Origin of the sequence: Microvirga flavescens (genome assembly GCF_003290125.1) — a bacterium.
Taxonomy (GTDB): Bacteria; Pseudomonadota; Alphaproteobacteria; order Rhizobiales; family Beijerinckiaceae; genus Microvirga; species Microvirga flavescens.
This window is the reverse complement of record NZ_QMKH01000003.1, coordinates 1-228,637: the sequence shown is the minus strand read 5'-3', so window position 1 is coordinate 228,637 and position 228,637 is coordinate 1. Positions and strand designations below refer to the sequence as shown.

211 protein-coding genes, 3 tRNA genes and 1 pseudogene (1 of these 215 cut by a window edge) are annotated in these 228,637 nt (G+C 62.3%); 130 read left to right on the top strand and 85 right to left on the bottom strand.

Annotated elements, in window-relative coordinates; translation table 11 throughout:
- The 3 genes from DQW91_RS08390 to DQW91_RS08380 all read left to right on the top strand — a co-directional run.
- Positions 1-2,170: the 3' portion of an ABC transporter transmembrane domain-containing protein gene (locus DQW91_RS08390; protein ID WP_245410955.1), read on the top strand. It extends 521 nt beyond the left edge of the window; only the last 2,170 of its 2,691 coding nucleotides appear in the window; the start codon falls outside the window, past its left edge; its stop codon occupies positions 2,168-2,170.
- Entirely contained in the window at positions 2,167-2,613 is a 447-nt protein-coding gene (locus DQW91_RS08385; protein ID WP_112663148.1) for a Crp/Fnr family transcriptional regulator, read from the top strand. Before DQW91_RS08390 ends, DQW91_RS08385 begins: the two co-directional genes overlap by 4 nt.
- Before the next feature lie 124 nt (positions 2,614-2,737).
- Positions 2,738-3,793, top strand: coding sequence for a transglycosylase SLT domain-containing protein (locus DQW91_RS08380; RefSeq protein ID WP_112663147.1), 1,056 nt, complete (start codon positions 2,738-2,740; stop codon positions 3,791-3,793).
- 3 nt (positions 3,794-3,796) lie between these two features.
- Here the strand turns inward: DQW91_RS08380 and DQW91_RS08375 are convergent, their stop codons facing one another.
- Positions 3,797-4,033 carry an Lrp/AsnC ligand binding domain-containing protein gene (locus tag DQW91_RS08375; protein WP_112663146.1) on the bottom strand — a complete coding sequence of 79 codons (237 nt, stop codon included), beginning with the start codon at positions 4,031-4,033 and terminating at the stop codon, positions 3,797-3,799.
- A gap of 141 nt (positions 4,034-4,174) precedes the next feature.
- Complete coding sequence (locus DQW91_RS08370) at positions 4,175-5,509, bottom strand: UDP-glucose dehydrogenase family protein (RefSeq protein ID WP_112663145.1); 1,335 nt, start codon at positions 5,507-5,509, stop codon at positions 4,175-4,177.
- Between the two features lie 170 nt (positions 5,510-5,679).
- Here DQW91_RS08370 and DQW91_RS08365 point away from each other — a divergent pair, with 170 nt between their 5' ends.
- On the top strand, positions 5,680-6,690 hold the full coding sequence (locus DQW91_RS08365) for an asparaginase (RefSeq protein ID WP_112663144.1): 1,011 nt from the start codon (positions 5,680-5,682) through the stop codon (positions 6,688-6,690).
- Positions 6,691-6,702: 12 nt separating this feature from the next.
- On the opposite strand, the gene meaB is transcribed toward DQW91_RS08365, so the two are convergent.
- Positions 6,703-7,689 (bottom strand): methylmalonyl Co-A mutase-associated GTPase MeaB, encoded by a 987-nt coding sequence (gene meaB / locus DQW91_RS08360; RefSeq protein ID WP_112663143.1) that lies wholly within the window; start codon positions 7,687-7,689, stop codon positions 6,703-6,705.
- A 150-nt stretch (positions 7,690-7,839) separates the two neighbouring features.
- Between meaB and DQW91_RS08355 the strand changes: the two genes are divergently transcribed.
- A complete protein-coding gene (locus DQW91_RS08355) occupies positions 7,840-8,835 on the top strand; it encodes an alpha/beta hydrolase (RefSeq protein WP_112663142.1) in 996 nt (331 codons plus the stop codon).
- Between the two features lie 3 nt (positions 8,836-8,838).
- On the opposite strand, the gene scpA is transcribed toward DQW91_RS08355, so the two are convergent.
- Positions 8,839-11,001 (bottom strand): methylmalonyl-CoA mutase, encoded by a 2,163-nt coding sequence (gene scpA / locus DQW91_RS08350; RefSeq protein ID WP_112663141.1) that lies wholly within the window; start codon positions 10,999-11,001, stop codon positions 8,839-8,841.
- A gap of 153 nt (positions 11,002-11,154) precedes the next feature.
- Between scpA and DQW91_RS08345 the strand changes: the two genes are divergently transcribed.
- Positions 11,155-12,081: a DUF817 domain-containing protein gene (locus DQW91_RS08345; RefSeq protein WP_112663140.1), complete on the top strand. Its 927-nt coding sequence runs from the start codon at positions 11,155-11,157 to the stop codon at positions 12,079-12,081.
- Here the strand turns inward: DQW91_RS08345 and DQW91_RS08340 are convergent.
- Positions 12,047-13,996 carry a methylmalonyl-CoA mutase family protein gene (locus DQW91_RS08340; RefSeq protein ID WP_112663139.1) on the bottom strand — a complete coding sequence of 650 codons (1,950 nt, stop codon included), beginning with the start codon at positions 13,994-13,996 and terminating at the stop codon, positions 12,047-12,049. The genes DQW91_RS08345 and DQW91_RS08340 overlap by 35 nt on opposite strands.
- A gap of 191 nt (positions 13,997-14,187) precedes the next feature.
- Positions 14,188-14,565, bottom strand: a complete 378-nt coding sequence (locus tag DQW91_RS08335; protein ID WP_112663138.1) for a DUF2267 domain-containing protein — start codon at positions 14,563-14,565, stop codon at positions 14,188-14,190.
- A gap of 226 nt (positions 14,566-14,791) precedes the next feature.
- Here DQW91_RS08335 and DQW91_RS08330 point away from each other — a divergent pair, with 226 nt between their 5' ends.
- From DQW91_RS08330 to DQW91_RS08315, 4 genes are all read left to right on the top strand, one after another.
- Positions 14,792-16,330, top strand: a complete 1,539-nt coding sequence (locus DQW91_RS08330; protein ID WP_112663137.1) for a helicase HerA-like domain-containing protein — start codon at positions 14,792-14,794, stop codon at positions 16,328-16,330.
- A gap of 86 nt (positions 16,331-16,416) precedes the next feature.
- On the top strand, positions 16,417-17,799 hold the full coding sequence (locus tag DQW91_RS08325) for a M20/M25/M40 family metallo-hydrolase (protein WP_112663136.1): 1,383 nt from the start codon (positions 16,417-16,419) through the stop codon (positions 17,797-17,799).
- Positions 17,800-17,871: 72 nt separating this feature from the next.
- Entirely contained in the window at positions 17,872-18,219 is a 348-nt protein-coding gene (locus tag DQW91_RS08320) for an endonuclease domain-containing protein (RefSeq protein WP_112663135.1), read from the top strand.
- A gap of 234 nt (positions 18,220-18,453) precedes the next feature.
- Positions 18,454-19,314 (top strand): branched-chain amino acid aminotransferase, encoded by an 861-nt coding sequence (locus DQW91_RS08315; RefSeq protein WP_112663329.1) that lies wholly within the window; start codon positions 18,454-18,456, stop codon positions 19,312-19,314.
- A 21-nt stretch (positions 19,315-19,335) separates the two neighbouring features.
- On the opposite strand, the gene murJ is transcribed toward DQW91_RS08315, so the two are convergent.
- Together murJ and DQW91_RS08305 are read right to left on the bottom strand one after the other, a co-directional pair.
- A complete protein-coding gene (gene murJ / locus DQW91_RS08310) occupies positions 19,336-20,862 on the bottom strand; it encodes a murein biosynthesis integral membrane protein MurJ (RefSeq protein WP_112663134.1) in 1,527 nt (508 codons plus the stop codon).
- A gap of 3 nt (positions 20,863-20,865) precedes the next feature.
- Positions 20,866-21,894, bottom strand: a complete 1,029-nt coding sequence (locus tag DQW91_RS08305; RefSeq protein WP_112663133.1) for a glycosyltransferase family 2 protein — start codon at positions 21,892-21,894, stop codon at positions 20,866-20,868.
- A gap of 67 nt (positions 21,895-21,961) precedes the next feature.
- Here DQW91_RS08305 and DQW91_RS08300 point away from each other — a divergent pair, with 67 nt between their 5' ends.
- On the top strand, positions 21,962-22,813 hold the full coding sequence (locus DQW91_RS08300) for a ChbG/HpnK family deacetylase (protein ID WP_112663132.1): 852 nt from the start codon (positions 21,962-21,964) through the stop codon (positions 22,811-22,813).
- Between the two features lie 57 nt (positions 22,814-22,870).
- Here the strand turns inward: DQW91_RS08300 and DQW91_RS08295 are convergent, their stop codons facing one another.
- Positions 22,871-23,470 (bottom strand): superoxide dismutase, encoded by a 600-nt coding sequence (locus DQW91_RS08295; protein WP_112663131.1) that lies wholly within the window; start codon positions 23,468-23,470, stop codon positions 22,871-22,873.
- Positions 23,471-23,644: 174 nt separating this feature from the next.
- On the opposite strand from DQW91_RS08295, the gene DQW91_RS08290 reads away from it, so the two are divergent.
- On the top strand, positions 23,645-24,499 hold the full coding sequence (locus DQW91_RS08290) for a hypothetical protein (RefSeq protein ID WP_112663130.1): 855 nt from the start codon (positions 23,645-23,647) through the stop codon (positions 24,497-24,499).
- On the opposite strand, the gene DQW91_RS08285 is transcribed toward DQW91_RS08290, so the two are convergent.
- The 3 genes from DQW91_RS08285 to DQW91_RS08275 all read right to left on the bottom strand — a co-directional run bounded on the left by DQW91_RS08285 (position 24,492) and on the right by DQW91_RS08275 (position 29,629).
- Complete coding sequence (locus DQW91_RS08285) at positions 24,492-25,046, bottom strand: isochorismatase family protein (RefSeq protein ID WP_112663129.1); 555 nt, start codon at positions 25,044-25,046, stop codon at positions 24,492-24,494. The genes DQW91_RS08290 and DQW91_RS08285 overlap by 8 nt on opposite strands.
- A 4-nt stretch (positions 25,047-25,050) precedes the next feature.
- A complete protein-coding gene (locus DQW91_RS08280) occupies positions 25,051-27,423 on the bottom strand; it encodes a PAS domain-containing protein (protein WP_112663128.1) in 2,373 nt (790 codons plus the stop codon).
- 94 nt (positions 27,424-27,517) lie between these two features.
- Positions 27,518-29,629 (bottom strand): S9 family peptidase, encoded by a 2,112-nt coding sequence (locus DQW91_RS08275; RefSeq protein WP_112663127.1) that lies wholly within the window; start codon positions 29,627-29,629, stop codon positions 27,518-27,520.
- Positions 29,630-30,063: 434 nt separating this feature from the next.
- Here DQW91_RS08275 and DQW91_RS08270 point away from each other — a divergent pair, with 434 nt between their 5' ends.
- Together DQW91_RS08270 and DQW91_RS08265 are read left to right on the top strand one after the other, a co-directional pair.
- Entirely contained in the window at positions 30,064-30,492 is a 429-nt protein-coding gene (locus DQW91_RS08270; RefSeq protein WP_112663126.1) for a Ros/MucR family transcriptional regulator, read from the top strand.
- A 226-nt stretch (positions 30,493-30,718) separates the two neighbouring features.
- Complete coding sequence (locus tag DQW91_RS08265; protein ID WP_245410954.1) at positions 30,719-31,690, top strand: DUF6456 domain-containing protein; 972 nt, start codon at positions 30,719-30,721, stop codon at positions 31,688-31,690.
- Between the two features lie 20 nt (positions 31,691-31,710).
- On the opposite strand, the gene DQW91_RS08260 is transcribed toward DQW91_RS08265, so the two are convergent.
- Positions 31,711-32,136 carry a SufE family protein gene (locus tag DQW91_RS08260; protein ID WP_112663125.1) on the bottom strand — a complete coding sequence of 142 codons (426 nt, stop codon included), beginning with the start codon at positions 32,134-32,136 and terminating at the stop codon, positions 31,711-31,713.
- 60 nt (positions 32,137-32,196) lie between these two features.
- Positions 32,197-32,538, bottom strand: a complete 342-nt coding sequence (locus DQW91_RS08255) for a hypothetical protein (RefSeq protein ID WP_112663124.1) — start codon at positions 32,536-32,538, stop codon at positions 32,197-32,199.
- Between the two features lie 295 nt (positions 32,539-32,833).
- Between DQW91_RS08255 and DQW91_RS08250 the strand changes: the two genes are divergently transcribed.
- The 4 genes from DQW91_RS08250 to DQW91_RS08235 all read left to right on the top strand — a co-directional run bounded on the left by DQW91_RS08250 (position 32,834) and on the right by DQW91_RS08235 (position 35,960).
- Complete coding sequence (locus DQW91_RS08250; protein WP_112663123.1) at positions 32,834-34,420, top strand: sensor histidine kinase; 1,587 nt, start codon at positions 32,834-32,836, stop codon at positions 34,418-34,420.
- A gap of 59 nt (positions 34,421-34,479) precedes the next feature.
- Positions 34,480-35,226: a peptidoglycan-binding domain-containing protein gene (locus DQW91_RS08245; RefSeq protein WP_157961379.1), complete on the top strand. Its 747-nt coding sequence runs from the start codon at positions 34,480-34,482 to the stop codon at positions 35,224-35,226.
- Positions 35,226-35,567, top strand: a complete 342-nt coding sequence (locus tag DQW91_RS08240; protein ID WP_112663121.1) for a DUF1491 family protein — start codon at positions 35,226-35,228, stop codon at positions 35,565-35,567. The genes DQW91_RS08245 and DQW91_RS08240 overlap by 1 nt, the downstream gene beginning before the upstream one ends.
- A gap of 186 nt (positions 35,568-35,753) precedes the next feature.
- Positions 35,754-35,960 (top strand): hypothetical protein, encoded by a 207-nt coding sequence (locus tag DQW91_RS08235; RefSeq protein ID WP_112663120.1) that lies wholly within the window; start codon positions 35,754-35,756, stop codon positions 35,958-35,960.
- Positions 35,961-35,973: 13 nt separating this feature from the next.
- On the opposite strand, the gene DQW91_RS08230 is transcribed toward DQW91_RS08235, so the two are convergent.
- The 4 genes from DQW91_RS08230 to DQW91_RS08215 all read right to left on the bottom strand — a co-directional run bounded on the left by DQW91_RS08230 (position 35,974) and on the right by DQW91_RS08215 (position 39,944).
- Positions 35,974-36,465, bottom strand: coding sequence for a GNAT family N-acetyltransferase (locus DQW91_RS08230; protein WP_112663119.1), 492 nt, complete (start codon positions 36,463-36,465; stop codon positions 35,974-35,976).
- A 32-nt stretch (positions 36,466-36,497) separates the two neighbouring features.
- Positions 36,498-37,061 carry a DUF1254 domain-containing protein gene (locus DQW91_RS08225; protein ID WP_112663327.1) on the bottom strand — a complete coding sequence of 188 codons (564 nt, stop codon included), beginning with the start codon at positions 37,059-37,061 and terminating at the stop codon, positions 36,498-36,500.
- The gene (locus DQW91_RS08220) at positions 37,058-37,654 is read right to left on the bottom strand and encodes a DUF1214 domain-containing protein (protein ID WP_157961378.1); all 597 of its coding nucleotides are present in this window, start codon (positions 37,652-37,654) and stop codon (positions 37,058-37,060) included. Before DQW91_RS08220 ends, DQW91_RS08225 begins: the two co-directional genes overlap by 4 nt.
- A gap of 73 nt (positions 37,655-37,727) precedes the next feature.
- Positions 37,728-39,944 (bottom strand): transglycosylase domain-containing protein, encoded by a 2,217-nt coding sequence (locus tag DQW91_RS08215; protein ID WP_112663117.1) that lies wholly within the window; start codon positions 39,942-39,944, stop codon positions 37,728-37,730.
- Positions 39,945-40,180: 236 nt separating this feature from the next.
- On the opposite strand from DQW91_RS08215, the gene DQW91_RS08210 reads away from it, so the two are divergent.
- Complete coding sequence (locus DQW91_RS08210; protein ID WP_281024017.1) at positions 40,181-40,657, top strand: YcgN family cysteine cluster protein; 477 nt, start codon at positions 40,181-40,183, stop codon at positions 40,655-40,657.
- Between the two features lie 510 nt (positions 40,658-41,167).
- Here DQW91_RS08210 and DQW91_RS08205 read toward each other — a convergent pair.
- The 4 genes from DQW91_RS08205 to DQW91_RS08190 all read right to left on the bottom strand — a co-directional run bounded on the left by DQW91_RS08205 (position 41,168) and on the right by DQW91_RS08190 (position 45,382).
- A complete protein-coding gene (locus DQW91_RS08205; RefSeq protein WP_112663116.1) occupies positions 41,168-41,755 on the bottom strand; it encodes a DUF2939 domain-containing protein in 588 nt (195 codons plus the stop codon).
- A gap of 160 nt (positions 41,756-41,915) precedes the next feature.
- Positions 41,916-43,004 (bottom strand): TRAP transporter substrate-binding protein, encoded by a 1,089-nt coding sequence (locus DQW91_RS08200; protein ID WP_112663115.1) that lies wholly within the window; start codon positions 43,002-43,004, stop codon positions 41,916-41,918.
- Positions 43,005-43,188: 184 nt separating this feature from the next.
- On the bottom strand, positions 43,189-45,054 hold the full coding sequence (locus DQW91_RS08195) for a calcium-binding protein (protein ID WP_112663114.1): 1,866 nt from the start codon (positions 45,052-45,054) through the stop codon (positions 43,189-43,191).
- 178 nt (positions 45,055-45,232) lie between these two features.
- Positions 45,233-45,382 carry a hypothetical protein gene (locus DQW91_RS08190; protein WP_157961377.1) on the bottom strand — a complete coding sequence of 50 codons (150 nt, stop codon included), beginning with the start codon at positions 45,380-45,382 and terminating at the stop codon, positions 45,233-45,235.
- A gap of 753 nt (positions 45,383-46,135) precedes the next feature.
- Between DQW91_RS08190 and DQW91_RS08185 the strand changes: the two genes are divergently transcribed.
- Complete coding sequence (locus tag DQW91_RS08185; protein ID WP_157961376.1) at positions 46,136-46,714, top strand: hypothetical protein; 579 nt, start codon at positions 46,136-46,138, stop codon at positions 46,712-46,714.
- The gene (locus DQW91_RS08180) at positions 46,653-47,969 is read left to right on the top strand and encodes a DNA-packaging protein (RefSeq protein WP_483466623.1); all 1,317 of its coding nucleotides are present in this window, start codon (positions 46,653-46,655) and stop codon (positions 47,967-47,969) included. Before DQW91_RS08185 ends, DQW91_RS08180 begins: the two co-directional genes overlap by 62 nt.
- A gap of 10 nt (positions 47,970-47,979) precedes the next feature.
- Here DQW91_RS08180 and DQW91_RS08175 read toward each other — a convergent pair whose 3' ends face one another.
- Positions 47,980-48,375 (bottom strand): DoxX family protein, encoded by a 396-nt coding sequence (locus tag DQW91_RS08175; protein ID WP_112663111.1) that lies wholly within the window; start codon positions 48,373-48,375, stop codon positions 47,980-47,982.
- Positions 48,376-48,522: 147 nt separating this feature from the next.
- On the opposite strand from DQW91_RS08175, the gene DQW91_RS08170 reads away from it, so the two are divergent.
- From DQW91_RS08170 to DQW91_RS08150, 6 genes are all read left to right on the top strand, one after another.
- Positions 48,523-49,677: a phage portal protein gene (locus tag DQW91_RS08170; protein WP_425373388.1), complete on the top strand. Its 1,155-nt coding sequence runs from the start codon at positions 48,523-48,525 to the stop codon at positions 49,675-49,677.
- A gap of 89 nt (positions 49,678-49,766) precedes the next feature.
- The gene (locus DQW91_RS08165) at positions 49,767-49,967 is read left to right on the top strand and encodes a hypothetical protein (RefSeq protein WP_112663109.1); all 201 of its coding nucleotides are present in this window, start codon (positions 49,767-49,769) and stop codon (positions 49,965-49,967) included.
- On the top strand, positions 49,964-50,113 hold the full coding sequence (locus tag DQW91_RS16555; RefSeq protein WP_157961375.1) for a hypothetical protein: 150 nt from the start codon (positions 49,964-49,966) through the stop codon (positions 50,111-50,113). Before DQW91_RS08165 ends, DQW91_RS16555 begins: the two co-directional genes overlap by 4 nt.
- Entirely contained in the window at positions 50,113-50,676 is a 564-nt protein-coding gene (locus tag DQW91_RS08160) for an HK97 family phage prohead protease (protein WP_112663324.1), read from the top strand. Before DQW91_RS16555 ends, DQW91_RS08160 begins: the two co-directional genes overlap by 1 nt.
- A 36-nt stretch (positions 50,677-50,712) precedes the next feature.
- Positions 50,713-50,910 carry a hypothetical protein gene (locus DQW91_RS08155; RefSeq protein WP_112663108.1) on the top strand — a complete coding sequence of 66 codons (198 nt, stop codon included), beginning with the start codon at positions 50,713-50,715 and terminating at the stop codon, positions 50,908-50,910.
- A 74-nt stretch (positions 50,911-50,984) separates the two neighbouring features.
- On the top strand, positions 50,985-52,223 hold the full coding sequence (locus tag DQW91_RS08150) for a phage major capsid protein (RefSeq protein WP_112663323.1): 1,239 nt from the start codon (positions 50,985-50,987) through the stop codon (positions 52,221-52,223).
- Between the two features lie 36 nt (positions 52,224-52,259).
- Here the strand turns inward: DQW91_RS08150 and DQW91_RS08145 are convergent, their stop codons facing one another.
- Together DQW91_RS08145 and DQW91_RS08140 are read right to left on the bottom strand one after the other, a co-directional pair.
- A complete protein-coding gene (locus DQW91_RS08145) occupies positions 52,260-53,033 on the bottom strand; it encodes a S1 family peptidase (protein WP_112663107.1) in 774 nt (257 codons plus the stop codon).
- A 75-nt stretch (positions 53,034-53,108) separates the two neighbouring features.
- Positions 53,109-53,843, bottom strand: coding sequence for a S1 family peptidase (locus tag DQW91_RS08140; RefSeq protein WP_245410952.1), 735 nt, complete (start codon positions 53,841-53,843; stop codon positions 53,109-53,111).
- Between the two features lie 17 nt (positions 53,844-53,860).
- On the opposite strand from DQW91_RS08140, the gene DQW91_RS08135 reads away from it, so the two are divergent.
- Genes DQW91_RS08135 through DQW91_RS08110 form a run of 6 tightly spaced genes read left to right on the top strand, consistent with a single transcriptional unit; the run spans position 53,861 to position 56,221 of the window.
- Entirely contained in the window at positions 53,861-54,421 is a 561-nt protein-coding gene (locus tag DQW91_RS08135) for a head-tail connector protein (protein WP_112663106.1), read from the top strand.
- Positions 54,422-54,436: 15 nt separating this feature from the next.
- Entirely contained in the window at positions 54,437-54,772 is a 336-nt protein-coding gene (locus DQW91_RS08130) for a phage head closure protein (protein ID WP_112663105.1), read from the top strand.
- Positions 54,769-55,179, top strand: coding sequence for a DUF3168 domain-containing protein (locus tag DQW91_RS08125; protein ID WP_112663104.1), 411 nt, complete (start codon positions 54,769-54,771; stop codon positions 55,177-55,179). Before DQW91_RS08130 ends, DQW91_RS08125 begins: the two co-directional genes overlap by 4 nt.
- A gap of 49 nt (positions 55,180-55,228) precedes the next feature.
- The gene (locus DQW91_RS08120) at positions 55,229-55,639 is read left to right on the top strand and encodes a phage major tail protein, TP901-1 family (protein ID WP_112663103.1); all 411 of its coding nucleotides are present in this window, start codon (positions 55,229-55,231) and stop codon (positions 55,637-55,639) included.
- A gap of 13 nt (positions 55,640-55,652) precedes the next feature.
- Entirely contained in the window at positions 55,653-56,000 is a 348-nt protein-coding gene (locus tag DQW91_RS08115; protein ID WP_112663102.1) for a gene transfer agent family protein, read from the top strand.
- Positions 55,997-56,221: a rcc01693 family protein gene (locus tag DQW91_RS08110; protein ID WP_112663101.1), complete on the top strand. Its 225-nt coding sequence runs from the start codon at positions 55,997-55,999 to the stop codon at positions 56,219-56,221. Before DQW91_RS08115 ends, DQW91_RS08110 begins: the two co-directional genes overlap by 4 nt.
- Positions 56,222-56,267: 46 nt before the next feature.
- On the opposite strand, the gene DQW91_RS08105 is transcribed toward DQW91_RS08110, so the two are convergent.
- Entirely contained in the window at positions 56,268-56,594 is a 327-nt protein-coding gene (locus DQW91_RS08105; RefSeq protein WP_157961374.1) for a hypothetical protein, read from the bottom strand.
- A gap of 106 nt (positions 56,595-56,700) precedes the next feature.
- On the opposite strand from DQW91_RS08105, the gene DQW91_RS08100 reads away from it, so the two are divergent.
- The 19 genes from DQW91_RS08100 to DQW91_RS08010 all read left to right on the top strand — a co-directional run bounded on the left by DQW91_RS08100 (position 56,701) and on the right by DQW91_RS08010 (position 78,889).
- Positions 56,701-57,402, top strand: a complete 702-nt coding sequence (locus DQW91_RS08100) for a phage tail tape measure protein (protein ID WP_112663099.1) — start codon at positions 56,701-56,703, stop codon at positions 57,400-57,402.
- A gap of 102 nt (positions 57,403-57,504) precedes the next feature.
- Positions 57,505-58,143 (top strand): DUF2460 domain-containing protein, encoded by a 639-nt coding sequence (locus tag DQW91_RS08095; protein WP_112663098.1) that lies wholly within the window; start codon positions 57,505-57,507, stop codon positions 58,141-58,143.
- A 15-nt stretch (positions 58,144-58,158) separates the two neighbouring features.
- Entirely contained in the window at positions 58,159-59,049 is an 891-nt protein-coding gene (locus DQW91_RS08090; protein ID WP_112663097.1) for a DUF2163 domain-containing protein, read from the top strand.
- Positions 59,046-59,468 carry an NlpC/P60 family protein gene (locus DQW91_RS08085; protein WP_112663096.1) on the top strand — a complete coding sequence of 141 codons (423 nt, stop codon included), beginning with the start codon at positions 59,046-59,048 and terminating at the stop codon, positions 59,466-59,468. Before DQW91_RS08090 ends, DQW91_RS08085 begins: the two co-directional genes overlap by 4 nt.
- Positions 59,469-59,470: 2 nt before the next feature.
- Entirely contained in the window at positions 59,471-63,337 is a 3,867-nt protein-coding gene (locus DQW91_RS08080) for a baseplate multidomain protein megatron (RefSeq protein WP_112663095.1), read from the top strand.
- 35 nt (positions 63,338-63,372) lie between these two features.
- Positions 63,373-64,917 carry a DUF2793 domain-containing protein gene (locus tag DQW91_RS08075; RefSeq protein WP_112663094.1) on the top strand — a complete coding sequence of 515 codons (1,545 nt, stop codon included), beginning with the start codon at positions 63,373-63,375 and terminating at the stop codon, positions 64,915-64,917.
- Positions 64,918-64,967: 50 nt separating this feature from the next.
- On the top strand, positions 64,968-65,495 hold the full coding sequence (locus DQW91_RS08070; RefSeq protein WP_112663093.1) for a glycoside hydrolase family 108 protein: 528 nt from the start codon (positions 64,968-64,970) through the stop codon (positions 65,493-65,495).
- A 15-nt stretch (positions 65,496-65,510) separates the two neighbouring features.
- Positions 65,511-65,720, top strand: a complete 210-nt coding sequence (locus DQW91_RS08065) for a hypothetical protein (RefSeq protein WP_112663092.1) — start codon at positions 65,511-65,513, stop codon at positions 65,718-65,720.
- Positions 65,721-65,767: 47 nt separating this feature from the next.
- Complete coding sequence (locus tag DQW91_RS08060; protein WP_157961373.1) at positions 65,768-66,082, top strand: PepSY domain-containing protein; 315 nt, start codon at positions 65,768-65,770, stop codon at positions 66,080-66,082.
- A gap of 116 nt (positions 66,083-66,198) precedes the next feature.
- On the top strand, positions 66,199-66,870 hold the full coding sequence (locus tag DQW91_RS08055; RefSeq protein ID WP_112663090.1) for a response regulator transcription factor: 672 nt from the start codon (positions 66,199-66,201) through the stop codon (positions 66,868-66,870).
- The gene (locus DQW91_RS08050) at positions 66,867-68,258 is read left to right on the top strand and encodes a sensor histidine kinase (RefSeq protein ID WP_112663089.1); all 1,392 of its coding nucleotides are present in this window, start codon (positions 66,867-66,869) and stop codon (positions 68,256-68,258) included. The genes DQW91_RS08055 and DQW91_RS08050 overlap by 4 nt, the downstream gene beginning before the upstream one ends.
- Positions 68,259-68,329: 71 nt before the next feature.
- Positions 68,330-69,415, top strand: coding sequence for a c-type cytochrome biogenesis protein CcmI (ccmI, locus tag DQW91_RS08045; protein WP_112663088.1), 1,086 nt, complete (start codon positions 68,330-68,332; stop codon positions 69,413-69,415).
- On the top strand, positions 69,412-69,873 hold the full coding sequence (gene ccmE, locus DQW91_RS08040; RefSeq protein WP_112663087.1) for a cytochrome c maturation protein CcmE: 462 nt from the start codon (positions 69,412-69,414) through the stop codon (positions 69,871-69,873). Before ccmI ends, ccmE begins: the two co-directional genes overlap by 4 nt.
- 12 nt (positions 69,874-69,885) lie before the next feature.
- The gene (locus tag DQW91_RS08035) at positions 69,886-71,868 is read left to right on the top strand and encodes a heme lyase CcmF/NrfE family subunit (RefSeq protein WP_112663086.1); all 1,983 of its coding nucleotides are present in this window, start codon (positions 69,886-69,888) and stop codon (positions 71,866-71,868) included.
- A gap of 4 nt (positions 71,869-71,872) precedes the next feature.
- Entirely contained in the window at positions 71,873-72,343 is a 471-nt protein-coding gene (locus DQW91_RS08030) for a cytochrome c-type biogenesis protein (protein ID WP_112663085.1), read from the top strand.
- Between the two features lie 101 nt (positions 72,344-72,444).
- Positions 72,445-73,644, top strand: a complete 1,200-nt coding sequence (locus DQW91_RS08025) for a S1C family serine protease (RefSeq protein WP_112663084.1) — start codon at positions 72,445-72,447, stop codon at positions 73,642-73,644.
- A gap of 136 nt (positions 73,645-73,780) precedes the next feature.
- Entirely contained in the window at positions 73,781-74,488 is a 708-nt protein-coding gene (locus DQW91_RS08020; RefSeq protein WP_112663321.1) for a winged helix-turn-helix domain-containing protein, read from the top strand.
- Positions 74,489-74,518: 30 nt separating this feature from the next.
- Complete coding sequence (locus tag DQW91_RS08015) at positions 74,519-75,907, top strand: HAMP domain-containing sensor histidine kinase (RefSeq protein ID WP_112663083.1); 1,389 nt, start codon at positions 74,519-74,521, stop codon at positions 75,905-75,907.
- Positions 75,908-75,943: 36 nt separating this feature from the next.
- Positions 75,944-78,889 carry a bifunctional [glutamine synthetase] adenylyltransferase/[glutamine synthetase]-adenylyl-L-tyrosine phosphorylase gene (locus DQW91_RS08010; RefSeq protein ID WP_112663082.1) on the top strand — a complete coding sequence of 982 codons (2,946 nt, stop codon included), beginning with the start codon at positions 75,944-75,946 and terminating at the stop codon, positions 78,887-78,889.
- Positions 78,890-78,936: 47 nt separating this feature from the next.
- Here the strand turns inward: DQW91_RS08010 and DQW91_RS08005 are convergent, their stop codons facing one another.
- Together DQW91_RS08005 and pepN are read right to left on the bottom strand one after the other, a co-directional pair.
- Positions 78,937-81,264, bottom strand: coding sequence for a PAS domain-containing sensor histidine kinase (locus DQW91_RS08005; protein WP_112663081.1), 2,328 nt, complete (start codon positions 81,262-81,264; stop codon positions 78,937-78,939).
- 197 nt (positions 81,265-81,461) lie between these two features.
- A complete protein-coding gene (gene pepN / locus DQW91_RS08000; RefSeq protein WP_112663080.1) occupies positions 81,462-84,098 on the bottom strand; it encodes an aminopeptidase N in 2,637 nt (878 codons plus the stop codon).
- A 133-nt stretch (positions 84,099-84,231) separates the two neighbouring features.
- Here pepN and DQW91_RS07995 point away from each other — a divergent pair, with 133 nt between their 5' ends.
- From DQW91_RS07995 to ybaK, 8 genes are all read left to right on the top strand, one after another.
- A complete protein-coding gene (locus tag DQW91_RS07995) occupies positions 84,232-84,597 on the top strand; it encodes a VOC family protein (RefSeq protein ID WP_112663079.1) in 366 nt (121 codons plus the stop codon).
- A 94-nt stretch (positions 84,598-84,691) separates the two neighbouring features.
- The gene (locus DQW91_RS07990; protein WP_112663078.1) at positions 84,692-85,135 is read left to right on the top strand and encodes a VOC family protein; all 444 of its coding nucleotides are present in this window, start codon (positions 84,692-84,694) and stop codon (positions 85,133-85,135) included.
- Positions 85,136-85,273: 138 nt separating this feature from the next.
- Positions 85,274-86,755 (top strand): xanthine dehydrogenase small subunit, encoded by a 1,482-nt coding sequence (gene xdhA, locus DQW91_RS07985; protein WP_245410951.1) that lies wholly within the window; start codon positions 85,274-85,276, stop codon positions 86,753-86,755.
- Positions 86,756-86,760: 5 nt separating this feature from the next.
- On the top strand, positions 86,761-89,088 hold the full coding sequence (gene xdhB / locus DQW91_RS07980; protein WP_112663320.1) for a xanthine dehydrogenase molybdopterin binding subunit: 2,328 nt from the start codon (positions 86,761-86,763) through the stop codon (positions 89,086-89,088).
- A complete protein-coding gene (gene xdhC / locus DQW91_RS07975; RefSeq protein ID WP_112663319.1) occupies positions 89,085-90,011 on the top strand; it encodes a xanthine dehydrogenase accessory protein XdhC in 927 nt (308 codons plus the stop codon). The genes xdhB and xdhC overlap by 4 nt, the downstream gene beginning before the upstream one ends.
- Before the next feature lie 43 nt (positions 90,012-90,054).
- Positions 90,055-90,540, top strand: coding sequence for a nucleoside deaminase (locus DQW91_RS07970; RefSeq protein ID WP_112663076.1), 486 nt, complete (start codon positions 90,055-90,057; stop codon positions 90,538-90,540).
- A gap of 41 nt (positions 90,541-90,581) precedes the next feature.
- Positions 90,582-91,172, top strand: a complete 591-nt coding sequence (locus tag DQW91_RS07965; RefSeq protein WP_112663075.1) for an urease accessory protein UreE — start codon at positions 90,582-90,584, stop codon at positions 91,170-91,172.
- A 52-nt stretch (positions 91,173-91,224) separates the two neighbouring features.
- Positions 91,225-91,695 (top strand): Cys-tRNA(Pro) deacylase, encoded by a 471-nt coding sequence (gene ybaK / locus DQW91_RS07960; protein ID WP_112663318.1) that lies wholly within the window; start codon positions 91,225-91,227, stop codon positions 91,693-91,695.
- A gap of 9 nt (positions 91,696-91,704) precedes the next feature.
- On the opposite strand, the gene cueR is transcribed toward ybaK, so the two are convergent.
- Together cueR and DQW91_RS07950 are read right to left on the bottom strand one after the other, a co-directional pair.
- A complete protein-coding gene (cueR, locus tag DQW91_RS07955; protein WP_112663317.1) occupies positions 91,705-92,169 on the bottom strand; it encodes a Cu(I)-responsive transcriptional regulator in 465 nt (154 codons plus the stop codon).
- A gap of 72 nt (positions 92,170-92,241) precedes the next feature.
- Positions 92,242-92,997 (bottom strand): enoyl-CoA hydratase-related protein, encoded by a 756-nt coding sequence (locus tag DQW91_RS07950; protein WP_112663316.1) that lies wholly within the window; start codon positions 92,995-92,997, stop codon positions 92,242-92,244.
- 173 nt (positions 92,998-93,170) lie between these two features.
- Here DQW91_RS07950 and dusA point away from each other — a divergent pair, with 173 nt between their 5' ends.
- From dusA to DQW91_RS07930, 4 genes are all read left to right on the top strand, one after another.
- On the top strand, positions 93,171-94,160 hold the full coding sequence (gene dusA / locus DQW91_RS07945) for a tRNA dihydrouridine(20/20a) synthase DusA (RefSeq protein WP_112663315.1): 990 nt from the start codon (positions 93,171-93,173) through the stop codon (positions 94,158-94,160).
- 105 nt (positions 94,161-94,265) lie between these two features.
- On the top strand, positions 94,266-95,117 hold the full coding sequence (locus DQW91_RS07940; RefSeq protein ID WP_112663074.1) for a sulfite exporter TauE/SafE family protein: 852 nt from the start codon (positions 94,266-94,268) through the stop codon (positions 95,115-95,117).
- Positions 95,118-95,331: 214 nt separating this feature from the next.
- Entirely contained in the window at positions 95,332-95,574 is a 243-nt protein-coding gene (locus DQW91_RS07935; protein ID WP_112663073.1) for a hypothetical protein, read from the top strand.
- Between the two features lie 55 nt (positions 95,575-95,629).
- Complete coding sequence (locus DQW91_RS07930) at positions 95,630-96,421, top strand: ADYC domain-containing protein (RefSeq protein WP_112663072.1); 792 nt, start codon at positions 95,630-95,632, stop codon at positions 96,419-96,421.
- A gap of 22 nt (positions 96,422-96,443) precedes the next feature.
- On the opposite strand, the gene DQW91_RS07925 is transcribed toward DQW91_RS07930, so the two are convergent.
- Both DQW91_RS07925 and cobS read right to left on the bottom strand, forming a co-directional pair.
- Positions 96,444-96,641, bottom strand: coding sequence for a DUF1289 domain-containing protein (locus tag DQW91_RS07925; RefSeq protein WP_112663071.1), 198 nt, complete (start codon positions 96,639-96,641; stop codon positions 96,444-96,446).
- Positions 96,642-96,655: 14 nt separating this feature from the next.
- Entirely contained in the window at positions 96,656-97,492 is an 837-nt protein-coding gene (gene cobS / locus DQW91_RS07920) for an adenosylcobinamide-GDP ribazoletransferase (protein WP_112663070.1), read from the bottom strand.
- A gap of 135 nt (positions 97,493-97,627) precedes the next feature.
- Between cobS and cobT the strand changes: the two genes are divergently transcribed.
- The 3 genes from cobT (at position 97,628) to DQW91_RS07905 (ending at position 99,505) form a co-directional block, all read left to right on the top strand.
- A complete protein-coding gene (cobT, locus tag DQW91_RS07915) occupies positions 97,628-98,653 on the top strand; it encodes a nicotinate-nucleotide--dimethylbenzimidazole phosphoribosyltransferase (protein WP_112663314.1) in 1,026 nt (341 codons plus the stop codon).
- Between the two features lie 17 nt (positions 98,654-98,670).
- Entirely contained in the window at positions 98,671-99,189 is a 519-nt protein-coding gene (locus DQW91_RS07910; protein WP_112663069.1) for a thermonuclease family protein, read from the top strand.
- 61 nt (positions 99,190-99,250) lie between these two features.
- A complete protein-coding gene (locus tag DQW91_RS07905; RefSeq protein WP_112663068.1) occupies positions 99,251-99,505 on the top strand; it encodes a hypothetical protein in 255 nt (84 codons plus the stop codon).
- Positions 99,506-99,509: 4 nt separating this feature from the next.
- On the opposite strand, the gene DQW91_RS07900 is transcribed toward DQW91_RS07905, so the two are convergent.
- The 3 genes from DQW91_RS07900 to moaA form a co-directional block, all read right to left on the bottom strand.
- The gene (locus DQW91_RS07900) at positions 99,510-100,376 is read right to left on the bottom strand and encodes an NAD(P)-dependent oxidoreductase (protein WP_112663067.1); all 867 of its coding nucleotides are present in this window, start codon (positions 100,374-100,376) and stop codon (positions 99,510-99,512) included.
- Between the two features lie 75 nt (positions 100,377-100,451).
- Complete coding sequence (locus DQW91_RS07895) at positions 100,452-101,198, bottom strand: transporter substrate-binding domain-containing protein (protein ID WP_157961372.1); 747 nt, start codon at positions 101,196-101,198, stop codon at positions 100,452-100,454.
- A gap of 143 nt (positions 101,199-101,341) precedes the next feature.
- Positions 101,342-102,352 carry a GTP 3',8-cyclase MoaA gene (gene moaA, locus DQW91_RS07890; protein ID WP_112663065.1) on the bottom strand — a complete coding sequence of 337 codons (1,011 nt, stop codon included), beginning with the start codon at positions 102,350-102,352 and terminating at the stop codon, positions 101,342-101,344.
- Positions 102,353-102,479: 127 nt separating this feature from the next.
- On the opposite strand from moaA, the gene DQW91_RS07885 reads away from it, so the two are divergent.
- On the top strand, positions 102,480-102,851 hold the full coding sequence (locus DQW91_RS07885) for a gamma-butyrobetaine hydroxylase family protein (protein ID WP_112663064.1): 372 nt from the start codon (positions 102,480-102,482) through the stop codon (positions 102,849-102,851).
- A 61-nt stretch (positions 102,852-102,912) separates the two neighbouring features.
- On the opposite strand, the gene DQW91_RS07880 is transcribed toward DQW91_RS07885, so the two are convergent.
- Positions 102,913-103,497: a L,D-transpeptidase gene (locus DQW91_RS07880; RefSeq protein WP_112663063.1), complete on the bottom strand. Its 585-nt coding sequence runs from the start codon at positions 103,495-103,497 to the stop codon at positions 102,913-102,915.
- A gap of 256 nt (positions 103,498-103,753) precedes the next feature.
- Here DQW91_RS07880 and DQW91_RS07875 point away from each other — a divergent pair.
- Positions 103,754-103,828, top strand: a tRNA-Val gene (locus DQW91_RS07875).
- 90 nt (positions 103,829-103,918) lie between these two features.
- Here the strand turns inward: DQW91_RS07875 and gph are convergent.
- Positions 103,919-104,611 carry a phosphoglycolate phosphatase gene (gph, locus tag DQW91_RS07870; protein ID WP_112663062.1) on the bottom strand — a complete coding sequence of 231 codons (693 nt, stop codon included), beginning with the start codon at positions 104,609-104,611 and terminating at the stop codon, positions 103,919-103,921.
- A 139-nt stretch (positions 104,612-104,750) separates the two neighbouring features.
- Here gph and DQW91_RS07865 point away from each other — a divergent pair, with 139 nt between their 5' ends.
- The 3 genes from DQW91_RS07865 (at position 104,751) to DQW91_RS07855 (ending at position 106,600) form a co-directional block, all read left to right on the top strand.
- Positions 104,751-105,149 (top strand): hypothetical protein, encoded by a 399-nt coding sequence (locus DQW91_RS07865; RefSeq protein WP_245410950.1) that lies wholly within the window; start codon positions 104,751-104,753, stop codon positions 105,147-105,149.
- Positions 105,150-105,426: 277 nt separating this feature from the next.
- The gene (gene rpiA, locus DQW91_RS07860; RefSeq protein ID WP_245410967.1) at positions 105,427-106,062 is read left to right on the top strand and encodes a ribose-5-phosphate isomerase RpiA; all 636 of its coding nucleotides are present in this window, start codon (positions 105,427-105,429) and stop codon (positions 106,060-106,062) included.
- A gap of 31 nt (positions 106,063-106,093) precedes the next feature.
- On the top strand, positions 106,094-106,600 hold the full coding sequence (locus DQW91_RS07855; RefSeq protein ID WP_157961371.1) for a DUF2059 domain-containing protein: 507 nt from the start codon (positions 106,094-106,096) through the stop codon (positions 106,598-106,600).
- 85 nt (positions 106,601-106,685) lie between these two features.
- On the opposite strand, the gene DQW91_RS07850 is transcribed toward DQW91_RS07855, so the two are convergent.
- The 3 genes from DQW91_RS07850 to DQW91_RS07840 form a co-directional block, all read right to left on the bottom strand.
- The gene (locus tag DQW91_RS07850; RefSeq protein ID WP_112663058.1) at positions 106,686-108,185 is read right to left on the bottom strand and encodes a tripartite tricarboxylate transporter permease; all 1,500 of its coding nucleotides are present in this window, start codon (positions 108,183-108,185) and stop codon (positions 106,686-106,688) included.
- 8 nt (positions 108,186-108,193) lie between these two features.
- The gene (locus DQW91_RS07845) at positions 108,194-108,667 is read right to left on the bottom strand and encodes a tripartite tricarboxylate transporter TctB family protein (protein ID WP_112663057.1); all 474 of its coding nucleotides are present in this window, start codon (positions 108,665-108,667) and stop codon (positions 108,194-108,196) included.
- Positions 108,668-108,733: 66 nt separating this feature from the next.
- Positions 108,734-109,702 (bottom strand): Bug family tripartite tricarboxylate transporter substrate binding protein, encoded by a 969-nt coding sequence (locus DQW91_RS07840; RefSeq protein WP_112663056.1) that lies wholly within the window; start codon positions 109,700-109,702, stop codon positions 108,734-108,736.
- 119 nt (positions 109,703-109,821) lie between these two features.
- Here DQW91_RS07840 and DQW91_RS07835 point away from each other — a divergent pair, with 119 nt between their 5' ends.
- The 3 genes from DQW91_RS07835 to DQW91_RS07825 all read left to right on the top strand — a co-directional run bounded on the left by DQW91_RS07835 (position 109,822) and on the right by DQW91_RS07825 (position 114,053).
- Positions 109,822-111,090 carry an O-antigen ligase family protein gene (locus tag DQW91_RS07835; protein ID WP_157961370.1) on the top strand — a complete coding sequence of 423 codons (1,269 nt, stop codon included), beginning with the start codon at positions 109,822-109,824 and terminating at the stop codon, positions 111,088-111,090.
- The gene (gene gor / locus DQW91_RS07830) at positions 111,087-112,475 is read left to right on the top strand and encodes a glutathione-disulfide reductase (protein ID WP_112663054.1); all 1,389 of its coding nucleotides are present in this window, start codon (positions 111,087-111,089) and stop codon (positions 112,473-112,475) included. The genes DQW91_RS07835 and gor overlap by 4 nt, the downstream gene beginning before the upstream one ends.
- Positions 112,476-112,667: 192 nt before the next feature.
- Positions 112,668-114,053, top strand: a complete 1,386-nt coding sequence (locus tag DQW91_RS07825; protein WP_112663053.1) for a class II 3-deoxy-7-phosphoheptulonate synthase — start codon at positions 112,668-112,670, stop codon at positions 114,051-114,053.
- A gap of 223 nt (positions 114,054-114,276) precedes the next feature.
- Here the strand turns inward: DQW91_RS07825 and DQW91_RS07820 are convergent, their stop codons facing one another.
- The gene (locus DQW91_RS07820; RefSeq protein WP_112663052.1) at positions 114,277-114,681 is read right to left on the bottom strand and encodes a PBECR2 nuclease fold domain-containing protein; all 405 of its coding nucleotides are present in this window, start codon (positions 114,679-114,681) and stop codon (positions 114,277-114,279) included.
- Positions 114,682-114,873: 192 nt separating this feature from the next.
- On the opposite strand from DQW91_RS07820, the gene DQW91_RS07815 reads away from it, so the two are divergent.
- Genes DQW91_RS07815 through DQW91_RS07805 form a run of 3 tightly spaced genes read left to right on the top strand, consistent with a single transcriptional unit; the run spans position 114,874 to position 118,665 of the window.
- On the top strand, positions 114,874-116,616 hold the full coding sequence (locus DQW91_RS07815) for an NAD+ synthase (protein WP_112663313.1): 1,743 nt from the start codon (positions 114,874-114,876) through the stop codon (positions 116,614-116,616).
- A gap of 50 nt (positions 116,617-116,666) precedes the next feature.
- Positions 116,667-118,007, top strand: coding sequence for a glutamate--tRNA ligase (gene gltX / locus DQW91_RS07810; protein ID WP_112663051.1), 1,341 nt, complete (start codon positions 116,667-116,669; stop codon positions 118,005-118,007).
- Positions 118,008-118,044: 37 nt separating this feature from the next.
- Entirely contained in the window at positions 118,045-118,665 is a 621-nt protein-coding gene (locus tag DQW91_RS07805) for a glutathione S-transferase (protein WP_112663050.1), read from the top strand.
- Positions 118,666-118,705: 40 nt separating this feature from the next.
- Here the strand turns inward: DQW91_RS07805 and DQW91_RS07800 are convergent, their stop codons facing one another.
- Positions 118,706-119,839 carry a DUF2865 domain-containing protein gene (locus DQW91_RS07800; RefSeq protein ID WP_157961369.1) on the bottom strand — a complete coding sequence of 378 codons (1,134 nt, stop codon included), beginning with the start codon at positions 119,837-119,839 and terminating at the stop codon, positions 118,706-118,708.
- A gap of 121 nt (positions 119,840-119,960) precedes the next feature.
- Between DQW91_RS07800 and DQW91_RS07795 the strand changes: the two genes are divergently transcribed.
- Both DQW91_RS07795 and DQW91_RS07790 read left to right on the top strand, forming a co-directional pair.
- The gene (locus tag DQW91_RS07795; RefSeq protein ID WP_112663048.1) at positions 119,961-120,344 is read left to right on the top strand and encodes a VOC family protein; all 384 of its coding nucleotides are present in this window, start codon (positions 119,961-119,963) and stop codon (positions 120,342-120,344) included.
- A 59-nt stretch (positions 120,345-120,403) separates the two neighbouring features.
- Complete coding sequence (locus DQW91_RS07790) at positions 120,404-120,913, top strand: CreA family protein (RefSeq protein WP_112663047.1); 510 nt, start codon at positions 120,404-120,406, stop codon at positions 120,911-120,913.
- 12 nt (positions 120,914-120,925) lie between these two features.
- On the opposite strand, the gene DQW91_RS07785 is transcribed toward DQW91_RS07790, so the two are convergent.
- Entirely contained in the window at positions 120,926-121,255 is a 330-nt protein-coding gene (locus tag DQW91_RS07785; RefSeq protein WP_112663046.1) for a hypothetical protein, read from the bottom strand.
- A gap of 265 nt (positions 121,256-121,520) precedes the next feature.
- On the opposite strand from DQW91_RS07785, the gene cysS reads away from it, so the two are divergent.
- Genes cysS through cimA form a run of 3 tightly spaced genes read left to right on the top strand, consistent with a single transcriptional unit; the run spans position 121,521 to position 125,091 of the window.
- The gene (cysS, locus tag DQW91_RS07780) at positions 121,521-122,990 is read left to right on the top strand and encodes a cysteine--tRNA ligase (protein ID WP_112663045.1); all 1,470 of its coding nucleotides are present in this window, start codon (positions 121,521-121,523) and stop codon (positions 122,988-122,990) included.
- On the top strand, positions 122,990-123,499 hold the full coding sequence (locus DQW91_RS07775; RefSeq protein ID WP_112663044.1) for a GNAT family N-acetyltransferase: 510 nt from the start codon (positions 122,990-122,992) through the stop codon (positions 123,497-123,499). The genes cysS and DQW91_RS07775 overlap by 1 nt, the downstream gene beginning before the upstream one ends.
- The gene (cimA, locus tag DQW91_RS07770; protein ID WP_112663043.1) at positions 123,496-125,091 is read left to right on the top strand and encodes a citramalate synthase; all 1,596 of its coding nucleotides are present in this window, start codon (positions 123,496-123,498) and stop codon (positions 125,089-125,091) included. Before DQW91_RS07775 ends, cimA begins: the two co-directional genes overlap by 4 nt.
- Before the next feature lie 13 nt (positions 125,092-125,104).
- Here the strand turns inward: cimA and DQW91_RS07765 are convergent, their stop codons facing one another.
- Positions 125,105-125,704, bottom strand: a complete 600-nt coding sequence (locus DQW91_RS07765) for an LOG family protein (protein WP_112663312.1) — start codon at positions 125,702-125,704, stop codon at positions 125,105-125,107.
- 129 nt (positions 125,705-125,833) lie between these two features.
- On the opposite strand from DQW91_RS07765, the gene DQW91_RS07760 reads away from it, so the two are divergent.
- The 6 genes from DQW91_RS07760 to yacG all read left to right on the top strand — a co-directional run bounded on the left by DQW91_RS07760 (position 125,834) and on the right by yacG (position 131,730).
- Complete coding sequence (locus tag DQW91_RS07760) at positions 125,834-127,069, top strand: LysM peptidoglycan-binding domain-containing protein (protein ID WP_112663042.1); 1,236 nt, start codon at positions 125,834-125,836, stop codon at positions 127,067-127,069.
- A 127-nt stretch (positions 127,070-127,196) separates the two neighbouring features.
- Entirely contained in the window at positions 127,197-129,116 is a 1,920-nt protein-coding gene (locus tag DQW91_RS07755) for an ABCB family ABC transporter ATP-binding protein/permease (RefSeq protein ID WP_112663041.1), read from the top strand.
- 53 nt (positions 129,117-129,169) lie between these two features.
- Complete coding sequence (locus DQW91_RS07750; protein WP_112663040.1) at positions 129,170-129,871, top strand: phosphatidylserine decarboxylase; 702 nt, start codon at positions 129,170-129,172, stop codon at positions 129,869-129,871.
- An 89-nt stretch (positions 129,872-129,960) separates the two neighbouring features.
- Positions 129,961-130,809 carry a CDP-diacylglycerol--serine O-phosphatidyltransferase gene (gene pssA / locus DQW91_RS07745; RefSeq protein ID WP_112663039.1) on the top strand — a complete coding sequence of 283 codons (849 nt, stop codon included), beginning with the start codon at positions 129,961-129,963 and terminating at the stop codon, positions 130,807-130,809.
- Positions 130,810-130,865: 56 nt separating this feature from the next.
- The gene (locus DQW91_RS07740; protein ID WP_112663311.1) at positions 130,866-131,507 is read left to right on the top strand and encodes a Maf-like protein; all 642 of its coding nucleotides are present in this window, start codon (positions 130,866-130,868) and stop codon (positions 131,505-131,507) included.
- A 22-nt stretch (positions 131,508-131,529) separates the two neighbouring features.
- Complete coding sequence (gene yacG, locus DQW91_RS07735) at positions 131,530-131,730, top strand: DNA gyrase inhibitor YacG (protein WP_112663038.1); 201 nt, start codon at positions 131,530-131,532, stop codon at positions 131,728-131,730.
- A gap of 97 nt (positions 131,731-131,827) precedes the next feature.
- Here yacG and DQW91_RS07730 read toward each other — a convergent pair.
- The 6 genes from DQW91_RS07730 to DQW91_RS07705 form a co-directional block, all read right to left on the bottom strand.
- Positions 131,828-131,903 (bottom strand) — tRNA-Phe (locus DQW91_RS07730).
- A gap of 236 nt (positions 131,904-132,139) precedes the next feature.
- Complete coding sequence (locus tag DQW91_RS07725; protein WP_112663037.1) at positions 132,140-133,858, bottom strand: flotillin family protein; 1,719 nt, start codon at positions 133,856-133,858, stop codon at positions 132,140-132,142.
- A 22-nt stretch (positions 133,859-133,880) separates the two neighbouring features.
- On the bottom strand, positions 133,881-134,537 hold the full coding sequence (locus DQW91_RS07720; protein WP_112663036.1) for an OB-fold-containig protein: 657 nt from the start codon (positions 134,535-134,537) through the stop codon (positions 133,881-133,883).
- A 28-nt stretch (positions 134,538-134,565) separates the two neighbouring features.
- A complete protein-coding gene (locus DQW91_RS07715) occupies positions 134,566-135,618 on the bottom strand; it encodes a PspA/IM30 family protein (protein WP_157961368.1) in 1,053 nt (350 codons plus the stop codon).
- A gap of 457 nt (positions 135,619-136,075) precedes the next feature.
- Complete coding sequence (gene ilvD / locus DQW91_RS07710) at positions 136,076-137,917, bottom strand: dihydroxy-acid dehydratase (RefSeq protein ID WP_112663034.1); 1,842 nt, start codon at positions 137,915-137,917, stop codon at positions 136,076-136,078.
- Between the two features lie 142 nt (positions 137,918-138,059).
- Complete coding sequence (locus DQW91_RS07705; RefSeq protein WP_112663033.1) at positions 138,060-139,928, bottom strand: LTA synthase family protein; 1,869 nt, start codon at positions 139,926-139,928, stop codon at positions 138,060-138,062.
- Positions 139,929-140,183: 255 nt separating this feature from the next.
- Here DQW91_RS07705 and DQW91_RS07700 point away from each other — a divergent pair, with 255 nt between their 5' ends.
- Together DQW91_RS07700 and DQW91_RS07695 are read left to right on the top strand one after the other, a co-directional pair.
- Entirely contained in the window at positions 140,184-140,987 is an 804-nt protein-coding gene (locus DQW91_RS07700) for an endonuclease/exonuclease/phosphatase family protein (RefSeq protein ID WP_112663032.1), read from the top strand.
- 86 nt (positions 140,988-141,073) lie between these two features.
- Positions 141,074-141,871: a glycosyltransferase family 2 protein gene (locus DQW91_RS07695; RefSeq protein WP_112663031.1), complete on the top strand. Its 798-nt coding sequence runs from the start codon at positions 141,074-141,076 to the stop codon at positions 141,869-141,871.
- Positions 141,872-141,893: 22 nt separating this feature from the next.
- On the opposite strand, the gene DQW91_RS07690 is transcribed toward DQW91_RS07695, so the two are convergent.
- Positions 141,894-142,766, bottom strand: coding sequence for a MurR/RpiR family transcriptional regulator (locus DQW91_RS07690; RefSeq protein ID WP_112663030.1), 873 nt, complete (start codon positions 142,764-142,766; stop codon positions 141,894-141,896).
- A gap of 101 nt (positions 142,767-142,867) precedes the next feature.
- Here DQW91_RS07690 and DQW91_RS07685 point away from each other — a divergent pair, with 101 nt between their 5' ends.
- From DQW91_RS07685 to DQW91_RS07655, 7 genes are read left to right on the top strand one after another with little or no spacing between them, the layout of a single operon-like run.
- The gene (locus tag DQW91_RS07685; protein ID WP_112663029.1) at positions 142,868-144,478 is read left to right on the top strand and encodes an ABC transporter substrate-binding protein; all 1,611 of its coding nucleotides are present in this window, start codon (positions 142,868-142,870) and stop codon (positions 144,476-144,478) included.
- 40 nt (positions 144,479-144,518) lie between these two features.
- On the top strand, positions 144,519-145,496 hold the full coding sequence (locus tag DQW91_RS07680) for an ABC transporter permease (RefSeq protein WP_112663028.1): 978 nt from the start codon (positions 144,519-144,521) through the stop codon (positions 145,494-145,496).
- Positions 145,493-146,404: an ABC transporter permease gene (locus DQW91_RS07675; protein WP_112663027.1), complete on the top strand. Its 912-nt coding sequence runs from the start codon at positions 145,493-145,495 to the stop codon at positions 146,402-146,404. The genes DQW91_RS07680 and DQW91_RS07675 overlap by 4 nt, the downstream gene beginning before the upstream one ends.
- Positions 146,404-147,387 carry an ABC transporter ATP-binding protein gene (locus tag DQW91_RS07670; protein ID WP_112663026.1) on the top strand — a complete coding sequence of 328 codons (984 nt, stop codon included), beginning with the start codon at positions 146,404-146,406 and terminating at the stop codon, positions 147,385-147,387. The genes DQW91_RS07675 and DQW91_RS07670 overlap by 1 nt, the downstream gene beginning before the upstream one ends.
- A complete protein-coding gene (locus DQW91_RS07665; protein ID WP_112663025.1) occupies positions 147,384-148,388 on the top strand; it encodes an ABC transporter ATP-binding protein in 1,005 nt (334 codons plus the stop codon). Before DQW91_RS07670 ends, DQW91_RS07665 begins: the two co-directional genes overlap by 4 nt.
- Positions 148,385-149,257 carry an alpha/beta hydrolase gene (locus tag DQW91_RS07660; protein WP_112663024.1) on the top strand — a complete coding sequence of 291 codons (873 nt, stop codon included), beginning with the start codon at positions 148,385-148,387 and terminating at the stop codon, positions 149,255-149,257. Before DQW91_RS07665 ends, DQW91_RS07660 begins: the two co-directional genes overlap by 4 nt.
- A gap of 30 nt (positions 149,258-149,287) precedes the next feature.
- Positions 149,288-150,706: a M20 family metallopeptidase gene (locus DQW91_RS07655; protein ID WP_112663023.1), complete on the top strand. Its 1,419-nt coding sequence runs from the start codon at positions 149,288-149,290 to the stop codon at positions 150,704-150,706.
- Positions 150,707-150,793: 87 nt separating this feature from the next.
- Here the strand turns inward: DQW91_RS07655 and DQW91_RS07650 are convergent, their stop codons facing one another.
- Positions 150,794-151,687: a LysR family transcriptional regulator gene (locus tag DQW91_RS07650; RefSeq protein WP_112663022.1), complete on the bottom strand. Its 894-nt coding sequence runs from the start codon at positions 151,685-151,687 to the stop codon at positions 150,794-150,796.
- Between the two features lie 92 nt (positions 151,688-151,779).
- On the opposite strand from DQW91_RS07650, the gene DQW91_RS07645 reads away from it, so the two are divergent.
- From DQW91_RS07645 to DQW91_RS07635, 3 genes are all read left to right on the top strand, one after another.
- Positions 151,780-152,178, top strand: coding sequence for a (R)-mandelonitrile lyase (locus tag DQW91_RS07645; protein WP_112663021.1), 399 nt, complete (start codon positions 151,780-151,782; stop codon positions 152,176-152,178).
- Between the two features lie 27 nt (positions 152,179-152,205).
- On the top strand, positions 152,206-153,195 hold the full coding sequence (locus tag DQW91_RS07640; protein WP_112663020.1) for an aldo/keto reductase: 990 nt from the start codon (positions 152,206-152,208) through the stop codon (positions 153,193-153,195).
- Between the two features lie 88 nt (positions 153,196-153,283).
- Complete coding sequence (locus DQW91_RS07635; protein WP_112663019.1) at positions 153,284-154,345, top strand: NAD(P)-dependent alcohol dehydrogenase; 1,062 nt, start codon at positions 153,284-153,286, stop codon at positions 154,343-154,345.
- Positions 154,346-154,704: 359 nt separating this feature from the next.
- On the opposite strand, the gene DQW91_RS07630 is transcribed toward DQW91_RS07635, so the two are convergent.
- The 5 genes from DQW91_RS07630 to DQW91_RS07610 all read right to left on the bottom strand — a co-directional run bounded on the left by DQW91_RS07630 (position 154,705) and on the right by DQW91_RS07610 (position 158,890).
- Positions 154,705-154,795: transfer RNA gene (locus DQW91_RS07630), tRNA-Ser, on the bottom strand.
- A gap of 147 nt (positions 154,796-154,942) precedes the next feature.
- A complete protein-coding gene (locus tag DQW91_RS07625) occupies positions 154,943-155,764 on the bottom strand; it encodes an anti-sigma factor family protein (RefSeq protein WP_112663018.1) in 822 nt (273 codons plus the stop codon).
- Entirely contained in the window at positions 155,761-156,270 is a 510-nt protein-coding gene (locus tag DQW91_RS07620; protein WP_112663017.1) for an RNA polymerase sigma factor, read from the bottom strand. The genes DQW91_RS07625 and DQW91_RS07620 overlap by 4 nt, the downstream gene beginning before the upstream one ends.
- A gap of 57 nt (positions 156,271-156,327) precedes the next feature.
- The gene (locus DQW91_RS07615) at positions 156,328-156,708 is read right to left on the bottom strand and encodes a COG4315 family predicted lipoprotein (RefSeq protein ID WP_112663016.1); all 381 of its coding nucleotides are present in this window, start codon (positions 156,706-156,708) and stop codon (positions 156,328-156,330) included.
- Between the two features lie 118 nt (positions 156,709-156,826).
- A complete protein-coding gene (locus DQW91_RS07610) occupies positions 156,827-158,890 on the bottom strand; it encodes a calcium-binding protein (RefSeq protein ID WP_198411814.1) in 2,064 nt (687 codons plus the stop codon).
- 242 nt (positions 158,891-159,132) lie between these two features.
- On the opposite strand from DQW91_RS07610, the gene DQW91_RS07605 reads away from it, so the two are divergent.
- Positions 159,133-161,343: a glycoside hydrolase family 113 gene (locus DQW91_RS07605; protein WP_112663014.1), complete on the top strand. Its 2,211-nt coding sequence runs from the start codon at positions 159,133-159,135 to the stop codon at positions 161,341-161,343.
- Between the two features lie 99 nt (positions 161,344-161,442).
- Here DQW91_RS07605 and DQW91_RS07600 read toward each other — a convergent pair whose 3' ends face one another.
- The 9 genes from DQW91_RS07600 to DQW91_RS07560 all read right to left on the bottom strand — a co-directional run bounded on the left by DQW91_RS07600 (position 161,443) and on the right by DQW91_RS07560 (position 175,347).
- Entirely contained in the window at positions 161,443-163,134 is a 1,692-nt protein-coding gene (locus DQW91_RS07600; protein ID WP_245410949.1) for a hypothetical protein, read from the bottom strand.
- A 1-nt stretch (position 163,135) separates the two neighbouring features.
- A complete protein-coding gene (locus DQW91_RS07595; protein WP_210205052.1) occupies positions 163,136-164,629 on the bottom strand; it encodes a leucyl aminopeptidase in 1,494 nt (497 codons plus the stop codon).
- A 72-nt stretch (positions 164,630-164,701) separates the two neighbouring features.
- A complete protein-coding gene (locus DQW91_RS07590; protein WP_425373387.1) occupies positions 164,702-166,207 on the bottom strand; it encodes an AbgT family transporter in 1,506 nt (501 codons plus the stop codon).
- 47 nt (positions 166,208-166,254) lie between these two features.
- Positions 166,255-167,379, bottom strand: a complete 1,125-nt coding sequence (locus tag DQW91_RS07585; protein ID WP_112663010.1) for an efflux RND transporter periplasmic adaptor subunit — start codon at positions 167,377-167,379, stop codon at positions 166,255-166,257.
- A complete protein-coding gene (locus tag DQW91_RS07580) occupies positions 167,376-170,465 on the bottom strand; it encodes an efflux RND transporter permease subunit (protein ID WP_112663009.1) in 3,090 nt (1,029 codons plus the stop codon). Before DQW91_RS07580 ends, DQW91_RS07585 begins: the two co-directional genes overlap by 4 nt.
- Positions 170,465-171,541 carry an efflux RND transporter periplasmic adaptor subunit gene (locus tag DQW91_RS07575; RefSeq protein ID WP_112663008.1) on the bottom strand — a complete coding sequence of 359 codons (1,077 nt, stop codon included), beginning with the start codon at positions 171,539-171,541 and terminating at the stop codon, positions 170,465-170,467. Before DQW91_RS07575 ends, DQW91_RS07580 begins: the two co-directional genes overlap by 1 nt.
- Positions 171,538-172,077, bottom strand: coding sequence for an HdeD family acid-resistance protein (locus DQW91_RS07570; RefSeq protein ID WP_245410948.1), 540 nt, complete (start codon positions 172,075-172,077; stop codon positions 171,538-171,540). Before DQW91_RS07570 ends, DQW91_RS07575 begins: the two co-directional genes overlap by 4 nt.
- Positions 172,078-172,292: 215 nt before the next feature.
- The gene (locus DQW91_RS07565; RefSeq protein WP_112663006.1) at positions 172,293-173,321 is read right to left on the bottom strand and encodes a helix-turn-helix transcriptional regulator; all 1,029 of its coding nucleotides are present in this window, start codon (positions 173,319-173,321) and stop codon (positions 172,293-172,295) included.
- Between the two features lie 214 nt (positions 173,322-173,535).
- Complete coding sequence (locus tag DQW91_RS07560; RefSeq protein ID WP_112663005.1) at positions 173,536-175,347, bottom strand: SLC13 family permease; 1,812 nt, start codon at positions 175,345-175,347, stop codon at positions 173,536-173,538.
- A 345-nt stretch (positions 175,348-175,692) separates the two neighbouring features.
- Between DQW91_RS07560 and DQW91_RS07555 the strand changes: the two genes are divergently transcribed.
- From DQW91_RS07555 to DQW91_RS07545, 3 genes are all read left to right on the top strand, one after another.
- Positions 175,693-176,070 (top strand): hypothetical protein, encoded by a 378-nt coding sequence (locus DQW91_RS07555; protein WP_112663004.1) that lies wholly within the window; start codon positions 175,693-175,695, stop codon positions 176,068-176,070.
- 71 nt (positions 176,071-176,141) lie between these two features.
- Positions 176,142-177,956 carry an ATP-binding cassette domain-containing protein gene (locus DQW91_RS07550; RefSeq protein ID WP_112663003.1) on the top strand — a complete coding sequence of 605 codons (1,815 nt, stop codon included), beginning with the start codon at positions 176,142-176,144 and terminating at the stop codon, positions 177,954-177,956.
- A complete protein-coding gene (locus DQW91_RS07545) occupies positions 177,953-178,561 on the top strand; it encodes a LysE family translocator (RefSeq protein WP_112663002.1) in 609 nt (202 codons plus the stop codon). Before DQW91_RS07550 ends, DQW91_RS07545 begins: the two co-directional genes overlap by 4 nt.
- 59 nt (positions 178,562-178,620) lie before the next feature.
- On the opposite strand, the gene DQW91_RS07540 is transcribed toward DQW91_RS07545, so the two are convergent.
- Entirely contained in the window at positions 178,621-179,970 is a 1,350-nt protein-coding gene (locus DQW91_RS07540) for an esterase-like activity of phytase family protein (protein ID WP_112663001.1), read from the bottom strand.
- Positions 179,971-180,088: 118 nt separating this feature from the next.
- A complete protein-coding gene (locus DQW91_RS07535; protein WP_112663000.1) occupies positions 180,089-181,108 on the bottom strand; it encodes a fumarylacetoacetate hydrolase family protein in 1,020 nt (339 codons plus the stop codon).
- Positions 181,109-181,187: 79 nt separating this feature from the next.
- Between DQW91_RS07535 and DQW91_RS07530 the strand changes: the two genes are divergently transcribed.
- The 6 genes from DQW91_RS07530 (at position 181,188) to DQW91_RS07505 (ending at position 187,230) form a co-directional block, all read left to right on the top strand.
- Positions 181,188-182,276 carry a TRAP transporter substrate-binding protein gene (locus tag DQW91_RS07530; RefSeq protein ID WP_112663310.1) on the top strand — a complete coding sequence of 363 codons (1,089 nt, stop codon included), beginning with the start codon at positions 181,188-181,190 and terminating at the stop codon, positions 182,274-182,276.
- A gap of 5 nt (positions 182,277-182,281) precedes the next feature.
- Positions 182,282-183,031 (top strand): hypothetical protein, encoded by a 750-nt coding sequence (locus tag DQW91_RS07525; protein WP_157961367.1) that lies wholly within the window; start codon positions 182,282-182,284, stop codon positions 183,029-183,031.
- Between the two features lie 198 nt (positions 183,032-183,229).
- Positions 183,230-183,682, top strand: coding sequence for a MarR family winged helix-turn-helix transcriptional regulator (locus tag DQW91_RS07520; protein ID WP_157961366.1), 453 nt, complete (start codon positions 183,230-183,232; stop codon positions 183,680-183,682).
- On the top strand, positions 183,679-184,305 hold the full coding sequence (gene maiA / locus DQW91_RS07515) for a maleylacetoacetate isomerase (protein ID WP_112662997.1): 627 nt from the start codon (positions 183,679-183,681) through the stop codon (positions 184,303-184,305). The genes DQW91_RS07520 and maiA overlap by 4 nt, the downstream gene beginning before the upstream one ends.
- Before the next feature lie 60 nt (positions 184,306-184,365).
- On the top strand, positions 184,366-185,481 hold the full coding sequence (gene hppD / locus DQW91_RS07510; RefSeq protein ID WP_112662996.1) for a 4-hydroxyphenylpyruvate dioxygenase: 1,116 nt from the start codon (positions 184,366-184,368) through the stop codon (positions 185,479-185,481).
- A gap of 492 nt (positions 185,482-185,973) precedes the next feature.
- Positions 185,974-187,230 (top strand): porin, encoded by a 1,257-nt coding sequence (locus tag DQW91_RS07505; RefSeq protein ID WP_112662995.1) that lies wholly within the window; start codon positions 185,974-185,976, stop codon positions 187,228-187,230.
- Positions 187,231-187,616: 386 nt separating this feature from the next.
- Here DQW91_RS07505 and DQW91_RS07500 read toward each other — a convergent pair whose 3' ends face one another.
- Together DQW91_RS07500 and DQW91_RS07495 are read right to left on the bottom strand one after the other, a co-directional pair.
- Complete coding sequence (locus DQW91_RS07500; RefSeq protein WP_112663309.1) at positions 187,617-188,507, bottom strand: alpha/beta fold hydrolase; 891 nt, start codon at positions 188,505-188,507, stop codon at positions 187,617-187,619.
- A gap of 55 nt (positions 188,508-188,562) precedes the next feature.
- On the bottom strand, positions 188,563-190,632 hold the full coding sequence (locus DQW91_RS07495) for a lytic transglycosylase domain-containing protein (protein ID WP_245410947.1): 2,070 nt from the start codon (positions 190,630-190,632) through the stop codon (positions 188,563-188,565).
- 188 nt (positions 190,633-190,820) lie between these two features.
- Here DQW91_RS07495 and dapA point away from each other — a divergent pair, with 188 nt between their 5' ends.
- Positions 190,821-191,705, top strand: a complete 885-nt coding sequence (gene dapA, locus DQW91_RS07490) for a 4-hydroxy-tetrahydrodipicolinate synthase (RefSeq protein WP_112662994.1) — start codon at positions 190,821-190,823, stop codon at positions 191,703-191,705.
- Positions 191,706-191,710: 5 nt separating this feature from the next.
- Complete coding sequence (gene smpB, locus DQW91_RS07485) at positions 191,711-192,181, top strand: SsrA-binding protein SmpB (RefSeq protein ID WP_112662993.1); 471 nt, start codon at positions 191,711-191,713, stop codon at positions 192,179-192,181.
- Between the two features lie 87 nt (positions 192,182-192,268).
- Here the strand turns inward: smpB and DQW91_RS07480 are convergent, their stop codons facing one another.
- Together DQW91_RS07480 and pyrE are read right to left on the bottom strand one after the other, a co-directional pair.
- The gene (locus DQW91_RS07480) at positions 192,269-192,916 is read right to left on the bottom strand and encodes a LabA-like NYN domain-containing protein (RefSeq protein ID WP_112662992.1); all 648 of its coding nucleotides are present in this window, start codon (positions 192,914-192,916) and stop codon (positions 192,269-192,271) included.
- A 244-nt stretch (positions 192,917-193,160) separates the two neighbouring features.
- Positions 193,161-193,745, bottom strand: a complete 585-nt coding sequence (gene pyrE / locus DQW91_RS07475; protein ID WP_112662991.1) for an orotate phosphoribosyltransferase — start codon at positions 193,743-193,745, stop codon at positions 193,161-193,163.
- A gap of 150 nt (positions 193,746-193,895) precedes the next feature.
- Here pyrE and DQW91_RS07470 point away from each other — a divergent pair, with 150 nt between their 5' ends.
- Entirely contained in the window at positions 193,896-195,179 is a 1,284-nt protein-coding gene (locus DQW91_RS07470; RefSeq protein ID WP_245410946.1) for an SDR family oxidoreductase, read from the top strand.
- Between the two features lies 1 nt (position 195,180).
- Complete coding sequence (locus tag DQW91_RS07465; protein ID WP_112662989.1) at positions 195,181-195,660, top strand: DUF2269 family protein; 480 nt, start codon at positions 195,181-195,183, stop codon at positions 195,658-195,660.
- Here DQW91_RS07465 and DQW91_RS07460 read toward each other — a convergent pair.
- The 5 genes from DQW91_RS07460 to DQW91_RS07440 form a co-directional block, all read right to left on the bottom strand.
- A complete protein-coding gene (locus tag DQW91_RS07460) occupies positions 195,657-196,355 on the bottom strand; it encodes a gamma-glutamyl-gamma-aminobutyrate hydrolase family protein (protein WP_245410945.1) in 699 nt (232 codons plus the stop codon). The genes DQW91_RS07465 and DQW91_RS07460 overlap by 4 nt on opposite strands.
- 10 nt (positions 196,356-196,365) lie before the next feature.
- A complete protein-coding gene (locus tag DQW91_RS07455) occupies positions 196,366-198,522 on the bottom strand; it encodes a RelA/SpoT family protein (RefSeq protein WP_112662988.1) in 2,157 nt (718 codons plus the stop codon).
- 159 nt (positions 198,523-198,681) lie between these two features.
- Positions 198,682-199,080, bottom strand: a complete 399-nt coding sequence (rpoZ, locus tag DQW91_RS07450; protein WP_112662987.1) for a DNA-directed RNA polymerase subunit omega — start codon at positions 199,078-199,080, stop codon at positions 198,682-198,684.
- A gap of 113 nt (positions 199,081-199,193) precedes the next feature.
- Positions 199,194-200,360, bottom strand: a complete 1,167-nt coding sequence (locus DQW91_RS07445) for an alginate O-acetyltransferase AlgX-related protein (RefSeq protein ID WP_112662986.1) — start codon at positions 200,358-200,360, stop codon at positions 199,194-199,196.
- The gene (locus DQW91_RS07440; RefSeq protein WP_112662985.1) at positions 200,360-201,760 is read right to left on the bottom strand and encodes an MBOAT family O-acyltransferase; all 1,401 of its coding nucleotides are present in this window, start codon (positions 201,758-201,760) and stop codon (positions 200,360-200,362) included. The genes DQW91_RS07445 and DQW91_RS07440 overlap by 1 nt, the downstream gene beginning before the upstream one ends.
- A 148-nt stretch (positions 201,761-201,908) precedes the next feature.
- Between DQW91_RS07440 and fabD the strand changes: the two genes are divergently transcribed.
- The 8 genes from fabD to DQW91_RS07400 all read left to right on the top strand — a co-directional run bounded on the left by fabD (position 201,909) and on the right by DQW91_RS07400 (position 209,062).
- Positions 201,909-202,856, top strand: a complete 948-nt coding sequence (gene fabD / locus DQW91_RS07435) for an ACP S-malonyltransferase (protein WP_112662984.1) — start codon at positions 201,909-201,911, stop codon at positions 202,854-202,856.
- A 12-nt stretch (positions 202,857-202,868) separates the two neighbouring features.
- Entirely contained in the window at positions 202,869-203,606 is a 738-nt protein-coding gene (fabG, locus tag DQW91_RS07430; RefSeq protein ID WP_112662983.1) for a 3-oxoacyl-[acyl-carrier-protein] reductase, read from the top strand.
- 242 nt (positions 203,607-203,848) lie between these two features.
- The gene (locus tag DQW91_RS07425) at positions 203,849-204,085 is read left to right on the top strand and encodes an acyl carrier protein (protein ID WP_112662982.1); all 237 of its coding nucleotides are present in this window, start codon (positions 203,849-203,851) and stop codon (positions 204,083-204,085) included.
- A gap of 122 nt (positions 204,086-204,207) precedes the next feature.
- Positions 204,208-205,470, top strand: a complete 1,263-nt coding sequence (fabF, locus tag DQW91_RS07420) for a beta-ketoacyl-ACP synthase II (RefSeq protein ID WP_112662981.1) — start codon at positions 204,208-204,210, stop codon at positions 205,468-205,470.
- A gap of 147 nt (positions 205,471-205,617) precedes the next feature.
- A complete protein-coding gene (mltG, locus tag DQW91_RS07415; protein WP_112662980.1) occupies positions 205,618-206,979 on the top strand; it encodes an endolytic transglycosylase MltG in 1,362 nt (453 codons plus the stop codon).
- Between the two features lie 95 nt (positions 206,980-207,074).
- Positions 207,075-207,962, top strand: a complete 888-nt coding sequence (locus tag DQW91_RS07410; RefSeq protein ID WP_112662979.1) for a YicC/YloC family endoribonuclease — start codon at positions 207,075-207,077, stop codon at positions 207,960-207,962.
- A gap of 2 nt (positions 207,963-207,964) precedes the next feature.
- On the top strand, positions 207,965-208,609 hold the full coding sequence (gmk, locus tag DQW91_RS07405; RefSeq protein ID WP_112662978.1) for a guanylate kinase: 645 nt from the start codon (positions 207,965-207,967) through the stop codon (positions 208,607-208,609).
- Positions 208,610-208,636: 27 nt separating this feature from the next.
- Entirely contained in the window at positions 208,637-209,062 is a 426-nt protein-coding gene (locus DQW91_RS07400) for a VOC family protein (RefSeq protein ID WP_112662977.1), read from the top strand.
- On the opposite strand, the gene DQW91_RS07395 is transcribed toward DQW91_RS07400, so the two are convergent.
- Genes DQW91_RS07395 through lptF form a run of 6 tightly spaced genes read right to left on the bottom strand, consistent with a single transcriptional unit; the run spans position 209,040 to position 216,685 of the window.
- Positions 209,040-209,954, bottom strand: coding sequence for a DMT family transporter (locus DQW91_RS07395; RefSeq protein ID WP_112662976.1), 915 nt, complete (start codon positions 209,952-209,954; stop codon positions 209,040-209,042). The two genes, DQW91_RS07400 and DQW91_RS07395, sit on opposite strands and share 23 nt — an antisense overlap.
- A 21-nt stretch (positions 209,955-209,975) precedes the next feature.
- The gene (gene rsmA / locus DQW91_RS07390; RefSeq protein WP_112662975.1) at positions 209,976-210,827 is read right to left on the bottom strand and encodes a 16S rRNA (adenine(1518)-N(6)/adenine(1519)-N(6))-dimethyltransferase RsmA; all 852 of its coding nucleotides are present in this window, start codon (positions 210,825-210,827) and stop codon (positions 209,976-209,978) included.
- A complete protein-coding gene (gene pdxA / locus DQW91_RS07385) occupies positions 210,824-211,849 on the bottom strand; it encodes a 4-hydroxythreonine-4-phosphate dehydrogenase PdxA (RefSeq protein WP_112662974.1) in 1,026 nt (341 codons plus the stop codon). Before pdxA ends, rsmA begins: the two co-directional genes overlap by 4 nt.
- Positions 211,850-214,405 (bottom strand): LPS-assembly protein LptD, encoded by a 2,556-nt coding sequence (locus tag DQW91_RS07380; protein WP_112662973.1) that lies wholly within the window; start codon positions 214,403-214,405, stop codon positions 211,850-211,852.
- A 32-nt stretch (positions 214,406-214,437) separates the two neighbouring features.
- A complete protein-coding gene (gene lptG, locus DQW91_RS07375) occupies positions 214,438-215,523 on the bottom strand; it encodes an LPS export ABC transporter permease LptG (RefSeq protein ID WP_112662972.1) in 1,086 nt (361 codons plus the stop codon).
- Between the two features lies 1 nt (position 215,524).
- Positions 215,525-216,685 (bottom strand): LPS export ABC transporter permease LptF, encoded by a 1,161-nt coding sequence (gene lptF / locus DQW91_RS07370; protein WP_112662971.1) that lies wholly within the window; start codon positions 216,683-216,685, stop codon positions 215,525-215,527.
- 360 nt (positions 216,686-217,045) lie between these two features.
- Between lptF and DQW91_RS07365 the strand changes: the two genes are divergently transcribed.
- From DQW91_RS07365 to DQW91_RS07350, 4 genes are all read left to right on the top strand, one after another.
- Positions 217,046-218,533 carry a leucyl aminopeptidase gene (locus DQW91_RS07365; protein WP_112662970.1) on the top strand — a complete coding sequence of 496 codons (1,488 nt, stop codon included), beginning with the start codon at positions 217,046-217,048 and terminating at the stop codon, positions 218,531-218,533.
- Positions 218,534-218,560: 27 nt separating this feature from the next.
- Positions 218,561-219,013 carry a DNA polymerase III subunit chi gene (locus tag DQW91_RS07360; protein ID WP_112663306.1) on the top strand — a complete coding sequence of 151 codons (453 nt, stop codon included), beginning with the start codon at positions 218,561-218,563 and terminating at the stop codon, positions 219,011-219,013.
- Between the two features lie 71 nt (positions 219,014-219,084).
- Positions 219,085-220,623 carry a S10 family peptidase gene (locus DQW91_RS07355; RefSeq protein WP_112663305.1) on the top strand — a complete coding sequence of 513 codons (1,539 nt, stop codon included), beginning with the start codon at positions 219,085-219,087 and terminating at the stop codon, positions 220,621-220,623.
- A gap of 5 nt (positions 220,624-220,628) precedes the next feature.
- Positions 220,629-221,009: a hypothetical protein gene (locus DQW91_RS07350; protein ID WP_112663304.1), complete on the top strand. Its 381-nt coding sequence runs from the start codon at positions 220,629-220,631 to the stop codon at positions 221,007-221,009.
- 9 nt (positions 221,010-221,018) lie between these two features.
- Here DQW91_RS07350 and DQW91_RS07345 read toward each other — a convergent pair whose 3' ends face one another.
- Entirely contained in the window at positions 221,019-222,245 is a 1,227-nt protein-coding gene (locus tag DQW91_RS07345; protein WP_112662969.1) for an MFS transporter, read from the bottom strand.
- A 2-nt stretch (positions 222,246-222,247) separates the two neighbouring features.
- The gene (locus DQW91_RS07340; protein ID WP_112662968.1) at positions 222,248-224,125 is read right to left on the bottom strand and encodes an ABC-F family ATP-binding cassette domain-containing protein; all 1,878 of its coding nucleotides are present in this window, start codon (positions 224,123-224,125) and stop codon (positions 222,248-222,250) included.
- 124 nt (positions 224,126-224,249) lie between these two features.
- Here DQW91_RS07340 and DQW91_RS07335 point away from each other — a divergent pair, with 124 nt between their 5' ends.
- From DQW91_RS07335 to DQW91_RS16550, 3 genes and pseudogenes are all read left to right on the top strand, one after another.
- A complete protein-coding gene (locus tag DQW91_RS07335) occupies positions 224,250-225,614 on the top strand; it encodes a nucleotide sugar dehydrogenase (RefSeq protein WP_112662967.1) in 1,365 nt (454 codons plus the stop codon).
- Positions 225,615-225,802: 188 nt separating this feature from the next.
- Positions 225,803-226,915, top strand: a pseudogene (locus DQW91_RS17350) (calcium-binding protein); the annotation flags it as partial.
- A gap of 54 nt (positions 226,916-226,969) precedes the next feature.
- A partial coding sequence (locus DQW91_RS16550) for a calcium-binding protein (RefSeq protein WP_281024014.1) occupies positions 226,970-228,637 on the top strand: 1,668 nt, incomplete at its 3' end.

The following is a 228,637-nucleotide window of genomic DNA, read 5'->3' as shown; positions in this document are numbered from 1 at the left end:
GGCGCTGACGGCGCTCATCTTCATCATCGTTCAGAACGCCGCGCTCGGCCTGATGGCGCTTGCCGTCATCGCCGTTCAGTTCACGGTCATCCCGCGCTTGCGGCGCGAGCTTTTGAAGCTGGGTCGGGAGCGCCAACTCGCATCGCGCGAGCTCGCGGGGCGCATCGCTGAAGTCATGGACGGCATGGAAGTCGTGCACGTTCATCAATCGCAGAGTTGGGAAAAAGCTGAGATCGGTCACCGCCTGTTCGATCTTTTCGACCTTCGCCTCCAGATTTACAATCGGAAGTTCATGGTCAAATTCCTCAACAATCTTTTGGCGCAGATGACGCCGTTTTTCTTCTATGCCATCGGCGGCTATTTCGCCTTGCGTGGGACGTTGGACATCGGTCAGCTCGTCGCTGTCATCAACGCCTATCGCGAATTGCCGCCGCCCTTGAAGGAGCTGATTGATTGGGACCAGCAGCGTCTCGACGTACAGGTGAAATACGATCAGGTCGTGCAGCATTTCACGCCTGAGAGGCTGCTCCCCGAGCACGAGATCGAAACGGTGGAGGATGTGCCTCTCGTCGGCACCATGCAGGCGAAGGACCTCGTCATCACAGACACGCACGGCAGCACGCTCATCGAGAACGTATCGTTCGAAATCAAGCTGCCTGCCCATGTGGCGTTGATTTCAGATGGCGCCGCGGCAGCGAGCTCCGTTGCGCGTATCATTGCGATGCAGGTTCCTTCGTTCAGCGGAAGCCTTCTGCTCAACGATCACGATCTGCGCCTTCTTTCGCCTTCCATCATCGGCCGCAGGCTCGCTTATGCGGGCGTCGATCCGATCATGTTTCCGGGAAGCATTCGCGACAACATCACCTATGGCATCCGCTGCAAGCCGAACGGCAATTTCGACGCTGCCAAGCGGGAGGAGGTGCGCCGGATCGCCGAGGCCTTGCGAACCGGCAATCCCGTCGAGAGCATTTCCAGCGACTGGCTCGATTATGGGCTCGTCGGCGCGAAGGATGCCGACGATCTCGATCGCATCATGATCGACCTTCTCAACCGCGTTGGCATGGAGCGGGATCTCTACCGCTTCGGCCTTGCCGGACAGCTCGACCCCGAGCGTTATCCGGACATGGCCGGGCGCATCGTGGAGGCGCGCCGGCGGCTGCGCGTGACATTCCAGGCCAACGGCATGGCGGATCTCGTCGAGCCGTTCGACATTCATCGTTACAACGATCAGGCGACGATTGCGGAAAATCTGCTCTTCGGCGTGCCGACATCGGAAGCCATGACAGGTCGCAACCTGGCGCAGAACACCGAGTTCCGCCGCACGCTCGACAGGGCTGGCATCCACGATGACCTGACGGAGATGGGGCTCCAGATCGCCGAGACCATGACCGAGATCTTCGAAGGCATTCCTCCCGGCCATTCCCTCTTCCAGCAATTCTCGTTCATCGACGCTGATGAGATCGACGACTTCGAGGAAATCCTGCGCCGGCACGCACGCGGGCCTCTGACCAAGGACGATGAGATTAGGCTTCTGGGTTTGCCTCTGGCCTATATCGAGGCCCGCCATCGTCTCGGCCTTCTCGACAACAGTTTGCGCATGCGCTTCGTGCGGGCGCGAGGCCTTGTGCGTGAGATGCTGGAATTCGGCGGTAATCCGGGAGTCGATTTCTACGATCCTGACAAGTTGTGCGCCGCAGCACCCTTGCGCGACAATTTGCTTTTCGGGCGCGTGAGCTACAACATCGCTAATGCCCGGGAGCGAGTGGCTCAGGCGATTTCGGCGGTTGTTGGTGAATTGGGTCTTCTTGAAAGCATAGAGCGGATCGGTTTGGACCATCAGGTCGGCACGGCGGGCCGGCTTCTCGACGCGCAGCAGCGTGCGGGCGTCAACCTCGTTCGTTGTCTGGTCAAGAAGCCCGACATATTTGTCCTGGACGGCGCTCTCACGTCCTTCGATGAAGGGCGGGCGCAGATGCTGATCGGGGTTTTGTCGGAGGTGTGCGAGGGGCGCAGCCTGTTCATGGTTCTTCCCAACGACAGGCAGGCCGAAGCCTTCGATATTCTCGTGCGTTTTCGTAAGGGACGGGTTACGACAGAAGAACGCCATCCGACGGTTCTCGGCAAAAGCGGGGTTTCCGAAGGCGAGCGAATGGCGGGAGGGGTGGTATGACGCTGGAAACCGAGGTTCAATCCTTGCGGCAGGTTCCGATGTTCAAGGACATCGATCCGGCCCGCCTCAAGTTGCTCGCCTTCACGAGCGAGCGTGTTCAGTTCGCGGGCGGCCAACGCTTCTTCGCGCAAGGGGATATGTCCGACGCCGCCTATGTCATCCTCGACGGGCGTGCCCATGTCATGCTCGATACTGCCCACGGCGAAATCAAGGTGGCGGATCTCGGCCACAACGCTCTTGTGGGCGAAATGGGAATCCTGTCCGACTCTCCCCGCTCCGCGACCATCGTCGCCGCAGAGCAGACGACCGCCCTGCGGATCGACAAGCGCGTTTTCCTGGAGCTGTTGGCGCAATTTCCGCAGATCGCCCTGGCCGTTATGCGCGAGCTGGCCGACCGTCTCGAGCGCACGAACGCGCAATTGGCAGCCCAGTCCAAGGCCTGACGGGGACCCCGAGGCTGCCGTTACAGCCAAGCTGACCGATTCTCGACACATCTACCCGCCAACCCTTGGCGTAATGGCACAAGGGACCGGTTCTGCCATGTAGCAGGATCGGCAGGGATAAAGGATGACGAGCAGGACGAGCGCGCCGGAAGGCGTGGCCCGCCATGTCGTGCGTGGCGATTCTCGAAGGGGCGGAACAGGCCGCCATTGGGTTCATATCGCGCTGTGTTGCGTTTTGATCGCGGGGTTTCAGGGGGCCACCGCAGGGTCGGCGGCGGTGGCGACCCTTCCGGACCGGTTGGCGGCCCTGGCCCCGGTCGAGCCAGTTCAGACCGAACAACCCTTCAATCCGTCCCTCAACAGGCAACCCGGCCTGTTTACCTCGATCCTGAAGGCAGCCTTTCCCGTCTTGGGACAGCGTAAGCCTGCGTCGGTGACGGAGGCGGTTGAGGGCGAGGACATGAATGAGCCGGTTCGGTTCGGACAACAAAGTGCGCCGCGCTGGCTGGTTCAGTCCATTCTCAAGGCGGCGCGGACTGCCGGGGTCGACCCCGGCTATATGATGGTGCTTGCCGATGTGGAGTCGAGTCTTTCACCCACGGCACGGGCGCGAACCTCCAGCGCCGAGGGGCTTTTCCAGTTCATCGACCGGACATGGCTCGAGACGGTTTACACGCACGCCGCCGATTACGGGTACAGGGCGGTGGCGGATGCGATCGAAATAGTGGATGGCGAGCCGGAACTGAAAAGCGAGAAGGATCGCGCATGGGTGCTGGGCTTGCGCCGAGACCCGTACTTCTCCGCCCTCATGGCAGGGGAGCTGATCAAGGACATCGCGCGTGAATTACAGGGCCCGGGGGAGCGCGAACTGGCCGAGGCCGAACTCTATCTCGCGCACTTTCTTGGCGCGACGAATGCCGTCCGCTTCTTGCAGACGCTCGATGAGGCGCCCAACACGCCCGCCGCGAAACTCTTCCCTCAGGCTGCGAGAGCAAATGCGGGGCTTTTCACCGAAGGAAAGGGGCGCAAGCGCCGATCCGTCACCGTCGCCGGTCTTTACGAGAAGATCGATACCAAGATCGTCCGGCGCCTGGATCGCTTCACCGCCGTCGAGCCGCTCACAACGGATGTAGCGGGTCTCGCGAAACGGGGCGTCGAGGTCGGCACTGTCGCACCCTGATCGTCAGAACGCCTTGAACGTGATGATCGTGTGGGTGTCGGCGATGTTCTGGATTGTCTGCACGTTGTCGGCGACGAAGCGGCCGATATCGACGCCGTCGTCCAGGTGGAACTTGGCGAGAATGTCGTAGTTGCCGGCGGTCGAATAAATCTCGGATGCGATTTCCCGGTCGGCAAGCGTGCTTGCGACATCGTAGGTTTTGCCGAGTTTGCATTTGATCTCGACGAAGAAGGTTTGCATCGCGTCGCTCCCGTGGCGAAAGACGTTTTAGAGCATGATCAGAACAAGTGGGCACCGGTTGTTCGCCCGGATCATGCGGCAATAAAGGAATCTAGGAAGTGGGTCGCGAAAGCCGTACGTGAAGCTTTCCGCGACCCTGATTTATGCGTTCTGCGTTTCGTCGCCTGCCACATCCGCGCGGCCGACGCTGACATAGGTGAAACCGCGCCGCTCCATGTCTGCTGGATTGTAGATGTTGCGCAGATCGACGACCACGGGCGAGGCGAGGGCGGCTTTCATGCGTCCGAGATCGAGCGCGCGGAACATGTTCCATTCCGTCACGATGACGAGCGCATCCGCTCCGCGCGCGCAGGCATAAGGGTCCTGCGCGTATTCGACGTTGGGCAGGAGCGTCTTCGCAAGCGCCATGCCTTCGGGATCGTAGGCGCGCACATGCGCGCCGGCATCCTCCAGCGTCGTGACGATGGAGAGCGAGGGTGCGTCGCGCATGTCGTCGGTGTTCGGCTTGAACGTGAGGCCGAGCAGCGCGATGGTCTTGCCCCGCACCGAGCCGCCGCAGGCGGCGATGATCTTTCGGCCCATCGCGCGCTTGCGCTGGTCGTTAACGGCAGCCACCGTCTCCACGATGCGGATCGGCGCATCATAATCCTGCGCGGTCTTGATGAGGGCGAGCGTATCCTTCGGAAAGCACGAGCCGCCATAGCCGGGGCCCGCGTGCAGGAACTTCGAGCCGATCCGGTTGTCGAGCCCGATGCCGCGCGCGACATCCTGCACATTCGCGCCGACCTTCTCGCACAGATCCGCGATCTCGTTGATGAAGGTGATCTTGGTCGCGAGGAACGCGTTGGCCGCGTATTTCGTCAGCTCCGCCGTGCGGCGCGATGTCACGAGAAGCGGGGACTGGTTGAGGTAAAGCGGACGGTAAAGCTCCGTCATGACCACCTTGGCCCGCTCGTCCTCCGTGCCGATGACGATGCGGTCGGGGCGCTTGAAGTCGTCGATGGCCGCGCCTTCACGCAGGAATTCGGGGTTGGAGACGACCGAAAAGTCCGCATCGGGCCGCACTTCACGTATAATCCGCTCGACCTCGTCACCCGTGCCGACGGGAACCGTCGATTTCGTGACGATGACGGTATAGCCGGAAAGGGCTGCGGCAATGTCGCGGGCCGCCTGATGGACATAAGAAAGGTCGGCATGGCCGTCGCCGCGCCGGGAGGGAGTGCCGACGGCGATGAAGACCGCTTCCGCCTTGTGAACGTGCTCGGCGAGGTCTGTCGCGAAGGTGAGACGCCCCTCGCGGATGTTCTTGGCGACCAACTCGTCCAATCCAGGCTCGAAAATCGGAATTTCGCCGCGTTTCAGCGCTTCAATCTTCGCCGGGTCGGTGTCGACACAGCATACCTCGTGGCCGAAATCGGCAAAGCATGCACCGGAGACGAGACCGACATAACCGGCCCCGATCATCGCAACACGCATTCAGGCCTCCTGTTTTCAGGCGAAAGGGTTTAAGGGGAGGCGAGCTTGACCGCAACCCACCTGCCTGCCTGGTCTCACAAGCCGCGCGGGGCTGGTATCGGTTTCCTTTGACTTTCAATAAACTCTTAACCAAAAGGTCCGCCAACCCGGTCGGAGCTTGAGATCTTCATATGGATAATCCCTTCCTTGTCGAGGTGACGCGGGGCGGTCTGGTCGAATCCCGCCACCGGGGGGCCATTGCCGTCATCGACGCCGATGGCGGGTCCGTCCTGTCGCTCGGGGCGGTGGAATACCGGGTGTTTCCCCGTTCGGCGGTCAAGGCGCTTCAGGCCATGCCGCTGATCGAGAGCGGGGTGGCCGACAAGCTGGGCCTTACGGACAAGGAAATCGCGCTCGCCTGCGCTTCCCATATGGGCGAACCGGAGCATGTGGCGGTGGCCACGTCCACTTTGGCCAAGGCGGGGCGGGATGCAGGTTGCCTTGAATGCGGGGCGCATTGGCCCTTGGGCGAGGCGGCGGCCCGTGGTCTTGCCGCCCGGGGCGAGCAGCCGAGCGCCCTTCACAACAACTGCTCCGGCAAGCACGCGGGCTTCATCTGTCTGGCCTGCGGCCTCGGCGAAGATCCGAAGGGCTATGTGAACGCGGATCACCGGGTTCAGCAGATGGTGCGCGCGAGCCTCGAGGAGATGACCGAGGCCTCCCACACCGCCGACGACATGGGTATCGACGGGTGCTCGATCCCGACCTACGCCATGCGGTTGCCCGCCCTTGCCTTCGCCTTCGCGAAATTCGGCAGCGGCCACGGCATGTCGCTGAGCGCCAAGACCGCCGCCCAGCGCATCCGCCGGGCCGTGGCGGCCAATCCTTTCATGATCGCGGGCACGGGCCGCTTCGACACGAAGGTGACGGAGGCGCTGCGGGAGCGGGCTTTCGTGAAGGTCGGGGCGGAAGGCGTCTATTGCGCGTCCCTGCCGGAACTCGGCTACGGCATCGCCCTGAAGATCGACGACGGTGCTTCGCGCGCCGCCGAAGTGGTGATGGCGAACCTTCTCCTGCATTTCCTCGACATGGGGGATGCGGAAAAGGCGACTGTCGAAGCCCTGGCAGGGCCTGTTCTCAAGAACTGGAACGGCATCGAGGTCGGGTCGATCCGGGCTGCCGAAGCGCTTGCCTCGATTTAACAGGCGCTCTTTCTAGAGCCCGAGCAGGGTCGCGATTTCGTCCGCTGCCGCGTTGGGAACCATCGCTCCCTCCGCGATCATCCGCTTGATCGCGGGCAGGCGCTCACGCAAGGCAGGATCGTTGGTGAGCTTCTCGTGCATGCGCTCTTCCACGAGAGCCCACATCCATTTCATGTCCTGCTCTTTGCGCTTGGCGGCGATCTCGCCGGTCGCATCGAGACGGCGGCGATGATCGAGGATCTTCGCCCACAGGTCATCGAGCCCCAGGCCCGTCAGGCCCGATATGGTGACGACCGGCGGCGTCCATGTGGCGGAGGCGGGCGTGAGAATGTGGAGCGCGGCGCGGTATTCCGCCGCTGCGGCTTTGGCCTTCATCTCAGCGTCGTCGGCCTTGTTGACGGCGATCATGTCGGCCAGTTCGAGAATGCCCTTCTTGATGCCCTGCAACTCGTCGCCCGCGCCCGGAAGCATGAGGACGAGGAAGAAATCCGTCAGGTCCGCCACGGCGGTTTCCGATTGCCCGACGCCGACGGTCTCCACCAGGATCACGTCGAAGCCTGCGGCCTCGCACAGCAGCATCGCCTCACGGGTCTTGGCCGCGACGCCTCCGAGCGTGCCCGAAGTCGGGGAGGGGCGGATGAAGGCGTTGGGGTCCGACGCCAGTTTCGCCATGCGCGTCTTGTCGCCGAGGATGGCGCCGCCCGTGCGGGAGGAACTCGGGTCCACCGCCAGCACAGCGACCTTGTGGCCCTTGCCCGTCAACAGGCTTCCGAGCATGTCGATGGCGGTCGATTTTCCGACCCCCGGCACACCCGTGATGCCGACCCGCACGGCGCGGCCCGTATAAGGCATCAACTCCTGCAGAAGAGCCCGCGCCCTTGCGCGATGGTCCGCCCGGCGCGATTCGATCAGCGTGATGGCGCGGGCCAGCGCCGCGCGATCCCCCGAGCGGATGGCCTGCGCATCGATGCGCGCTTCAGGACGGACGGCTTCTGTCATGCGCCATGAACTAGCATTGTTTTGCGCACCTGTGTAACCGATTGTTGACCATGATTTCGCATGGCGTGGAAGAATGTGCCAGGCCCGCCTTGTGCTCGCCATGATCGGGCGCAAGACAGGGGTCTTTCCCAGGTCGATTGCACTTTCACCATGCCCTTCTTCTCTCGTACCGCACGCCTTGCCCTTGCCGGATTGATGACGCTCGCTCTCGCGGGCTGCATTGGAAGCGACGGCGACGTCGGCAGCCCCCTCGTGCCGCAGAGGGCCGCGGCCCTGAGCCGGGACCCGACGGTTTTCGTGGCAACAACGCGCCTGCCGGTCGGCAACCCTCTTCAAGCCCCGTGGTTCAGCGCGCAACGCTCCCCCGATCTCATCTTCGCGAAGGCGAACATGAAAGCGCCGGATCGTTCGATGCTCGGACGCGTCACGCTCTCCGATTGGGACATCAGGTCCGTGGATGATGTGGTTCGCAAGAGAGCGGCGCAAGCCTTCGCGCAGGAGGCCCTTGGACAGGACGTCGTTCTCTACATTCACGGCTATCGCGAAAGCTTTGAAACCGCGACGGTCTCGGCGGCGCAACTTTCGAGCGGCATCGGGTTTACCGGCGTGACAGGCTTGTTCACCTGGCCGTCCGCCGGTTCCACCTTCAGCTATGTCAGCGACCGTGAAAGCGCCATGTGGTCGCGGGATGCGTTGCAGGATCTTCTGACCGCGCTCGCCAACTCGCCGAGCGGCGGCCGCGTCCATATCGTGGCGCACAGCATGGGAACATTGCTGACCCTCGAAACCCTGCGAATGCTGCGCGCCTCCGGCGGCGAGAGCGCCATGTCGCGGATCGGCGCGGTGGTGCTGGCGGCTCCCGATATCGATATCGACCTGTTCGCGCGCGGTGTTGAACATCTTGGCGCGGATGCGCAGAAGATCACCGTCATCAGCTCCACGAACGACCGGGCGCTCGCCGTCTCGAGCCGTCTCGCCGGTGGCATCGTACGCGCCGGCGCGGCGGATCGCGGCCGGCTCGAGGAGCTTGGGGTGAAGGTGGCCGACGCCTCCGACTTCGGCGGCGGCATCATCAACCACGACCTGTTCCTGTCGAACAAGGACGTGCAGCAGGTCATCAAGCGCGCCATCGAACGGGCGCGCTGAAACCTATTCCGCCGCGACCTTCGACTTGTATCCGAGCCTGCGGTTCAATTCGCCAATCAGCCCGACAGCCGCATCCGCGATGACGGTGCCGGGCGGGAAGATGGCGGACGCTCCGGCCTTCATCAGCGCATCGAAATCCTGCGGTGGGATGACGCCGCCGACGACGATCATGATGTCGTCGCGGCCGTACTTCGCGAGTTCCGCCTTCAGCTCCGGAACGAGGGTGAGATGACCCGCCGCGAGGGACGACACGCCGACGATATGGACGTCGTTCTCGATGGCCTGCCGCGCGGCTTCCGCCGGAGTGGCGAAGAGCGGGCCGATATCGACGTCAAAGCCGAGATCGGCGAAGGCCGAGGCGATGACCTTCTGGCCGCGGTCGTGCCCGTCCTGCCCCATCTTGGCGACGAGGATACGCGGACGGCGGCCATCGTTGTGCTCGAACTCCTCGACGAGGTGCAGCACTTGCTCCACGGCAGGTGAACCCATGCCCATCTCCCGTTTGTAGACGCCGGAAATCGCCTTGATCGAGGCGACGTGACGGCCCCACACCTTTTCCAGCGCTGCTGAAATTTCGCCCACCGTCGCCTTGGCGCGTGCGGCCTTCACGGCGAGATCGAGAAGGTTGCCCTGGCCCGACGACGCGCCATTGGAGAGCGCTTCGAGCGCCGCCGTCACATCGGCCTGGTTGCGCTCGGCTTTGAGGCGTTGAAGCTTTTCGATCTGGCGCGCGCGCACGGCGGCGTTGTCGACCTTGAGGATTTCGATAGGGGCTTCGTCCATCGGCTTGAAGCAGTTCACGCCGATGATCTTCTGATGACCTGAATCGATGCGCGCCTGCGTGCGCGCGGCGGCTTCCTCGATCTTGAGTTTCGGCACGCCCGCCTCGATGGCCTTTGCCATGCCGCCGAGGCTCTCGACTTCCTGAATGTGCTCCCACGCCTTGTGCGCGAGTTCCTGCGTCAGGCGCTCGACATAGTACGAGCCGCCCCACGGATCGACGATGCGCGTCGTTCCGCTTTCCTGCTGCAGGAAGAGCTGCGTGTTGCGGGCAATGCGCGCGGAGAAATCGGTGGGCAGCGCCAGTGCTTCATCGAGCGCGTTGGTGTGGAGCGATTGTGTGTGTCCTTGCGTTGCCGCCATCGCCTCGATGCAGGTACGCGAGACGTTGTTGAACACGTCCTGCGCCGTCAGCGACCAACCGGATGTCTGCGAGTGCGTGCGCAGCGGCAGCGATTTTTCGCTCTGCGGGTTGAAGCCCTTCACGAGCTTCGCCCACAGAAGCCGCGCCGCGCGCATCTTGGCGACTTCCATGAAGAAGTTCATGCCGATGGCCCAGAAGAAGGACAGGCGCGGCGCGAATTGGTCGATGGTGAGGCCGGCCTGAATCCCGGCGCGGATGTATTCGACGCCGTCGGCAAGGGTGTAGGCGAGTTCGAGATCCTGCGTCGCTCCCGCCTCCTGCATGTGGTAGCCGGAGATCGAGATCGAGTTGAACTTCGGCATGTTCTGCGAAGTGTAAGCGAAAATGTCCGAGATGATGCGCATCGAACCCTTGGGCGGGTAGATGTAGGTGTTACGCACCATGAACTCTTTGAGAATGTCGTTCTGAATCGTGCCCGAGAGCTTGACCTGCGGCACGCCCTGTTCTTCCGCCGCGACGATATAGAGCGCGAGCACCGGCAGCACCGCGCCGTTCATGGTCATCGACACGCTCATCTGGTCGAGCGGGATGCCCGCAAACAGTGTGCGCATGTCGTAGATCGAGTCGATGGCAACCCCCGCCATGCCGACGTCGCCCGCAACGCGCGGATGGTCCGAGTCGTAGCCGCGATGGGTCGCGAGGTCGAACGCGACGGAAAGGCCCTTCTGCCCCGCCGCGAGGTTGCGCCGGTAGAACGCGTTCGAATCCTCTGCCGTGGAGAAGCCCGCATATTGGCGCACGGTCCACGGCTGGTTCACGTACATAGTGGGATAGGGGCCGCGCAGAAACGGCGCGATACCCGGATAGGTATCGAGAAAATCGAGTCCCTTACGATCTGCAGGGCCGTAACTGGCCTTGACCGCAATCCCCTCCGGCGTCAGCCACGGCTCGCCGCCCGCGGCAGCGGCGGAGGATGAGGCATTCGCCCAAGCGACGTTCGAGAAATCCGGAATGTGGGCCATCGCTCAGTCAACGCTCTCGAAATGAAGCAACAGAATGTTCCAATTTTAGGCCCTCCGCTCGGGGGAGGCTATCCTTAAAAGGTCGCGGTCCGGCCTTTGACAGGGCAGCTCATCGATGCTTATGGAAATAATATAGCATTTTCGAGAGTTTTCATGCTGGTCCGCCGTCCCGTGCCTCGTCCCGAGAGCGCCGCACACCTCTGGCCGCCGATCGAGCGCTTTATCGAGGCAGAGGAGCGTTGGGGGCAGGTGGCGGAGGCCCGCGGGCCTATCGTCGCTGGCGTTTACGAGTTCTTGCGTTTCGGCATCAAGCAGGGCTGGGCCTGCCTTTTTGGAGGGCTGATGTGTGCGTTGCTCATCGCAACGCATTTCTGGTATCCGCGAGATGCTGCTCTCGCTCGGTACGATTTCATTTTTCTGGCGGCGCTCGCGTTTCAGGTCGTCTTGCTGGCGTTCAAGCTGGAAACCCTCGATGAAGCCAAGACGATTTTGGTCTTTCATCTTGTCGGCACCGTCATGGAGCTGTTCAAGACAAAGGTCGGCTCCTGGATTTATCCGGAGCCGAGCTTCTTCCGCCTCGGCGGCGTTCCGTTGTTTACCGGGTTTATGTATGCAGCCATAGGCTCCTATGGCGCGCGTGCGTGGCGCTTGTTCGACTTTCGCTTCACACATCATCCACCACTCGTGGCGACGACGGCGTTATCGCTGGCGATCTATGTAAATTTCTTTGCGCATCATTACGTCGCCGATTTCCGTTATGTGCTGTTCTGTTTGGTAGCCCTTCTCTTCGGGCGCACCACCATCTACTTCAAGGTCTGGCGTGTGCATCGACGCATGCCGCTTCTGCTCGGCTTCTTTCTCGTGACCTTGTTCATCTGGTTCGCAGAAAATATCGGAACATTCACCGGAGCCTGGCTTTACCCCAATCAGCTCAAGGGCTGGTCGATGGTGTCACTCGCGAAGCTCGGTTCGTGGTTCCTTTTGATGATTATCTCCTATGTGCTCGTGTCGGTCGTGAATCGGCCCAAGAACATGGATGAGAATCTTAAGTCCCAGCCTGCGCCTCGCTTAAAATCTTGAGCACGTCGCACCCGACGAAGATGAAGTTGCCGATGCCTGCCTTTGTCAGGCTCTCCTGCAGGTCGCCGGGGCGGCCTGCGAGATAGAGGGCATTGAGGCCTGCTTTCTTCAGCGCTGTAGCGGCATCGACAGCGTGGCTTTGGTATATCTCATCCGACGAGCACAGGCAGACAAGCTTCGCACCGCTCTTTCGCGCGGCGGCGACAAGGTCGTCGAGGGAGGAGAAGCCGTCGTTGCTCAAGGCCTCGATGCCACCAGCCTCGAAGAAGTTCTTGGCGAAGGTCGCGCGCGCGGTGAAGGCGGCGACAGGTCCGAGATTGGCGAGGAAGACCTTCGGTCGCGATCCGGTTTTCGCGAAGACGGCGTCGGCGGCATCCCGCAGCGTCTCGAAGGGTTCGGCCGTGCGGTGGGATGGGAGAGGCTCGACGCTTACCGGATCGGGGCCTGGGGCCGATGCGGCGAGCGCCGACACGGACGCGCCTGTGCTTGCAGCCTGAACGAGGGATGCGAAAGCAGCTTCGGGCAGAGGGGCTTTTTCGAGGTCCGTCTGTCCGCCGGAGGACGGCGACGGCATGAGTACCGCCACATCCGCCTCGTGGAGATTGGGGAATTCGCTCGTTCCGGTGATCGGATCTTTCCGCGTGGCGATGGCCTTGGCGCGAGCGCTTCGCGTTTCCGCGATGCGGCTTTGCAATGCTTCTTGCTTGAGGCTTTCGACGATGCCGCCTTCGCGTTCGATCTCCTGGAACAGCGTCCAGGCCTTCTCGCAGAGTGCATCCGTGAGCGCCTCGAACCCGCCGGCCCCGGCGGCGGGGTCCGCCACGCGGGCAAGGTTGGCCTCGTCGAGCAGGATGAGCTGCGTGTTGCGGGCGACGCGGCGCGCGAACGCGTCTGGCAGGCCGAGGGGCGCTGTGAAGGGAAGAACCGTTACGGCGTCGGCCCCGCCGATCCCGGCGGAAAAGGCTGCGATGGTTCCGCGCAGCATGTTCACCCACGGGTCGCGCCGCGTCGTCATCCGCCACGCGGTTTCGGCATGGAGGCGAAGCGGCACGGGTGTGAGCCCGCAGGCCTCTTCCACGCGCGCCCAAAGGCGGCGCAGGGCGCGGAACTTGGCGACCGTGAGAAACTCGTCCGCATCGGCGACGAGGAGGAAGGCGAGCGCCCGGCGCGCGGTATCAAGCGAATGCCCGCCCGCTTCCAGAGTTCGCATATAGGCAAGGCCAGTGGCGAGTACTGCCGCCAGCTCCTGCGCTTCGCTCGCGCCCGCCTCGTGATAGGGGCGTCCGTCCGCCAGGAAAGCTCGCCCCGTGAAGCCCTTCGAGGTCAGATCTCCCAAGGTCTGAGCCGCGCGCGCGCTGACCGTGTTCCACGATGCGGAGAGGTTTCCGGTGGCCGCCATCGCTCCGATGGGATCAAGGCCAAGATCGAGGGAGAGATTGGAGAGCTTGAGCCCGCGCCGCTCGCACAGGGCGATCAGCAGCGCCGCCATTTGCCGCCCACGTCCGCCGGCGTCGAGGCGCAGGTGGATCAGGTCGAGCATCACCCCGGTCAGGGCTTTGTCGAGGGTATCGAGATCTTCGACTCGGACACCGAAGCCACGGGCCGCCGGGGCCTTGTCGGTCACGAGAACGAGCGCGTCCGCTCCACCTTCAAGGTCTGCGAGGGCGAGTTCATTGGCCTTTTGCGGATCGGGATGGTCGATTCGCTGCGCGACCCGCCAAGGGCCCGCTTCGGCGCGGGAAATCGGCGTTGCCCCTTCCGCCTTGGGGTAGAGCGGTTGAATGGTGAGCCCGTCATAGGTTCGTCCGACAAGCTTCTTGTCGAAATCCGCGCCTTTCAAAACCCCTTCGACCAGTCGGAGCCACTGCTCGCGTGTGGCGGCGGGAAACTCGGAAGCGAGGGGCAGGTCGTCCATATGGCGGGGCCTCTAGAGCATGATCGGGCAGACGGGAACCGGATAGGCACCCGTGTGCGCCGTAAAATGCGCCGAAATAAGACTATTTCGAAGCGCTCGCAGATGAAATCGTACGAGTGCTCCGGCTCTTTCGGCGGCATTTTGCATGCCGTTACCGGCTCCGGCTAGGCGGTTGAAGCCAGTCTTTGGAATTAGACGAACTGGGACAGGCCGGGAACCGCGCCCACAATCGGCCCCATCACGTCTTCTCCGGCCTTTTCACGCCCATAGGCGAACAATTCGCGGCCCAAGGGTTGCATCTGGTTCATGGAGACGCCGGCGCCCATGAGCTGGCCGCCGAGGGCCATGACGCCACCGCCGAGCGAGCCCATCATTCCCAGGAGCCCGCCACCGCCGCCTCCAGCCTGAGCGATAGCCTCCTCCGCTCCCGGCAGGGCGGCGAGAAGTTGGCCGACCTCCGCCGTGGGGCCCTCTTTTTTGAGAAAGGCCAGGATCATGCCGATGGCCTTGGTGGCCGTGGCGGCGTCGAGGCCGGTCTTTTGCGTGATGCGGGCGATGAGCTCTTCCATATGATTCTCCTGGTGGTTCTCGATTATGGTTTAGCTGTAAACTATTTAGCCGAAAAACCCCAATCGAAAAGTCCCGCGCCGGAAAGGTGTCCAGGACCCTTATGGGTGATGCTCTTTCGGTATCCCGCCGCATCGCCGGTTGCAGTTGAATCTTCTGCTGTTTTAAGCGGAGAGTGGAAACAAGTTACGGTGCCCTCTATGACTGTAGGGGAAGCTGGAGGACACGATGCTCGAAGAAGGCAAGATTTTCATCGGTGGCGGCACGAAGCCCGAATATCTCGACCTGAAGCTCGCCAACCGCCACGGCCTTATTACCGGGGCCACCGGCACCGGCAAGACCGTCACCCTTCAGGTTCTGGCCGAAGGCTTCTCCAATGCCGGGGTCCCGGTTTTCGCCGCCGACATCAAGGGCGATCTTTCAGGCATCGCCGCGCCCGGCAATGCCAAGGATGCCTTCGTGAAACGCGCCAAGGAGCTCGGCATCGAATACAGGCCCGACCAATTCCCGACAGTGTTCTGGGATCTCTTTGGCGAGGAAGGACATCGTGTCCGCGCGACGATCTCCGAGATCGGGCCGCTGCTTCTGTCCCGCCTTCTCGATCTCAACGACGTGCAGGAGGGTGTGCTCAACATCGCCTTCCGCATCGCCGACGAACAGGGTCTGCTGCTCCTCGACCTGAAGGACCTGCGGGCGCTGCTGCAACTGATTTCGGAAAGCGCGTCCGAACTCACCACGACCTACGGCAATGTGTCGAAAGCCACCGTCGGCACGATCCAGCGGCAATTGCTCGTTCTGGAAAATCAGCGTGGTCAGGAATTTCTGGGCGAGCCCGCGCTCAACATCAAGGACCTGATGCGCACCGACCGTGACGGGCGCGGGGTGGTGAACATTCTCGCCGCCGACAAGCTCATGAACAATCCACGCCTCTACGCCACTTTCCTGTTGTGGCTGATGTCGGAACTGTTCGAGGAACTGCCGGAGGTCGGCGATCTCGATCAGCCCAAGCTCGTCTTCTTTTTCGACGAGGCGCATCTTCTCTTTTCCGATGCGCCGAAAGCGTTGATCGAGACCGTGGAGCGTGTGGTGCGCCTCATCCGCTCGAAGGGCGTCGGCATCTATTTCATCACGCAAAATCCCGCCGACGTGCCGGAGACGGTGCTGGCCCAGCTCGGCAACCGCATTCAACACGCCTTGCGCGCCTATACGCCGCGCGAGCAGAAGGCTGTTCGCGTCGCGGCGCAGACCTTCCGCCAGAATCCTGCTTTCGACACGGAGAAGGCCATCACCGAGCTTGGTGTCGGCGAAGCTCTGGTTTCCACCCTCGAAGGAAAAGGCTCGCCCTCGATGGTGGAGCGCACCTGGATCGCGCCGCCGATGGCGCAGGTCGGCCCCATCGATGACGCCTTGCGGCAACAGATCATCGCCGCAAGTCCCATGCGCGGCAAATATGATCAGTCCATCGATTCCGATTCCGCCTACGAAATGCTGGCGGCGCGCGCTCAAAAGGCGGCGGCTGATGCGCAGGCCGCGCAAGGGGGCGGCGGCATTCTCGACATGCTCGGCAATCTTTTCGGCACGAACGGGCAGCGCAAGGGCACCATGACCATGACGCAGCGCGTGACGCGCGAGGTTACGCGCACGGTCGTCAACCAGACAGTCGGCAGTCTCGCGGCCGAAATAGGCAAATCAATCGGCGGTCGGCAGGGCGGCTCCATTGGCCGCGCCATCGTGCGCGGGACGCTCGGTGGAATTTTGCGGCGGTAGGCTCCAGACTCTTTCCTCTTGCGGCGCACTCCTGTGGGATGCAGGGTGCAGCCGCTTCACGCAGATCATCCTAAGAAGTCGGACAGATGTCTCAGATCAACCAAGTTCTCGCCCGTATCGATGCGGATCTCGATGCTTCTCTCGAGCGCCTTTTTCACTGGCTCAAAGTGCCCTCGATCTCCACCGATCCGGCCTACAAGGACCATTGCCGCAAGGCCGGGCAGTGGCTTGTGGACGAGTTGAAGAGCTTTGGCATCGATGCGTCTCTGCGTGAGACCGGCGGCCACCCCGCCGTCGTCGCCCACGCCAAGGGCGATGCGAAGCCTCATGTGCTGTTCTACGGTCACTACGATGTGCAGCCTGTCGATCCGTTGAACCTGTGGGACACGCCGCCCTTCGAGCCGAAGATCGCTACCCTGCCGGATGGCCGGAAAGTCATCAGCGCGCGCGGCTCCGCCGACGACAAGGGACAGGTAATGACCTTCGTGGAGGCCTGTCGCGCGTGGAAGGCCGTCACGGGTTCGCTGCCCATCAACATCACGTTCCTTGTGGAAGGCGCGGAAGAGGATGGCTCGAAGTTTCTCCCCGAGTTCATCGAGGCGAACAAGGGTGAACTGAAGGCCGATGTCGCGCTTGTTTGCGACACGGGGATGTGGGACCAGAACACGCCCGCCATCACGTCCTCGCTTCGCGGTATGGTCTACGAGGAAGTGATCGTGCGTTGTGCCGATCGCGACCTGCACTCAGGCTCGTTCGGCGGCGCGGCGCGCAATCCGATCCATGTTCTGTCGAAGATCATCGCGGACATTCACGATGTTGACGGGCGCATCACCATCAAGAACTTCTATGACGGCGTGCCGGAGACACCGACGCAGGTTCTGGAACAGTGGAAGAAGCTCAATCTTACCGAGGAAGACTTCCTCGGCCAGGTCGGCCTCAAGAAATCCGCCGGTGAGAAGGGCCGCATGCTGATCGAGCAGATCCAGTCGCGTCCCACCTGCGACGTCAACGGCATCATCGGCGGCTATACGGGCGAGGGCACCAAGACGGTGATCGCAGCCGAGGCGAGCTGCAAGATCTCGTTCCGCCTCGTCGGCGATCAGGACCCCGAGAAGATCTCGAACAACTTCCACGCCTTCGTGCAGGAGCGCATTCCCTCCGATTGCTCGGTGGAATTCATCAAGCACAAGGGCTCGCGCGCGCTGGCCTTGCCGCACGATTTCTCCGCACTGACGGCGGCTAAGTCCGCACTTCACGACGAATGGAACAAGGATCCTATCGTCATCGGCATGGGTGGTTCGATCCCGGTCGGCGGCGATTTCAAGCGCACGCTCGGCCTCGACACGCTCTTCGTCGGCTTTGGTCTCGATGACGACCGCATCCACTCGCCGAACGAGAAGTACGACCTCAAGAGCTTCCACAAAGGCACCCGCAGCTGGGCGCGCATTCTGGCGGCTTTGGCGAAGTGAGAAGGGGATAGAGAAGCGAGCTTCACCTCTCCCCGCCGGGGAGAGGTCGCGCCGCAGGCGCGGGTGAGGGGGATGAAACGCTTCGTTGAAAGAGCGCGCCGACTTCGTCAGGAACAGACGAATGCCGAGACCCTTCTTTGGCAAGCTCTGCGCAATCGGAGGCTGTCACGCTGGAAGTTCCGGCGTCAGCATCCGATTGACCGGTTTATTGCCGACTTCGTTTGCCTTGATGGGAAGCTCATCATTGAGGTCGACGGTGCGACGCATTCGACCGACGAGGAGTTGAGGCGCGACGTAGAGCGGACGCTCATTCTTGAGAGTTGTGGCTACCTCGTCCTTCGCGTCACGAATGCTGAGGTTTATGAGAATATCGATGGTGTGATGGAGACTGTTCTGGCGGCGTTGGAGCATCGTGGGTAGCGTTGCTGCCCTCACCCGGACCTTCGGTCCGACCTCTCCCCGCCGGGGAGAGGTGGGGTGTGGCGCTCACTCCGCTGATCTATCACAGGGCGCCCACTCCTCTTATCTATCACACTCTGTGACGTGATCGATCATTTATCATCGTCACGCCGTGCTCGAATTCCCGTTGACGGCGCGGCAAACTCGGCGTTCGATCGGGACAACAACACTGACCAAATGGGCGGAACACTGAAGATGGCTTGGTATTCGAAAACCTGGAACTGGTTCAACGGCGAGTGGATCGAGGGCAATCCGCCCATCATTGGTCCGCGCTCGCATGTGTCCTGGCTGGGCTCTTCTGTTTTCGATGGTGCGCGCGTGTTCGAGGGCGTGATGCCCGATATGGACAAGCACTGCACCCGCGTGAATCGCTCGGCGGAAACCATCGGCCTGAAGCCGACGATGGAGCTTCAGGGCATTCTCGACCTCGTGCGTGAAGGCGCGAAGAAGTTTTCGCCCGATACCGCGCTTTATGTGAAGCCGATGTATTGGGGCGAGGCCGAAGGTCTTTCGACCATCGCACCCGATCCGGACTCGACCCAGTTCTGCCTGTCCCTGTTCGAAGCGCCGATGCCGGTGCCGGGCGGGCTGTCGGTGATGAAGTCGAGCTTCCGCCGTCCGACGCTTGAATCCATGCCGACGGATTCCAAGGCCGGATGCCTTTATCCGAACAACGCCCGCGTCATTCGTGAAGCGAAGGCGAAGGGGTTCGACAACGCGCTCGTATGCGATGCGCTCGGCAACATTGCGGAAACCGGAACCTCCAACGTGTTCATGGCGAAGGATGGCGTCGTTCACACGCCTGTGCCGAACGGCACGTTCTTGAACGGCATCACGCGCCAGCGCGTCATCCAGCTCTTGCGTGACGCGGGCGTGACCGTTCTGGAAAGTACGCTGCGTTATGAGGATTTCCAGCAGGCGGACGAGATCTTCATTTCCGGCAACTATTCGAAGGTGATGCCGGTCCTCAGGATCGACGAACGCGTTCTTCAGCCGGGGCCGTTCTACCGCAAGGCGCGCGAGCTTTACTGGGCTTTCGCGCACGATAAGGCGTAGTTCACGACACCCTGTCGCGCCTCAGCGGCGCGACAGGCGAATTCCGGCGATCTTCAGCCCTGCAAGGAGCGACGCGCCATAGATCAGCGCGCCGCCCGCTCCGACGACGGCTAGAAGCGTCTCGGTACGCCAGACGGGCAAGGCGTCAGTCCAGCGGGCGATGGGCGCGGGCGCGAACCATGCGAAGAGCGCGAGAAGAATGCTTGCAACAGCAATGGCGGCGCAAGCGCGAAAGAGGCTTCTGCTCGGGTCGGTCCATCCGCGTCGGTGGGCGAGGTAGAAGAGAAGCCCGAGATTGATCCACGAGCTGACAGCCGTGCCAAGAGCGAGGCCGACGACGCCATAGGAGTCCATCAGCATGATCTTCACGATGATGTTGAAGACGACCGCCGTCAGAGAAGCAATCAGCGGCGTCATCGTGTCGGCGCGCGAGTAGAAACTCGCCAGGGCCGAGCGGATCAGAACGGCGGCAGGAAGCCCGATGGCGTAGGCGGCGAGAACCGCGCCCGCACTTTGAGCGGCGGCGGTGTTGAAAGCGCCGCGCTGGAACAACGCCGCCATGATGAGATCGGGCAAGGTCACGAAAGCGACGAGGAAAGGCGCGGCGAGTGCGAGCGTGAGGCTCACGGCCCTGTTCTGCGCGCCGTGCGCCCCATCGACGTCGCCCGCCGCGATGCGCCGGCTCATCTCAGGCAACAGAACGGTTCCAGCGGCGATTCCGATGACGCCGAGCGGCAATTGATAGATGCGGTCCGCATAATAGAGCGACGACACCGCGCCCGTCGGCAGGAACGATGCAATGATCGTGTCCGCGAACAAGGCGAGCTGTACGCCCGCCGAGCCGATGACGGCGGGCCCCAGCGTCTTGAAAAACTGCTTCATCGCCGGGTCGAAGCGCGGCGTCTCGAGGCCGGGCGCGATACCAAGGCGCTTCGCATCGAGCCAGACGAGAAGGAGCTGCAGAACGCCTGAGATCGTGACGCCCCACGCGGCGGCATAGCCCGCATTCGGGAAGAGAAAGGCGATAGAGAGCGCGGCGACGAGGGACACGTTCAACAGCACGGGCGCAGCCGCCGCCGAAGCGAAGCGCTCATGCGCATTCAGCACGCCGGACAGGATCGTCACCAGCGTGATGAAAAGGAGATAGGGAAACGTGATGCGGGTGAACGTGACGGCAAAATCGTACTTCGCCGAGTCCTTTGAAAACCCCGGCGCGAGAAGATCCACCACCACAGGCATCGCGAGGAAGGCGAGGGCGAGGATCGCAATCTGCACGATCAGCATCAAGGTGCTGACACGGCTCGCGAAGGAATGCGCGGCTGGCTCCTTCTCTTTCTCGAGAACGCCGGCATAGGTCGGAAGAAACGCGTTGTTGAACGCGCCTTCGCCGAAGATCGCGCGGAAGTGATTGGGAATGCGGAAGGCCACGAAGAAGGCGTCCGCAATCGGGCCGATGCCCATCACGGCGGCGATCACCACGTCGCGGATGAAACCCGTCAGGCGTGACACGAGCGTCCAGCCACCGACAGAAAGGATCTTCTTGAACATCGGTCAGGTCCGTTCGGACGGGGAGGGTTTCATGTCCTGCACCGCGACCGCGGGTCTGACGGCTTGCGCAGCTGCTCCCACATGCTCGGCGACGACGTAAAGAGGTCTGCGCTTCACCTCGGCGAAGATGCGTCCGACATATTCACCGATAATGCCGAGGGACATGAGCTGGATGCCGGAGAAGAACATCACCGAGACGATGAGGCTCGGAAAGCCCGGAAGGTCGGTGCCGAACAGGAGCGTCCGCACAAGGAAGTAGACGGCCGTCAGGATTGAGCAGATCGAGATCAGCGTTCCAAGATAGGTCCAGATGCGCAAGGGCACGCTGGAAAAGGACGCGATGCCGTCGAAGGCGAAGCGCAGGAGCTTTCTGAAGCTCCACTTGGTCTGGCCGTGGCGGCGGTCGGCGACCTCAAAGGGCACGCCGATGCTCTCGAAGCCGATCCACGCATAAAGACCCTTCGAGAAACGCGCGCGCTCGCCCAACGTCCGCAGCACATCGACGCCCTTGCGGTCGATCAGGCGGAAGTCGCCAGCACCCTCGGGCAGGCTGACCTCGCCGAACTTGGAAAAGAGCCGGTAGAAGAGGTGAGCGAAGCCGCGCTTGATCCGGGTTTCGTCCGAGCGGTCCGTGCGCTGGCCGTAAACCATCGTGTAGCCCTCCCGCCAGCGGGCCACGAAGGTCTCGATCATTTCCGGCGGGTGCTGGAGGTCGGCATCCATGATGACCACGGCCTCGCCGCGCGCGTGGTCGAGCCCGGCGGCGATGGCGATCTCCTTGCCGAAATTGCGGCTGAACGAGACGGCGCCGATTCTCGGCTCGTCGATGCTCCGGAGCTTGATCCGGCTTAACGTATCGTCCCGGCTGCCGTCGTCGATGAACACGACCTCCCAGAGGTCCGTGATCCTGTTCAGGACGGGAAGGAGCGCGTCGCACAGGGGGGCGATGTTCGCGCTTTCGTTGTGGACGGGAATGATAACGCTGATCTCAGGCGACGCCACGCGATAATCCTTTAAACTTGGCGCGCGCATTGAGAGCCGAGTTTGCCCTTCCACTCAAGAGGGTTAGGGTGCGGCAAAGCCGTTTTTGGAGTCTTCGATGAATTTTCTTCGCCCCGTGGTCCTGTGCGCCGACGATTTCGGCCTGACCGATGGGGTAAGCCGGGGCATTCTGGAATTGGCCGATCAGGGGCGCCTTTCGGCCACCAGCGTCATGGCCAATATGCCGGCCTGGCCCCGCAACGCTGCCGCCCTGAAAGCGTACCAGGGGCGTATTTCAGCCGGTCTCCACCTCAACCTGACGACGGGGGCTCCCTTGGGGCCGATGCCGGGGCTTGCCCCCGAAGGGCGCTTACCGTCCCTCAGTACGCTGATCCGCCGGGCGGTCCTGCGGGATCTTCCCTTGGCCGAACTGTGCGTCGAGATCGACCGGCAGATCGAAGCCTTCGAGACGCATTTCGGCGCGACCCCGGCCTTCGTGGACGGGCACCAGCATGTCCATGTCCTGCCGGGCATCCGGCGCGTCCTTATCGAGGTGCTGACGGCGCGGGGATATGCGGGGCGGCTGTGGATCCGCGATCCGTCCGAGAGCTGGGTTTCGATCCTGCGCCGGAGCATCAGCGCCGGGAAGGCGTTGGTCGTATCCGGCTTCGCCTCAGGCTTTGGCGAGGCGGCCCGCACGGCGGGTTTTTCCGTCAATGAGGGTTTTTCAGGCTTCAGTCCACTGACGCCGGAGACCGATCCGCAGCAGGTCTTCCGCGCCGCCCTGGGCAATCTCGGCCCCCGCCCGGTCGTCATGTGTCATCCGGGCTATGCGGATGATGAGTTGCGGGGGCTCGATCCGGCGGTCGAGAGCCGGGTCGCGGAGCTGAACTCTCTGAAGTCGGATGCTTTCGGCGCGTTGCTGGAGGAGCGGGGGATCAGGCTTCATCCTGAACCGGCGAAGGCTTGATGCGAAAACGGGGCCCCGAAGGGCCCCGTATCGTAACTTGCAGATTATCCGGACGGCTTACTTGGTCGCCGCTTCGAAGAGTTCCTCGACGTATTCCCAGTTCACGAGGTTCTCGATGAAAGCCTTGATGTAGTCGGGACGGCGGTTGCGGTAGTCGATGTAGTAGGAGTGCTCCCACACGTCGCAGCCGAGGATCGGTGTCGCGCCGCTCACCAGTGGGCTCTCGCCGTTCGGGGTCTTGGCGATGATGAGCTTGCCGTTCTGCACGGCGAGCCAGCTCCAGCCCGAGCCGAACTGCGTCACGCCGGCCTGGATGAAGTCTTCCTTGGCCTTTTCGACGGAGCCAAGGTCCTCGATGATCTTCTTTTCCAGCTTGCCGGGGATCTTGCCGCCGCCATTCGGCTTCATCCACTTCCAGAAGTGAAGGTGGTTGTAGTGCTGGCCGGCATTGTTGAAGAGGCCCTGGTTCTTGCCGTAGGAGCCCTTCACGATCTCTTCGAGGGTCTTGCCTTCGAACTCGGTGCCTTTCAGCAGGTTGTTGCCGTTGGTCACGTAGGCGGCATGGTGCTTGTCGTGGTGAAACTCCAGGGTTTCACGGGACATGTAAGGCTGCAGGGCATCGTAGGCATAGGGAAGGTCGGGCAGGGTAAACGACATAGACGCCTCCTTGAGGGTTCGTGAGGTCTGCGCCTTAGTTAAAGCGCCACAGCCCTCAGGGCAACGGCCAAGCTTGGGACTTTTTCCGGCTCAAGCTTCCCTTGGATTTGCAATTGTCTTATAAAATCCGACCCTGCGGTATACCCGCCTTTTGTGTTGCGTAACGGAGAAACCATGGTCAAAGCGCTCTTCGCACTGGCTTTGGCGATGATTGTGGGTGGCCTGTTCACCTTTGTCCTCGGCTGGGATGACGTGTTGCTCGAAAGGGGATGGACGACCTCCATCGCCGGCAGCGTCGTGGCCTCGAGCGGCGTTCTCATGGTCGGCCTGACCATGATCGTCCTGCGTCTGACGCAGATCCGCTCTGAACTGGTGCGCCTGTCGCCGGGAGCGCAACCCTTCCTGCAAGCACCGGAAACGAAGGTAGTGAGTGGAGAAGCCGCTCCGCTGGCGGCGGGGCTTGTCGCCGGTGGAGCCGTTGGCGCTGCGGCGGGCTACGCTGCTGAGGGCCACGAGCCCGAGGCCGCTCTGCCGATTTTCGACGAGACGGAACAGGAGCGCGAAGAGCCCCTGATCTCCCTCGACGACCTCGTCGTTGAGGAGGAGCCCGTTGAGGATTTTGCCAAAGCGCGGGACGAGGCGTTCGAGCCTCGCGTGCCCGATTTCCTGATCGAGCGCCGCGAAACGTTCGCCATGAGCTTTTCGGAGAGAACCGAGATCGAGGAGGAAATCCCGGTCGAGGAACCTGAGAGCGAGCAAGCCGAGCCGGCGGCTTTCGAAAACGAGCCCGAAACGCCGGAATATGCGCAAGAGCCCGAGCCGGAGCCGGTTGAAGAACCCGCCTTCGAACCGGAGAGCGCGCCGCCGAAGGACGTGATCGGAACCTACAATTCCGGAGACAACACCTACGTGATGTTCTCCGACGGCTCCATCGAGGCCAAGACGCCTCAGGGAGATTTTCGCTTCTCCTCGCTCGATGAATTGAAGGCGTTCATCGCGGGAGGCGGCGAGAGCCACTCCTCTACTTGATGAGAGCCGACAGGGCCTTGAAGTCGTCGGTTCCTGCCTGCTCCAGCCATTCGAAAATCGCCATCTCCGTCGTGATCCAGCGGCACCCCGCCTGGACCAGCCGCGCCTCGGCGGCGGCAACGCTGTGAGGCGAGCGGCTCGAGACCGCGTCGCCGACGACGAAGACATCGGCTCCCGCGGCCTTGAATGCCAGAGCGCTCTGCAACACGCAGACATGCGCCTCCGTTCCGCACAGCACGATCTGATCGAGCCCGCTATTCCGCAGGTTTCCAACCCGCTTGGCGATACCGGCATCGGCCGCCGCGGAAAACGTCATCTTCGGCAGCACCATCGCATCCGCCGACAGGGCTTTAGACAAGGAGGCGACCGTTGCGCCGAGCCCCTTGGGGTATTGCTCCGTCACGGTCACCGGAATGCCGAGGCGATCCGCACCGGTGAGTAGAATGTTCGTGTTTTTGACGACACGCTCGGCCTCGGCAATCGCTGGAAGCAGCCGCTCCTGAATGTCGATGACGATCAGTTGCGAGCGCGCGGGGGTGAGAAGCATCGGGTCAGTGGTCCGGGTTGAAGAGAGGCGGCTTGCCGGGTATCGGCATCGTCATCGTAAACTGCAGGCCGCTCTGCGCGAAGTCCATATGCACATCGGCCTGAAGTTGCGTGGTGAGAACCCGGCGCAGAAGGCGTGAGCCGAAGCCTTGTCGCCGCGGCTCGATGACACGCGGTCCCCCGCGCTCAATCCAGCTGAAATGGAGAACGGACTTGCCGGCAATCTCGTCCAGCCGCCAGCGCACATCGACCTGCCCGCCGAATGTCGAGAGGGCTCCATGCTTTGCCGCGTTGGTGGTGAGCTCATGGATCGCCATGCCGACCGGCACCGCAGCCTCGGAGGGAAGTTCGACGGGCGGTCCGTCGACGGTGATGCGGTTCCGGTCGTCGTCGTCGTAAGGACCCAGTTCCGTCTGCACCAGTTGGTCGAGGGAGGCCTTCTGCCAGATGTCTTCCGTCAGCAGGTTGTGTGTACGGGCAAGCGACACGATCCTCCCAACGAATCCTTGGTAGAACTCGTCGATGCTAGACGTGGTGCGCGCGGTCGAACCGACGATGGCCTGCACCGTGGCAAGGGTGTTCTTGACCCGGTGATGGAGTTCGCGGATCAGCAGGTTCTGCCGCTCCTCCGCCAGCTTGCGATCCGTAATGTCCTGCACGACGCCGGTCATTCCGATGGCAACGCCATTGGGGCTGTAAGATGTCTGGCCTTGCGTCGCGAGCCAGATTGGCCCGTCCCCGTTCTCGCGGGTGATCCGGTATTCGATATTGTAAGACTCGCCGGTTTCAAGCGCCTGCTCGATAGCCATCGTCATCCGGGTTGCGTCGGCAGGGTTGAGGCGCTGCTGGAGTTGGCTCCAGGTTATCTTGCGCGTGGGGTCGAGCCCGAACAATTCCGAAGCGCCCTCGGCGAGTTCCAGAACGTCGGTGGTGCGGTCCCAGTTCCAGACGCCCATATGGGCGGCCTGAAGTGCGAGACGAAGCTGCGCCTCGTTCTTGCGCAAGGCTTCTTCCGTTCGCTTGAGATCGTGAATGTCGACGCTCGTGCCGGACCAGCCCCTGAACATGCCGCGGGCATCGTGAATGGGTTCGGCCCGTATCATGTGCCAACGATAGGCGCCGTCGCGATTGCGATAGCGCGCCTCTGTCGAATAAGCGGACTGGTTACGCAGAACGGCTTTGAAATCTTCCATGACCCTGGCGAGGTCGTCCGGATGGACAGCCTGCATCCAGCTCAACCCGAGAGACTCGTTCTCGGGCAGGCCGGCATACCGGCTCCAGCGCGCATTGGCGTAGACGAGTTCGAGATCGGGGGTCACGATCCAGACAAGCGCGGGAAGCGTTTCGGCGACGATCCGCAACCGCGCTTGGCTTTCACGCAACTCGCCTTCTGCCAGTGCGCGTTCGGCGGCATCCCATATGCGTTCTGCAACTTCCTCGGCGAGTGTCGCATCATCCGCAGAAAAGGCGTGAGGCCTGTTCGCGGAAACGTAGAGCGAAGCGGTGAGGCGGCCACTCTTGATGAGGGGGACCAGAATGGCCGATCGCGCGCGGCGGGCGGCATAATGGATTCTCGCATCCGGTTCCAGCCGAGGGTCGCTGGCGGCGTCGGTCATGATGATGGTGCGGCCTTGCCCCAGTTCCGACAGGATGGTCGACCCTGCGGCTTCGAGCGCGTAGGCGAGATCTGCCTGCTCGGATGAGCGGTTGCTCCATTCCCGATTGACGGTTTCGCCAGAGCGCGCCGCGCCGTACCCAACCCGATCCGCGGCCAGAAAAATGCCCAGATCGCGGGTGGCGATGTCGATGATGGCAGCGGAGTCCTCGAGCCCGCGAATGTCGTCCCGCAGGTCGAGAAGAAATTTCCGTCGACGCTGAGCCGCTGCAACGTCCCTCGCCGCGCGGTCCGCATCGGAAATGCGGCGGGTGGTGCTGAGCAGGCGGATCGGCTTTCCGTCGGCGTAAATGGCGCAGCCCTTCAGCGCGAGGTGCCCGGTGGAGCCGTCCGTACGGATGATGCGGCAAGCGGTGTCGTAATCGCTGTGCGAGGTAACGGCGCGCTCGATGGCGTGCCTGACACGCCTCACATCCTGCGGATGGCACCGCTCCTGAAGTTTCTCAATCGTCAGTAGGGTGTCGCGGGCAAGGCCCAGCTCGTTCCGGAAAACGTCGGAGCCCATCACTTCGCGAGTTTCGAGATCGTATTGCCAGAAGCCTATTTCGGCAGAAGCCAGCGCCAGACGCAGTTCTTCCCGGCTTTGCGCGAGGGCGGTTTTCACCTCGTTCAAATGACGCCCCGGATCGACAGAATACGGCCTTGGATCGCTCTCTTCAGTGAGTGTGCCGCCGGTGGCCGGCGGCTCGCTCCAATGGGTCATGGACTAGAACTCGCAAATGCAACTTTCCTTCAAATAGGTCCGTTTTCATTCCCTTCCAGTCGATAAAGATAGACCGGAGGTCGCGGCTATGCCGTCAAGCCTCAAAGCCGGTGACGCTCCTGAGGGCGAAGGCATATGTCAGCGCCACCTCTTCAAGCCTGTCGAAGCGCCCGGCGGCGCCGCCGTGACCGGCCTCCATGTTGAGCCTGAGTACGACCGGACCGCCGCCGGTCATCGTCGCGCGCAGGCGGGCAACCCATTTGGCAGGCTCCCAGTAGGTCACCCGTGGATCGGTCAATCCGCCCAACGCCAGGATGGCGGGATAGTGCTGCGCCTTGACGTTGTCGTAGGGCGAATAGGACAGGATCGTGCGGAACGCAGCTTCGTCCTCTCCCGGATTGCCCCATTCGGGCCATTCGGGCGGCGTCAGCGGCAGCTCTGCATCGAGCATCGTGTTGAGCACATCGACGAAGGGAACCTCGGCTACGATGCCCGCGAAAAGCTCGGGAGCGAGATTGGCGACGGCGCCCATGAGCATGCCGCCTGCGCTGCCGCCATGCGCCACGATCCGCCCACGGCTCGAGTAGCGCGCATCGGCGAGAGCGTGTCCGCAGGCGATGAAATCGGTGAAGGTATTGGGCTTTTTCTCGCGTTTGCCATCGAGATACCAGCGCCAGCCTTTTTCCGTGCCGCCGCGAATATGGGCGATGGCAAAGACGAAGCCCCTGTCGACGAGGGACAGGATGTTCGTGCGGAAGCTCGCCGGGATCGACATGCCGTAGGAGCCGTAGCCGTAGAGAAGGCAGGGCGCACTGCCGTCGATGGCGGTGTCGCGATGATGAAGCAGCGATACCGGCACGCTCTCGCCGTCCGGCGCTGTCGCGAAGATGCGGCGCGTCACGTAGTTCGCCTTGTCGTGGCCGCTGGGAACTTCCTGACGCTTGCGCAAGGTTCTCGTGCCGGTGGCGAGATCGTAGTCGATGACTTCGCTCGGCGTCGTCAGCGAGGAATAGCGGTAGCGGATGATGGTGGTGTCGAACTCGTAGCCGGGGTCGATGCTCAGCGAATAGGCCTCTTCCTCGAAGGCGATGGTTTCCTCGCGGCCCGTTGCGAATTCCCGGATCACGATGCGGGGCTTCGCGTCCTCGCGCTCCAGGCGCACGAGATGCCGCGCGAGCGCGACCGTAAAGAGGATCATGATGCCCTTGCGGTCCGGGATGAGATCGCGCCAGAAAGCCCGCCCCGGCGTGGCGACGGGCACGGTCATGATCTTGAAGTCCTCCGCGCCGTCCGCGTTCGTGACGATGATGAGCTGATCGCCATGGTGCTCGACATCGTAACGCAGGCCGGGCGTTCTCGGCTCCACGACACGCGGCGTGCCGGCGGGATCGGCGCGGTCGATGAGCCAGACCTCGGACGTTTCGTGGTCGCTCGCCTCGATCAGGACATAGGCGTCCGATTGCGTTGCGCTGATATTGACGAAAAAGCCGGGATCGCTCTCCTCGTAGATCACCGCGTCATCACTGGCGGGTGTGCCGAGACGGTGCAGGCGCACGCGTACGGGGCGGTGGTTTTCGTCAAGTTCCACGTAGTAGAAGCCGGATGAATCTCCCAGCCAGACCGCGTCGCCCGACGTGCCGGTGACTTCGTCGGATAAATCCTTTCCCGTCGCGATCTCGCGAACGCGCATGGTGAAGTATTCCGAACCTTTGATGTCCGCGCCCCAGGCAAGGTAACGGTGATCGGAAGAATGCTCCGCGCCGCCGAGATCGAAGAAGGCCTGGCCTTCGCCTTCCTTGTCGCCATCAAGCAGAACCGTATCCTCACCTCCGCCGCGCGCCGACCTGCAGACGATCGGATGCTGCCCGCCGTCGCGGTAGCGAGTGAAGTAGGCGTAAGCGCCGTCATTTTCCGGAACGGACGAATCGTCCTCCTTGATGCGCCCGCGCATCTCGGCGATCAGGCGCTTCTGCAAATCCGCCGTCCCTTTGAACGCCGCTTTCGCATAGGCGTTCTCCGCATCGAGGTAAGCCCTGATCTGCGGATCGAGGACGTCGGGATCCTTCAGGACTTCTTTCCAGTTCTCGGCCTTGATCCATGCGTAATCGTCCTGAATCTCGACCCCGTAAAGCGAGAGCATGTGAGGCTTGCGAGGACAAACCTGGGCCGGGGGCAGGGACATTGCGGCAAGATCTTCGATTTTCATGGGAAGGATTCCGAAGAGAGAAGCTCGATTAAGCAAAAATCGCTCAATCCCGAGCTTTAAGCTTAGGGCGCGGTTGGGAAATTTACGATTGATTCAAGGTGAGAATGCAATATTCCATGCGCGCTTTGCAATCCTAAGGGATTAAGTATACCAATTTTGCATGGGCTTCCTGTCTTGTTATATGGGGCCCGGTTTTGCCTCGTTTATTTGCCGAATCAAGTTGATATACAGTTTTGCAAAGTTTTCGTCGTTCATATCTTGTCAGCGCTCAAAAATTGACATACGTGAGCGAAGGATCATGGTTTCAGCTCTGTGAAGCCCATCAGACAAGCTGGTCGGGACGTGAATAAGCGCTGCTTTCGGTGAAATCTCCGGTTGTTGGTCCTCAAGCATTGTTCGGGTCGCCTCGAAGACCAGAAAGGAATAAGACTATTATGAGCGACACTCTCGCCACGGCGAACTACATTGAGTTGGCTGCAGATATTGTTTCTGCATACGTGAGCAACAATTCCGTGCCGTCCGGCGACTTGCCGGCTCTTATCAGCGATGTGCATTCCGCCTTGCTGCGCGTTGGCGGTGGAACTGTCGAGGCTCCTGCCGAAGCTCCCAAGCCCGCCGTTCCGCTCAAGAAGTCGGTGACGCCGGATTACATTGTCTGCCTGGAAGACGGTAAGAAGTTCAAGTCGCTGAAGCGCCACCTGCGCACGCAGTACAACATGACTCCCGAGCAATACCGCGAGAAGTGGGGCCTGCCGGTCGATTATCCGATGGTTGCTCCGAACTACGCCAAGGCTCGCTCCGAGCTCGCCAAGGAAATGGGCCTCGGCCAGCAGCGCCGCAAGCGCCGTTCCTCGCGCGGCTAAGCCAAGCCGGCCAGGTTCGCCTGATCGTTCAAGCCGCCCTTCGGGGCGGCTTTTTCGTTTCGGAAATGAAAGCTTCGGGGAAAGCCTTGGCCCGTCAGGGATTCCCGCGGGCGTATTCACAACCTTTGCGGGAGGCAGGTCTTCCGCCTTGACACTGGAGCGCGTTCCTTCACCATAAAGCGCCCCGGGGACTCGTCCCCGTTGATATTTTTTAAGAGAACAAAACATGAACAAAAATGATGATTTTGAGAACGGAACGTCCGGGGTTTCCGTCACATCTCGCGATGGGGCAAGGCGGCGCGGCGTACGCCCACGCGACCGGGGCACCCGCATTCGCGAGCAAGGCAGGCCGCAAACGGAACAAGCTCTGCCGCGTGAGGCAGCGCGCCTGCTCGACATCCTCGCAGGCGAGAATGTCACGGCTGTCATCGAAGCCGATGAGAGGAGCGTGAGCGTCTCCAGGCGCTCCAGAGGCGGCATTTCCATTGGAGCGGGGCGCTTCAGCACGCAGACAGCGGAAATTCTCGTCCGGCACGATGTTGCGCGCTGGGAGCGCGGCGGAAGCGAGCGTCGCAAGCTTTGCATCACGCAGGCCGGGCGGGCTTATCTGCGACGCCTCGCGGCCTCGTCCTCCGAGGAGGGTTTTCGCGAGCAGCACGGTGAGACGGTTGAAGCCGAGGTCGAGACCGGTGCCGGCGAGAGGGCGCGGGTGCGCGTCAATGGCGAGGAGAGCCCGCTCGACTGGCTGCGCCGCCGCAAGAACAAGGACGGTAGCCCGATGATCGACGATGCTTCCCATCAAGCGGGGGAGCGTCTTCGCGCCGACATCGCTCTCGCGGGCTTGCTGCCGGGGGTGACGGCCCGCTGGGATGCGGTTCCGCGTGGGGGCGCAGGGCAATCACCATCCCACGCTACGGACCGCATGGTCGCCGCCCGCCAACGAATCCGCCACGCCTTCGATGCCGTCGGTGGCGACATGGCCGATCTTCTTCTCGATCTATGCGGCTTTTTGAAAGGACTTGAGTTGATCGAGCGGGAGAGGAGCTGGCCGCCGCGCTCCGGTAAGGTCGTGGTCAAGCTCGCCCTGGCCCGCCTCGCCGAGCATTACGGCCTGGAAACGACGGCGCACGGCCCCAAAGCCTCCCGAGGCATCAGGACATGGCAGGCCGTGGTGATCGAAGGGGGAAGGGTGGTTTAACCTATGATTCTTTTGATTCTTTAAGTGCCGGCCATCGCTTGGGCATCCTGCCGGATGCGGGCGACCATCGATCTGACGCCGTTGGACCGTTGCGGCGTCAGATGCTCCGCAAGGCCCAGTTCCTTGAACAGCCCGAGGGCGTCGGTTGCGAGAATCTCAGAGGCGGTCTTGCCGTTGTAAAGGGCCGTCAGCAAAGCAACGAGGCCCTTCACGATATGGGCGTCGCTGTCGCCGCGCACGTGGAGCACCGGCCCGTTGGCGGAAGGTTCGAACCGCGTTTCCAGCCAGACCTGGCTGGCGCAGCCCTGCACCTTGTTGGTGTCCGAATAAGCCTCGGCAGGCAGCGGCTCCATGAGGCGCCCGAGTTCGATGAGATAGCGATAGCGCTCCTCCCAATCGTCGAGGAGTTCGAAACTCGCGAGGATTTCGTCAAACGAAAGCGGCATGGCGTCCCAGGAAATTCAGATGACGCTCATATAATCATCGCTGCCGTGTTTGGCGATGGATCAGGAGCGCGGCTTTTGCGGCTCACTGCCGCGCCAGGCGGCCTTCTTGTCGTCCGTGTGAAGGGTATCGGACGGGGCGGCCTGCGGCTTCGTTGTGGACGCGGTGAGGCCGGATTCGGACATGATCTTGGCCAGGATCGCCTGCTTGGCGCCCTCCGGCAGGGCCTGCCACATCGTCTCGAGTCTTGCCGGGCTGTCCTCGGCGGTCTCGTGCTTGGCGGCGACCTTTTCCTCGGGCCAGCCGAACCACGAGGCGAAAGATGGCAACGCATCCTCCGTCCGGACGGGGGAGAGGTAGAAGATCACGCCGATGACGGCGACGGTACGCAACAGAGAAAACATGGCCAGCAATCGCGATCGCGCCGGGTTTGGGCGCACTCTGCAACCATAACGAGTCGACGCGATACGGCGTAGGGCCTTTGCCAAGGACATGGAAATAGCCTGAACGAAACCTTTACAGGCGCTAATTCATTGCACGAGCAAGATAAATCGAAAGACGGTGCGCTCTGCCAGACCGTTTTGGCCTTCGCCGCTCCGCGGCCGGGGTTCAATCTTTAGGTTTCGCTTAAGCGGCCTCTGGCACGGTCGTCGACGTCTGGAGCGGGGGATCATGGTCCCTCAAGGATGTGGTTGCGACTTGCTGACGAATTCTACATGGGGCTGGGTCGATGAGTGGCTCGAAGGGGTTTTGCCGAATCCTTCGGGCGCGGACCCGTTGTCGGCCCTGCCGCAGCAGAGGTTCATCGTAGCGCGGTGCGTCGCCGCGCTCGCTGGTCTTGTCGCGTTGTTTCCTCTTGCCCTGATGCAAGCGGCATCGCCCGGCCTCCTCGAAGCCGCCGTCGTGATGTTCGTGCTGAGCCAGATCGGCGCTATCGCCGTCGCGCTGCGTTTCCGCTCGTTCGCCGCCGCTCGGGTTTTGTCTGCGGTAACACTCGCCGCTCTTGTGGCCCTTGCCGCTTTTGCTCTTTCGCGCAGCGACACTTCGTCGGTTGGTGCGGAAGTTCTTTTCGGCAGTGGCATCGCTCTTTTTTTTGGCCACATGGCCGCCCATGCGTTTTCCGTCCGGCGTGTGGAAGACGCGCTTCGCCGCGCGGCCCTTTCCGGCGAAAGGCGCGAGGCTGATCTTCTCTCGACGATTGATGACGTGGTGACCTGGCACGACGGCATGGGCGCGGTTCTTCGCGCGAGCAGCGGATCGGTGCGGGTTTTGGGAGCGCCCGCAGCGACGCTGCGCGGCATCGGCCTGTTCCAACGCATTCATGTGGCCGACCGGCCTGCCTATCTGAAGGCGTTGAGCGATGCAGCTCATGGCTCCAAGTCCGCGCGGGCGCGGTTGCGCGTGCGGAGCGGAGCCTCCGAGGCGGAACCCGCGACGGTCTTGCTCGACATGCGCGCCTATCGGTTGCCGCACTCCGATGACGAGAAGGCTATCGTCGTCTCGGTTATGCGCGATATCGGCGAGCATCAGGACGAGTTGGACGGCATTGAGGCGGCTCGCCGCGAGGCTGTCGCGGAAGCGGAACACCGTGCGCAACTTCTCGATATGGCTGGCCGCGCGCTGCGCAAGCCGTTGAACGACATTCACGGGTACGCCCGGCTCATGACAGGGCGCGGCGCTCTCGTGCACCGCAAGGACTATGCCGATGTCATGAGAAAGACTTCGGAGAGAATGACCGAAACCGTGGGCGCTTTTCTCGAACTTGCATCGGTTGAATCCGGCAGCCGCGCCTTGGCGTATGAAGCTGTCGATGTCGCTGCCTGTCTCGATGAATGCTGCGAGTCGTTGATGGAGGTTTCGCGGCAGGCTCGCGTCACCATTCGTCGCGAGGTTTCATCCGCGCTGCCGTTGATACACGCGGACCGCAAGGCGCTTGGCCAAATCTTCCATCACGCATTGTCGAATGTGCTCATGCGTGCCGAGGAGGGGGGCGAGGTTGCTGTCGATGCGCGTGTCGATGGGCGCAACCTGTCCTTCAGCATTGGTGTGTCGCGCCGCAGTTTCGACGCCATCAAGAATGCGCAGGATCCGGAGGTCGAGCTTCGTCTCGCGCTCGTCCGCGCGCTTGTCGTTCTGCATGGAGGCCACGTGTCCGTCTCCGACGGCGCAGGCATCCATATTGATCTTCCCATCGAGGCGGGCCGGTCGCTTGCGACCGATGACGGCTCGAATGTTCGTTCCATCATAGACTCCGATCCCGGAGTACATTTCTTGAAAGCGGGGTAATCGCTTTGCGTGAAGCTCTAGCCGCCCGGTCCGACCGTGATTTCATGGTCTCGTCGCCTGTGCCACGGCCTCGTTCGGCTGCGCGCGGTGGCGCGAAGAAGGCCGCCCGTCATCCGTTGCTGGAGACAATCCTGAGCCGTCCGCACCAGGTTGGCGCAACCTTGTTCTTCATCGGCTGCGCGGGGATCATCGCGTGGAACGCGCTCGCGCTGCAAAGGGCGCGTCATCCTGCGCCGTTGTTCAGCAAGGGAACAGTCAGCACCTACAATCCTGCGCCGCCTGTGCGGCCCGCTGCCGTCGAGCCGCTGCGTCCTGCCGCGCAGGACTACGCTTCGCCGGCTCCCGCTGCCAGTCTCGACCCCACGCCAACGGCGGCGCAAGTTCCAGCTCCCGCGTCCAAGCCCGCGCAACGCAGCCCGATAGGGGATCTGATCCGCAACGGCGGGGAAGTGCCTGCCGCACAGCCCGCGCGCGCTGCCGCTTCAACTCCCACTGTTCCGGCCCCTGCTGCGGCACCCGCGCGTCCGGTGACGAAGGATCCGATTGCCGAGATCATCCGCATGGGTGGCGCGGTGCCCGTGCCGCCCGCGTCCGTCGGCAAGGCGGATGCCGATGACGTGGTGTTCGCGGGCCAACGTGCACTCGCGAAGATGGGCTACGGCGTGAAAGTCGACGGCATGTTCGGCCCAGGCACACGTCAGGCTATCGAGGCCTTCGAGCGCGACAGGCGTTTGCCGGTGACGGGGGACTTCAACGCGCGTACCATCCGTGAATTGACCGCCCAAACCGGCATACAGATTCCATAGTGTCCCGCCTTCGCTCCGACTTCTGGGTTTCGGCTTATCTGCGCCGCTGCGCCATCGAAGGGCTCGATGCGGTCCTGCGCCGTCGCGGGGCCGCGGAGGCGGGGGCGATCTTCGTCAAGATCGATCATCTTGATGGAACCGCGAGCCTCTACGGTCCCGCGCCGCAGATCCTCCTCGAAGACAGCGACGAGCGGCTGTTCACCCTTGTGCTCGGTGCGGTGTCTCCCCTCGACGTCGAAGAAAAGATGAGGCGGGAGATGAGTTTCGATCCGGATGTCTGGCTTCTCGAACTCGATACGCGCGACGGGCGCCACCTTCTCGACATCGCACCGGACCAATAGTCCCTCTCTCGGTCCATACTTTTTCCGTCTCGGCCTTTTGAGGTAGGGAACCGAAGCACGACTGTGCTTGTTGGTTTCAGGCCAGCGAGGCTTTTTTCTGCCCTCGGAAACGGTCTGTTAACCATACCGGGTTCTCTTTAGGGAAAGAGGCTGACCTTCGCACGGAGCTGTTTGGAGGAACGGAGCATGGACGATTTCTGGACAAGATCCCGAGGCGTGGTCATCGCTTTCCCGGACGCATCCATGCGGCCCAACCGTCCGAGTCTGGCGCAGGACGAACCGAAGGGTGAGATCCTTCTCTTTACCGGTGTGCGCTACGAGCGCCCGACACCGAACCCCGGGCCGTCGCGCCCCTTCGCATCGCACGGACCTTCGCGCCGCCGCCGTTCCTGAAAACGCTTCCCCCTCAATCGAGCCGGCGGGTCATGAATTTCGCGTCCGCGCCATAGCTCTCGAGTTTCGCCGCAAGAGCCGGCGAGGAAAATTCCTCAAAGCCGCGTCGCGCCCAGAATGCGCCGGAATTGTTCACAGCAACCAGCGAAACGTTTCCAATGCCCTCATGGCGGGCCTGCGCGATGGCGCGCTCCACGGCCTCCACCGCGTGCCCACGCCCTTGACCTTCCGGGAGCAGGGCAATGTCGTGAATGTAATAGGTCGTCGCGCTGCGCGGCAATTCGCTAAGGGGCGAGTTCAAAGCCGGCGGCTCGCCGAAGCGCCAGGGATGGCTGAGCATGTAGCCCGCGATGTCGCCATCGGTCGCAAGCACATGGCAACCTCCCGGGTAGAGCCGCAAGCGCTCGATGAAGACGGCGTCATCCTCCGGGTATGCCGCATGAATCGCATCGGCGGCGCGGATCACGCCCGGCAGGTCTTTCTCTTCCATCAATCGCCATTGCATGGCGTCTCTCGTAGCGGGAAGGCCCTTTGCGATCAATCTCCATCGATGGTGCAGGAAACCGACTTCGCTACGGCCTCAGTGGTGGAATTGAGGCTCGGATAGGGCGAGGCCACACGAATGATGACGAAGCCTTCCGTTTGCGGGGAGACGACGCGCACATCCTGCCTGGTTGTTTCGCCGCTTTCGTCAAGCATTCGAGCCTCGTCCAATTGTTCCGGCGTCATCACGACGATTTCGAGATCGCCCCGCACGGCGGCGCGGTCGGTGACCGCGAAGATGATTCCGTTCTTGCGCGTGTGGATCGACAGGGATTGAAAGAGCGGGCCGGTCTTTGCGGAAATCCGCGTCGGCCCTTCGCCAAGGTCGAAGGCGCAGGCCGCGATGGCCGTTGCCGGGTCCGGCTTCGGAAACCATGTGTCGGGAGCGCCGATGCCGCCGATCAACTCGGCCTGTTCGGCCTCAAGCGTGTCCTGAAGCTTGCTGAAGGCATCCTCTTCCGCGAAGGAAGGGCCGGCGAGAATAACGACGATATGAACGCAGGCCGCGAGCGCAAGGCCGCAGAGAGTGGCGATGAGAGCGCGCATCCACCGGCTCATGAGGCGCACCCCAGACGCTCGATGGAGGGCAGCGCGTGCGGCTCCAACGTTGAAGCTCCGACCGCGCCCGGCATGTCATAGAGCCTGAGGATCACGCTGAAGGGGCCTTCGCCCGTGAGCTGGAGCCAGTTTCCCGCTTGCGCGTTACGCGAGAGAACGAGATCGAAACCACCCGCACTGTTGCGGAGAATTTCCGACGATGTGAAACCGCTTCGCCCCAGCTCCGGACGGATCGGATTGTTCCTGCGGTCATAGACCGCAAGTGTCCAAAACCGTGTGGCGGGCATGACCGATCCGATGCGGTATGTGCAGGGCGCGATGAGTCTTCGGCCCTCGCTGTCGCGTGTCGCGGTCAGGGCAAGACCTTCGCCGATGGCGAGCGGAATTTCCGCGCGCCGTGCGATGATGGCGCGGGCATAAGGGTCGATGTCAGGCGTGCCGATTTTCGGCCAGGTGCGCCAGGGGCCGATTTGAACACCGCCGACTGGATATTCGCCGCGCACGGCCCAATAGGCGCTTCCAAGCCCGAGGACGAGTCCGAGAAGGAGAGCGTAGGGTACCAGAACGGACGGTGAGAAAATCCTGCTCGACACGAAAACCTTTCGCAGCTTTCGCGGATGGGGAAGGAGAGCGGCGACAGAGCCTGTTGCAGGAACGAAACGCATCCTACGGCATCGCCATGCGGCCGGAGGAAACATTCTCGCTGCTGCCCACCGATCGTGAGCCTGCGCTACGCGCCGCCGTTTCCTCCACGGTCTGGAACAGGCGGCCGAGGTTGGACAACGCTTCATAGGAGCGGCGGGAGAGCGTGCCGGGCAGGGGAGTTTGAGCTTGAGCCTGCTCCTGCTGCGGCGCGCCCGCATTTTTGGCTGCACTCGCGACCGCAGGATTCTCCGTCGAAGGGCCGAGGCCCGGAATGGGGCGCAATTCCAGATTCTGGTGCGCGAAGGTCATGACCTCTTTCCACGTCATCGCGGGCAGCGTGCCGCCTGTCATGTTGTTCATGGGAGAATGGTCGTCGTTGCCATACCACACGCTGGTGACGAGATTACCAGTGAAGCCCACGAACCACGCATCGCGATAGGCGTTGGTGGTGCCGGTCTTGCCTGCTGAGCGGATCTTGTCGAGCGCGGCGCGCTTGCCCGTTCCTTCTTCCACGACCTTGTTCAGCATGAAGTTCATGTCGCTCACGACACGCGGCTGCAGCACCTGTGGCTGTGGCGCATCGCGGTCATGCTTGTAGACGAGCTCGCCGAGCGAATTGCGAACTTCCCAGGAAGCATAGGCGGATGCACGCCTGCCGCCATTCGCGAAGACCGCGTAGGAAGAGGCCATGTCGATGGGTGTCACTTCCGCCGCGCCGATGGGAAGCGATGAGGAATCGGCGAGGGGATGCGTCAGCCCCATCTTCTGCGCCATGTCGATGATGAGCACACGCCCGGCCTTGGCGTTGCCCTTGCCGATCTCAAGCGACAGGCGCACCGGGATCGAGTTGATGGAGCGGGCGAGTGCGGAGACGAGAGGCACCGAACCTGCAAACGAGCGTCCGTAATTCTGCGGGCACCAATTCCCTAAGCAGATCGGCGCATCGACGACAATGGACGAGGGGTTGAGCTTGGGGTTCACCGTCAACGCAGTGGCATAGACGAAGGGCTTGAAGGAGGAGCCCGGCTGTCGCAGCGCGTCGGCGGCGCGGTTGAACTGGCTTTGGCCGTAATCGCGCCCGCCGACCATCGCGCGGACGGCTCCATCCACGTCCATCACAACGACAGCGCCCTGGCTTGCCTTGTACTGATGGCCGTATTGGCGAAGCATGTCCTCCATCACCTGCTCGGAATGCTCCTGCAGTCCCATGTCGAGCGGTGTCTTCACGATCAGCACGCGCTCGTTTCCGAGCTTTCCTTCCGCTGCGAGCTGCTTCACCTGCAGGAAAGCCCAATCGAGATAGAAATCCGGCGTTGTTTCCCGCGCGCGGTTGACGGGCGTTGCCGGGTTGCGGCGCGCGGTTTGAATTTGCCCCTCGGTCAGAAACCCGGCCTCGACCATGTTGTTGAGCACATCGTTCGCGCGGGCGCGGGCGGCGGGCAGGTTGATGTGCGGTGCGAATTTCGTGGGAGCCTTGAACAGGCCCGCGAGCATCGCGGATTCTGCGAGCGTGAGATCGCGCGCAGATTTGCCGAAGTAGTACTCGGCGGCGGCGACGACGCCATGCGCGCCGCCACCCATATAGGCGCGGTCCAGATACAGCTTCAGGATCTGATCCTTGGTCAGATGCGCTTCAAGCCACACGGCCAGAAAAGCTTCCTTGATCTTGCGCTCCAGCGAGCGTTCGTTGTTCAGAAAAAGGTTCTTGGCCAACTGTTGCGTGATGGACGAGCCACCCTGCACAACGCCGCCGCCTCGGGCGTTGACCATCAGCGCGCGCATGGTGCCGACAGGGTCGATGCCCCGATGTTCGTAGAAGCGCCGATCCTCCGTCGCGAGAGCCGCCTTCACGAGATAATCTGGAAAGTCTTCGAGCTTGTAGGAATCGTCGTAGCGAATTCCTCTTCGTCCCACCTCCTGCCCGTAGCGATCGAGGAAAGTGACGGCGAGATCCTGCGTCTTGAGCCAGTCGTCGCGCGTTTCATGAAAGGCCGGGATCGCCAGCGCAACGAGAACGATGCCGCCTGCGGCTCCCAACGTCACCGCTTCGCTGGTGAGGTCCAGAACGACACGCGGTGCGCCCTGAAATCGAAACCATTTCGATTTTTCGGAATAGCTTTCCCACCCGCCCACGAGGGCTCGCCCGGATTGAAACAGGAATGCCGAGAGCCACGCGTCGAAGGCGAGCGCGCCGCGCTTGATCCTTGTCCAGAGAGAGACTGAGGAAGGCGTGCGCACGACGGTCCTTCTAGGGAGACGGTCGTAAGACCGCCTCTAACAATGATTGACTCTCGTAAGGCCTGACGGAAACGCCGCTTGTCGAATGGCTTTGCCCTCGATAACTCCCGAAAGGCTCGGCGGTTCGACGGGAAGCGCGTCCGTCGCCGGACAAGGGGCAAGAGGCAAAACGCCGCCACTTTTCCCTCTGAGGATTCTATATGGTTCGCCAAACAGCGGCGTGAAGGTGGAATAGAGTGACAGTTTCGAAAGCGGATCAGGACGGCGCGGAGCCTTTCTGGCGCTCCAAACCCCTCGAGGACATGACCGATGGGGAATGGGAGAGCCTGTGCGACGGCTGCGGGCGCTGTTGCCTCGTCAAACTCGAGGATGAGGATACCGGAGAGGTGCTCTACACCGACGTCGGTTGCACCCTTCTGAACGACCGCTCATGCCGCTGCCGCGACTATCCCAACCGGCAGGCGAAGGTGCCTGATTGCGTGCGCCTGACCCCGCAGGCGGTCCGCACGCTCTCCTGGCTTCCGCCCACATGCGCCTATCGCCTCGTTGCGGAAGAGAAAGACCTGTATTGGTGGCACCATCTCGTGTCGGGAGATCGCGAGACCGTCCACAGCGCGGGTATTTCCGTGCGGGATAAGGTCGCCGGGAGCGAAGAAGAGTTCTCGATTCCCGGACTTCTCGACCGCATTGTCGAGTGGCCGGCGGCGGAGTGAATTCAGTCTCATTGACCCATGTATAAATGCGGCGCATGATTTAAAGATAAATCGAAGTCGGGAGGTTACGAGAATGACCCCGCCGCAGGATAATGCAAGAGCGTAGCTTTCCTGGCTGCGATTTCGCGCAAAAACGCGGAATACTTCGAAAATTGAATCACGAAATTGCCGGCGACTGCCGGAACCAAGTCAGTGTAAGGCTGATCTTTCATGATCGGTCATAAAGGCCTTCATAATCTGAAGGCCTTTTTCTTTGTCTCGAAGATGTGACAAAGCGCACCGACTGGTGGCGCCAAAACAGAGAGAAGAAGTGGAACGGTCGATGACAGTCCTTGTTCTATCGACAGGAGGTCGAGAACATGGCTTCGAGTGTCCTCTGCTTTATCCTTGGCGCTGCAATGCCTTTGGTGATGGTGGGATGGCTGATATTCATGACCTGAAGCCGGTAAAGGCCGGACCCGTCATGAAGCAGGCTCGCACCGAATAGGGCATGCGATTGCCGCAAGCCTTTTAGCGGTGGGGAAGTCGTGCGATCAGTTTCTGGCGCAGGGTAGGGGGCAGTTCAATGCCGCTCAGCCGCCACCTCAAGCCGCTCAGGCGCATCTGCAGCCTATAGCGCTCGGCGGGCTCCGCCTTCGCCGGAAGCGTGAAATAGATGATCCGGAAGCCGCGTGTTTCGGACGACATGAAAAGGTCCCACGCCTTGCGCAGGGAGCCGGGGCTCATGTCAAAACGCAGGGCCCGCGTGTTCTCCTCGACGAGCTGTTGCGGCCAGCCGTCGTCCAGGAGGTCGACCAGAACGTCCGCGGTCAGGAGCTGGGCGATGATGGGGTCCGCGACGGTTGCAGTGGCTTCCGCGGCAATTTGCCTGCTGAGCGTGCTCAATTCCTTGCCGGCGCTTGCCTGCTGAATGTAATCGCCGACCAGTTGCTTGGTGAGGGACCCCCGGAGCGCCCGGAAATTAACGCGCTCGCTGATCTCGGCAACGTTGCGCCGTTCCACGGCCTTCGCCAGCCGATAGAGCGCAACATAGGGGGAAATCGCGAAAATTACCCACGCAAAGAAGAGAAGAAGGCCGATCCGGAGGGTCCAACGCATAATTTTAAAAGTGAGTCGCTGTGAAACTAGAAATTGCCCGGTCGCATATCAGACCTCCCCCCATACGAAAAGATGGGGAAGCCTTTCTTTTCGGGCCTGCCGGAAACGAAAAGGGCGACCTTGCGGTCGCCCCTCCGAGTGCCATTCCGGCAAGTCCGGATCAGCCGCGCGCGCGGGCGCGGATCATGAACGTGTCGTAGGCGTATTCGGCCACTTGGAACCAGAGGTATTCCTCGTTCCGGAAGCCGCGGACGCTCTCGTAGACCTTCTTGAAGTCGGGGTTCTTGGCCGAGGTTTCGTCGTAGACCTCGTTCGCGGCCTTGAAGGCAGCCTCGAGGATCTCCTGCGAGTACGGGCGAAGCTGTGTGCCGGCGCCGAGCAGGCGACGCAGGGCGGCCGGGTTGCGGGCGTCGTACTTGGCGAGCATGTCGACGTTTGCGTAACCGGCGGCGGCGGTCAGGATTGCCTGGTAGTTCTTCGGCAGTTCCTTGAACTTGGCCTGGTTGATGAACAGGTGGATCGCCGGGCCGCCTTCCCAGAAGCCGGGATAGTAGTAGTACGGTGCGACCTTCGCGAAGCCGAGCTTCTCGTCGTCATAGGGTCCGACCCACTCGGCCGCGTCGATGGTGCCGCGCTCGAGCGCCGGGTAGATGTCGCCGCCCGGGATCTGCTGCGGAACCGCGCCGAGCTTGGCCATGATCTGGCCGGCGAGACCGGCGATGCGCATCTTGAGGCCCTTGAGGTCCTCTACGGTCTTGATTTCCTTGCGGAACCAGCCGCCCATCTGCGCGCCGGTATTGCCTGCCGGCATGGCGTAGATGTTGTGCTTGGCATAGAACTCGTTCAGAAGATTATTGCCCTCGCCGTGGTAAAGCCACGCGTTCATCTGGCGGGCGTTCAGGCCGAAGGGCAGCGCCGTGCCGATGGCGAAGGTCGGGTCCTTGCCGAAATAGTAGTAAGAGCAGGTGTGCCCCATCTCGACGGTACCGTTGCCGACCGCATCAGCCACCTGGGGCGTGCCGACAATTTCACCGGCCGCGAAGGGCTGAATTTGGAACTTGCCGTCCGTGGCCTCGTTCACGAACTTCGCGATGACTTCAGCGGCGCCATAGATCGTGTCGAGAGACTTCGGGAAGCCGGACTGCAGTCGCCACTTAACTTCGGGCATCGATTGGGCGATAGCCGGGGCGGCAACCGCAGTGCTCGCGGCGCCGACCGTAGCTGCTTGCAGGAATTGGCGACGTTTCATAGTTGGATTTCCTCCCAGTAGACGAAAGTGACGATGTCACTTGGCTCTATTGACACCAGATTCGTAACGGCTCGCAAGCGCAATCCGGGAGCTATCGACCAATGGCGGATAGGGGAGGGTATCCGACTCACCGGTGCGGCCCCACGCTGCCTATGTATTGAGCAAGAAAAGTCGGGAGCGATTATCAAATGATGAAAAGCTCAGTGTACTTCAGCTTGGGCTTATTCTTCAGGACCGTAATCTGAACCGCAGCTCCGTGGCCTGTGCCGTCGGCGTCGTAGTAGAGAATGCCCTTCTTGTTGTCGTAGATGATGCGGTCATCCGCATCGTGCGCCTTGGTGCCGACCCAAAACATGTTGGAAGAAAGCTTCGCGGGCTTTTTCTCCGTACCCTTCTTGCCGAGGGCCTTGAAGATGGCGTTCTCCAGCCAGATCGTGTCGTCCTTCACGCTGTAGTCCACGATCGCATCGACGTTCTTCTTCGTCTTGTCGACCTTGGTGTTGAAGACGAAGATATCCTTGCCCGCGCCGCCTGACAGCGTGTCCTTTCCCAGCCCACCGTAGATCTTGTCGTTGCCGTCCCCGCCCTTGATGACGTTGGCGCCGTCGTTGCCCTTGAGCGTCAGCGCGGCCCAGCCCGAGCCGGTGAGGTTTTCCAGATTGGCCGCCAGCGCATAGCTGATGGAGGATTCAACGGTATCGATGCCGGAGGTGTCGATGATCGTGTCTGCGGGGGAATCGATGCGATAGGTATCGTCGCCATCGCCACCGACCAGTCGGTCGTTCCCGGAGCCGCCGTCCAGGACATCGTTGCCACCTGCGCCGAAAAGCGTGTCGTCGCCCGCCATGCCGTTGAGGCTGTCCGCGAAGTCGGTCCCCATATATTGCTCGGAGACGGCCTTGCCCTTCCAGATCGATCCGTGATTTCGCGGATCGATGAATTGGAGGTGCTTCGAGACGAGTGAGCCGGCGGGCGTATCCGTATAGCTCAGCCAGTCAAGGGCATAGCGACCGTCATTCATGATGACGAGGTGGGGCGGCGCCGCTTCTTCTCCGGCATTCCAGGTCGGTACCGTGGTGGGGCCGTCGACCTGATCACCCAGGTCCGAATAAACCGACCACATGGTCTGCGGAGTGCCAGCAGTCACTTTCTCGAAGGAGAATGCAAAGCCGCTTTCGGGGAGTGCTGTGATATTGACCGATACTGCATGCATGCTTCCGTCGGCGGGCGAGATCGTAAAGGCAGGCACCACGACGTCACCGGAACCCGGATTGAAGATTGCGGCCTTGATCTCATTGCCGAAGCCTAGATTGTCGAGCCATGCCGCCACGACATTCCCGTTAGGCAGAGTGGTGAGGGAGATGTTGTACTCCCACTCCGTCGTGCCGAGCGTTAGCTTGGAGCCGCTAGGGTTCCCGGCAGAATTGTACTTCTGCACCACTATTGAGAACTGACCCTTGGTCGGATCGAGTTCCAATGACGCGACGACATAGCTGCCGTCTGGCAATGCCGCTGCCGATGACTTGGAGCCGATCGCCGTCGAGGTGATGACGCGATTGTTCGCGTTGTCGAACTGGACGGCGACTTCGCCGCCGGCCGTAGACAGAAGGAACATATATCCCGCGCCTCGCTGCAGCGAGATGAGGCCATTGGGATTGAGCGAAGCTCCAGCCGAATTGATGACATCGAAAGCGGGCTTGGCGGATGTCAGCGTGCCGTCAGCTTCCAGGATGCGGGCCTGGACATAGCCTGTGCTCTCGTTTTGCCAACCGACTGCCACACGGCCGTCCTGGAGACGAGCCGAGACAAGGGTTGTGCAGTTTTCCGTTTCAGCTGTGATGTTGAACTGAGGTCCGCTTGCGCTGCCGTCGGCATTGAAAATCTGGCCGACGATCTGGTTGGTATCACCTGCCTCGGGGTCGACAGGGTTGGGAATTTGCTTTTCCCACAAGACGAGGAGCATTCCGTTGGTGAGTGCGACGGTTTGAAATGAGCTGGCGTAGTTATCAGAGGAGATTGTGATGGCCGGATCGATCTTGAAATTCGACATGCTGAAATCCGTTAGCGAGTAATGACATGAAATTTCGTTACGTCAGCGTTAGCGCAGGATTGCGGAATGCGGCAAGTCCAAAAACTCAGGCGTAAATAGGTGTCGCAATGGGGAGGAAAGCTGAGGGGCTGGCAGGCCCTGCCTGCTTTGCGAGCGACCCGCAAGAAACCGTCTGAGATCAGTTGAAGGCTTCAGCCGCGCAAACCAGCGCGAAGAGGAGAACGACTCCCACAAGTTCTGCGAGATTCAGCAAAGCCATTGCAGGTTCGCTGAGCGCATAAATGAGAACGCCCAAGACGGTCAAAATGACGGCAGCCCAAGCGAGCATGGGCTTCCTCCCGAACAATTCTGTGTCGATGCCACGCGACATGTGCACCGGAGAGCGCGCTACCATTCGCTTGGAACGGGGAGTGCTTCACAGGTTGGAGTAGGATGTCGAGTAGCAGAGGGTGACGTTACGTAAAAAACAATTCCGCGCAATTTAAATCTGGAGATCGGGAGGGCCTGGCATCACAACGCGTCAGGGGCTTTCAGCGCTTTCCCAGCGCGGGGATTTCCGAAGAACTGGAGATGCAGGAGTATATTATTTCAGTTGACACTATTTGTTTATGTAGCAATATGTCTGTATAGTAATTTCTGCTTTACTGTATCATGATAGGTTTTTGTTTCCGTTTTATTGTCGTTTTGTTCGATCTTTGGCCTTTAGATTTTGCAATACTATCCAAAAGGATTGCTCCTTTGAGAGTGAATGGGCTCGCTGGCTGACAACTGCCGGATCGCGTTGCGGTGAGGACTGCGCTTTGCCTCGTCGTGAGGATTAGGTCTTGTTTCTCAGCCCGTTAATGGAGCCGGACACCTTCGCCGGTTCCCAAGTTTAGATCTCAAGGATCTGGATTGTTGCGAGCCTGGTGGAAAACCATGCTTGACAGCGCGTCGCTGTTGGAGTACAAAACAAGAACACTGACGAATTGTGACTGACGAGCCGCCCGCTTAGCGAGGGTGTCGTTCTCTCTCTCGAAGATTCATTCTTGATTGCGCCGCTCCGGCTTTGAGGCTCGGGCGGCTTTTTTATTGGCTTTGCATGACCCGGAAAATTCAAATCCCGCCCGGTCTCAAGAAGCGGGCTCACCAACTCTATTTTCATAATCCCGAAGTCGCCCTGCCAGCCATCGCAGCGCTGCTTGGCATGACGGAAGCAACCTTTCGTCGTTATCGCGAAAATTGGAAATGGCCTCCACGCCGCGAGGCGTTGGCGCAGGCGCGCCGGGAAAAGGCGACGGCATCACGGGACGTTTGCGATCCTTCGCCTGTGAAACAGGAACTGGCGGCATCACAGCGCGATGAAGGCCCGAAATTGCGTGATGCAGCCTTGTCGCTGGTGCGGATCACGCAAACGCGGATCGATGCTCTCGCAGCCAGGCACGCGGCGGGGCAAGTGCAGGATGACAAGGCCGCAAAGTTGCTGACCGACTACGCGAAGACGCTGGCGACCGCGCAGGCCTTGCTAAAACACGAAACGACGAAACGCGATGAGGTCGCGTGCGATGACGATGACGGCCGCAGCATCCATGAACTCCGCGACGAGCTTGGTCGCCATCTTGAACAGCTTGTGGCGGAACAAGAAGCTTCACGAAGCGACGGCGGCATGGTCGAAGGCTGATCTCAGGAAGATCCTGCGCCATTGGCCTGTCCATTGCCGAAAGGAGCAGCGTCTGCCGGGGCTCATCGATCCGCGCGCCGCTTGGAATATCTGGCTCATGCTCGGTGGACGTGGCGCGGGAAAGACACGCACGGGAGCCGAGTGGGTGCGCGGCATCGCGCTCGGCGAACCGGATTTCGCGGAGCCCGCGCTCGGCCGCATTGCGCTCATCGGTGAGACGTTTGCCGATGCGCGCAACGTGATGGTGGAAGGACCGGCGGGCATTCTCGCCGTTCATTCGCGTCGCGAGAGACCGGCGTGGTCACCATCCTTGCGAAAGCTCGAATGGGCGAATGGGGCTGTCGCGCATGTGTTCTCTGCCGAAGACCCGGACTCGCTGCGCGGCCCGCAATTTGAGGCTGCGTGGGCGGACGAGCTCGCCAAGTGGCGCTATGTCGAAGAGACATGGGACATGCTGCAATTCGGCTTGCGGCTCGGGACCCATCCCCGGCAAATGGTGACGACGACGCCGCGACCGATCCCGCTCATCAAGCGGTTTCTTGCTGATCCCTACGTCGCCGTCACCCGTGCGAGAACGGCGGACAATGCGGCGAACCTCGCGCCCGCTTTTCTCGAGACCGTTGTCGGTCGCTATGGTGGCACGCGGCTCGGGCGGCAGGAGCTTGATGGCGAGATCATTGAGGACCGTCCGGATGCTCTGTGGAACAGGGAGCAGATCGAACAGGCGCGCGTGTTGCTCGCGCCGCCTCTGGCGCGCATTGTCATCGCCGTCGATCCGCCCGCGACGTCATCCCGCCGGGCGGATGCCTGCGGCATCGTCGCAGTGGGGATCGATCATTCCGGCATGGCCTACGTGCTGGCAGATGCGACGGGAGGCCGTTTGAAGCCGCCCGAATGGGCAGCCAAGGCCGTGGCGCTCTATCATCGCCTGCAGGCGGATGCCCTCGTTGTCGAAACGAACCAGGGCGGCGAGATGGTAACGAGCGTTATCCGTGAGGTGGATGCGAGCGTTCCCGTCAAAGCCGTTCGGGCGACGCGCGGAAAGTATCTACGCGCCGAGCCTGTTTCCGTTCTTTATGCGCAGGGCCGCGTCCACCATGTCGGCACGATGCCGGACCTCGAAGACGAGCTGTGCGACTTCGGTCCGTCGGGCCTCACCTCCAACCGTTCTCCCGACCGGATGGACGCGCTCGTTTGGGGGCTCACGGAGTTGATGCTGGGCACTCCATCCGAGCCGCGTGTGAGAGCGCTTTAATGAAGCGCTCTCATTCCGATGAGCGGTCGATTGAGAGCCGCCCCGCGCCGACACCGGCCAGCATCAAAAACGCGCCGACGAGGGAGAGGTTCTTCCACGCCTGGATCTCATTCGCCATGCGCGCCTGATCCGTCATGTTCCAGAAATGGTGGAAGAATGGAATCGTGGCAAGCGTGAAGAGCGCGAGACCGAGCGCGGCAAGCCGCGTCTGGTAGCCGACGAGGATCGCGAGGCCGCAACCCAGTTCAACGAGGCCCGACAGAACGGCAAGAACGAAGGGGGCGGGCAGCCCAGATGAGGCGATGTAGTTCGCTGTACCGCCAAGATTCATGAACTTGCTAAAGCCCGTGCTGATGAAGGCGAGTACGAGAAGAATGCGACCGACGAGAAGGAGAATATCACGCATGGGGAAGGTCCTTTCCCTACCCTGTTGCAACGAGGTCTTCCCTAGGTCGTAGGACCGAGAGCCGCGTCGTCAATTGGGGCGGTGAAATTATTCTTTGCGAAATTATTCTTTGCCCGTGCCAACGGGCCGGAGCTCTTCATGTTGAATATGCTGACACGCTTGTTTCAGGGGCCACCTGAAGCCAAGGCTTCGCGCGCCGAGGGCGCGGTCGCGGTTTATGTCGCCGGGCGCGCCCTGTGGACGCCGCGTGACTACGCGGCCCTGGCGCGCGAGGGCTTTCAGAAAAATGCCATCGTTCACCGCGCCGTTCGCCTTTTGGCCGAAGCCGCTGCGGCGCTGCCCCTGACGCTTCTGGAGAAGGGTCGTGTGCTCGATGAACATCCGCTTCTGTCTCTTCTTACACGCCCCAATGCGCGGGAGGGGTGCCAGCGTTTTCTCGAGAGCGTCTATGGCCATCTGCTTGTTTCCGGAAACGCTTATGTCGAGGCCGTAAACGTCGATGGCACGCCGCGCGAGTTGCATGCGCTCCGACCCGACAGAATGCGCGTGGTGCCCGGCGCTGACGGTTGGCCAACAGCTTACGATTACACCGTGGGCACGCAGACTATCCGCTTTGCTCAGCGGGAAGGTGAGATTGCGCCGATTTTGCATCTCACCCAGTTTCATCCGACCGACGACCATTACGGCCTCGCGCCGATGGAGGCAGCGGCAACGGCTCTCGACATTCACAATGCAGCGGGGGCTTGGAACAAGGCCCTGCTCGACAATGCCGCGCGCCCGTCCGGCGCGCTCGTCGTCGGTCAGGCATCCTTGAGCGATGCACAGTTCGACAGGCTCAAGAACGAACTCGAAGCGAATTACCAGGGCGCCGGCAATGCGGGCCGTCCGCTGCTTCTGGAAGGCGGGCTCGACTGGAAGCCTCTTTCGCTCTCGCCGAAGGACATGGATTTCGTCGAAGCAAAAGCGGGAGCCGCCCGCGAAATCTCGCTGGCCTTCGGCGTGCCGCCGCTGCTGCTCGGTCTTCCGGGCGACAACACGCATGCCAATTATGCCGAGGCCAACCGCGCGTTCTATCGCCAGACGGTGATCCCGCTCGTGAAACGCACAGCAGAGGCCTTAGTGCATTGGCTCTCACCGGTGTTCGGTGAAGATCTGCGCCTGGAGCCCGATCTCGACGCCATCGAGGCGCTGGCCAGTGAGCGCGAGAGCCTTTGGCGTCGCGTCTCGGCCGCGCCGTTCCTGACCGATGCGGAGAAGCGCGAAGCCATCGGCTACGGCGCATTGCCGTCGGCTTCGCGGTGAGGCGGCCCAACCTTCATGCATAACGGCTTTTGAACGATCTCTTTCTACCGCCGAAACGAGCGCGGAGATCATCTATTTGAGAACATTTCATGAACGTAATCGACAGGATCACCGAGGCTGTCATCAGCCGCGGCGATCTCGCTCATCTCGCTCTGTTCGTCTGGGCGAGTGGAGCATCGACGCTGCTCGCCATGTCATTGCGTGACCTGTTCGCATCGAACAGGCGCTTCGACGATTTCGTGCGCGAGCTTGCACTCTTCAACCATCGCCATTCGGGAGACCCGTCATGACCCGCACATCGTCCCGCTCCACGCGAAAGCCGAAGGCCGCGCGGGAGACGCAGAACCGCGCCACGCTCGTCTTCCGCGATTTCGTGCGCCAGCTCGAAAAGCTCGGGGAGCGTCCTGCAAAACAGACACGCGGAGGTACACAATGATGCACCATGCCGAAACCTTCTCACGGGAGGTGAAACTTCTGGCGCAACCTGTGCAGGGCGTCGACAGTGATGGCGTGTTCGAGGGATATGCCAGCCTCTTCGGCCTTGCCGATCTCGGCAAGGATGTCGTGATGCCCGGCGCTTTTTCCGACAGCCTCAAGAAACGCAGCGCGGCTGCGGTGCGGCTTTTGTGGCAGCACGATCCTTCCGAGCCTATTGGCCGTTGGCTTTCTATCACGGAGGATCGTCGTGGTCTGCGCGTGCGCGGCAAGCTCAATCTTGCGGTCGCGAAGGCGCGCGACGTTCACGCTCTCATGCGTGAAGGCGCGGTCGATGGCCTGTCCATCGGCTTTCGGGTCGATCGTGCGCGTGCGGAGAGACCGACCGGCCTTCGCCGCCTCGAAAAGCTCGACCTGTGGGAGATTTCCATCGTGACGTTTCCCATGCTCCCCGCGGCAAGAGTTGAAACCGTGAAGCGAGCCGACTCTCGTCTCGTTGAGCGGATACGCGCTGCAGCGGGCCGTCTCTTTCCGGCTGAACCAGCCTTGCGCCCCGCGCGTTAAGTCTTCGGTCCACGTCACCGCTCGGCAGGAGACCTGATGCTCAAGATCGTCATCGGAACATTCCTGGCACTTGCTGTCGTCGCCTGTACGACGACGCAGCAGCGGGTTGGCGGTGCAGCTGTCGGAGCGGGCGTCGGCGCAATTGCCGGCCCGGTTGGTGCCGTCGCGGGCGGCGCTGTCGGCGCAGCCACGGGACCGAGCGTCACCAGGGCCGTGCGCCGCGCGACCCGATAACTTTTCTCGAAAGAGAAAATCAGAGCCCGCCGCGTGGCGGGCTTTTCATTGTTCCACCCAAACACATGATTGACATGATCCCTGTTGTTCAAACCAAATCGATTTCTGACGATGTCGCCTCTGCCTTCGAGGATTTCGCCAGAGCCTTCGAGGCGTTCAAGGACGCCAACGATACGCGGCTCGGCGAGATTGAAACGCGGCTCACGAGCGATGTCGTGACCGATGAGAAGCTCACGCGCATCGACACGGCCCTCGACGACGCCAAGCGCCGTCTCGACCGTCTCACTCTCGATCGCTCGCGCCCGCCGCTCGGTAGCGTGGCCGCTGGCGCGTCCGATCCGGCGCAGGCCGAACACAAGAGCGCCTTTCACACCTATGTGCGGACCGGCGAGGCCGGCGGCCTGAAGCGGCTTGAGGAGAAGGCGCTGTCCGCCGGCTCGGGGCCGGATGGCGGCTATCTCGTTCCGGACAATGTGGAACGCGAGGTGCTGCGTCGTCTCTCTGGTGTGTCGCCGATCCGCGCGATCTCGTCCGTTCGCGTGATTTCCGGCGGCAACTACAAGCGCGCCTTCTCGGTCTCCGGACCGGCGACCGGCTGGGTCGGGGAAACCGCGGCCCGTCCGCAAACGACCGCTCCTGCGCTTGCTGAAATGAGTTTCCCGACGATGGAGCTCTATGCCATGCCGGCGGCGACGCAGACGCTTCTCGACGATGCGGTGGTCGATCTCGACCAGTGGATCGCCGAAGAAGTGGAAACCGCCTTCGCGGAGCAGGAGGGTGCCGCCTTCATCAACGGCGATGGCGTCAATAAGCCGAAGGGCTTTCTCGCCTCGAGCACTGTCGCCGACGAGGATTGGGAGTGGGGCCGCCTGGGTTACGTCGCCGCCGGCGGCGCGAGCTTCCCGGCCAGAAACCCGTCCGACACGCTTCTCGAGCTGGTCTACGCACTGAAGGCGGGCTATCGCCAGAACGCGTCCTTCGTCATGAACCGCAAGACGCAAAGCGCGATCCGCAAGTTCAAGGACGATAACGGCCAGTATCTCTGGGCACCACCGACGAGCCTTGGTCAGTCCGCGACCCTGATGGGCTTCCCCGTCGTCGAGGCCGAGGACATGCCGGACATCGCGGCCAATGCCTGCGCCGTCGCCTTCGGCGATTTCAAGCGTGGCTATCTGATCGTGGATCGCGCTGGCATCCGCGTGCTGCGCGATCCCTATTCCGCCAAGCCCTACGCGCTCTTCTACACCACGAAGCGCGTCGGCGGCGGTGTACAGGACTATGCTGCGATCAAGCTCCTGAAGTTCGCCGCGTAATTGATGGGCGGGGGAGGCGTGAGCCTCCTCCGCTTCTCAAAGATCGTCGAGCACTTCGATGCTCTTTTCGATCCAGGGCACGTTCTCGGCCAGCGGCGTGACAGCGGTGAGGCCGCCGCAGGATGCGGAAGGCGGGCCGCGCAAGGCGCCGCTCGACCAGCTCACGATGCCGAGCAGCCGGTAACCCTGCTGTGTGGCGGCAAGGATCGGCCCACCGGAATCGCCGCGGCACGCGCCGAGGCCGGTCGTCTGCGCGAGCTTGTCGCTATCCGTGACGATCAGCACTTTGTTCGAGGAGTTTGCCTGGCCAAGAGACACGAGGCTGGTCTGGCGCAAAAGGCGCGCGGTGTGTTTCCTGTTCTCATCGAGAACGCCGAAGCCCGCCAGTGTCACCATTTCGCCGGTCTCGATCTGCGGAATCGTACGCAGGTCGAAAGGCTTGAACTGCTTGCCGAGAGGGCGGGCGAGTTTCAGCACCGCAAGGTCGATGCCAGGCTGCTTGCGTGGCGTCGTGCCGGGTTCGAAACTCGGATGAATGGCGGCCGCAGTCACACGGATGTTTTGGGGCCTAAAAGTGCGGTCAACGCCGACGACCCGATATTTTGCTTCATCCATCATGCAATGTGCTGCGGTCAGAACGAGATCGGCGCGCAAGAGAGCGCCCGAGCAAAGTTCTCCGGCTGAATTCTCGATCCAGACGACGGACTGGCGCAGGCCATCCGGATCGCGATCCGTCTTGCCGCCGAGAACAGCCTTCGCCGGGGATGCAAAAGCGAGAATGACGAGGCTGATGAGCAGCGAAGCGCGCATGGTCGATATGGTTCTCAGGAGAGGATGCCGCAGGGGGGAATTGCTTGACGATAACAATGGTTCCGAGCGAGGGCGTCAATCCCAAAGGGCCTTGCTTTCCCAGCGCGCGAGCGTCTTGTCGATCCAGTCTCTTTGCGGGGCGACGAGGACGCCTTGCGTCAGCCCCCCGCAACCGCGTTCCTTTCCGGCGGAGGACCAGCTCGTGATGGCGGCGACCGCGCCGCCGACCAGCATGGGGCCGCCTGAATCGCCCTGGCATGCGCCGGCCCCTGCACCTTGCGCCCAAAGAAGGATCTTGCTCGGCCCATAGGGTTCGATGGCCTTCAGATCGGCGGTGCGGAACGTGCCGGTCGTTTTCGGCTCGTTCTCCCGGGCCAGCCCGTAGCCGCCGACCGTGACCGTATCGCCTTTCGCGGGCAGTCGCGACGAGAGGGTCGCGCGCGCAAAACGCTCCGGAAACGGTTGAGGAACACGCACGAGCGCGAGATCGATGGAGCGCCGCCGCGCTTCGATTGCCTTAGGCTCAAAGCCCGGATGAACCGCATTCTTGGCGGGCGCGATCAGCACAGGCTGACCGGCCTCGTCCTTGTAATGCACGCGATATTCGCTCGCCCCCGTCACGCAATGGGCGGCGGTGAGCACGGCGTCGGGCGCAACCACGACAGCGCTGCACATGCCGCCATTCGAGTTCAGCACCATCACCGTCGCCTGGGCGAGGGGACTTTTGTCCTCCGTCCCGCCGACGATGGCCTTGGTGTTCGTTGCCGCGAGGAGCGTGACGAGGCCGAGCCAGCCGATCCGTTTCATCATCAAAGGATTCCTGTTCGATGCATCCGATACTCGTCGACGGCCCCGCCGTCGAGCCCGTGACGCTTGCCGAGATGAAAACTTATCTGCGCGTCGACGACGATGCGCAGGACGAGTTGATCTCCGGCCTGATCAAGGCCGCGCGGTTGATGGTGGAGGCTGTCTCGCGTCGGATCCTCATCGAGCAGAGCTGGCGCATTGCCCTCGATTCATGGCCGCAGGCGAGGACGATTGTCCTGCCTCTGTCGCCGCTCATCGCCGTGACGCGCGTTCAGGTCTTCGATGCCCTTGGCATCGCTTCCGACGCTCCTGCCGGGGCGTTCGAGGTGGAGGCCTTAAGCGATCCGCCGCGCATTTTTTTGACGAACGCTCCCGATCCTGGGCGGGCGCGGAACGGCATCTTCATCGATCTGCGGGCAGGCTATGGGGCCGATCCTGGAGCCGTGCCGGCGCCCTTGAGGCTTGCCGTGAAAATTCTCGTCGCCCGCTGGTTCGAGAACCGAGGCGATGTTGCCGGCGAGCAGATGATGCCGCCGGAAGCCCTCTCGCTCATCGCGCCGTTCCAACGCGCTCGCCTCTGACCTTTTGAGATCGCCATGACAGCAAAACCTCTCTCCATCGGCGCGCGGGCGCGCCGGTTCGTTCTTGAACTCCCGCTGGAGCGGCCCGACGGTTTCGGTGGCGTCATCCGGTCCTATGCGTCCGGCCCGCAAATGTGGGGCGCGATGGAAATGCTCTCCGGTGTCGAGCGCGTGCGCGCCGACCGGCCGGAACAGGCGCTGACGCACAAGATCACCCTGCGCTATCGCGAAGGCGTGACTGCCGCCATGCGGCTTGTGTGCGGCTTGCGCCGCTTTGCCATCCGCGCGGCGTCTGATCCTGATGGATCGCGGCGCGATCTCGTGTGCCTTGTCGAGGAAATCCGCGCATGATGAGTCCCATTCTCGCCTTGCGTCGCGCCATTCTCGACGTGGCGGAAAGCGATGCCGAATTGAGCGCCCTTATGGGCGGCGCGCTTCGTCTTTTCGATGAGACACCGCGCGATGCATCGCCGGTCTATGCCGTGTTCGGGGATGTGAAGGCGACCGACTGGTCGACCGGTTCCGACCACGGCTACGAGCAGAACCTTTCATTGGTGGTGTGGTCGCAGGAGGGCAGCGCCCGATCCGGCCTTTCTGTCGCGGAGCGCTTTGCGGACATTCTTCACGATGCGCCGTTGACCCTCGAAGGACACCGCCTCGTGAACCTGCGCGTGACCGAGATCGCCTCCGAGCGGGACAAGGACAGCCGTCTCATTCGCGTGATCGTGCGCCTGCGTGCCGTCACCGAGACCGCGTGAGCGCTCCAGCACGATTGCTTTCGATCATTTCAAGACAAAAGGATTTTTCATGTCGGCTCAGAAAGGCAAGGACCTTCTCATCAAGATCAGCGATGGCGGCACGGGCTTTGTGGCCGTTGCCGGACTTCGCACGCGGCAGATCGCGTTCAACGCCGAGACGGTCGATGTGACCAACGCGGATTCCGCCGGGCGCTGGCGTGAATTGCTGGCGGGCGCCGGCGTTCGCCGGGCCGGCATCACGGGTTCCGGCGTGTTCAAGGATGAAACTTCGGACGCGCGCATGCGCCAGGTGTTCTTCGACGGCGATGTTCTCACCTACCAGATCATCGTTCCCGATTTCGGGCGCATCGAGGGACCGTTCCAGATCACGAGCCTCGAATATCGTGGCGACCATGCGGGCGAGGTGACATTCGAGATGGCATTCGAATCCGCCGGTGCCTTGACCTTCGTGGCGCTTTGAACGGGAGAAGCCCATGTCCAACAAACGACGCGGTGAAGTCGCGCTGCAGCTTGGCGCGATGCGCTACACCTTGTGCTTCACTCTCGGCGCGCTGGCCGAACTGGAGGATGCGTTCGGCGTTCAGGACTTGATGGCCCTGGCCGAACGCTTTGGAACAGGCCGCCTGTCGAGCCGGGATCTGTTGACGATCCTCGCCATCGGCTTACGAGGCGGCGGGCATTCATTGAGTGACGGCGACGTGGCGAACCTGCCGCTGAGCGAAGGCATCGCTCCTGTCGCCGCAGCTATCGCGGCCTTGCTTGTGGCGACCTTCGGCACGCAGGACGCTTCCTCAAACCCTCCGCAGCCGCAGGGCGGATGAGCGAGAAGCGGGCCTTTCCATGGGAAGAGGCCATGCATCTCGGCCTCGGCGTTCTGCGGTGGAGCCCGGACACCTTCTGGCGCGCGACCCCACGCGAGCTTATCATCGCGTGGGAAGGTTTAAGTGGAGGGCACAAACAAGTGCCGCTTCTTCATCATGACATGCAGCGCATGATGGCTGCGTTTCCTGATGACCTGTCCGGAGAGGCTTCAGACAGGTAATCGAACGTGAGCCGTTCGAGGTTCGATACGAAGAGTCAGACTGATTTTAGAAGAGATGGTCGTAGAATTTTATGCCGCGGCGCTTATAGCATTCAACTTCCATATCTTCCCTCACTTCCTCTTTTTCCTTTGAGGCTGGGCGCGTGGCGATGGCCTCAGACACTTCTTGGCGGCATGCCGTCCAAATTGGTTTCCATTCTTCGTCCGAGATCCGGGTCATCCCTACAAAGGTTGCGCCCTTTATCGCTGCACAGGATCTGTAGACCCCTCGCCAGCTGATCGTCGTATCCTTTCGTGGATCTGCTGCTGCCGTCGCCTTTTCGGCCTCGAAGTAGCACTCAGCTTGGACGCGCTTCCACTGATCGGAGGTCATGTTGGGGGTCTTATAGATGCTTTGGATCGGAGCCCGAGGCATGCATGCTGTCAAAAGGCATGGCAACGTTACGGCAAGAGCCACATAAAGCACTGGAGATAGAACTTTGCCCGATCTTCCCAAGCCAGAAGATGAAGTACTCAAGGCTTCGGCCAAGGATCGCGAACGCCAGCTCAAGACACTCATCAGTCTCTCCGACAAGTTCGGCGACTCGCTTACGAATGCGTTTGCGAAGAACATCGCCGAAGGGAAGAAATTTGATAACGTTCTGAAATCGGTTCGGCAATCCCTGGTGGAGGGCGGGTTGCGCCTGGCGATGGCGCCGCTGCAGCTCGCCTTGAGCCAAAGCATCAAGACAGGGATCACCGGGGACGATACGCAGAAGGCGCTTCCGACTGGAATTGGCGGGCTCGGCGATCTTGTCGGTGGGCTTGTCGGCTCTCTGTCGAAGGGGATTTCCTCGATCTTCAGTTCGCTTTTCGGCGGCGGTGCGTCACCTTTCGCGAATGGCGGCGTCTTCTCGCGCGGCATGGTGATGCCTTTCGCGCAAGGCGGTGTTGTCGGCGCGCCGACCTACTTTCCGCTCGGGCGAGGGCTCGGCGTCATGGGTGAGCGCGGGGCCGAGGCAGTGATGCCGCTGGCGCGCGGGCCCGACGGACGTCTCGGCGTCCGCTCCGGTGGCGGTGGTCGCGCGATGAACGTGACGGTCAATGTCACGACCCCGGATGCGGAGAGCTTTAAGCGCTCCGAGGCGCAGGTTTCCGCGGCCCTCGCCCGCGCCGTCGCGCGCGGTCAGCGCGGCATGTAGGCCGCCTCATTCAAGACTTGTGGCTTTCTTCTTTGAAGAGGGAACGAGGGTTCTCATCTCGTTCGCACTTTCATTCATTTATTTTCCAATGAGCTTTCGATTATGGCATCCGATTTTCATGAGGTTCGTTTCCCTCTCGATGTCAGCCTCGGCAGTCGAGGCGGGCCGGTGCGGCGCACCGACATCGTCACGCTGGCCTCAGGCCGTGAGCACCGCAACAGCCGCTGGGCGAATTCCCGCCGCCGGTATGATGCGGGCCTCGGCGTGCGCAGCATCGATGCGTTGCACGCGGTCATCGCTTTCTTCGAGGAGAGGCGCGGGAGGCTGATCGGCTTTCGCTTCCGCGACAGGACCGATTGGCGCTCCGGCCCGCCATCGAAGGAGCCGACGCCTCTCGACCAGCGCATCGGCACGGGCGATGGCGCGACGGTGACGTTTCAGCTTGTGAAAACTTACGGATCGTCGTTCTCTCCCTATCAACGCCCCATCGCAAAGCCTGTCGGTGGCAGCGTGCGGGTCGCGGTGAACGGAGTCGAGCAGCTGGTTGGCTCCGCCTTCAATAGTGATCCGACGACGGGCCTCGTGACCTTCACGAGCGCGCCGGCGGCAGGGGCCGTCATCACGGCGGGATTCAACTTCGACGTTCCCGTGCGCTTCGACACCGATGAACTGGAGATCGATCTTTCCGCCTTCGAGGCGGGGGCAATTCCGCAGATCCCGCTCATCGAAATCGTTCCGTAAGCTTCGAGATAAATCATGCGTTCCATCCCTTCGGATCTCGCCGCGCATCTCGCGGACGGGACGACTTCGCTTTGCCATTGCTGGAAACTCATCCGCCGCGATGGAGTGACTTTCGGCTTCACGGACCACGACCGCGATCTCAGCTTCGGGGCGGTCACCTTCGCCGCACGCACCGGGCTCGAAGCGGCGGAGGCGACCGCCGAACTGGGGTTCGCCGTCGGCGGCGGCGAGGTCTCTGGTGCGCTCGTTTCCGCTGGGTTGACCGAGGACGATATTTCCTCCGGCCTCTACGATGACGCGAGTATCGAGACCTGGCTCGTCAACTGGGAGAATGTGGCCGAGCGGATTCTGCTTGATATCGGCTCCATCGGCGAAATCCGCCGCGCCGATGGCACCTTTATCGCCGAGGTGAGGGGGCTCACGCATCGTCTCGATGAAGAGAAAGGCCGTCTTTTCCGCGCGACATGCGCGGCGGATCTCGGCGATGGGAAATGCGGCATCAATATCGCGAGCTCCACCTACACCGATAACGGAACGGTGACACGCACGGATGGCTGGCTTGTGATCGCCGCATCCAGCATCGGCTTTTCCGATGGCTGGTGCACGGGTGGGCGGCTCACCTGGACGAGCGGCGCGAACAAGGACGTTTCTGTTGAGATCAAGGTGCACCGACGCGCGGGCTCGACAGCGGAGTTCGAGCTTTGGCAGCGCGCGCCCCAGCAGATCGCGACAGGCGATACTTTCCGCGTCACGGCAGGCTGCGACAAGCGGCATGCCACCTGCCGCGCGAAGTTCAAGAACGTGGTGAACTTCCGCGGCTTTCCGCATATGCCCGGTAACGACTTCATCATCCGCATGCCGCAGCAGGGCGAGCCCGGCCTCGATGGCGGAAGCATGTTCCGATGAGCGCGGATGTGGTCGTTGCGCATGCGCGCTCCTGGATCGGCACGCCTTACCGTCATCAAGCCTCACTGAAAGGCGTCGGCTGCGATTGTCTCGGCCTCTTACGCGGCGTGTGGCGGGACGTCTTCGGCGTCGAGCCGGAGCTGCCGCCACCCTATACGCCCGATTGGGCGGAATCCGGGGCCGACACGCTCGTTGCCGCCGCCCGGCGATATCTCGTCGAAATCGATGCGCGCGACGTGGCGGCGGGTGACGTTCTTCTCTTCCGCTGGCGTCACGGGCTTCCCGCCAAACACTGCGCCATCACCGCATCGCCCGCCAGCATGATCCATGCACATGACGGCGCGTGCGTCACCGAAGTCGCCATCGGTCCGTGGTGGCGCCGGCATCTCTCTCACGCTTTTCGCTTTCCGGAAATCTGACAATGGCAACTATGGTTCTTCAAACCGTCGGCTCCGTCGTCGGCGGAATGATCGCGGGCCCGTTGGGCGCGATGGCAGGCCGCGCGCTGGGCGGCCTGGCCGGCGCGGCGATCGACAACGCGCTTCTTGGGGGATCGGAAGGCACCAAGATCGTCGAGGGGCCGCGCCTCAAGGAGATCGACGGCCTGACCTCCACGGAGGGCGCGCCGATTCCGCGCATCTATGGCCGCGCGCGCATCGGCGGCCAGCTCATCTGGGCGACGCGGCTGGAGGAAGCCGTCAATACGAAAACCGACCGTTCGGGCAGCCAGGGCGGCAAGGGCATGGGCGGGAAGGGAGGAAAGACGGTCACAGTCTCCTATTCCTACTTTGCCAATCTCGCCGTGGGTCTCTGCGAAGGATCCATCGCCTATGTGCGCCGCGTGTGGGCCGATGGGCGCGAACTGGACCTTAGCACCATCGTGATGCGCGTCTATCGCGGCTCGGACACCCAGAATGCAGACGCCTTGATCGTTGCGAAAGAAGGCGCTGAAAACGCACCGGCCTATCGCGGGCTGGCCTATGTCGTCTTCGAGCGGTTGCCGCTCGTCGATTTCGGCAATCGCGTTCCGCAATTTTCCTTCGAGATCGTCCGCCCCGTCGATGGCTTGAATCGGATGATCCGCGCGGTATGCCTGATTCCCGGTGCAAGTGAATTCGGCTACGATCAGACGCCGGTGATGCAGGTGCTGGGCCTTGGCTCGACCAGGCCCGAGAACCGCCATCAATGGCAGCGCGCGAGCGATATCGAGGCTTCGCTCGATGCGATGCAGGCGCTGTGTCCCAATCTCAAGCGCGTGTCGCTGGTCGTGAGCTGGTTTGGCGACGATTTGCGGGCCGGGAGCTGCACGATTGCGCCGCGCGTGGACATCAAGACCAAGACGACGGATGGCGCGACATGGTCCGTCGCGGGGATCGCGCGTGAGGACGCGAAAGCAGTCTCGCTTTCAAGCGGGGCCCCGGCCTATGGAGGAACGCCCTCCGACGACTCTGTCGTCAATCTCATCAAGAACCTCAAGGCGCGAGGTCTCGAAGTCATTCTCTATCCCTTCGTGATGATGGATGTTGCGGCAGGCAATACGCTGCCAAACCCTTATGGCGGATCGAGCCAGCCGCCTTATCCCTGGCGCGGACGCATCACCTGCGACCCGGCGCCGGGAGAAGCCGGATCGCCCGATGGGACGGCGGCTGCGGGAACGCAGGTCTCACGCTGGTTCACGCGGGCTTCGGGCTATCGCAAGCTCGTTCTCCATTATGCGTCACTTGCGGTTCAAGCAGGGGGCGTCAACGGTTTTCTCATCGGTAGCGAACTGGTTGGTCTCACGCGCGTGCGTTCGGCATCCGGCGTCTATCCCGCCGTATCGGAGCTGAAGAAATTGGCGACGGATGTGCGCGCCATCCTCGGCGCTTCTACGGAGATCGTCTACGGAGCCGACTGGACCGAATATGGCGCACACGTTCTCAATGGCGGTGCGGAAGTGCGCTTTCCTCTCGATCCGCTCTTTGCGCATGCGGACATCGATGCCGTTGGCATCGATTATTATCCGCCGATCTCGGATTGGCGTGAAGGGCCAGATCATCGCGATCTCGCCGAGGCGCGAAGCGCGTATGACACGGATTACCTGCGCCGCCGTCTCGGAGCAGGCGAAGCCTTCGACTGGTACTATGCCAATTCATCCGGGCGAAATGCGCAGCAGCGTATCGCCATCACGGATGGCGCTTATGGCAAGCCGTGGGTTTTTCGCCAGAAGGATCTTGTCTCATGGTGGTCAAACTCTCACGTCGAACGGGTGGGTGGTGTCGAGATCGGCACGACCTCCTGGCGTGCGAAATCGAAACCGATCTGGCTCACGGAGATTGGCATTCCCGCTGTCGACAAGGGTCCGAACGGACCCAATGTCTTCCCCGATCCGAAGTCTTCCGAATCTGCCTATCCGCCGTTTTCGCGCGGTGTGAGGGACGACCTCTCGCAGGCCCGTGGCCTTGAGGCCATTCTCTCGCGGTTCGATCCGAAGCTCACGGGCTTCGCCTCCGCCGACAACCCGACGTCGTCGTCCTATAGCGGGCGAATGGTCGACCCCGCGAATGTCTATGTATGGGCATGGGATGCACGACCGTTTCCTGCGTTCCCCGACTTCGATACCGTTTGGGCGGATGGGGCCAATTGGGAAACCGGTCACTGGATCACGGGGCGTATCGAAGGCGCGGCGCTCGACCGGTTGGTTGCGAAGATCTGTCAGGATTTTGGTGTCAGCACGCCATCGTCGATTCCGCTCGATGGGTTCGTCGATGGTTACGTGATCGACCGCCCGATGTCGGCACGGGCCGCTCTCGAACCTTTGGCGCGATTGTTCGGGGTCGATGCCGTTGCTAGCGGCGGAAAAATGGCGTGGCGCGGACGTGGGGGACGAAGCGCCATTACCATCGCCAAGGAGGATCTCATCCTCAACGAGAAGGGAGCTTCCCTCAAACTCAGCCGCTCGCAGGAGACGGAGCTGCCGCTTCAGGTGGAACTTGGCTTCACCGAGGGCGAGATCGATTACAGGCGCGCCGCTGTTGCCTCGCGCCGTTTGTCGGGCGCAAGCCGCAGGGAGGCGCGGACGGACCTGGCCATCGTGACACGCCGCGCGGAGGCGCAGCGCCTCGCTGATGCGTTGCTGCAGGATGCGTGGGCCGCGCGTGAGAGCGCCGAGTTCGAGCTTTCGCATCGCCGCATTGATCTCGAGCCCGGCGATGTCGTCTCCCTGCCCACCGATGCCGGACCGAAGCTGCACAGAATTGTGCGGATTACCGACGGGCCGACGCGCAAAGTCACCAGCCGGGCTGTCGAGCCCTCGATCTTCGAGACGCCGGGAGCTTCAGGTGCAAGGCCGGCTCGGCGCCCGCCGCCGGTGCCTGGCAAGCCCTATGTGGCGGTGCTCGATCTGCCTGCCGCCAAAGGTGATCCGACAGCACTGCAATACATCGCCGTTGCCGCCGATCCTTGGCCGGGAGCGGTTGCTGTTTGGCGGTCGGGAAACGGAGCGGGCTATACACTCTCGCAGTTTATCGACGTTCCTGCGATTGTCGGTAGAACTCTCACGACTTTCGCGGCCGGACCACTCTGGCGTTGGGACCCGCGAGCCACCCTTGATGTCGAGATTTCGTCTGGAGCGATTGCATTCATCGATGACGAGGCGGCTCTTGCGGGCGGGAACCTGTTCGCGATCCAGGGTGAAAATGGCCGGTGGGAGATCGTCTCCGTTGCGCGGGCCGAATTGATCGGCGAGCGCACCTATCGCCTGTCCCGTTTCTTGCGCGGTCTTAGCGGCAGCGAGCCGGAAGCGGCTCGTGACGTTCCCGCCGGTGCTCTGATGGTCAAGCTCGACGAGGCCGTGGTGCCGCTGGCGACAAGCGGGGACCTGGGCGTGCCCTGGCAATATCGTGTCGGTCCCGCCGGTCGGGACCATGCCGATCCGGCTGCGGTTCAATTCGCTGCAACGTCCGGCGGCGATGCGCTGCGTCCCTTAAGTCCAGTGCATGTTGCAGCACATCGCGATGCTGATGGCATTCACCTGTCCTGGGTTCGCCGAACGCGCGGGGATGGTGATGCGTGGGAGCCTGTGGATGTCCCGTTGGCGGAAGACAGCGAGCGCTACGAGATCGACATATTGAGCGGCATGTCGCTCCGTCGCACCATCATAAGCACTGGGCCAACCGCTCTTTATTCCGCTGCGCAGGAGGTGGCGGATTTCGGTACGCCGCAATCACAACTCACCATCCGCATCGCTCAGATGAGCGCGGTTGTCGGGCGCGGGTTCGAGCACACCGTGACCCTTGCCGTTCCCTGACATTTCAAAACGAACGCCATTTTTGGAATTGATCCATGTCGAACACCAAGAATTTAAATCTGCCTTTGCTCGCGGCCGCTCAGGCGCAAAAACATGTCACGCACAATGAAGCCTTGGCGGTGCTCGATGCGCTGGTTCAACTCGCCGTCATCGAGCAAGGTCGCACGGTGGCTCCCACCACACCGGCGGAAGGCGATCGCTACCTTGTCGGGGCAGGTGCGACAGGGGCTTTCGCGGGACATGAAGGAGAGATCGCGTTCTTCGATCTCGGAGCCTGGCGCTTTTTGACGCCCGGTGTGGGATGGCGCATCTATGATGAAGCGCAGGACAAGATCTTCGTTTTCGACGGAGCGCTCTGGCATGACCTTGGGCATTACTGCCGTGACATCGAAAATCTGGATCGCCTTGGCGTTGGAACGGCAGTGGACGATCTCAATCGGCTTGCGGCAAAACTCAACGCTACACTCTTTACCGCGCGTACGGTTGCCGAAGGCGGAACCGGCGATTTGCGCTTCGTTCTCAACAAGAGCGAAAAGGCCAACGTTCTCTCTCAGCTTTATCAGGACGGGTATAGCGGGCGCGCTGAAACGGGTTTGATCGGAACGGACGATTACAAAATCCGCGTGTCTCCAGACGGCGAACAATGGCGTGATGCCGTGTCCGTCGATTGTCAGACAGGCGTTGCGACTTTTCCTTACGGCGTTTCGCTCGGACAGCTGGGAGCGGGCGTCAATCTGCTCATGAACGGGAACTTCCTTGTGAACCAGAGGGGCTTTTTGGGAGGAGTTCTTTCCGCTGGAAGTTTCGGGTTCGATCGTTGGAAAGGTGGAGCAGGCGGATGCACGCTGGTGCGTGACGCTGCGGGAAAGGTGACGCTGACTGGTTCACTGGAACAGGGCATTGACGTTGCTTTGGCGGCGAGCCTGATCGAAGCGGTGACATTCGCCGGGCAAACCATGACCCTGTCGGTGGAAGAGCCGTCATCACCGCTCGCATTCTCGCTCGGGTCGAAATCGGCTACGATTCCGGCGGGCAGCGGACGCCGGTCGGCAACCGTGACTCTAGGAGCTGGCGACACCGGAAACATCGTTCTGAAATTGAGCCCCGGCTCAACATGCTCCTTCAAGCGCATCAAGCTTGAAATCGGAGCTGTCGCCACGCCCTGGATTGCTGAGCAATACGATGTCGAAGAGTATCGTTGCCGTCGCTACTACCAGCGTCTCTATGGCGTTGGAACGACGACAATCCTTTTGCCTTTCGCGGGGCAGCGCATCTCGACAAACATCATTGATGTTCCAGTCTTCCTTCCGGTGCCCATGCGCAGCGCGCCTGCCTTGCGCACAAGCGGGTTCACATGGGTCGCAGCCGCTCCGATCAACAATCAGATCGGGTATTACGATAATGCGGGCCTGTCGTGGGTTAACCTCACGGGGGACCTCAGCGCAACACCTCTCGGCGGAACAACGGCCACGGGTTTCATCCTGAGATTACAGGCAACGACTTTTGGCGGAGCCGCCGGGACATCCGGCTATCTGCATCTCGGTAGTGGCGCTGCGATAGCCGCGCAGGCCGAAATCTAACCTGCTTTTCCTCAACCATTTTCAAGCAATCGATTATCAGGAATTTTCTTTTGAGCAGTGCATCATTCGAGTTCGCATTTCAGGCCGTCCTTCGTCACGAAGGCGGCTTCGTCGATCACCCGCTTGATCCCGGAGGCGCGACCAAACTCGGCATCACGCAACGGACCTTGGCGCTCTTTCGCGGAAGAGCGGTGAGTGTCGAGGACGTGCGAGGTCTGAGCGCGCCCGAAGCGAGAACAATATACCGGCGTCAGTATTGGGATAGCGTCCAGGCCGATGAGTTGCCGCCGGGGATCGATCTTGCCGTCTTCGACATCGCCGTCAACTCGGGTCCGGGCAAAGCGGCACGTCTGCTTCAACGCGCCGTTGGCGCGGCGATGGACGGTGTCATCGGTCCAAAAACAATTGCCGCGACGCGGCAAGAAAACGTCGAGAGCCTCATTCGGGAGCTGACACGCGCGAGGCTGGGTTTCCTGTCGCGACTGGCGACATGGCGCGTGTTCGGGCGCGGCTGGAAGAAGCGGGTCCTGTCCGTCGAGGCGGATGCGCTGCGGCTCTTTCATGCCAGTTCAATCTAAAATGGAGATCACATCATGTTTGAAAGCAAGACCGTTCTTTCCAGCCGCACAGTGTGGGCCAATGCCATCGGCCTCTTGGCCATTGCGTTCGGCGTATTTGGCTTTGATGTCTCGACCCTCGACAGCGGGGCCGTGGCGGAGGCTATCGTGCAGATCGTGGCTGCCGTTAGCTTTGTCGCGTCCACGGTGTTCCGTGTCGTCGCAACCAAGCAATTGGTGAAGTGATATTGCATTCAGGCGGCGTTCAGTGCGGCTGGGTCAATATTCCCCTCATGCGTTCGTTAACTATCATAGGCATGATTTTGGGGTGGACCTGGGCCGCGCAGGCGCAGGGTGCCACGGCTGCCTTCGGAGACTGCCTGCCGCTGCGCGAGATGCAGGAGGCGGTGGCGTCGAAGGGTGTCGTGGCGCCCGCCAATGCCGTCATGACCGCGCGCCGTCAGGTGCCCAACGCGGATGTCGTGCAAGCCAATCTCTGCCGGGTCGAAAGCGGCCTTGTCTACATCATCGTAGCCTTGCAAAAGGATGGCAGGATCGTGCAAGTGATGGTCGATGCTCCATCTGGGGACATCAAATCGGTTCGCTAGAGCATGATCAGAACAAGTGGACACCGGTTGTTCGCCCGGATCATGCGGCAATAAAGGAAACTGGAGGCTGAACGTGTTTTAAAGACACCGTCAGCCGCTAAGGAGAGTTTGGAAGCGTGCGCCTTCTCGTTGTCGAGGACGATCAAACCCTTAATCATCAGATCGTGACCGCTCTGGAACAGGCCGGATACGCGGTCGACAAGGCCTATGACGGGGAGGAGGGGCAGTTTCTCGGTGAGACCGAACCCTACGACGCCATCATTCTCGACCTTGGCCTGCCCAAGGTTGACGGCGTTTCCGTGCTGACGTCTTGGCGTCGTGAAGGCAGGAAGATGCCAGTCATCATCCTGACGGCTCGCGATCGCTGGAGCGACAAGGTGCAGGGGTTCGACGCCGGAGCGGACGATTACGTGACCAAGCCCTTCCACATGGAAGAACTTCTGGCTCGCGTCCGCGCCCTGTTGCGCCGGGCGACCGGCCATGCCTCGAGCGAGATCGTCTGCGGGCCGGTGCGGCTCGATACACGATCCGGCCGGGTGATGGTGGACGGAAACCCCGTCAAGCTCACCTCGCATGAATACAGGCTCCTGTCCTATCTCATGCACCATACCGGGCGCATCGTTTCCCGGGCCGAGTTGACGGAACACCTCTACGATCAGGACTTCGACCGGGATTCGAACACCATCGAAGTCTTCATCGGCAGGCTGCGTAAGAAACTCGGCGTCGATATCATCCAGACCATGCGTGGCCTCGGCTATCTCCTCGATACGGACCGGACATCGGCGTGAACCGGATCAGGCTCTTTCTCAAGCGCCTTGCCGGACGCTCCATCGCGGTCCGCCTCGCGGTTTCAGCCGTGTTCTGGAGCTTTGCGATCCTGCTGATCTCGGGGCTTATTCTGGCGGCCCTTTACCGCGACAACACCGAGCGGGCCTTCGATCAGCGCCTGCTTGTCTATGCGAATACGCTCGCTTCAAATCTCGTCTCGCCGGGCGATGCCGAACGGGATCTCGGGCCTATCGGCGATCCGCGGTTCGAACTGCCGCTCTCCGGCTGGTACTGGCAGGTTGCCCGTCCCAACGCGAAACCCGGTGAGGTTCGCTCCTCGAAGTCCCTGTTCGGCGGCCAGTTGCCGAGTCTTGCTCCGGATGCCGAAGCCGCGAGGTTCGGCGAGATACGGCGCGGCTACGGCAAGGCGCCGGATGAACGCGGCCTGAGATTGATCGAGCGGGACATCGATTTGGGGCAGGAGGGGCGCTTCATTATCCGGGTCGGTGGGCCGGCCGATGAAATCGAAGACAGCGCGCGCCGGTTCTCGTTCGCACTCTTCGTCACCTTCTCGCTGCTGGGCCTGGCCTTGGGCTTCACGACGCTGCTGCAGATCCGGTTCGGCCTTCAGCCTCTGGCGCAGTTGCGCGGTGCATTGGGCGCGATCCGGCGCGGCGAGGCGGAGCGGATCCAGGGGGAATATCCCCGCGACATCGCTCCCGTGGCGAGCGAGATCAACCTGCTTCTGGAAACCAACCGCGAAATTCTCGAGCGGGCCCGCACGCAGGTCGGCAATCTGGCCCATGCCTTGAAAACGCCGCTCAGCATCATCGTCAACGAGGCGGAAGGCGCGCCGAACGAGGTGAAGGTGCGCGAGCAGGCCGTCATCATGCGCGATCAGGTGAACTACTATCTGGACCGGGCCAGGGCGGCGGCCATGGCAGGGACGCTCGGCACCTTGACGGAAGTGGAGCCCGTTTTGCGCGCCCTCGCGCGGACATTCGACAAGATCTATCGCGACAAGAACCTGCAAATCGAGATCTCGACCTCGCCCGCGACGCGCTTTCGGGGCGAACGGCAGGATCTGGAGGAGATGGCCGGAAACCTGATCGACAACGCCGCGAAATGGGCGGTAGGGCATGTGAAAATCACTGTCGAACAGCAACAGCAGGACGAACGGCCCTGGATCCATGTCGTCATCGACGACGACGGCCCTGGCTTGCCGGAGGGCGCGCGCGAGGAAATGATCAAGCGCGGGCGACGGCTCGATGAGACGAAGCCGGGCTCCGGCCTCGGGCTCTCCATTGTCAGCGACCTTGCTGCCCTCTATCGGGGGCGTTTGAAGCTCGAAGCCTCTCCGCTGGGCGGATTGAGGGCCAAACTGGAGCTTCCAGGGGATGGCGGCTGACCCCTAGCGGTTTTCCGCGTGACACCGTGCCGCCATCGTGCTTCAGCCATGCCCGGGTTAAGAAGACTGACATGGTGATTTGGATCATATTCTCAGGAATGACGGCGGCGGCGGTGATGGCTGTCCTCTGGCCGTTGTCGCGCCACCGCGTCGCGGCGGCCGAGGGCGATCCCAATATCCAGTTCTATCGTGACCAACTCGCCGAGATTGCCCGGGACGAAGAGCGCGGCCTGCTTGTCTCTACGGAAGCCGAGGCGGCCAGGGTGGAGGCGGGGCGCCGCTTGCTTCGTGCCAGCGCCGAGCGCGACTCGATCGCCTATGCCGTCGGCGAGCCGGCCTTGCGACGCAGGCGCGCGGTTTCCACCCTCGGACTTTCCCTGATTCCCATTGTCGCGCTCGCCGTTTACGGCGCTTACGGCTCACCTCATATTTCGCGCGCGCTGCCGCCGACCGCTCCTCAAGTCGCGACCGGTCAGGTTGATCTTGCCGCTGCCGTGGCGCAGATCGAGAGCCATCTCACGGCGAAGCCCGATGACGGGCGAGGGTGGGATGTGATCGCCCCGGTCTACATGCGCATGGGCCGCATCGAGGATGCAGTCAAAGCCTACGCCGCTGCTACCCGCCTTCTCGACAAGGACGCCAACCGCTTCGCGAACTATGGAGAGGCAATGGTGATGGCGCAGGGCGGGATCGTCTCCGCAGAAGCGCAAAAGGCCTTCGAGCAGGCTATCGCCCTCGACCCCTCCCTTGTGAAAGGGCGTTTTTATCTCGCACGGGTTGCCGAGCAGGACGGGTTGATCGAGAAAGCGCGGGCCGAGTACGCCGCTCTCATCAATGGCGCGCCTGTCGATGCTCCCTGGGTGCCGGTGGTGAAGGAACAACTGGCACGGCTGGAGGGCGAGGTGACGCAACCGGCGGAAGTTCTGCCGAATGCCGAGGCTATCGCCGGCATGGTTGCGGGACTGGCCGCGAGACTGGAAAGCCAGGGCGGAAGCGCCCAGGAATGGGCGCGACTGATGCGCTCCTATGTCGTCCTTGGGCAGCGCGACAAGGCCGTGGTAACATTGTCGCAGGCACGCCTTGCTCTCGCCCGTGATCCGGAAGGATTGCGGACAATCGACGCTATGGCCGGGGAACTCAAACTTAACACGCCATGACACGAAAGCAGCGTCGTCTCACCCTGATCGGGATCTCAGGTCTTATCCTCGCGCTTGCGTTGGGTCTCGTGCTTTACGCGATGAACGACACGATCGTTTTTTTCCATTCTCCCGCGGACATCGAGGCAAAGAACGTGCAGCCCGGCACGCGCTTTCGCCTGGGAGGTCTCGTGAAGACAGGTTCCGTCGAGCGTAAGGACAACCAGGTGGTCGTCTTCGAAGTGATGGATGTGCAAAGCGCCCGCATGGTCCGCTATCAGGGAATCCTCCCGGATCTGTTCCGCGAAGGACAGGGTGTGATTGCGGAGGGGGCGCTCGATCCCTCAGGTGTTTTCCGGGCCGATACCGTGCTGGCAAAGCACGATGAGAGCTACATGCCCCGCGAGGTTGCGGATACCCTGCGGCGACAGGGCCATTGGAAGGAGCAGAAGGATGCTCCACAACAGGCTAAGAGGTGAGGGAGTTTCCAGGTGATTGTCGAGGCAGGACATTTCGCGCTCGCGCTCGCGCTGGGGCTTTCGCTCGTGCAATTCGCGGTGCCGCTGTGGGGCGCGCGGGTCAATGATCCCGTGCTCATGAATGTCGCGCCGACGACGGCCCTCGCCGTTTTCGGTTGTGTCGGTTTTGCCTTCCTCGCGCTTCTGATCGCTTATGTGTCGTCGGACTTCTCTGTCCTGAACGTCGTCGAGAATTCGCATTCGACGAAACCGCTGATTTACAAGATCTCGGGCGTGTGGGGAAATCACGAAGGGTCCATGCTTTTGTGGATCCTCATCCTGACAGCATTCGGCGCTGTCGTGGCTCTCGCCCGGCGCAGCGTGCCGATCAAGCTGAAGGCGAACACGCTGGCGGTGCAGGCGGCAGTCACCATCGCCTTCCTGCTCTTCATCCTCATCACGTCGAACCCCTTCAAGCGGGTCGTGCCGATGCCGTCCGAGGGGCAGGATCTCAATCCGCTGCTGCAGGACCCGGGTCTCGCGATCCATCCGCCGCTTCTCTACGTCGGCTATGTCGGGTTCTCGATCACTTTCGCTTTTGCCTGCGCCGCGCTGATCGATGGCCGCATCGATGCAGTCTGGGCGCGGATCGTGCGTCCGTGGACGCTGGCGGCGTGGGCCTTCCTCACTCTCGGAATCGCGATGGGGTCGTACTGGGCCTATTACGAACTCGGCTGGGGTGGCTGGTGGTTCTGGGATCCTGTTGAGAACGCTTCGCTGATGCCGTGGCTCGCGGGAACCGCGCTCGTCCATTCGACAGTCGTGATGGAAAAGCGTAATGCCCTGAAGGTCTGGACCATCCTGCTTTCCATTCTGACCTTCTCGCTCTCCCTGCTCGGGACATTCCTCGTTCGCTCTGGCGTCCTCACGTCGGTTCACTCCTTCGCAGTCGATCCGGCGCGCGGCATCTTCATTCTTGGAATCCTCATCGCCTTCATCGGCGGATCGTTTGCGTTGTTCGCGTGGCGTGCGCCGTTGCTGCAGCAGGGCGGGTTGTTTGCGCCTGTCTCGCGAGAGGGCGCGCTGGTGCTGAACAACCTTTTCCTGACCACCGCCTGCGCCACGGTTTTCATCGGTACGCTCTATCCCCTGGCGCTGGAGGCGCTGACCGGAGAAAAGATTTCCGTTGGTGCTCCATTCTTCAATTTCACCTTCCTGCCGCTGATCGTGCCGCTTTTGCTGATCCTTCCTTTCGGTCAGACATTGGCCTGGAAACGCGGAAACCTCCTCGGCACGACACAGCGGCTTTTTGTGGCGATGGGCCTCTCGCTTGCCATCACGCTCGCTTTGATCGCTCTGACCTTTGGCGGGCCGGTGCTGGCTCCGCTCGGCGTCGGGCTCGGTATCTTCCTCATCCTCGGTTCGCTCAATGAGGTCGTGACGCGGTCGTGGTCGAAGGGCAGCTCATGGGCCGTTGTTTGGCGCAAGGCCACTGCCTTGCCGCGCTCGACATGGGGGACGGTGCTGGCGCATGCCGGCATCGGCCTGACGGTGATCGGCATTGCAGCGCAGGCCTGGAGCGTCGAGAGCATCGGCGCACTGAAGCCCGGTGGTGTGCTGAAGGCGGGTTCCTATCAGGTACGCCTCGAAAGCGTGAAGCCGCGCGCCGCCTTCAATTACCGTGAGGATGTCGCGAGCCTGAACGTCTCCCATGATGGACGGGAGCTTGGAACGCTCGAGACCATGAAACGCCTGTATGTGACTCGGGGCATGCCGACGACGGAGGCGGGCATCATGACGATCGGCCTCAGCCAGATCTACGCCAGCCTCGGCGAGGTACAGGCGGATGGCTCCATCGGATTGCGGCTCTACTACAAGCCGTTGGTGCTTCTGATCTGGATCGGTTCGCTGATCATGGCGTTCGGCGGCGCTCTCTCTCTTAGCGACCGCCGCCTGAGGGTCGGCGCGCCCTCTCGGGCGCAGACCTTCCAGACGCTTCCTGCTCCGGCGGAGTAGGGCGATGCGCTTTCTTTTTATTCTCCTCGCCGTCTTATCGCTGAGCGGTGCCGCTCATGCGGTTCAACCGGATGAAGTTTTGAAGGACCCGGCCCTGGAAACGCGCGCGCGGGGGATTTCATCAGGGTTGCGCTGTCTCGTCTGCCAGAATCAATCCATCGATGATTCCGATGCGTCCCTGGCGAAGGACTTGCGTATTCTGGTGCGCGAGAGACTCGTCGCCGGTGATACAGACGATCAGGTCCGGGACTTTCTCGTCCAACGCTATGGGGAATTCGTTCTCCTCAAGCCGACGTTCAAGGCTCATACCATCCTGCTCTGGCTGGCCCCGTTCCTTGTCCTGATCCTTGGTGGGCTCGGCCTGCTCATCGCTATGCGCCGCAAGCCCGCCCGGCCAGCGCCGGAGGGGCTCGCTCCGGAAGAGCGGAAGGCGCTCGACGCCCTGCTCAATGGCGACAAGCCTTCCGGCAGCTGAACCTTACCAAGATTTCATGCGGGCGTGAGAGCGCCGTAAGGGAAGAAACCCCATGTTCTCTCCAACGCAGGCCTCCCGAAGGGTCTGCCAAGGAGATACAGATGTTGAACAAGGTTTCTAAGCCCGCCCGTACTCGCACCGCCAAGTGGCTCGGCGCAGCGGCTGTTGCCGCCTTGATTGCCGGTGGCGCGGTCGAGAGCGGTCTCGTTTTGCCGAACCCGGCGCATGCTGAACTGCGGTCCCTGTCGCAGCCTGTCCAGGCGGCCCCGTCCTTCGCCGAGGTCATCGAACGCGTGAAGCCGGCGGTGGTTTCCGTCAAAGTGAAGGTGCAGACGGTCGCCGACCGGGGCAATGATGAGGATCAGCAGTTTTCGCTGCCCGATCTGCCCCCTGGCCACCCGATGGAGCGCTTCTTCCGCCAGTTCCGTGACGGCCGGCAGCCCGGTCGCCAGCAGCAGCCGCGCCAGTTCGGCCAGGCTCTCGGCTCCGGCTTCTTCATTTCGGCCGATGGCTATGTGGTGACCAATAACCACGTCGTCGAAAACGGCTCGGATGTTCAGGTCACGATGGACGACGGCAAGGTGCTCGACGCTAAGGTCATCGGTACGGACCCGAATACGGATCTCGCGCTTCTGAAGGTCCAGGGCGGCGACAACGATTTCCCGTATGTTCGCCTGGCGCCGCAAAAGGCCCGCATCGGCGACTGGGTGCTTGCCGTCGGCAACCCCTTCGGCCTCGGCGGAACAGTGACGGCCGGCATCGTGTCGGCGCAGCATCGCGACATCGGGCAGGGGCCCTATGACGATTTCATCCAGATCGACGCCCCCGTGAACAAGGGTAACTCCGGTGGCCCGACCTTCAATCTCTCGGGTGAAGTCGTTGGCGTGAACACGGCGATCTTCTCGCCTTCGGGAGGCAGCGTCGGCATCGCCTTCGCCATCCCGGCCAGCACGGTCGATCAGGTCGTGACCTCGCTGAAGAACGGTGGGCAGGTGACCCGTGGCTTCATCGGCGTGCAGATGCAGCCGGTGACTAAGGAGATCGCTGAAGCCATCGGCCTGAAGGAGCCCAAGGGTGCCCTCGTCGCCGAGGCCTTGAAGGATAGCCCCGCCGCGAAGGCTGGCGTCAGAACCGGCGATACCATCGTCGCCGTGAATGGCGAGGAAGTCCGCGAGGCGAAGGACCTGTCCCGCAAGGTGGCCCAGGTTGCACCGGGCAAGACCCTGACGTTGACGCTCTATCGCGACGGCAAGGAGCGCACGGTGAGTGTCGAAGTCGGCACCCAGCCCAAGGGGACCTGAACCCTTCGATCAAGTTCGGACGCCGGGCCCTCCGTTGCCCCCGTATAAGTCCGGCGTCTCATGCCCGCGGCAGGTCGGTCTCCCCCCTCCATGACCGGCCTGCCGTCGGCTTTTAAAATGCGCTACAGTCATGGCCATGCGGATTCTCATCATCGAGGACGACCGTGAAGCGGCGTCCTATCTCGTGAAGGCATTCAAGGAAGCCGGCCATGTCGCGGATCATGCCGCCGATGGCCTTGATGGCTACGCCATGGCGGAATCGGGCGACTATGACGTTCTCGTCGTCGATCGCATGCTGCCCAAACTCGATGGCCTCTCCCTCATCAGATCCCTGCGCGAACAGAAGATTGAGACGCCGGTTCTCATCCTCTCGGCTCTTGGCCAAGTGGACGACCGGGTGAAGGGACTGCGCGCGGGAGGCGATGACTATCTGCCGAAGCCTTATGCGTTCTCCGAGCTTCTCGCGCGGGTTGAGGTTCTCTCACGGCGCCGCGCCGCGCCTCCAAGTGCGGAGCCGACGATCTACCGCGTCGGAGACCTCGAACTCGATCGGCTCTCTCACCGCGTGACGCGCTCCGGCCAGGAGATCCTGCTTCAGCCGCGCGAGTTCCGGTTGCTTGAATATCTCATGAAGAATGCAGGTCAGGTCGTGACCCGCACGATGCTGCTGGAGCATGTCTGGGACTATCATTTCGATCCGCAGACGAATGTGATCGACGTCCACGTCTCGCGCCTGCGGGCGAAGGTGGATAAGGGATACGATAGGCCGCTCATTCACACCATCCGTGGCGCGGGCTACATGGTACGCGTCGGCGGAGAGGGAATGAAGGACGATGTTGCGTAGCAAAGGCCTGACAGCGGGCAGGGATCAGGCATGACGGCGCTCGGCAAACTGATCCGTACGACCGCCTTCAAACTCTCCGTCGCCTATCTCGTGATTTTCACGATTTTCGCGTTCGTCGCGTTGGCCTATGTGGCATGGAACGCGCGGCGGGTTCTCGACGACCAGTTCGTTTCGACGATCCAGGCGGAAATCAGCGGCCTGTCCGAGCAATACCGCGTTGGTGGCCTGCGGCGTCTTGTGAATGTCGTCGACAGACGCTCGCGGACGCCAAGCGCTTCGCTCTACCTCGTGACGACGGATACGGGCGAGAGGATCGCAGGGAACATCGGCGCTCTGCCGGCAGGCATCATCGACCAGCCGGGACAGTTTGAAACAGACTATGCGCGGACCGACGAGACCAACGCCGCGCCGGGCCATGCCATCGTTCGGGTGTATATGCTGCCGGGCGGCTTTCGTCTCGTCGTCGGTCGCGACGTGGAAGAGCGGGCGAGGCTCCGCGAGGCGATCCAGCGCGCCTTCAGCTATGCTCTCGTTCTCATCGTTCTCCTCGGCTTCGTTGGCGGATGGTTCATTACCAAACGCGTGCTGAAACGGGTCGATGATATGACGGAGACGACGCGCATCATCATGGACGGCGATTTGAGCGGCCGCCTTCGCATTGCCGGAACGGGCGATGAACTCGATCGTCTGGCGCAGAACCTCAATGTCATGCTCGACCGCATCGGCGAACTGATGAAAGGAATGCAGGAGGTTTCCGACAACATCGCCCACGACCTCAAAACCCCTTTGACGCGACTGCGCAACAAGGCCGACGAGGCGCTGAGGACCGCGAAGAGCCCTGACGAGTTACGCGCCGCGCTTGAGGCCAACATTGAGGAAAGCGACAATCTCATCCGAATCTTCAATGCGCTTCTGATGATCGCCAGACTGGAGGCGGGGAACGCGCGCGATTCGATGTCCGATTTCGACGTAAGCGGCGTCGTGGGGGATGTGGCCGAGCTTTACGAAGCTTTGGCCGAGGAGGCAAAGACACCTCTGGAGGTTTCGATTGAAGCGGGCTTGGCCGCGCATGGCAATCGCGAACTCCTCGGGCAGGCGGTCGCCAACCTTCTCGACAACGCTCTGAAATACGGTGCAGGCCCCGACGCTGCGATCAAGGTGACCGCATCGCGTCAGGATGGCCGGATTGTCATTGCCGTGGCGGACCACGGGCCGGGAATTCCGGAAGAGGAACGGAGCAGGGTGCTGGAGCGGTTCGTCCGTCTTGAAAATTCCCGCTCCAGCCCTGGTTTCGGCTTGGGGCTGAGCCTTGTTGCGGCGGTTGCCCGGCTGCACGGGGGAAGCTTCAAGCTTGAGGATAACGCTCCCGGTTTGAGAGCCGTACTCACCTTGCCCTTGAAGGACCGTCCGACCTCGTAGAAGAGTCTGTGGAGCGACATTCACGGACAACAGATCATGTCGGATCAAAGCCTGCTTAGCCGCCTGACGAAGGCTCCCCGCGTTTCCGACCAGAAACGCGCCAAGGCCCGATTGAAGGAGCTGGTGGAACGCACCAAGCGCGAAGAGGAGGCTTCGGCCCTTCTTGCCGCCCTTGAGTCCGAGGCACTTGCCTCTCTTCTTTTGGGCATCGCGGACAACTCGACCTTCCTTTGGCAGTTGGCCGTCACCGATCCCGTGCGACTGGCCCGGCTTGTTCTCGACGCACCTGAGAGCAATCACGAACTCATCGTTTCCGAGCAGGCTAATCTTTTCCGGCACTACCGCGATGGCGAGTTGAGCCGCGATGAGGTGGTTCGCCAGTTCCGGCAGAACCGCAACGCGCATGCCCTTCTCGTTGCCCTTGCCGATCTTGGCGGCGTGTGGAGCGTCGAGCGCATCATTCAATCCCTCTCCGACTTCGCCGATGCCTCCGTTCGCGGCGGCGTCAACATGGTGCTGACGGAAACCGCCGAACTCGGACGCATTCTTCTGCGCAATCCTGACGACCCCGGAGCGGAGTCAGGGTTCACGGTGCTCGCCCTCGGCAAGCACGGAGCGGGCGAGCTCAATTATTCGAGTGATATTGATCTCGTCGTCTTCTTCGACCCTGAGACCGCGCCGTTGCCTGATGGGGCCGAAGCTCCGACTGTCTATACGCGGATCGCGCAACAGCTCGCCAAGCTTCTTCAGGAGAGAACGCCGGACGGTTATGTCCATCGCGTCGATTACCGCCTGCGTCCCGATCCCGGATCGACACCCACCGCCGTATCGCTTCCCTCCGCCTATATTTACTACGAAACTGTCGGGCAGAACTGGGAGCGCGCCGCGCTCATCAAGGCACGCCCCGTGGCGGGCGACATTCCACTCGGTGAGCGCTTCCTTCAGGATCTGCGGCCTTTCATCTGGCGAAAGTATTTCGACTTCGCCTCGATTGCCGACGTCCATGCCATGAAACGGCAGATCCATGCCGTGCGCGGGCACGATGAGATCGCGGTCGCGGGGCATGATATCAAACTGGGGCGCGGCGGCATTCGCGAAATCGAGTTCTTCGTACAGACCCAGCAGCTTGTTTTCGGGGGCCGTCGCCCGGGACTGCGCGGGCGGCGCACTCTCGACATGCTGACGGCGCTTCTGGCCGAGGGCTGGATCACCGAGAAGGCGCGAGACGAGTTGTCGGACGCCTATCGCTTTCTGCGATCCATCGAACATTGCCTGCAGATGGTCGCCGATGAGCAGACGCAACGTCTCCCCTCCGATGAAAAGCAGCTTCTGCGCTTTGCGAAGTTCTGTGGCTTTCCGACTGTCTCCGCCTTCGGCAAGGCGCTGACCCGCCAGGCCAAGATCGTGCAGAAGCACTACGCCTTGTTATTCGAGGAAGGGCCTGAACTTGCTTCAGAGGTCGGCAGTCTCGTTTTCACAGGCACCACGGACGACCCGGACACGTTGGCGACGCTTCGCCGGCTGGGCTTCGAAAACCCTGAGAGGGTTGCGGAAACAGTCCGTGGTTGGCATTTCGGCCGCCGGTCGGCGATCACAAGCCAGCGCGCGCGTGAAGTGTTGACGGAACTCGTGCCGGCACTGCTATCTTCCCTTGGCGGAACGGCCGATCCTGACGGCGCACTTGCGGCTCTCGACAGCGCCTTCGGCAGGATGCCCGCCGCTGCGGAGCTTTTGACGATCTTGCAATCGCACGACCGCCTTCGCCTGCTCTTTGCCGATCTTCTCGGCACGGCCCCGCGTCTGGCGGACACGGTGGCGCAGTCGCCGCACGTTCTCGACACGCTCATCGACCCGGCCTTCGTCGTTCCGTTGACGGACGAGGAGGGCATCGAGGAGCAGGTTCGCCAGATCATCGGACAGCCGACAGACTACGAGGAGTTTCTCGACCGTGCGCGGGATGCCGCGCGCCAATTGCGCTTCGTCAATGGCGCGCGATTGCTCTCCGACATCATTTCTCCGGCTCAAGCCGGAGAAGGCTATGCCTCTATCGCGCAGGCGCTGGTCCGCGTATCCTTCGAGGAAGTGCGAACGCTCTTCGAGGCTGAGCATGGCACAGTGCCCGGCGGCAAGATTGCGATTCTTGGCCTTGGGCGTCTCGGCACACGCGAGCTGACAGCTGGCTCCGATCTCGATCTGGTCGTGATCTATGACTACGATCAGGAACGGCGAGAAAGCTCGGGCCCACGTGCTCTCGATGCCGTTGTCTACTACACGCGTCTCACGCAGCGCCTCGTTGCGGCGTTGACCGTTCCGACGCGCCGCGGGCGGCTTTATGAGGTCGATCTGCGTCTGCGTCCGCAGGGCGGCAAGGGGCCTGTCGCCTCGCAGTTCGAAGGTTTTCTCACCTACCAGAAAGCAGAAGCGGACCTGTGGGAGCACATGGCGCTGACGCGCGCCCGCGTGCTCGCCGGCGATGCTGAGTTCGGGCAACAGGTCGCAAAAGCGGTGACGGACATCGTGGCGGCAAGGCGCGGCCGCAAGAAAGTCTGCAAGGAAGTCGTCGAGATGCGCGATCTCATTGCCCAGGAGAAGGGCGATGACGATCCATGGGATTTGAAGCTGGCGCGAGGCGCTCTCACAGATCTCGACTTCATCGCGCAGGCCCTCATTCTGGCTCACGCGCATGAACATCCAGGCTTGCTCAACGTTGCCTGTGAAGACGCCTTTTCTGAAGCCGCCAAGCAGGATCTTGTGACCGCTGAGAACGCACAGACGCTTATCGAGGCGCACCGCCTGTTCAATGCCGTCTTCCAGTGGCAACGCCTGACGATTGAGGGCCGTTTCGATGCGGCGGCTGTGAGGCCTGCGATCCTGAAGCGGCTGGCAACCGTGGCCGGGGTGCCGAATGCAAAGGTTCTTCTGGCAACCTTGAATGAGAGCCGGGAGAAGGTGCGGGCGATCTTCGAGAGCACCCTCAAGTAGGCAGAGGCATTTCCTCTCTTTTCGAGAAACCGCGCCTCTGGTGATCTTTATGCAGCGGCGTCGGCGAGAGCGATATCGGCGCTGGTGGTTTCCGTGAGCGGCAAGTGGACCAGCACGATGGTGCCGACGCCTTCCTGGCTCTTGATGCGCAGCGAGCCGCCATGCAGTTCCGCGAGGGAGCGGGCGATGGCAAGGCCAAGTCCCGAGCCCTTGTAGCTCTTCGAGAACTCGGTTTCGACCTGCTCGAAGGGGCGTCCCAGCTTCTGCAAGGCGTAGGCCGGAATGCCGATGCCGTTGTCCTCGACATAGATGTTGATGGCGTTGCCCGCCTGACGGGTACGGACCGTGATGCAACCGCCGTCCTTGGTGAACTTCGTGGCGTTCTGCAAGAGGTTGACCAGGATCTGATGCAGGCCGCGCTCGTCGGCGAGAACTGAGACGTCCTCCGGATCGACGTCGACGGTCATCGCGAGGTTTTTCGCCTTGATCTGCTCGCCCACGAGCTTCAGCGCGCGATGCACAGCGCCGTTCACTTCGACCTTCTGCTTCGTCAGGGTCGTGCGGCCAGCCTCGATGCGCGACATGTCGAGAATGTCGTTGATGACCGAGAGCAGATATTCGCCGCTCGAGCGGATATCCGAGCAATATTCCTCATACTTGTCGGAGCCGAGCGAACCGAAGATGCCGCTCTGCATCACTTCCGCAAAGCCGATGATGGCGTTGAGCGGCGTGCGCAGCTCGTGGCTCATGTTGGCCAGGAATTCGGACTTGGCACGGTTGGCACTTTCGGCTTGCGCCTTCTGGTCGAGGTAACGTTCTGCGAGATCGGCGAGCTGATGCGTCTGTGCTTCGAGCTTCTGGCGCGACTGCTTGAGGTCCAGAACGGAAGCGATCAGCTCCTTCTCGGACTCCACCAGACGATTCTCGTGGCGCTTGAGCGCGGTGATATCGGTGCCCACCGAGACGTAGCCGCCATCCTTCGTGCGGCGTTCGTTCATCTGCAGCCAGCGGCCATCGCCAAGCCGTGCTTCGAAGCTGCGCGCGCCGTCGTCCTGTTTGCCCTGACGGAAGAACTGATGCTGGATCTCCGGCGGACGGCCGAGGGCCATGACCTCGTCATAGGTCTTGCCCTGGAGGTCAGCATTCTCCGGCAGCTCATGCAGCTTGTGGAACTTCGAGTTGCAGAGCACGAGGCGATTGTTGGCGTCCCACAAGACGAAGGCTTCGGAGATCGTCTCGACGGCGTCGTGCAGGCGGGCATCGGCGCGGGCGGTCTTCTCTTCGAGACCCCGCTGCTCGGTGACGTCCACGGCAATACCGACGAGATGGCTCGTCTCGTCATCGGGATCGTTCATCAATTCGGCGCGCGCACGCAGCCACACCCATTCGCCATTGGCGCTGCGGATGCGGAATTCGTAGTCAAGGAGAGACGTGCTCGCGGAGGCAAGTTGCTCGGCGAGGGCGTAGAGATCCTGATCCTCCGGATGGATCATCACATTGACTTCGCCGAAGGAGAGGAACTCGTCGCGGCGCTCGTAACCGAGCAGGTCGTACATCGAGTCCGACCAGTAGATGCGCCCGCGTCCGATATCCCAATCCCACAAGCCACAGCGGCCGCGATTGAGCGCGGAGTCGATACGGTCGCGAACCTTCTCGCAGACCTCGTCGGCGGAGCGTGCACGGTTGGCCTGCATCACGTAGGCAAGGCCGATGCCGAGAAGAACCAGCGCGGTTGCGCCGAGCAGGGAAATCTGTCCCAGCGTGCGGCCCCACCATCCCGAAAGAACGCGCGGCAGGGGCTGCACGATGGCGATCTGTGCAGAAGAAGCGTGAAGAGAGCGGACGGTAGCGATGCCGTCATTGCCGTCGATGAGCTTGATCGTCATCACACCAGCACGGTCGGCGAAAATCGTCAGCGGCTGCGCATCGCCCAAAAGGTCAGACAGGGACGACGGCATCGCGATCCCGGCAGGATAGACCGCCTGAACCACGCCAGCATGATCGGTCAGGAGCATCACGCGGCTGCGCAGAAGGGCTGCCTGCGGCATGCTCTGAGCGAGTTCAGCAAGTTGCGTTGAAGCTTCCACGCGATCGACAGGTGTCGCCTTGCCAGTGAGCTTTGCCGCTGCAAGAGAGGCGATCACGTCGATGTCGTTGATCGCATCGAGGACGGTTTCCTCGCGGCTGTTGCGCACCTGAAGCCACGCGCTCGCGATGAGCATGACGATAAATAGAGCGAGAACAGCGGGAACCGCCAGACGAAGCCAAGCCTCGTACTGCTCCAACCGGCGATAAACCGGGTTCGCGAAAGTTCGCGTAATGCCTAGAATCGTGCCCGCACGCGCGGGTACGCACGCGGTTGTCGCCCCCGCCATGCGAATCCCCCCTCGGAATCCATTTCGCCCTGTGATCGGAAGGACGTGCCGCATCTCTCCGAATCACTAACAATAGAATCACGCGCGAGTGATTTGTCTAGCTCTCCAGGCGGCTAGATTAACGAAAAATTTTGAAATTCTTGCCGCCTAAGTTTAGGCAAGAAGAAAAGCTTGTTTTGTAAGGCTTTGTGGCGGAATCAATCTAGCGTGCGCTGCACGATATCGCTCGCATCGCGGGATAAATCAGGTTTTTGCCTGATACGAAGCAGGGTGTTTTGCGCCCGGGCGCGTCGGGTGTTCTCCATCATCCGCCACGCACTGAAGGCAGTGAGCAGTCGGGCAGAGAGCTGCGGGTTCAGTTCATCGACGCGCAGCACAACGTCGGCGAGGAGATCGTAGCCAGCACCGTCCGCACGGTTGAACTGCGATTGGTTCAACATCGAGAAGCTGCCGACGAGGGCGCGCACACGGTTCGGATTGCTGAGGGAGAAGGCCTTGTGCCCCATGAGCATCTTGACGCGCTCCAGCGTCTCAGACTCGGGGATCATGGCCTGCAGCGTAAACCATTTGTCGAGGACGAGGGGCTCGTCTTTATATTGTGTCTCGAAAGCCGCCAGAGCGTCCTCCCGCGCCTGTCCCGGGATAGTCGCCAGCACACTCAAGGAGGCCAGCTGGTCGGTCATATTGGTTGCGGCGTTGAACTGCTCGCGCGCGAGCTTTTCGCCGAGGGCCTTGTCCGCATCGGCAATCACGCCAAGGGCGACATTGCGGAGCGCGCGCCGCCCGGCGCTCTTCGCGTCGGGGCTATAACGGCCCGATGTCGCGAGGGATTGCAGCAGCCCTTGAAGCGGAGCCGCGCATTCCTGGCCAATGCGCTGCCGCAGAGTCAGGCGGGCTGTGTGGATCGCATCCGGATCGATGTTGGACGCAAGCTCCTGTGCGATGTCGCTTTCGCTCGGGAGGGAGAGAACCAGCGCCGCAAAGGCGGGGTCCTTCTCACCATCGCTCTCGACGAAAGCCCGAAGGGCGCGCGCGAGATTGTCGAATTCCTCTTGCCCGACCGTCTCGCCTTTTGACAGGCGAACCAGAATCCGCATGGCGAGGCTCTGCGTAGCTTGCCAGCGATTAAAGGCGTCGCTGTCGTGCCGCAGCAGGGAGAGAAGGTCGCTGTCAGGAAGGTCGAAGGAGATTTTGACGGGAGCCGAGAAACCGCGAAACAGCGAGGGCACCGGCCGCGACGTAACATTGGTGAAGGTCAGGCTGTCCTCACCCTTCTCGAAGATGAAGACCCCGTTTTCGTCGACACGGTTGCAGGCGGCGTCGATGGGCTTGCCATCTTCCGCGACGAGACCGAGGGCGACCGGAATGACCATCGGCGACTTCTGGTTCTGGCCCGGCGTCGACGGCGTCTCCTGCTTGAAGGAGAGCGTGTATGTCTGGGCCTTGGGGTCGTAATCGCCCTTGACCGTCACACGCGGCGTTCCCGATTGGGCATACCAGCGGGAGAAGTGGGACAGGTCGCGCCCGGTGACTTCCGCGAAAGCTCCGAGAAAATCCTCCACCGTGGCCGCCGTTCCGTCGCAGCGGTCGAAATAAAGATCCATGCCGCGCCTGAAGTCAGCGTCGCCGATGATGGTCTTCAGCATGCGGATGACTTCGGCGCCTTTCTCGTAAACGGTCGCGGTATAGAAGTTGTTGATCTCGCTATACTGCGTCGGACGCACCGGATGGGCGAGGGGGCCCGCATCCTCCGAGAACTGCCGCGAGCGCAACACCTTCACTTCCGAAATCCGATGAACGGCGCGCGAGCGCTCGTCGGATGAGAATTCCTGATCGCGGAAGACCGTCAGACCTTCCTTGAGGCAGAGCTGGAACCAGTCACGGCAGGTGACGCGGTTGCCCGACCAGTTGTGGAAATACTCGTGCGCGATGATGGCCTCGATATTGGCGTAGTCCGTATCCGTCGCCGTCTCCGAGCTTGCGAGCACGTATTTGTCGTTGAAGATGTTGAGGCCCTTGTTCTCCATCGCGCCCATGTTGAAATCGGACACGGCAACGATGTTGAACACGTCGAGATCGTATTCCCGGCCGAACACGCGCTCGTCCCAGCGCATGGAGCGCTCGAGCGCGTCGAGCGCGTAATCAGCACGGTCCTCCTTGCCGGGCTCCACATAGACGCCGAGATCGACATTGCGACCGCTCATGGTGGTGAAGCTTTTCCCCACCTTGCCGAGCTTTCCGCCGACGAGGGCGAAGAGGTAGGACGGTTTGGGATGCGGATCGTGCCACACCGCATAGTGGCGGTTGGTGCCCTCGATGATGCCCGCTTCGACCGGGTTGCCGTTCCCGAGCAGGACCGGCGCTTCATCGCGGTCGGCTTCTATGCGCGTGGTATAGACGGCGAGAACGTCGGGGCGGTCGAGGAAATAGGTGATGCGCCTAAAACCGTCCGCCTCGCACTGGGTGCAGTAGTTGCCGTTGGAGCGATAGAGCCCCATCAGCTTGGTGTTGGCGGTCGGGTTGATCTCGGTCTCGATGGTGAGCGTGAAGGGTTGCTGCGGCGGGCGGGCAATGGTCAGCCCTTTCGGCGAGGCTACGAATGCTTCCGCCGGCAGCGGCTGCCCGTCGAGAGACAACCCTTTCAGGTTCACTTCATCCCCGTCGAGCACCAGAGGCGCCTCGGCGCGGCCGTGAGGATTGGGCCGAAGCGCCAGCGCCGCTGTGACACGCGTCGCGGTGGGGTGCAGCCGCACATCGAGATCGACCCGGTCGATGAGGAACGGGCTCGGCTCATAATCCTCAAGGCGGATGACGGGGGCGTTCTCGGTGCGCATGGGCTGATCTCGGTGTTTTTTTCAGGCGCGCATCTTCCGATGCGCTGTCCTTGTCCTAAGTCCCAGCGCTGATATCGACAAGCCCGCCCTCATCGCCAAGACACGGGCAGGGCACTCTTTTGGAGGATATGCGATGAATCCGGTGGTCTGGTTCGAAATTCCTGTCAACGATCTCGACAAGGCGAAGGCCTTTTACGAGGGCGTCCTCGATCTGAGCTTGAGCCTTCAGGAGATGGGGCCGGCCAAGATGGCCTTCTTCCCCATGAAGGATCAGGCGGAGCCGGGCGCCGCTGGCACCCTGGTCAAGTCCGATGGCTATGGGCCCTCTGAAAGCGGCACTCTCGTCTATTTCGAAGTTCCCGACATCGAAGGCACGTTGAAGAAAGTCGGCGAAAAGGGAGGCAAGACCCTGATGCCGAAAACCAGCATTGGCCAATATGGCTTTATCGGCCATTTCGTGGATTGTGAGGGCAACAGGATCGGGCTGCACTCGATGTAGCGATCCTTTTTCTTCATGGGCGTGCAGCCGGGGATTGCTTTTTCAAGCCATCTCCGGCTAGCCCTTGCGGCTGGATCGATAACGGAGACGTTCCTTGCACTATCTGCACACGATGGTTCGTGTCTCGAACCTTGACCAGTCCCTGGGCTTTTTCTGCGGTCTTCTCGGGATGGTTGAAACCCGCCGCATCGAGAATGAGAAGGGCCGCTTTACCCTCGTTTTTCTGGCGGCCGACGAGGATGCCGCGCGGGCAGCGCAAGGGGCCCGCGTTCCTTTGCTGGAGCTCACCCATAACTGGGACGAGCACGAATATGCCGGTGGCCGCAACTTCGGCCATCTCGCCTATCGTGTCGCCGATATCTATGCGACCTGCCAGAAGCTGATGGATGCAGGCGTCACCATCAACCGTCCGCCGCGGGATGGCCACATGGCTTTCGTGAAGACCCCCGACAATATTTCCATCGAGCTTTTGCAGGAGGGCGAGTCGAAGCCGCCGCAGGAACCCTGGGCCTCGATGCCGAACACCGGCACCTGGTAAGGATTGGGAGCTTCGGCTTTGCAAAACGGCCCGTTTGGGCCGTTTTTTATTTGAGGTGAACGCTATTGCGAAATCTCTCCACTCGGTCATTCTATTCCGTTCATGACAAGAACCGGCGAGAACCGGTGGAGGAACGACGTGAGACGTGAAGTGATCCGCTTTTTGCGGAGGGGAAGGCCGGTCGAGCTGAAGGGTTTTGACCCGCGCACGACACTTCTGGACTATCTGAGGCTTGAAGAGCGCAGCACTGGCACCAAGGAAGGCTGTGCCGAGGGGGATTGCGGAGCCTGCACCGTGGCGCTCGGGCGCGTGCGCGAGGGCAAGCTCGTCTATGAGCCGGTGAACGCCTGCATCCTCTTGCTCGGCCAGGTGGACGGCGCAGAGGTCGTCACGGTGGAGGATCTCGCGTCCGAAGAGGGCCTGCACCCGGTTCAGGCTGCGATGGTCAAGAACCATGGCTCGCAATGCGGCTTCTGCACACCCGGCATCGTCATGAGCCTTTTCACGCTCTATCAGCATGCGCCGCGCCCTGTCTCTCGCGAGACCGTCAACGATACTCTTGTCGGAAATCTCTGCCGCTGCACGGGTTATCGTCCCATTCTCGACGCAGCGCTCGAGGCTTGCGCGGATGCGCCTGCCGATAGCTTCACCGCAATGCTGAGCGAGCGTGCGGCCCAACTCGCCGCCATTACTGATGGGCGGGATGTCTTTGTTGGCGACGCCACGAGCTTCTTTGCCGCTCCCGCGAGTGAGGATGCGCTGGCAAAGCTTTATGCGAACCATCCCGACGCGACCCTTGTCGCCGGCTCCACGGATGTCGGCTTGTGGATCACGAAAGCCATGATGGATCTCAAGAAGATCATCTGGCTCGGTCGTGTGGCAGGTCTCGATCGCATTGAGTATGGAAACGACACGCTTTCCATCGGCGCGACGGTGACGCACGCCAAGGCTCTTCCCGCTCTTTCCGGAATCGATCCCGATCTCGGCGAACTCATGCGCCGTTTCGGTTCAGCACAAGTTCGCGCTTCCGGCACTGTCGGCGGCAACATCGCCAACGGCTCGCCCATCGGGGATCTCGCACCTGCGCTCATTGCGCTTGGCGCGACGCTCGAATTGCGCAACGGGGCCACGACGCGCAATCTTCCCTTAGAAAATTTCTTCATCGCCTATCGCCGGCAGGATCGCGCGGAAGGTGAGTTCGTGCGCGGCGTGAGCGTTCCGAAGCTCAAGGCCAACGAAGCCTTTCGCGCGTACAAAGTTTCCAAGCGTCTGGACGAAGACATTGCCGCCGTCATGGGCGCGTTCAGGTTCACGCTTGAAGGGCGCACGATTGCCGATGCGCGCATCGCGTTCGGCGGCATGGCGGGAACGCCGAAGCGCGCGGCCTTGACGGAGAAGGCGATGTTCGGCGCTTCCCTTGATGACGCATCGTCGTGGGAAGCAGGCTTTGCCGCGATGGCGCAAGACTACCAGCCGATGGACGATCACCGCGCTTCGGCGGCTTATCGCTCCACAGTAGCGCGCAATCTTCTCCTCAAAGCCTTGAGCGAGATCGCCAATGGCGCGAGCGCCGCGACACGGCTTGTAGGCCAGCGCGAACCGTTGCAGGCGGCGGAGTGATGGCCATGAATGCTCCTCACAAACCCGCCGATGCTGAAAGTCTGCGCCACGTCCGCCAGTCCTTGCCGCACGATTCCGCCACGAAACACGTTCAAGGCGCGGCGCAGTATATCGATGATATCCGTGAGCCGGAGGGAACGCTCCACGTCGTTCTCGGCCAATCGCCCAAGGCGCGCGGGCGCATCGTTTCTCTCGACCTGTCGGCCGTCAAGGCAGCACCCGGTGTAGTCGCTGTTCTGACGGCGAAAGATATTCCCGGCAAGAACGACATCGCGCCTTCTCTAGCCGACGATCCGCTCTTCGCGGAGGGCGAAGTCAGCTTCCTCGGGCAGGCACTCTTTGCCGTCGTTGCGACAGAGCGGGATCTTGCGCGCCGCGCGGTGAAGCTTGCGCGCATCGAGATTGCAGCCGAACGTCCGAGCATCACAGTCGAAGATGCGCTTGAGCGCAACGAAACTGTTCTGCCGGATTACGCTTTCGGGCGTGGCGATGCGAAGGCGGCCATCACGCAAGCGCCGCACCGGCTCGATGGAGAATTCCGCATCGGCGGGCAGGAGCATTTTTATCTCGAAGGCCAGATCGCGATGGCGATCCCGGGAGAGGATGGCGATATCTTCGTCTATTCCTCGACTCAGCACCCGACGGAGGTGCAACACGTCGTCTCCCGCGTGCTCGGCATTCCCGATGCTTATGTGACATGCGAAACGCGCCGCATGGGTGGCGGCTTCGGTGGCAAGGAAAGCCAGGCGACGCAATGGGCGGTGACGGCGGCGCTCGCCGCGCGTGTCACCGGCAAGCCCTGCAAGATCCGCCTCGACCGTGATGACGATTTCGTTCTCACCGGCAAACGGCACGATTTTCGCTGCGATTGGTCAGTTGGCTTCGATGACGAAGGCCGCATTCAAGGATATGCCGTCGACCATCTCGCGCGCTGCGGCTATTCGGCGGATCTGTCCGGTGGCGTGGTGGATCGCACCATGTTCCATTCGGACAATGCCTATTGGCTGGCTGCTGTGCATGTCGGCTCGCGGCGTTTGAAGACCAACACAGTCTCCAACACTGCCTTTCGCGGTTTCGGCGGTCCGCAGGGCATGCTCGCCATCGAGCAGGTGATGGACCGCATCGCCTGGGAGATAGGGCGCGATCCGCTCGATGTTCGCTATGCCAATTTCTACGCACCCGACAGCAACCTCACGCCGTTCGGCATGGAGGTTGAGGAAACCGATACGCTCATCGATCTGGTGCGGACGCTCGAACAAACGAGCGACTATCGCGCACGCCGGAAGGCCATTGCGGAATTCAACGCGTCCTCGCCGATCCTCAAGCGCGGAATCGCGCTGACGCCGGTGAAGTTCGGCATCAGCTTCACGCTGACACAGCTCAACCAGGCCGGTGCTTTGGTGCATGTCTATCAGGATGGTTCGGTGCACCTGAACCACGGCGGTACCGAGATGGGGCAGGGGCTCTATATCAAGGTGGCGCAGGTGGTGGCCGAGGAATTCGGCATCGGCATGGAGCGCGTGCGCATCACCGCGACATCGACCGCGAAGGTGCCGAATACATCCCCTACCGCCGCGTCCTCCGGTTCCGATCTCAACGGCATGGCCGCGCGCATCGCGGCGGCGGCCATCAAGGCGCGCATGACGGCTTACGCGGCAGCAGCTTATGGCGTGCCGGAGGATCAGGTCTCGTTTCGCGACGACAGGGTTTTCATCGATAACGAGAGCCTGACTTTCACCGAACTGGCGAAGAAGTGCATCGCCGCGCGTGTCTCACTCTCGGAGGCGGGACATTACAAGACGCCGAAGATCCACTGGGATCGTGAGAAGGCGCAAGGCCGCCCGTTCTTCTATTTCGCTTATGGCGCGGCTTGCGCGGAGGTCATCGTCGATACGTTGACGGGCGAGAACAGGGTGACGCGGGTGGATATTCTCCACGATGTCGGCAAGTCGCTGAACCCGGCCATCGACATTGGGCAGATCGAAGGCGGCTTCGTGCAGGGCATGGGTTGGCTGACGACGGAGGAACTCGTCTTCGACAAGGAAGGGCGGCTGCTTACGCACGCGCCCTCCACCTACAAGATCCCTGTCGCCTCCGATGTTCCTGAGGATTTCCGCGTGGCGCTTTTCCCGAGCGCGAACCGGGAGGACACCATCTATCGCTCCAAGGCTGTGGGCGAGCCGCCCGTGATGCTGGCGAACAGCGTGTTCTGCGCGCTGACCGACGCGGTTCATTCCCTCGATCCGGCAAAGCCCGTGCCTCTCAACGCGCCCGCGACGCCCGAGGCGATCCTGAGAGCGTGCGAGGCCGTGCGTGGGAGGCCTATGACGTGAGGGTCTGGCAACGCCTGGCGGAGATCGTCGCCGAGCATGGTGCGGCGGCGCTCGTCAGCGTGCATGAGGTCAAGGGCTCGACGCCGCGAGAAGTGGGTGCGCGCATGATTGTGCGGGCGGACGGCGCGTTTTCCGGCAGCGTCGGCGGTGGCCAACTCGAATGGCGGATGATGGCGGTGGCGCAGGCCATGCTGACCGAAGGCCGACCCGTCGCAAAAACCGTCGATCAGGCTTTGGGGCCAGCCCTCGGCCAGTGCTGCGGCGGCGTGGTGAAAATGCTGGTCGAAGTTTTCGATCGCGGCGATCTGGAGACCTTGCGAGCGTTGAGCGTGGTGGAACGCGAAGGCGTGTTCGAGACCGAATGCTTCTTTGCGCAAGGGCGTGTGGTGCGGAAGATTACTCGCCAAGAATCCGGGGCTGCAGCCGAGGGTGTTTGGCGCGAGACACACGGCGAAGCGCGCATTCCGCTTCTTCTTTTCGGTGCCGGCCATGTGGCGCGCGCGCTCGTTCTGGCGCTCGCGCCGCTGCCTTTCTCCGTCCGCTGGATCGACAATCGCGAGGATGCCTTTCCCTCGCGCATGCCCGAAAACTGCACCGCAATCCTGTCTGAAGACCCGACCGCCGAAATCGACGCCGCCCCGGACGATGCCTTCGTTCTCGTGATGACGCACGATCACGCGCTCGATCTCGCCATTACGGCAAGCGCCCTGCGGCGGCCCTTTCCCTATGTCGGCCTGATTGGCAGCGAAACCAAACGCGCGCGGTTCGAGCGGCATTTTCGTGATATCGGCACCGCGCCCGAGCGCATCCGCTCGCTGATCTGCCCGGTCGGCATCGCGGGCATTCGCGGCAAGGAACCCGCGATCATTGCCGCTTCCGTGACTGCTCAACTCCTTCAGGTGGCCGAACAGGGGCGCAACTGACCCCTCTCGCCTCTTTCGCCGTCAGCGGGTATGAGTGCTTCCCATGAGCAATATCGATACAAACGACCAGATCTACATGGCGCGCGCCGTCGAGCTGTCGCGCCAGCATATGGAAGCGGGCGCGGGCGGGCCTTTCGGCGCGGTAATCGTGCGCGATGGCAAGGTGATCGGGGAGGGGTGGAACGAGGTCACTTCCACCAACGATCCCACGGCTCACGCCGAAGTCGTCGCCATTCGCAAGGCTTGCAAGGATATCGGCGACTTCTCGCTGGAGGGTGCGACACTTTATGCCAGTTGCGAGCCATGCCCCATGTGCCTCGCCTCGGCCTATTGGGCGCGCATCTCCCGCATCGTCTTCGCCAATTCCCGCCAAGAGGCCGCCGCCATCGGGTTTGATGACAACCTGATCTACGAAGAAATCCCCAAGCCCATCGCGGAGCGCGCCATCCCCACCCTCCATGCTCCGAACAAGGACGCCAAGGCGGTTTTCGCCGCATGGATGGCCAAGGCGGACAAGGTAGAATATTAGAGCGATCATATCCTTCTCATCTGAACAGGCGTGAGAGCACCATGTCCCGAGCCGTCACCATCGTCCGCAAGCCCGCCGTGAAAGCCGACCGCGTGGTCGATCAGGTTTCGCTGAATTACGCCGCGCGCAGCCGCCGCCACTTGCACGTGACGGGCGAGAAGGGCATCGCCTTCTTGGCCGATCTCGAAATGGAGACGGTTCTCAACGACGGCGACGCCTTCAGGCTGGAGGACGGGCGTCTTGTGCTGGTGAAGGCGGCGGCGCAGCCCCTGCTTGAGGTGAAGGCGGAGAACCCTCTGCGGCTCACGCGGCTCGCCTGGCATCTCGGCGGGCGTCACGCCCTTGCGGAGGTGACGGCGGACGCGGTCTATGTGGAGAACGATCCGTCCCTCGCGGAGCTGGTGCGCGGGCAGGGGTGCACGGCAAGCCCGGTCGAGCGCCCGTTCCAGCCCGAGCGCAGCATCCATGAATGCGCGCACGATCATGGGGATGGGCATCATAACCATCACGGTCACAACCATGACCACGGTCATGAGCATCACGACCATGAGCACGGTCACGCCCATGTTCACGATCATCATGATCATGGCGAGGGCTGCGGCTGTGGTCATCACCACAAGCATGGGCACTGAACCGTCCCTTCGCATGTGAATGCGGGGCGGGTTCAAGCGAACGGATCGCCTCATGTCCAAGACGACGCGCGCGACACAGGCTCTGCAAAAGGCGGGCATCGCCTTCGATGTCGCGACTTACAATTACGATCCCAATGCCGATCGCATTGGCCTGCAGGCCGCCGAGGCCATTGGCGTGGAGCCCGCGAGGGTTCTCAAGACATTGATGGTTGAAGTCGACGGCAAGCCCGCTTGCGTGGTGGTGCCTTCGGATCGTGAGGTCAACCTGAAGAAGCTTGCCGGAGCGTTCGGCGGCAAGTCGGCGCAGATGATGAAGCCCGCCGATGCCGAGCGCATCACCGGCTATCATGTGGGCGGCATCAGCCCCTTCGGCCAGAAGAAGCGCGTGCCGACTCTCATCGACGAAAGCGCTTTCGCGCATGAGCGCGTTTTCATCAATGGTGGCCAGCGTGGCCTTCAGGTCAACCTCGATCCGCGCGATGCGCTAAAGGCGATCGAGGCGAAGAGCGCTTCGGTCACCTGAGCGGCAAAGTCAGCCGTGCTTGCGGAAGTTCTGAAGGCTGTCTGCCCGTGGCCGGGGCGCGGGCGCGTGGCAACTCGGGAGTGCCTCCGCATGGGCCAGCTCTTCGATGATCGGGCAATCGGGGCGCCCGTCGCCGTGGCAGTTCTGCGCGAGATGGCGAAGCGTGTCGGCCATGCTCTGCAATTCCCGCATCTTGCGTTCCAGCGCATCCACATGATCGAGCGCGATCCGCTTCACGTCCGCGCTCGCGCGGCTGCGGTCATGCCAGAGGGTGAGAAGATCGCCGATCTTCTCGACCGCGAAGCCGAGATCCCGCGTACGGCGGATGAAAAGCAGCGTGCTAATGTCGTTGTCGGAATAGACGCGGTATCCCGCCTCCGTCCGCGCCGGAGGCTTGATGAGGCCGATCTGCTCGTAATAGCGGATCATCTTGGCGGAAACGCCAGAGGCCGCCGCTGCTTCGCCGATATTCATCGCCATCTCCCGAAAAGCATCGTTTCCCTTCAATAAGGGTTCCAATGATGGGAAGGTCAAGGGCTTTGCCGGTCAACCGCCCCGGGAGGCGAAGAAACGGGCGAAGGCGGCCTGCGCCTCCTCCGTCTTGAGCCTGTTCAGGAACTGTTCGCTCTCGAAATCGAAGGTGGCTTCGATCTCCGCCCGTTCGGCCCGTTTGAGCATGGATTTCGACAGCCGCAGCGCCGAAGGAGGCTGTGCGCAGAGGTCGGCTGCCGTGGCGAGAGCCGCCGCCAATGCCGCTCCGGGCTCGGTCACCGCCGTCAAAAGACCGGCCTCGAGTGCCTCGGCGGCATCGAAGGGCTTGCCTTGCAGCAGCCATTGCGCGGCCTTGCGGGCACCGGCAAGGCGCGGCAGCAGCAGGCTGGAGGCGCCCTCCGGACAGAGCCCCAGGGCCACGAAGGGCAGCCGGAAGTTCGCGGTCGCGCCCGCAAAGGCGAAGTCGCAATGCTGCAGAAGCGTGACGCCGATGCCGACGGCATGGCCCTCCACGGCGGCCACCACCGGCACGTCGAGAGCGTTCAGGGCTCGCAGGAAGGCGATGGGCGGAAGATCGCCGCCGTTTTCGCCGGAGGCGTTCTGAAAGTCGCGAAGGTCATTCCCCGCCGTGAAATGCTCGCCCGCTCCCGTGAGCACCACCGCCGAGATGCCGAGATCCCCTTGCGCCTCCCGCAACGCCTCGGCCAGGGCCCGGTAGGTGGCGCTGTCGAGAGCATTGCGGCGCTCCGGACGGTTGATGGTCAGGCGAAGCACCCCGCCATCCCGCTCCTTCAACAATCCTGCGCTCATGCGAATGCTCTCCCCTGCCATTTATGGCTTTCGCTTATAACATCACGCCTGCAGAGGCGTGGATAGGCCGCAAAGGGTGGGCATTGGAGAGCAGGTGGCGGTATGCTAACGAACCGCACGAATTTCGCGTGGTTTCAAAGCTCCGGGCCGAACCCGGCCTGACGGTTGAGGACATGGATTACAAGCTGAGCGTCGCCCCCATGATGGACTGGACGGACCGGCATTGCCGGTTCTTCCATCGCCTCATGACGCGCCGGACATGGCTCTATACCGAGATGGTGACGACGGGGGCCGTCATTCACGGCCCGCGCGAGCGGCTGCTCGGCTTTGACGATGCGGAGCATCCGGTCGCCGTCCAGCTCGGCGGTTCCGATCCGCGTGAGCTGGCGGAAGCGGCGCGCATCTGTGCGGACTTCGGCTATCGCGAAATCAACCTCAATGTCGGCTGCCCCTCGGATCGGGTGCAGGATGGCCGCTTCGGCGCATGCCTCATGCGCGAGCCGGCCCTTGTGGGCGAATGCGTGTCCGCCATGAAGGCGGCGGTGAGCCTGCCTATCACGGTGAAGTGCCGCATCGGCGTGGACGACCAGGACACGGAAGAGGCGCTGAACAACCTCACCGACAGCGTCGTCGCGGCTGGTTGCGACGAGCTGATCGTGCACGCCCGCAAAGCGTGGCTTCAGGGTCTTTCGCCGAAGGAAAACCGGGACATTCCGCCCCTCGATTACGGGCGCGTGTATCGGCTGAAAAAAGCGCGTCCCTCTCTGCCGATAGCCATCAACGGCGGCATCCGCACTATCGACGAAACGAAGGAGCATCTTTCGCATGTCGATGGCGTCATGATCGGGCGCGCCGCGTATCATGAGCCGGAACTGCTGCTGTCGGTTGACGAGGAGATCTTTGGTGAGAAGGGGCCTGTCGCCGATGCCTTCGAGGCTCTTGAGGCCTTCGAGCCTTATGTCGCGGCCCGTCTGGCCGAGGGTGCGCGGCTCCATGCCATGACCCGCCACATTCTCGGGCTCTTCACGGGACGGCCCGGCGCGCGGGCCTTCCGCCGCCACCTCGCCACGGAAGCCACCAAGCCCGGAGCAGGATTGCAGACCCTGCGGGATGCCATCACCCACGTCTCGCGGAGCGGCGGCCCGTTCGAGGACGCGGCTTAGAGCATGGTCTAGGTAAAAACAGGGATCTTCCACCGCACGGTGCTTGCCCCCGCCTGGAATTCCCGCCACACATCCTCCCTCAATCGATCTGACGGAATTCCTCCCATGTTCGGCATCTCTCCCATCGAATTGGCCTGGCTGGCCGCCGCCCTTCTGGCAGGCGGCGCGATCACGGGGCTTCTGGCCGGCGTGTTCGGCGTCGGGGGAGGGGCTGTCGCGGTTCCCGTTCTCTATGAGCTTTTCCGCATTCTCGGCGTGCCCGAGGAGGTGCGCATGCCGCTTTGTGTCGGCACCTCGCTTGCCATCATCATCCCGACCTCGATCCGCTCGTTCCGGGCCCACCTCGCCAAGGGCGCGGTGGATATGACGATCCTGCGCGTCTGGGCGGTGCCGGTGGTCGTCGGCGTCATCATGGGCAGCTTTGTCGCGCGCTATGCTCCCGCCGATCTGTTCAAGATCGTGTTCGTGGTCGTCGCGGGCGTCGCCGCCATTCGCCTGCTGTTCGGCAAGGATAGCTGGCGCTTCGGCACGGACATGCCGGGGAAGGCCATCATGACGCTTTACGGCTGGGTCATCGGCGTACTCTCCGCGCTCATGGGCATTGGCGGCGGCATGCTCTCCAACATGTTCATGACGTTCTACAGCCGCCCGATCCATCAGGCGGTCGCGACCTCCTCGGGGCTCGGCGTGCTGATCTCGATCCCCGGTGCTCTCGGCTACATCTATGCAGGCTGGCCGCGCGCGGCGGAGTTTCCGGACGTGGCGGCCCTGCAACCGCCCTTCGCCATCGGCTACATCTCGCTGCTCGGATTCCTGCTGTTCATTCCGACGAGCGTGTGGATGGCCCCCATCGGCGCGCGGCTGGCGCACCGTCTCTCGAAGCGTCGCCTCGAACTCGCCTTCGGAATCTTCCTGCTCCTGATCAGCGGCCGCTTTGCGTATAGCTTGCTGGTCTGATTGGTCTTGCCGGGTTCTTTGGGGGCCCCTGCGCTTGGCAGCTCTTGAATGCTATCTTTGATAGAGAATTATCACGAAAACAGCGTGTGATTGAATTGCGTGATAAAGCGCACACGCTGTCTAAAACCAGTTCGATAATGCTTTGTTATAACATGTTTTATGTTACGCTCTTCCAGCGTTGATCCTTAAACGCGATCTCACTCAGGAGAGTAAAATGGCTATTCGCAAGAGCCTTCTCGCTTTGACGCTCCTGGCTTCGTCGCTGTACGCGACCCAAGCTAGTGCAATCTTCTCGTATGGAGAGCGTCCCCCGCCAAGAGGCCTGAATGGCACCGCTGTGACTGGGCTCACCGACCAGGAGCTTGCTGCCGGTGTCACATACGGCAACAACGAGTCGAAGGCTGCGATGCTGAAGAGCGTCGTTCTGCCCGACGGTTCGCGCGTCCTCGTGAAGTAATCATAAAAAAACAGGGAGCCCTTTCGTTGTGAGACGAGAGGGCTCTTTTTTATTCATGCGTAGTGTCATCGCTTTCGCCGTCCTTTTTTGCGCTGTCATGTCCTTGAAGGCCGTCGCTGCCCTGGAGGGCAGCTTCGAGGCGCAAGACATGGATCTCGTGCTCAAACTCAGTGACGGTCGCGTATTGAGGGGAGAGACCCTGAGCGGCATGACGCTTGTCGTCGGCAAGGGGGAACGCGATACCGAAATCCGGATCGACGGTGTCGCGCTGGAAGCCCACGTGAAGGAACTGCCCATCACCTTTTACCGAATGTCGGTCAAGGATCGGGAAACAGGGGTCTATAGGGAGCTTTGCGAGCGCGATCCCGATGGTGAGCGGGCCGCCTTCGCCTATCCTGATGGCGCGCGCGGTTTTTCCCTGACCTGCACCAGCGGCGCGGAGGGTAAATGCATTCTGCTCGGCTATTTCCCTTGGAAGGACAGCGCAGGCGTCCCCATGTCCGATTTGCATCGGGCCTGCATTCACATGATGCGCGCAGACTATGGTGGCGATAACAAGCCGACTGCGAGAAACGGCACCCCGATCAATATCATCGACCGCTTTGGAATTCAGAACCCCGGCCATGTCGCTTCAATGGAATTCGAAGCGGCCTGGGGACCTGACGGTGCGATTTGCGTCGCGCACCCACGTGTCGCGGACAATGTCACCTTTGAACAATTGGCTGAACGTTATCCTCAATTGCGGGGACGTCTAGGTCCTCACGTTTGCTATGAACAAGTCATGCGCTCAGATCCGCGCGCACTGATCTTCAACGAGTCGGTGCTGACCTGGCGTACAAGGAAATAGGCGCGGCCCTTACGCGTGAGCATTAGCCGGACTTGTCGCCCGCTTTCATGAAAGCCTCGCGCATCCGCTCGGGCAGGATCGCCATGATTGCGAGGCGTTCCTCCTCGCTCATGTGATACCAGTTCCCGATTTCCTCACGCGTGCGGCCGCAGCCTTCGCATAATCCCGTTTCGGGATCGACGATGCAGACGCGGATGCAGGGGCTGGAAGCGCGGGTCATGGCTCTTCATGTCGTCATGGATGAGTGGCGATCAAGAGCCCGAGCATCGCGGCGATTTCCGCCACCTGCTGGGTTGCTCCGGCGACGTCGCCCGTCTGCCCGTTGAGGTGCCGCGCTGAAATTCGCGTCATGGCAAGGCCGGTCAGCGCCGGGCTGATAAGCATCAGGCCGATGCCGGGGCGGGGGAGGTCGACGCACCACCCGAGGGCGATCGCTATGAAAGCGGCGAGGATCGCGGCGAGCCAGTATGCGTCCCGCGAGGGCTGCCCGACCGCATGAGACGCGCCGTCGTGGCGGGCGGGGGCCAGGAAGACGAGTGGCGTGAGCCCGGCGGTGCGTGACAGGGCCGCGCTCGCAATCACGACCAGCGCGGCGGGAACAGGGTCGAGCCGCGTGGCGAGGGTCGCCAGAATGCCGACGCGCAGAAGAAAGCCGAGCGTGAGCGCCGAAGCGCCGAACGAGCCGAGGCGGCTGTCCTTCATGATTTCGAGCCGCCGCGACAGCGTCGCGCCGCCGAAGCTGTCGGCCATGTCGGCAAGGCCGTCTTCATGGAACGCGCCGGTGATGAGCGTCATCGTGGCGACGGACAACGCGGCGGAAACCCAGGGCTCCAGATCGAGGAGGAGGGCGCCTGCGAGAATCAGCGCGGGCAGAAAGCCGATGATCGCGCCGCCGAGGGGAACCACTCGCGCCATGCCATTGATGTCGGGCGCGGCATGGGGATCGGTTTCCCAGGGCAGCCTCGGTACTGGAAGGCGTGAATAGAAGCGCAGGCACGCCGCGAGGTCGCACAGAACAGACTGCCATGCGTTTAAGGAAACGCTCGCCTTCGCCTGATCATCGCTCAACATGCTTCACCCCGTGCCGAACCGCCGTTATAGGTCGCGTAACATTCCTTCGGAAACGAGATTCTCTTATTTTCCGCATGATCCGGGTGAACAACCGGTTTCCACTTGTTCTGATCATGCTCAGTGCCGGACCTTATCATGACCGATGCCGCTTCCTCGCCTTTCGACGACATTCGCCGTCTGATCGTTTCCATGCCCGGCCCGGACGAGGCGGCCATCGAAGCCGTCCGCCTGCGGGACCGCCAATTGACCAAGCCCGCCGGAAGCCTCGGCCGCCTCGAGTGGATCGCGGAATGGCTCGCCGCCTGGCAGGCCAAGCCCCTGCCATCCGTCGACCGTCCGCTGGTTTGCGTCTTCGCTGGCAGCCACGGGGTCGTGGCCCGGGGAGTGTCGGCTTATCCCTCCGAAGTCAACCGGCAGATGCTGGAGAACTTCGCCGCGGGCGGTGCAGCGATCAACCAGATCTGCGGGGCCTACGGCCTCGGTTTCAAGGTTTTCGACCTCGCCCTCGACATGCCGACGCAGGATTTCACCACCGGCGCGGCGATGGACGAAAAGACCTGCGTGGCGACGATGGCCTTCGGCATGGAGGCGATTGCCGGCGGCACCGATCTTCTCGCCGTCGGCGAAATGGGCATCGGCAACACGACTTCCGCCGCCGCGATCTATGCTGCTCTCTATGGCGGTGCGGCGGAGCATTGGGTCGGGCGAGGCACGGGTGTCGATGAAGAGGGCCTGAAGCGCAAGGTCGCCGCCGTGGAGGCGGCGCTCGAACATCACGCCGCGCACCTCAAGGACCCGCTCGAAATCCTGCGCCGCCTTGGCGGACGCGAAATCGCCGCCATCGCGGGCGCGATCCTTGCCGCGCGCCAGCAGCGCATCCCTGTCATTCTCGATGGCTATGTCACGACGGCGGCGGCGGCTGTTCTCAACGCCATTCACCCCTCGACCCTCGATCACTGCGTTGCCGGCCATCTCTCAGCCGAAGGGGCGCACAGGGATGTTCTGGAGCGGCTTGGGAAGATCCCGCTGCTCGCCCTCGGCATGCGTCTTGGCGAAGGCAGCGGCGCGGCGCTCGCCGCCGGTCTCGTGAAGGCCGCCGCCGCGACGCATCGGGACATGGCGACCTTCGATCAGGCGGGCGTGTCTACGAGCCTCTCGTAATCAAGAAGCCATTCGTCATGAGGCGCTTCGCCCATCGGTCGCAGCCGCGGGGCGGCAATCTTCGCGGGTTTCTGGCCGCGCTGATCGCGATAGGGCTCGCCGCCCTTGCCGGTGCCCTGTTCGAGCCGAGCGAGCGCGAGATCGCGGGGCGTGCCTTCGCGGTCGATGGCGATACGCTGCGCATCGAGGGCAAGACCATCCGCCTCAAAGGCATCGACGCGCCGGAGCTGCACCAGTCCTGCCGCAGACAGGGCCGCGCCTATCGCTGCGGCGAGGCGGCGCGGCAGGCTCTTGCGGACATGGTCGCGGATCGCATCGTCGAATGCAGTGCCGCCGGTCGCGACCGCTATCAGCGCGTGCTGGCTTCCTGCACGGTTGAGGGAGAAGACATTGCTGCCCGCCTCGTCGGCGACGGACAGGCGTTGTCTTATGGGGATTATCGCTTTCAGGAGGCGCGGGCGCGCCTGAGTGGCGTCGGCCTCTGGGCAGGCGAATTCGAGCGCCCTCAGGACTGGCGGCAGCAGAACGGACGATAGAGCGTCAAGGTACGGCTTCCGCTGAAGCGCGAGTATCTCTATCTTCAGTTGCGGCGGATGCGTGCAAGGTCTCGTCGCATCCACGGTTTATTCGTCGAAGGGCGGCACCATGCGCATGAACTACGTCATCATCGGTCTCGCGACGTTGCTTGTCGTGATCGGCCTCTACATGTCGTCCGATCCGCAGCAGGCAGAGCGTCTGTCGCAGATGTATCGCGATGTCGCGCTCACCGGGCAGGCGCGCGACATCGCGCTGTTCGCCGCCGCCATCGTCATCGGCGGCTTCATTCTCTACCTGACGGTGACCCGTCGATGATGGGTTACCGGTCGAGACGGGCGATGAGGCTCGACGTGTCCCACCGGCGTCCGCCCATGCCCTGCACTTCGGCATAGAACTGGTCGACAATCGCCGTCACGGGAAGGCTCGCTCCGTTCTTGCGGGCCTCCTCGAGGCAGATCGCCAGATCCTTGCGCATCCAATCGACGGCGAAGCCGAAGTCGAACTTGCTCTGGTTCATGGTCTTGCCGCGGTTCTCCATCTGCCACGAACCGGCGGCGCCCTTCGAGATCACGTCGATGACCGCCTCGATGTCGAGCCCGGCCTTCTTGCCGAAATGGATGCCTTCCGCGAGGCCCTGAACGAGGCCGGCGATGCAGATCTGGTTGATCATCTTCGTGAGCTGCCCGGAGCCCGACGGCCCCATGAGGCGGCAGGCTCGCGCGAAGCTCATGATGACGGGCTCCGCCTTGGCGTAAGGCTCTGCATCGCCGCCGCACATCACCGTCAGCACACCGTTTTCCGCGCCTGCCTGACCGCCGGAAACGGGAGCGTCGATGAAGAACGCGCCCTTGGCTTTCGCGGCCTCATGAAGCTCCTTGGCGACGCCTGCGGAGGCCGTGGTGTTGTCGATGAAGATCGTGCCCGCGCGAAGGCCGTGAAAAGCGCCGTTCGGGCCGATGGTGACTTCGCGCAGGTCGTCATCGTTGCCGACGCAGGCGAACACGAAATCCTGCCCCTCGGCAGCTTCCTTCGGCGTTCTCGCAGCCTTGCCGCCGTTTTCGGAAACCCACTTCTCCGCCTTCGCGAAGGTGCGGTTGTAGACGGTCAGCTCATGGCCCTTGCCGGCGAGATGCCTGGCCATCGGGTAGCCCATGACGCCCAGACCCAGGAAAGCTACCTTCGCCATCGCTCATCTCCGAATTGTTTCGAAAGCTGTTTTATGGAGGCGACGCTTAAGGGTCAAACGCCCCGGCGCGGCGCGCTACTTGATATCAAACGAAAAGTATTTCTCGCGAATGCGATCATAGGTCCCGTCCGCGATCACGCGATGGATCGCGTTGTCGAACGCGGCTTTGAGCTGCGTGTCTTCCTTGCGTAAGGCGATGGCATAGGTGTCATAAGGATAGGGAGGATCGCGCGGCACGTCGGCGATGAAACGGCAGCACGCGCCCTCGCGGCTCTCCAGAAACTTCGCCAGCGTGGGCTTGTCGCCGAAAACCAGATCGAGCCTGTCGGTCAACACGTCGAGATTGGCTTCCTCAAGCTTGGCGTAGAGCTTGATGTTGGAATTCTTGTAGTGCTGCGCGAGATATACGGCCGCTTCGCTCCGGTCGGTCACGCCGATGGATTTTCCCGCCAGAGCTTCCGGCGTGACGCTCTTCACATCGAGCGGCTTCTCGCCGATGAACGACATGGGGACCTTGTAGTAGGGTTCCGAGAACGCGAGGCGCTTTTGCCGCCGTTCCGTAATCTCCACCGAGGACATGATCGCATCATAGTCGCGGTTGAGGAGGGCCCGGAATATGCCCTCCCACTCGTGGGTCACGAGCGTGCATTTGGTTTCCATCGCGTCGCACAGGGCTTTTGCCAGATCGACCTCGAAGCCTTGCAGCTCGTTATTCTCAAGGTAATTGAAGGGCGGGTATGCCCCTTCGATGGCGATGCGGACCGGTGCTTTTTCCTGGGCGGCAAGGGACGCGGTCAGGCCGAGCCAGACCAGAAGGCTCAAGGCTTGTCGCAAGATTTTCACAGTTACCGACGCACTCACAACTGCCACGCCCACCGGTTGAGCGGCGCCATGATTGGCCTGATTGAAGGTTAGACTTGCCGCTGCCAAGATTCATTACTTGACGCGTCGTCTCTTGGAAAGTGTCAGCCGCCGGTCATGCTCATATGCCGCGCAACGGCGGGGCGGTTGTGGCGGCGGTCGATGATGAAGTCATGGCCCTTCGGCTTGCGGGCGATGGCGTCGTCGATGGCCTGATCGAGCAGCGCGTGCGTTCCCTCGCGCAGAGGCGTCCTCAAATCGGCCACGTCCTCCTGGCCAAGGCACATGAAGAGCTGGCCCGTGCAGGTGAGCCGCACGCGGTTGCAGCTCTCGCAAAAATTGTGGCTCAGAGGTGTAATGAAACCCAGGATGCCGCCCGTCTCGCGCACACGCACATAACGCGCCGGGCCGCCGCTCCGCTCTGCGAGGTCGTCCAGCGTGTAGCGGTCCATGAGGCGGGCGCGGACCTGTGAGAGCGGCAGAAACTGGTCGACACGCTGCGTCTCGACTTCTCCGAGGGGCATCACCTCGATCAGGGTGAGATCCATGCCGCGCCCGTGCGCCCATTCCATCAGGGCTTCGATCTCGTCCTCGTTCGTGCCTTTGAGCGCGACCGCGTTGATCTTGATCTTGAGCCCTGCTCCTTGCGCGGCGTCGAGCCCTTCCATCACCCTCGCCAGATCGCCCCAGCGGGTGATCTGTCGAAATTTGGCGGGGTCGAGCGTGTCGAGCGAAACGTTCACCCGCTTCACGCCACACTGCGCCAGCTCCGAAGCGTAGCGGGCAAGCTGAGAGCCGTTTGTGGTCAACGTCAGTTCGTCGAGTGCTCCGGAAGCGAGGTGGCGGGACAGCGCCTGAAACAGGCTCATGATGTTCCGCCGCACCAAAGGTTCGCCACCCGTAATACGCAATTTGCGTACACCCCGCTCGACGAACACGGTGCAAAGGCGGTCCAGTTCCTCGAGGGTGAGAAGGTCGCGCTTGGGGAGAAACGCCATGTCCTCAGACATGCAATAGACGCAGCGAAAATCGCAGCGGTCTGTCACGGAAACCCGTAGATAGGAGATGGCACGGCCGAACGGATCGATCAGGGGAGGGCGGCTCCCGATCGCCATTGTTTCAGCGGATGGTTCCCACAGCGCAGACAACATCACTCCCGTTTGCCCAGCCGCGGGCTTGCTCATACCCTAGATGTCGGCCAGGACTGCCGGAAGATCAAGAACGGAAAAGACAGGAAGAATCATGACATCCGAGCGTTGGCCGACGGAACTCCGCCTCAGCAAGGACAAGCGCAGCCTGCACATCGCTTTCGACAACGGCGAGGCTTTCGACCTGTCTGCGGAATATTTGCGCATCGCCTCGCCATCCGCCGAGGTTCAGGGGCACAGCCCCGCCGAGCGGAAGACCGTTCCGGGCAAACGCGATGTCGAGATCATGAAGATCGACCCCATCGGCAATTACGCCGTGAAGCTCACCTTCGACGACATGCACGATACGGGCATTTATGGCTGGGGCTATCTCCACGAGCTTGGCCGGGACAAGGGCGCGAAATGGGACGCCTACCTCGCCGAACTCGCCGCCAAGGGACTCTCTCGCGATCCCGTGCGGCGGTAAAAAAAGGGCCGGCAGGGTTGCCGGCCTTGGAGGGTCTTCGGAGGGAAATTCTTCGGAGCGTTCAGCGCTGCACGACAACCCGGGCGCCGACTTTCGCGCGGTTGTAGAGGTCGATCACATCATCGTTCGTCATACGGATGCAGCCTGACGACACGGCTTGGCCGATGGTGTCCGGTTCGTTCGAGCCGTGAATGCGATAGATCGTGCTGCCGATATAGAGGGCGCGCGCGCCGAGCGGGTTTTCCGGGCCGCCGGTCATGTAGCGCGGCAGATCGGGACGGCGCTTGAGCATCTGCGCCGGCGGACGCCAATCCGGCCACTCACGCTTCATGGTGACGCTGTGCGCGCCGCCCCAGGTAAAGCCGGGGCGGCCGACACCGACGCCGTAGCGAACGGCCTGACCGTTGCCGAGCACGTAGTAGAGGCGGCGGTCGGAGGTGGAGACGACAATCGTGCCGGGAGCATAGCGGCCGTCGTAAGCGACGATCTCGCGCGGAATGGGTGCTGCCTGCGCCTGGAAAGACTCTTCTCCGCTATAGAGCGGCTGGCGCGTCAGCGGATCGATTTCGGTGAAAGCCGCAGCCGGTGTCGCAAGGGCGACGACGGCGCAAGCAAGCCCGTAGAGGGCAGCGCGAGTGCGTCCCATGTTAGCCTCGAAAATGTTTCAAAGATTGATCGCGTCCGGTTTTTTCTAAACGCGACAGCCCCGTTTCAGATCCGTGTCATAACAGAGGTTTTGAACGGCTTCCTAGGGCATGGCTGCTATGACTTTGACGCGTCGTTAATCAGGTCTTAGGCCCCAGCCGCCGCAACCGCCGTGGCAGCTTGAGCGGTCATTCTTGCTCCCGGCGGCAAGGATCGGCTTGACGTATGGGGTTTTGTGCCCGTAGAAGGCGCTCACCGGGCGCGTAGCTCAGCGGGAGAGCATTCGCTTCACACGCGAAGGGTCACAGGTTCAATCCCTGTCGCGCCCACCATTTCCTTCCGGTTTTGAAGACTTCACGATTGCGTGTGCCGCGCGGCATGCGCAGCTTCGCGCGCGCCTTCGGCTCGCATCGGCCTGCGAATCAGGCCGCGGCCCGCTTCTTCAGCAGCGACATGGTCGCGCAGAACAGATCGTCGAAATGGTCGATCACGATATCCGGCCCGAGTTTCTCGACCGGAACATCCGTGTATCCGAAGGGAACGGCGATGGAGGGGATGTTCGCGGCCTTGGCGGTTTCGATATCCGTTTTTGAATCGCCGATCATCACCGCCTGGCGCGGATCGCCCCCGGCGCGCTCGATGGTCATGAGCAGATGGCGCGGGTCGGGCTTGAAGAAGGGGAAGGTGTCGCGCCCGCAATTGGCGGCGAAGCGGCGGCTGACGCCGAGCGCCTCGACGAGCTTGACCGAGTGCTCCTCCACCTTGTTCGTGCAGATCGCGAGCACGAAGCCGGCTTTCTCGAGATCGAGAAGCGCCCGCTTGACTCCCGGAAACAACTCTGTCCGGACGCGGATGTTCTCGCCGTAATGCACCATGAAGAGGCTGAACAGTTCTTCCAGCCGCTCAGGAGGGACCTCCCGTCCGGCTGCGGCGAAACCGCGCTCGATGAGGGCGCGCGCGCCGGCTCCGATCATGTCCCGCGCTTTCTCGAGGGGGAGCGGGGCCAGTCCTTCCCGGGCGAGGACCACGTTCAGGGTCGCGATCAGGTCACCCGCCGTGTCGGCCAGCGTTCCATCGAGATCGAAGACGGCTATCGGGGGAAGAAATGGGACCATGTGTCCTGGCTAACTTTTGGGAGCAGGGGAATCAAGCACGGCGATGGTATGCTGCCTTCCTGATTCGATTTGCCCGAGGGAGACAAGGATGCGGCGGACCTGTCTGGGGACCCATTGTGCAGGATTAATGGTTGCCGGAATGTTAGCAGCTCCGGCGCTTGCGGCTCCTTACGATTTCGTGCCCGCTCCACAGACCGACCTGAACCGCCTCTACCGGGTCGAGCGGGTCACGGGCGAGGTCAGCTCCTGCCAGTACGGCCTTCAGGAAGGGACGATCGGCGTGACGCTGTGTTACGGCCCCGGCGAGGGCGCGGGCCCGCAAACGCCCGGCGAATATGGTCTTGTCGCCTCCCGGCACGACCGTGAGGGCGGCGTGTTCCGGGTCAATTACCGGACCGGCGACATGAGCGTTTGCTACGTTTTCGATGAGAAGGTCGTCTGCACGCCGCAGACCAGCCCCTCCGCACCGGCTCCGGCGGCACCCACCGCCGCGACCCCCGGCGCGCGCTCGGGGACGGCTTCCCCGCAAAAGCCCTGAGCTTCAAAGAAGCGCATTCCCTTGCGAAGCGACTATCGTTATGGAGTTTCATGACGGGCGAAAGAAGGTCGCGAGGCCATTCCCCGGCTTGCGGAAGCGCGGAAAAACGATATGGACCGGCAAGGGATGAAACGTGTCATGGAAGGGGCTGGCTTTGCTGGCCTTATCGCCGTGCGCTTTTCCTCCCGCATTTCGGACCTGTTGCAAGGAGCGATCCGTGAGCAATGAATTGAAGCGCGCGGCTGCCGAGCGCGCGGTGGCCCTGGTCACAGACGGCATGCGTCTCGGCATCGGTACAGGTTCCACGGCAGCCTTTTTCGTCACGGCGCTCGCCGAGCGGGTGCGCAAGGGGTTGCGCGTCGTCGGCGTGCCGACGTCGGAAGCGACCCGTGCCCAGGCCGAGCGGGAGGGCGTTCCGCTCACCACCCTCGACGAGACCCCGGAACTCGACCTTACCGTCGACGGCGCCGATGAACTCGACGACCAGCTCCGCCTCATCAAGGGCGGCGGCGGCGCCTTGCTGCGCGAGAAGATCGTCGCGGCTGCAAGCGCCCGCATGGTCGTCATCGCCGACGGGTCGAAGCGCGTGGCTCCGCTCGGACGCTTCCCGCTCCCCATCGAGGTCGTCCCGTTCGGCCTGAAAGCGACGGAACACGCGATCGCGCGTCTTTTGAAGGAGCAGGGGCTGCCCGCCGACCTGCGCCTGAGACGGGCCGCGAATGCGGAGCCCTTCGTCACCGATGGCGGGCACTACATTTTCGACGCTCATGTGGAACGGATCGGCGATCCCGAGCGTCTTGCCGCCTCGCTCAACACCATCCCCGGCGTTGTCGAGCACGGTTTATTCATCGGCCTTGCCACCGGCGCGATCCTTGCGACGGCGGATGGGCTTGTCGAACTCGGTCAGGTCTGACCATAAGTCTCAATTGATTGGAGCCCACTCTATGATCCGTTCCGCTTCCCGTTTCGCAGCGACGTCCTTCGCGCTGTTCATGCTTGCGAGCCCTGTTCTGGCGCAGCAGGCTCCCCAGCCGTCTGCGGGACACCTCGCCCTTGCCCGCGAGGTCGCCATCACATCAGGCATGACGCGTTCCATCGATGCGATGTCCGGCCCGCTTCTGGCACAGCTGCAGCAAATGAGCGTGACCCGTCCGGAGGTCCAGAAGGATCTCGAGCAGGTCGTTGAGCAGCTGAAGCCCGAACTTGAGCTGCAGAAGCAGAAGATGATCGACACGACCGCGAAGATTTTTGCGTCGCGCCTGACGGAGGCCGAACTCAAGGACATTTCGACGTTCTACAAGTCGCCCACCGGTCAGAAGTATGTTCAGATCCAGCCGCTTCTTCTCGACGACATCGTGAACGAGCTCGCCACCTGGACGCAGAACGTCGCCGAATACATCATGATCCGCGCCCGCGCGGAGATGGGCAAGCGCGGTCACCAGCTGAACTGAGAGCTGTTTGCTCTGACAACGAAAAAGGCCCGGCAAATGCCGGGCCTTTCTTTTTTGTCTTTTGGGGAAGAGGAGAGCTTCAGGCTCAGTCCTCTTCCGCCTTGAAGCGGCTCATGCCCTTGAGCGCGAAGGGCAGCACGAGAGCGATCAAGGCGATGGCGAGCAAGGTCGCGGAGATCGGGCTCTGCACCAGCACGAGCGGATCGCCGAGGCTGATGGAAAGCGCGCGGCGAAGCTGGCTCTCCGCGATGGGGCCGAGGATCAGGCCCACAACCACTGGTGCGATGGGATAGTCGAACCGACGCATCAGGAAGCCCATCACGCCGAAAACGCCGAGCATCGTCAACTCCACGACGGAGGGCTTGGCGGCGATGGTGCCCATCGTCGCGAACACCAGAATGCCTGCATAGAGCCACGGCTGCGGGATGGCGAGGAGCCGGACCCACAGGCCCACCAGCGGCAGGTTCAGCACCAGCAGCATGGCGTTGGCGATGAACAGGCTGGCGATGAGACCCCACACCAGTTCCGGTCGCTCCGCAAAGAGCAGCGGACCGGGATTGAGCCCGTATTGCTGGAAGCCCGCCAGCATCATCGCGGCGGTTGCCGAGGTCGGCAGGCCGAGGGCGAGCAGAGGCACGAGCGTGCCCGCCGCCGAAGCATTGTTTGCGGCCTCTGGGCCGGCAACGCCTTCAATGGCCCCGTGCCCGAACTCCTCCGGATACTTCGTCAGGCGCTTTTCCGTGGAATAGGACAGGAAGGTCGGAATTTCCGCACCGCCTGCGGGCAGGGCACCGATGGGGAAGCCGAACAGCGTGCCACGGATCCAGGGTTTCCACGAGCGCTTCCAATCCTCCTTCGTCATCCACAAGGAGCCGCGCACAGGTTCCAGCACCTCCTCCTGAATATGACGTCGGGAGGCGACATAGAGCGCCTCGCCCACGGCGAAGAGGCCTACCGCGAGGGTGGTGACCTCGACACCGTCGAGAAGCTCCGGCACGCCGAAGGTCATGCGGGACTGGCCGGTGAGCTTGTCGATGCCGACAAGGCCGAGCGCGAGACCGATGAAGAGGCTCGTCAATCCGCGCACGGGGGAATCGCCGAAGGTCGCCGAGACGGTGACAAACGCGACGCACATGAGCGCGAAGTAATCCTCCGGCCCGAATTTCACCGCGAGCTCGACCAGTGTCGGAGCCAGGAAGGCGAGGCCGAGGGTGGCGATGGTTCCGGCAACGAAGGAGCCGATGGCGGAGGTTGCGAGCGCGGGGCCGCCACGACCGGCCTTCGCCATCTTGTTGCCTTCGAGGGCTGTCGCCATCGAGGCGCTTTCGCCGGGCGTGTTGATGAGGATTGCGGTTGTCGAACCGCCATACATGCCGCCGTAATAGATGCCGGCGAACATGATGATCGAGCCGCCCGGATCGAGCTTGAAGGTGATCGGCAGAAGGAGTGCCACCGTCAGCGCGGGGCCGATGCCGGGCAGCACGCCGACGGCGGTGCCGAGCAGCACGCCGATGAGCGCGAAGAGCAGATTCATCGGCTGGATAGCGACGGTCAGGCCGTGTGCGAGAGCGAAAAATGCGTCCATGTCCGACCTCAGATCAGGCGCTCAAGCGGACCCATCGGCAGCGAGAGGGTCAGAAGCTTGGAGAAGAGAAGGTAGATCACGAGCCCGGCGACGAGGCCGATGATGAGATCGACGAGGAAGGCCCGCCGCCCGAAAGCCGCCGACGTCGCCACGAAGAGAACCGCCGTTGCTGGGATGAAGCCCCCGCCGAATTGAATCAGCGCGATGAGGCCGGCAAGACCGCCAATGATGAGAGTAATGGGCATCCAGCGTAAGGATTCGCGGCTGGGCAATCCGCCGCGAACCGCCATGAATGCGTTGCCGATGGCCAGGATGGCGAGGCCGATGGCGACCACGATGGGCATGGCTTTGGGGCCGACGCCGTAGACGGAGGAGAGCTGGAGGCTGGTCATGTCACGCCAGATCAGGCCTGCGAGGATCAGGAGGCCGGCGGCGATGACGAGACCCGCGACATCGACACGCTTGGGTGTTCGTGTGGTCATGGGGGTTCCTGAATGAAGAAGCGCCGCGTTGTGCGGCGCTTCGGAGCTTCTTGTTGTGAGGGCTTATTAAGGCTTCACAAGGCCGACCGAGGTCAAGACCTCCTTGGTGCGGGTCTGATCGTCGGCCAGGAACTTGGCGAAGGCGTCGCCCGAGAGATAGGCGTCGTCCCAGCCCTTCTGCTTCAGGATCTCAGCCCATTCCTTCGACTTCGCGAGCTTGTCGACGACCTCGGTCAGAGCCTTCTTCTGGTCGGCCGTGATGCCGGGAGGGGCCACGACCGCGCGCCAGTTGGCGATTTCGAGATCGACGCCGTTCGCCTTGAGAGAAGGCATTTCGGCGGTGTTCTTCGAAGCCGGGGTGGTGAGGCCGATCAGGCGCAGCTTGCCCGCCTTGATCTGGCTTTCGAACTCGCCGTAGCCGGAGATGCCGGCGGTAACCTTGCCGCCGAGGATGGCCGCAAGCGACTCACCGCCGCCCGAGAACGGGATGTAGTTGATCTTCGTCGGGTCAGCGCCCGCCGCCTTGGCGAAGAGGGCGACCGCGATGTGGTCCACGCCGCCGGCCGAGCCGCCGGCCCAGGTCACCTTCGCCGGGTCGGCCTTTACTGCCGCCGCGAGGTCCTTGGCAGTCTTGATCGGCGAATCGGTGGGAACGACGATGGCCTCGTACTCGCCGGTCAGGCGGGCGATGGGCGTCGTCTGGTCGAGGGTGACGGGCGACTTGTTGGTGAGGAGAGCGCCGACCATCACATAGCCCATGACCATGAGCTGGTTGCCGTCACCCTTGGAGCTGTTGACGAGCTGCGCGATGCCGATGGAGCCGCCCGCGCCGGGAACGTTCGTGACCTGGACGCTCTTGGCGAGGCCCGCCTGGGTCAGGGCCTGCTGCATCGAGCGGGCGGTCTGGTCCCAGCCGCCGCCCGGCGCTGCGGGGGCCATGATCTTGAGTTCGGCCTGCGCCATCGCCGAAGTCGCCAGGCCGAGAGCCGCCGCCGTCAGCGCGCCGCGCCACAAACCTTTTCCGGTCAATTTCATCGTGTTTCCTCCTCAGAAACGCTTGGCTAGTGTTAAGTTCCCGAGCCTAGTGGCGAAGTCGCGTTGCGGCAAGCTGCCAAGGCTTTATCGCCATTCAACCTTCGCTTAAGACCAGTGCCGTGACCGCTCCAACCGAATCCTCTCGAACACCCCCGGTTTCCGCCACCTGCATCGCGGATGTGTTTTGGCGCATCTCCATGGTGCTGCTGGCGCTGATGCCGCTCGGCATGACCATCGCGCACCGTTCCAGTCCGCTCTTCCTCGGCCTGAGCGCGGCCTTTGCCGTGTCTGCGCTGGCGCTCGAGGGGGGCTTCAAGGGCTTGATTGCCGAGGCCCGGCACGCCTTGAGAACGACCCTCGGCCTTGCGGCCCTTGTTTTCGCGGCGTGGGGTTTCCTCTCTCTCATCTGGAGTGAGGTACGGGAGACGTCCTTCTCGGCTCTCCTCGAATTCTGGCTGCCTGTCGTCTTTGCCTTTATCCTCAGCCTGACCTTGTCGAAGCGCATGACGAACGGCGCGTTCTGGACGCTCGCCATCGCCATCGCCGTCGCGCAGTTCATCATGCTGCTCGATCTCAGGACGGGGCTCGAAGTGCGCCAGGCGCTACGCATGCGCTTCGACAGCTACATCTTCAATCGCCCGAGCCTCACCCTCATGGTCCTGCTCCCGCCGCTTATGGCCTGGTTCTGGCGTTCCGTGCGCGGCGGGGTAGGGCTGAGTCTCGCCTTCTCCGCGCTGATCGGTCTCGCTATCGCCAATTCCGACAGTGGTGCGGCGGCCATCGGCCTGCCGGTGGCGGTTCTCGCCTGCGGGGCGACCCTCATCGCGCCGCGCCTCGCGGTCCTTTGCGGCAAGATCGGCATCGTCGCGGCCCTCGTGCTCGCGCCGGTGGCTGGGCCGCTGGCGGACCGGTTCATTCCGGCTTCCGTGCATGAGCATCTGGCCACAAACCATTCGCGCGACCGGGTGAATATCTGGCTCAGCTTCGATGCCGCCATCCATGAGGACCCCATTCTCGGAGCGGGTTTTGGCGCGAGCACTCGCCTCGGAGAGACAAGCGTCGCCGAGCGCGTGTCTCCGGAGCGGCGGGTTCTGCTGAACGTCGGGCATCCCCACAACGCCGCGCTGCAGATCTGGGTCGAACTTGGCCTGATCGGGGCCATTCTCGCCGCTGCGGTCGGTTTCCTGACGCTGGACGCCATTGCCCGGCAGCCGAAAGTCATCAGGGCTCTCAGTCTTGGCCTGATGGCGAGCGCGGTGATCGTCGCGATGATCGGGCATGGGGCATGGCAGGGGTGGTGGGCCTCCGCCCTTGGCGCGGCCGTGGTATGGTTGCAGGCGGCCAAACACCTTTCCGACAAGCGCCTTCCCGAGGAGATGAAGTCATGAGTTCCTTCGACGTCGACCTTTTCGTGATCGGTGCCGGCTCGGGCGGCGTTCGCGCGGCGCGCATTGCCGCCGGCTATGGCGCGAAGGTCGTGGTGGCGGAGGAATATCGGGTCGGCGGCACCTGCGTCATTCGCGGTTGCGTGCCGAAAAAGCTGATGGTCTACGCCAGCCGCTTCGCCGACGAGTTTCAGGAGGCCGCCGGTTTCGGCTGGACGGTGCCGGAAGCAAAGTTCGACTGGGCGACCCTGATCCGCAACAAGGACAAGGAAATCGACCGGCTGGAGGGCATCTACCGTGCCAACCTGGAAAAGGCGGGCGTCGAGATCCTCGACAGCCGCGCGGTGATCGAGGATCCGCATACGGTGCGGCTTGAGCGAACCGGCACACTGGTCCGCGCCCGCACTATCCTCGTTGCCGTCGGCGCTCATCCGACGATGGAGCCGCCGATCCCGGGTGGCGATCTCGCGATCACCTCCAACGAGGTCTTCCATCTGGAAACGCTGCCGAAGCGCATTCTGGTAATCGGCGGCGGTTACATCGCCGTGGAGTTCGCGGGTGTCTTCGCGGGGCTCGGCAGCGAGACGACGCTGCTGCACCGGGGCGACAAGCTCCTGCGCGGGTTCGACGAGGACGTGCGCGATGCGCTTGGCGATGCTTATGCCCGCCGTGGCATCAACCTCGCCCTGTCGAAAACCCTTTCGCGGCTGGACAAGCGCGCCGACGGCAGCATCGCCGCGACCCTGTCGGATGGGACCATTGCCGTGTTCGACCAGGTTCTGGTCGCGACCGGGCGCCGCCCGAACACGAAGGGGCTCGGCCTGGAGAAGGCCGGCATTACCCTCGATCAGGCGGGCGCAATCCCCGTCGATGCCTATTCGCGGAGCGTTATCCCCTCGATCTATGCGGTCGGCGACGTGACGAACCGGGCAAACCTCACGCCCATCGCCATTCGTGAGGGCCACGCCTTTGCCGACACGGTCTTCGGTAGCAAGCCCGTCATGGTCGATCACTCGCTGATTCCGACGGCGGTGTTCTCGACGCCCGAGATCGGGGTCATCGGCTGCACGGAAACGCTTGCAGAGGCTCGCTATGGCGAGATCGAGATCTTCAAGACCTCGTTCCGCTCCATGAAGGCGACCCTATCCGGCTCCCACGACCGGGTTTTGATGAAGATTATCGTCGACAAGGCAACCGACAAGGTGGTCGGTGTCCACATCGTGGGCGAGGGGGCGGGCGAAATGATCCAGGTCGCCGGCATCGCCGTCACGATGGGCGCGACCAAGGCCGATTTCGACCGCACCGTCGCCGTGCACCCCACCGCCGCCGAGGAACTGGTGACCATGCGCACCCCCTTCGCGGTCAGGAAGGCCGTGGCGGCAGAGTAATAAGGCGGACGATAGGGAAGGTCGCCTATCCTTGGCCCAGAGAAATAAAATTACGAACAGCCAAGCCTGAAGATAAGGATAGATCGCGACGCACCTTATGCTCGCCTTTTTTGTTTCCTTGTGTATAGGTGCCCGTTCGCCCCGCATGGTGCGGTGCGCGACAAAGAACTTTGGAGACACGGGGTAAGTGTCATGACTGAGCGGTGGACGCCTGATAGCTGGAGAGCGAAGAAGATCCAGCAGGTGCCGGCCTATCCGGACCTTGAGGCACTCGAGAACGTTGAGCAGCAGCTCGCGGGCTTTCCTCCGCTGGTTTTTGCAGGCGAGGCGCGCAAGCTGAAACGCCATCTGGCGAAGGTCGCCAAGGGCGAGGCTTTCCTGCTGCAGGGCGGGGACTGCGCCGAAAGCTTCGCTGAGCATTCCGCCGACAACATCCGCGATTTCTTCCGCCTGTTCCTGCAGATGGCCGTGGTTCTCACCTTCGGCGGTTCCTCGCCCGTGGTGAAGATCGGCCGGTCCGCTGGCCAGTTCGCCAAGCCACGCTCTGCCGATACCGAGACCGTGGACGGCGTCGAATTGCCGAGCTACCGGGGCGACATCATCAACGATATCGCCTTCACGCCGGAATCGCGCATTCCCGATCCGCGCCGCCAGCTCATGGCCTATCGCCAGTCGGCGGCGACGCTCAACCTCATCCGCGCCTTCGCGACGGGCGGCTATGCGAACCTTGAGAACGCCCATCGCTGGATGCTTGGCTTCGTGAAGGATTCGCCGCAATCCTCCCGCTACAGCGAGCTGGCGCAGCGCATCACCGAGAGCCTCGACTTCATGCGGGCCATCGGCATCGACCCCGAGACGCATCCCGAAATGCGCTCGACGGAGTTCTACACGAGCCATGAAGCGCTGCTCCTCGGTTACGAGCAGGCCCTGACCCGCGTCGATTCCACGACGGGCGACTGGTATGCCACGTCCGGCCATATGCTCTGGATCGGCGACCGCACGCGCCAGAGCGACCACGCGCATGTGGAATACATGCGCGGCATCAAGAACCCCATCGGCTTGAAGTGTGGTCCGTCCCTGACGCCGGACGGCCTGTTGAAGCTCATCGACCAATTGAACCCGGACGACGAGCCCGGCCGTCTCACGCTCATCGCGCGCTTCGGCTCCGACAAGGTGGCCGAGCACCTGCCGGCGCTTGTCCGCGCGGTGAAGCGGGAAGGGCGCACGGTCGTGTGGTCATGCGACCCGATGCACGGCAACACGATCAAGGCGGCCTCCGGCTACAAGACGCGCCCGTTCGAGCGCGTCATGGGCGAGGTGCGCGACTTCTTCGCCGTCCATCAGGCGGAAGGCACGCATGCGGGCGGCATCCATCTGGAGATGACCGGCAAGAACGTCACCGAATGCACCGGCGGCGCGCGGGCTCTCACGGATGCGGACCTGAGCGACCGCTACCACACCTATTGCGACCCGCGCCTCAACGCGGAGCAGGCGCTGGAAATCGCCTTCCTCACCGCCGAGCTCATCAAGCGTGAGCACCAGTCACGCGAGCGCCCGGCTGCCGAAGCGGCTGAGTGAGCAAGAGGTCGAGCAAGGGCGGCGTTGACTTGCAATTCGTCGCCGCCCATATTGTTCGCAGAAGCCGAACACAGTTTTGAGGTGAGAACGGCCTCCTCACGCGCCTGAAGGACATGTCTGACAGGCAAAGTAGCTGCTAACGCGGTGAAGAGATCCGGAAGTGGGCGACCCGGCAAAGTTCGTGTTCAAAGGCTTTTAAGGGGCTCCGAGAGATCGGGGCCCTTTATCGTTTCAGGGCTATCTTCAGGTAACCCTTCTCCCTGCGGCTTTGGGCTTTCTTTCTGGAAATTGGATAAAAACTGGCGATGCGGTAACGACCGTCCAGATCTGTTTCGATGCTGATTGCTACCAATAAAAATGATTCAGGTAGAATTGCGCCGCCGATAATCTCGATCTTTCCTTCGTTGCGGAAATCATCCCCGACATAAAGGGGATCGGCGATCACGGAGGCAAGAAGAGGCAGGCAAGTCTCATAGTCTTCCGGGTGTCGGTTGGCGGCATGTCGTTGCGCAGCAGAGGTGAGAATGACACTGCCCGCGTCGAGCTCGATCCCGATTGTCCATCTGATGACTTCGGTGGGGAGAGGACCGAGGATGAGATCGGGTCGCTTTGATGGCTTTTTGCTCATGCTTCGAAAGGGATTAGGCCCCTTAACCGAGGCAATTTTCTTATCCCATGACTTCGCGGGAATTTACAGCCCCGGTCGCTCTCCATGCCGGGCTCGAAGCCCTGTCACGACAGGCAACCGGCTTCTCAAGAGCGCGCAAGGCTTCTATGACGTGTTGCTGTGAATTGGAGCGCGCGCTACATGCGCTTTGAAATGGCCAAAGAACCGCTCAAGAACTCTCTCAGGATCGCCCTCGCGCAGCTCAACCCCATCGTTGGCGATGTGGAGGGGAACGAGGCGAAGGCCCGTGCCGCCCGCGCGGAGGCGGCAAGGCTCGGGGCCGACATCGTCATGTATTCCGAGCTTTTCCTCGCCGGGTACCCGGCGGAGGATCTGGTTCTCAAGCCCGCCTTTCAGGACGCCTGCCGCCTCGCACTGACACGGCTTGCGAAGGAAACGGCCGATGGCGGCCCGGCCATGCTCGTCGGCCTGCCGTGGAAGGAATACGAGAACCTCTACAACGCCTATGCGTTGCTCGACGGTGGCGAGATCGCATCGATCCGGTTCAAGGCGGACCTGCCGAATTACGGCGTCTTCGATGAGAAGCGCATTTTCGATGCAGGCGAACTTGCGGGGCCCGTGAGCTTTCGCGGCGTCAGGCTCGGCCTGCCGATCTGCGAGGACATCTGGGGCGAGGAAGTCGTGGAGTGTCTTGCTGAGACCGGGGCCGAAATCCTTCTCGTGCCGAACGGTTCGCCCTATTGGCGCGGCAAGACGGAAGAGCGTTTCAACATCGCCGCCGCGCGCGTGACGGAAAGCGGGCTGCCGCTCGTTTATCTCAACGCCGTCGGCGGTCAGGACGAGCTTGTTTTCGACGGCGCGTCCTTTGTCCTCAACGCCGATTCATCGCTCGCCTGTCAGCTTCCGGCGTTTCGGGAAACCGTCGCCTTGACAGTGTGGGAGCGCCAGGGCGAGCGGTGGGCCTGCATCGAGGCTCCGAAGGAGACCATCGAGGAAGGGCAGGAGGCGGATTACGCGGCTTGTGTGCTCGGTCTTCGCGATTACGTGGAAAAGAACCGCTTCCCCGGCGTGGTGCTTGGCCTCTCGGGTGGCGTCGATTCCGCTCTGTGCGCCACGATGGCGGTGGATGCGCTCGGAGCCTCGCGCGTTCACGCGATCATGATGCCGTATCGCTACACGTCCGCGGATTCGCTCACGGACGCAGCCGACTGCGCCAATTCGCTTGGCATCCGCTATGATATCCTGCCCATCGCGGAGGCGGTCGAAGGCTTCGAGACGATCCTTCAGCCGCTCTTCGCGGGACGGCCGCGCGATATCACCGAAGAAAACCTCCAGAGCCGCACGCGCGGCACGCTTCTCATGTCGGTTTCGAACAAGCTCGGATCGATGGTGGTGACCACCGGCAACAAGTCCGAAATGTCGGTCGGCTACGCCACGCTCTACGGTGACATGAACGGCGGGTTCAACCCGATCAAGGACATCTACAAGCTGGAGGTGTTCGCGCTCTGCACCTTGCGCAACCAGTGGAAACCGACAGGCGCACTGGGGCCGGACGGCGCCGTCATTCCTCAACGCATCATCACCAAGCCGCCGAGTGCAGAACTGCGCGAGAACCAGAAGGACGAGGACTCGCTGCCGCCTTATCCGATTCTCGACGATATTCTCGAATGCCTCGTGGAACACGAAATGCGGATCTCCGACATCGTCGCCAAGGGGCATGACGTGGAGACCGTGAAGAAGATCGAGCGGCTTCTCGCCATCGCCGAATACAAGCGCCGCCAATCCGCGCCGGGTGTGAAGGTCACGAGGAAGAACTTCGGCCGTGACCGGCGCTATCCCATCGTCAATCGCTTCCGGGACGATGGGAGGCCCGCGCTGAAGATCGAAGAGAGCGCACCCGGTTTGAAGCCGCGACAAGCGGTTGTCGACGTGTAGTCCTCACCGCAGCCGTTGCATCCCGTTTCGCCTTTTGCCATAGGCCATTCATGTCCAAGCCCATCGTTCGCTTCGCCCCGTCTCCGACCGGGCTGATCCATATCGGCAACGCCCGCCAGGCCTTGATGAACGCGCTGTTCGCGCGGCGCGAGAAAGGCGTGTTTGTCCTGCGTTTCGACGATACGGACGTCGTTCGCTCCAGGCGCGAATATGCCGACGCCACGGAGGTTGATCTCGCCTGGCTCGGCACGCCGCCGGATGTCGTGGTGCGCCAGTCCGAGCGCGTGGATTTGTATGATGAAGCGGCGGACAAGTTGCGGAACGCAGGCCGCCTCTACCCTTGCTATGAGACGGCGGAGGAACTGGAGTTCCGCCGCAAGCGCCAGCTCGCGCGTGGCCTGCCACCGATCTATGACCGCGCGGCTTTGAAGCTGACGGAAGAAGAGCGGGAGAATCTCGAAGCCGAGGGCCGCAAGCCCCATTGGCGCTTCCGCCTCGATCACCGCATCGTCGCCTGGAACGACATGGTGCGCGGCGAATGCCACGTGGATTGCGCCTCGCTCTCAGACCCGATCCTCGTGCGCGAGGACGGCACTTATCTCTACACGTTGCCGTCCATCGTCGATGACGTCGATCTCAAGATCACGCACGTCATCCGGGGTGAGGACCACGTCACCAACACAGCGGTGCAGATCCAGATTTTCGAAGCGCTCGGCACGCATATGCCGCTCTTCGGGCACATCAACCTTCTCACCACCGCAAGCGGTGAGGGGCTCTCGAAGCGCCTCGGCCACCTCTCGCTGACGAGCCTGCGCGACGCCAGCATGGAGCCGCTGGCCGTGGCCGCTCTCGCGGTCCTCGTCGGCACGGCGGAATCCGTGCGGCCTGTCGCCAGTCTCGATGAACTCGCAAGCCTCATCGACTTCGCGCATATCTCGCGTGCGCCCGCGAAGTTCGACGAGCATGAGCTCGATCAGCTGAACGCGCGCCTCGTGCATGAAATGCCTTATGAGACAGCGCGTGAGCGGCTTGAGAAACTCGGCATCGGCGGCGGCGAGGCGTTCTGGCTGGCCGTGCGTACCAATCTCACCCGCCTGCCGGAAGCGGCGGAATGGTGGAAGGTCGTCGAAGGCCCGCTCTCACCCGTGATCGAGGACAAGGCCTTTGCCGAAGCGGCGCTCAAATTTCTCCCGCCCGCGCCATGGGATGCGACGACGTGGAAAACCTGGACCGAGGCCGTGAAGGCCGCGACCGGCTTGAAGGGCAAGGCTCTCTTCATGCCGCTGCGCCTTGCGCTCACCGGGCTCGACCACGGCCCCGAACTTGCTGTCCTTCTACCGCTGATCGGGCCCGAGAAAGCGCGCGCCCGTCTTTTGGGACAGGCGGCCTGACAGGACCGCTCCATCCACCGCTTGAAAAGGAACACCGATGCTGACGATCTGGGGGCGAGGGAACTCGACCAACGTGAAGAAGGTGCTCTGGTGCGCCGAGGAACTGGGCGTTCCCTATGAGCAGATCAATGCAGGCGGAGCCTTCGGCCTCGTCAACGATCCCACCTATAGGGCCATGAACCCGAACGGGTTGGTGCCCTGCATCAAGGATGGCGACGTCGTCCTTTGGGAATCGAACACCATCGTGCGTTACCTCGCCGCGAAATATGGCGAGGAGACCCTGTTCACTCGCGATGTCGCCGAACGGGCGAGCGCCGAAAAGTGGATGGACTGGGCAACCTCCACGGTCGCGATCCCCTTCCGCGATGTGTTCTGGAACATTGTTCGCCGCTCGCCGGAAGAGAGGGACATGGCCGCCCTGGAGAAGGGACTTCAAACCTGTTCCGGGCTGATGAAGATCGCGGACGCCGCGCTTGCCGATAAACCATTCCTCTCGGGTGATCGGCTCGGGGTTGGCGATATTCCCCTCGGGTGCTTCGCCTATGCGTGGTTCGAAATGCCCATCGAGCGACCCGCCCTGCCGCATATGACAGCCTGGTATGAGCGCTTGAAGACCCGACCTGCCTACCGCAAGGCAGTAATGATTCCGCTGACTTGAGAATTGAAAATGCCGCCGGTTTGGCGGCATTTTTCTTGTCTTACGGCTTTTTCGTTTCCGGCACCGGGATGATGTTCGGTGCCACCATGCGGACGGTGCGCTTGGCGCCCGTATCGGTCACCACCTCGCGCTTTTGCCCTTCCGACTGGCCGATGACCCGGTCGCCCTCGATGGATTGCGGGCCGATGCCGGAGGATTCGCTGCTCGCGGTGGGCGCGGCGGCGGCGGCCTCGGCAGCCTGAGCCTCGGCAGCGTCGCTGGCCTTCTTGTCGGCGGCCTTGCCCTTGGCCGGCGCAGCCGCCTTCGGGCGCGACAGTTCTTCCGCCTTTTCAGCCGAGACGATCATGTCGCCGCGCGACTTGTCGAGCATGCTCTCTGCCTTGCGCAGCACCACGGCCCAGTTTTCGCCTTCTCTCTTGCAGGCGCAGCTTTCATCGAACGTCTTGCGGAACTTGAAGGCATTGGCGAGGGACGTATAGGGCTGGCCCTTGATTGAAACGGCGTAGCCGAGCGATTCCTCACCGCCGGAGGTCGCGAAGGCCACCGTTTCCGTTCCAGGGCAGAGCGCCTGGCACATTTCGGTTGCGCCCTCGCGCCCGGTCGGCGCGTTGCTCAAGGGGAAGAATGAGCCGTCGCAGGTTTTGACGCAGACAAGGCGGCGTCCGCCGAGGGGGCGATCCTGCGGGGGGGCCTCCTCCAGCATTTCCGGAGCGGCCTGCTGCTGTTGCCGGGGCGCGCCGAACAGGGTCTCGAAGAAACCGCGCGGCTGGTCGACAGCGCAGGCCTGTTGAACGGCGGCCTGAAGCTGGCGGCGGCGCATCTCGACGCCGCCGTCGCTTTCGCGGGCCTGCGCCACGAGGCGGGAATAGTTCGCTTCCATCTGCCTGATCTGCTGGGAGATGGGGCCGCACTCGGCGGGCGCGGGGCCCGAGAGGAAACCGAGCGGACCGCGCTCGCAGCCGATGGAGCGGTGATAGGCCATGAGGCGGGAAATCTCGGCCCGCTGCGCCTGAGCCTGCGCTGCAAGGGCCGGGTCGATTCCGCCGCCAGTGCCGAGCGACGCCAATTCGGCGCGATAACGCTGACATTCCGGGGACTGCGCCGCGGCGATCCCTCCGGCCATGAAAAAGGCGGTCAGGGCCAGAATGGCGCGTTTGAAAGAAGTCTTTGCCATAAACATCCCGCTCAGAAGAGGGCTGCCGCCCTCATTCCTGAATTCGATGGTCATTGTAAGGCCAAAATCGGCCCTCGTGTGACGATTGCCCAGCCTTCCCCAGAAAGCAAAGGTGCCACGCATGTACAGCCATACGACCGTGGGATCAAATAATCTGGCGCGCGCCAAGACGTTTTACGATGCCGTTTTGGAGACGCTCGGGCTCTCGCTGAGGTTCAGCGATCAGGCCATGATCGCCTACCAAACCGCCGAGGGTCGCCCGCTCTTTCTCGTCGTGCGACCCTTTGACGGAGGGGAGGCGAGCCCCGGCAATGGCGCGATGGTGGCGTTCGGGGCGCCGAATCGGACAGCGGTGGACGCCTGCCACGCCGCGGCCCTGGCCCAGGGAGGCACCGATGAGGGTGGGCCGAGCCTCAGGCCGCACTACCACGCTCGTTACTACGGAGCCTATTTCCGCGATCCTGATGGCAACAAGATCTGCGTCTGCTGCCACGATCCTCAGTAAAACCCTCGCCAAACGTTCGAGGCCTCCCCACATCTGCCGGGAACGAAGGAGCCTGATCGATGTTCGCCCGAATTGCCCTTGCCCTCGCGCTCGTCCTGACCGGGGCCGTAGCAGCCTCCGCGCAGGAGCCGGACCTGATCTTCAAGAAATCGACCGTCTGGCGGGCGCTGACGCCCAACGACAAGCTCGCGGTCTACGGGCTCGACGATCCGGTGGTGGAGGGTGTCGCCTGCCACTACACGACGCCGGAACGGGGCGGGGTTTCGGGAACCCTGGGCGTTGCCGAGGAGGTTTCCGACATCTCCCTGTCCTGCCGGCAGGTCGGCCCCATTCGCTTCAAGGAGCGGTTCGCGCAGGGCGATGTGGTGTTCAGCGAGCGCCGCTCGTTCATCTTCAAGCGCATGCACATCGTCCGGGGCTGCGACACGAAGCGGAACACGCTCGTCTACATGGTCTATTCGGACCGCCCCATCGAGGGCTCGCCCAAAAACTCCACCTCGAGCGTGCCACTGGCCCCCTGGGGCAATAGCGGCGAAGCGCCGAAATGCGCGGATTGGCTGAAGAGCTAGAGCCGGGCGGTTTTAGTTGGTGCAGGTCACCGCAATCGGCGCAGGCTTGCGGGCGGTGGCCACTTTCCGGATCGAGCCCGTCGTTTCCTCGGGCAGCACCTCACGATACGAGACCGCTTTTGCATACCCTTGCGCCTCGCACCAGCTATCCGCGACCACGTGGCCGCAGGCGAGGTCCGAGCTCATGCATTCCGCGATGCCGTAGCCGTCGTCCGCCGGCAGGATGAAGGTCGCTTCCGTGGGGGCCGCGCGGCTCTCGTTTGGCAGGAAAGGGACGAAGAGGGCGGCCGAAAGGAGGCCGACGCAGAGGTTGAACGCGGCAAACGGGCGACGACGACGCATGGAGATTTTTCCCCGAACTGGAAGGTGCCCAGATCGTGACAGGGAGCGATGAAAAAAGTTCTAATGTCACCTTGGTGCGGCCTTGCGCATAAAGTCCTGCTTGACGCGGAAAGGCCGAAAAGGCATTGATCTTGCCATGAAAACGGCAGCGATCCTCATTTCCGGGATTATTTGCAGCTAGCGCACAACGCTGGCTGGGGCCGTCTCGTTCTCATTTCAAGATCGAAACCACCCACTGGCCGGCGGCCTGAAGGGACTTGGTTTCATGACGCGTATCTTGCGCTTCCACAACACGCTGACCCGGTCGAAGGACGATTTCGTCCCGATCGATCCCAAAAACGTGCGCCTCTATGTCTGCGGCCCGACGGTCTATGACTTCGCGCATATCGGCAACGCGCGCCCGATCATCGTTTTCGACCTGTTGTTCCGCCTGCTGCGCCATGTCTATGGGGTGGGCGCGGTGACGTATGTCCGCAACATCACCGACGTGGACGACAAGATCAACGCGCGCGCCGCGCGGGACTATCCGGATCTTCCGCACAACGAGGCGATCCGCGTTGTCACGCAAAAGACCGAGGAGCAGTTCCACGCGGACATCCGCGCCCTCGGCGTGCTGATGCCGGATGATGTGAACGTGCCCGGAGAGCCGCCGCGTTTCGTCGAGCCGCGCGCGACCGAACACATCGAAGAAATGCGCATGATCATCGACCGGCTGATCGCGCGCGGTGTCGCCTATGTCGCCGAGGAGCACGTTCTCTTCAGCGTCGCCAGCATGCAGAAGCTGGCGAACATGCCGAAATACGGCGCGTTCTCGAAGCGCTCCCTCGACGAGTTGCTTTCCGGCGCGCGGGTCGATGTCGCGCCCTACAAGCGCGACCCGATGGATTTCGTCTTGTGGAAGCCGTCCGGCCCACAGGACCCGGCATGGCCGTCCCCCGGCGGCATCAGGACGCCGGGGCGTCCGGGCTGGCACATCGAATGCTCGGCGATGGCGTGGAAGCATCTGGTGCAGGCGTTCGAGACGCGCATTGCCTGCAAGGATGCGAGCGAGCGCGAAACCTTCGACATTCACGGCGGCGGCATCGATCTCGTTTTCCCGCATCACGAGAACGAGATTGCGCAATCTTGCTGCGCCTTCGACATGCCGCGCATGGCGAACCTCTGGATGCACAACGGCTTCCTGCAGGTGGAAGGCGAGAAGATGTCGAAGTCGCTCGGCAACTTCTTCACCATCAACGAACTGTTGCAGGATTGGCCGGGCGAGGTGCTGCGCTTCAACATGCTGCGCACGCATTACCGCCAGCCCATCGACTGGACGGTGAAGGGGTTGGAGGAGAGCGAAAAGATCCTTGACCGCTGGTATGGCCTTCAGACGAAGGATGTTCCGGCAGCCTTGAGCGATGTCGTGATCGAAGCGCTGAGCGACGATCTCAACACGCCGAAGATGATCGCCGAACTTCATGCCCTCGATAGCCACGGTGCTCATGCCGAACTTGTCGCAAACCTGGGCGCTCTCGGTTTCCTTTCGGATAGCGCTGAGACGTGGCAAGCGCGCAAGCAACGCGGCGCGAAGATCGACGCGGCGAAGATCGAAGCGCTGCTCGTTGCCCGTAAGGAAGCGCGGGCGTCCAAGAACTGGGTAGAGTCCGACCGCATTCGCGACGAACTCGCCGCCGCAGGTGTCGTCGTGAAGGACAACAAGGACGGCACGACGACATGGGAGGTCGCACGCTGATGGGACAGTCTCTTCCCAAACCCGGCTTGCGCCCGTTCCTACCCGCCGATGCGCCGGTGCTCGCCGAGATCTTTCAGGCGAGCATCGAGGAACTGACGGTTGACGATTACAGCGAAGGCCAGCGCGAAGCATGGGCGGCCAAAGCCTATGACGAAACGTTCCCTTCGCGACTTGCCGAAGCGCTCACTCTCATCGCGACGCTCGATGGCTCTCCGGTCGGCTTCATCTCGCTCAAAGGCGCGGATCACATCGACATGTTTTACGTCCACCCTGCGGCAGCGGGGCAGGGCGTTGGTGCCGTGCTTTATGACGCGATCGAGAAGCTCGCGGGCGCGAGAGGGGCGGAGAAGCTGACCGTCGATGCCAGCGACACCGCCGAGCCGTTCTTTCGCAAGCGCGGTTTTCAGGCGCAGCGCCGCAACACCGTGCCTCTCGACGATGAATGGCTTGCCAACACCACGATGGAAAAGCGCTTCCCCTCCACGGAAGACAAGAAGGTTTCGTCATGAGCCGCGAGCGTCTTTATCTCTACGATACGACCCTGCGCGACGGTGCGCAGACGACGGGTGTCGATTTCTCGCTGGAGGACAAGCGCGCGATTGCGACGCTGCTCGACAAGCTCGGCATCGACTATGTGGAAGGCGGCTATCCCGGCGCGAACCCGCTCGACACGACGTTCTTTTCCGAAAAGCGCACGAAGAACGCGAAGTTCACCGCCTTCGGCATGACGAAGCGCGCAGGCCGCTCGGTCTCGAACGATCCCGGCGTCGCCGCCTTGCTGGAAGCTGAGGCCGATGCGATCACCTTCGTCGCAAAAGCTTGGGACTATCATGTCCATGTGGCGCTGGAGACGACACTGGAGGAAAATCTCGCGGGCATCCGCGACAGCGTCGAGGTTGCGCGGGCAAAGGGCCGCGAAGTCATCGTCGATTGCGAGCATTTCTTCGACGGATACAAGGCCAATCCTGAATACGCACTTTCCTGCGCGAAGGCCGCGTATGAATCCGGCGCGCGTTGGGTCGTGTTGTGCGACACCAACGGCGGCACGCTGCCGCATGAAGTGAGCGCCATCGTCAGTGAGGTTTCCAAGATTGTTCCCGGCGGCAATCTCGGCGTTCACACGCATGATGATTGCGGCTGCGCCGTCGCCAATTCTCTCGCCGCCGTGGAAGCGGGGGCGCGGCATATTCAGGGCACGCTCAACGGGCTCGGCGAGCGCTGCGGCAACGCCAACCTCGTCACGCTCATCGGAGCGTTGAAGCTGAAGAATGGGTATGCCGAGCGCTTCGATCTCGGCGTCTCGGAAGATGCGCTGAGCCAGCTCACGCATGTATCGCGGCAGGTGGATGAAATCCTCAATCGTCAACCGAACCGCCATTCCCCGTTCGTCGGTGCGAGTGCCTTCGCGACAAAGGCGGGCATCCATGCCTCCGCCGTTTTAAAGGATCCGCGTACTTACGAACATGTTGAGCCGGAACTTGTCGGCAACGAACGCAAGGTTCTGGTGTCCGATCAAGGCGGGCGCTCCAACATCCTTTCCGAGTTGAAGCGTCTCGGTTTCAATCTGGCGAAGGACGATCCGCGCATCGGCAGAGTGCTGGACGAGGTAAAGCGCAAGGAAGCGGCGGGCTTCGCGTTCGAGGGCGCGGATGCGTCGTTCTACGTGCTCGTCAAGCGCATGCTCGGCGAGGTTCCCGCGTTCTTTGACGTGGAGCGTTTTTCCGTCAACGTCGAGCGCCGCTTCAACGCGGTCGGCGAGCTTGTCACGGCCTCGGAAGCCATCGTGAAAGTCCGCGTCGGCGATGAGGTGATGATCTCGGCGGCGGAAGGCAACGGCCCCGTCAACGCTCTCGATGTCGCCTTGCGCAAGGATCTCGGCAAGTATCAGGCGCTGATCCAGGATCTCGAACTGATCGACTATAAGGTGCGCATCTATCAGGGCGGCTCGGATGCGGTGACGCGCGTGCTGATAGAGTTCGCGGACAGCACGAAGGACAGCTGGACCACCATCGGCGTCTCGGCGAACATCATCGACGCGTCCTTCCAGGCGCTGACGGACTCGATGACGTACAAGCTCCTGAAGAGCGGGGCGGTGCTTTAGGCCGCCCCTTCTCTCAGAACCGCTCTTCGATCAGTTCCTCGTTCGCCACGACGCCGAGGCGGCGGGCCGAGGCTTCGAGCATGGGGATCACGTCCTTGGCCTGCTCGGCGACGATGTAGTTCAACTCGAGGCCTGAACGGATAAAGCCCTGCTCGCGCATATGGGCTATGAGCGCGAGAAGCGGCTTCCAGAAGCCGTTGATGCTCAGCATCAGAATGGGCTTCGTGTGTTGGCCGAGCTGTGACCAGGTCATCTGCTCCACGAGCTCCTCGAGGGTCCCGATGCCGCCGGGCATGGCCACGAAAGCATCCGCCTTCTCGAACATCAGGCGCTTGCGGGTGTGCATGTCCGGAACGACGATGGTTTCCTGCACCTCGTCGAGAAGCTTCTCCCGCGAGGTGAGGAATTCCGGAATGATGCCGGTGACGTATCCGCCATGCTTGAGCACGGAATGGGCGATGGTGCCCATCAGGCCCACATTCCCACCGCCATAGACGAGGCTGATATTCTGTTCGGCCATCGCCTTGCCTAAAGCCGCCGCGCTTTCCTTGAAGATGGGATCGTCCCCGAAGCCGGAGCCGCAATAGACGCAGATGGAACGGATGGCAGACATCGACAAATCCCCGAGGCGCGAAAAATCCTGCGCCGATTCTTGAAACATCTTTATCTTCCTTATGCCGTAGCTATTTGAAAGATAAACGGTTTAAATGCACGAAAGTGCCGCGGTTGAGATAAAGGCTTCATGGCGAACAAAGAACAGGGCAAGGGAACGTTCTTCATCCTCGGCGCGGCGGCGGTTCTGGTCGTTGTCGTGCTGATCGGCATGCTGGCCTGGGAGCCCACGGTCAGCCCTGTTTCGGTGAAGGAAACCAAGACGGAAGCCTCGGCTCCGAGCCCGCCCGCGCCCGCCCAGCAGGCTTCGAAGCTCCCTGAGCCGCAAACGCCCGTTGAGCCGCCTAAAACTGCCGAAAAGGCCGCCGAAACCGTTGTTTTACCATCCTTCGACGTTGTCCGGGTCGAGCCGAGCGGGGATGCCGTCATCGCCGGGCGCGCGGTTCCGGGAGCGACCATCGAGCTTTTGCGCAATGAACAGGTTCATGCCCGCGCGGTGGCCGATGCCTCCGGGCTTTTCGCCCTCGTGCCGCCGCCCTTGCCGCGCGGCTCCCACCAGCTCGTTCTGCAATCCATCGCGCCGGATGGGGCCCGCCAGCGCTCCCGCGAGAGCGTGACGGTCGTCGTCAATGGCGATTCGCGCCCTCTGGTTGCTCTGACCGCCCCCGACAAGCCGACCGTGCTGCTCTCCAATCCGGAACCTCCGGACGCCACCAAGCAGGCGGCCACGCCTGCTACGCCGCCTCAGGCTCCCGCCGCCGAGGAAAAAACCGCCGCGGCTCCGCGACCCGAGATCAAGATCACGACCGTCGAGACCGCCGAGGGCGGCCGCCTCTATGTATCCGGACAGGCCGCGCCCGGAGCGACGGTGCGCCTCTACCTCAACGACACGTTCATCGCACCTGGTGGCGCGGGAGGAGACGGCAAGGTCTCCTTCGCGATTGGACGAGGCATGAAGCCCGGCGATTACCGTGTTCGGCTCGACGATGTGGACCCCGTTTCCGGCAACGTGAAATCGCGGGCGGAGGTGCCTTTCAACGTGCCAGCGAGCTCCGCCATGGCCGAAGCCTCGCCGGCCTCACCATCCACTTCGGGCGGGGCACAGACGCCCGGTCAAGGCACTCCGGCTGATGCCACGCAGACCACGAGGGCAAGCCACCCGAACACGGTCGTCATTCCCGACGTGACGACGGCCATCGTCTCGCGCGGGGACAACCTCTGGCGCATCAGCCGGCGCACCTATGGCGAGGGCAACCGCTTCACGGTGATCTACAACGCGAACCAGGATCAGATCCGCGATCCGGATCTGATCTATCCCGGGCAGGTCTTCGTGTTGCCGCCCACCCAGACGGACAAGAAACCTTAGCCTTCCGGCCTCTCCTGGCCGCAAGACCGGCTTGAGCGGTGTTCCGTCGTGGCCTTCGCGTTTCAAAGGGTGAATTCGGCTGCGCGATCCCTTATATCGGGGGCGCACATTGAACGGATTCCAAAGCATGGCCCCCCTCGAAGCCCCATCTTCGGCGCGTCAGCCCGCTCCGAAGCCCCCCGGCTTGATCGCGACGATCAGCAAGCTGTGGCCTTATCTCTGGCCATATGGGCGGGCCGATCTGCAGATGCGGGTCTTCCTCGCTTTCGCCCTGCTGCTCGTCGCCAAGGGCGTGACGATGGTGACGCCCTTCGCCTTCAAATGGGCGACGGATGCGCTCGTGGCCGTGACAGGCGTCGGCGGGCAGGGGGAAGCTGCGGCGACCGCCGGTTCGTGGCTCTGGCGCGCGCCCATCCTTCTGACCCTTCTCTATGGCCTTGCCCGCGTGCTGATGGCGGTGCTCACGCAGGTTCGTGACGGGCTGTTCGCCAAGGTCGCGATGCATGCGGTGCGCAAGCTCGCCCTCCAGACCTTTGAGCACATGCATCGCCTTTCCTTACGCTTCCACCTGGAGCGCAAGACCGGCGGTCTCACGCGCGTTCTGGAGCGTGGGCGCGAGGGCATCGAGGAATTGTCGCGCCTCGTGGTGCTGACGCTCATTCCCACCATCGTCGAGTTCCTGCTCGTCCTCTGGCTCCTCGCCTGGGAGTTCAACTGGGTTTACGCGGCGGTCGTGTTCGTCATGGTCGTCGTCTATCTCGCCTACACGTATCAGGCGACCAAGTGGCGGATTTCCATCCGCAAGCGGATGAACGAATCCGACACCGACGCCAACACCAAGGCGGTGGACTCGCTCCTGAACTACGAGACGGTGAAATACTTCGGCGCGGAAAAGCGGGAGGCCGAACGCTACGACCGCTCGATGGCGCGTTATGAGAAGGCCTCGACGCAGACCTACACGTCGCTTGCCGTGCTCAATGCCGGTCAGGCGGTCATCTTCTCCATCGGCATGGCCATCGTGATGGTGCTCGCGGTTCGCGACATCGTGGCGGGGCACGCGAGCATCGGCAGCTTCGTTCTCGTCAACGCCATGCTGGTTCAGCTCTACATTCCGCTGAACTTCATGGGCATGCTCTACCGCGAGATCAAACAGGCGCTCATCGACATCGATGACATGTTCAAGATCATCGAGCGCAACCCGGAGATCCAGGACAAGCCGGGAGCTAAGGCGCTCGACGTCGGCAAGGCGCATGTCCGTTTCGAGGACATCCATTTCTCCTACATCCCCGAGCGCCCGATCCTCAAAGGCGTGTCGTTCGATGTGCCCGCCGGGCACACGGTCGCCATCGTCGGGCCATCCGGCGCGGGCAAGTCCACCATCTCGCGCCTGCTCTTCCGCTTCTACGAGCCGAACAGCGGCCGCATCCTCATCGACGGCCAGAACGTCGCGGATGTGCAACAGGTGAGCCTCCGCAAAGTGATCGGCATGGTTCCGCAGGACACGGTGCTGTTCAACGACACCATCGGCTACAACATCCGGTACGGCCGCTGGGATGCGAGCGAGGAAGAGGTGAGGGAGGCCGCGCGCCTGGCCCAGATCGACCGCTTCATCAGCCTCCTGCCGGAGGGGTATGAAACCCCGGTCGGCGAACGGGGCCTGAAGCTCTCGGGCGGCGAGAAGCAGCGCGTCGCCATCGCCCGCACGATCCTGAAGAGCCCGCCGGTTCTGGTTCTCGACGAGGCGACCTCGGCGCTGGATTCCTTTACGGAGAAGGAAATTCAGGACGCGCTGGATCGCGTCAGCCGGGGGCGTACGACGCTGGTCATCGCCCACCGCCTGTCCACAGTGATCGGCGCGGACGAGATCATCGTGCTCGATCAGGGCCGCATCGCGGAGCGAGGGACCCATGCCGAGCTTCTCGCGGCGGGCGGAATCTATGCCGCCATGTGGAATCGCCAGCGCGAGGCGGACGAGGCGCGCGAAACCCTCAAGCGCGCCGAGGAGGCCGAGGCGGCCAGTCCCCAGCCGGAAAGCGTAACAGGTTGACGGGAAGGCCAAGCCCTGCCATCCCGCCACTCACGTCAATTTAGGATGAAAGCATGACCGGCATTCTGGACTCGATCCGTCGCATCGTCGTTCCGATCCATAAGGAGGGGTATCCTTTCATCGTCATCGCGCTGATCGCGACCATCCTCCTCGGCTGGCTGTGGTCGCCGCTGGGCTGGGTCGGCACGATCCTCACCCTCTGGGTCTGCTACTTCTTCCGCGACCCGCCCCGCGTGACGCCGGTCCGCGAAGGGCTCGTGGTGTCCCCCGCCGATGGCCGCGTGAGCCTCATCACAACGGCGGTGCCGCCCGCGGAGCTTGAGCTGCCGCAGGAGCCGATGACCCGCGTCTCGGTTTTCATGAACGTGTTCGATTGCCACGTGAACCGCTCGCCGGTCGCCGGACGCATCACGCAGATTCTCTATACGCCGGGCCTATTCCTCAACGCGGAGCTCGACAAGGCGAGCGACGACAACGAGCGCAACTCCCTCGTGATCGAAACCAACGGCACCAAGATCGGTGTCGTACAGATCGCCGGTCTGGTGGCCCGCCGCATCGTGTCCTTCGTCAAGACGGGGGATAGCCTTGGCGTTGGCGAGCGCTTCGGCCTCATTCGCTTCGGCTCACGGCTCGACATCTATCTGCCCCTGAGCGCGCAGGTTCTGGTGGGCTTGGGCCAGACCGCCGTTGCCGGTGAAACCGTCCTCGCTGACCTCGGCGCAACCGAGCCCGCACGGCAGTTCCACGTCGGCTAAGGGCGGTCAGATGCCTGTCACGGCCCAAGCGATAAGGTAACGTACGAGGCTCCTTGCCGCTTTGCCGCGGCGCTCCTACTCTTTGTACCATGAGCGATCTTTTTCCTCCCTTCGCGCCGGATGAGCACGAACCGCGCAGGCGGCATTTCAAGCCGGTGCCGTTCCGCGTCATCGCCCCCAACATCATCACCCTCATCGCGCTCTGCCTGGGGTTGACGGCGATCAGGCTGGCCTTCGAGGGGCGCTTCGAGCCGGCGGTGATCGCCATCGTGATCGCCGCTTTTCTCGATGGTATCGACGGGCGGGTTGCGCGGCTTCTCAAGGGCACGACCCGGTTCGGGGCGGAGCTGGATTCGCTGGCCGATTTCGTGAATTTCGGCGTTACTCCGGCCCTCATCCTCTACAGCTTCGTGCTGCATGAGCTGAAGTCGGTCGGCTGGATCACGGTTCTCGTCTATGCCATCGCGATGGCGCTGCGCCTCGCGCGCTTCAACGTGATGCTGGACGATCCGAACCGCCCGGAATGGAAGAAGAACTTCTTCACCGGCCTTCCCGCCCCGGCGGGGGCGCTGACGGCGCTTCTCCCCCTCTATCTCTCTTTCCTCGGCGTGCCGGTGGTCGACGGCGCGGTGGCGCCCGTTGTCCTTGTCTATCTGCTCGGCATCGCCTTTCTCATGGTCTCCACCATTCCCGTCTATTCGGGAAAGACGATGGGCAAATACGTCCCCCGAGAGATGGTTCTGCCGATCTTCGTGCTCTCGGTTGCTGCCTTCGGCCTTCTTGTCAGCTTTCCCTTCGAGATGCTCGCGGTCGCCTCTATCGGCATCTTGCTGACCATCCCCGTCAGCGCGGCGCGGTATCGCAAGCTCGCAAGGCAACATGCGGCAGAGGCCGAGCCGCAGCCTGAGCAAGCGTCTCGGTCGGACGGAACTGTCTAGCTTTTGCCTGGTTTAATCTTCGACCGCCTGGAAGCGTGGAGAGCGACGTGACGGCCATTTTCGAGACATCGTCCCCAAGCTGGCGTCCGCAACTCGTCCTGGCCTCCGCCTCGCCGCGCCGGCTGGCGCTGCTGCAGCAGGCGGGAATTGAGCCCGACGCCCTTTTGCCCGCGGACATGGATGAAACGCCGCTCAAGGGCGAATCCGCCAAGGAGCTTGCCCGCAGGCTCGCCCGCGCGAAAGCGGAGGTCGCCCGCAAGACGGCGCGCTCACGCGAGGATCTCAAGGACGCCTACATTCTTGCTGCTGATACGGTGGTTCTGGCGGGTGGGCGCATTCTGCCGAAGGCGGAAGTGGTGGACGAGGCCGCCGCATGTCTTCGCCTGCTCTCGGGCCGCGCCCACCGGGTCTACACCTCCATCTGCCTCGTGACGCCGAAGGACGCTGTCCGCGAGCGTCTCGTGGAAACCCGCGTGCGCTTCAAGCGCCTCTCCCGGGAGGAACTCGAGCGCTATCTCGCGTCGGGCGAATGGCGCGGCAAGGCTGGCGGCTACGCGATCCAGGGCTTGGCCGGAACCTTCGTGGTGAAGATCGTCGGTTCCTACACCAACGTCGTCGGGTTGCCCCTCTATGAAACTGTCGCGCTTCTGGACGGCGAGGGCTACCCGGTGCGCTTCACCTGGCTCAACGCGGCATGAGCGGGCAGGGAGAGGAACGGCCATGAAACCCGCCAACGAAAACACGCCCAAGGCCTCCCTCGGCGAATGCCCGATCTGCGGCAAACCTGCAGTGACGGAGTACAAACCCTTCTGCTCCAAGCGCTGCGCGGACGTGGACCTCCAACGCTGGTTCACTGGCCGCTACGCCATTCCCACCCCGGAAGGCGAGAGTGATGGTGAAGAGAACGGCCAAGAAAACTAAAGGCTTTCGGTGGGGACGTGCACCGTACACGCCGGACTCGTACACCGCCGCATGTAGTGCGAGCCGTTCAAGTCCTTAATTCTCTGGGAAAATTTGATGGTGCCCAGGGGCGGAATCGAACCACCGACACTGCGATTTTCAGTCGCATGCTCTACCAACTGAGCTACCTGGGCATCCAACGAAGGCCAGTGGCCGTTCGCGTTGGTGGGCGGTGTATAGTCAGCCCTGTGGCGTCTGTCTAGAGCCTTTTGCGAGAGTGCCGGGGGCAAGTGTGGACACACCGGTCATTTGTTTGATGATCGTTCTTCGTCAGTGCGGCTCACCTCAATCAGGAGCTCAAGGAACGTTCGGAGCAAGCAGTATAGCTTCCGGGGGCACCGTCGATCGGACGATGCCCCGAAACGCCTGATTACAAAGTCTTGTCCGAATTTTCAGACTGTATTGGGCGGTTGGAGCCGTCTGTCACCCCTTCAACCTTGATGGGTTCCTTCGCAGAGACCGATCCGAGGAGTGTATCGAGAGCGTTGCCTCCACCGGTAAATCCGGCCTCCGCCAGGATTGTGTTCACAATGGGCTTGTTCGCCTGAAGAGCCAGAAGCTGACCGGCAAGGCCGTCGCCAAGACCAATTCCTGCACCCCCCGAATTCGCCTTGCCGTTGACTAACCCACCCGTGTCGAAAATCCGGATATCCTTGATTTTCTCAATCGGCTTCACCGCCTCGGCCAGGGCCGTCGGTATGATGCGGATGCGCTCGCGGGTGAGCTCGAACTCGATGATGTTGGGAGACAGCTTATTGCGGGCTTCCGTCATTGCAGCCTCCGCTTCAGCTTGAGCCGCACCCTTTTCGCGGATGCCCTCAGCCTCAATCTTGGCGGCCTCGGCATCGGCCAGGGCAATGGTCTTGATGGCCTGGGCCCTGTTCTCGGCGGCATCCTTCTCGGCCTGGGCCGCGACAGTAACGTTCGTTGCCTCGGTTTCTGCCTCCTGCTGCGCGGCGATGACGGCGATACGCTTCTGGCGCTCCGCGATCTCGACCTCGCGCGCGGTAGAAACCTTTTCGTCGGCCGCAACGGCAAGGGCTTCGGCCTCTTTGGCTGCGGCTTTGGCCTCCGATTCCTCCCGGCTCTTGTTGGCGACCGCAATGGCGCTCTCTTGCGCAACGATCTGCACGTCACGCTTGGCCTCCAGCTCGGATTGCTGGACGGCGCGGTTGGCGACGATGTTGGCGCTTTCCTTGATACGCTTGGCTTCGGCTTCGTGTTCGGCGATGGCGAGTTCCGAGGCTATCCTTGCCGTCTCCTCGGCTTGCCGAGCCGCGGCCTCTTTTTCAGCCTGCTCGGCGCGGGTCTTTGCCGAGGCATTGGCAATGTCGCGCTGCTGGGTGAGTTCGGCTTCCTTCGAAGCTCGATCGATCTCGAGCTTGCGCTGGAGGGCTTCACGATCCTTCTCCGCAATGGCGACTTCCGTATCGCGGACCACCTCGTTGCGCTCCTTCTTGCGCTGCTCGGTGATCTTCGTGAGTGTCGCCAGACCTTCCGCGTCGAAGCTGTTGTTGGGGTTGAAGTGCTTGATGTCTGTCTGGTCGAGGCGGGTCAGGGAGACGCTCTCGAGTTCGAGACCGTTGGACGTGAGATCGGCGGCAACCGTTTCCTGCACGGCTTTCACGAACTCGGTACGCTTTTCCTGAAGATCGTTCAGGGACATCGTCGCAGCCACCGAGCGCAGCGCATCGACAAACTTTGCCTCGATCAGTTGGCGCAAGGCGTCCGCGTTGTTCGTGCGATCGCCGAGCGTCTGAGCTGCAAGTGCAATCGAGTCGGCTTCCGGACGGACGCGAACGTAGAACTCGGCTCCGATATCGACCCGCATGCGGTCCCTCGTGATGAGGGCGTCGCCTTCGCCTCGGCGCACCTCGAGGCGCAGGGTATTGAGGTTCACCCAGGCCATAGAGTGGAAGACGGGAAGGACGATGGAGCCGCCGTCCAGCACGACTTTCTTACCGCCGAGGCCCGTACGGACGTAAGCCTGATCGCGGGTCGAGCGCTTGTAGAGAATGCCGATCACCACGCCGATGCCGATGATGGCAACGAGGCAGAGGGCGACCGGGATGACGATGCCATTGAGCATGGAAGTTCTCCGGGAGATTACTTTAGCTGGTTGTCTTGAGTTCTTCGGGGGCCTGGATCACGAAAAAGGTCGGCCCACGTCTGTCGACCAAAAGAACCTGAGCCCCTATCGGGAGGGCAGCGTGGCCTTCAGCGGCTTTCGCCATCAGGAAGTGCCAGTTTCCGTGAGGGTCCTGGACTTTGACGCGGCCGGCCGGCCCTTGATCCAAAGGTCCGAGCGTCACTTCCGCGACAAGGCCGACGAGGTCGTTGTCGGACACCGCATAGGTTTCCTCTCGCGGAACGATGAAGGAAACCAAACGTGTCGTGAAGCGCGTCGCCGGAGCCGCGAGGCAGAATGCGATGAGGCTGGCAATCAGGACGGGCAAAGGCGCCAGGACACGGATGGCGAGCGTTTGAACTGCGAAGCCCGTAGCGGCGAAAGCCGCAAGCCACGAGATGATGAGGATCAGGATGGGAACGCGGCCTGCATTCACCCAGCCCAGCAGTCCACCCACGAAGCCCAGTTCCCCATGATCGGCGTGGTGGCCATCATAGGCATCGAGGTCCAGGCCCTGATCGATGAGGAGGCTTAAGGAAAAGCCTGCGATCAGCGATATCGTCTCGATGAGAACAAGGCTGGCCATGACAAGGCCGGCAATGGCGAAAGGCTGGTAGCTTGTCGACAGGAGGGCGTTCATCGGGTTCTCCGATTATTCTTGTGTTTTGTTATTCTTGTGCCTTGGCCTTGAACGCCGCGAGACGTTCCGCAACGGTTTTATCCCTGTGCAGCCGCTCCAGTTCATTCATTTGTGCGGCATGAGGGTTGCCGCCGGATGCGGGCACGCCTGTCACGCGCGAAATGGTCTCAAGAGAACGCAAGGCCTTGTCCTCGGGCATGCCCGGAGGGGAGGTTCGGGCTCCGTCGGACGTGGCAGCCCGCTCCTGCGCCAGGGATCTCTTCAGCTCCTCAAGTCGCGCCTCTCCCTCTCGACGGGCGGCGATGACGGCCTGCACAGCCCCTTGGGCCTCCTGGATGCGCTCGCTCACATCGCTCGAGGCGACATGCAGGGCGGTGATCTGCGCCTCGATATCGATCTGCCGTTCGATTCCTGCCTTTGCCAGATCTTCACGCCCCTGTTGAAGGGCCGTTGCTATCTTGCCTGAAAGGGCCGCCAGTTCCGTGTCCAACTCGCGAATACGGCTTTCGAGCCTGTGCTGCTCGGCCGTGTGCTTGCCGAGCGCGGCACGAGCTTGCTCTGCCTCCCGGTCAATTTCCCGGATCGCCTGTTCGACCACTGCGACGGGGTCCTTCTGCTCGGCCCTGTCGACCGCAGCATGAGCCAGACCTGCAACCAAGCGACCGACACGGGACAGAATGCCTTCATAAGCCATCGACTTCTCCTCTGCTGGACGAATGAATGGTTTGACGCCGACGATAATCTCGAAACCTGCATCAGCCGGAACGAGGCGGGCCGGTGCGGAGCCGCGCCAGCCTTGTTCATAGCCAACCACGTCGTAGCGCACGCTCACTCGCCCTTGAACCGTGGCGAGCGTAAGGGTTGTAGGCCCCTTGAGGGCGTAGAGCTTCTCGTCGAGAGGGATGCCTGGCAGTTCCTCTCCGGAGCTGCGCCGTGCCGCGAAATCGCGAATGCCCAGGAGAACCATCTGTGCGGGCAATTGGGTTTCAAATCGAATCTGCTCGTAAGCAAGCTTTTGAAGACGCACGACATCGGACTTGATGCCCTCTCGCGTTGCGATCGCCTCAAGTAAGGTCATCATGGAAGCATATTGCGTGAGGGTTTCTCCAATAGCCTCCTGATCCGCAGGCCTCAGATAGAGGGCGTAGCGAAGGCTCGATGATGGAGCTGAAACCTTAAACCTCATGCGAGAAATATAAGTGACTTATTTTGTCACTTCAAGGCCAAAAATGAATATTATCTCATTATGTGAGTCAGGAATCCCAAGGTCAGGCTCTGAAGCGTTCCTGCGGCGGCCCAACCATCACGCTTCACATGCCGATCGATGACCTATGCGCGTTATTTTCATTATCGGGTAGATCGGTGATGACCATCGCTCTCGAAGGCTTTGCTGCTACGTTTATGCCGGCATGCCTTGCGGTGTCTGATCGCCGAAATGAGAGCTGACGTCGTCATTCATCAAGACGCGCCCCGCGAGATCCAAATCCCGCAGGGTGCCAAATTCTACAAACATCACAGTAGCTTTTGGAAGCCAGGCCTTACTCTGGCAGCACGCGCACCGCGCCCTTGGCGGCGCTCGTGGTCAGGGCCGCGTAGGCGCGCAGGGCGGTTGAGACCTTGCGGGTGCGGTTGGCGGGCTTCCAGGCCTGCGCACCGCGCGCTTCCATCGCCGCGCGACGCTGGGCGAGGGTTTGCTCGTCCACGGCGAGTTTGATGGAGCGGTTCGGGATGTCGATCTCGATCCGGTCGCCTTCCTCGACAAGGCCGATCAGGCCGCCTTCGGCAGCTTCCGGCGAGACGTGGCCGATGGAGAGGCCCGAGGTGCCGCCGGAGAAGCGTCCGTCGGTGATGAGCGCGCAGGCCTTACCGAGGCCCTTCGATTTAATGTAGCTCGTCGGATAGAGCATTTCCTGCATGCCGGGGCCACCACGCGGGCCTTCGTAGCGGATCACCACCACATCACCCGCCTTCACGCCGCCGTTCAGGATGCCGTGCACCGCCGCGTCCTGGCTTTCGAACACGCGCGCCGGGCCGCTGAATTTCAGGATGCTCTCATCGACGCCCGCCGTCTTCACGATGCAGCCGTCGATGGCGATGTTGCCGGACAGGACCGCAAGGCCGCCATCCTTCGAGAAGGCATGTTCGGCGGAGCGGATCACGCCCTTCTCGCGGTCGAGGTCGAGATCCTCCCAGCGGCGCTCCTGGCTGAAGGCCACCTGCGTCGGCACGCCGCCCGGAGCGGCGAGGAAGAGGTTGCGAACGCTCTCGCTGTTGGTGCGCTTGACGTCCCAACGCTCGAGCGCATCGCCGATGCTCGATGCGTGGACGCAGCCGCACTCGCTGTGCAGCAGCCCCGCGCGGTCGAGCTCGCCGAGAATACCCATGATGCCGCCGGCGCGATGCACGTCCTCGATATGCACGTTCGACACCGCCGGGGCGACCTTGCAGAGCACGGGCACGTGGCGGGAGAGGCGGTCGATATCCTCCATCGTAAAATCGACTTCCGCTTCGTAGGCGGCGGCGAGGAGGTGGAGAACCGTGTTCGTCGAGCCACCCATCGCAATATCGAGGGTCATGGCATTCTCAAATGCGTTGAAGCTCGCAATCGAGCGCGGCAGGACGGAAGCATCATCCTGCTCATAGTAACGGCGCGCCAGATCCACGATGAGATGGCCTGCCTCGACGAAGAGCCGCTTGCGATCAGCGTGGGTGGCGAGAATGGTGCCGTTGCCGGGCAGGGAAAGGCCCAGCGCCTCGGTGAGGCAGTTCATGGAATTGGCCGTGAACATGCCAGAGCAGGAGCCGCAGGTCGGGCAGGCGGAACGCTCGATGGCCTTCACTTCCTCATCGGTCACGGAGTCGTCCGCAGCGGCCACCATCGCATCGACGAGGTCGAGGGCCTTGAGCTTGCCGCGGAAGTTGACCTTGCCGGCCTCCATCGGGCCGCCGGAGATGAAGATCGTCGGGATGTTGAGGCGAAGGCTCGCCATCAACATGCCGGGGGTGATCTTGTCGCAGTTCGAGATGCACACGAGCGCGTCAGCACAATGGGCGTTCACCATGTACTCGACGGAATCCGCGATGATCTCGCGGGAGGGCAGGCTGTAGAGCATGCCGTCATGGCCCATCGCGATGCCGTCATCGACGGCGATGGTGTTGAATTCCTTGGCGACACCGCCGGCCTTTTCGATCTCGCGGGCGACAAGCTGGCCGAGATCCTTCAGGTGCACATGCCCCGGCACGAACTGCGTGAAGGAATTGGCGATGGCGATGATCGGCTTGCCGAAGTCCTCGTCCTTCATGCCCGTCGCGCGCCAAAGGCCACGCGCTCCAGCCATGTTGCGGCCGTGGGTTGTCGTGCGGGAACGGTACTGCGGCATAGCGAAACCTGAACTGAAACGAGAGCTTGCGAGATATGGCTCTTACACCGAGACGCAAGCGGCGTCCAAACCTTTAGAAGGTCAAGCTTCAGGGCTCACCCGAGGGCGCCGCCTTCTCCATGATGCGTGAAGGCTGTCAAGCTTAAGGGGTCGGCTCGGCGACCTTGGCCTTCGGCGTCTCGCAGGATTGCCCCGGCATCTCGCAAAACATTCCGGCGCGCGCGTAGTTGGTTCCGATCATCTGATCGTATTGAATTGCGGAATACTCGTTGAGAAGGGCCTGCTTGTCTTGCGGAGGGACAGGCGGCAGAAACGGCGAGTCATTGGTGGCGAAAGCTCCCCGATCATTGACACGAATGTCCTTCCTGACAGCCCCCAAAAGGCCGCTGTAGAAGGGATGTTCGTAACCCAAGGTCCGCACGATCAGCTCGGGCAGGAAGGCAGGGCTGATCGTCCCGACGGGCGGAACTTCCTTGCCGTCGCTCCGCCAGACAACAAGCGGCGTGCGCTTGGCGCGCATCTCTTTGGCTATTTCCGAGCCATCAAACACGCCGGTCGATCGATAGAGCGTCTGGTCGCCCAAACCCGGCGCGTGATCGCCGAAGAAGACGAGCAGCGTCGGACGACGCAGCGTCTTGAGCTTTTCGGCCAGTGCGCGGAGCGCCTTGTCGGAATATTCGATGCCCTGTGAGAAACTGCTCAGGACAGCCGCCTGATCCTCATCGATATCGCCCTTCGGCTGAATCTGTTGGGCGCCGTAACGCTTCGGCTGGAACGGCGTATGATTTTGCATCGTGACGGTGAAGAGGAATGTCGGCTCCTCGGCGTCGAGGGCATCCAGGATGAAGTCGTTCAACTTCTCGTCGGAAACATAAGGGCCCAGCTTGGCCGGCTGTTTCATGTCGGAGAGGCCGATGAACTTCTCGAAGCCAAATCGCGGGTAGACCTTTTCCCGGCTCCAGAACCATTTGTGGTAGGGGTGCAGGGCGATGGCGCGGTAGCCAAGCGAGCGGAAGTACCAGGGCAGGGCGGGCGTCGGGCGCGCGATGTATTGCTGATAGGGAAAGCTGCCTTCCGGCAGAAAGGCATTGCTGAAGCCGGTCAGGGCCTCGAACTCGGTATTGGCGGTGCCGCCGCCGAAAACCGGAGAAAAGATGTCGCCCTTTGCGACGGAGCGAACGAAAGGCAGCGGGTCGCGATCAAAAGTGACGCCGGGAAACTGTGTCGGGTCCCAGAAGGCCTCGCTCATGATCATGATCACGTTCGGCGTCATCGATGAGGGCTCATGCGCGTGCTTCGTGCGCGCATACCGGTCTGCGATCTTCTCCAGCTCTTCTTTGGAATAATTCTCCGGCCGATCGACGATGGAGCTGCTGACATTCAGCATGAAGGCCAGGAGAAAGCCGTTCTCTTTATAGCTTTTTTTCTGCACGATAGGGCTGTTTCGGATGCCGAACGTGCGCTTGTAGAAACCTGGCCCATCAGGGTGCATGCTGTAGAGGGCGCCAGCGAGAACGATGCCGCTCAGGACAACGCTGACGATCCGAAAGGGGAGGCGGGTCGGCTTGATGCGCCTGATCGCGAAGATGAGTCCCCATACGAGGGCGACGATGCAGACAAGCGAGAGAACGGCCACAGCCGCTGAGGCCTTCGGGCGCACCTTCACCAGTTGGGGCAACAAATCGGCAACCTGCCCGACGAAGAGGATATCCCACGGAAACAGGGGTTCGAGCAGATAACGCTGCTTTTCACCGCTCGCGAAGCCGATGCCTGCCAGTAAGACCACGATGATGATCGCGCCGAGGTAGCGTCGGCCGATCACTGAATCCAGAAAGACGGCAGCGGCAACAACCGTTGCGAACGTCAGGCCCGCCGCAACCGGAAAGCCCGACATGAACGTGATACCGGCGTGAGGATCTCTCAGCGCCGTCATCTCGATGAGATTGACGCCGAGGATGCCGAATATTCCGTAGAGGAGGGGGGCGATCAGGTAGGATAAAAGTCTGGTCATCAAAAAGTCTCAGAGCAACGTCTGGCGGGCTTGTTTGCCGACCTTATGGATTGTCGTTCCCATGCAGGGATAAGCGGCTTGACGCAAGGTTGATTCGAATGGCGCGCAGATAAGGATAAGCTTCTAGCACGGCCCGTCGCAACTTTGTTCGGAAACTTTGCCGCAGGAGGCCACGAATGCCGCAATGGACAGGCGGCTCAAAAACTGCTCAGAAATTTTGACATTGGCTGCTGCTTCCGAGGGCCATTTCGCAACATGGTTCGCATTCTCACCTACAATGTCCATCGCTGGCTCGGGACCGACCGTAAGATCTCGCCCTCGCGCATTGCGGAGGTAATCGCCTCGTGCGAGCCGGATATCGTGGCCCTGCAGGAGGTCCGGGTGGGCAAGATCGATGCGGGGGCGGCGGATCAGGCGGCGATCGTCGCCAAGGATCTCGGCATGGAGCTGCATTTCCAGCCGACCATCAGGATTCTCGGCGAGCAGTATGGGATCGCTATCCTGACCCGTCACGAGTCCCGCACGGTTCAAAGCGGACGGCTGCCGACCCTCTCGCCCGGGCCCGCCTTCGAGAAACGCAGCGCCTTGTGGGTCTGCGTCGAGACGGGCGGGCACAGGCTGCAGGTCATCAATGCCCATCTCTCCCTGCGCTCCGGCGAGCGCCTCGCGCAGGCGGGCGCATTGGTCGGGATCGAATGGATGGGGCATCCGGATTGCGCCGATCCTGCCGTTCTTCTCGGCGATTTCAACGCACCGCCGCAATCGCGATCCTACCGCCTGATGGCCGGACACCTTCGGGACGCCCAGGTCGCCAGCCCGAAATCGGAACCCAAGCCGACCTTCCACACGCGCGCGCCCGTGCTGCGTCTCGACCATATTTTCGTGACGCCCTCGATCAAGGTGCTCGACGCCGCCCCCGTCCGCACGCCGCTGACGCGGGTGGCGTCTGACCATTTTCCCCTCATGGCCAATTTGAGGCTGATAGCGCCTCATGCCCGCTCGAGCGCCAAGGCCGGCGGGAAAGGGGCGACCCGTGAGGGGGCTTCAAAGAGGGCGTGAGATTCCAGGCTGGCCTTCTCTCCTTGCCCCTTGCAACTGAGGGCGGCGGTGGCTAGGCAATGCCCGTCAAACGAAAACAACGCCCCATGCTCCCGATATCTGTCTTTATCATCGCCAAGAACGAGGCCGACCGGATCGGAGAGACGATCCGGGCCGTTCGCGACCTGACCGACGATCTGATCGTCGTCGATTCCGGCTCGACGGACGGCACGCAGGCCGTGGCCGAGGGGCTGGGCGCGCGCGTCGTCTATAACGAATGGCCGGGATACGGACCGCAGAAGCGGTTTGCGGAGGAGCTGTGTCGGCACAAATGGCTTCTCAATCTGGATGCCGATGAGGTCGTGCCTCCCAATCTCGCGCAGGAGATCCGCGATCTCTTCGCCAATGGGGAGCCGCCCAAGGACGCCTACCGCATCCGCATCGCAGAGATCTTCCCCGGAGAGAGCGCGCCTCATCCGCTCGCTTACGCATTGTCCCCCGTTCGCCTTTATCGTCTGGACGCCGGGCGCTACTCCCCATCGCTGGTTCACGATCGCGTCGATCTGAACCCCGGGGCGAGGGTGGGGCGGCTCAAAGGCACTGTGCACCATTGGTCAGTCCGGTCCCTGGGGGACCAGATCAACAAGCTCAATCGCTATTCCGATCAGCAGGCGGTGGATCTCGACATCCGCGGCGTCTCCATTCCCACCTGGCGCGTGTTCTTCGAGTTCCCCGCCGCCTTCATCAAGGCCTATATTGGCCGCCGCCACTTCCTGCGCGGCACCTACGGCTTCCTGACGGCGATGAACTACGCCATCTCGCGACATCTCAGGCTCGCAAAGCACTACGAGCGCCGCCTTCTGAGTCTGGCTACACGCAAGGACGGCGCACCCGGAGGAGGCTAGCGGGCTCCGTAACGCAGAGCGCTTACTGGTAGAACGTCCAGAGCAGGCTCTCGCTGAGCTCTTTCAAGGCCTCGACGGCATCGGGCCGCTCACGCGCGACGGATGTGATGATGGCGTCGGCGAGCGCGAAAGTTGCGGATGGAGAGTTGGGCAGCAATCTGTTCCGCGCTGGCGCGAACAGGGTCATGTCGGCGATAGGCACCAGCGGCGAGCTTGGTGCGTCGGTCAGCGCCAGCACCATGGCGCCGCGCTCCTTGGCGAGGTTTGTCAGGTCCACTGTGCCACGTGAGTAGCGCGGAACCGAGATGGCCAGCACAAGATCTTCGGCGCCCAATGTCGTGATATGCCGAAGGGCCTGTTCAGGCCCGCCGCGTGACGAAGCGAAGATCACGTTCGCGTCGAGATAAAGCGCCAATCCTTCCTCGAGGTGGGCCGCGACGTGATGGCTCACCCCCGATCCGATGATGAAGATACGGCGTGCGCGCAACAGGGCTTCCATGGCCCGCGTGAACGTCCCTTCGTCGATGGCTGCGAGCGCCCCTTCCAGATTGGCCACCTGGTCCTTGAGGGCGGTGACGAGAGTCGAAAATGCGGAACTCTTCGTGCTGCGGGCATCGGCAAGGCTGTCGACGGGAGCCATTGCAAGCCTCAGCGCCGCTGAGAGCGCGGCCCGGAATTCGCTATAACCGCCATACCCCAGAGCGCGGACGAAGCGTGTGACCGTTGCGGTGGAAGCGCCACTCCGTTCCGCCAATCCTTCAATCGTCATCGTCACAGTTTCGAGCGGATTTTGCAGCACGAAGTCCGCCGCACGACGATGAGCGCCACTGAGCGAGGGATAAACGAGCGCGATCCGGTTCGCGAGATCCGTCGTCGGCTTCAGGGCGTGTGACATGGACGCTCCACGCTGATTGACGTCATGAAATTTTCATGATCTCTAATTCGAGAAAATAGAACTGTCAAAAAGACAGCAACAAGGGAACAGAAAGAGATCCAATGCGCAATCCTATCATCTACGCCTTCGTCGCCGGTACGTGCCTGCTCAGCGCTCCTGCATGGGCCCAGTCCCTCAAGATCGCGCTCAGTTCAGAGCCGACGGCAATCGACCCACATTATCACGATCTGTCGCCGAACAACGCCCTGGCGATGCATATCTTCGACAGCCTGACCAAGCAGGACGAGAAGCAGAAGGTTCTCCCCAGCCTCGCGACCTCCTGGGAGAACGATGGCAAGAATCGTTGGACATTCAAGCTTCGTCAGGGAGTCACGTTCTCGAACGGCCAGCCCTTCACGGCGGACGACGTGGTCTTCAGCTTCTGCCGGACCCTGAAGAACGAGACCGCGATTGCAGGCTCCTTCGCCGACATCACGGGCAACTTCACGGCTGTCGAGGCGCCTGATTCGCACACCATCGTCATCACGACGAAGGCGCCGGATCCGGTGCTGCCGAACTTCCTGTCCGGTGTCGCCATCCTGAGCGCATCCACGCTGCCGCATGGCAAGCTGACCTTCGATGTCGCGAACAACTGCGGCGTCACCGGCAAGTGGCCGGTCGTCGGCGATTTCAACGACGGCAAGCTCGCCATCGGCACTGGCCCCTACAAGTTCAAGAGCTATACGAAGGGAACGAGCATCGAGCTCGAGCGCAACGACAAGCACTGGGGCCCGGCTGAGCCCTGGGCCAACGTGACCTTCGTGCCGGTTCCCAATGCCGGTCCGCGCCTCGCAGGCCTGCTTGCCGGCGATTACGACGTGATCGAAAATCCGGCTGCGCGTGACGTGAGCCGCATCAAGGATGACAAGCGCTTCGGTTATGTCATCACCCCCTCGACGCGTGTGATCTACTTCCAGCTCGACGTGGAGCGCGAACCGAGCCCGTTCGTGAAGACCGAGAACGGCAAGAATCCGCTCAAGGATCCGCGCGTGCGCAAGGCTATGTCGCTGGCCATCGACCGCGATGCCATCATCAAGCGCATCATGGATGGCGCGGCGGAACCGGCCTATCAGTTCCTGCCGACCGGCATGTTCGGCACGCTGCCGAACCCGCCGAAGATTTCCTACGATCCGGCGGCAGCCAAGAAGCTTCTGGCTGAAGCTGGATATCCGAACGGCTTCCAGGTCACTCTTGCAACGACCAATGATCGTTACATCAACGATAGCCAGATCACGCAGGCGGTTGCGCAGTACCTGACGCAGGTCGGCATCCGCGCCGATGTGGACGCGATGGCGCGTGCCATCTACTTCCCGCGTCGCTCCAAGAAGGAGTTCAGCGTGGCGATCGGCGGTTGGGGCTCCACCAGCGGTGAGGCTTCGTCCTTCCTGAAGCAATGGCCCGCGACGCCGGATGAAGCCAAGACCATCGGCGGCTCGAATTACGGCGGCTATTTGGACCCCGAGTTCGACAAGCTGATCCGCACGGCCATCGTCACCCTCGACGATGCCAAGCGGTCCGAGCTTCTCCAGCAGGCCGGAACGAAAGTTATCGAAGGCGGCGCGTTCATCCCGCTGCATTTCGAAAGCTCCGTCTGGGCCTACAAGTCGAACCTGACCTATCTCGGCCGCGCGGACCAGTTCACGATGGCCATGCAGGTCAAGCCGGCGAAGTAAGAAAGCGATAAGAGCCCGCGAGCAGACCGGAACGCCTGACATGACTGCCTACATTTTGCAGCGTCTGATCCAGAGCGTCCTGGTTCTGCTCGCGGTTTCGATTGTGGTCTTCCTTGCCGTCTACGGCATCGGAGACCCGATCGAACTCCTGGTTCCTCCGCAAGTCAGCGCCGCTGAACGCGCGGCGATGATCCGTCGCCTCGGGCTCGATCTGCCCGTCTGGCAGCAATACCTCTCCTTCCTGGGCAGCGCTCTCAAAGGCGATCTCGGAACCTCCTTCGTGCATGGCGTGCCTGCCTTGGGTCTGATCCTGGCGAGACTGCCGGCCACTTTCGAACTCGTCCTTCTGGCCATGAGCGTTGCGGCCTTCATCGGCGTGCCGCTCGGTCTTCTTGCCGGCCTCAATCCCGAGAGCCGCCCGAGCCGCGCGATCATGGCCGGGACGATCCTCGGGTTTTCCCTTCCGAGCTTCTGGAAGGGCATGATGCTGATCCTGCTCTTCAGTGTTTTCCTCGGATGGCTGCCGACGGCGGGACGCGGTGAAACCGTTTTCATCCTCGGCGTGCCGACGAGCCTGCTGACGCTCGATGGCCTGCGGCATATTGCTCTGCCCGCACTCAACCTCGCTATTCCGAACATGGCGCTGATGATCCGCCTCGTCGCGGCGGGAACCACGGAAGCGATGACGCAGGACTATGTGAAATATGCCCGCGCCAAGGGCGTCCGCCGCAGACGCATCGTCGGGCGACATGTGCTGCGCAACATCCTGATCCCTGTCGTGACGGTGGCCGGCATGGAATTCGGCAGCCTTGTCGCCTTCTCGACCATCACCGAGACCGTGTTCGCATGGCCGGGCATGGGCAAGCTGCTCATCGACAGCATCTATCATCTCGATCGCCCGGTCGTCGTCGCTTACGTGATGCTCGCGACCCTGCTTTTCGTCGCCGTGAATTTCTTCGTCGACGTTCTTTACGCGGCGCTCGATCCTCGTGTGAAGTTGACGGGAGACATGGCATGATCCTGTCGAAATCGGTCGCGCCGACGGTGCCGGATTATGCCGACACGTCGTTGCGCAAGAGGGTTCTGCGCCGGATCAAGAACCGCCCCACGACGCGCGGCGCAATCGTCCTTCTGGGAATCCTGCTGCTTCTCGCGCTTTTTGCTCCCTTCATTGCCCCGCAAAACCCGCACGATCTTGCGTCGCTGAGCGTGATGGATAACCGTCTTGAACCCGGCTCCCAAGGGATGACCGGCATTACCTACTGGCTCGGCACCGATGCGCAGGGTCGCGACATGCTGAGCGCTATCCTTTACGGCCTGCGGACCAGCCTGCTGGTCGGTCTGACATCGACAGCAGGCGCGCTCGCCATCGGCGTCCTTGCGGGGCTGGTCGCTGCGCAATTCGGCGGGGCCGTCGATGCGGCCATCATGCGTATTGTCGACTTCATGCTCGGCTTTCCGTCGATCCTCATTGCGCTCGTTCTGCTCGCGTCCATCGGCAGGGGCGTCGACAAGGTGATCATCGCGATCATTCTCGTACAATGGGCCCAATATGCCCGGCTGATGCGCGCTGCGGCGCTCGTGGAGCGGCGCAAGGAATACATTGAGGCCGCCGTCAATTTCGGCCTGCCGACCCGCCACATCATGCTGAAGCATCTGCTTCCGAACTCCATCGGATCGGTGCTTGTCATCTCCACGATCAGCATCGCGAGTGCGATCACGCTCGAGGCCACGCTCTCCTTCCTCGGCGTCGGCGTTCCGGTGACCCAACCCTCGCTCGGACTTCTGATCGCCAATGGCTTCGAGTTTCTGCTCTCGGGAGAGTACTGGATCGCCGCCTTTCCCGGCATCGCTCTCGTGCTGTTGATCATGTCTCTCAATCTCGTGGGCGAGCGCCTGCGCCGCAGCTTCAACGTGAGGGGCTAATGACATCGTCACTGCTCGAAGTTCGCGGGCTCAAAACCGTATTTCATGATCTCAAGGGTGCCTGGCCCGCCGTCGATGGCGTCGATCTCGTCGTGCAGCCGGGCGAGATCGTGGGCCTCGTCGGCGAGTCCGGCTCCGGCAAATCCGTGACTGGGTTCTCGCTGGTGCAACTGATCGATCCTCCAGGCGAGATCGTTGCCGGCGATGTTCTCTTCAAGGGAGAGGATTTGCGGCAGGCTTCCGATGAGCGTCTGCGCAATCTGCGCGGCGACCGCATTGCGATGATCTTTCAGGATCCGCTGATGACGCTCAACCCGGTTCTCACCATCGGCGAGCAGATGGGTGAGGCCATTCGGGAGCATCGCCAATGCAGCACGCAGGAGGCGTTGAAAGAAGCGGCGCAGGCCTTGTCCCGCGTCGGCATCTCTTCCCCCGAAGCCCGCCTGAAGCAGTATCCGCATGAATTCTCGGGCGGCATGCGCCAGCGCGTTGCGATTGCGACGGCGCTCCTGAACGAGCCCGATCTGATCATTGCCGACGAGCCGACGACCGCGCTCGATGTGACGATCCAGAGCCAGATCCTGTTCGAAGTTCAGAAGCTCAGCCGCGAAACCGGCACGGCGCTTTTGTGGATCACGCACGATCTCGCCGTCGTCGCCGAACTCGCTGACCGTGTCGCTGTCATGTATGCCGGGCGAATCGTCGAGACGGGAACCGTCGACGATGTTCTCGACCGCCCCCGCCATCCCTATACGCTCGGCCTGCTCGCCTCTTCCGCCGCGACGGTTGCTCCGGGTGAGCGCCTGAAGCAGATCAACGGCGCGGCTCCCAGCATCGACGCACGCCCGAGCGGATGCCCGTTCCGCCCGCGATGCGAGCGAGCCCTTCCTGTCTGCGCCGAGCTCGATCCACCGTCTCAAATCCGGACGGACGGACACAGCTATCGTTGCCACAACCCCGTGCCTGAGGGCAGCGCCCCATGAACGCTCCTTTCTTCGAGCTGCGAGGTGTGAAGAAGCACTTCCGCGGCAAGCAGACATTCGCGCAGCGCATTCTCGCCGCAACCGGCAACGCGCCGCCGCCGCCCGTCTTGCGCGCGGTCGATGGCGTCGATCTCAGCGTCATGCGAGGAGAGGTGCTGGGCCTTGTCGGCGAGTCCGGTTGCGGCAAGTCTACGCTTTCGCGCATCGCGACCGGCATTTCCAAGCCCAGCGCCGGGGACATCGTTTATGAAGGGCGGCCTGTCGCCGAACTCCGGGGCAAGGAGCGGCTGGATTTTCTCCTCAAGGTCCAGATGGTCTTTCAGGACCCCTATGCGTCGCTCAATCCGCGCATGCAGGTGGGCAACATCGTCGGAGAGGCGCTTCGCGTTCATAGCCTGGTGCCGAAGAGCGAGATCGACGCTGCAGTAGACAAGGCCATGACCGAAGTCGGCCTCGATCTCGCTTACAAGAACCGTTACCCGCATCAGTTTTCCGGAGGACAACGCCAGCGCATCGGCATTGCCCGCGCGCTCGCGGTGAAGCCGAATTTCCTCGTTTGCGACGAGCCGGTTTCCGCATTGGACGTCTCGATCCAGGCGCAGGTCGTCAACCTGTTCATGGACATTCGCGAGAAGCACGGGCTGACTTACCTCTTCGTCAGTCACGATCTCGGTGTCGTCCGGCACATCAGCGACCGGGTCGCGATCATGTATCTCGGACGCATTGTCGAGATCGGGCCTGCTGCCGAAGTCTTCGCCAAACCGGCCCATCCCTACAGTGCAGCCCTGATCGCTGCGAGCCCTTCGACGGAACGGCGCAAGCGCGCATTCCAGCCGCTGAAGGGCGAGTTGCCTTCACCGCTGGCGCCGCCGAGCGGTTGCCCGTTCCACCCCCGCTGCGAGCACGCCACGTCGAAATGTCGTGAAGTCCGCCCGGTCCTGAAAGAGATCGCTCCCGGACGAAGCGCAGCCTGCCATTTGCATAATTCGGACAACGCATGACGACGACCACGCTTACTCCTCAGATCGGCCGCAGCACGCTTCCCTTCGTCGATCAGTTCCACCCCGACCGGCCTCTTGAAGTGAACTTCTATCGCCCGGCCGATCATGGTCCCGACGATCCGGTCGTCATCGTCCAGCACGGCATGCTCCGCAATGGCGACGAGTATCGCGATTTCTGGATTCCTGCGGCGGAGAAACACCGCATCCTGATTGCCGCGCCGACTTTTTCCGACGCGCACTTTCCCAACGCGGAATCCTACAACAACGGATTGATCATCGGGGAGGGCGCAAGCGTGCGTCCTTTCGAGAAATGGCTCTATGCCGTGCCCGCGCGCGTCCTTGCCGCTCTGCGGAAAGGCGGCGTGACGCGCCGCGCGAAGGTCCGGCTCTACGGTCACTCGGCGGGCGGACAGTTCGCTCATCGACTTCTCGCGACGCAGGATCATGAATCTTTCGAGGCCGTCATCGCCGGCAATCCCGGCTGGTACACCTTGCCGACGCTTGATCGCGTTTTCCCCGAAGGACTCGGCGGGATCGGTCTGGACGAAACCACATTGGCGCGCTGGTTCGCGTATCCGATGCACATCTTCGCAGGCGATCAGGACATCGTCACCGACGATCCGAGCCTGCCTGCCCAGGCCGAGGCTTTGAGGCAAGGGCAGCACCGCTATGCGCGCGCTCATTTCGTTTACGACTTCGCCCGCAATGAAGCCGAGCGTCGCCGTCTTCCGTTCAATTGGAAACTGATCCGCATTGAAGGCGTGGGCCATGATGGCGCGGCGATGTCGCGCGCCGCCGCCGCCTATTGGTTCGAGGGACGTATTCCGCCGGCTGAAGAACTGGTATCCAGCGAACCCGCCGCCCTGTGACGCCCATAAACGCAGACTTCGGAGCAAGACATGAACGTTCGAAATGAGATCTGGCAGCAAGTAGATGCCGCCAAGGACAGGCTCATTGCCTTGAGCGATCGGGTCTGGGGAATGCCCGAGGTCTGCTACACTGAAGTCCGCTCAATGGCCGAGCATGCTGCGGAATTGCGTCATCAGGGCTTTCGCGTCAACGAGGGCGTTGCCGGCATTCCGACCGCCGTTATCGGCGAGGCAGGGGAGGGCGGTCCGGTCATCGCTTTCTTGGGCGAATACGATGCCCTTCCGGGCTTGAGCCAGGAATCCGGCGTCGCGGAGCATCAGCCCATCGAAGCCGGCGGACACGGGCACGGATGCGGCCACAACCTTCTCGGATCGGGCGCGATGCTTGCCGCCGTCGCCCTGAAGAATTGGCTTGCGGAGAAGGGCATTCCGGGTCGCGTCCGGTACTACGGCTGCCCCGCGGAAGAGGGCGGCGCGGCCAAGGCCTTCATGGTGCGCGCCGGCGCATTCGACGATGCCGATATCGCCATCTCCTGGCATCCTTACAGCTTCTGGGAAGTCGCGCCGGCATTGTCGCTCGCCAACACCCGCGCCGACTTCGCGTTCAGGGGCCGCGCAGCTCATGCCGCCGCAGCTCCTCATCTGGGGCGCAGCGCACTCGATGCGGTGGAGCTGATGAATGTGGGCGTGAATTACATGCGCGAGCACATGCCCTCCGATGCGCGCGTGCATTATGCCCTGCTCGATACGGGCGGCATCGCGCCGAACGTGGTGCAGGCCTATGCCCGCGTGCGCTACTCGATCCGCGCCATGGACCTACCCGGCATGATCGAGCTGGTTGAGCGCGTGCACAAGATAGCGCAAGGCGCGGCTCTCATGACGGAGACGAGCGTGGAGATGCGCATCGTCAGCGCCGTGTCGAACACCCTTGGTAACTCACCGCTCGAACATGCTCTGAACAATGCGATGGAAGAGCTCGGCCCGCCGCCTTTCGATGGTGCGGACCGTGACTTCGCGAAGAAGATCCGCGCGACCTTGTCCGAGCAGGAGATCGCGTCGGTCTATCGGGCCATCGGCCAGCCGCAGACCGATGCGCCGCTCGCCGATTTCCTTGTGCCCCTCGATTCACCGCGCAAGCCGATGATCGGCTCCACCGATATCGGCGATGTGAGCTGGGTGGTGCCCACCGTTCAGGCCCACGCTCCGACGGTGGCAATCGGCACGCCGTTCCACACCTGGCAGGTCGTCGCCCAGGGCAAGATGCCGGCAGCGCAAAAGGCTATGGTTCATGTCGCCAAGGCCATGGCTGCAACCGGCATGGCCGCGATCATCGATCCTGCGCTGATTACAGCGGCTAAGGCCGACCTCGCTGAGAGAACGCGGGCAACGCCTTACGAGAGCCCCTTGCGCGAGGGTGTCGAACCCCCGCTGGACATGTCGCGCGGCTGATCTCCGGATTTCGGGCTGCCGCAGGCAGCCCGGTCTCTGATGGGGCAGACGGCAGGCTGTTGAGGCTCAAGAGAGTAGCCCAGCGCTTCAGCCTCGATAACGCAGTGCATCTGCCAGCACAGCGAAAGCTGGCGTAGGTTGATGGCGGCTCGGATAATAGAGGTGATAGCCGGAGAACGGCGGACACCAATCGGCGAGCACCCGCACGAGACGACCATCGGCGAGGTACGTCTCAACGTGATCCTCCATAAGATATGCCAGCCCGAGGCCTGCCAGTGCTCCATTGAGGGCGAGTTCGGTGACGTTGAACACGAGCTGTCCCTCGACGCGCACTTTCAACTCGTGCCCGTCCTTCTCGAATTCCCATGCGTAGAGGCCGCCATAAGTCGGCAGGCGCAGATTGATGCAGTCATGACTCACCAGATCCTGCGGATTCTTCGGCCTGTGGCGTTTCTCGAAGTAGGACGGTGAACCGACCACCGCCATGCGCAAGTCGGGTCCGATACGCACCGCGATCATATCTTTCTCGACCTGCTCCCCAAGACGGATCCCGGCGTCGTAACGTTGCGCGACAATATCGGTGAGGCCGTAATCGATGACGACTTCAACCTTGATGTCGGGGTAATCTGGAAGCAGTTGTTCCAGGGTTGGCCAGAGGATCGTGTGAGCGGCATGCTCGCCGGTGGTAATGCGGATGGTGCCGGCGGGCTTGTCACGAAACTCGCTCAGCGCGGCTATCTCGGCATCGATCGTATCGAACGCCGGGCTGATGGTGCGAACCAGGCGTTCCCCGGCCTCCGTCGGCACGACGCTCCTCGTGGTGCGGGCCAGGAGGCGGACGCCGAGCCGTGCTTCAAGTCGACGCATGGTGTAGCTGAGTGCAGACTGCGAGGTTCCGAGCTTAGCCGCGGCCCGGGTGAAGCTCCGCTCCTCCGCCACGGCCAGAAACGCCATCAGATCGCCAAGCTCGTCGCGATGCATTTATGAATTCCAAATATAAGCCCAAGACGTTTTTACCATCTAATCGCCTGCGCCCAAAAACATTAGATCTCGATCAGCGAAGGAGAAGAACGATGAAAATCACGCGAAGCGGTTCTCTTCCCTCCGGCAAGGGGCCGACGGAGTGGTTTACCGGCATCGTGCGGATAGACCCTCTATTCCAGGCGAGTGCTCCGGCCCGTGCAGCAGGCAACGCGGTCACCTTCGAGCCCGGCGCTCGCACCGCATGGCATACGCATCCCCTCGGCCAAATCCTGATCGTGACGGCAGGCTGCGGCCGGGTCCAGCGGGAGGGCGGACCAATCGAGGAAATCCGGCCCGGTGACGTGGTTTGGTTCGAGCCCGGTGAGAAGCACTGGCATGGTGCTGCCCCGACCACGGCCATGACCCACATCGCCATTCAAGAAGCGCTCGACGGCAAGGCCGTCGATTGGCTGGAGCATGTCTCCGACGTGCAATACCAGGCAGAATGACAGACTACCTTTCGCAGGAGGAAGACAATGCAGAAACGCCGACTTGGAAAGAGCGGGCTTGAAGTTTCGGCTATCGGCCTTGGCTGCATGGGCTTGAGCTACGGCTATGGCCCCGCGACAGAAACGCAGGAAGCGATCCAACTGATCCGAGCGGCCTTCGAGAGCGGCGTCACCTTCTTTGACACCGCCGAGGCCTATGGCCCTTACAAGAACGAAGAGCTCTTGGGCGAAGCTCTGGCTCCTTTTCGCGACCAGGTGGTGATAGCCACCAAATTCGGCTTCGAGTTCAACGCGGAAGGTGGTCAGAGCGGCATGAACAGCCGTCCGGAGCACATCCGCGAAGTCGCGGAGGCCGCGCTCAAGCGGCTAAGAACCGACCGCATCGACCTGTTCTATCAGCATCGCGTTGACCCGAACGTGCCGATCGAGGACGTGGCTGGAATGGTCAAGGATCTGATCAAGGAAGGAAAGGTCAAGCACTTCGGATTGTCCGAGGCGGGTGCACATACGATCCGCCGCGCTCACGCGGTGCAGCCGGTTGCAGCGCTCCAGAGCGAGTACTCTTTGTGGTGGCGAGAACCTGAACAGGAAATCCTGCCAACATTGGAGGAGCTTGGCATCGGCTTCGTGCCTTTTAGTCCGCTCGGTAAGGGGTTTCTCACGGGAGCAATCAACGAGAGCACGACTTTCGATGCCAAGGACTTCCGCAATGTCGTTCCGCGCTTTTCGCCGGAGGCCCGGCACGCGAACCAGACTCTTGTCGATCTGCTGGGGCGGATCGCTGCTGGCAAGCATGTGACCTCCGCCCAGATTGCGCTCTCGTGGCTGCTTGCCCAGAAATCCTGGATCGTGCCGATTCCCGGCACCTCGAAGCTTCATCGCCTCAAGGAGAATATCAACGCGGCTTCAGTTGAGCTGACGCTTGATGACTTGCGTGAGATCAATGAGGCTCTCTCCAAGATCACAGTGCAGGGAGATCGGTATCCGGCGAATCTTCAGGCGCGGATCAATCGTTGATCGCCGTGGCGCATCTTGCATCAGCCGTTTCACCTAAAGGCGGCTGAAATGTCTTTGATCATGCCAACCCAATGAAGGGAATGAATACATGGCAAGCTTTCGTTACAAAACATTCGGCTATGCGGCTCCGTCCGTAGGCGCGCGTCTCCAGCCTTTCTCCTTCGAGCGGCGGGCCTTGCGTCCCAACGACGTTGCGATGGAAATTCTCTATTGCGGCGTTTGTCACTCTGATCTGCATTGGGCGCGCAACGATTGGGGCTGGTCGAACTATCCCGTCGTTCCCGGCCACGAGATTGTCGGCCGTGTGATCGAGGTCGGCCCCGAGGTGACGCGCTTCAAGGTGGGCGACCATGTCGCCGTGGGATGCATGGTCGATAGCTGCCAGCATTGCGACCAGTGCCGCAAGGGTGAAGAGCAACTCTGCCGTGAAGGCAATACCGGAACCTATGGCGGCTTTGACCGCATCACGCAGGAAATGACCCAAGGGGGCTATTCCAAGCACCTGGTCGTTCGCCAGGAATTCGTCCTGCGCGTTCCGGATGGTCTCGATCTCTCTCGGGCCGCTCCGCTACTGTGCGCCGGCATCACGACTTACTCTCCGCTGCGCACCTGGAATGTTGGGCCGGGCAGCCGGGTCGGCGTGATTGGTCTGGGTGGTCTCGGCCATATGGCCGTGAAACTCGCCTCGGGCCTTGGCGCTCATGTGACGGTCATGAGCCGCACGCCCGACAAGAGGGCCGATGCGCTGGCCCTTGGCGCCAACCGGTTGCTCGTCTCCACCGATCCTGAAGCCATGGCGCAGGCGCACGACAGCTTCGACCTCATCATCGACACCGTTCCGAACAAGCACGACCTCAATCCGTATCTGCCGCTGTTGGACGTGGACGGCACATTGGTGCTCGTGGGCCAGATCGGACCACTCGACGAAATGTCCTCTGTCCCGCTCCTGCTGGGGCGTCGGCGTGTCGCGGGCTCGCCCATCGGCGGCATCGCCGAGACTCAGGAGCTGCTCGACTTCTGCGCTCGCAAGAACATTCTGCCTGAAACCGAGACGATCCGCATGGACGAGATCAACGAGGCCTACGAGCGCATGGAACGCAGTGACGTACGTTATCGCTTCGTGATCGACATGGTGTCCCTGACGGCCTGATTATTACATATGCTGCCGACGCGCTGGTTCACCATGCGCGTCGGCGCTCGCTGGCAATAACGAAGGAGATCGGGAGTGAGCAACTTCCAGGTCTCACACTAAAAACTCGAGCTCGCATCGACTGGCGTGAAGCCCGCATTCCCAGGTCAGATCAAAGAGAAGGATCGGCGGCCTACATAATCCGGGAACGCTTTCCCGGCGCGGAGCAGGGATCGTCCGCCGGCATCAGAATGTCCTGCCGCGTGTGACAAGGCTCACCCTCGTCCTCATGGTTTCGTAGCGCTCCCCTCACGGCAAAGGCAGCGCCGGACACCAATGATGGCTTGAAGGCCTTATTTATCAGATACTTGGGGGGAAGGTGGCGGAGACGGAGGGATTCGAACCCTCGATACCCTTTTGGGGTATGCTCATTTAGCAAACGAGTGCCTTCAGCCGCTCGGCCACGTCTCCGGTGGCGGAGTACTTAAGAGGTGATTGGGGCGCGGTCAATGCTGTTGTGGCGCAAAGGTGTGGGCTCGGCGTTCGATGCGGAGGAGGGCTGAATTCCCGAGGCCTTACCCAAGCGGGGCCGACAGGGGTGAAGCTCTGGTCGTGGAATCAGAGCTTGCCCTTCCTGCTCTCGCTCGAGCCTTGCTCAAGCTGGCGATAGACGGCTTCGGCGGTGCCAAGCAGGCGGCTCCGGTCCGTTTTTGCGGTCACGACATAGGACAGGCCCTGGTCGATCCATGAAAACGCCGAAACATCGCCTTGCGCCTCGAATCGAAACGCCGTCTGGTCGCCTTCATCGCCAGGGCGCACGTAAAGCGTCAGCCGGGTACCCTGGGCGTCGTCGTACATGAACAGCGCGGCGGGTTTTCCCTCTGCCGGCAGGAGGCGTCCGCCCATCAGCTGGTAGCCCTGTTGGGACAGGTCAGGGGCGAGGAGGGGCTTGCCGAGGCGGCGGGAGAGCCACTGAACCAGGTGCGCCTCCTGATCGGCGCGCACTTCCACAGGGTGGGCCGTTTCCACCACATAGGTGCGGTAGGCTGCGATGGCGCTCAAGGTTGCCGTGTTCGAGGCGAGCACGGCAGGGGGTGCGAGGCGAGGGGAGGCTATCCATTGGTTCGCCGACCAGCCGAGCACTCCTCCTGCGATGAGCCAGGATACGGCTGCCGCGATGGTGCCGAGGTGTCGGATCGCGGGGCGGCGGCGCTCCGCCATGATGTTGGCGACCCGCAGCCGCGCAGGAATCGGTTCGTTCGCCTTGAAGGCAAGGCGGGCGCGCAGGGCCTCGCGATGGTCGCGGTCGGCAACAGTGCGGAAGGCCGCGGCCTCGTTGGCCTTCAGATAGGCCTCCACGCTCACCTTCCGCTCGGGGGTGAGGCGACCATCCACATAGGCCTGCAGATCGTCTTCGCCGATGGGGCGCTGACCTGTCATTTGACCCTCCGCAAAACCATTGCGCGACCAGTCTCCATGTATTGCCGCAGTTTTTCCCGGCCCCGGCTCAGGCGGGACATGACGGTTCCCACCGGCACGTCGAGCACTTTTGCGACCTCGTCATAAGACAGGTCCTCAACACCGACCAGAAGCAAGACCGAGCGCTGTTCTTCCGGCAACGTATCGAGACCCGCAAGAACGTCGCGCGCGCCGAGCGCGGCATCGGGGTGTCCTGCATCGAGCGCTACGTTCTCCAGGGCTTCCTCTCCCACATGAGGCCCGCGGCTGGTCCGCTGGCGCAGGAGGTTGAGGAACAGGTTGCGTTCGATCGTAAAGAGCCACGCCTTCAGGTCACCGTCCCGTCGCCGCGAGTGCCAACGCGAGATCGCGCGCTCGAGGGTGTCCTGCACGAGATCATCCGCCATGTCGTCGTCGCGCAAGAGCGCCCAGGCATAACGGCGCAGCGCCGGAATATGCGGTTCGAGCAGGGTGGCGATCTCTTCCACGAAGGGAGGCTCCTCGGTAGATGGGGCAGGCCGTCGTGCGGCCTGCCCTTGTCCCGATCAGGGCGTCGCGATGTGCCAGACGTTGTTGACCCCGTCACCGGTGACGTCGCCCGGCTTGGAATCCTTCGCCCATGTATAGACCGGCTTGCCCTTGTAAGCCCACTGCTTGGCGCCGTCGTCGCGAGTAATCACGCTCCAATCGCCGGAAGCTTTCGCGTCGGCGGCCGCCTTCAGCGGGGGCCAGTTGGTGGCGCAGGCATCGTTGCAGGCCGACTTGCCGGCGGAGTCCTTGTCGAAGACGTAGAGGGTCATGCCCTTCGCGTCCACGAGGGCCTTGCCCTTGGAGGTTTCCGCCACCTTGGCATCCTGTGCGAGAGCGATGCCAGCCGTGCCGAGGGCGGCGAGAATGATGGCTGCTTGTGCGATGTTCTTGAACATGAGGTTTCTCCCGGGTCGCCGATGACCCAACCATTAAGACACCCGGGAGAGGGGATTTATTCCGCATCTTTTTCACGATGCGCGAACTGGCGGCTTTGCCGCTGCGGTGATCGTCCGATCAGATCACGAAGAAGTCGGCATTGGTCATCTTCAGACCCTTCTTGAACTGGGCGATCTTGACCTGCTCCTGAGCGCCGGTGCCGTCGGCATCGTAATAGAGCGCCCCCGAGCTCTTGTCGTAGATGATGCGGTCGCTCGCGTCGTGGGCGGCCTTGCCGATGTAGAACATGTCCTTCTTCAACTTGGCCGGCTTTTTCTCCGATCCGGTCTTGCCGAGCGCCTTGAATACGGCGTTCTCGAGCCAGATCGAGTCGTCGACGACCTTGAAGTCCGTCACCTTGTCCACGTTGGTTTTCTTGTCGGGCTTGATGCTGAACACGAATGTGTCCTTTCCGGCACCGCCGGTCAGAACGTCGTTGCCGCCATAGCCGAACAGCCGGTCGTCTCCGCCCTGGCCGTCCAGGGTGTTGTTGCCTGCATTGCCCTTGATGATGTTGGCGGTGTTCGAGCCCGTCAGCTTGAGAGCCTTGCGCCCGGTCGATGTTGCAAGGCTCAGCACTTCCACTTCGGTGTCGAGGGAGAGTGCGAAGCTCACGCTCGCCATGACGGTGTCGTATCCACCGCCCACGGCCTCGACCACGGTGTCGGTGGAAGAGTTGACGAAGTAGAGATCGTCTCCATCGTTGCCAACCAGCCGGTTCGTGCCGACGCCGCCGTCGATGATGTCGTTGCCGGCTCCGCCGATGAGCGTATCGTTGCCGCCGCCGCCGCCGATCATGTCATTGAACGGCGTGCCGATGGTCATGTCGTCGTTGGGCGTACCCGTTGTCGAGATGCCGGATGTGCGGGTGTCGACGATCTGCGCTCTGACACCGCCGCTGCCATCGTCCGCGAAGGGGACCGCGGGAAGGGGCTCACCGGTTTCGGGGTCGTAGCTGGGATCGGCGCTGTAGGTCATGGTCAGGCTCGTCCACGACACGAGCAGGCGGCCATCCCCGAGCGAGGTCACATGCGGAGTGCGAATGGCATCTCCCGGCCCAGCGCCCAACGAAAGCTGCGAGCCGGCGGCGTTGCCGTAAGCGTCGTAGACGGCGAGGCGCACATGGGGAGACACATCTTCCTGTGCGCCGGGCGTGCCATAGGCAATGGCAAAGCCGCCGTTCGGAAGCGCGGTGATCGATCCCGGATTGCGCGCGCTGTCCATCGTCTGGCCGATTTCGAAGTCACCGCTCGCCGCCGTGCCGTCCGCATTGAAAATGCGGGCTCGAATCCACGCGGCGGAGTCATCGCCCGCGTTCGGGTCCCAGTGGAGCCATGTCGCGACGAAGCGCCCGTCGGCGAGCGCCGTCAGGGAGGCACTCGTTTGCCGCCATTCCGTCATGGCGGGCAGAATCTCATCCGCGGTGTCGGGAACGGCATCTCCGTCCGGCGTGAGAACGCGAACGCGAAGGGTCGTATCTCCCTCTTCATTCAGCTCCGGGCCGATATCCGTATAGACCAGGGCGACATTGCCGTCGGCGAGGGTCGTGATGATCGGGTCCTGCTGCGTGCCGGCGCTCAAACCTTCGATGATCTTTTCACCGACGGCGGATTGGCCGAAGGCGTTGAAGCGTTGGAAGCGGATATCCGTCGATCCCAGGCTCTCCGGATTTTGGCTGGAAAATCCACGGTCGTAGGTGACAGCAAACCCGCCATCGGCAAGGCCGGTGACGGATTGCGAGAAAACTCCGTTCTCACCGCCTTGCACCAGTGTCATCTTGCCACCCGTGGCGGTGCCGCTGGCGTTGTAGAGACGCGCCTGCAGATCCGGCAACGAGGAGCCCTCAGCAAGGTGCAGCCAGGTCACCACGAACCCGCCGCCCTTGAGGCTCGCCACTTTCGGCGCGTCTTCGGTTCCGGTGCCGCTGGCCACGACCTGCTCGGTTCCCCGTCGGCTGCCGTCGGCATTGAAGACCTGCGCGCGCAAATCCCACGCGCCTTCCCCGATCGTTTCAGCATCGACCTGCCAGACGGCGACAAATCCTCCGTCGTTGAGCCGGACGACCTGCTCGTTGGTGTGCAGTACGGGTGTGTACGCCGTGCCATTGAGGCGGAATTCCGGTCCGGTAACGACGGCTGCCATGTTTGTATCCTGAGATTTCTGGATTTGAGTGCTAGGCACTTGCGTAGCGGAAGCGGGCATCCTTTCGCCCCCTTCAAACACACTGACTTTCCAAAAATGGACCGCAAAGAAAAACAGCCGCAAACCTAGTCGAATCAACGGTTTCGGGGATTCCGCGATCTGGTTAGATCTGCGTCAGAAAAGTGTAGGCCAACATGGCCGATTCTTGTCTTCACAGTGATCGTTACGTTCGGAAAGTAGATATGGCTAAGTTGTTCGAATTTCAGGCTGAGAGTCTTCCGTCCTGGAATGACGGAAACTACATGATGCCTTGGACCCAGGAGACCCTCAATGAGATCCAGAAGGACGGCGCATCGCAGGTTGTGATCGTTCCGACTGTTTACATGGATTCGTTGACATCCAGTGTCGTCTACCGCGACAACACCGATCCGGGAGGGCACAGTACCGACGAATGGCATCGCACGGAAAGCGATGCCTCGATCCGCGTGGCGCTGCAGCAGATCAAGGCGCGCGGCATGGAGGCGATCTTCAAGCTCCATGTCAACATCCAGAGCGGCGAATGGAACGCCTGGATCAATCCTGCGAATGTCGACCAGTGGTTCGACACGTACAAGCAAGCCGCCGTTCACTACGCGCAGTTGGCCCAGGAGGCGGGCGTCACGGCTTTCGCCATCGGCAATGAAATCGAAAGCATGACGGGCCCGCAATACCGCGACAAGTGGATCGAGGTCATCGATGCCGTTCGCGCGGTTTACACCGGCAAGTTGACCTATGCGGCGACCTGGACGGAGGCGTTCCACGTCAGCTTCTGGGATCATCTCGATTACGTTGGCGCCAACCCGTATATCAGCTTCACCAACAGCTATAACCCGACGCTGCAGCAGATGGTCGACGGCTGGACCAAGCCGTCCACGGTCCAGAATGTGCGCGACGTTGTCGGTGACAAGCCGGTGATCGAAGCCCTGCGCGACCTTGCCATTGAAAAAGGAAAGCCACTCATCTTCACGGAAACTGGCTTCCGCAGCATGGACGGCAACAATCGCGAGCCGTGGAGCACGGAGCCGAACGGCACCATTGACCCTCTTGAACAGGCCAACATGTTCAAGGCCTTCTTCAAGATTCTCACCGACTACAAGGCCCCCTGGATTGGCGGTTACTGGTTGTGGAACTACGATGCGGGTCAACTGCCTTTGGATCCCTCCCCAGACAACGGCTATTATACCCACGGCAAGGTCGCGGATTCCGTCATTGAGACGTACCTGAAGAACCCCGTCCCGATCGCGGGGCGAGTGCTCACGGGAACGGCTGCGGCTGAAACCATCTCCGGCGGCTTCAACAACGACACGATCAACGGTTCCGGCGGAAACGACACGCTGGTCGGTGCCGAGGGCGCCGATACGTTCATCTATTTCGGCGGCGGCGGCTCTGACATCATTTCCGATTTCCAGTCGGGCACCACCGGTGACAAGATCCGCCTCATCAACACGTCCGCGACGAGCTTTGTCACCCTGGACGTGACGAGCGTCGAGGACGGATATCGCGTCGTTTTCGCCGATGGTGGATCGATCCACATCAAGACGACCGCGACGTTGGTTGAATCCTGGTTCGAATTCGGAACAGGCACGGGCACCTCCGGCCCCTCGACCCGTCCCAGCGCTGGTGATGACGAGATCACAGGCACAGCGCGCAACGACGTGGTGAACGCTCTTGCGGGCGATGACCTCATCGACGGGCTTGCCGGCAACGACAGGCTGTTCGGCGGTGAAGGCAGCGATACGCTCCAGGGCGGCGAGGGCGCTGACAAACTCTACGGCAATGCCGGCGATGATGTGCTCGATGGCGCCAACGGGGCCGACAGGCTCGAGGGTGGTGACGGGGACGACATGCTCACCGGCGGCGCGGGCAAGGACACCGTTCTCGGCGGCCAGGGCATTGATCTGCTTAATGGCAACTCCGGCAACGATGTCCTCTACGGCCAGGGCGGCGACGACATGATCTCCGGCGGGACCGGTAACGATACCGTCAAGGGCGGCACCGGCAACGACAAGATCGACGGCGATGACGGCAACGATGTCCTCTATGGCGAAGACGGCGATGACGTTCTGAGCGGGTGGTTCGGCAACGACAACATCCGTGGCGGCAACGGCAATGACGTCATCGAGGCCGGGGGCGGTAACGACAAGTTGCGTGGTGGGGCTGGCGCTGACCGTTTCGTGTTCGGCGCAGGCATGGAGCACGACACCATCTATGACTTCAGCATCAAGGGTGGCGACATGCTCATCATCCAGGGCCATATGAACGGCACGACCATCGGCGACAACTTCGCGGCCATTCAGTCACGCATGAAACAGGTCGGGCGCGATACGGTGATCAACCTCGGCGGTGAGGACCAGTTGACCCTGATCAACGTGAAGGCTGCGAGCCTGACCGCTGAACACTTCTGGTTCTGGTAATCCACGTCGGAACGGACAAAAAAGAGCGCGGCCGGGAATTAGCTTTCCGGCCGCGTTGTCATTGATGGCGATGGCAAGACGGTCATAGAGACCGTTCGCTCATCGCGATTTGACGATCCCTGAGAACCCGGCCACGGCCAGAAGGCTCAGCGCCCAGCCGACGATGGTCTGGAAGTAGAAATAGTTCAACGCGAGGGGGCCGCCCGGTTTCGAGGGGTCGGGCCTCCAATACTGCATCTGCCCAATTTCGAGGACAGGCAGCAGCGTATCCAGAGAGTACATCCAGGCATTGAACTCGGGATAGCTCGCGGCTTCGGGCTGGGCATGAAAGCAGGAAAGCTGCGTCTGCCCCTTTTCCGCACGACCGTAGGCGAATTGCCCTGTCGCGGGCATGAACTGGCGTTCGGTCTGTTCAAGAGCGCACAAGGTCCATTCCGGCGAGCGCAGCACGACGGGGCTGTTCGGCTTGAGCGCGCCTTCACTCTCGGCGACGTTGAAGACTACGACGCCCAACGCCCAGAACACGGCGAGCCACAGAAACGCGACAAGCGGCTGGCGCCCATAGAGAACGGTGATCCCGAGCAGACCGTCCTTGGCCGCCAGGAGGCCGCGCAGCAATGTGTTGTGCATGCGTGCACGGCGTGCGCGCCGTTGCAGCCTCTCCTTGGCGATCAGGACGGCGCGCGCATCCTCGTTGTGACCCATTTCCCGAAACACGGTGGAGAGCTGTTCGTAAGGCTGCGGCCAAAAATCCTCGTTCCAGCGTTCGGGCTCCTGACGGGCAAGCCAGTCGAGCCTCGTATCGGCGTCCACCGGCCCTCCGATGAAGGCGCCATAAAGACAGCGGTTGAGCAGAAGATCGCCTTTCGGCGGCCAGCAGGCCTTGTCGTCATCGATAGCGCCGAAGCTTGCCGCGGTCATGTTGAGAACGCCGCTGACCGTTGCGCCCTGGCGCAGGAAAAAGGCACCCTCGATGATAGCCCGATTGAGCTTCAACGCATCGCCCTCGGGCTGCGAGAGAGCGGTGCCGGTGCAATCGAGATCGCCACCCGCGCGGACGCCTTGCAGGCGGATTTCACCCGTGATCGCGGCACCACGAAACGTCAGGTCGCCTCGCGCTTCAATGTTGTCGCCGTCGATGGCGACGGAGCCGGGACGCCCGATGCGCGCGCCGATGCAATCGAAGTCGGCCCCAAGGCGTGCTGCCGGCAAGCTCACTCCTCCGCGCACGACCGCGCCACGCAGGTGCACGCCACCCCGCGCCTCCAACCCGTTGGCGTTGAGCGCAATGCCATCCGGCCATTGGATGATGGCTCCGTCGCATTCGAGGTGGCCACCAAGGCGCGCGCCCTGCAGGCGTATTTCACCCGTCACGACAGCGCCGCGAAGATAGAGCCCGCCCCGCGCTTCGAGACGATCCGCCTGCAATCCCGGAAGTGTGGAGCCGTCGAGAAAGAGCGTGTCGATGATGGCGGAGCGCAGCACCGGCACGGCGTCGAACCGGCAATCCTTGAAGCCGATGTCGCGCGGAATGCGGCATCCTTCGAGATCGAGCACCCCTGCCACCCAGGCCCCGCTCACCCGCACGCCTTTCTCGTGGGGGCGACAACCTTCCTCACCACCCAGGATGAGAAAGCGCAAAAGCTCCGCGCGAACGGCGCGCTCCGGATCGTCCCAGTCAGGCCTCAGACCGTCGCCCAACCTGTCGAAGTTGCCGCTCTGAAGTTCGGCGACAACCTTCTCCTCCGCAGCATTGAGAGGGCGGAGCGCGGCAAGGCCTTGCACGCTCACGTCAGCGAGCGGCCCGGCTGATGAGAAAATCGGTCAGAAGCGGCACCGGACGCCCGGTCGAACCCTTGGCATCGCCGGAGACCGAAGCGGTGCCTGCGATATCCAGATGCGCCCATTTGTAGGCTTTGGTGAAGCGCGAAAGAAAACACGCGGCAGTCACCGAGCCGGCAGGTTGCCCACCGAGATTGCTCATGTCGGCGAAGTTGCTCTTCAACTGCGATTGGTAATCGTCCCACAGGGGCATTTGCCAGGCGCGGTCGCCCGTGCTCGTGCCGGATGCGAGAAGTTCCGCAGCGAGTTCGTCGTCATTGGCGTAGAGCCCGCTCGCATGCGCGCCAAGAGCGATGACACAAGCGCCGGTGAGAGTTGCGATATCAACGACGCAGGCCGGGTCGAAACGCTCCGCATATGTCAGCGCATCGCACAGGATCAGCCGTCCTTCGGCATCGGTGTTGAGGATCTCGATGGTCTGTCCGGACATGGAGGTCACCACATCGCCGGGGCGACTGGCGTTGCCGCCCGGCATGTTCTCCGCCGCAGGAACGAGCCCGACGACGTTGATCGGCAACTTGAGCCGCGCCACCGTCTTGATGGCACCGAACACGCTGCCCGCGCCGCTCATGTCAAACTTCATCTCGTCGAGATTGGCCCCCGGCTTCAGGGAAATGCCGCCGGTGTCGAAGGTGATGCCCTTGCCCACGAGGACGATCGGCTTGTCGTCTGCGCCGCCGCCCTTGTAGTGCATGGCGATCATCTTGCAGGGTGAGTAGGAGGCGCGACCGACGGAAAGAAAAGCGCCCATGCCGAGCTTTTCCATGTCCTCCCGTTCCAGCACGTCGACATCGAAGCCGAATTCCTGGCCGAGCTTTTGCGCCGTTTCCGCGAAGTAGGATGGATTGCAGACATTGCCGGGCAAGTTGCCGAGATCCTTGGCAAGAGCCATGCCCTCAGCGATGGCGAGTCCTCGGTTGATCGCCGCTTCTGCATCCTTCGGCTCGCCTGACACGCTCAAGGAAACGTTCTCAACGCCGCGCTCCGTCTTTTTGCTCTCCCGTCTCTTGCCCGGAGCGTCGAAATTGTAAGCGCCGTCGGCCAGAAAACGGCTTGCCGTCTGCAGACGCCAATCGAGGGAGCGGTCCGGCACATCGATATCCGTGAGGGTCACGACGGCTGCCGTTGTGGCACTCGCGGCAAGGGCCTTCGCGGCAGCGGCAACGGCCTCACGATATGCTTTCTCCGAGAACTCCTCTTTCTTGCCGAGGCTGACGACGAGGAGGCGCTCGGCGACAAGCCCCGGTATTTCCTGCAGCAACAGGATGGATCCGGCTTTCGCTTCGAGCTCCCCTCGCTTGAGGAGAACGGAGAGCCTGCCGTCGGTCGCGGTGTCGATCTGCTTCGCGGCGGGTGTGAGTTCGCCATGCGCAAAAGCGCCGACAACCAGAAGCCCTGTGCGCAGCGTCTCGGGGGAACCTTTCGCCAAAGTGATGTCCATCATGTTTCTCCTAAGGACCGAACGAGGCTTCGCGAGCCCCTGTGCATTCAATGACAAACGTTCTGAGCGCGCCTCTTAGACGACGCCCCAGGGCAGTCCGAGCAGGTGCCAAATGGCCAGAAGCAGCGTCCAGATCACGGCGGTAATGATGACGTAAGGCAGCATCAGCGCGATGACCGTACCGACGCCGGCATCTTTCTGGTACCGCTGCGCGAAAGTGACGATCATCGCGAAATAGGCGTTCAGCGGCGTGATCGAGTTCATTGGCGAGTCACCCACACGATAGGCCGCTAGCACGGCCTCCGGCGCGACGTTCAGCTTCATCAGGAGCGGGACGAAGATCGGCGCGAAGATGGCCCATTTCGGCACCGCGCCCGTGATGATGAGATCGAGGATCATGACGACGACGACGAAACCCACGAGAAGCCAGAGAGCGTCGAAGTTCGCGCGCTTGAGAATATCGGCGAGCGAGACCGCCGCGAGCGTCGCCATGTTCGTGTAGTTGAAGTAGGCGAGGAACTGGCTGATGATGAGCAGCAGGAAGATCAGCCCGCTCAGGCTCGCGATGGCCTTTGTCATGGCGTTGATGACATCGTTGATACCGTTCATGGTCTTGGCACCCATGCCATAGGCCACGCCCATCGCGAGAAAGATCATGGCGATCACGACGATCAGGCTGTTCATCAGCGGCGAGTTGCCCACCAGGTCTCCGGTGTCGGGATTGCGGAGCGGTGCGCCAGCGGGGAGCGAGAGAAGCCCGATGAAGATGAGAACGCCGATCAAGGCATAGGTCGCATATTTCAGTCCGCGCGATTCGTCGGCGGAGAGGCCTTCCCCCGCCTCGACGTGATGTTCTCCTTCATAAGCTCCGAGCCGCGGCTCGATGATCTTTTCGGTAATCAGCGCGACGACGACCGTGAGCATGATGACGGAGGCGATGGAGAACCAGATGTTGGCGGCAAGGCCAATCGATATCGCTGGATTGAGGAGATGAATCGCATCGTTCGTGATCTCGGTCAGGATGCCGTCGAGGGGGACGATCAGTATGTTGACGCCAAAGGCGCCTGCCACCGCCGCGAAGGAGGCGGCAAGACCTGCGAGAGGGTGCCGGCCGATGCTGATGAAGGCGGCGGCCGCAAGCGGGATGAGAACCAGGTATCCCGCGTCGGCGGCGATGCTGGAGAGGATGCCCACGAAGACGAGGATATAGGTCAACGCCTTCTGCGGAGCGACGATCACAAGCTTGCGGATCAGGGCGTCGACGAGGCCCGCGGCCTCAGCGACACCCACGCCCACCATCGCAACGATGATGACGCCGACGGCGTTGAAGTTCATGAAGTTCTGAACAACGCCGGTGAACATGAAGCGGATGCCATCCGCCGTCAGCAGGCTTCGCGCCGCGGTCGTTGCATATTCGACCTTGTGCGTTTCGGGATTGACGACCTGATAGGCGACGCTCGCTCCTGTGACGTATAAGATATGAGAGAGAACGATCACGATGGCGATGAGAATGACGAAGATCATTGCCGGGTGAGGGACCTTGTTGCCCACACGTTCGACGACATCGAGTATTTTCTGCATCATGGATTTCGGGGCTTCGACTGTGCGGTTCACGTTGCTCTTCCTTCTCATGATGGTTTCGCGTGCGTCGTCGTGAGCGAAAGCCTGGATGGAGCGGGCGATGCGGGGAGAATGCGAATGATCTGGCCCGGATGCAGGGCCTGCGTTCCTGCCGTGACAATGATTTCGCCCGGATGCAGTCCCTGTGAGATGACGACGCTTGTCGGGGTGTAGCGCAGCACGCTTACCGCGCGCAGCGACACGGCGGAGGTTGCCGGATCGACAATCCACACGGCGGGATCGCGGCCAAAGCGCGTCAACCCGCTTGCGGGTATGGCGATCACGGACGCGGAATAGAGGTCTATCCGGCCCGCGACCGTCGCTCCAAGCCGCATCTCCTCCGGAGGATGGTCGAGACCGACGCGCACCCGGAACGTGCGTGTGACAGGGTCCGCCTGCGATGCGACTTCCCGCACGCGCCCGATGGCCGTGACTCTGGGGTCGTCCATCAGCGTGATCTCGATCAACGGATCGCGAACCGCCGTTTGAAGCATGCGCGCGGGTATGTCGAACACCGCGTCCCTGCCGTCCGCACGCGCCACCTGGACGATCATCTGTCCGGGCTGCACCACTTCGCCCGGTTCCGCACCGCGCGCGGTGACAACGCCATCCGTGTCGGCGTGAATTTCAGTGAAGGCAAGGCGGTCCTGCGCCGCCTCAACCTGTGCTTCGGCATCCTCGACTTGTGCCTGCGCCGTTTGCAGGGCCTGCCGCGCCTGATCATAGCGCGGGCGTGTCGTGAAGCCTTGCGCGAGCAGGCTTGCCTGACGCTCATAGACGTTGCGTGTCTTACTGACTTGTCCTTCGGCAGCGGCAAGCGCGGCCTGTGCGGCGCGCAATGCGTTCTGTTCCGTCTGAGGATCGAGCCGCGCAAGAAGCTGGCCCGCCGTGATGCGATCCCCGATATTGACCGGGCGCTCGATGACGCGCCCGCCAATGCGAAACGCGCGGGACACTTCCTTCTCGGCCTGCACGTCACCGGTGAGGACAATGGCGTCTCCCAGCTTTGCGGGCTCGACAGCCAACACCCGTACGGGACGCGATTTCGGCTGCGGAGCCTCTGCCTGACGGCTGCAGGCCGCCAGCAGCGGGGGAAGGGCCACCATGAGGGCGATGAGAGGAGACGCTTTCATCGCGCAGCTCCTTCGGCAAGATTTGCAGCCAGAGGCGCGCTCTCTTCCGGCGTGGCTCCCTTTCGCCCGAACCAGGCGACGTAAAGCGTGGGCAGAAAAACCAGCGTCAGGATCGTCGCCACGAAAAGCCCGCCCATGATGGAGAAGGCCATCGGTCCCCAGAAGACGGTTGGCGCGATGGGGGTCATGCCCAGAATGGTGGAGATCGCGGTGAGCATGATAGGGCGAAAGCGTGTGCTGCTCGCATCCATCACGGCATCGCGCACATTCTTGCCGCCCGCGCGCTCGGCGTCGATCTGGCCGATGAGGATCACCGCGTTCTTGGTGATGATGCCGAGAAGAGCGAGAATGCCGAGAAGAGCGACGAAACCAAGTGGCTTGCCCGACAGAAGCAGGGCCCCGACGACGCCGATCAAGCCGAGCGGCGCGACGCTTAGAACCAGCACCAGCCGTTGGAAGCTCTTGAGCTGGACCATCAGCACCGTCAACGTGATGAACAGCATGAGCGGAATGACGGCGATGACGGAGGCCTGCGATTGCGCGCTCTCTTCCACCGTGCCGCCGATGGCGATGTGGTAGGATGGCGGCAGCGTCTTGCGCAGTTCCTCCATCTTTTGTGTCAGGGCCGAGACTACTGTCTCAGGAAGGTTGCCGGGCACGAGATCCGCCTGCACCGTCAGCGTTGGAACACGGTCGCGACGCCAGACGAGCGGGTAATCCTGCTTGTAGGAGAATGTTGCGAACTGCTTGAGCGGAACGGTGCGCCCGTTCGGCAGGGCGACCTGCAGGGTCTCCAGCGTTGCAAGCGATTCACGCTGCTCGTCCGTGGCGCGCACCACCACATCGACAAGGTGAATGTCATCCCGAACCTGCGTGACGGGCGTTCCAGATATGACCGTGCTCAACACCGCCGCGACGGCCTGCGAGCTCAGCCCCAATCGCCGCGCCTCATCCTGATCGACGTGGATGTCGATCTCGCGCGCGGGCTCGATCCAATCGTAATTGACGTTCTCGGTGCGATGATCGCCTGCGATGACTTGCGCGACCTTGAGGGAGATGTCGCGGACCGTATCAAGATCGGGGCCGCTCACCCGATATTGCACGGGCCAGCCGACCGGCGGGCCGAGTTCGAGTGGATAGACACGCGCGATGAGGCTCGGAAATTCGTTCGCCAGAAGTGGCTCGAGCTTTGCGCGAAGCCGCTCGCGGGCTGCGACGTCGCGAGCGACGATTACGGCCTGGCTGAAGAACGGGTTGGGAAGCTGGGCGTTCAAGGGCAGGTAGAAACGGATCGCGCCGCGCCCGACATAAGTACTCCAGCGCGCGACATCCGGATCGCTCGTGAGCACGGCGTCGAACCGGCGCGCAATGTCTTCGCTCGCATAGATCGAGGCGTTCTGCGGCAGCTGCAGGTCGACCAGCAATTCCGGCCTGTCGGAGGCAGGGAAGAACTGGCGTGGAACAAGAGGCAGCGCCAGAATCGAGAGCAAGAAAAGAGCGAGCGTTCCTGCGATGGTGAGCCACTTCCAGCGCATGGCCGAGGATAGAACGTGGCGATAGAGCGTCATGACGCGGCCCGCCGATTGCTGGGCTGTGCTGCTCTTGGGTGATTTGAGAATCCAGACGCCGAGAAGGGGGGAGAAGATCACTGCCACGAACCATGAGACGATCAGTGCGATGCCGACGACGGCGAACAGCGAGAACGTGTATTCCCCCGCAGCGCTCGCCGCGAAACCGATAGGCACGAAGCCTGCGATGGTGACGAGCGTGCCCGCCAGCATGGCGAAGGCGAAGCGCGTGAAGGCATAAGTCGCGGCGCGCTGTTTGTCGTCCCCGGCGGCAAGACGCGTCATCATCGCATCCGTCGTCGTCATGGCATCGTCGACGAGGAGCGTCAGCGCAATGATGAGCGCGCCGAGCGATACGCGCTGCATGTCGATATGGGCGAGATCCATGACGGCGAAGACGACAGCGAGCGTCAGGGGAATGGAGAGGGCCACCACGAGGCCGGGCCGCACGCCGAGGCTGATGAAACTCACCACGAGAATGATCGCGATGGCCTGCCAGAGCGACGACATGAAGTCCGCAATCGCATCCTTCACGGTCGTCGATTGATCGGCAACGAGTTGCGGCTCGATGCCGAGAGGAAGATCGTTCTTGATTGCATTCATGGCGGTCTTGATGTTCCCGCCAAGCGCCAGAATGTCGCCGCCCTCGCGCATGGCGATGGCAAGGCCAATGGCCTCCTTCCCGTTCACGCGAAAGAGCGGTTGCGGCGGGTCGGCATAGGCGCGGTGGACGCTGGCGATGTCGCCAAGGCGGACCATGCGGTCACCGACCGGAAAGTTGATGCCGAGAATGTCCTTCTCGGACACGAACGCGCCCGAGACGTTGAGGGAGATCCTTTCGGCATCGGTCTGAATGGTGCCTGCGGGGCGCACGACGTTCTGGCTTTGCAGCGCGCTCAGAAGCATGGTTCGGTCGATGCCGAGCGCGGCGAGTTCCTTCACGGAGAACTCGACAAAGATGCGCTCGTCCTGCGCGCCGATGATCTCGACTTTCGAGACATCCGGCACCAACAGCAGCTTCGAGCGCACGTTCTCGACATGGTCGCGCAATTCGCGGTGGGTGAACCCGTCGACGGTGAAGCCGTAGATGATGCCGAAAGTATCGCCGAAGCGGTCGTTGAAGACCGGGCCAACGACGCCCTGTGGCAGGGTGAGGCGGATATCGGCGATCTGATTGCGGACTTGATACCAGGTGTCGTGAACCTCGCGTGCGGACGTGTCGCCCTTCAAGGCGACGAAAATCGTCGTCACACCGGGGCTGGTGTAGCTGCGCAGGAAGTCGAGGTTCGGCGTCTCCTCGAGCTTTCTTTCAATGCGCTCCGTCACCTGCTTGAGCGTGTCGTCGAGGCTGGCCCCCGGCCACGCGGCGGAGACGATCATGGTCTTGATGACGAAGCTTGGGTCTTCGGCGCGGCCAAGACGGAAATACGACGCGATGCCCGCCGCTACCACGACGATCATCATGAAGACGACCAGCGATCGATGCCTGAGCGACCATTCGGAGAGGTTTACCGCCATCACAGTTCCGCTCCCAAAAGGCGAACGGTCTGCCCTTCCCTCAGCGAGTTCACGCCGGCGGTGACGACGACGTCGCCAGCACTCAGCCCCTTGGTGATGAAGGCGGTGGCGGGTTCCTGACGAACGACATCGACCTTGCGCAGCGCAACGCTCGATGTTTTGGGATCGACGACCCAGACCGCCTGCGCCTTCGGCTCTCCCACCAGCGCCGTCGCAGGGACGGCGAGAAACGGTGCCGCCTCGGTCTGCACCGTTCCGATGACCGAGGTGCCGAGCCTGAAGGACGGAGGCGGGGATGTCAGCCCAACTCTCACCTGATGCGTGCGGGTGACGGGATCGGCCTGCGGCGAGATTTCCCGTACTCTGCCCTTGGCAACCGCCGTGGGGTTATCGGCCATCCTCACGTTCACAACCGTATCGGGCGAAACGGACCTGAGGAACTGCGCCGGAACGTTGAACACCGCATCGCGTCCGCCCCTGCGGGCAAGCCGCACGATGGCTTGCCCTGCCTGCACGACTTCGCCGGGCTCGGCCCCCACCGCCGTCACGACCCCGGCGGCATCGGCATCCAGCTTGGTGAAGCGCACCACGTCTTCCGCCGTCTCAAGTTGCGCGCGCGCGGCTTCCACCTGTGACCCGGCGGCGTTTCTCGCTTGCTCGGCGGCCTCGAAATAGGCTTGCGTCGTGACGTTCCGCGCCAGAAGCTCGCGTTGCCGGTCGAAGTTGTTTTCGGCCTGAGTCAGAACACCTTCGGCAGCGGAAAGGGCGGCGCGTGCGGAGCGCAGGGCGTTCAGCTCGTTCTGCGGCTCCAGCCGTGCAATCGGTTGGCCGTCATGGACCTCGCTCCCGATATTCACAAATCGCTCGGTCAAACGCCCGCCAATGCGAAACGCGAGCGACACTTGCTCATGCGCCTCGATGTGTCCACTGAAAGTGTCGGCGGAGCGCGGGTGCGCGGCCTCGACGGCGATGGCGCGCACGGCACGCGGAGGCGGGTTCGCAGCTTCCTCCTCACGCTGGCAGCCCGCAAGCATAACGAGGGTGCACACCAGTGCTCCGATGGCCGCTGGTGTCATGACGAACGCTCCATGCCGACCTTCAACCAGCCCACGGCGATGGCGATGTAAGCGACGCCGGCGAGGAGCAGCGCGACGCCGGCCATTGAGCCGGGATATGTGATGTTCGGAAACGGGAACCGGAGAACCAAGGCGAGGCTGATCGCCAGAGAACAAAGGCCCGCGATGACAAGCCAGGTCCACCCGCGTTGAGGGCGGATTTTGAAGGCGAGGCCAATCTGCGAGATGCCCTGCGCAACAAGAACGATGGCCACCAGCAGCGTGACCGCGGCCGCGCCCTTCAGCGGGTTGAGCCATATCAGGAGGCCGCCGACGACTTCGGCTGCGCCGCAGAGCATCTGCCAGACGAAACCGGCCCAGCTTTTAACTTGAAAAGTCTGGACGACGGTGACGGCTCCGGCGATGGCGAGCACAGCACCGAGCACCGTGCTGGTCGCGATGGTTGACATTGTAGGGAGCATGACCGCCACCGTGCCGCATGCGAGGAACACCACGCCCAGCAGCAGAAAGCCGATCCAGCGAGAGCGGTACTTCAAAGGATCATGCCGTGCGTCGGATGAGGGTGCGCGTCTGACAATCTCGACTTCTGGCATCGGCTAGCCGCACCCACACGTTCCAAGTTGCACGCAACCGTGTGCCGCCTCACCGTTAAGGGAGGAAGGCGGCATACAGACCCAAGAGAAAAGATAGCAGTGCGCCGATAGTCCGGGATGAGCCCACTATCTCAGCTCTATGCCGAGAATCCCAATATTCAGGATGCAGGATCCCGATTGGAGCTGGGGGGCTGCACTGGCGATGCGTTCAAGAGATTTTCGGCAAGGGCCATCTCTCGCGCCTCGCTGGGGCTGTAGCCGTATTCAAGTTTGAAGGCCCTGCTGAAAGCGGAGTGATCGCTGAAGCCGACGTTGGTCGCGATTGTGCCGATTGGCGTGCCGGGCCTGGCGTGAGCAAGCAGGTCATGCGCCTCCTTCAATCGCTCCTGCTGGATGAAGCGGGCGACGCCGCCACTGCTTTCGAACACACGATAGAGTTTCGAGCGGGAAACGAACATCAAGCGGGCAAGCGCGTCGGGACCGAAGTCCGCCTCCGCCATGTTCTGCGCAACAATGCGGCGTGCGCGCTCCCGCAGCGCCGCCGTGATCGGCTTCTCGGCGTCCGCCGCGCGATCAAGGGTGGGAGCAAGGCACGCGGCGACGATGGCGCACGTCGCCGTTCGCAACCCCGGCAGGTGCTGTTGCGAAACTGTCGGAAGTTCCCGCGCGAGCGAGGTCAGATAATCCGCCAGGATAGCGCCCGGCCCAGTGTTGAGAATGGCCTCATGCGCATTGTCGAGGATCTTCGCTTCCTTGCGGAAAAGATCGCGCGGCAGAAAAAGGGTCAACACGTCCTCGTCCGCGCCTTGTCCCTCGAATGGCAAGATGAGAGAGCGAAAGCTGAGATCGCGCGCAGGGCCGCTTGCCCATCGGCTCGTCATCTTCGTGTTGCGGGCGAGAACCAGGCACCAATGATCCATGAAGGATTTCGGAATGTGCCGCCAGCGTCTGAGCGCTGTCGAAGGCAAGTGAGTCTGCTCGAGCAGAACACCGCCGAGATCCCAGGAGACGTGGTCCAGCAGAAAGCCCGGCTCGGCCCTCTCAATGAGGGAGATATCGACGGAGCTGGAGCGAAATTCACGCCAGGCTTCGAATTGCTCGGAAACGGGAGCGTGCCGGGTCGTGAAACGGGCAGGAGAGGGAGCATCCTGCTTTCCGGCGCTGCCGGCGATCTGCTGCCCCGTCATTACGATCACCCTTCACACAAGCTGCGCCTCTTCCTCACGCACCTGCGCTGGCAGGGGCATCGGATTCTTCAGGCGCGCCTTTAAAGGGACGACAAGGCCGGAGCGCCGATTGAAAACGCGAACAAGGCCACTCAATCAATAGGCTAGGGAGCGAGTATCGAAAGACAATAGTCTCCGCCGCATTTCTTCACCCTGTGCGTGCATGAGACTATTTTCAAAAGCGCCAGATCAGAGGCACGTAAAACGTCGCGATGATGAAAAACCAGATCAGCAGCGGAAGACCGAGCTTCCAGTAATCGCCGAACTTGTAGCCACCGGGAGCCATCACCATCAGGTTGGTCGGTGTCGCGATGGGTGTCAGGAACGCAGCCGCCGCCGCGACCGCGACGCTCATCAGAACCGGGCGCGGCGACACGCCGATGCTGTTTGCGGCTGCAACGCCGATGGGGATCACGATCAGCGCCGTCGCCGTGTTGCTGATCAACTGCCCGAGGATCGCAGTCAACAGGAAGAGCCCGGCAAGGAGGGCGAAGGGGCCGGCATCTCCCACCGCATATACGAGTCCTTCTGCGAGCAGACTTGCAGCGCCGGTCTCGTCCATCGCGGTTGAAAGCGGCATCATGGCGCCGACCAGAACGACGGTGGTCCAGTTGATCGCGCGGAATGATTGGTCGACAGTCAGAACGCCGGTCAACACCATTGCACCCGCCGCCAGAAGTCCCGCGATGGCGGGAGGAACGAACCCTGTCGCCAGAAGAATGACCATCGCGACCAGAATGGCGATGGCGGGCTTTGCGCCTGCTCCCAACGGAATCGCCTGCCGTCTCACGAGTTCCGGCGAATTCACCACCAGCACATTGGGATCGTTGAGGTGCAGATCGAGCGCCTTCCATGTGCCCTGCAGCAGCAGCGTGTCGCCGGCCTCGAGCGTCACCGCCGCTGTGTCGAGATCCGCGCCCTGGCGTTGAACGGCCATGATGATGAGATCGCCGCTCTCGGTCACCATGCCGGGAAACACGGATGAGCCGATCATGCCGGAGCGCGGCGGAATCACGACTTCGGCGAGGCCGGAATTGCGGTTGAAAAGCGTCTCCTGCAAATCGGATGCCGCTTCTTCCTGCCTGAAGGCGAGGTGTTTCTGCGTGGCGAATGTTGCCGCCGTTTCCGCATCACCCCGCAGGATGAGATAATCGCCCTCCGCGATGGTCGTGCGGCGCAAAGGACCGCCGCCATTCTGCTGGATGCTGACGAGTTGAAGGCCCGGAAACGGCGCGACGTCGACAGCCTCAGGCGGGTTGCCGACATAAGGAGAACTTGCACGCACGCGCATCTGAAACGCGCCGTTGCTCAATCCGTACTGCTCAACGAGCGTCATCGCATGCCGGCTGAAATCGGACGGGATCGTCGGGCCGCTGGTCTGCGGCAGAAGACGCTCGCCGAACAGGATGATGATCGCCATGGTGCCCAACAGGAGCGGGATGCCGACCAGCGTGAATTCGAAGAAGCCGAAGCGACCGAGTCCCGCGTCGATGGCAGCGTTCGAGACGAGCACGTTCACCGGTGTACCGGTAAGGGCGAGCATCGATCCCGCATGGGCGGAAAACACGAGCGGCATGAGAAGCTGCGAAGGCGCGCGCTTGAGGCGCACCGCAATCACGACGACCACGGGCAAAAGGGCCGCGACGGCGCCATTGACGCTGATGAGCGCCGTGAGAAGCGCGACGAGGGACATGGTGAGGATGAGCAGGCGCGCGCGGCTTTCCTCTCCCGCTTTCGCAATGAGCAATTGACCCGCCCAGGCGGTCACGCCCGTGGCCTCGAGCCCGGCGCTGACGATGAACAGCGTCGCGATGAAGATGACGGCAGGATCGCCAAGGCCCCCCAGCGCATCCTCGATGGGCAGGACGCCCGTGGCGAAAAGGGCAAGCGACGTCATCAGGGCGACGAGAACGACAGGCAGGCGGTTCCACACGAAGAGGACCACCGCGCCAAGAATGATGGCGCCCGTGATTGCGATGCTGCTCAAGGCTGAAGCTCCTCGGTACGGTTATGCACCGGCCCGTCGGGGCCTTTGAGATCGAAGTGGGGGAAGACGTCGAACAACGCACCCGCAGAGTCTGAACGATGAAGGACGTGCGGTTCTTTCAATCGGGAATCCCGGCGGAGCCGGACCTCCATCTCTGCTGGATTGGGCACAATTCCTGCTGCCGCGATGTTACGCAGCGAAGCTTGCAGGCGGAATGGCCCAGAATCCCGGATTATGCCGTGCGTACCAATTTTCGTTTGCCGGGAGCCGGGTTGCGGAGCGGGCCTTGGCGCATTAGCCAGAAGGCGCGCCGTGTAGTCCCGGCGTCAACCGAAGGGGGCAAGATTGGTCAAGAGAATCGGGTCGACGGCCTGGCGCGTCGAGGTGTCTAACGATGGGAATATCTTCGCGCTTGGCGTTCGTACCGAGTTGGGGCGCGAGTATGAGGTGCTGCTCGGCACGGTCGATTCCACGCCCCTGTTGTCGGATCTGCTCAACGGGATCGCGCGAACCCACAAGGCCCTGCCGCCAAAGCAGTTCTCGGAGGGAGCGGGGCCCAATCACTTCAAAAGCGTTCCCCTGACGCCTCTGGAAACGCGGGTCGAGGCCGTGGATGGGAAACCCGTCCTCGCTCTCGATTTCGGCGGAGCGGTTCTGAAGGTCGCAATCGACCCGGCGGAGCTTCAGAACGCACTGGCCCAATGGGGGAAGACCTCCACCTGAAAATGTCGCCCGTGATGCGATGGAACCGTGGGGACTTGCGCGCGCGGCCCTGAAGTGCCACGGACGGGGACATGGCTCCACCGCTTCTCACTCTCCAGAATATCGCCCTGACCTTCGGCGGCACCCCGCTCATCACCGATGCCGAGCTTTCAATCGCTCCCGGTGAGCGGGCCTGTCTTGTCGGCCGCAACGGCTCCGGTAAATCGACGCTTCTGAAAATCGCTGCCGGGCTTATCGAGGCCGATCGCGGCACGCGGTTCGTCCAACCGGGGGCGACCGTTCGCTATCTGGCGCAGGAGCCGGATATGAGCGCGTTCAAGACGACGCTCGCTTATGTGGAGGCGGGGCTCGGGCCGGGGGACGATCACTATCGCGCCCGCTACCTGTTGGAGCAGCTCGGGCTCACAGGAGATGAAGATCCCTCGCGCCTCTCGGGCGGTGAGGCGCGACGCGCGGCCCTGGCACAGGTGATGGCGCCGGAGCCGGACGTGCTCCTCCTTGATGAGCCGACGAACCATCTCGACCTGCCCGTCATCGAATGGCTGGAAGGCGAATTGAAGAGCCTGCGCTCCGCACTCGTACTCATCAGCCACGACCGGCGCTTCCTGGAAAACCTGTCGCAATCGACGGTCTGGCTCGACCGGGGCGTGACGCGTCGTCTCGGGCAAGGCTTCGCTCATTTCGAGACCTGGCGGGACAGCGTTCTCGAACAGGAGGAGATGGAGCAGCACAAGCTCGACAGGAAGCTCGCGGCGGAGGCGGACTGGCTGCGCTACGGCGTCACCGCGCGCCGCAAGCGCAATGTGCGCCGCCTCGCCAATCTTCACACCCTGCGCCAACAGCGGCGCGATCACAAGGGAGCCGTCGGCTCCGTGAGCATGACATTGAGCGAGGCCGAACAGTCCGGCACGCTGGTGGTCGAAGCCGATGGCGTCTCGAAATCTTTCGGTGATCGTGCGATCGTTTCCAATCTCTCCTTGCGCATCCTGCGCGGAGACAGGATCGGCATCGTCGGTCCGAATGGCGCGGGCAAGACGACGCTTCTCAATCTGCTGACGGGTGTTCTTGCGCCCGATACCGGCACGATCAAGCTCGGCTCCAATCTGCAGATGGTGACGCTGGACCAGCGCCGCGCCAGCCTCGATCCCAACGCGACTGTGGCCGAAACCCTCACGGGTGGGCGCGGCGACAGCGTCATGATCGGCGGGCAGGCCAAGCACGTCATCGGCTACATGAAAGACTTCCTGTTCTCGCCGGAGCAGGCGCGCACGCCCGTCGGCGTTTTGTCGGGCGGTGAACGCAACCGCCTGATGCTGGCGCGCGCACTGGCGCAACCGTCGAACCTTCTGGTGCTCGACGAGCCGACGAACGATCTCGATCTCGAAACGCTCGATCTGTTGCAGGAAATGATCGTCGATTATTCCGGCACCGTGATCCTCGTCAGCCACGACCGCGACTTCCTCGACCGCACGGTCGGCTCGGTGCTTGTCGCCGAAGGGGAGGGGCGCTGGATCGAATATGCGGGCGGCTATTCCGACATGGTGGCACAGCGCGGTGAGGGTGTGCAGGCGCGGGTTGCCGAGAGGGAGACAAAACCGAAAGCTGAGAAGACTTCTCAGCCGCAGGCCGCACCGGCCGCGAAGCGCAAGCTCAGCTTCAACGAGCAGCACGACCTGAAAACGCTGCCGACGCGCATGAGTGAGTTGGAAGCGAAGATCGCGAAGGTGCAGGAAATCCTCGCCGATCCGGAACTCTACACGCGCGATCCTGCGCGCTTCCAGAAAGCGATGGACACACTCACCGCGCTTCAAACGGAGTTGAGCACGGCGGAAGAACGCTGGCTGGAACTTGAGATGCTGAAGGAAGAACTGGAGGGCAGTGCGTGATTGAGACTCACATCTGGATTGCGTTCGCGACGGTCTCGGCGATCAATATCGTAACTCCTGGTCCTGCCAATGTGCTCGCCGTCAACACGGGTATGCAGTACGGCCAGCGTGTCGTGGCTGCGTTTGCTCTAGGCAACATTCTCGGGCTGGCATGTATCGGGGCGGTGGTTGCAATCGGCTTCGCACAGATCCTCACGAAATCTGCCGTCGTGATGGAAATCCTCCGCTGGATCGGCGCCGGATATCTCGTCTGGTTAGGCATCAAGCTCTGGCGGCGTTCGAGCCTCCCGGAAACGGCTCGCTCCGTATCGGGGCGGCGCATGTTCGGGGTTGCATTTCTCAATGCCATCACAAACCCGAAGCCCCTGCTTTTCTTCGCAACGGTGCTGCCGCTTTTTCTCGATCAGCGCGAGGCGATTGCACCGCAAGTCGGTATTCTGGTGGCGACGTTCATGGCGATCTCGTTCGTATCGTTGAACACTTACGGAGCCCTCGCCGCGAAGGCAGGGGCGCTGCTGCGCCAGCCGAGGGCTTTCAAGATGTTCAATCGAGGCTCCGGAGCGCTACTCGTCGGCTACGGTACAGCTCTGGCCGTCAGCCGCTGATGCTGTGAAAACGGCTCGCCTGAATTGTGCTCAGGCGAGCCAACACGACGCTACGCCGATCAACGCGCCTTCAGGAAGTCGCCGACCTCGAGAAGAACGAACTCATTGTCGTCCTGCTTGTTCGGTTCGCGGCTTGTGGAGAACGGCAGGTTGTTGTCGTTGCCGACGATGATGTGGCGGCTGTCGACCACATCCACGTTCTCGATGGTGAAGAACGGGAAGGTGAGCACGTTGTCGTTGAGCGGCTTCTTCGCCTTCTTGTTCGGATCGGCGATCTGCATCAGGTCGATATAGCCGATCTTGCGGGCCGGCCCGTTGACGTTCTGATCCGACAATTCGACCTTGTAGACGCGCTTGAACTTCGCGATGTCGCTGAAGCAGTCAGGGCGCTTCTGGCCCTGCGAGCAGGCCTTGTCGGCGGTGCCTTCGCCGTTGTCGCGCTCGATGATGAGGCCGGTGGTGGCGTCGATCATGTTGAAGTCGCCGATGGCCAGGCCGTTCTGCTCGAGAACGTATTTCCATTGGCGGCCCGTCCACTTCTCGCCCTGCACGTCGAATTCGAGAATGCGCAGGTATTCCTTGCCCTCGGCGGTCTTTTCCCCATCCTTCTTCTCCGCGTCCCACACGGGGCCTTCGAGAAGAGCATAGAGGAAGCGACCGTCCGGCGAGGAGGCCATGCCTTCATAGCCCTTCGAGCGGCGAATGTTGAAATTCACTGCACCGTTCGGTGCGGCAGGTGTGGTGACGGCATAATGATCCGGCGAGCGGGCGGGCTTGCCGTCCACCAGCGTCTCGAACACGGCTTCCACCTTGCCGGTCTTGTCGGCGCGGATGAGATAGGGACCGAATTCCTCGCCGAACCAGATCTTGTCACCGATGATCTGGAAGCTTTCGAGATCGAAGTCGGAGCCGGTGAGATAGCGCTTCTCCGTGCCTTCATTGGCGATGCGGAACGGCACCTTCTTGTCCGGGTCGCTGAGGAAAACGGTTTCCAGGCGCTCGACGCCGCCCTTATCCCAATCCATGCGATAGCGGTTCATGTAGAGCATCGAGTCCGGCGAGGTCGCCTTCGCGCCAAAGCCGTTATCGGTCAGAACCCAAAAGGTGCCGTCCGCCATCTTCTTGATACCGGAGTGGCCTTGCAGCGGCTGGCCCTTGAACGGCAGCTTCACGCCCGTCGGGCGATCACCCGAAGTGCCTTCGATGGAGCCAAGTGCGTCCACGCGCTTGCCGGTCGTGAACTTGCCCGAGATCTTGAGATCGGCGGGCGCATCGGCTGGGGCCTCGACAAAGCTCTGCGCCGGCAGGATGGCATGGCCGGCGAGGGTCGCGGGAAATTGTTGTTGAGCCAAAGCGGGCGAAGCAAGCGCCACCGCCAAAGGCAGCGCTAAAGTCCAACGGGTTGTCATGGATATCCTCCGCTCAAAAGCGAGCGGAGGAGTTCTGAACCGGCTCGGTGTCGTTCAGGCGAACGTTACGTGACATGCCGATGAATTCGAATCTGCTCGCGGTGCGGAACCGCTGACGTCATGTCTCCCTTCGATAAGCCGCCACCTCTTGCTCGATGGCTCCGAAAATGGATTGGCCGTCCTTGTCCTTCATTTCGATGCGGACGGTGTCGCCGAAGCGCAGGAATGAAGTCTTGGGCTCGCCGCCAAGAATGGTCTCCACCGTCCTTTGCTCGGCAATGCACGAATAGCCGAGCCCGCCTTCCGCGATAGGCTTGCCCGGTCCGCCGTCCTTGCCCTTGTTCGAGACGGTGCCCGATCCGATGATCGTGCCCGCGCCGAGCGGACGGGTTTTTGCCGCGTGGGAGATGAGCGTCGGAAAGTCGAACGTCATGTCGACGCCCGCATCGGGAGCACCGAAGGGTGCTCCATTGAGACTCGAAAGGAGTGGCAGGCGCACCTTCCCCCCGTCCCAGGCCTCGCCCAATTCGTCCGGGGTGACGGCGACCGGTGAGAAAGCCGAGGAGGGCTTTGCCTGAAAGAATCCGAAACCCTTGGCGAGTTCGGCGGGGATCAGGTTTCTCAAGGAGACGTCGTTGACGAGAAGGATGAGGCGGATGGCCGCGGCGGCCTCCTCCCGCGAGGCCCCGAGCGGCACATCGCCAGTGATGACCGCGATTTCCGCCTCGAAATCGATCCCATGTGCCTCACTGACGGCGAGGATCGGCTCGCGGGGGCCAAGAAAGGCGTCCGAGCCGCCCTGATACATCAACGGGTCCGTCCAGAACGAGGCGGGCATCTCGGCCCCGCGCGCCTTCCGGACGAGCTCGACATGGTTCACATAGGCCGAGCCGTCAGCCCATTGGTAGGCGCGGGGCAGGGGTGACGCACAGTCATGCTCGTGAAAGCGGAACGAAGGAACCGAGCCGTGCTCGAGCTGATCGGCGAGATCCTGAAGCCGGGACGCGACTAATTCCCAATTGTCCAAGGCTTGCTGCAAGGTCGGAACAATGAAAAAAGCATCCGTTGCACGTGTCAGATCCCTTGAGACGACGACCAGACGGCCATCGCGGCCTTGGGCAAGGGAAGAAAGCTTCATGGCGACCGTCCTGGTTGTTGTGGGGTGCTGAGTGTGCAACGGAAAGCTTTGCGGGGAAACGCCAATGACGACATCGACGATGAAGAGAAGAAGCTTCCTGAAGGGGGCGGGCCTTGCGGCAGCGGCCGGAACCGTTGCTGCGCCTGCCATTGCGCAATCCTCGCCGGAGATCCGCTGGCGCCTGACTTCGAGTTTTCCGAAGAACCTCGACACCATTTTCGGCACTGCCCAGACCTTCGCCAAGTACATGGCCGAGGCGACCGACAACAAGTTCCAGATCCAGGTCTTCGCCCCCGGTGAGATCGTCGGCGGCCTCCAGGCGCTCGATGCGGTGCAGAACGGCACCGTCGAGTGTGCCCACACGCCGACCTATTACTATCTCGGCAAGGAGCCGGCGCTCGCCATCGGCACGGGCCTTCCGTTCAGCTTGAACGCACGCCAGCAGCACGCCTGGTGGCACTTCGCGGGCGGCAAGGAGATCATCAACGAGACGCTTGCCAAGTTCAATGTCACGTCGCTGGTCTGTGGCAATTCCGGTGCGCAGATGGGCGGGTTTTTCCGCAAGGAAATCAACACCGTCGATGATCTCAAGGGCCTCAAGTTCCGCATCGGCGGCCTTGGCGGCACGGTGCTCGCCAAGCTCGGCGTGGTGCCGCAGCAGGTTGCGCCTGGCGATGTCTATCCGGCTCTTGAGCGCGGCACGCTCGATGCGGCGGAGTTCGTCGGCCCCTATGACGACGAAAAGCTCGGCTTCCTCAAGGTCGCGAAATACTATTACGCTCCCGGCTGGTGGGAGGGCGGCGCGATGCTGCACCTCCTCATCAACCAGCAGAAGTGGGATGAACTGCCGAAGCACTATCAGGCCATCATGGCCAATGCCTCCGAGGCGGCCCATAATTGGATGCTGGCGAAGTATGACGCGGTGAACGGGCAGGCCCTGCGCCGCATGATCGCCGGCGGCGCAGAGCTGCGCACCTTCTCCCCTGCCATTCTGGAGGCCTCTCTCAAGGCGGCGAACGAGCTTTATGGCGAGCTTTCCGAAAAGAGCCCGGCCTTCAAGAAGGGCTACGAGTCGATGGTGGCGTATCGCGCCGACGTGCTGCCCTGGTGGCAGCTCAACGAATACGCCTTCGACACCTTCATGATCCGCACGCGCGGCAAGGCGTAAAGGCGATGAGATTGCAGAGGAGATCATCAGCATTTCTCCTTTGCTTTGCGTTGTGCGGCGGCGTGCTCGCCGCCGCCGGCGTTGCGGCGCAGGAGCTTAAGATCCCGGACGTCGTTTATCCGAACCTGCCGAAAAGAGCCGCGTCTGCGGAAGGGTTCGTCCCGCAGGGTTGGGTTCTCGAAGTGCAGGCTTCCGGCGACTTGAACCGGGATGGTATCGCCGATATGGCGTTCGTCCTTCGACAGAATGACCGCAAGAACGTCATCGAGAATATCGGACTCGGTGAAAGTCCGTTCAACACGAATCCTCGCATCCTGGCGGTAGCGTTTCGCAACGGACCCGTGGGCGATTATGTCCTGCAGGTTGAGAACAACACGCTTATTCCGCGCCATGTCGATCCGCTCGATGAAGATTATTTCGGAGACAACGGATTGAACATCGAGCGGGGCGGATTGCGCGTGATCCTGTCGGCTTTCAGGAATGCCGGCGGGTGGGATACGTTTACGGTAACGCACATCTTCCAATACAGGAACGACCATTTCGAGCTGATCGGTTTTGACCGCGCCGGAGTCCATCGCGCCAGCGGCAAGACCAACGACATCAGCGTCAATTATCTTTCCGGCAGGATGAAGCTTGCGACCGGTTATATTTCGAGGGACGATCCTTCGAAGGTGACATGGAAGACTTTGCCGCGCCGTGAGCGGCTGACGCTCGACGCCGTTGGCAATGGGCTGGCCTTCGATCCCGAGCGTTGAGCCGGACACGGACATCGCGAACTGCAGCTTTCCCTTCTCCATCGACGAAAAAGCGCATCTCCTCTTGGACCGAGCGGCACCAGTCTCTCGAATTTCGTTGCGCGTGCAACAATTTTATTCTATTAGTTGCAATAGCAACGAATTTTGTCAATGGCAATGCAAAGCTCTGTCGCCCTCCGAAAGCAGCCGGAAGCTCTCGTGATTCTGGAACGCTTTCTGCCTTACCGGCTCAATGTTCTGGCGAGCCTGACGTCCAATGCGCTTGCGCAGATCTATGCTGAGCGGTTCGGGCTCACGATCCCCGGCTGGCGGGTGATCGTCACGCTCGGACAATATGAATTCCGGACAGCGCGGGACATTGCCGCCCACGGCGTGATGCACAAATCCACCATTTCGCGTGCGGTCGCGACGTTGGAAGAGCGGGGCCTTGTGGCCCGCAAGCCCAATGCCGACGACAGGCGCGAGGAGCTGCTGGAACTGACTCCCGCAGGGCGAGCCATCTACGAGGATCTGGCGCCGGAGGCCCTGGCTTTCGAAAGACGCCTTCTGTCTGTCTTGAGTGGCGAGGAGCAGGGCATTCTGTCCGCTCTTGTCGACAAGCTGGCCCGCCATGCCCGCTCGCTGGCGCCGCAGGAGGAGGGCGGGTCGTGAAGCTCTACAGCTATTTCCGGTCCTCAGCCGCCTATCGTGTCCGGATCGCCCTCAACCTGAAGGGCCTTTCCTACTCGGCGGTTCCGGTCAATCTCCGGCAAGGCGAGCAGCTTGAAGCGCCATATAGAAGCATCAACCCGCAGGGACGGGTGCCTGCCCTCGATATAGGCGACACTATTCTCACCCAATCTCCGGCAATTCTCGAATATCTCGAGGAGACTCATCCCGAGCCGCCGTTTCTTCCAGCCGACCCTGAGATGCGCGCGCGCATTCGGGCGGTGTCCGCCATTGTCGGCTGCGATATTCATCCGCTCAACAATCTGAGCGTCCTGCAGTACCTGAAGCATACGCTCGGCCACGATCAGGCGCAGATCGATGCCTGGTATGCCCATTGGATACGTCAGGGTTTCGACGCCATCGAGCGCCTCATTAGGCCCGGCTCCTATGCCTTCGGTGCTCACCCGACATTGGCCGACATCTACATCGTGCCGCAGGTTTTCAACGCGCGCCGGATGGACATGGCGCTCGATGCCTATCCGAACATCGTCGCCGTGGATGCCGCCTGCTCTGGCCATCCGGCCTTTCAGGCCGCAGCGCCGGACCAGCAGCCCGACGCTGTCTGACGATGCGCCTTTGCCGACGCTCGCCGCCCGAAGCGGCTGAGAGACAACAGGAGGAGAACGATGGGACCGTTTCCACACGATGCGCCGCCCCCGGCCATTACCGACGACAACCCGATGGGAACCGATGGGTTCGAGTTCGTCGAGTTCTGCCACCCCAAGCCCGAGGAGCTGGACCGTCTGTTCCGGACAATGGGCTTTTCGGCGGTGGCAAAGCACCGCTCGAAGAATGTGACGCTCTACCGTCAGGGCGACATCAATTTCATCCTGAACGCCGAGCCGGGCTCGTTTGCGGCGCGTTTCGCCGCCAAGCACGGCCCCTCAGCGCCCGCGATGGCGTTCCGCGTCGTCGATGCGAAATACGCTTACGACCGTGCCCTGTCCCTCGGAGCCAGGCCCGCGCAGACGCAAATCGGGCCGAGCGAGCTCGACATTCCCGCCATTGAAGGCATCGGCGGCTTGCAGATTTACTTGGTGGATCGCTATGGAGCGAAGGGGTCCATCTACGATGTCGATTTCGAGTGGCTCGGCGAGCCCGATCCAAAGCCGCCGGGCGTCGGGCTCTATTACATCGACCACCTGACCCATAACGTCCATCGCGGCAGGCTCAATGAATGGGCGGGGTTCTATGAGCGCCTCTTCAACTTCCGCCAGATCCGCTACTTCGACATTTCCGGAAAGCTCACGGGCCTCCACTCCCGCGCCATGACGAGCCCCGACGGCAAGATTCGCATCCCCATCAACGAGGATGCGGGTGAAACCGGGCAGATCGAGGAATACCTGCAGGAGTACAACGGCGAGGGAATCCAGCATGTCGCGCTGGGTTCAACCGATCTCTATGAATCGATCGAGACACTCATTCGGACCGACGTCGAATTCATGCCGGCACCGAACGATCTCTATTACGCGCGTATCGACAAGCGGCTTCCCAGCCACGGCGAGCCGCTCGCCCGTCTTCAGGCGGACGGCATCCTCATCGATGGCGAGGGAGTGGTCGAGGGCGGCTTTACCAAGGTTCTGCTCCAGCGCTTCGGCAAGACGGCCATCGGGCCGATCTTCTTCGAGTTCATCCAGAGAAAGGGCGACGAGGGATTCGGTGAGGGGAATTTCAAGGCGCTGTTCGAATCGATTGAGGAAGACCAGATCCGGCGCGGCGTCCTGAAAGCCGAAAACGCCTGACGATTCTGCGAATCCGGGGTCGGAAAGACCCGATCCCGGTTGTTCCCCGTGGGGAGTTATCCTCAGGGCGACGTCCCGGCGAAGTTGGAGATTGCCCCTCCAAGGGCCTCAAACAGGCATGGAGAGGGTGCTTTTCCGGCCTGCGCTAGACCTTCGAAGTCTTTGTTTCTTAATGATTTATTAAAATCGACCCTGACTTTCTTAATGTCTGGTTAAAGGGGCCTTCAGGAACGTGGCCTTTGTGCAACATGCCCCTGAAAAGCCTCCGTTGATGCCCCTTTTCCGCCTTCATTCGGTTGCTTGGGCGTTCGTCCTGGCTAATGTGGCAACAGCGACGGGGGCACCCCGGTCGTTACTGGTTGTTCCCGATCCGGTTTCCGGTGAGGGCCAATCGATAACCAGGGGAAATGGGACGTCTTCTAAGCTTCGTTGAAGCTATCGAGGCACAAAAGCCCGGCCCCCCAAGGGTCTCGAAACTTTGGAGGTCACTCAATGAAGCTCGTCAAGAGCCTTCTCCTCGGATCGGCTGCTGGTCTTGCAGCTGTTGCCGGGGCTAACGCTGCCGATCTGCCCGCCAAGAAGGCGGCTCCGGTGGAATACGTTCGCGTCTGCTCGACCTACGGTGCAGGCTTCTTCTACATCCCGGGCACGGAAACCTGCCTGCGCGTCAGCGGCCGCGTCCGCGCTGACTACGTCTATGGTCAGCCCTTCGACCGTAGCTTCGACTCGAACGGCTTCCGCACCCGCGGCCGTATCCAGCTCGACGCTCGTACGTCGACCGCTTATGGTCTGCTCCGTTCGGTGGTCCGTTTCGAGATCACCCGTAACTCGGGCACGCCGCTCACCGGCACCGGCTCGATCACCCAGAGCCCGAACGTTGCTGAAGCGTTCATCCAGTTCGGTGGCCTCACCGCTGGTCGCGTGACGTCGTTCTTCGACAACGGCGACCTGCCGACCGGCCACATGGGCACGCTCCGCTTCTCGGACGCTCCGGATGTCGGCCTCTTGGCTTACACCTTCACGTTCGGCAACGGCTTCTCGGCGACCCTGTCGCTCGAAGACGGTCTCGAGCGTCGTAACGGCGCGGTTGCTACCGCTTTCTCGTACGCCGGTCAGCGCGCTCCGGACGTCGTCGGTAACATCAAGTACACCGGCACGTGGGGTACGGCTCAGCTGTCGGCTGCCGGTCACCAGATCCGCAGCGACAACCTGTTCACCGCGAACGGCTTCAGCGACTTCCCCGACACCGAGTACGGCTTCGCCGTCACGGGTCAGGTTGGCGTGAACCTGCCGATGCTCGCTCCGGGCGACGCCGCCTGGATCGCGGCTACCTACGCTCACGGCGCGCTTGGCTACATCACCGGTGGTGCAAGCAACAGCTTCGGCGTTGGCACGCTTACCGCTCCGACGATCGACGCTTTCTTCAACCCGGCGACGGGTAACACGAGCCTCTCGACCGGTTGGTCGGTTGCTGGTGGTCTGCGTCACTACTGGACCCCCCAGATCCGTCAGAACGTCTTCGGTTCGTACGCCAGCTTCAACTACTCGGCTGCTGCTAACCAGGCCGGTATCCCGGACTTCAACGAGTGGCGCGTTGGTACCAACGTGTTCTGGCAGCCGGTTAGCGGCTTCGATATCGGCGTGGAAGTTCTCTACGCTCGTCTCGATCCCCGCGGCCGCGTTCTCCTCCCGGTCGGCTCGAACGAGAGCTCCTGGGAAGGTCGCCTCCGCGTTCAGCGCGACTTCTAATCGGCTCTCCGATTGGACAGGAAACCCCGGTGGAAACACCGGGGTTTTCTTTTTTGGCGATCTATCGAGGAGCAGTCGCCCCCCTCCCACGGGCTGGGACCGTGCCTCTTCCGAGGCAGGGTGGCAGAGAGAGTGGAGGTGGAGCTAGCGTCCGCTCATCCCTTTCTTGTTTCATGCCGGACCCCTCGCGCGTATTGCGACGCATGGCGCTCGTGGGGAGCGAAGCGATTTTTCTCTGAAAGGTCGGTCGGTGTGTCGGGAGCGGGGCCTTGCCGCCAATCGGCGCAATTCAAGGCACGGCGAGAATGATCTGACTCCCAGACTCTCGGCCGCTTAAAGCATGATCAGAACAAGTGGACTCGGTAGTCCATCCAGATCATGCGAGTTCAAGCTTTCGACGTTACGGCCTGCTCCGCAGCACGGACGAATTCTCCGACGGTTTCGATCAAGGCGCCTTCCAGCTCCGGCGCATGGCCCTGGTCCGGCACTGTGACGGCCGAGAGGCTCGGGTGCCGCTTTTGCATCTCCTCCAGGGTCGTTGCGGAGAGAAGATCCGAGTTCGCTCCCCGCAAAACCATGACGGGAATGTTCTTGAGACCTTCGAAGAAAGGCCACAAGTCCGGCAGTGGCGTTTCAAGGTCGAGGGCCTCGAGCGTTCTCAGGAGGGCGGGATCGTAAGACAGGACCAGTTCCCCGTCCTTCTCCTGCCAGGTGCCTTTCGCCAGCCGCTCCCATTGCTCTTCCGTGTTGGCCGGGAACTGCGTATCAGACATCTGCTTGAGGATCTGGCCGGCCTCGCGGAAGTTCCGGGGCTTCGGCAATTTGCCGATATAGCCCCTGATCCGGATCAGGCCCTTGGCCTCGATCACCGGGCCGACATCGTTGAGAACTGCGCCGCGCAAAAGCGTCGGGCGCACCGCGCCAAGCGCCATGATGATGAGCCCGCCGCGCGAGGTTCCGACGAAGACGGCGTTTTCGATGCCCGCAACCGTGAGGATCTGGAGGATGTCGTTCACCTCGATCCGCACATCGTAATTACGCCAGTCCTGATCCCATTCCGAGCGTCCGCGCCCGCGATAGTCGACGCAGATCACACGGCGCGGCGTTGCGTCTTGCGAGAGGGATAAGGCAAGCTCATGAAAGTCGCTGGAATTGCGGGCAAGGCCCGGCAGGCACACCACCGGCGTCGCGGAGGAGACAACGGGTCCATAATCTCGCGCATAAACCCGAAGGCCGTCCTGTGCCGAGACGAACAGATCCCGATAGCCGCCATCCATGATGTCTTGAGCTCCGCGTGCGTGGTCCGGCGGGATCATGCAGATTGAACGGCCATTATTCAATCCGTTCGGAAGGCTGCACGCTCCCGGTCTTGTCCGCAAGGGAACTGCTTTCCAGCCTTTGCCGATAGACCGTCAGGTTTTCCATCACCCGCTGCACGTAGTTGCGGGTTTCATAGAATGGAATGCGCTCGACCCAGTCCACCAGATCGACCTGAGGCTCGCGTGGGTCGCCATAGGTCTGAATCCACTTTCTCACGTTCCCACCCCCGGCGTTGTAGGAAGCAAAAGCCAGAACGTGCGAGCCCTTCCAGTCACCCATGAGCTCGCCGAGATGCGCCGCGCCGAGGGTGGCGTTGTAGGCGGGATCGTTCATGAGGCGCTCGAGATCGAAGGGCAGGCTGAACCGCTGCGCCGTGCTCTTCGCCGTCGCCGGCATCAACTGCATCAGCCCACGCGCGCCAGCGCTTGAAACGGCTTTTGCGTTAAAGGCGCTCTCCTGCCGTGCAATGGCGTAGACCATGGCAGGCTCGATGGGATCGCCGACTTTCTCGAAGTCCGGAATACCCGCAAGCGGGTACGCGTGAAGGTCGAGAGGCAGCCCGCGCTGAACGGCGGATTTTCCAATCGCCAGCACGGCGCGCGCATTGTTCTGCGCTTTCGCAACCGAGGCCAGCGCGTCGAGTTGCGCAGGATCGTTCAGCGCCAGGGCGAAATCGCCATAGAGGGTGAGAGCGAGGTCGGCCTCGCCCATCTTTTCAAGCAACTTGATGGCCGCGATGGCAGGTGCCGCCTCGAAAGCCTTTCGCGCTTCGTCGGAAAGGGGAGCTGCGCTCTTGAGGGCCACGGGCTGCTTCAGCTTTTCAAGGGCGAGCTGGCCATAATAGGTCGTCGAGCGCTCGGCTGCCCGCCGGTAGGAGAGGGCGGCCTCCTGAGGCAGATCGGCGGCCTCGGTGGCGCGGCCCAGCCAGTAGGTCGCACGGGCAATCGAAATCGGGGTCGTGGCATTGTGCGCGGCATTCGTGAAATGCCCCGCCGCCTTGAGCGGCTCGTTCAGAAACCGCAGGGCAATCCAGCCCGCATGAAACTCCGCCTCGATTTGCTGCGCGGGAGATTCCGCCGCATGGCGGCTCGCCACGTCATAGGCGGCTTTCGCATCGTTTTTGTCGAGCAGATCCCGTGTGATCCGCCGCCGTTCGGCCCACCATTCGTCCCCATCGACGAGCAACTCCAGATCGCGCGGCGCCTGCGCCAACAGGCGGGCCGCCTCCGACAGATTGCCGCTCCGCCGCAGAAACAGAATGCGGGAGAAGAGGTAGGAGGGGTCGGAGCGCAGGTTCTCGGGAACGGCGGCGAAGGCTTTCTCGGCGGCTTTCTTTCCCTGAAACGAGGCAAGGCGCGCTTTCACGAGGGTGGGGGAGTCCTTACCCGCGCGGCCTGCGGCGCGCAGGGCCGCGCCCCAGCTCTCCTTGAGCGCAAAGCGCTCCATGCGGAAGCGATGGTCCGCCTGGGACAGGCTGCCCGCAAAGGTGTCCAGGATCTTCTCTTCCGTCTCTGCCCCGAAAGTCTCCTCCCGCCAGACCCGCCGAATTTGCTCGGCAGCATCCCGGTCGAGACCACGCGCCTTCAGGGCGAAGGCGAGGGCGATCCGGCCGTTCACCGTCACGGGCGGTTCTGCCACGAAATAATCGATGACCTGTGCCGGAGCCTTCCGGCTCGCCAGAAGCGTCTCTTCCGCCCTTCGGCGCATCAGGGTCGAGCGCGGCCAGTCCCTGTACTCGTCCTGAAATGCGGCGATCCGCTCGAACCCCATCGGGACGCCGCTGCGGATCGCGAACCATTCGGCCAGCCCTCTGGCTCCGGGCTGCTGGAGTTTGGATTTGAGAACATCGGCCTCGGCGGTGTCGCCCGCGCGGTAGGCGTTGAGGATGAGAGGGAGATAATCGAGATCGCTCAGCGCCTGCGGAAGATAAACCTCATCGTCGATGGACCCGAACCGGATCTCGCTCTGGTATCGGGGCGGCAAAGGCGCATCATGCGGCAAGGGCACTTCGCCGGCCGTCGCCAGATTTGGGGCAAGGGCGAGAGTGGCGACAAGATGCATCGCAAGACTCTTCGTCCTCATGGGCCCCCCTTTTCGCCAAGACCGAAAAAGCAGATCTTGCAAAGACAATATCCTTGAGGAAACACCAACCGCCGCGTTAGGACAACGCGCGGGTCTCGGTTTGCGCTAATGGGCCGCACCCCTTATGTGTCCCCATCATACTCTCTCGGCTCTAGAGAGTTGAGGCATCATCCACGGAGAACGGCGTCATGGTTCAATTAAAAGGCTCAATCACAGCCCTCGTGACGCCCTTCAAAAACGGCGGCGTGGACGAGGGGGCCCTGCGTGCCCACATCAACTGGCAGATCGAGAACGGCACGGATGGCCTCGTTCCGGTCGGGACCACGGGCGAGAGCCCAACGCTCAGCCACAAGGAGCACGAGCGGGTCATCGAGATCTGCGTCGATGAGGTAAAGGGCCGCGTGCCGGTGATCGCCGGCGCGGGCTCGAACAGCACGACCGAGGCGCTGGGCTTTGCCCGCCATGCCGAGCAGGTCGGGGCCGATGCGCTCCTCGTCGTGACGCCCTACTACAACAAGCCCGGACAGGAAGGGCTCTACCAGCACTTCAAGGCCATCAATGATGCGGTCGGTATTCCGATCCTCATCTACAACATCCCCGCGCGCTCGGTGATCGACATGTCGGTCCAGACCATGTCGCGGCTCTATGAGCTGAAGAACATCGTGGGCGTGAAGGACGCGACCGCCAACATCGCCCGGGTCAGCCAGCAGCGTCAGGCCATGGGTCCCGATTTCATCCAGCTCTCGGGCGAGGATGCGACGGCTCTTGGCTTCAATGCGCATGGCGGCCACGGCTGCATTTCGGTCACCGCGAACGTCGCCCCCAAGCTGTGCAGCGAGATGCAGACAGCGAGCCTGTCGGGTGATTACGCGGCGGCCCTGAAGGTTCAGGACCGGCTGATGCCGCTCCATGAATCCCTGTTCGTCGAAACCAATCCCTCGCCCGTCAAATACGCCGCCTCGGTTCTCGGCCTCATGGAAGACACCGTGCGTCTGCCGCTGATCCCCGTCTCCGACGCCACGAAGAAGCTGGTGCGGGCGGCGATGGTCCATGCCGGGCTCATCAACACCTGAAGATCATGTCGAGCGCCCCCAAAACCATCAAGATCGTCGCCGATAACCGAAAGGCGCGGTTCAATTACGAGATCGTCGAAACCTTCGAGGCCGGCATCGCGCTCACCGGCACGGAGGTCAAATCCTTGCGCCAGGGCAAGGCGACCATCGGCGAGTCCTATGCGGGGCCTTCCGGCGAGGAGCTCTATCTCTTCAACGCCTATATTCCGGAATATCTGCAGGCGAACCGCTTCAATCACGAGCCCAAGCGCCCGCGCCGCCTCCTGCTTCACAAGCGCCAGATCGACAAGCTGATCGGCGCGACCCAGCGGGAAGGATTCACGGTCATTCCGCTCAAGATGTATTTCAATGAGCGCGGCATGGCCAAGGTCGAACTCGGCCTCGGGCGCGGCAAGAAGCTTCACGACAAGCGCGAAACCGAAAAGAAGCGGGATTGGGACCGCGAGCGCGGGCGGCTCATGCGCGAGAAGGGCTGAGCCCCGCTGCAACGAAGGCTCGATAATATCGCTTACAGAGAATAATCGCGGGTCGCACTTTGGTGCCGCCCGCGATTTTTTTGAAGATCAGCCTTCGCTGTCGTCTTCCGTCTGGCGGATGCCGTAGCGACGCTCGAGACCGCCGGGGCCGACAGGGCCCTGGGGGCGGGAGCGCTCTCCGAATTCACCGGCCGGGCGCGGTGGGCGCTCGCCCTGATCGCGGCCGATCTTCGTGACCAGTTGAGCGAGATCGAGGAATTCATCGGCCTGACGGCGAAGCTCGTCCGCCACCATCGGCGGCTGGGTCGTCACGGTGGAGACCACGGAGACGCGAACCCCGCGCCGCTGCATGGCTTCCACGAGAGAGCGGAAGTCGCCGTCGCCGGAGAAAAGCACCATCTGGTCGATATACGGCGCCAGTTCCAGGGCATCGATGGCAAGCTCGATATCCATGTTGCCCTTGACCTTGCGGCGACCGGCGGAGTCGACGAATTCCTTGGTCGGCTTCGTCACGACGCGATAGCCGTTATAGTCGAGCCAGTCGATCAGCGGGCGGATGGAGGAGTATTCCTGATCTTCCACGAGCGCCGTGTAATAGAAGGCGCGCAGCAGGGATCCGCGAGTTTGAAATTCTTTGAGAAGCTTTTTGTAATCGATGTCGAAACCGAGCGTCTTCGTCGTGGCGTAGAGGTTGGCGCCGTCGATGAAGAGGGCAATTCGCTGCTGGCCGGCCATGCTTGTCTCGCGTTATATCGTTTCGGGATCGGCAAAAACCATACTTGAAATGACGACATCAAAACTATTCGCAACCGAAATAAAGTAGCGATCTCTTTGCGGCGTATTCTAGAACAGGCTGACCGAAACCCTCGTCAGGGAATAATAAAATTTCAACATATACAGTAAAGCGATGGTGCTTGATTGTGTCAAGCACCGTCATTTCCGGCTGGGGCAGATATGCCCATGAAAATAAACGCGAATTTTATGTTGTAAGATTGCGGCTGCCCGGCTTGATGGCGGGAAGCTTCGCCAGTTCGGGAGGCAGGGCGTCGGCGGGATAGGCCGGAATATCGAGCTGGATCAAAGAAACCAGCGGCACGCCGAGATCGGCTTTGCCGCCCGACCGATCGATGAGGCAAGCCGCCCCAAGGATCTCGCCGGGGTGCTCGCGCAGGGCGGCGATGCACTCGCGGGAGGAGAGGCCGGTGGTCACGATATCCTCCACCATCACGACGCGCGCGCCTTTGGGAATGGTGAAGCCGCGCCGAAGCACGAACTCGCCGTTCTCGCGCTCCACGAAAATGGCCTTGCAGCCAAGGTGCCGGGCCGTCTCGTAACCGGGCACGATGCCTCCGACGGCGGGGGAGACGACATAATCCACCGGCCCGTAGGCTTCCTTGATCTTCTGCGCCAAGGCCTTGCAAACCCGCTCCGTGCGGGCCGGATCCTGAAACACGAACATCTTCTGCAGGAAGACAGGGCTGTGCAGGCCCGACGAGAGAATGAAGTGCCCCTCCAGCAAGGCGCCGGCGGAGCGGAATTCATCGAGAACTTCTGTCGGGGTCATGGCGCGGCCTTCTCTAAAACTCTCCCGGCTGGTTAGCCCAACTCGAGAACCGCCGTCGAGGGCGATTTTAGTAACAAAGTTTGCTGGGAGCCTTTAAGGCCATGTGAGAACAATTTCTCTGTGCGGATGGGATTTTCATGCGGGGTTCTCGTGCTGGGCGCATACGGGCTCATCGGACTGCCCGTCAGTCTCAAGCTTGTTGACGCTGGCCATTGCGTAACGGGTTTGGGGCGCGATGTGGCGAGGGCGCGAATCTCATACCCACAGGTGACCTGGAATGAGCAGGATATTGCATACCTGACTGATGCGTCCGCGTGGCTTCCCTTCCTGTCGGATGTCGATGCAGTTGTGAACTGCGCCGGCGCGTTGCAGGACAGTCCGCGAGATAACCTCCACGCCCTTCAGTTCGAGGCCATGAAAGCGCTCTTCGAAGCCTGCGAACGCGTTGGGATAAAGCAGGTGGTTCAGATTTCTGCTGTCGGTGTCTCTCTTGAGAGCAACGTGACATTCTCACACACCAAGGCTCAGGCCGATGCTGCTCTGGCAGCATCCAATCTCCCTTGGACGATATTGAGGCCAGGTCTGGTTCTTGCGCCGAACGCCTATGGCGGGACGGCGCTGCTACGAGGCCTTGCGTCATTTCCTTTCGCCATCCCGCTCCTCGACGGCCAGCAACGTGTTCAGACAGTAAGTATCGACGACGTTGCCGAAGCGGTTCTTGCTGCTATCGAAGGGCGTGTTCGCGACCGCACGATTTATGATCTGGTGGAGAGTGACACGCATTCCCTGCAAGAGGTCATTCTTGCTTTCCGATCATGGTTAGGGCATCCGCCGGCGCCCGTTGTAAAGATGCCGTCCTGGTTCGGAGTTCTGACAGGGCGATTGGGCGACCTCCTCAGCTATCTCGGGTGGCGGTCACCTTTACGGACGACTGCCATTTTGCAGCTTGGCGTTGGGGTCGTGGGGGATGCTTCCACATGGCGTAAAGAGGGTGGACATCGCCTGCGCTCGCTCGATGAGAGCCTACGACACTTGCCGGCGACTGTTCAGGAGCGCTGGTTCGGGCGCATGTGGCTGTTGAAGCCTGCGATCATCGCCGTCCTGAGTTTCTTCTGGCTCGCATCGGGAATGATAGGGCTTGTCGAATTGGATAGCGCGTCCGCTCTGCTGACGGAGCGCGGTTGGGGGCGTGAGATGGCAATGCTGGCCGTGCTTTGCGGCAGCCTGATCGATATCGTCTTGGGGGCTATGATCCTGGTCCGCCGTTTCGTTAAAGCCGCAGTCTCTGGCATGATCGGGGTGACGGCCCTCTATCTGATGGCGGCGACGCTCTTCACTCCCGACATATGGCTTGATCCATTGGGCCCACTGATCAAAGTCATTCCGGGGGCTTTTCTTGCGTTGGTTGCCTGCGCTCTGGCGGAGGAGCGCTGATATGGCAATCCTCGATCTCGTCCGATGGATCCATGTGATTGGAGCAACTGTTCTGCTCGGAACCGGCGCTGGTATCGCGTTCTTCATGGTGATGGCGCATCGAACGCGCGATCCAGCTCTCATCGCGCATGTCGCCGGAACCGTTGTGGTGGCAGATCTTCTCTTCACCACGACCGCCGTTATCGCTCAACCCATCTCCGGGGCTGTCTTGGCGATGCAGATCGGCTGGCCGTTGAGCACAGGGTGGATACTTTTGTCGCTCGTTCTCTACGTCTTTACAGGCATCTTCTGGCTTCCCGTCGTGTGGATCCAGTTACGCCTGCGTGATCTAGCCCGAGCCGCAGCAAAACGGCAACATCCCTTGCCGCCGCAATATCATCGGCTTTTCAGAATCTGGTTTGCGTGCGGCTTTCCGGCCTTCGGGGCTGTTCTCGCCATCATCTGGCTGATGTTGGTAAGGCCGCCGTTCGAGCTGATTTAAGTTTTCGCCGCCTCGACAAACGCCGCGAAAATTCCGTTGCCCGGGTGGTCGTCCTGCGTCACGAATGCCTCCTGGTGCCATTGCAGGCCCAGCGCGAAGCGGCGGGAGGGGATTTCGATGGCTTCGATGATGCCGTCCTCGGCCCTGGCGGCAGCGATGGCCCCGCTGGAGACTTCGGCGATCGCTTCCCGGTGGCGGCTGTTCACCTCGAATTGCTGCGCCCCGACGATACGTGAGAGCAGCGTGCCCGGTTCGATGGAGACTTTGTGCGTCACCTCGCGATTGTCGTGTTCGAGAATGTGCGCGCCGAGCTTTTTCACCTCGTGGACCATGCGCGCGCCGTGGAGGCTGGCTAACATCTGCATGCCGTTGCAGATGCCGAGCACGGGCTTGTCGCGGTCGAGGAAGCCCTGCATCAGCGCCATTTCGACATCGAGACGCTCGGATCGCGGGTAGTGGGATTCATGGCCTGCGAGGTACCACGCTTCCGGGAAACGGATTCGCCCGCCGACGCTGACGAAGCCGTCGAACTCGTCCACGACCGGGGCCACCATGTCGGCGAAATAGGGAATGCCGAAAGGCTGGCCGCCCGCCTGATGAACGGCGAGAAAGTAAGCCTTCGTCGTCTCATAGAGATTGCCGCCACTGCTGGTGTTCTCATCCATGATGATGGCGATGCGGGGCTTGCTGCTCACTTCTCTTGTCCTATCCGACGACGCGCTCGACCTTGCTGACGACGCGCTTGGCGCGCAGCTCGGTGATGATCGCGTTGAGTTGTTTGAGGTCCCACACGGACAGATCGATGATCATGTCGTGGAAGTCCTGTGTGCGGCGCTTCATCGAGACATTGTCGATGTTGCCGTCATGATCGGCGATCACTTGCGTGATCTGCGCGAGCGAGCCCGGCTCGTTGATGGATTCAAGCTTGATGCGCGCGGGGAAGCGCTGGTCAGCATGGGCTTCGATGTCCCAACGCACGTCGATCCAGCGGTCGGGTTCGTTGTCGAAGGCCGCGAGCGAGGAGGACTGGATCGGGTAGATGGTCACACCTTCGCCGGGGGTCAGGATGCCGACGATGCGATCTCCCGGCACCGCGCCGCCTTCGGGCGAGAAACGGATCGGCATATCGCGGTTGATGCCGCGAATGGGAATGCCGGTGGAGATGCCGAGGCCTTCATTGCCGCCGGCCGCCGCCATCTCCGCATGAGTGGCGCGTCTCTCTTCCTTGAAGTCGGGATAGACCGCGCGCACCACGTCGCCGGAGAACATCTCTCCGCGCCCGACGGCAGCGAGCACGTCCTCGATGGAGGCGCGTGCGAGGCGGGGCAGGGCGCCTTTCAGCTTCTCGTCCGAGAACGCCTTGCCGCCACGCTCGAAGGCACGCTCGAGGATCTGGCGTCCAAGGCCCGTATATTGGCGGCGGACCGCAGCGCGCGTGGCGCGGCGGATCGAGGCGCGCGCCTTGCCGGTAACGACGAGGGATTCCCATGCAGCCGGAGGCGTCTGGCCTTCCGAGCGGATGATCTCGACCTCATCGCCGTTCTGCAGTTCCGTCAGCAGGGGAGCGATGCGCCCGTTGATCTTGCAGCCGACGGCGGTGTTGCCGACATCGGTGTGCACCGCATAGGCGAAATCGATGGGCGTTGCCCCGCGCGGCAGGGCGATGAGCCGCCCCTTCGGCGTGAAGCAAAAAACCTGATCGTGGAAGAGTTCGAGCTTGGTGTGCTCCAGAAATTCTTCCGGATTGTCGCCCTCGGCGAGAAGATCGACCGTGCGCCGCAGCCATTGATAGGCGCGGCTTTCGTTCGCCAGTCGCGAATTGTCGTGAATGCCTTCCTTGTAGAGGGCGTGAGCCGCGATGCCGAACTCCGCGATCTCGTCCATCTCGTGGCTTCTGATCTGCAATTCCACGCGCTGCCGGCCGGGGCCGATGACGGTGGTGTGGATCGAGCGGTAATCGTTCTGCTTCGGCGTGGAGACGTAGTCCTTGTAACGCCCCGGCACCATCGGCCATGACGTGTGGACGACGCCGAGCGCGCGGTAGCAATCGTCCAGGTTGTCGACGATCACCCGAAATCCGAAAATGTCGGAGAGCTGCTCGAAGGCGAGGGACTTGCGTTCCATCTTCCGCCACACGGAATAGGGCCGCTTCTGCCGCCCGGAGACGACCGCGTGTATGCCCTTGGCCTCGAGCTTGGCGGTGAGGTCCTGCTCGATCTGCTCTACGAGCTTCTCGTTCTTGACCGTCAGGTCGCGCAGGTGGCGGCTGATCGCCTCGTAGGCGTCAGGGTCGAGGTTCTGGAAGGAGAGATCCTCCAACTCCTCGCGCATTTCCTGAATGCCCATGCGTCCGGCAAGCGGCGCGTAGATGTCCAGCGTTTCCTCGGCGATGCGCTTGCGCTTCTCCGGCGACATGAACTGGAGCGTGCGCATGTTGTGCAGGCGATCGGCGAGCTTCACCAGCAGCACGCGCACGTCGTTGGCGATGGCAAGCAGCAGCTTGCGGAAATTTTCACCTTGAGCGGCGCGCTTGGAGACGAGATCGAGACGCTTGATCTTGGTCAGGCCGTCGACGAGGGAGCCGATCTGCGGGCCGAAGGTCTTGTTGATCTCCTCCAGCGTCGCCTCGGTATCCTCCACCGTGTCGTGCAGCACGGCGGCGGCGATGGTGGCGTCGTCGAGCTTGAGGTCGGTGAGGATGGCCGCGACTTCGAGGGGATGGCCGAAGAACAGGTCGCCGGAGGCCCGCTTCTGGGTGCCGTGGGCCATCATGGCGTAGATATACGCACGATTGAGCAGCGCCTCGTCGGTCGAAGGGTTGTAGCGCTTGACCCTCTCGACAAGTTCGTACTGGCGCATCATCGGCTGAACATCTCCTTCCTGCTCTGATAACCGGCTGAGGTTAAAAGGATATTGTCGAACCTTGCATGATCGCAAGCTGAACGGTTCGCGATGGGGCGAAAAATCGCCAATAAAAAAGCCCGGCGCGGGCCGGGCTTTTGAATACCGTACAATCGGACCTTATTCGCGGTCGTCGTCGTCCGCGCTGTGGGTCGGCGGCACGAGGCCTTCGAGGCCGCGCAGCAGGTCTTCCTCGCTCATGCGATCGAACTGGACTTCCGAGTCGTCGGCAGCGCTCGCAGCGGCGGTGTTGCCGAGCAGCGGAACGGCCTCAGCCTCGGGCTCGTCCACCTCGACATATTTCTGCATCGAGTGGATCAGCTGTTCCTTGAGATCGTCCGGGGCGATCGTCTCGTCGGCGATCTCACGCAGGGCCACGACGGGGTTTTTGTCGCGGTCGCGATCCACCGTCAGCGGCGAGCCGGAGGAGATCAGGCGGGCGCGATGACTGGCGAGCAGAACGAGCTCAAACCGGTTATCGACCTTGTCGATGCAATCTTCGACGGTCACACGAGCCATGCGGAGGCTCCTTCTTCGGGTTCGGGAAATTGTTTAAGACGGGCTCGATACACTGAATGCCATACGAAAACAAGGGGATAGACGGCTCAGGCTTCAGCCGTATCGCCGCATTGTCAACCGCCCTTTTTCAGCAGGCGGGCGATGTCGGCCTGAAGCTGGCTGGTATAGTCCGCGAGGACGTTGGCCTCGTTGATTTCCAGCACGACCACCTCGGCCCGCTCGAAGGCGGCGGGCAAGTCTTTCCCGGCGGCGAAACTGACGTCCGAGATTTCGACGTTTCCTTCCTTCGCCTGAGCGATCTTGCTGAAATAGTAATAGAATCTCAGGTCGTCGGAGATCCGGTTGACGCCCATGAGGTCGAGCAATTGCCAGCAGAAGCTCGTGCCGACCATCAAGATGCGCGGCCTGTAGCCCTCCTTGCCTGCGTCGAAGACGGGGTGCGGGGAGGGATAGGGCCACAGCCTGAAAGGAAGGTTGAGGAGCGCGCCGAGATCCTGGTCCGCTACGGGGGAGCGGCTGTCGACCGTCATGTTCTCGACCTTGAGCCGCGGCATCGGCTTGCCGAGTTGCCGCTCCAGATTGTCGACGATGGCGTTGACAGTAAAGGACGCGCCGAGGGCGTTCCAGTGCAGCCCATCACGGCCGAACAGCGGGAGATTCTGTGACCGCTTGGCATTACGCAAGGCAACCGTTCCATCGACCATTTCGACGTTGCTGGCGGCGAGGGCGGTCTTGATCTGCGAGATGCGCCGATTGTTGGAATCTCCGTCGCAGGGCGTCTTGAGGTATTCCGAGTAGATGGAGGGTTTGCCGGGGCTCAGGACGAGCAGGAAGCGCTTGCCGGAGGCCGTCACGTCGTCCCGCAGCTTGACGATCTGATTGACGACCTCAGCCTGCCTTTTGTTCGGACGCGGCTTGCTGCACCACTCCCGGACATAGTCCTTGGGGTAAAGCATCCTGTTACGCCCGATGATGACGTCCGGATTGAAGCTCCGGCCCATCACGTAGCCGAGGCCGTTGTTGAGGCGCAGCATGGTTTCGCGCGGGCGGCCCATCTGCTCAGGCACCCAAAGGCTGAGCTGCTTCTGCAAGTTTCCGTCGAGGAAGGACGTCAACGTCCATTTCGGTGGCGGCGCGGGATCTACCACGCCTCCGAGGGACGTCTTGGTAAACCCTGCGAAAATCTTCACGCCCGATTTTTGCGCGAGCATCGCCGCCCCCGGCAAAAGGGTGAGAAGGATCAGGAGCGCCAGGACGGGGCGTTTGAGAAGCTGCTTCATCAAAAACGGAAATAAATGAACGGCTTGAAGGTCGAAACGAAGACCCGCCCGAACGACCAGACGGTCAGGGCGAGAAGGCCGATCTGCGATAGGCTCGGCCAAAGCCGGGCGGCAAATCTGTCGGCGATGGAGCGGGCCCAGTCCAGAGGCGTAACGGACAGAATAACGCCGACGGCAAGCGCGAGGATCGAGTCGAGCTCAACAGTGATGACGCTTTTCGTTTCGCGTGCCGGTGAGAGCATCGCGCTAAAAAGCGTGAGCGCCTGACCGAGCGAGGTCGCGCGGAAGATCACCCACCCCAGCATGACAAGGAGCGCCGTGACCGCGATGCCGACGGCGCGCGGCAGGCGCGGCCACACATGGCGGTTGAGGCCCATGTGATCCGCCGACACGAAAAGCCCGTGAAATGCGCCCCAGAGCACGAACGTCCAGTTCGCGCCGTGCCAGAGCCCGGAGGACAGGAAGCAGATCCACAGGTTGAGGTACATCCGGGGCGTCGAAACCCGGCTGCCCCCCAGGGGAATATAAAGGTAGTCGCGGATCCAGGTCGAAAGGGAGATGTGCCAGCGTTTCCAGAAATCGGTGAAGCCGATGGCGAGATAGGGCTGGTTGAAGTTCTCCCGCAGCCTAAAGCCGAGGGTGCGGGCAAGGCCGATCGCCATGTCCGAATAGGCCGAGAAATCGAAATAGATCTGGACCGCGAAGCATAAGGCGCCGAGCCAGCTATGGCCGAAGCCGATCTTCGCGGCGGGAATGTTGAAGACCTGGTCGGCAATCTCGGCGACGGAATCCGCGATCAGCACCTTTTTGGCGAGCCCCATCGCGAAGCGGAACGCGCCTTGCTCCACATCGTCCCACGTCACCACATGGCGCTCGATCTGGGCGCGCATCTCATGGAATTTCAGGATCGGCCCGGCGAGCAGCTTGGGAAAGAGAAAGACGAAGAGAAGGTAGTCCGTCACCGAGCGGGCCGGAGCCGAAACGCGGCGATAGACATCGACGATGTACGTGATTTTCTCGAAAACGATGAAGGAAATGCCGAGGGGCAGCAGAATATCCGGTCTCGGCAGGCCGAGCGCCCCGAACAGCGCCTGCAGGTTCTCGACGAAAAAGCCGAGGTATTTGCAGTAGAGAAGCAGTCCGATGTTGAGAACGACGCCGACGGTCAGCGCGATGCGGCGGGTTCTGTCCGACGTCGAACGCCCGATCCAGGCGGCCAGCCCGTAGTCGATGAGCGAGGAGGCGATGACCACCAGCACGAAATGTGGTTCGCCCCAGGCGTAAAAGGCGATGCTCGCCAGAACGAGGAAAACGTTCCTCATTCGGGACGGCAGCAAGGCGTTGGCCCCGATGACGAACGGGGCGAAAATGAACAGGAATATCGCTGAGTTAAAGGGCATCGAGCATCGTGTGACTTTGAAGCGTTCGCTTATGCGGGTCTCCTCCTTTCCGCAAGCCCGGGCTTTGTGGAGAACCGCCCAAACGCTTGACTCCCGGGCCAGTGGGTGCGAGTCCCGCGCGGATTTTTGAAAATAAAGGCGTCACTTCATGAAGCGCGCATTCGTGTTTCCCGGTCAGGGAAGCCAGTCGGTCGGGATGGGCAAGGCCCTTGCCGATGCATTTCCGCAGGCCAAGGCCGTGTTCGATGAGGTGGACGAGGCTCTCTCCCAGAAGCTGTCCAGCATCATCTGGGATGGTCCGGCGGAGGAATTGACGCTTACCGCCAACACCCAGCCGGCCCTGATGGCCGTCAGCCTCGCCGCAATCCGCGTGCTGGAGGCTGAGGCCGGGCTCGACCTGAAGCGCGATGCCGCCTTTGTCGCCGGCCACTCGCTCGGCGAATATTCGGCCCTTGCCGCAGTGGGAACCCTTTCCATCGCCGATACGGCCCGTTTGCTGCGCATTCGCGGCAACGCCATGCAGAGCGCGGTGCCGGTCGGGCAGGGGGCCATGGCGGCCCTTCTCGGCCTCGAGTTCGAGGCGGCCCTTGAGGTCGCCCGTGAGGCGGCGCAGGGCGAGGTCTGCGATACGGCCAACGACAATGGCGGCGCTCAGGTCGTCGTTTCCGGCCACAAGGCCGCCGTTGAGCGCGCGGTCGTCATCGCCCAGGAAAAGGGCGCCAAGCGCGCGGTGATGCTGCCCGTGTCCGCCCCCTTCCATTGTTCCCTGATGGCCCCCGCCGCCGAGGCGATGCGGGAGGCTCTGGCGAAGGTGACCGTCAACGCGCCGTCGGTTCCGGTGGTGGCCAACGTGCTGGCCGGCCCAGTCTCCGACCCCGTCGCCATCCGCGACTGCCTCGTCCGTCAGGTCACGGGCACGGTCCGCTGGCGCGAAAGCGTCGCTTACATGGCGTCTCAAGGCGTTGAATCGTTCTATGAGGTCGGGGCCGGCAAGGTCTTGACCGGACTCGTGAAACGCATCGCGGCGGGAGCGGCCGCCACGGCCATCGGCGGGCCCGACGACGTCGCCACCTTCAAAGCATCCCTTCAAGGTTGAGGAGAGCCTTTCATGTTCGATCTGAGCGGCCGCAAGGCTCTTGTCACCGGCGCGACCGGTGGAATTGGCGGGGCGATTGCCCGCGCCCTTCATGCCCAGGGCGCAACCGTCGCTATCTCCGGCACCCGCCGCGCGGCGCTGGATGAACTCGCGGCTTCGCTGGGCGAGCGCGTTCATGTGGTCGAGGCGAATCTGGCCGACAAGGATTCCGTCGAAGCCCTTGTTCCCGCTGCGGAAACCGCGATGGACGGGCTCGATATCCTCGTCAACAACGCCGGCATCACCCGCGACAACCTCTTCATGCGCATGAAGGATGAGGAGTGGGACCAGGTCATCGCCGTCAACCTCACCGCGGCCTTCCGCCTCTCCCGCGCGGCGGTGAAGAACATGATGCGCCGCCGTTACGGCCGCATCGTCAATATCGGCTCGGTGGTCGGCTCCACGGGCAATCCGGGGCAGGGCAACTATGCCGCCGCCAAGGCGGGCCTGATCGGCATGACCAAGGCGCTCGCCGCCGAGGTCGCCAGCCGCAACATCACGGTGAACTGCGTCGCTCCGGGCTTCATCGAGTCGCCGATGACGGACGTCCTGAACGACAAGCAGAAGGAAGCCATCCTCGGAACGATTCCCATGAGCCGCCTCGGAAAGGGGGATGAAATCGCCTCCGCGGTGGTGTATCTGGCATCGAACGAAGCTGGCTACGTGACGGGCCACACCCTTCACGCCAACGGCGGAATGGCTATGTTCTAAAGGCGCTTAAGGCGCCTGCCGGAATCTGTTTGCGAAATCCTTCGCCCCCTCGCCAGACACGATAAGCTTGTGTTAAGCATGGGGTCCATTGGGTCGTAGGGGTTGACCGGCGATCAAAAATGCGGCTTTGCACGGCGTAAGCCGACCGTTCCCGCGAGAAACGGGCAGAGCCGCTGAACTGAAATCTAATTCTTGATCCGCTCCGGATAGTGTGGGGCGGCAGCCACTGAGGATAAAGAACGATGAGTGACATCGCTGATCGCGTGAAGAAGATCGTTGTCGAGCACCTGGGCGTCGACGCCGAGAAGGTGACGGACAATGCCAACTTCATCGACGACCTGGGCGCCGACAGCCTTGACACCGTCGAGCTCGTCATGGCCTTCGAAGAAGAATTCAATGTCGAGATCCCGGACGACGCCGCCGAGACGATCGTGACCGTCGGCGACGCGATCAAGTTCCTTGAGAAGAACGCGGCCTAATCAGGCCTTCAAGGGCGTCGGACGAACCATCCGACGCCCGTATTTTGTTTAAAGGCATGGTCCGGACAGGCGAAACCTCGTTTCCGCCCGGACCGCGCCCCGTCTAAATGGCAGGATTAAGCATGCGTCGCGTCGTCGTAACAGGTCTTGGCATGGTCACTCCCCTCGCTTGCGGGGTGGAGGAAACATGGTCGCGTATCCTCGAGGGCAAGAGCGGCGCAAACAAGATCGAAGGTTTCGAGACCGAAGATCTCGCCTGCCGCATCGCCTGCCAGATCCCGACCGGGGACGGCTCCAACGGCACCTTCAATCCCGACCAGTGGATGGAGCCGAAGGAGCAGCGCAAGGTCGATCCCTTCATCGTCTATGCGATGGCTGCGGCGACCCAGGCGCTCAATGACGCCGGTTGGAAGCCGACCTCTTACGAGGACCAGTGCGCCTCGGGCGTGCTGATCGGCTCGGGCATCGGCGGCATCGGCGGCATCTACGAGGCCTCGCAGACGCTCATCGAGCGTGGCCCCCGCCGCATTTCGCCCTTCTTCATTCCCGGCCGCCTCATCAACCTGGCGGGCGGCTACGTTTCCATCGAGCATGGCCTCAAGGGACCGAACAACGCGGTCGTCACCGCCTGTTCCACGGGCTCGCACGCCATCGGCGACGCCGCGCGCCTCATCGCCCTTGGCGATGCGGAGGTGATGGTCGCGGGCGGCACGGAATCGCCCATCAACCGGCTCTCGATCGCGGGCTTCGCGGCCTGCCGGGCGCTGTCCACGAATTTCAACGAAGACCCGACAAAGGCTTCGCGCCCCTATGACAAGGACCGTGACGGCTTCGTCATGGGCGAGGGCGCGGGCGTGGTGGTGCTCGAGGAATACGAGCATGCCAAGGCGCGCGGCGCGAAGATCTATGCCGAGGTCATCGGCTACGGCCTGTCGGGCGATGCCTACCACATCACCTCGCCGTCCGAGGATGGCGACGGGGCCTATCGCTGCATGGCCGCCGCCATCAAGCGGGCGGGCATCTCGGCCTCCGAGATCGACTACATCAACGCGCATGGCACCTCGACGCCCATGGGCGACGAGCTTGAGCTGAAGGCCGTGGAGCGCATCGTCGGCAACGCGGCGGGCAAGCTCTCCATGTCCTCGACCAAGTCTGCCATCGGCCATCTGCTCGGGGCGGCGGGCGCCGTCGAGGCCATCTTCTCGATGCTGGCCATGCGCGACGGCATCATTCCGCCGACGCTCAACCTCGACAATCCGTCAGTCGAAACGGCCATCGACCTCGTGCCTCACAAGGCCAAGCGCAAGGACGTGAATATCGCGTTGTCCAACTCGTTCGGCTTCGGCGGCACCAACGCGTCGCTGGTTTTCCGGCGCGTCTCTTAACCGGACGCGCCTTTATTACCGCTTTTTGCCATAATCCTTGGTAAGGTGTCCTATCGCGGCTTGTCCGCCGATTTGGCGCCCGCCATATTTGTCATCGCGCAGCTCCCGGTTCGCGGAAGAGACGCGGCTTTCTAGATAGTTTTCCTGATGTTCGGCAGAAAAAAGCAGTCGCCTTTGATGCAGCAGCCTGAGGGGCAGGAGAACGACCTGCAGCCTCGCCTCGCGCCGAAATCGCCCAGCGAAGCGATCAAGCCCATGGCCGCTCCTCCTCCGCCGCCGCGCGTGCGCCGCCGCCGCGGTGGCATGATGTCGACCGTCAGCGGCTTGCTGACCCTTCTGATCGCCCTGGCCGGCGCCGCGATTTTCGGCATCACGGTTCTGGAAAAGGAAGTGTCCGCTCCGGGACCGTTGCAGGCCGACAAGGTCGTGGTCATCCCCCGCAACACCGGCACGTCCGAGATCGCGACCCTGCTCAAGGATGAAGGCGTCATCGACCAGCCGATGCTGTTCGAGGTCTATGCGCTGCTGAACCGTCAGCGCGGCCAGCTCAAGGCGGGCGAGTTCCTGTTCAAGGCAAAGGCGAGCCTCGAGGATACCATCGACACGCTCGTCCAGGGCAAGGCCATCCTGCATTCGGTGACGGTTCCCGAAGGCCTGACGAGCGATCAGATCGTCGCGCGCCTCTACGACAACGAGATTCTCTCCGGCGACGTGATCGAGACCCCGCGCGAGGGTTCCATGCTGCCCGACACCTACAAGTTCGAACGCGGCATGACCCGTCAGCAGATGGTGACGAACATGCAGGCGGCGCAGCGTCAGGCGCTGACGCAGATCTGGCAGCGCCGTTCGTCCGACCTGCCGATCAAGACTCCGCAGGAATTGCTGATCCTCGCCTCCATCGTGGAGAAGGAGACGGGCCGCGCCGATGAGCGCACGCGGGTCGCGGCGGTGTTCATCAACCGCCTCAACAAGCGCATGAAGCTGCAATCCGACCCGACCATCGTCTACGGCCTCGTGGGCGGCAAGGGCACCCTCGGGCGTGGCATCACCAAGAACGAGATCGAAACCGCGACCCCGTACAACACCTATGTGATCGAAGGCCTGCCGCCGAGCGCCATCGCCAATCCGGGCCGCGCGGCGCTGGAGGCTGTCGCCAACCCGTCACGGACCAAGGATCTCTACTTCGTGGCTGACGGCACCGGCGGCCACACCTTCGCCGAGACTTACGAGCAACACCAACGCAACGTCACCCGCTGGCGTCAGATCGAGAAGGCGAAAGCCACGACCGACGGCAATGTGGATCGCGTGGAGCCCGAGGATGATACGCGCGGTCAAGGTGGCGCCGCTGCGTCCCCGTCCCTCGCGCAGGATCAGGCGCCCGCCGTGCTCAAGCCCGGCGCGCGCCCGCGCGCTTTCGATGCGAGCGAGGGGACCAACAAGGACCCGCTCAAGAACAAGAATTTCGACCTGAACTCCGGCAAGTCCGTCCCCAATCTCAAGCAGCCTTAAAGGCGCCTGATTGAGAGTCGCCTGCCGGTTTTCTTGCGGCATACAGGAGCGCGGACTATGGTCCCGCGCTCTTTTCTTTTGTGAGGCTATCGAGAATGTCCATTGCGAGTATGACCGGCTTTGCCCGTGAGGCTGGTGTGACGGGCTCGTCCCAATGGGCCTGGGAAATCAAGACGGTGAACGGGCGCGGGCTCGAGGTCCGCGTGAAGACGCCCATCGGCATGGATGCCGTCGGCGAGGATGCGCGAGGCTCGATCCTGAAGGCGCTGACGCGCGGCCAGGGCCAGCTCAATCTCTCGCTTGCGAAAACTACGACGGCCCCCAAGGTGCGCGTCAACGGCGAGGTGCTGAAGTCGCTCCTCGCGGCGGTCGCCGAACTCGAGCTTCCCGCAACGGTGCAGCCTGCTTCCCTCGACGGGCTCCTCAACGTGCGCGGCGTCGTGGAGATCGAGGAGGAGGGCACGCAGCCGGGGCAGGACGAGGCGCTTCTCGCCGATCTCAAGGCCGCCGTGCTGCGCCTGATCGAGAGCCTCAAGGCCTCGCGCCTGACGGAGGGCAGGGCGCTCAAGGCGGTGCTGGAGCAGCATCTTGAGACGATAGCCCGCCTGACTGACGAGGCCGATGCCGCGCCTGCCCGCCAGTCCGAGGCAATCCGCACGCGCCTTGCGGCGCAGATAGAGCAGATCATGGGCGCGGGCTCGACGCTCGATCGGGATCGCCTGCACCAGGAGGCGGTGCTCATCGCGGCTCGTGCCGACATTCGCGAGGAGCTCGATCGCCTGCGCGCCCATATCGATACCGCGCGCGGCCTGCTGACGGAAGGCGGCGCGGTCGGGCGGCGGCTCGATTTTCTGGCGCAGGAATTCGGCCGCGAGGCCAACACGCTCTGCGCCAAGGCGAATGACGTGTCGATTTCGCGAATTGGGCTTGAACTCAAAGCGGTAATCGAGCAATTCCGCGAGCAAGTGCAGAACGTGGAATAGCGATGAGCATCATCTCCCTCAAACGGCGCGGCCTTCTCCTGATCCTGTCCTCGCCGTCCGGCGCGGGCAAGTCGACGCTGACGCGCAATCTCGTGCGCGAGGATCGCGGCATCAAGCTGTCCATCTCCGTGACGACGCGCGCCAAGCGCCCGTCCGAGATCAACGGCGTGCACTACAACTTCATGGAAGATGTCGCCGAGTTCGAGGAACAGCGCGATCGCGGCGATCTGCTCGAATGGGCGCAGGTGCACGGCAATTACTACGGCACGCCCCGCAAGCCAGTGGAACAGGCCCTCGCGCGTGGCGAGGACATGATGTTCGACATCGATTGGCAGGGCACCAAGCAGATCGTCGAGAAGATGCGCTCGGATGTGGTGAGCGTGTTCATCCTCCCGCCGTCGATGGAAGAGTTGAAATCGCGCCTTATCCGCCGCGCGGAAGACACGCCCGAAGTCATCGAGCGCCGCCTGCGCAACGCACGGGACGAGATCGCCCAATGGGAGGCGTATGACTACGTCCTCGTCAACGACGACCTCGACCGCACCTTCGGTGAACTGAAGGCCATCCTCGCTTCCGAGCGCCTGCGCCGCGAACGGCAGGTGGAGCTGAAGGGCTTCATCGACGGGCTGCTTGCCGCGAAGGTTTGAGATCATTTATCCGATGGCGGATCTGAGATGACACAAGCCATCGGAGCCGTGACATTCCTCGTGCGTGATTACGACGAGGCCATCGACTATTTCACGCGCGTCCTCCGTTTCAGTCTGTCTCAGGACACACCGCTTTCCGGGAGCAAGCGCTGGGTCGTGGTCGTGCCGCCGGGCTCGAACGGCCCCGGTCTCGTCCTCGTCAGGGCCGAGACGCCTGAGGAGATCGCCCGGGTCGGAGATCAAGCTGCCGGGCGCGCGTTTCTCTTCCTCCACACCGATGACTTCTGGCGGGACTATGAAGACATGCGCACGAAAGGCGTCGTCTTCTACGAAGAGCCGCGAAATGAGCCTTACGGGCTCGTCGTGATTTTCAAGGATCTCTACGGGAACTACTGGGACCTGAAAGGTCCGGTCCCGCAGGTTTGGCCACTCAGGCCCGGCGGTCCGAATTGACGACCAGAACGCCGGCGGCGATGGTGGCGCTCGCCGCCCAGATCCAGGGCGAATAGGTCTCGCCGAAGAACAGCGCGCCGGAAACGAGGCCGGTGGCGGTGCCCACATAGCCCATCTGGCTGACATAGACGGGCCCGGCCATCTGCTGCAGGCGCATGAACATCAGAAACTGGCAGGCGTTCAGCGCGGCCTGAAGCAGCGCCAACAAGGGGGCCTCTCCCAACGTGGCGATCAGTGGCCCCTGACCCTTGCCGAGGATGATGAGCGTCATCCAGATCCCACCTGCCAGCATCGTTCCGGCGGAGAGGGGCAAGGCGGCAGAGCCGGGCGGCCAGAAGCGCGTTCTGAAGATATTGCCCACCGCGACGGATGCGGGGATCGCAAAAGCCAGGATCAGCCAGCCTTGCAGATCGGGTGAGGGCAGGCTGCTGCGCTGGCCCGCGATGATCGCCGCGCCGATGAAGCCGAGCCCGATGCCGAGGACGCGGCGCAACCCCGGCCTTTCGAGGCCGATCATGGCGGCGAAGGTGAGGGTGAGGATGGGTGGGAGCGTATAGACGACGGAGGAGAGTCCCACGCCAAGGTGCGGCATCACCGTGAACAGGATGAAATACGGCAGGCCCATCGTGAAAAAGCCTGCGATGACGTAGTAGCGCAGATGCCGGCGCGACATTTCGATGGGCTGCTTTCGCGCGAAGCTGAGCAGCAAGAGGAGAAGTCCGCCGCCGAGCAGCATCGCCAGGGTCCAGGGCAGTGGCGAGACGCCCGCCTGCTGCGCCAGCTTGCCGAGCGGGAACATCGCGCCGAAGACAATGCCGGTGGCGATGAGGAGGCCGATGGCACTCCAGCGGTCGGGATGGCCGGACGAGGCTGCAGAAGCGGTGGAGGTCATGCGCGTCTCGCTCTTGTTGGTCTATTTGCGCTTGGCTTCATAGGCGTTCGCCAGGGCGACATAACCCTCAACCGAAATCTCTTCCGCCCGCGCGGTTTCCTTCTGGCCCGCTTCCGCGATCAGGGCGGCGGGGTCAGGAACGAGCGACTTCAGGCTCTGGCGCAGCATCTTGCGGCGCTGGCCGAAGGCGGCGCGGGTCACGGCTTCGAGCGCGTTCACGCTGCAGGGCAGGGGAGTGGCCTTCGGCGTCAGATGCACGATGCTCGATGTGATCTTCGGCGGCGGCACGAAGGCGGAAGGCGGCACGTCGAAGAGGATGTTTGCGTGGGTGCGCCAGCCGCATAGAACGCCGAGACGCCCGTAATCCTTCGGCGCGCTTTCGTCTGCGACGATGCGCTCCGCCACTTCCCGCTGGAACATCAGGGTGAGCGAACTCCACCACGGCGGCCATTTCTCGTTCGTCAGCCAGCCGGTGAGAAGCGGCGTTCCCACATTATAGGGAAGGTTCGCGATGACTTTCGCCGGAGCGTCGCCGATGAGCGGACGCGGGTCGAAGGTCAGCGCATCGGCCTCGATCACCTCGAGGCGGCCCGGATAGCGGGCGGCGATTTCGGCCAGCGCCGGCAGGCATCTTTCGTCGCGCTCGATGGCGATGACCTTGCCTGCACCCGCCGCGAGAATGGCCCGCGTCAGGCCGCCGGGACCGGGACCCACCTCGACGACAGTCACACCCTCGAGCGGGCTCGCCGAGCGCGCAATGCGGCTCGTCAGGTTGAGGTCGAACAGGAAGTTCTGGCCAAGCGACTTCTTGGCCATCAGGCCGTGCGTGCGTACGACCTCGCGGAGCGGCGGCAGATCGTCGATCTGGCTCATGGCTGCCCTCCACGCGCGAGACGTGCGGCCAGCTTGATCGCGGCGATCAGGCTGTCGGGGCGGGCGATGCCTTTTCCCGCGATGTCGAACGCCGTGCCGTGATCCGGCGACGTGCGGATGAAGGGTAAGCCGAGGGTCACGTTCACGCCTTCGTCGAAAGCGATGGTCTTGATCGGGATCAGCGCCTGATCGTGATACATGGCGAGAGCGGCATCGTAATTTTTGCGTGCCCGCGCGTGGAACATGGTGTCGGCGGGAAGGGGACCTTCGGCGGCGATGCCCTCTTTCCGCAAAATCTCGATGGCGGGCGCGACGATCGCCTCATCCTCCGCGCCGAGGGCACCATGCTCTCCCGCATGGGGATTGAGCCCGGCAACCGCGAGGCGCGGATGGGCAATGCCGAAACGGGCTTGAAGATCGCGCGCCACGAGGCGGCCTGTCGTGACGATGAGGTCCGTGGTCAGGGCCTGCGGAACGTCCTTGAGCGGAATGTGGACGGTCACCGGAACCACGGCCAGCGTCTCGCTCCACAGCATCATGACGGGATGAGGGGCTGTGCCGCCGGGCTCCTTGGCGAGAGACGCCAGAAACTCCGTGTGTCCGGGATGGCTGAACCCCGCTTCGTAGAGCACATGCTTGGCGATGGGGTTCGTAACGAGAGCGGCAGCTTCGCCCGCCTGCACATGGCGGACCGCTTTTTCGATGGAAGCGATGATTGCGGGAGCATGCGCTGCATCGGGATGGCCGGGGCGCACGGGGCCGCCCATATCCAGATTCAGCGGAATGACCGGCAGCGCTCGGTTGAACACGGACGTTGCGCCGGAAAGGTCGGTTTCGGCGATGGGCACATCCCAGCTGAGGCTTTGCGCGAGGTGCCGAAGGTGGCCGGGCTCCGCGAGTATCGCGAAGGGAGGCAAGCCTGCCTCCTTGCGCATTAACCAGGCTTTCAGGGAGATTTCAGGCCCGATCCCGGCAGGGTCGCCCTGAGTGAGCAGGATCAGGCTTTTGCCGCCGCGCGCCACTTAGTTTTTCACGGTGCCGGTTTCGCTCGAAACCCCGCTCAGGTTCTGATTGACCGTGGCCTGTCCGAGAGTGCGGAGCTCCAGCGTGAACGAGATGGTCTGGTTCCGATTCTTCTCGCCGGTGCTCACAGCAACGTCACGCGGCGCGGAGGAGTAATTGAGCGTGAAGGTCGTGCACTCGTCCATGTAGCCCAGTCCAAGGGACATGGAGCTCACATAGGCATAGTCCTGACGATTGTAGACCGCCGTTGCCGGGTTCTTCAGGTAGTTCTGGACGAACGTATCACGCGCGACGAGATAGCGATCCAGATCGAGGAGGAGCGACCCCGTCACGAACCAGTTCTCGGTGATGTTCCAGGTCGCGGAGGACAGGACACCCTCGCGCCGGGTGGGGAATCCAAGCTCGGGCTGCGCGCCGTAACGGGCGTAGATGACCGAGGCAGAAACCGGGACCCACGGATTGAGGTTAGCCGTCAAACCGGCTTCGAGACGGTTGAGGGTAAAGTCCTCGTTGTCGAAGCGGCCGCGCGTGACGAAGGCAATGTTCTTGGTCGGTGCAATCTTGAAGCGCCCGACGTAATCGGAATCCGTCGATTCAAGCCCGGAGTCGCGCCCGACATTCGCCAGATCGCCCGGCGTGAATGAGTTGCGCCCGGCCACCTGATAGGACTGGCCGAACAGGATGTTCGCGTTGAAATCCTGGTTGTTGGTGACCGTGTATTGGATGCCGATATTGGCGCGAACACCGCCTTCCGCACGGTCGTAACCGGAGAACTTGTCCCACTCGAAAATCGAGGTGTCGTCGAAGACGAGGCTCTGCGCGTCCTCGTTCGGCAGGCGTCCGATACGGGTTTCGTTCGGGCGGGCGATGATCTGGGCGATGGGCTCGATCACCTGGCGGCCGATATCACCGATATCCGCCACGAAGGGGAACCGGTAATCGAGGCCGATGGCGGGCATGGCGCGCAGCGCGTAGTCGTCATCGCCGCTGAGGAAGTTGCGCAATTCGGGGTTCTGGAAGCCCGTGAACCGGGGCGAGAACGCGAAACCATCGGCCCGCAGATAGGTGAACGGCGTCCAGACCTGGCCGACGGGGTCGATGAACTCGCGGCGCCAGGACAGGTTTGCCGAAGCACGGCTCGCGGATCCGCTGATGCCGCGCACGAGGCAGGTCTCATGCGAGAAGACGGCGCAGGTGCCATAGAGGCCGAAGAGCGCGGTCGTCTTGAGCGGGATCTGCTGGAACTGCGCGGCCTGACGGCTGAGGCTCGTGATGTTGACGTCGAGTGCAATCTCGCCGCCGATGCCTTCGGGCCCGTTGATACGCTTGTTGTAATCGACCACCGGAGCGACGACGGGCTGCTGCTTCTGCCAGTCGTAGGTGGACAGGCCCTGGAAGTAGTAGCCGCGCATATCGAAGAACGACCGGTCGCCCTTGCCTTGCAGGTAGAGGGTCGAGATCGATTCCTTGAGATAGTTGTTGCTCAGGCTCTCGCTGCGGATGCGGTAGTTGTCGAGGAACCACTTGTCGGAGAGGAGGCTGACGTCCCAACCCCATTTCCAGCGTTCGTTGAGATAGAACAGGCCCGAGGATTCAAGCGATCCGCGGTTCTCGCGGTCGCCCGGCCCGAGGGGGCTCTTGAGGAACGCGCCGAGGTCCTGCTGGACGATACCGGCGGCGCGGATGTTGTAGTAGCCCGTATCGAGACGATGGCGCCATTCCGCCTGACCGAGCACGCCCTGGCGGCTCAGGTAGGTCGGCGTCAGCGTCAGGTCGTAATTCGGCGCAATGGCCCAGAAGAACGGAACCGCAAGACCCGTCCCGAGGGAGTTCGAGGTGATATAGTGCGGGGCGAGGAAGCCGGTCTTGCGCTTGACGGTCGGGTCCGGTGTCCAGAAATACGGCAGGTACGCGACCGGGATTCCATAGATCTCGACCGTCGCGTCCTCGTAATAGATCGTCTGCTCGCTGTTGTTGTGGATAATCTTGGCGGCTTTCACCTGCCACAGCGGCGGCTTTTCCGGATTTTCCTTACAGGGCTCGCAGGCAGTGTAGGTGCCGCGCTCGAAAACCGTTGTTTCGCCTGCCGAACGCTCCGCGCGAGGAGCGGAAAAGCGAGTGGTGACCGGCTTGCCTTCGTAGGTCGTCTTCTGCGTCACGCGCAGGCTGTCGATGAAGCCGTTCTTGAAATCGTCCGTCAGCTCGAATCGCTCACCGGTCGCGACCGTGCCGTCCTTGTCGGTGAGGCGGGCGCGGCCCTCGGCGAACACGCGCCCCGTATTCCGGTCGTAAGTGACACGGTCGGCCTGGAGGGTGCGGCCCTGGTAGTTGAGCTGAACCTCCCCGGAGGCGGAGATGGTGTTCTTGTCGTTGTCGTAGACGATTTCCTTGGCGTCGACGAGCAGGCGGTCCGGCTCCTGGCCGGCCTTGCCTTGCGTCTTCGAGGTGAGCGCGTCGTTAAGCGTGCGCTGGGCGAGCACAGGCGAGGCGCCGACGGTGCAAAGAAGCACCATCGCGACCGCAGATGCTGCGATCGTTGTTTTGCCCCAGTCCATACGCACTCCTTGCCAACCCCTATCCTGCGCCCTCAGCCGTCCTCTTGATAGAGGATAGCGAGGGTCCCTAGGAGACTGCCTACTACAGCAGGGAACCAGGCCGCAACCACCGTGCCGATGAGTCCGGAGGCCCCCAGTTCACCCATAAGTTCAGTGGCAACATAAAGCACGAACCCGGCGGCCACGCCACCGAGAACCATCACCGCTACACCGCCAAATCGAAAGAATCTTAACGAGACCGAAGCGGCCACGAAAACCATTGCAATGAACAGCAGAGGACGGGCCAGAAGCACGTCGTACTGGAGGCGGTAACGAGTCGAATCGAGGCCGGCCCGGTCCATTCTGGTAATGCTGTCCCTGAGATCCCAGAAAGGCACCGAATCCGGGGCAATGAAGGTCTGCCGGACCTGGGAGGGGACCAGATTCGAGGCGATCACAAAGCGTTTAAAACTCTGCGGCGGATCGTGCTCGGTGAGGGAGCGGGCGTCCTTCAGTTCCCAATAGCCCTCGTGGAGCGTTGCCTCGCGGGCCTCGATTCGCTGTTCAAAAGTGCCGTGGTCGTCGAACGTGAAGACCGTGACGCCCCTGATCGTCGCCGTTTCGCCGACGGCACTGTCGGCCCGGATGATCGCCTGGCCGTCCTTGCTTTTCTGCCGGATCCAGATGCCTTTTCCACCGATCTGCGAGGCTTTCGTGAAGATCTTGGCCTCCATGTTGGAGGCGCGCTGCTTCAGGTGGGCAGAGACCGGGTTGTAGACCGTGATGGAGAGTACCCCGAGAGCCAGCGCCACGAACAGGCCGGGCTGAAGGAACTGCCAGGCGGAAATGCCGGCGGCGCGGGCGACGACGAGTTCGAGCTTGCGGCTGAGTTGCAGAAGCGCCGCCATGCTGCCGAACAGGATGGCGAAGGGCATCACTTGTTCCGCAACGGCAGGTGTGCGGAAGAGGGCGAGGGTCGCCATCATCCCCGCCGTGGCGCCTTCGGCATCGCCGGCGCGGCGCATCAGCTCGACGAAATCGAGGGTGTAGACGAGGGCGAAGACCGTCCCGAAGACAAGAAAGATCGTCTTCAGGAACTGTCGCGAGAAATAGCTGCCGAGAGTGACGCCGATCAGCATGTCAGGCCCCTTGGCTCTGGGCGCGGCGCGCGAGGCGCAGCTTGGCGCTCAGATCGTTGAGGCTGGCGCGAAGCCTGCGGAGGGCCGTGCCTTGCATGGTCAGTATCAGGGCCAGCCCGATAGCGAGGATGGGCGCACCGTAAACACCGATGAGCGCCCAGGGCGTTCTGATGGCGGCGCTGGACGCGGCGAACCCGGCGATTCGCAGGACCACGACGCCGACCACTGCGGTCGCGATGGCGAGGCCGCGCCCCTGACGGGTCGTCTGCGCATCGCCCAGAGCGGCGAAGGCGATCATCATCATGGCAAGCGGGTAGAGCCAGGACGAGAGCCGGTCATGCAGTTCGGACCGGAAGCGGCCCGACTGGAACTGGTAGTAGAACTCGTTTCTGTCCGGGGAGAAGAGCTGCATCGTCGAGCGCTCGCGAGGCTTGTAGACCACATCGCCGCCATCCTGGTTGAAGGCGGAAAGGTCCACGGCGTAGCGCTCGAAGGCGACGATGGAGGTGTCCTTGCTGTTCGCTTCCTTGCGGTGGACGCTGCCCTTCTCGAGCACGAGGTAGGACTGCCCGTCCGCTTCGACGGCCTGCCCGCGCTCGGCGAGGTAGACCACGGGTTTCTCCTTGTCCCGCATGTCCTGCATGAAGATGCCGAGGAGCGCGTCTCCGGATTTTTCGCGGAAATGGAAGGTGATGCCGTTGTCGAGGGTGGTGAACTGGCCTTCCTTCACCATGTTGGACACGAAATCGGCGCGGATCTTGGTCACGAGATCGCGCATTTCCTGAAAGCTTGCGGGCATGACGTAGATCGTCATGAAGCCGACGATGACGCAGACGAAGGCGCTGAGGGCAAAAAAGGGCTTCAGGAGGCGGCGCGGGGGCATGCCTGCCGCGCTCATGACGATCAGTTCGGAATCGCTGTTGAGTTTGTTCAGGGCGTAGATCGTCGCGATGAACAGGGCGACCGGGGAAATCACGGTGATGAGGGCGGGCAGGGACAGGCCCGTCACCGTCAGGAAGACCATGATGGTCTGGCCCTTGGCGGTCAAAAGATCGAGCTCGCGCAGAGCCTGCGTGATCCAGATCACGCCTGTCAGGGCAATGAGGCACGCCGCGAATGCGTTAAAGGCGATCTTCAGAATGTAGCGTTCGAGAAGAAGCATCGAAAAACCTTCGCCTGTCGGCGCAAGCGCTTTGGGTATCCTGTCCCGGCACGGCAAGCAAGCCGCCGAGGGGTCTCAACACCTTGGGAGTGCGGCGCTTTCGCGGCAATCCCGTGGTGCCGTCCCGGCGGATATGGTGTAAGTCAGCGAATGAGGCAGCCGGTCGCACCGGCTTTCTGGAGCATGATCAGAACAAGTGGACACCGGTTGTTCGCCCGGATCATGCGGCAAATAAAGGAATCGAGAGTCTGATTGTGTTTCAAAGAGACACGATCAGACTCTAGAGAGCATGATCAGAACAAGCGGACACCGGTTGTTCATCCAGATCATGCGGCAATAAAGGCAGACAGAGGAATTTTCATGTCCGGCAACACGAAGATCGACGTTCAGGCCCACGGTCCCGTCGAAGGCGGTGAATATGTGGTTTTCGTCGGCGCGAACCTGAAGCCGACCCCGGCGGTCGCCAAGCGCATCGGTACCAAAACGGTCGATCTCATCGCCAAGGCTGCTGCTCTCGAGCAGTTCAAGGGCAAGGCCCGCACCGCCCTCGTGATCACCGTTCCAGCAGGGCTGGCCGTCGATCGCCTGGTCGTGGTCGGCGTCGCCGAGGACAAGAAGACTCCCATCGATTGGGCCCAGCTCGGCGGCTTCGTCGCCGGGAAGATCTCCGGCAAGACTGCGACGGTGGTGCTGGACCTGCCGGGCGCTGACGTGACGCCGGAAGCGGCTGCCGATGTGGCGCTTGGCGCGAAGCTCAGGAAATACAGCTTCGACCTCTACAAGACGAAGAAGGACGACAAGGCGGACAGCGGCGCTTTGCGCCTGACGCTTTCCGTTGCCGATCCGGCTGCGGTCAAGAAGGCCCTCAAGGCTGCCGAGGTCGTCGCGGAAGGCGTGGTCATCACCCGCGATCTCGTCAACGAGCCGCCGAACGTTCTGACACCCGAAGAATTCGCTTCCCGTGCCGAGGCCTTGAAAAAGGTCGGCGTCGAGGTCGAGGTGCTCGACGAGAAGGCCATGCGCAAGCTCGGGATGGGCGCGCTCCTCGGCGTCGCCCAGGGCTCGGCGCGCGGGGCGCGCCTTGCGGTCATGCGTTGGAACGGGGGCAAGTCCTCGGAAAAGCCCATCGCCTTCATCGGCAAAGGCGTCGTGTTCGATTCCGGCGGCATCTCCATCAAGCCCGGCGCGGGCATGGAGGACATGAAGGGCGACATGGCGGGTGCGGCCTGCGTCGTCGGCCTCATGCACGCTCTGGCCAGCCGCAAGGCGAAGGTGAACGTGATCGGCGCTATCGGCCTTGTGGAAAACATGCTCGGCGGCAATGCGCAACGCCCCGGCGACATCGTCACCACCATGTCGGGTCAGACCATCGAGATCATCAACACTGATGCGGAAGGCCGCCTCGTCCTGGCCGACGTGCTCTGGTACGTGCAGGATCGCTTCAAGCCGAAGTTCATGATCGACCTCGCGACACTGACCGGCGCGATCCTCGTGGCGCTGGGTCAGGAATTCGCTGGTCTCTTCTCCAACAACGAGGAACTCTCCGAGCGTCTGCTCGCTGCCGGCACGGCGACGGGCGAGCGCATGTGGCGGATGCCGCTGGCGCCCGCGTTCGACAAGATGATCGATTCCAAGTTCGCGGACATGAAGAATTCGTCCGGCCGGAATGGCGGCTCCAGCACGGCGGCATCGCTACTCCAGCGCTTCGTCAACGATGTGCCCTGGGCGCATCTCGACATCGCGGGTGTGGCGATGGGATCGCCACCGACCGAGATCAACAAGGGCTGGGCCTCGGGCTGGGGCGTGCGGGTGCTCGACCGCTTCGTGAAGGACCACTACGAGGCCTAAAAGCCTCCTGGAGATATGTCGCCGCCGATGGCCGAGATCCTCTTCTATCACCTGCAAAGACAGCCGCTCGAGGCCGTGCTTCCAATCTTGCTCGTCAAGACGCTGGAGCGCGGCTGGCGCGCTGTTGTGCAGGCGGTGACGGAGGAGCGTATGGCGGCCCTCGACGATCATCTGTGGACGTTCTCGGAAGAAAGCTTCCTTCCGCACGGCACGGATCGCGAGAGCCATGCGGGCGATCAGCCGGTGCTCATCACGCTGGCGGGGGGCAATCCCAACAACGCGAATGTCCGCTTTCTCGTGGAGGGAGCGGACCTTCCCGCCGATATCGCCACCTATGAACGAATGGTCGTTCTCTTCGATGGAAACGATGAGGAGGCTCTTCAGACCGCGCGCGGCCAGTGGAAGGCGGTCAAGGAGGGGGGGCACGAGGCTACCTATTGGCAGCAGGACGAGCGCGGGCGCTGGCAACGCAAGGCATGAGGTGCCGGGCCTCGTCTCTGGAATGAAACCGGCTCCCTCTTATTTCAACAGCATACCAGAGGATGGACGGGATGATCGGAATTGCGCGGCTTTCAACCATCGCAGCCCTGTGCCTGGCGCTGAGCGCGCCCGTTCATGCTCTCGCGCAGGAGGCGAGGCCTGAACCGCAACGGCAGGAGAGCCGCCAGCCCGAGTCTTCCCGCCTGCCGGCGGAATCCGTCACGCGCCATACCCTCGAACTGCCCGGGCGGACGCTGAAATTCACGGCCACAGTGGGGAGCCTGACTCTCACCGATCCTCAGGGCAAGCCGCAGGCCGAGATCGGCTTTGTCGCCTACGTGAAGGATGACGAAGATCCGGCGAAGCGGCCGGTTACTTTCGCCGTCAATGGCGGGCCCGGCGCATCCTCCGCCTATCTGCACCTGATGGCCTTCGGCCCCTGGCGGCTGCCTGTCGGAGAGGGTTCGATCAGCCCTTCGGCTCCAGTCGGCCTCGTGCCGAATGCGGAGACCTGGCTCGACTTCACCGATCTCGTCTTCATCGATCCGCCGGGCACCGGCTACAGCCGCGTCGTCGGCGATGAGAAGGCGCGCGAGAGCTTCTATTCGGTGAACGGCGACATCGACGGCCTTGCCGCTGTCGTGATGCGCTGGCTGAAGGAAAAGAACCGGCTCGCCTCACCGAAATTCTATGCCGGCGAAAGCTACGGCGGTTTTCGCGGGCCGCTCCTCGCCGAAAAGCTGCAGAGCGATCAGGGCATCGGCTTCAGCGGCCTTGTTCTCGTCTCGCCGGTCTTCGATTTCGGTTGGCTCGACCAATCCTCGTTCGCGCCGTGGGTCGATGCCTCGCGCCTTCCCTCGCTGACCGCCGCGCGGATGGCCCGCAGCGGCCCTGTCACCCGCGAGTCCTTGCGGGAGGTGGAAGCCTACGCATCCGGCGAGTATCTCGCCGACCTGATGAAGGGGCTGCAGGACAAGGCGGCGGTCGAGCGCACGAGCCGTCGCGTCGCGGCGTTGACAGGGCTCGATCCTGCCCTCGTGCTGCGGCTTGGGGGACGTGTCAGCGGCGGCGCGTTTCAGCGCGAGACGCTGCGCGCCACCGGTGAGGTGGTGAGCGCGTACGATGCGGATGTCGCCGGCTACAATCCCGATCCGACCGCGCTCTACACACGCTTCGAGGATCCGGTCCTCACCGCATTGACAGCGCCTTTGACGAGCGCCGTCATCGACCACCTGACGCGCACGCTGAACTACAGGGCGGAAGGGCGCTACAACCTGCTCAACGAGGGCGTCAACCGCGCATGGAAATGGGGCAACGGGCGTGATCCCGTGGAGAACATGAGCGAGCTGCGGCAGGCGCTGGCGCTCGACGGCAAGCTCCGCGTGCTGGTCGTCCACGGCTTCACCGATCTCGTAACGCCCTATTACGCAAGCCAGCTCCTTCTCGATCAGTTGCCCGACTTTGGACCCGAGCGGCGCGTCGCGCTGCGGGTTTACGGTGGCGGCCACATGTTCTATTCGCGCGATACATCGCGTCAGACGTTCCGCGCCGATGTGCAGCGTCTCTTCCAGGATGCGCTGAACGGGCGGAACGGATCGAAAAAGGATTGATGAGAATGCGCGTGCCTGTTGTTGCGTCGATTGCGGCTCTGCTCGTCACCGGCCTTGCGGCCTGCAACAGCAGTCAATCTCGTCCGCCGGTGGTTTCGGCTCCCGTGGCACAGGCCCCGGCCTTTGTCGCCGATACGCCCGATTACGGCCCGGTGCTCGGTCCCGACGGGCGCTGCACGGGCAATGCTCCGGCCACCGCCGCAGCCATCGAGCCCGGCATCGGCGAATGCGACCTCGTGCGCCTCAAGGGCAAGCCCGCAACCGACGTGCTCGTCGGCGAGAGTGGCAAGGGCCAGCGCGAGGTGCAGGTGCTCTATTTCGAGCCAGGCGGGCGCGAGCTGTATTTCTTCGTGAACAACAAGCTCGACCGGATCGTGAAGCCTTAGAAAGTCGCCTCAAGCGGAAGGCGCATCCCCACGCAGCTTTCCGCGAATGGGCATGAGGCCGACGAGCGTCAGCACGGTGAAGGCGGCTCCGGCCATGAACGTGCCTTGCGGGCCGACCTTGTCCCAAAGCGCACCCGCGATCACGCTCGCGACCAGCAGCGCGAGGCCGGTCACGAGGTTGAACATGCCGAAGGCGGTGCCGCGCAATTCGGGTGGCGAGGCATCGGCGACAAGGGTTGCGAGAAGCCCTTGCGTGAGGCCCATGTGCGCGCCCCACAACACCACGCCGAGCGCGATGCCGCCAAGGCCGGGAGCGAAGGCGAGGACGATGTCGGCAGCGAGGAGAAGGCTCAAGCCGATGATGAGGATCGTGATCCTGTCCACGCGGTCGGAGAGAGCTCCCGCCGGATAGGCGGAGAGGGCATAGACCACGTTCATGATGACGAGGACGATGGGCACCAGCGCCACCGGCATGCCGGAGGATTGCGCGCGCAGGATGAGGAAGGCCTCGCTGAAGCGAGCCAGCGTGAACACGCTCGCAACCGCCACCACCCACCAATAGGTCGCGCCCAGTCGCACGAGTTCGGACGGGTGTAGCGGCATGCGGACTTGCCGCAACCCTTCCGGGCGCTCCGGCTCCTTCACCGCGAAGATGATGAGGGTGAGGGACAGGAAGGCGGGAATGACCGCGACCCAGAAGACGGCGGTGAAATGATTGGCGGTCAGCCACATGAGCGCGATGGCGAGAAACGGGCCGATGAACGCGCCCACCGTGTCGAGGGATTGCCGCAGGCCAAAGCTCGCGCCGCGCAAGTTTTCCGGGCTGATATCGGCAATCAGCGCATCGCGCGGTGCGCCGCGAATGCCCTTGCCGACGCGGTCGACGAAGCGCGCGGTGACAAGCCACGCGACGGAGGGAGCGAGCGGAAAGATCGGCTTCGTGAAGGCGGCGAGTCCATAGCCGAGAGCAGCGAGGAGTTTCCGTTTGCCGAGCCAATCGCTGAGCGCGCCGGAAAAGACTTTCGTGATCGAGGCCGTGGCTTCCGCGATGCCTTCGATGATGCCGACGGTCAGTGTCGATGTGCCGAGGACGGTGACGAGATAAACCGGTAGAAGGGCGTGGATCATCTCGGAGGAGACGTCCATCAGGAGGGAAACGAAGCCGAGCGCCCAGATGCTTTTGGGAATGTCCCGCCAGACGACCCATACCGTTGCATCGTCTTTTCGCTCCGACATCGCTAGGCGTCCGCCATCTCGATCTCTCCGCTGACGGTCAGCCACTCTTCTTCGAGCGAGGCGAGGGTGCCCGCCGCCTCGGCGCGCATCTTCGACAGTTCGGTTGCCTTCGCCGGGTCCTTCTGGAAGGCGCTTCCGTCGGCGAGCGCCTGATCGACCTTGCCGATCACCTCCGTCAGTTTCGCCATGCGCGCTTCGAGGGCTTCCAGCTTCTTGCGCAGGGGAGCGAGCGCCACGCGTTTTTCCGCCGCCGCGCGCCGCTCGTCGGTGCGCGAGGCGCTCACGGCTTGCGGTTTCTCGGCGCGCTTTTGCGGGTCGAGATCGCCCGAGAGGACGAGCTGGCGATAATCGTCCATGTCGCCGTCGAACGGCTTCACCGTGCCACCGCCGACAAGCCACAGGCGATCCGCGCAAGCCTCGATGAGGAAGCGGTCGTGGCTCACCAGAACGACTGCGCCGTCATAATCGTTGATCGCTTCCATCAGCGCCTGGCGGCTGTCGATGTCGAGGTGGTTCGTCGGCTCGTCGAGGATGAGCAGGTGAGGACCGTGGAAGGCCGCGAGCCCCATGAGAAGACGCGCCTTCTCGCCGCCGGAGAGGGACGAGATCGGCGTGTCGGCCTTCGAGACGGGAAAGCCGAGCTGCGCCGTGCGCGCGCGGATCTTCGCGATGGGCGCATCCGGCATCAAGGCCGCCACATGGTCGTAGGCGGTCGCCTTCGGATTGAGCTCATCGAGCTGGTGCTGGGCGAAATAGGCGACATCCATCTTTGTCGGAAAACGCACGTCGCCCTTCATGGGCGGCAAGCGCCCGCCGATGAGCTTGCAGAAGGTCGATTTGCCGTTGCCGTTGGAGCCGAGAAGCGCGATGCGGTCATCCGGCGCGATGGAGAGATTGAGCCGGTCGAGGATCGTGCGGTCGCCATAGCCGACGGCGGCGCTCTCCACCGTAATCAGCGGCGGCGCGAGAAGGCGCTCGGGGCTGGGGAGATCGAAGGGAACGACGTCTTCTTCCACAAGCGCTGCGATGGGTTCGAGCTTCGCCAGCCGCTTGACGCGCGACTGCGCCTGCCGCGCCTTCGAGGCCTTGGCCTTGAAGCGGTCGACGAAGGCTTGCAGATGCTTGCGCTCGGCCTCCTGCTTGACCCGCGCTTTGGCGGTCAGCTCCCGCTTTTCCGCCAGTTGCCGGGCGAACGATGTGTAGCCGCCGCGGTAGATCGAGAGCTTGCCGCGATCGAGGTGAAGGATGTGGTTCACGCAGGTGTCTAGCAGTTCCCTGTCGTGGCTGATGATGAGGACCGTGTGCGGATAGCGCGCGAGATAGTCGTAGAGCCAGAGCGTGCCTTCGAGGTCGAGATAGTTCGTCGGCTCGTCGAGGAGCAGCAGGTCGGGTTCCGTGAACAGCACCGCGGCGAGCGCCACGCGCATGCGCCAGCCGCCGGAGAAGTCCGAGCACGGGCGATTCTGCGCCTCTTCATCGAAGCCGAGACCGTGCAGGATCGCCGCGGCGCGGGCAGGCGCGGAATGGGCGCCGATGTCGGTCAGCCGCGTTTCGATCTCGGCACGGCGAAAGCCATCGGCGGTTTCCGCCTCGGCCATGAGCGCCGTGCGCTCCTTGTCCGCCGCCAGAACGACCTCGATCAGGGTTTCGGGGCCGCCCGGAGCCTCCTGCGCGACGCCGCCGATCTTCACGTTGCGCGGCATCGCGATGCTGCCGCTCTCCGTCGGGATCTCGCCCTGGATGATGCGGAACAGGGTGGTCTTGCCCGCGCCGTTGCGCCCGACAAGGCCCACCTTGCTGCCCGTCGGCAGGTTGAAGGAGGCATGGTCGAGGATGAGCCGGTCGCCGATGCGATAGGTCAGGTCGTTCGCGTGAAGCATGGTGTCCGCCTTGTGGCGCGCGGAGGCGGCTCTGGCAAGGCATGATCCGTGCAACGCTGCCAATCTTGACTGTGGCGGGTAACGACCCCAGACAAGTTAGGGTTCGCAGTCGGGAGTTTGGAGAATGCACGTGGATCGTTCGGGCCAAGCAGGCACAAAGGCTTTCGACGTTGCGGAGCTTCTGGAAAAGTTCAGGACCCGCCGGGTGACAATCGGCATCATCGGCCTCGGCTATGTCGGTTTGCCGCTGGCCCTCACCGCCGCGCGGGCCGGGTTCACCGTCCTCGGCTTCGACATCAACAAAGGTTACGTCGAAAAAATCGGCCGCGGGGAGAGCTACATCAAGCATATCGGCCCCGAGCATGTGGCAGAGGCCGTCAAAAGCGGGCGCTTTTCCGCCACCGCCGATTTCGAGCGGCTCGACGAGCCGGACGCGATCCTGATCTGCGTGCCGACGCCTTTGACGAAGCATCGCGAGCCGGATCTCTCCTATGTCGAGAAAACCGCCGAAACCATCGCCCGCCGCCTGCGCCTGGGCCAACTCGTGATTCTGGAATCCACCACCTATCCGGGCACAACGGACGAAGTGCTCAAGCCCATTTTCGAGGCCAAGGGGCTGAAAAGCGGCAAGGACTTCTTCCTCGCCTTCTCGCCGGAGCGGGAAGATCCCGGCAATCCGGATTTCGGCACTTCCACCATTCCGAAGGTGGTGGGCGGCGACGGACCGGAGGCCGTGGCGCTGGCCGATGCGCTCTACAGCCAGCTTGTGGTGAAGACCGTGCCTGTCTCATCCGCCGCGACGGCTGAAGCGGTGAAGCTGACGGAAAACATTTTTCGCGCCGTGAACATCGCCCTCGTGAACGAGCTGAAGGTGGTCTACGCCGCGATGGGCATCGACATCTGGGAAGTAATCGAGGCGGCGAAAACCAAGCCCTTCGGCTTCATGCCCTTCTATCCGGGGCCGGGCCTCGGCGGGCACTGCATCCCCATCGACCCGTTCTACCTCACCTGGAAGGCGCGGGAATACGACATCACCACGCGGTTCATTGAGCTTGCGGGACAGATCAACACGCACATGCCGTACTACGTCGTGGACCGTCTCGCCGAGGCGGTCGACCGCAGCGGCAAAGCCTTCTTTGGCTCGAAGATCCTTATCCTCGGTGTCGCCTACAAGAAGAACGTGGACGACATGCGGGAAAGCCCCTCCCTGAAGCTCATCGAGCTGATCGAGGCGAGGGGGGCGACGGTCGATTACCACGACCCCTTCATCCCCACGCTGCCGACCACCCGCAAGCACGGCCCCCTCGCAGGCCGGCGCTCGTTTCCGCTCGATGCGAAGACTCTGGCGGCATACGACGCTGTGCTGATCGCGACCGATCATGACGGCGTCGACTACAAGATGGTCGTCGATCACGCCAAGGTTGTCGTGGACACCCGCAACGCCTGCGCCCGCGCCGGGATCACGGATGAGAAAGTCGTGAAAGCTTAGGCTCTTGCGGCTGGCCCTGAACCATAAGTTGCGTTTGCCTTAAGGAACTTAACTTGCGACATACGTATCATCTTTGTTGTTTAGGGAATTTTTAATAAGCCCATTCGTTCCAATAGTTTCCGCCTCCCTAAAAAGTGTTCGGAGTACCGCAAAAGCGGCAAGCGGCCGCGCTCTGTGGGGGCTCCTCAATGTTCAGCATTCAAGGCGAATTCGATCGTATCATGAATGGTTATGGGGGGCAGACTCCCATAACTTACGGCGGGGCCGTCAATGGGGGCACCAGCGGTGGCGGCGTCACAGTCATTCACTCTGACGGCAGTGTTTCGACGGATCGATCCGGAGGATACACAACGACGGTAACGACTTATCGTGACGGGTCTGAAACCACTGAAACCCGTAGCCCCGACGGCTCTTGGCGATCGTTAACGACGCTCCCGGACAATGGTGGCACGATCTATGTTTCATTCGATAGCGTGTCGGGTGAGACAGTTAAATCGATAAACACCAATGAAGGACGGCTCACCTACACAACGAATGCACAAGGAATCTTGTTGAGTTCAAATATTACTCGCCCTGATGGTACATTCGAGTCATTTAGGCGCGAAGGTGATGGCGCGTGGACTTTAATTGATAAGCAGATTGGCTCAACTAGAATAATTAACTGTGATTCTGAGGGCTTAAGGACCATTAAAACAGAGAGTGATAGTGGTCTTACAGAAGTAAAAAAATTTAATGAACTTGGCGATCTCGTATACCAGAGCAATTACGACGCCAGGACAGGAGTTTTTAATTCTGTCCAACAAAGTGAAACAGGTCAAAGAATTGAAATAAAAAGGACTGAGACAACGACCGAAAATTGGTTTGGATCGGGCTCTGTCACTGAAATCGAAGAGATCAAGACAATTACGACCCCCGGAAACGGGGTGCGGACTCACAGATCCGTCACTCGGGTTGAAACGGATTTCTCGAGCGAGGCTGGAAACCAGCCTGGCGTGATTGACCATGCTGGCGGGTGGCTGACGGATACAATCAAGGATGCGTGGGAGCGTCTGGCAGACGATAACTCGGGCGCGATGCCTAAGACTGGCTCGACGCGTGTAGACTCTGGAACCGATAAATTTACTCTCGCGATTTTGGCCGGCACTTCATCAGACGACCATTTGTCTGGGGCAGGAGTCGTATCGGGAGGAAAAGGAAGAGATATCCTGGCCGGGAACGATGGCGCGGATATCCTTCTTGGTGGCGAAGGAAATGATACGCTGATCGGTGGCGCCGGTGCGGATCATTTGGACGGCGGAAAGGGCTTCGACTTCGCCAGCTACGCTTCTGCACGCTCAGAGATTACAGCTAGCCTTTTGAGCTCAAGTCAGAACACTGGCGAGGCAGCCGGCGACATTTTTAGTGGCATTGAAGGTCTCATCGGTTCGGCTTTCAACGACAATTTGTCTGGCGACGATAGCGACAACATCATTCGAGCTGGTGCGGGTGCCGATGTGCTGTACGGCGCGAGGGGTGACGATACTTTGGAGGGTGGCGCAGGTGCCGACACGCTGTATGGCGGCGATGGGACCGACTCAATCTATGGCGATGACGGCAACGACGTGATCTGGGGCGGATTTGGCGCGGACACGGCCTACGGCGGCGACGGGTTTGATGTGCTCTACGGTGAGGGTGGCAACGACGCGATCTTTGGCGGGGCCGGGGGCGACACGCTGTATGGCGGCGACGGGGCCGACTCGGTCTATGGCGGTGACGGCAATGACGTGATCTGGGGCGGGTCCGGTGCAGACACACTTTACGGCGGCGCGGGCGATGACTGGTTTGCCGGCGAGAGCGGCGACGACGTGATCTTTGGCGAGACGGGCAACGACGCGGTGTATGCGGGCCTTGGCAACGACACGGTCTATGGCGGGGACGGAGCAGACGTTCTCGAAGGCGGGGACGGTGATGACTACCTGTTTGGCGGCGCTGGTGCGGACACGCTGAACGGTGGGGCCGGCGGGTTCGATCTGGCGATGTACGACGGCGCGTCGGCGGGGGTTGTGGCGAGCCTTGTGTCGGGCGGCACAGCGGGGGATGCCGCGGGGGACCGCTACAGCGGCATCGAGGGCCTTTCGGGCACGCATCACGCGGACCGGCTGACGGGCGATGAGAACAATAACTGGCTGTTCGGCCGCATGGGCGACGACACGCTTGTGGGCGGGGGCGGAGCGGACGTGCTCGACGCCGACATCGGCAACGACGTGATGTATGGCGGCACGGGCGACGACCTGGCCTATGGCGGCGACGGCAACGACCTTGCCTATGGGGAGGACGGCAACGACCGTCTCGATGGTGGCAACGGCCACGACAGCCTGTATGGCGGCTCCGGCAACGATGTGCTGCTCGGGCGCTATGGCAACGATGTGCTCGACGGCGGAGAGGGCAACGACAATCTCGATGGCGGCGACGGCGACGACCGTCTCTATGGCGGCAATGGCAACGATTATCTCCTGGGTTGGACCGGGAACGACGTACTGAACGGCGGCGCCGGTGCAGACACGCTGGACGGTTCCGCTGGGTTTGACTTTGCGGATTACGGATACGCGACGTCGGGCGTCGCGGTGGACATGCTTTATGGCGGCAACAACCGCGGCGAGGCGGCCGGTGACGTGCTGATCTCGATCGAGGCCGTGATCGGCTCGGCCTATGGGGACGAGTTTTATGGCCATCAGGGCTACAACGAGTTCTGGGCCGGTGGCGGCAACGACCTGCTGGAGGGCCGTGGCGGCGGGGATTACCTCAACGGCGGCGACGGCTATGACTTCGCGGTGTACTGGAGCGCGACCTCCGGGGTGCGGGCGAGCCTGGATCGGCCCTCGATCAACACGGGCGATGCGGCGGGCGACATCTATGTGAGCATCGAAGGCCTTGGCGGCTCGGGGTATGGCGACATGCTGCAGGGCAATGCGTCGAGCAACGACCTTTACGGCTATGGCGGCAACGACGAGCTCCTGGGCGGCGGCAGCGGCGACTACCTGAAC

Coding starts and splice junctions, on each gene's coding strand:
- DQW91_RS08385 (WP_112663148.1), top strand. CDS start 2,167: ATGACGCTGGAAACCGAGGTTCAATCCTTGCGGCAGGTTCCGATGTTC.
- DQW91_RS08380 (WP_112663147.1), top strand. CDS start 2,738: ATGACGAGCAGGACGAGCGCGCCGGAAGGCGTGGCCCGCCATGTCGTG.
- DQW91_RS08375 (WP_112663146.1), bottom strand. CDS start 4,033: ATGCAAACCTTCTTCGTCGAGATCAAATGCAAACTCGGCAAAACCTAC.
- DQW91_RS08370 (WP_112663145.1), bottom strand. CDS start 5,509: ATGCGTGTTGCGATGATCGGGGCCGGTTATGTCGGTCTCGTCTCCGGT.
- DQW91_RS08365 (WP_112663144.1), top strand. CDS start 5,680: ATGGATAATCCCTTCCTTGTCGAGGTGACGCGGGGCGGTCTGGTCGAA.
- meaB (WP_112663143.1), bottom strand. CDS start 7,689: ATGACAGAAGCCGTCCGTCCTGAAGCGCGCATCGATGCGCAGGCCATC.
- DQW91_RS08355 (WP_112663142.1), top strand. CDS start 7,840: ATGCCCTTCTTCTCTCGTACCGCACGCCTTGCCCTTGCCGGATTGATG.
- scpA (WP_112663141.1), bottom strand. CDS start 11,001: ATGGCCCACATTCCGGATTTCTCGAACGTCGCTTGGGCGAATGCCTCA.
- DQW91_RS08345 (WP_112663140.1), top strand. CDS start 11,155: ATGCTGGTCCGCCGTCCCGTGCCTCGTCCCGAGAGCGCCGCACACCTC.
- DQW91_RS08340 (WP_112663139.1), bottom strand. CDS start 13,996: ATGGACGACCTGCCCCTCGCTTCCGAGTTTCCCGCCGCCACACGCGAG.
- DQW91_RS08335 (WP_112663138.1), bottom strand. CDS start 14,565: ATGGAAGAGCTCATCGCCCGCATCACGCAAAAGACCGGCCTCGACGCC.
- DQW91_RS08330 (WP_112663137.1), top strand. CDS start 14,792: ATGCTCGAAGAAGGCAAGATTTTCATCGGTGGCGGCACGAAGCCCGAA.
- DQW91_RS08325 (WP_112663136.1), top strand. CDS start 16,417: ATGTCTCAGATCAACCAAGTTCTCGCCCGTATCGATGCGGATCTCGAT.
- DQW91_RS08320 (WP_112663135.1), top strand. CDS start 17,872: ATGAAACGCTTCGTTGAAAGAGCGCGCCGACTTCGTCAGGAACAGACG.
- DQW91_RS08315 (WP_112663329.1), top strand. CDS start 18,454: ATGGCTTGGTATTCGAAAACCTGGAACTGGTTCAACGGCGAGTGGATC.
- murJ (WP_112663134.1), bottom strand. CDS start 20,862: ATGTTCAAGAAGATCCTTTCTGTCGGTGGCTGGACGCTCGTGTCACGC.
- DQW91_RS08305 (WP_112663133.1), bottom strand. CDS start 21,894: ATGCGCGCGCCAAGTTTAAAGGATTATCGCGTGGCGTCGCCTGAGATC.
- DQW91_RS08300 (WP_112663132.1), top strand. CDS start 21,962: ATGAATTTTCTTCGCCCCGTGGTCCTGTGCGCCGACGATTTCGGCCTG.
- DQW91_RS08295 (WP_112663131.1), bottom strand. CDS start 23,470: ATGTCGTTTACCCTGCCCGACCTTCCCTATGCCTACGATGCCCTGCAG.
- DQW91_RS08290 (WP_112663130.1), top strand. CDS start 23,645: ATGGTCAAAGCGCTCTTCGCACTGGCTTTGGCGATGATTGTGGGTGGC.
- DQW91_RS08285 (WP_112663129.1), bottom strand. CDS start 25,046: ATGCTTCTCACCCCCGCGCGCTCGCAACTGATCGTCATCGACATTCAG.
- DQW91_RS08280 (WP_112663128.1), bottom strand. CDS start 27,423: ATGACCCATTGGAGCGAGCCGCCGGCCACCGGCGGCACACTCACTGAA.
- DQW91_RS08275 (WP_112663127.1), bottom strand. CDS start 29,629: ATGAAAATCGAAGATCTTGCCGCAATGTCCCTGCCCCCGGCCCAGGTT.
- DQW91_RS08270 (WP_112663126.1), top strand. CDS start 30,064: ATGAGCGACACTCTCGCCACGGCGAACTACATTGAGTTGGCTGCAGAT.
- DQW91_RS08265 (WP_245410954.1), top strand. CDS start 30,719: ATGAACAAAAATGATGATTTTGAGAACGGAACGTCCGGGGTTTCCGTC.
- DQW91_RS08260 (WP_112663125.1), bottom strand. CDS start 32,136: ATGCCGCTTTCGTTTGACGAAATCCTCGCGAGTTTCGAACTCCTCGAC.
- DQW91_RS08255 (WP_112663124.1), bottom strand. CDS start 32,538: ATGTTTTCTCTGTTGCGTACCGTCGCCGTCATCGGCGTGATCTTCTAC.
- DQW91_RS08235 (WP_112663120.1), top strand. CDS start 35,754: ATGGACGATTTCTGGACAAGATCCCGAGGCGTGGTCATCGCTTTCCCG.
- DQW91_RS08230 (WP_112663119.1), bottom strand. CDS start 36,465: ATGCAATGGCGATTGATGGAAGAGAAAGACCTGCCGGGCGTGATCCGC.
- DQW91_RS08225 (WP_112663327.1), bottom strand. CDS start 37,061: ATGAGCCGGTGGATGCGCGCTCTCATCGCCACTCTCTGCGGCCTTGCG.
- DQW91_RS08205 (WP_112663116.1), bottom strand. CDS start 41,755: ATGCGTTGGACCCTCCGGATCGGCCTTCTTCTCTTCTTTGCGTGGGTA.
- DQW91_RS08200 (WP_112663115.1), bottom strand. CDS start 43,004: ATGAAACGTCGCCAATTCCTGCAAGCAGCTACGGTCGGCGCCGCGAGC.
- DQW91_RS08195 (WP_112663114.1), bottom strand. CDS start 45,054: ATGTCGAATTTCAAGATCGATCCGGCCATCACAATCTCCTCTGATAAC.
- DQW91_RS08190 (WP_157961377.1), bottom strand. CDS start 45,382: ATGCTCGCTTGGGCTGCCGTCATTTTGACCGTCTTGGGCGTTCTCATT.
- DQW91_RS08185 (WP_157961376.1), top strand. CDS start 46,136: ATGACCCGGAAAATTCAAATCCCGCCCGGTCTCAAGAAGCGGGCTCAC.
- DQW91_RS08175 (WP_112663111.1), bottom strand. CDS start 48,375: ATGCGTGATATTCTCCTTCTCGTCGGTCGCATTCTTCTCGTACTCGCC.
- DQW91_RS08170 (WP_425373388.1), top strand. CDS start 48,523: ATGCTGACACGCTTGTTTCAGGGGCCACCTGAAGCCAAGGCTTCGCGC.
- DQW91_RS08165 (WP_112663109.1), top strand. CDS start 49,767: ATGAACGTAATCGACAGGATCACCGAGGCTGTCATCAGCCGCGGCGAT.
- DQW91_RS16555 (WP_157961375.1), top strand. CDS start 49,964: ATGACCCGCACATCGTCCCGCTCCACGCGAAAGCCGAAGGCCGCGCGG.
- DQW91_RS08160 (WP_112663324.1), top strand. CDS start 50,113: ATGCACCATGCCGAAACCTTCTCACGGGAGGTGAAACTTCTGGCGCAA.
- DQW91_RS08155 (WP_112663108.1), top strand. CDS start 50,713: ATGCTCAAGATCGTCATCGGAACATTCCTGGCACTTGCTGTCGTCGCC.
- DQW91_RS08150 (WP_112663323.1), top strand. CDS start 50,985: ATGATCCCTGTTGTTCAAACCAAATCGATTTCTGACGATGTCGCCTCT.
- DQW91_RS08145 (WP_112663107.1), bottom strand. CDS start 53,033: ATGCGCGCTTCGCTGCTCATCAGCCTCGTCATTCTCGCTTTTGCATCC.
- DQW91_RS08140 (WP_245410952.1), bottom strand. CDS start 53,843: ATGATGAAACGGATCGGCTGGCTCGGCCTCGTCACGCTCCTCGCGGCA.
- DQW91_RS08135 (WP_112663106.1), top strand. CDS start 53,861: ATGCATCCGATACTCGTCGACGGCCCCGCCGTCGAGCCCGTGACGCTT.
- DQW91_RS08130 (WP_112663105.1), top strand. CDS start 54,437: ATGACAGCAAAACCTCTCTCCATCGGCGCGCGGGCGCGCCGGTTCGTT.
- DQW91_RS08125 (WP_112663104.1), top strand. CDS start 54,769: ATGATGAGTCCCATTCTCGCCTTGCGTCGCGCCATTCTCGACGTGGCG.
- DQW91_RS08120 (WP_112663103.1), top strand. CDS start 55,229: ATGTCGGCTCAGAAAGGCAAGGACCTTCTCATCAAGATCAGCGATGGC.
- DQW91_RS08115 (WP_112663102.1), top strand. CDS start 55,653: ATGTCCAACAAACGACGCGGTGAAGTCGCGCTGCAGCTTGGCGCGATG.
- DQW91_RS08110 (WP_112663101.1), top strand. CDS start 55,997: ATGAGCGAGAAGCGGGCCTTTCCATGGGAAGAGGCCATGCATCTCGGC.
- DQW91_RS08105 (WP_157961374.1), bottom strand. CDS start 56,594: ATGACCTCCGATCAGTGGAAGCGCGTCCAAGCTGAGTGCTACTTCGAG.
- DQW91_RS08095 (WP_112663098.1), top strand. CDS start 57,505: ATGGCATCCGATTTTCATGAGGTTCGTTTCCCTCTCGATGTCAGCCTC.
- DQW91_RS08090 (WP_112663097.1), top strand. CDS start 58,159: ATGCGTTCCATCCCTTCGGATCTCGCCGCGCATCTCGCGGACGGGACG.
- DQW91_RS08085 (WP_112663096.1), top strand. CDS start 59,046: ATGAGCGCGGATGTGGTCGTTGCGCATGCGCGCTCCTGGATCGGCACG.
- DQW91_RS08080 (WP_112663095.1), top strand. CDS start 59,471: ATGGCAACTATGGTTCTTCAAACCGTCGGCTCCGTCGTCGGCGGAATG.
- DQW91_RS08075 (WP_112663094.1), top strand. CDS start 63,373: ATGTCGAACACCAAGAATTTAAATCTGCCTTTGCTCGCGGCCGCTCAG.
- DQW91_RS08065 (WP_112663092.1), top strand. CDS start 65,511: ATGTTTGAAAGCAAGACCGTTCTTTCCAGCCGCACAGTGTGGGCCAAT.
- DQW91_RS08060 (WP_157961373.1), top strand. CDS start 65,768: ATGCGTTCGTTAACTATCATAGGCATGATTTTGGGGTGGACCTGGGCC.
- ccmI (WP_112663088.1), top strand. CDS start 68,330: ATGGTGATTTGGATCATATTCTCAGGAATGACGGCGGCGGCGGTGATG.
- ccmE (WP_112663087.1), top strand. CDS start 69,412: ATGACACGAAAGCAGCGTCGTCTCACCCTGATCGGGATCTCAGGTCTT.
- DQW91_RS08030 (WP_112663085.1), top strand. CDS start 71,873: ATGCGCTTTCTTTTTATTCTCCTCGCCGTCTTATCGCTGAGCGGTGCC.
- DQW91_RS08025 (WP_112663084.1), top strand. CDS start 72,445: ATGTTGAACAAGGTTTCTAAGCCCGCCCGTACTCGCACCGCCAAGTGG.
- DQW91_RS08020 (WP_112663321.1), top strand. CDS start 73,781: ATGCGGATTCTCATCATCGAGGACGACCGTGAAGCGGCGTCCTATCTC.
- DQW91_RS08015 (WP_112663083.1), top strand. CDS start 74,519: ATGACGGCGCTCGGCAAACTGATCCGTACGACCGCCTTCAAACTCTCC.
- DQW91_RS08010 (WP_112663082.1), top strand. CDS start 75,944: ATGTCGGATCAAAGCCTGCTTAGCCGCCTGACGAAGGCTCCCCGCGTT.
- DQW91_RS08005 (WP_112663081.1), bottom strand. CDS start 81,264: ATGGCGGGGGCGACAACCGCGTGCGTACCCGCGCGTGCGGGCACGATT.
- pepN (WP_112663080.1), bottom strand. CDS start 84,098: ATGCGCACCGAGAACGCCCCCGTCATCCGCCTTGAGGATTATGAGCCG.
- DQW91_RS07995 (WP_112663079.1), top strand. CDS start 84,232: ATGAATCCGGTGGTCTGGTTCGAAATTCCTGTCAACGATCTCGACAAG.
- xdhB (WP_112663320.1), top strand. CDS start 86,761: ATGAATGCTCCTCACAAACCCGCCGATGCTGAAAGTCTGCGCCACGTC.
- DQW91_RS07970 (WP_112663076.1), top strand. CDS start 90,055: ATGAGCAATATCGATACAAACGACCAGATCTACATGGCGCGCGCCGTC.
- DQW91_RS07965 (WP_112663075.1), top strand. CDS start 90,582: ATGTCCCGAGCCGTCACCATCGTCCGCAAGCCCGCCGTGAAAGCCGAC.
- ybaK (WP_112663318.1), top strand. CDS start 91,225: ATGTCCAAGACGACGCGCGCGACACAGGCTCTGCAAAAGGCGGGCATC.
- cueR (WP_112663317.1), bottom strand. CDS start 92,169: ATGAATATCGGCGAAGCAGCGGCGGCCTCTGGCGTTTCCGCCAAGATG.
- DQW91_RS07950 (WP_112663316.1), bottom strand. CDS start 92,997: ATGAGCGCAGGATTGTTGAAGGAGCGGGATGGCGGGGTGCTTCGCCTG.
- dusA (WP_112663315.1), top strand. CDS start 93,171: ATGGATTACAAGCTGAGCGTCGCCCCCATGATGGACTGGACGGACCGG.
- DQW91_RS07940 (WP_112663074.1), top strand. CDS start 94,266: ATGTTCGGCATCTCTCCCATCGAATTGGCCTGGCTGGCCGCCGCCCTT.
- DQW91_RS07935 (WP_112663073.1), top strand. CDS start 95,332: ATGGCTATTCGCAAGAGCCTTCTCGCTTTGACGCTCCTGGCTTCGTCG.
- DQW91_RS07930 (WP_112663072.1), top strand. CDS start 95,630: ATGCGTAGTGTCATCGCTTTCGCCGTCCTTTTTTGCGCTGTCATGTCC.
- DQW91_RS07925 (WP_112663071.1), bottom strand. CDS start 96,641: ATGACCCGCGCTTCCAGCCCCTGCATCCGCGTCTGCATCGTCGATCCC.
- cobS (WP_112663070.1), bottom strand. CDS start 97,492: ATGTTGAGCGATGATCAGGCGAAGGCGAGCGTTTCCTTAAACGCATGG.
- cobT (WP_112663314.1), top strand. CDS start 97,628: ATGACCGATGCCGCTTCCTCGCCTTTCGACGACATTCGCCGTCTGATC.
- DQW91_RS07910 (WP_112663069.1), top strand. CDS start 98,671: ATGAGGCGCTTCGCCCATCGGTCGCAGCCGCGGGGCGGCAATCTTCGC.
- DQW91_RS07900 (WP_112663067.1), bottom strand. CDS start 100,376: ATGGCGAAGGTAGCTTTCCTGGGTCTGGGCGTCATGGGCTACCCGATG.
- moaA (WP_112663065.1), bottom strand. CDS start 102,352: ATGGCGATCGGGAGCCGCCCTCCCCTGATCGATCCGTTCGGCCGTGCC.
- DQW91_RS07885 (WP_112663064.1), top strand. CDS start 102,480: ATGACATCCGAGCGTTGGCCGACGGAACTCCGCCTCAGCAAGGACAAG.
- DQW91_RS07880 (WP_112663063.1), bottom strand. CDS start 103,497: ATGGGACGCACTCGCGCTGCCCTCTACGGGCTTGCTTGCGCCGTCGTC.
- gph (WP_112663062.1), bottom strand. CDS start 104,611: ATGGTCCCATTTCTTCCCCCGATAGCCGTCTTCGATCTCGATGGAACG.
- DQW91_RS07865 (WP_245410950.1), top strand. CDS start 104,751: ATGTTAGCAGCTCCGGCGCTTGCGGCTCCTTACGATTTCGTGCCCGCT.
- rpiA (WP_245410967.1), top strand. CDS start 105,427: ATGCGTCTCGGCATCGGTACAGGTTCCACGGCAGCCTTTTTCGTCACG.
- DQW91_RS07855 (WP_157961371.1), top strand. CDS start 106,094: ATGATCCGTTCCGCTTCCCGTTTCGCAGCGACGTCCTTCGCGCTGTTC.
- DQW91_RS07850 (WP_112663058.1), bottom strand. CDS start 108,185: ATGGACGCATTTTTCGCTCTCGCACACGGCCTGACCGTCGCTATCCAG.
- DQW91_RS07845 (WP_112663057.1), bottom strand. CDS start 108,667: ATGACCACACGAACACCCAAGCGTGTCGATGTCGCGGGTCTCGTCATC.
- DQW91_RS07840 (WP_112663056.1), bottom strand. CDS start 109,702: ATGAAATTGACCGGAAAAGGTTTGTGGCGCGGCGCGCTGACGGCGGCG.
- gor (WP_112663054.1), top strand. CDS start 111,087: ATGAGTTCCTTCGACGTCGACCTTTTCGTGATCGGTGCCGGCTCGGGC.
- DQW91_RS07825 (WP_112663053.1), top strand. CDS start 112,668: ATGACTGAGCGGTGGACGCCTGATAGCTGGAGAGCGAAGAAGATCCAG.
- DQW91_RS07820 (WP_112663052.1), bottom strand. CDS start 114,681: ATGAGCAAAAAGCCATCAAAGCGACCCGATCTCATCCTCGGTCCTCTC.
- DQW91_RS07815 (WP_112663313.1), top strand. CDS start 114,874: ATGGCCAAAGAACCGCTCAAGAACTCTCTCAGGATCGCCCTCGCGCAG.
- gltX (WP_112663051.1), top strand. CDS start 116,667: ATGTCCAAGCCCATCGTTCGCTTCGCCCCGTCTCCGACCGGGCTGATC.
- DQW91_RS07805 (WP_112663050.1), top strand. CDS start 118,045: ATGCTGACGATCTGGGGGCGAGGGAACTCGACCAACGTGAAGAAGGTG.
- DQW91_RS07800 (WP_157961369.1), bottom strand. CDS start 119,839: ATGGCAAAGACTTCTTTCAAACGCGCCATTCTGGCCCTGACCGCCTTT.
- DQW91_RS07795 (WP_112663048.1), top strand. CDS start 119,961: ATGTACAGCCATACGACCGTGGGATCAAATAATCTGGCGCGCGCCAAG.
- DQW91_RS07790 (WP_112663047.1), top strand. CDS start 120,404: ATGTTCGCCCGAATTGCCCTTGCCCTCGCGCTCGTCCTGACCGGGGCC.
- DQW91_RS07785 (WP_112663046.1), bottom strand. CDS start 121,255: ATGCGTCGTCGTCGCCCGTTTGCCGCGTTCAACCTCTGCGTCGGCCTC.
- cysS (WP_112663045.1), top strand. CDS start 121,521: ATGACGCGTATCTTGCGCTTCCACAACACGCTGACCCGGTCGAAGGAC.
- DQW91_RS07775 (WP_112663044.1), top strand. CDS start 122,990: ATGGGACAGTCTCTTCCCAAACCCGGCTTGCGCCCGTTCCTACCCGCC.
- cimA (WP_112663043.1), top strand. CDS start 123,496: ATGAGCCGCGAGCGTCTTTATCTCTACGATACGACCCTGCGCGACGGT.
- DQW91_RS07765 (WP_112663312.1), bottom strand. CDS start 125,704: ATGTCTGCCATCCGTTCCATCTGCGTCTATTGCGGCTCCGGCTTCGGG.
- DQW91_RS07760 (WP_112663042.1), top strand. CDS start 125,834: ATGGCGAACAAAGAACAGGGCAAGGGAACGTTCTTCATCCTCGGCGCG.
- DQW91_RS07755 (WP_112663041.1), top strand. CDS start 127,197: ATGGCCCCCCTCGAAGCCCCATCTTCGGCGCGTCAGCCCGCTCCGAAG.
- DQW91_RS07750 (WP_112663040.1), top strand. CDS start 129,170: ATGACCGGCATTCTGGACTCGATCCGTCGCATCGTCGTTCCGATCCAT.
- pssA (WP_112663039.1), top strand. CDS start 129,961: ATGAGCGATCTTTTTCCTCCCTTCGCGCCGGATGAGCACGAACCGCGC.
- yacG (WP_112663038.1), top strand. CDS start 131,530: ATGAAACCCGCCAACGAAAACACGCCCAAGGCCTCCCTCGGCGAATGC.
- DQW91_RS07725 (WP_112663037.1), bottom strand. CDS start 133,858: ATGCTCAATGGCATCGTCATCCCGGTCGCCCTCTGCCTCGTTGCCATC.
- DQW91_RS07720 (WP_112663036.1), bottom strand. CDS start 134,537: ATGAACGCCCTCCTGTCGACAAGCTACCAGCCTTTCGCCATTGCCGGC.
- DQW91_RS07715 (WP_157961368.1), bottom strand. CDS start 135,618: ATGATGACCTTACTTGAGGCGATCGCAACGCGAGAGGGCATCAAGTCC.
- ilvD (WP_112663034.1), bottom strand. CDS start 137,917: ATGCCGCAGTACCGTTCCCGCACGACAACCCACGGCCGCAACATGGCT.
- DQW91_RS07705 (WP_112663033.1), bottom strand. CDS start 139,928: ATGACCAGACTTTTATCCTACCTGATCGCCCCCCTCCTCTACGGAATA.
- DQW91_RS07700 (WP_112663032.1), top strand. CDS start 140,184: ATGGTTCGCATTCTCACCTACAATGTCCATCGCTGGCTCGGGACCGAC.
- DQW91_RS07695 (WP_112663031.1), top strand. CDS start 141,074: ATGCTCCCGATATCTGTCTTTATCATCGCCAAGAACGAGGCCGACCGG.
- DQW91_RS07690 (WP_112663030.1), bottom strand. CDS start 142,766: ATGTCACACGCCCTGAAGCCGACGACGGATCTCGCGAACCGGATCGCG.
- DQW91_RS07685 (WP_112663029.1), top strand. CDS start 142,868: ATGCGCAATCCTATCATCTACGCCTTCGTCGCCGGTACGTGCCTGCTC.
- DQW91_RS07680 (WP_112663028.1), top strand. CDS start 144,519: ATGACTGCCTACATTTTGCAGCGTCTGATCCAGAGCGTCCTGGTTCTG.
- DQW91_RS07675 (WP_112663027.1), top strand. CDS start 145,493: ATGATCCTGTCGAAATCGGTCGCGCCGACGGTGCCGGATTATGCCGAC.
- DQW91_RS07670 (WP_112663026.1), top strand. CDS start 146,404: ATGACATCGTCACTGCTCGAAGTTCGCGGGCTCAAAACCGTATTTCAT.
- DQW91_RS07665 (WP_112663025.1), top strand. CDS start 147,384: ATGAACGCTCCTTTCTTCGAGCTGCGAGGTGTGAAGAAGCACTTCCGC.
- DQW91_RS07660 (WP_112663024.1), top strand. CDS start 148,385: ATGACGACGACCACGCTTACTCCTCAGATCGGCCGCAGCACGCTTCCC.
- DQW91_RS07655 (WP_112663023.1), top strand. CDS start 149,288: ATGAACGTTCGAAATGAGATCTGGCAGCAAGTAGATGCCGCCAAGGAC.
- DQW91_RS07650 (WP_112663022.1), bottom strand. CDS start 151,687: ATGCATCGCGACGAGCTTGGCGATCTGATGGCGTTTCTGGCCGTGGCG.
- DQW91_RS07645 (WP_112663021.1), top strand. CDS start 151,780: ATGAAAATCACGCGAAGCGGTTCTCTTCCCTCCGGCAAGGGGCCGACG.
- DQW91_RS07640 (WP_112663020.1), top strand. CDS start 152,206: ATGCAGAAACGCCGACTTGGAAAGAGCGGGCTTGAAGTTTCGGCTATC.
- DQW91_RS07635 (WP_112663019.1), top strand. CDS start 153,284: ATGGCAAGCTTTCGTTACAAAACATTCGGCTATGCGGCTCCGTCCGTA.
- DQW91_RS07625 (WP_112663018.1), bottom strand. CDS start 155,764: ATGACAGGTCAGCGCCCCATCGGCGAAGACGATCTGCAGGCCTATGTG.
- DQW91_RS07615 (WP_112663016.1), bottom strand. CDS start 156,708: ATGTTCAAGAACATCGCACAAGCAGCCATCATTCTCGCCGCCCTCGGC.
- DQW91_RS07610 (WP_198411814.1), bottom strand. CDS start 158,890: ATGGCAGCCGTCGTTACCGGACCGGAATTCCGCCTCAATGGCACGGCG.
- DQW91_RS07605 (WP_112663014.1), top strand. CDS start 159,133: ATGGCTAAGTTGTTCGAATTTCAGGCTGAGAGTCTTCCGTCCTGGAAT.
- DQW91_RS07595 (WP_210205052.1), bottom strand. CDS start 164,629: ATGATGGACATCACTTTGGCGAAAGGTTCCCCCGAGACGCTGCGCACA.
- DQW91_RS07590 (WP_425373387.1), bottom strand. CDS start 166,207: ATGCAGAAAATACTCGATGTCGTCGAACGTGTGGGCAACAAGGTCCCT.
- DQW91_RS07585 (WP_112663010.1), bottom strand. CDS start 167,379: ATGAAAGCGTCTCCTCTCATCGCCCTCATGGTGGCCCTTCCCCCGCTG.
- DQW91_RS07580 (WP_112663009.1), bottom strand. CDS start 170,465: ATGGCGGTAAACCTCTCCGAATGGTCGCTCAGGCATCGATCGCTGGTC.
- DQW91_RS07575 (WP_112663008.1), bottom strand. CDS start 171,541: ATGACACCAGCGGCCATCGGAGCACTGGTGTGCACCCTCGTTATGCTT.
- DQW91_RS07565 (WP_112663006.1), bottom strand. CDS start 173,321: ATGACGGGGCAGCAGATCGCCGGCAGCGCCGGAAAGCAGGATGCTCCC.
- DQW91_RS07550 (WP_112663003.1), top strand. CDS start 176,142: ATGGCTCCACCGCTTCTCACTCTCCAGAATATCGCCCTGACCTTCGGC.
- DQW91_RS07540 (WP_112663001.1), bottom strand. CDS start 179,970: ATGACAACCCGTTGGACTTTAGCGCTGCCTTTGGCGGTGGCGCTTGCT.
- DQW91_RS07535 (WP_112663000.1), bottom strand. CDS start 181,108: ATGAAGCTTTCTTCCCTTGCCCAAGGCCGCGATGGCCGTCTGGTCGTC.
- DQW91_RS07530 (WP_112663310.1), top strand. CDS start 181,188: ATGAAGAGAAGAAGCTTCCTGAAGGGGGCGGGCCTTGCGGCAGCGGCC.
- DQW91_RS07525 (WP_157961367.1), top strand. CDS start 182,282: ATGAGATTGCAGAGGAGATCATCAGCATTTCTCCTTTGCTTTGCGTTG.
- hppD (WP_112662996.1), top strand. CDS start 184,366: ATGGGACCGTTTCCACACGATGCGCCGCCCCCGGCCATTACCGACGAC.
- DQW91_RS07505 (WP_112662995.1), top strand. CDS start 185,974: ATGAAGCTCGTCAAGAGCCTTCTCCTCGGATCGGCTGCTGGTCTTGCA.
- DQW91_RS07500 (WP_112663309.1), bottom strand. CDS start 188,507: ATGGATGGCGGCTATCGGGATCTGTTCGTCTCGGCACAGGACGGCCTT.
- DQW91_RS07495 (WP_245410947.1), bottom strand. CDS start 190,632: ATGAGGACGAAGAGTCTTGCGATGCATCTTGTCGCCACTCTCGCCCTT.
- dapA (WP_112662994.1), top strand. CDS start 190,821: ATGGTTCAATTAAAAGGCTCAATCACAGCCCTCGTGACGCCCTTCAAA.
- smpB (WP_112662993.1), top strand. CDS start 191,711: ATGTCGAGCGCCCCCAAAACCATCAAGATCGTCGCCGATAACCGAAAG.
- DQW91_RS07480 (WP_112662992.1), bottom strand. CDS start 192,916: ATGGCCGGCCAGCAGCGAATTGCCCTCTTCATCGACGGCGCCAACCTC.
- pyrE (WP_112662991.1), bottom strand. CDS start 193,745: ATGACCCCGACAGAAGTTCTCGATGAATTCCGCTCCGCCGGCGCCTTG.
- DQW91_RS07465 (WP_112662989.1), top strand. CDS start 195,181: ATGGCAATCCTCGATCTCGTCCGATGGATCCATGTGATTGGAGCAACT.
- DQW91_RS07455 (WP_112662988.1), bottom strand. CDS start 198,522: ATGATGCGCCAGTACGAACTTGTCGAGAGGGTCAAGCGCTACAACCCT.
- rpoZ (WP_112662987.1), bottom strand. CDS start 199,080: ATGGCTCGTGTGACCGTCGAAGATTGCATCGACAAGGTCGATAACCGG.
- DQW91_RS07445 (WP_112662986.1), bottom strand. CDS start 200,360: ATGAAGCAGCTTCTCAAACGCCCCGTCCTGGCGCTCCTGATCCTTCTC.
- DQW91_RS07440 (WP_112662985.1), bottom strand. CDS start 201,760: ATGCCCTTTAACTCAGCGATATTCCTGTTCATTTTCGCCCCGTTCGTC.
- fabD (WP_112662984.1), top strand. CDS start 201,909: ATGAAGCGCGCATTCGTGTTTCCCGGTCAGGGAAGCCAGTCGGTCGGG.
- fabG (WP_112662983.1), top strand. CDS start 202,869: ATGTTCGATCTGAGCGGCCGCAAGGCTCTTGTCACCGGCGCGACCGGT.
- DQW91_RS07425 (WP_112662982.1), top strand. CDS start 203,849: ATGAGTGACATCGCTGATCGCGTGAAGAAGATCGTTGTCGAGCACCTG.
- fabF (WP_112662981.1), top strand. CDS start 204,208: ATGCGTCGCGTCGTCGTAACAGGTCTTGGCATGGTCACTCCCCTCGCT.
- mltG (WP_112662980.1), top strand. CDS start 205,618: ATGTTCGGCAGAAAAAAGCAGTCGCCTTTGATGCAGCAGCCTGAGGGG.
- DQW91_RS07410 (WP_112662979.1), top strand. CDS start 207,075: ATGTCCATTGCGAGTATGACCGGCTTTGCCCGTGAGGCTGGTGTGACG.
- gmk (WP_112662978.1), top strand. CDS start 207,965: ATGAGCATCATCTCCCTCAAACGGCGCGGCCTTCTCCTGATCCTGTCC.
- DQW91_RS07400 (WP_112662977.1), top strand. CDS start 208,637: ATGACACAAGCCATCGGAGCCGTGACATTCCTCGTGCGTGATTACGAC.
- DQW91_RS07395 (WP_112662976.1), bottom strand. CDS start 209,954: ATGACCTCCACCGCTTCTGCAGCCTCGTCCGGCCATCCCGACCGCTGG.
- rsmA (WP_112662975.1), bottom strand. CDS start 210,827: ATGAGCCAGATCGACGATCTGCCGCCGCTCCGCGAGGTCGTACGCACG.
- DQW91_RS07380 (WP_112662973.1), bottom strand. CDS start 214,405: ATGGACTGGGGCAAAACAACGATCGCAGCATCTGCGGTCGCGATGGTG.
- lptG (WP_112662972.1), bottom strand. CDS start 215,523: ATGCTGATCGGCGTCACTCTCGGCAGCTATTTCTCGCGACAGTTCCTG.
- lptF (WP_112662971.1), bottom strand. CDS start 216,685: ATGCTTCTTCTCGAACGCTACATTCTGAAGATCGCCTTTAACGCATTC.
- DQW91_RS07365 (WP_112662970.1), top strand. CDS start 217,046: ATGTCCGGCAACACGAAGATCGACGTTCAGGCCCACGGTCCCGTCGAA.
- DQW91_RS07360 (WP_112663306.1), top strand. CDS start 218,561: ATGGCCGAGATCCTCTTCTATCACCTGCAAAGACAGCCGCTCGAGGCC.
- DQW91_RS07355 (WP_112663305.1), top strand. CDS start 219,085: ATGATCGGAATTGCGCGGCTTTCAACCATCGCAGCCCTGTGCCTGGCG.
- DQW91_RS07350 (WP_112663304.1), top strand. CDS start 220,629: ATGCGCGTGCCTGTTGTTGCGTCGATTGCGGCTCTGCTCGTCACCGGC.
- DQW91_RS07345 (WP_112662969.1), bottom strand. CDS start 222,245: ATGTCGGAGCGAAAAGACGATGCAACGGTATGGGTCGTCTGGCGGGAC.
- DQW91_RS07340 (WP_112662968.1), bottom strand. CDS start 224,125: ATGCTTCACGCGAACGACCTGACCTATCGCATCGGCGACCGGCTCATC.
- DQW91_RS07335 (WP_112662967.1), top strand. CDS start 224,250: ATGCACGTGGATCGTTCGGGCCAAGCAGGCACAAAGGCTTTCGACGTT.